Origin of the sequence: Flagellimonas myxillae (assembly GCF_023502235.1) — a bacterium.
Taxonomy (GTDB): Bacteria; Bacteroidota; Bacteroidia; order Flavobacteriales; family Flavobacteriaceae; genus Flagellimonas; species Flagellimonas myxillae.
Window position 1 is genome coordinate 173,014 of sequence record NZ_JAMFLY010000003.1, and the last position, 230,686, is coordinate 403,699.

The window sequence follows — 230,686 nt, forward strand, 5'->3', positions numbered from 1 at the left end:
TGATGCTGATTTTGTTTGTCCTCAATGCTTGTGAGGAGGATATGATTGAAAATCAAGTTTTGGTGGAAAATGTAAGCAGTACTAACTTACTGAACAATCCAACCTTGTACGAACCCATCAACGTAAGTATTGTAGTTGACAAGACCGATGCCGTCGTGGATGCTATTAATGTGTATTTGGATGATGAGCTTATTTTAAGCCGGACAAATGCAACCCGCTTCAATTTTAGTTTTGATCCTGAACTGTATGAGCCTGGGGAGGCTGTTGTGAAAATCGAAGTGATTCAACCCGAAGGGAATACAATCACACAAGAATATCCCATTGCCATACATAGAAAACTTCTCGATGTACGCTTGGACAATAACTTCTTTAGAACAGACTATCAGGATTTTTTCCTTTTTGCTTCTGCAGCTGATGGATCCTTATTGGCCACCGAGCTTATTGAAACTTTACCCGCAACCATTACGTTGACTACGGACAAAAATATTGGTAGGGACACCCCTTATTATTTAAATATGGCATCGAGGTTTGTAACCAATGATATTGAAATAGTTACACTTAAAACCATAGATGATCTAAGTATTTCATCCTTAGATAAATTTACTCCAAAATCCCCAAGAAGACTCGGTATTAGGCAGCAGTGGAATTTGCCGACCTCTGGATTTAATCAAGATATATTGATTATTGGGAGGAATAGTCCAGATTATGCATATGGATATGACCATGTGGATTTTGATTTTTCATTCATCAAATGGGAAAATTTCAATGGGATACCGGTTGCGGAAGATTACTATATTCGATCTTCACATAGAGATGGATCTGAGCAAAAATATAAGTGGATCACGGAGGAAGACCTAAACAACGGGATCATTTTGGATGTCGCTGATTTTATTAGCGAAAATCTTGTCGAAGGAGAAGTGGACGTCACATATGTTGATGGCTTTGAAAATGGTCATGATAGAAGACTGGGAATCTACGGATATCTGAGTGATGAAGATTTTAGCAATGGCACTGCCCACAATATTTGGTTGAGTGGATTTCATACCTTACAAGCTCCCGACATGTTTATTAGGCCCACAGAAGACTATGTTGTGAATACCACGTTCCACAGCTATGCGCATTTCTTGTTCTTGGAAGATTACCTTACCGTGAGAAGAGGAACCCCATTGACCAACTATCCTATTCCAGATTGGCAATTGGATTTTGGGATTACGGGAAAGGAGATCACCTTTAATGCTGTTGGTAACGGCCATTATGTGGGTAAATTTTCAGTTTCCTCTGGTAATGTGACTGATGAACTGCCCATTGTGGAAGGCAAGAAGGTATTATATCATTGGGATATTTGCTTTAATAGCACTACGAAGGAATCATTGACTTTGCCAGAGTTTCCTGATGCAATGAAGAATTGGAGTTTTGGAAAGTTTTATGAATCCAATACCCCGAAAATCGAATGGGGGAGAGTAGAACGCTATGATGGAATATTGGACTACGAGCAATATCTAAATGCAATTATTAAGGAAAACAATGACCCCTTGCAGATAAGCCCCATATTTGAGGCAAAGTTCAAGTCTAACGAGGAGTTTAGCTCGTTTTACTTTGAAATGATCAACTTTTTTAACTAGGGCAACCTATTTCAGTGTGATGATATTGGATTGAAATGAAAGGGTCATAAAACAAAAAAAGCGACCCCATTGCTGAAGTCGCTTTTTATTATCTAATTGTTTTACCGTCTTTATTCTTAAAACGATATTCAAGGTATGTATATGCATCCCTGGGTTGGATTTTTATCCACTTCTTGTGTTCCAAAAACCACTTGAAGCGTTGTGACGGAAATCCTTGGTTGAGGTAGGCAGCTATAAAAGGGTGGATATTTAGTATAATACCATTATCCTTAAACTTACCCTTCATGATTCGCTCCAAATCCACGTTGATTTTATCAATTAGGACAATTGGGGCTTCCACTTCTGCACCTGATCCGTTGGGATTTTCCTCGCTGGTCTTGATATTCATCTCTGGGCGAACCCGTTGGCGGGTAATCTGCACCAGACCAAATTTACTGGGAGGTAGGATCTTGTGTTTGGCACGGTCGTCCTTCATTTCTTCTCTTAAATGATCGAACAATTTACGCCTGTGATCCCCTTTGGTCATATCAATGAAATCGACCACAATAATTCCACCCATGTCGCGCAAACGGAGTTGCCGTGCAATTTCCGTAGCGGCCAGAAGGTTTACCTCCAAAGCGGTATCTTCCTGGTTTTTGGCCTTGTTGGAACGGTTACCACTGTTCACATCAATTACGTGAAGCGCTTCGGTATGTTCTATAACAAGGTAGGCACCCCTACTCATCGAGGCGGTACGCCCAAACGAAGTCTTGATTTGGCGCTCTATCCCAAATTTTTCAAAAATGGGGGCCGAACCAGAGTACAATTTCACTATGGATTCCTTCTGGGGGGCAATTTCATGCAAATAATCCTTGATTTGATGGTAGAGCGTTTCATCATCCACATGTATTCCTGTAAAGGAATCGTTGAATACATCCCGAAGTATGGAAGAGGCTCTATTGAGTTCTATTAATACTTTGGACGGATGTGCTGCTCGGTGCAATTTCTTGCTCATTGTAATCCATTTGGAAAACAAATTCTGAAGATCTTTGTCCAGTTCTGCAACTTTCTTGCCTTCTGCAACGGTACGTATAATCACACCAAATCCCTTGGGCTTAATACTCTTCACAAGACGTATTAGCCTATCTTTTTCTTCTTTGCTTCCAATTTTTTGTGAAACTGAAACGCGATCGGAGAAGGGAACCATGACCAAATAGCGACCGGCTATTGAAAGCTCGGAGCTTATTCTTGGTCCCTTGGTGGAAATGGGTTCTTTTACAATTTGTACCAATAATGACTGATTGGCCTTAATAACTTCGTTAATACTGCCATTCTTGTCTATATCTTTTTCAAATGGAAAATCTTTGAGGGAGTAGTCCTTTACTCTTCCCGTTCTTGCTTTTTTGATGAATTTTAACATGGAGGACAACTGCGGACCGAGGTCGTGATAATGCAGGAACGCATCTTTTTCATAACCTACGTTTACGAATGCCGCATTGAGGCCGGTAACGGGTTTTCTTATCTTGGCTAGGAAGATATCCCCGACTGAAAATTTGTTGTCATCCTCATCTTTGTGTAATTCAATGAGTTTTCCATCCTTTAATAAGGCAAAATCGACTGCATCAGGACTAGATCTAACGATTAATTCTCTATTCACCTGAATCGATTTTTATTTATTCCTATATAGTTATGGAATAAATGATTAAACAATATGTAGAATCGGTTATTACCGATTGAAATTCTTTTCCCGAATCTCTATGTCAAAGAACGTATGTGTGTAAAATGAAAAAGTAGTTGCAACAACTACTTTTTCTTGTGTCGGTTAGCTCTCCTGCGCTTCTTGCGCTTGTGGGTAGCTACCTTATGTCTTTTTCTTTTTTTACCGCTAGGCATAGGGTTCTTCCTTTTGTGTTAGTTATCTTATTTTACTTGAACGTTGCTCTTTACACCTTCAACAAACACCTTTGCAGGTTTGAAGGCAGGAATATTGTGTGCAGGAATTTTGATGGTAGTATTCTTTGAAATGTTTCTACCTGTTTTTTCCGCTCTGGTCTTGATGATAAAGCTTCCAAAACCTCTTAAATAAACATTATCTCCATTCTCCAAGGACGATTTTACCTCCTCCATAAAAGATTCCACTGTTGCTTGTACGTCTCCTTTTTCTATACCTAGTTTTTCTGAGATTCTAGTTACAATATCTGCTTTCGTCATTTCGTATTACTGTTTTCTAATTTTTTAGGCTTGCAAATATAAAAATTAAAATTAATCTTTCGTTTAAACCCTTTAATTTTAAGTATATAAACTGCTACTTTTAACCCTTAGTATTTCCTTTCATGACTTTTTCCCTGAAAATTCTGGAATGGTACGGTTTAAACAAGCGGGACCTTCCATGGCGGTCTACTAAGGATCCCTATAAAATTTGGCTTTCGGAGATCATGCTCCAACAGACCCGGGTGGCCCAGGGCATGCCCTATTACCATAAATTTTTAAAAGCCTTCCCCATAGTCCATGACCTTGCAAAAGCCCCGGAGGAAAAAGTGCTTAAACTATGGCAGGGCCTGGGGTATTACTCGCGGGCGAGAAATCTTCATGCAACCGCGAAGGCCGTGGTGGAAAATTACGGCGGGAAATTTCCAAATACCTATAAGGAACTCAAAGCGCTAAAAGGTGTGGGCGATTACACGGCAAGTGCCATTGCATCTATTTGCTTTGATTTACCTGAACCTGTGGTCGACGGGAATGTGTACCGGGTGCTGTCCAGATATTTTGGGATTGATTTGCCCATAAACAGTTCCAAGGGAATCAAATATTATAAGGAATTGGCCCGGGAGGTGATGGATACCAAGAACATTCGGGATTACAATCAAGGAATCATGGAGTTTGGAGCTATTCAATGTGCGCCCAAGAACCCAAAGTGTAGGACATGCCCACTGAACGCAAGTTGTGTTGCCCTAAAGGAAGATACCGTGGCTCGCTTGCCCATTAAAATAAACAAGACCAAAATCCGGAAACGGTACTTTAACTATCTGGTTTACTTGGATAGTGAAAATCAAACTAAATTGGAACAGCGTAAGGGCAAAGGTATATGGCAAAACCTCTATCAATTTCCATTACTGGAATCGGACACCTTGATCGATGCCAAGACGTTGAACAAACTATTGGGTCGAGAAACTAAAACTTCGGCATCAAACATCACCTTATTTAATAAGGAGCCGATTGTACACAAATTGTCCCATCAACATTTGTATACCCAATTTTGGATTTTGGAAACGGAAGGGGTGAATTCCGATGGAATTGCATGGGAGGAAGTGCCGAATTTCCCTGTTCCTGTTTTGATAGCGGATTTTATAAAGACATTTAAAATTTAGTACTTTTGATCAATTAAAGAATTATGAGCGGAACATTAAACAAAGTGATGCTGATCGGGCATTTGGGAGACGAGGTAAAAGTCCATTATTTTGAAGGTGGGGGAAGCGTTGGACGTTTTCCGTTGGCCACCAATGAAACCTACACCAACCGAACAACAGGTGAAAAAGTCACCAACACGGATTGGCACAATATCGTGGTTCGAAACAAAGCTGCCGAAATTTGCGAAAAGTACTTGAGCAAGGGCGATAAGGTCTATGTGGAAGGAAGGTTGAAAAACCGACAATGGCAAGGTGAAGATGGCAATACCCGTTACACGACGGAGGTACATGTGCAGGATTTCACCTTTTTGTCGACCAAATCGGAAAGCATGGCCAATGCACAGCAATCTCCAAACCTACCACCACAGACGGAGCCTGTGAAAGGCAGTGACCCTGCCCCAACTGAAAATGCGGAGCAGGATGACGACCTACCGTTCTAGAATTTAGCATAAACCGATAGAAATTGGATCCCGAGCCCTATTGTTTGGCATTTTTCTTAACTATCTTTAATGGTATGTTCACCGCAAAAGTGATCGTACTATTGTTTCTTTTGGCTTGTTCGGCCTTGATTTCGGGGGCTGAAGTGGCCCTGTTTGGACTTTCCCAAACCGATTTGAACGAAATGGAGGAGTCCGACAGCTCTAGGGACAAACTCATTGTTCGCTTGCTGAAAAATCCTAAAAAGCTACTTGCCACCATTTTGATTACCAACAATGCCATAAATATTGGGATTGTACTCCTGTTTAGCTCCATAGGAAATGTGATTTTTTCTAATGTGGACCAAGTATTGTTTGGGGTGGTTTCCGTTCGGTTTTTATTGGAGGTGATCGTGGCGACCTTTTTGATCTTGATGTTCGGGGAAATTTTGCCAAAAATCTATGCCAACCGAAACCGGGTGCAGTTTTCTCAGTTCATGTCCGTTCCCATCCGTGTGTTGAATACCTTTTTTACTCCTTTTAGCTCCCCCATGAGTTCAGCCAGTGGGTTTTTACAGGAAAAATTGGGGAGACAAAAATCCAACCTAAGCGTGGATCATTTATCCCAGGCACTGGAATTGGCATCCGAAGGGGATACCACTAAGGAAGAACAGAAGATTTTGGAGGGCATTGTTACATTCGGAAATACCGATACCAAACAGGTTATGCGGCCCCGCATCGATATTTTCGCTTTGAACGAGGAAATGAAATTTCCCGAGGTCTTGGAGGAAATCAAGAAAAATGGTTACTCCCGCATCCCGGTTTTCTCGGAAAATATGGACAATGTTTTGGGCGTTCTATATGTGAAGGATTTATTGCCGTACATCGATAGAAAAACCTTCAATTGGATGTCCTTGATCCGGGAACCCTATTTTGTTCCAGAGAACAAAAAACTGGATGATCTATTGTTGGAGTTTCAAGACAAGAAGAATCATTTGGCCGTGGTGGTCGACGAGTATGGGGGAACATCAGGGATTGTTACCCTGGAAGACATTATTGAGGAAATTGTAGGCGATATAAGCGATGAGTTTGACGATGAGGACCTCATATTCTCAAAATTGGACGATTACAACTATGTATTTGATGGGAAGACCACGCTAAAAGATTTTTATAGAGTGGTGAAAATTGAAGATGAAGAGGATTTTGAGAACCAAAAGGGAGAATCGGAGACCATAGCTGGATTTGTGCTTGAAATCTCTGGGAGCTTCCCGAAAAGGGGAGAAAAAGTGGGATTCAAAAACTACCAATTTTTAGTGGAGAGCTTGGACAAAAAAAGGTTGAAACGTATTAAAGTAACACTGCCACATGAGGATTAAGACGTTGGTTTTATTAAGCATTATGGTGCTGATCGGATGCAAGGAAGATGTAATTCCAAAGCCCCATGCCATGTTACGTTTGGAATATCCTGAAGCGTCTTACAAATCCATGTTAAATGAATGTAGTTTTTCATTTGATCAAAATACCCTGTCTGTGATCAAGGAAGACAAGGATTGTTCCCTGGTCTTGGATTATCCATCCATGAAGGGTTCCGTTTACATCACTTACAAACCAGTTAAGGATAATCTAAAAACCCTCTTGACCGATGCCCAAAAACTGTCTTACGAGCATGTGGTAAAGGCGGATAATATTGTGGAGCAACCTTTTATAAATCCAGAGGGCAAGGTGTACGGGATGTTCTACGAAGTTAGTGGCGATGCGGCTTCCCAGTCACAGTTCTATGTCACGGACAGCACCGACCACTTTGTGACCGGGTCCCTTTATTTCTATGCCAAGCCCAATTACGATTCCATCCTTCCGGCGGCCATGTATTTGCAACAGGACATTCGAAGGATTATGGAAACCCTCCGCTGGAAGAAATAAGAACTATTCTTTACCCAGTAGTTCCTGGGCATTTTGTATGCTCGAATTAATTTGTTCTTTCAAGGCCTTTACCTTGACCTCTTCTTCGTCCAACCACTTCTGTTTTTGCTCCGTGAGTTCTTTGCCATTCAAGATTTCATCGGAATTGAACCGGTCTCCAAAACCTTTCATCCAATCCATCATGGCTGTGTGCGCAGCTTGAAGGTCACGCATGGAAGCCTCGTACTTTAGTCCCATTTCCGTCGTGTCCACTTTTGTCTTAAGCTCTCCCACTAATTTTCCAAGGGTGCTCATTTTGGGCATCACCTCGTCGTGGATGGCCATAACCTGCTCCATTTGCGAACCGCCATCGACTGCTTTTTTATCGTCCTTGCAAGAAAGGGTTAGTCCCAAAACACATATAAGGGCACAAAGATATTTTTTCATATTGCTGACTTTTTTCTGAAAATTCTCGACGTAAAAATAAATAAAGAAAAGCCGGATAGAATGGTAAACAAGCCAAAAAATGCAAACGCACGTAGCAGATAATTGTTGAAATTATCCCTGCCTTCATAATCCATGGTGTGCAACATCCATAGAAAATCGAAGGCACGCCACTGGTTGCTTCTAAAGGTTTGGATGTCCCCATATTCGGCCGAAACGTAGATCGTGGTATTCGCGGGTTCCGCAAAATCTATCGCAAAAGCAGGTAAAGGTCTACCCCGGTATTCGTGATGCTTTCCTGCAGTGGTTAGATACTCCACATGGGTAACATTCGATTGCTCTTTTAGCCCATCCTTGGCAACCAAAATGGCCTCTTTTTCAGATAGGGGGGCTTTGGTTTCCCCATTGGAAGCATGGAACAGGCGCGCCTTTTTACGGGTATCTGAATTATAAACAACCCTATATATGGGTTCGTCCAGTACGTTTATCAATTCCAGCGAAACAATGCTATCGGTAGCTTCAAAGGCCAATTGGATAAATACATCGGGCGAGACCATTCCCTGAGCTATATTCGGGAATTTTGGTTTCTCCCTAAGATGTTCTCCCCTTATTTCCTCAATGTTGGTCCAACTAAAATAGAGTCCGCCCAAGGTCCAAAGTAAAAACTGGACGCCAAGGATTACACCGAGGTATCTGTGCCATTTTCGAGTTTGTTGTATAAGTTTTCTTTTGGTCATAAATAATGGAAAAATGGGGTGCAATGCACCCCATTGAAGGTATTAAAAAGAATATTGTGCCCCAAGGGTGAGGGTTTCCTTGGTCTTTAACTGGATGCCATTTAAATCCTGAAGTAAGGGAGAGGCAAATTCAAATCCCAATCTGAGGTTCTTTAATCCTCCAGATGGCACATAAATGTTGAAACCAAGGCCTCCGTTTACAAAAGTTCCGCCAGAGTTTGTGGTGTCCGCAGTAATCACCATCATGGGATTTAGGTTGGGGTCGGCCCCTTCCAGTTTGCCAGTGATCAAACCCTCCAACCTAGCGGAAAAACTAATCCAATCCGCGGCCTTTACCGCTACCCAATTGTTAAGACTGTATTTGTTCCCTAAGCGGTAATCCCTGTCATTTTTCCCGAAACGGAATATTCCCCTAAGCTGGGTTCCCCAGGATACCGATTCACCTTGACCCAAATAGGTGAGCGCTACCGAGGGGTCGAAAGTTCCGCTACCAATTTGCATGGGATAGGGTAGCTCCATCTCATTCGGTGCCGAGGCAGGGGTAACGTCACTTTCGGTGACACTTCCTGCTGGGATGGAAATGCCCAATTGCCCATGCAGGCTTTGGCGGTTCTGGTTGAAGAATCGATACATCAATGAGAGATTTACATCTCCAAATCCGCTGGATTCGGTAGTAAAGGTCCCTCCCATTCGGGTCAGGTGGTCCATTTCCATACTCAGGTAGTTGAGCATGACCATTAAGGTAAGCTTATCGCTTGGAGCGAACATAGCCCCTAACATATGCATGTTCATAGGCATTGTAGTAGGGGTCACCATGTAATTTGCCAAGGCGTTTTCGGTAGTGCTGTCGTCTGTTCCTGCCTTTAGTTCGTCCATGTTCATATACATATATCGGTAAGAGAACATCCATTCCCCTTTTCCGTGCATATGGTCGCCCATAACTGAGATGGGAGCGTGTCCATCGGGTCGTCCGGCGGACCATTTTTGATTTTGATCATTGTTTTGTTGTGCATATAATGCAGTGGTGGCCACTAATAATAGGGCCGAAAAATAGTTTTTCATCCTTTTTAAAAATGTTGAAGTTGGGGCAAGTGAGTTCCTGCCCTAAATAAAATGTACTGTACCCGAAAAGCTAGATGATGGTACTTGGTGGATGAAAGTTGTTCGGAGTGAACAAATAGGTGTAATGGTTCTGATAGTCAAAATAAACCTGAGGATATGCTTTATCTTTTTTTTGGGTGTTGAAGGAAGTTAATTCAACAAACCCAATGGGATATTCTTCCATTGCAATTTTGGGAAGATTTTGCTTTTTTTCCTCGTTTTGCTCCGAAAGGCGCTGCATCAGATAACATTTACCATTACACTGGAGCTCCGTATTTTCCTTGTTTATACAGAGGAATTCTGCAATATAATCCTCGTAGATAATATATTCTGCCAAGGGTACCACAGGTCTGGCCATGGCCAGTAGATAAAGGATAACAAAAGTGTGTGCGGCAATCCGTTTCACTCAATGGTCAGTTTAGAACTGCAAAAGTAGTGCTTAATCAGAATGAACAAAAAAAAGACGCCCCAAAATTGGGACGCCTCTTTCCAGTCATTGTTTAAATGGGTTTACTCGAAATCGGAGGGAGCGACACCTTCATTTACTTTGATATCTTTCACTACAAAATCAAAAACCTGCGGCCCAAAGGTCTGTACCATTTTAAATGGGAATTTGATGCCGGAAACTTCCCGATAGTCCTCGAAGACCAAGGTGTTGTTCATGGCTTGACCCTGGACATCCTCAATGCTTACCACTTGGAGTTTTAGACCCGTCTCCGTATCATAGAAACAGTATTTTTTGTCCGTGATTTTGAGTTTATAGGCTTTTTTATCCCCGACTTGTTCCACGCCATCAATGGTAATACCTCCGGCCAACAAATAATTTAGCTCGGGGAAAGCAGCAGACTCCTCTTTTATTCGCTCTATTTCTTCAGGCGTAAGGTCTTTCCGTTGTCCTTGGGCAATGGTGTAACCCTTATCTCCATCCAAAACCTGTTTTTGAACCGAATTCCCCATAACCTTGATGTCCTGCATGAATTGGCTGCTGGTGGTCTTCTTCATTTCCAGTTCCAAGGTCATCCCTTGCATTACAGCTTCGGCGGTAAGGGCGTAGGACTCCACTCCTTCCAGTTTGGACTTTCCACCTACGGCTTCCATGTATTTCTCAAGAATGGAAGCCACCGTTAATCCCTCGGGTAAGGGAGCGGAGTAATCAGGTTTCTCTGTTTTACTGGCATTTTTGTCGTAATATAAAACGGGAACGCTCTTGCCTTTAAAGGTTACTTTTTCAAGATTTTCCATCACTTCGCTGCCCTTCCCGGTCACTACGACCCTGGCATTGTTGGTGGAAAAATACTTCTGGGCGGCTTTTTGGACATCCTCTATGGTTACTGCCTCAATCCGTTCCAAATAGGTTTTGTAAAAATCCTTTGATAATCCCTCGGTTTCAATATTTAGGGCGTAATTGGCCACGGTCTCAGGACTTTCCAGCGCCATAACAAAACTTCCTGCATATTTGGCCTTGGCGTTGGTTAGTTCCTCCGCAGTAACCGGTTCGCTCACCATTCGGTCTATCTCACTTAAAATCTGAACTACGGCACTATCCGTAACAGCATTTCGAACTTGGGCATAGGCGTTGAACCGCATGGGGCTATACTTGTTGGCCCTGATTCCGGAATACGACCCATAGGTATATCCTTTGTCTTCTCTAAGGTTTTTGAACAATCGAGCTTGTGATCCGCCCCCTAAAATCCTATTCGCCAACAAGGCTGGTAAATAGTCTTCATCCTTCATTTGCAATTCGGTGATGTTCTGCACCGCTACTTCGGATTGTACTGCATTGGGCACATCCACAAAATTGATTTGATTGTATTGCACATCCGTGGGTTTGGCATAACTAAAGGAAGGCGGAGTGGCCTTGGACCATGGGGTAAAATGTGTGGTCACCAACTCTTTGGCCGTTTCAAAATCGACATCGCCCAAAATAACCAAATAGGCATTGGCAGGAACAAAATAAGAGCGATAATGCTGATCTACATCTGCCAAGGTGACATTATTAACCGTGGCTTCTGAAGTGATTTCCCCATGGGGGTGGCTTTTACCATACGCGAGGGCCAATTGTACCCGCGAAGCTATGGCCGAAACATCTTTTTCCTCTGATTTGATCCCGGTTATGATTCGGTCCTTTTCCTTGTCAAATTCTTCTTGTGTAAAATTTGGATTCAAAGTAGCATCTGCCATAAGTTCCAGGATTCTGGGAAAATACTTGGACAGGCAACTCGCCGAGGCACTTTGATCTCCAATACCGATACTTGCCCCAAGAAAATCGACCTCCTCATAAAAATCCTCCTTGGATATATTTTTTGATCCTTTTCCCATTAAGCTGGACGTAAGCGCCGCAACCCCGGCTTTGTCACCCTGTAGAATTGGAGGATTATCAATGGTCAGATGTATGGAAACCCTGGGTAATTTGTGGTTCTCCACGACCATTACTTTAAGACCGTTATTAAGTTCAAAACGGGCAGGTTCCTTTAGGTTAATTTCCGGAGCAGGCCCTGGTTTGGGCTGTTTGCTTCGGTCAATTTGCGCATGGGAGATTACCATGCATAAGGATAAAACGGAAAATATGATGTACTTCTTCATTTTAATTGGCATCTTTTTGTTCTGGTAAATACTCTAGTTCCACCCTTTGGTTCACCTTCAAATACTTTTTGGCAACCTCCATGATTTCCTCACGGGTTATGGAGCGATAAATATCGATTTCTGTATTGATCAAGTTTGTGTTGTCGCGCAGCATATAGTTTTCGGCCAATGAATTTGCTATACCAGAAATGCTACTATTGGCATTTACAAAATTGTTTTCAAACTTGTTCTGCAATTTCTGGTAATCCTTCTCTGAAATCAGCTCCGTTTGGATTTTTAGGATTTCCGCGTCAATCTCATTTTTGATATCCTGTATGGAGTTTTCGCCCACGGGCAGTCCTCCCACAACATAACAACTGTAATCCTCCGCATCAATAGGGACCGAGAATATTTGAAGTGCGATTTTTTTCTCGTCCACCAGTTTCTTGTACAGCTTGGAACTTTCCCCATCGCTGAGATAGGTGGATATCATATTGATCACATAGGCTTCCCTTTCAGCTTGTCCAGGGGTTCTGTAGGCCAATAAAATGGCAGGGATTTGAATGTTTGGGTCGTGGTAAACCGCTTTTTTGGTGTTGACTATGGGGTCTTCGGTAACAACATTGCGTTGGATTTCCGCCCCTTTGGGAATTGGCCCAAAATAGTCCGAAATCATTTTTTTGGTCTTCTGGGTCTCAAAATCTCCGGCTACCACCAAAACTGCGTTGTTGGGAACATAGAAGGTTTGGTTGAAGTTTTTGAAGTCATCAAGAGTTGCACTTGATAGATGGTCCAAAGAACCAATAACCCCCCATCGATAAGGATGTTTGGTGTACAGGTTTTTTAAGAGCACTTCAAAAAAGGCTCCGTAAGGAGAATTGTCTACCCGTAATCTTCGTTCTTCCTGCACCACTTCTTTTTGGGTATCCACACCAATCTGACCAATAATAGGGTGCATCAATCGTTCCGATTCCAACCAAAGTCCGGTTTCCAGACTGTTGGATGGAAAGGTTTCGTAGTAATAAGTGCGGTCTAAAAAGGTATTGGCGTTGCCACTTCCTCCGTTAGAGCTAACTATCTTATCCCATTCACCCCGCTCAATGTTCTTTGTCCCCTCAAACAAAAGATGTTCAAAGAAATGGGCAAAACCCGTTTTTTCTGGGTCCTCATCCTTGGATCCAACGTGGTACATTACGGCAGTGGTCACCACCGGGGCCGAATTGTCCTGATGTAGGATCACATGCAGGCCATTGTCTAGATCGTACTCTTCAAAGGAGACTTCTTGGGCCGAAGTAATTCCTACCGCGGAAAGCATAAAAAGTCCGGACAGCACATATTGTTTCATATTCAAAATTTTTATGATGTATTAATAGAATTAGTGCAGAATTTAAGATTGATGTTACACTAAATATAGGTTAAAATTTGTGAGATTTATCGAATTTTAAAGGAGTCTTTTACAAGAATTTGTGGCATAATTCGTCAACATTCAGTAAATTAAGGATTCACCTGAAAATTTGGCAAAATGAAAAATCTCACTCTTCCTATTCGCTTTGGAATTGTTACCAGTGCTTGTCTGATGGCGTACTTCCTCATTTTGGCCCTTATGGGAAAGCACACTAATGTGTTCTATAGCCTTTTTAATGGGGTAATCACGGGTTTTGGGATTTATGAGACCATTAAGTACACCAAGCTCAGGGAAGGGTCGGAGTTTAGTTATGGCAAGGGGTTTATGGCCGGGGTGACCACTGGTTTTATAGCTACCTTGTTATTCACCATTTTTTTCGCTTTGTACGCTACAGAGTTGAGCAGTACGTTTTTAAGTGAGCTCTCCGACGTTTGGGCCAAGGATTACAGCAATTTCGAGGGAATTGTATTCTTCACCGTGGCCATTATGGGTTTCGCCACTACCTTGGTTTTGACCTTGTCTTTTATGCAACTCTTCAAAACATCCAACAATCTCAAAAAATAATTGCCGAAATGCCCTAAGAATACTTGTAGATTAAGGATTTAGGAGTATATTTGCACCCGCTAATTTTAGCAACGCGAAAGTAAAATAATCTAATTAACGCATTATGTACGCAATTGTAGAGATGGCAGGGCAGCAATTTAAAGTTGCAAAAGACCAGAAAGTGTACGTTCACCGTTTACAGACCGAAGAAGGTAAAAAGGTCACTTTTGACAAAGTTCTTCTTTTGGATGACGGAGGTAACGTAACCGTTGGCGCCCCAGTCATAGAAGGTGCGGCTGTTGAAGCCAAGGTTGTTAAGCACCTAAAAGGAGATAAGGTAATCGTTTTCAAAAAGAAAAGACGTAAAGGTTACCGAGTAAAGAATGGTCACAGACAATCTTTGACCGAGATAGTTGTTGAAAGTATTGTTGCCAAAGGTGCCAAAAAAGCGGCTCCTGCTAAAGCCAAAGCTGAAAAGCCAGCGGCCCAGCCCAAAAAGGAGGCAAAACCAAAAGCAGCAGCTCCGAAGAAAGAAGCTCCAAAAAAAGCAGCTGAGGACTTAAGCTCCAAAACAGTTGCTGAATTGAAGGAATTGGCAAAAGCCAAAGGCATTTCTGGAATTTCTTCCATGAAAAAAGCCGAGTTGATCGAAGCGTTATCTAAATAAGAAAGAACTAAAATTTATATATCATGGCACATAAGAAAGGTGTAGGTAGTTCAAAAAACGGTAGAGAATCGGAATCGAAACGCCTTGGCGTTAAGATTTTCGGAGGTCAGGCTGCTATAGCTGGAAACATTATTGTTAGACAGCGTGGTACCAAGCACAATCCAGGTGAAAACGTATATGCCAGTAAGGACCATACCTTGCATGCCAAAGTTGATGGTATTGTAAGATTCCAAAAGAAAGCTGGAGGAAAATCTTTTGTTTCCATTGAACCTTTCGAGGCCTAAAAGGAAACAACTTTTGATACATGGAACGCCCTGCCTTTTGGTAGGGCGTTTTTTATTTCCCATGGTTCATTAGCAGAAAAGTAACTAGCTGCATTTTCAGAAACGAAGTTTTCGCTTTCGAGCGGTAATTTCCCAAGCCCCTACTTTTTGCCCTTCCTCGATCACCGATACTTCGTCGTGTAGATTGATGGTGGGGCAAATGTGGTAGGGAACCCCATAAAGCACATCGCCGATTTGCAATTCGTCCCAATGCTGAACCTTAATTACACCATGTTCCTCACTCTGGGAAAGGAGTTCGTATTGTTCCAAATTCAGAAATTTGATGCGTTTGTCAACCGGGTTTTCCGGGGCAACGGATTTATGTCCCATGTCCACCGTTATTATCCCTTCGGTAGGTTTGGAAATTATTCGGGTCACCACCAGTGCAGCAAACTTAAAGTCTTGTTCCTGCAATTTTTCTGAGTACCCCCAATCCCATAGTACGCAGGTACCTGGACTTGTTATCCGATTTTGGTTGAGCAAATGGGAGGTGAACGAAGGAGTGCCCCCACAAACCATTTTAAGGTCAGGATTTTCATTTTTAAGGGTTTCAAAGAACAGAGTGATGTCCACAAGACCATCTTCAATTTTCCTGTTTCTAACTAAAAAATCTACATCTCTTAAATGTCCATCATATACATGCAGCCCCATAAAATGAAGGGAACCACAGTTGGTAATGGTTTGCACCAGTTGTTTTAAACCTTCCCCTAGTTCAATACCTGAACGGTTCATTCCATTATTGATATCGATATATACTCGGGCTTTAACGCCTGCGGCTGCTGCATTGTTGTTCAGCAATTTTGCAGTCTCCTTGGCATCAACAATGGTTGAAAATTGTGTATCCGGGAATTGCTGGATCAGCGCCAAAAACCTGTCCACTTTAGGTCCAACCAGCTGATGGGCAATCAAGACGGAATGGGCGCCAACTTCCGCAGCTATTTCCGCTTCGGCTATAGTGGATGCTTTAAAATGTGAAATACCTGAGGCCAATAACAATTTCATAACCTCGGGCATCTTATTGGTTTTAATATGGGGCATGAGTCGCTCCATCTCTCCATGTACACCATTAATCATCTGGCTGATGTTGTGCTGCAAATTTGATTTGTAGACCACTATGGAAGGTGAATCCACAGTATGGATATTATTTATTTCGAACCAACGTCCATTCATTTTTTCGCTTGTTTTCTATGCTTTTTTTATGATGTCCCGAACAATTTTTAAATGATGCCCTGTATGGATTTTTATAAACCGAATGCTTTGTTTTTTGTTTAAGATGTTGAAATATGGATGATTGAAATGAACGTTTTCATCCAAATGTTTCAAGGTTTTCAAACTTTCCTTGGCAGTTACAATTTGCTGTTGGATTTCCTCCGTAAGAATTACATCAGGTGGACGGACTACCCTTGGGGATTTAGCCACGCCCCTTGGAAACCCCCCGAAGGTGTAGATTATGGCTCGGGTAAGATTAAAACTGGATTTATATTCCGCAGGGTTGGACTTTGCCAAGGCATTGCAAATAAAGATTATGGTTTTTAGCATATGGTCCAAATGCCAAGCAACGTCTACCTTAGACACCTTGGGACTCAAGGCATCCCTGTGCGAAATGGCAGCTTGAATTTTGGAAAATTCCGAATCCAAAAAAGAATCAGAAGACAGATTAACTTTAGACAAAAGGAAAAATTAAAAGATTTCCTAAAGCTAGGAAATTCCATGAAGCCCTGATATTGTTCTAACGAAATATTGGGATAAACACCTAAAGCATCAACATATGGAAGAGGTACAAATTCTAGCGTTTGCCGAACTGACCGCCAACTTTAAATGGAAGTTGTGTATGTAACAAACCTTCCTTACTGCTTACTAATCATCATCGGAGCGCATTTCTACCTATATTAGCGGATCATTAATTAAAAAACACAAAATGCTAAAAAAATATCTTACACTGATGATTTTGTCAGGACTTGTTCTGTCTTGCAAACCAAAGAACTTGTCAATTGACCTTGCCACGTCAAATCCCATTGCGGCACAATTGGATTTGGTGAACCTGGATAACGATAAGGTCGAGGTCACTATTGATCCTGGAAGATTTGTCCGTGATACGGTGATTTATAGGTTGCCAAGGGTAGTTCAAGGAACATATGCCGTATCAGATTTTGGAAAATATGTTGAGGGATTAAAGGGAATGGATTATGATGGCAATGAAATGACTGCAACAAAAACGGATACCAATACATGGTTGTTTACCAACGCTCAAAACCTGGATAAAATTTCGTACTGGGCCAATGATACCTTTGACCAGGAAGACCAAGGCGGAATTGGGGAGGAAGTACCTTTTTCGCCCTCGGGAACCAATATAGAACCCAAGCAGGTTATGCTCAACCTGCACGGCTTTATAGGTTATTTTGATTCCCTTAAAAACAATGCCTATCAGATTGGAATCACGGCGCCAAGTTCTTTCAATTATACCTCACCATTACAAGAAATTAGCACCGCCAAAAGCGAGGATGGTAAAGCCAACACTTCGGTTTTTTATGCCAATCGCTATTTTGAGGTTACAGATAATCCTATGATGTATGGAGAAACGGAAGTGGAAGAATTTATGGTGGGTGGTATTAAGATTGTATTGAGCGTTTTTTCACCTAATGGGGTGCATTCCGCTAAGGAGATAAAGGAAACGGTCCACAAAATGATGCTTGCCCAGAAAGAATATTTGGGTGATTTGGACAGTACGCCTCGCTACGACATTTTGTTGTACCTATCCGACACAGAAAAAGCAGATTCTCCCAAAGGTTTTGGAGCTTTGGAACACCATACCTCCACTGTGGTTGTGTTACCTGAAAACATGCAACCGGAGGCTTTGGCAGAATCCATGATAGATGTTGTGGCACACGAGTTTTTCCATATTGTTACCCCATTGTCGGTACACTCTGAAGATGTCCATTACTTTGATTACAACAACCCTACTTTTAGCAAGCATTTATGGCTCTATGAAGGGGTTACCGAGTATTTTGCGCAGCATTTCCAAGTGTACGAAGGCTTAATCGATGAGCCAGAATATTTTTCTAGGACTACACAAAAGATAAACAGCTCACGTTCCAATTTCGATGATTCCATGAGCTTTACGCAGATGAGTGAAAACATCTTGGAAAGTCCGTACAAAGAAAATTATGCCAATGTTTATCTCAAAGGTGCCCTAATAGGAATGTGCATAGATATTTTAATGCGGGAAAACAGTAATGGCCAGCGAAGCCTTCGTTCTCTTATGGCAGAATTATCGGTAAAGTATGGGAAAAATAAACCCTTTGTTGATGATAAGCTCGTTGCAGAAATCGCGGCAATGACTTATCCGGCAGTTGGAGAATTCCTTAACACCCACGTAATCGGGACCACACCTATTGATTACAACACCTTCTTTGAGAAAGTGGGGTTACATTTTGAAGAAGCAAAGGTGGAGACCAATTATATTCAAAATGCGGGTAACTTAATTGTAGGTGCCGACCCTGCAAAGGGGGGTATCAAGTTTAATGATTTGGTATCAAACAATAGCTTTTGGACCGAGAATGGAGCACAACCCAATGATTTGTTCAAATCAATTAATGGGGTTGAAGTAAGCTTGGCCAATGCAAACCAGGTTTTTGGCGACGTATTTGCTTGGAAACCGGGCAAGGAAATAGAAGTGGTTTTGGACAGGGATGGAACGGAAATTTTGATAAAAACCACAACCACACCTTCGTATACCAAGGCCAAAACCTTAGTGGAAGACCCTAACGCTGTCGAATCTCAAAAAGCATTGAGAAATGCTTGGTTAAAGGGGTAGGATTTGTGAATGATTTTATACAAAAAGGCCGCTGCATTTATGCAGCGGCCTTTTGACTTATTTTAGCCAAACCTTAAAGGTTTAGTATCTGTAATACTCTGGCTTAAAAGGACCTTGAACCGTTACGCCAATGTATTCGGCTTGATCCTCCCTCAACTCGGTGAGCTCAGCTCCCAAACGGGCCAAGTGTAGTTTAGCTACTTTTTCATCCAGATGCTTGGGCAGCATATATACCTCATTTTGGTACTTATCGCTGTTGTTCCACAACTCAATTTGGGCCAAGGTCTGGTTGGTAAAGGAATTACTCATCACAAAACTTGGATGCCCCGTGGCACAGCCTAAATTAACCAATCGGCCTTCGGCCAAAACAATTACATCCTTACCCTCAATGGTGTATTTGTCCACTTGAGGTTTAATCTCGTCCTTGGTGTTACCATAGGTGCCATTCAACCAAGCCATGTCAATTTCATTGTCAAAATGCCCAATGTTACACACAATAGCTTTGTCCTTCAACGCCCTAAAGTGCTCTTCTCGAATAATATCTTTGTTTCCTGTTGTGGTAATCACAACATCGGCTTTACCGACCACAGTCTCCAGCTTTTTCACCTCATAACCGTCCATACAAGCCTGCAAGGCACAAATAGGATCTATCTCGGTAACCGTAACAATGGCTCCAGCGCCCCTAAAAGAGGCTGCAGTACCTTTTCCAACATCTCCATACCCCGCAACCACCACTTGTTTTCCGGCAAGCATGGTATCCGTTGCTCGGCGAATGGCATCTACTGCGCTTTCGCGGCATCCGTACTTGTTGTCAAACTTAGATTTGGTCACTGAATCGTTTACGTTGATGGCGGGCATTGGAAGAGTTCCATTTTTAACCCTTTCATACAAACGATGTACCCCAGTGGTGGTTTCTTCAGAAAGTCCTTTGATTGCACCAGCCAATTCGGGATACTGGTCCAGCACCATATTGGTTAGATCCCCGCCGTCGTCCAAAATCATGTTCAAAGGCTGTCTGTCTTCCCCAAAAAATAAGGTCTGTTCTATACACCAATCAAATTCTTCCTCATTCATTCCCTTCCATGCATACACTGGTATTCCCGCAGCAGCTATGGCAGCAGCGGCGTGATCTTGGGTAGAGAAAATATTACAGGAGCTCCAGGTTACATCAGCACCCAAAGCCACCAAGGTTTCGATCAATACAGCGGTTTGGATGGTCATGTGAAGACATCCGGCAATTCGTGCCCCCTTCAGGGGTTGTTGATCTCCATACTCCTCACGTAGCGCCATAAGACCTGGCATTTCAGCTTCGGCCAAATCAATCTCTTTTCGTCCCCAATCCGCAAGGGAAATATCTTTTACCTTAAAAGGTACATACGGAATTGTCTTTGTGCTCATCTTTAATTTTAATTAACTTTATGTAGCTTAGCTATAACAGTCAGCAAAGATACGAAATCACCAAACTATTAGTCGTGCCATTATACAAAACCATTACGGTCTCACCTACTACTACGGTATACATTTGGAAGGTCACGGAACCTGAGGATGAGCTTGCGCACGGCATAACGTTGACGCCACATTGCCAAAATAGGATGGATGGCATGAAATCCGAATTCCATCGGCGTGCCTTTTTGAGTATCCGACATTTAATGGCAGAAACGGGATATGTGGACCAAGACCTGTTTTACGATGACTTTGGAAAGCCCCATCTCAAGGATGGTAACCATATCTCCATAACACATTCGCACAATTTCACTGGCATTATTGTAAGCAAGACCGATGAGGTAGGGATTGACATTGAAATGCAACGTGAAAAAATCCTAAGGATAGCCAATAAGTTTACCCCCTTGGAAGAATATCGGACCCTGGCCAATACCGAGGCCATTATCCGCAAGTTGACCATTGTTTGGGGGGCCAAGGAATCGCTCTATAAAATATACGCGCAACAGGGGTTGAGCTTTCTGAGACACATCGATGTTATGGACTTTGCCTTTGATGACAAACGTACCGTGGCCAAAATTACCCATAAAGGAAAAAAATCCCATTATGGCATAGAATTTTTGGAGTTTGAAGGATTCACCTGTGTGTTTGCCCACAAGATGATGGGGCAGTGATACTGATGTCTTTTTAGTAGCTTTGCTGCTTAAATTTTGATTAGACCCATGGAAGTATCTGTAGAACTCACCTTGACACCTCTCCAGGATAATTTTGAACCCCCCATTATTGAATTTATTAAGAAATTAAGGGCATCTGGACTCCAGGTTCTGGAGAACCCTTTGAGCACCCAGGTCTATGGTGATTACGATAAGGTCATGGGCTTCCTTCAAAATGAGATCAAAGAAACCTTTTCGAAATTGGAACATGTGGTTTTGAGCATGAAAATGGTTAAATCTGACCGTAGCGGATATGAGCCAAATTTTTGATTGGATTTTTTCCCAGTACGAAGGGGTCCCCACCCATATCATAGTCCTTGAACTAGTAAGCGTTGTTTTTGCACTGTTGAGCGTTTGGTATTCCAAGCGCGAGAATATCTTGGTGTATCCAACGGGAATCGTAGGTACAGGAATTGCGGCCTATATTTTACTTTATTGGGGCTTGCTGGGCGATATGCTCATCAACACCTATTATTTTATCATGAGCATTGTGGGATGGTATCTGTGGACACGAAAAGTGGACGACACCCATTTTGTTCCCATTACCAAGACCACGAAGCGCGAAAAAAAATGGTCCGTACTTCTATTTATTGGAACCATCATATTTGTATCCGTAGTTTATGCAGTGGCAGACAAGTTCAATGTATGGACCGCCTATGTGGATACCCTAACAACCGCCATCTTTTTTGTGGGAATGTGGCTTATGGCCAAAAAGAAACTTGAGAACTGGGTATATTGGATAGTAGGAGACATCATTACCGTACCTTTGTATGCGTACAAGGGACTTATATTTAGCTCACTCCTTTATTTTTTGTTAACCATTATTGCCATTTATGGGTATAAGGCATGGAAGAAAAACTTAGGCAAGAGCCCTCAAACCTTATTAAAGTAGTCCTATTTGGACCAGAGTCCACCGGAAAGACCACACTTTCGCAACAATTGGCCCGGCAATACAATACAGTCTGGGTACCCGAATATGCACGAGAATATCTACAAAACAAATGGAACAACGAACGCAAGACTTGCGAGCCCAAGGACTTGCTGCCCATAGCGGAAGGGCAAATCCGTTTGGAAAATGACTTGACCCAAAAGGCCACGGACGTACTCATCTGCGATACCGACCTTCTGGAGACCAAAGTATACTCGGAAGCCTATTATTTGGGCCATTGCGACCCTTTACTGGAAAAGTATGCCTTGGAAAATACCTACGACCTTTATTTCCTTACCTATATCGATACGCCATGGGAACCGGACGACCTTAGGGACAAGCCCAATGAAAGGCAACGGATGTTCGATTATTTCCACGACACCTTAAAAAAATATGATCGGAATTTCGTTATTTTAAAGGGAGATAAAGCAACACGGCTTGCAACCGCAGTCAAACAAATAGATAAACTCCTAAGCACTATGACCGACCTTGACCCAAAAGATCTGGAACAACTTAAAAAAAAGGGGATTTCCAACGAAAAAGTAGCCCAGCAAATAGCAACCTTTAAAGCCGGTATTCCCTTTGTGGATTTGGTAAAGGCTGCGGTTGTTTCGGAGGGAATTTTAAGGTATACCGAAGCCGAAGAAAAAGAAAACATCGCTTATTTTGAAGCTTCACGGGGAAAACTGGATCTATTAAAATTTGTCCCTGCCTCTGGAGCAGCCTCCCGAATGTTCAAAGCGACCTTTAATTTCTTGGATGCGTACAATCCGTCCCAAGAAAATTTGGACACCTATCTGAAGCGGTCAGAAGATTCGGCAATGAAAAAGTTTATTGAGGAAATGGAGCATCTACCCTTTTATGACCTAATCATGGGCAAAATCAAGGGGAAAGCATCTTCAAAAGATGAGGAAACTTATCTTTTTGTAAAGGAAATGTTGGTGTCTGAGGGATTAAACTATGGTTTTTATCCAAAGGGCCTATTACCGTTCCACCAATATGGGAAAGTTGCGGCCACACCGTTTGAAGAACATTTGAAAGAGGCGGCCCTATATGCCAAAACCGATGGGAAGGCCAACCTACACTTTACCATTTCCGAGCAGCACAATACCATGTTCAAAGAGGAACACGAAGCTGCAGGTCCAAGGGTATCAAGTGCAACTGATACCACTTTCAACATTTCCTATTCCAATCAAAAACCTTCCACCGATACCATTGCTGTTGATATGGAGAATAAGCCCTTTAAAAACAATGATGGCAGCATTTTGTTTAGGCCTGGAGGTCATGGAGCGCTTATAGAGAATTTGAACGATCAAGATGCCGATATCATCTTTATAAAGAACATAGATAACGTTGTCATCGACCAAAACTTGGAAGCGGTGGCCAATAGCAAGAAGATGTTGGCGGGAGTTTTAAAGAAGGTCCAAGACCGAGCTTTCGATTATGCTGCAAAACTCGATGGGGGTGAGGTTACATCCGCTGATAGAAACGAAATAAAATCCTTTTTGGAACAAGAACTCAACGTTAGGTTCAATGCAGATTTTGCCAACTTGGGTGCCGAAGATCAAGTAAGCCAACTAAAAAACAGCATCAACAGACCTATTCGCATTTGCGGAATGGTAAAAAACGAGGGAGAACCCGGAGGAGGGCCTTTTTGGATCAAGGATAATCAGGGGAATGTATCCCTTCAGATTATAGAATCTGCGCAAATTGATATGTCGAACAGCGAGCAAGCATCCATCTTAAAAAATTCTACCCATTTTAATCCAGTGGATTTGGTCTGCGGTGTCCGAAATTATAAAGGGGAAAAGTACAACCTCTTGGAATTCGTAGATGAAAACCAAGGGTTCATCACAGAAAAGACCAAAGAAGGCAAAGAACTCAAGGCCTTGGAACTCCCTGGTCTTTGGAATGGTGCCATGGCCTTCTGGAACACGCTTTTTGTGGAAGTACCTCTGGTTACTTTCAATCCAGTAAAAACTGTAAACGACTTATTGAAGCCAACCCACCAAGCCTAGGACAATTTCATTGAAAATAAGGAATAGCCCCATTTTTGGGGCTTTTTTGTGACTAGATGTGACCTAACTAAAAATGGCGTGTCCTATGTATTGAAAGGGCATAGAATGAGGCCCATTTCATGGGTCGTTCCCATAAATAAAAATACATCTAAGCAGTTTGCTTAGTTTTTTGGTTGGTTGATTTGGTTAAAGGCCGTACGCAGTACGGCCTTTTTTGTGACCAAATTCCAAAAGGGGTGTCCAATGAATTAGAAACAATAAAACATGCTATTTACCATATTCTTGGCCATAAGTATTATTTCGTTCATAATTGCAATGGCGCTTGTAGTGCCCTATTTAAGAATGGAATACAAGTCAAGAAAAATCAAGAAAAAGGGATAATGCTATGCAAACACTAACCATGCGTTATCCAACGCCGATGGGTACAACCATTGCCTCTAAGCCAGTTGTATCTTGGCAAACAAAAGCTCCGAGTAATCGGGGCTTTTTCTTTTTGTCAAATTCGGTGCATTCTTTCCAAGAAATGTTATTTCCTTAAATATTTGTTGTGAAATATAATAGGACGGTAGTACATTTGCGGCATCTCAAAGGGGTGCTTGTTTTAGGGATTGTCTCCTAAACTGGGCTGAGATTATACCCAATGAACCTGGGCGGGTAATGCCGCCAAGGGATGGCGCAAAGCGCATCTTGGAATTTCTATGTTTCTTTTGAAACAAAAATCAATTTTTAACCAGAATAATGGCCCCTTTTATTCGTAAACTATTTTACGGATGAAACCATTTTATCTAAAGCGAACGCCTAGAATAAACAGTTGGCATCGCATCAAAACTTCATTGCTGACGGCATTAGCCGTTTTTGGGCTCGCTCAAGCAGTGACCGCACAACAAAACCCAACAGATTCCTTGGAAGGAAAAAAAATTGTACTTGATGAGGTACTTGTACAGGCCATTAGGGTAACCAAGGATTTTCCCATCACCTTTTCCAATTTGGATGAGGAGGAGATTGCCCCAAGAAACTTGGGACAGGACATCCCTATTTTAATGAACTACCTGCCAGCCGTGGTGACAACCTCAGATGCTGGGGCAGGTGTGGGATACACCGGAATCCGGGTGCGGGGGAGTGACGCCACCCGAGTAAATGTTACCATAAATGGAATTCCCTATAACGATGCGGAATCCCAAGGGACATTTTGGGTAAACATGCCCGATTTTGCATCTTCCACGCAAAGCCTTCAGTTGCAACGGGGGGTGGGAACATCTACCAACGGTGAAGCAGCCTTTGGTGCAAGTATAAACATGCTTACCGATGCCTTTTCTGAAGAAGTCTATGGAAGAATTTCTTCCTCCATCGGAAGTTTTAACACCTTGCGGAACAATGTGAAATTCAGCACCGGCTTGATTAATGAGCATTTTGAGCTTTCTGGAAGATTGTCCAGAATAACCTCCGATGGCTATATCGATAGGGCCAGCTCGGAACTTGATTCCTATTTTTTGCAGGGTGCCTATAAGGATGACAACACCTTGGTAAAGGCCTTGCTTTTTGGCGGACATGAGGTTACCTACCAAGCATGGAACGGAATAGATGCCGAAACCCTTAGGTCCAATAGGACTTTTAACACTGCTGGGATGTACACAGATGAAAATGGTGTTACCCAGTTTTATGAAAGGGAAGAGGACAACTATAAACAAGATCATTTTCAATTGCATTGGAACGAGGCCCTAAACCCTTATTGGAGTTCCAATATTGCTGTGCACTATACCCGTGGCCGTGGTTATTTTGAGCAGTTCAAGGAAGATGAGGATTTTGACACCTACAACTTTGAGCCCCTCACTGTGGATGGAGAGGTCGTGAATACCACAGATGTCATTAGACGTCGGTGGTTGGACAACGATTTTTACGGAACCGTAGTGTCCCTAAATCATACAAAAGAAGATTTAAACTTGATAATCGGAGGGGGATACAATGTATATAAAGGAGACCATTTTGGAGAAGTCATCTGGGCCAGATTTGCCAGCAATAGTGATATTAGGGACCGTTACTACGATGACAATTCCACCAAAACAGATTTTAACATCTATGTGAAGGCCAACTACAAATTGGACAATCAGTGGAGCATTTTCGGAGATGTCCAATACCGTGGTGTGGGGTACGAAGCCAATGGGGAAGATACAGGATTGGTTGATGACACCTTCAATTTTTTCAACCCCAAGGCCGGGGTTACGTTTGATTTGGATCAAAACAACAATTTCTACCTTTCGTATGCCAGGGCAAACCGGGAACCCAATCGGAACGATTATGAAAATGGCAGCCCAAAACCCGAAAAACTCAACGATTATGAGCTTGGATGGCGCTATGTTTCTTCGAGTTTTCAACTGAATGCCAATGCCTATTACATGCGCTATAAAGATCAATTGGTGCTTACGGGCGAACTCAACGACGTGGGGGCCCCTTTACGGGCAAATGTTGGTGACAGCTACCGATTGGGCTTGGAATTGGATGCGAACATTTCACTTGGAGATCAGTGGAGCATCAGGCCCAATGTTGCCCTTAGCGATAACCGTAATGTGGATTTTGTCTTCCAAAGGGATGGGGTGCTGCAAGATTTGGGCAATACCAAAATTGCATACTCGCCTAATCTAGTGGCAAGTAATATTTTGGCCTTTGCTCCAAATAAAAACCTACAATTGTCGGTGCTTTCCAAGTTTGTGGGCAAACAGTATATGGGCAATATTGATTCTGAGGCATCTACCCTGGAAAGCTATTCCCAAACCGATTTGAACATCCAATACGCAATTGAGGTCAATTCATTTGTGAAGAGCATTGTGCTTTCCGGATTGGTGAACAATGTTTTTGATGCTGATATTGTTTCCAACGGGTATTTCTTCACCTATGATGATGATTGGACAAATCCAGGTACCATCACTACAATAGAAGGGGCCGGTTATTATCCCCAAGCGGGCATCAACTTTTTGGTGGGTACCACGGTGAATTTTTAAAGGAGCCAAATACTTTTCAAAAAGGGATTCTGTACATTTATGCTTATGACAGAATCCCTTTCTTTTTTGGACAAAACCCCTATCCGCTGGGGTGTGATTGGATGTGGCAGCGTTGCCGAGAAGAAAAGTGTCCCTGCCTATCAAATGGTTCCAGGGTTTGAAGTTGCCATGGTAATGCGGAGGGATGCCGACAAGGTAAAGGATTACGCCGAGCGACATGGTATAGCCCACTGCAGTACCAACGCCTTGGAGGTGATACAAAATCCAGAAATTGATGCCATTTATATTGCCACCCCGCCCGATTCCCACAGGGAATATGCGCTTTTGGTTGCCGAAGCCGGAAAACCATGCTGTATAGAAAAACCTATGGCACCCACTTACAAAGAGAGCTTGGAAATTCATAACGCATTTCAAGAAAAGGGACTACCGCTTTTTATCGCCTACTATCGAAGATCTTTGCCACGGTTCAATCAGATCAAGGAATGGTTGGATGAACAAAGGATTGGGCAGGTACGCCATATCCAATGGACAAAGACAAAACCGCCAACCGAAATGGATTTAAGCGGGGCTTACAACTGGAGAACGGATGCAAAAATTGCCCCAGGAGGTTACTTTGATGACCTGGCCAGTCATGGTCTGGATTTGTTTGCTTACCTATTGGGAAATATTAAAAAAGCCCAAGGATTTACCACCAACCAACAAGGGTTGTACAGTGCCCACGATAGCGTGGTGGGGAGTTGGATTCATGAGACCGGAGTTACCGGGGACGGCGTATGGAACTTCGGCACCCATCACCGAAAAGATCAGGTGGAGATTTTGGGTTCAAACGGTAAAATCACCTTTGCGGTGCTGGATGAGGCTCCATTGGTTTTGGAAACCGCCAATGAAAGGCAAGAGCTACATGTCCCCAATCCCGAACATATCCAACAATACCATGCCCAATACATCAATGACCATCTAAGAGGACTCTCGCAACATCCTTCTTTGGGTACCTCGGGACTACATACCAGTTGGGTAATGGATCAAATCTTGGGCAACTAGTTGGAAATGGTCACTGTGTTTCCGCTTTGTGTCGCCCTATAGAAAAGCAGGTCATAATAGCGGTTACCATCGTTGGGGCGGTCCAATTGCTGGCCGGTAAAAAGACTATAGGTAAATCCTTCACAGCCGCAGGTAACATTTTGCCCATCCAAAGTCATGGTGGAGCAACTACTCGGCGCATGGTTAGGGCAGCTGGCCTCAAAAGCGAAAAATGTGTTACCCCCAGTGCGCATTACAAAAGCTCCCCGAGTACCCACACCATTGTTTCCCACATAAACAGGGTTGCCAATGGTACTCAGCCCATTGTACAAGGGCAAATTCAAGTTTAGGTCGAACCTAAAACTAACCTCCTGCAAATAGGGATTCCGGTTGGTGGGATCCGATTCACAGGATAATAGAAAAAATAACAAAAGGCAGCCCCAGAGGTACTTCATAGCACGGATTTGATAGTATTACAGCGGCAAAATTGGTCAAAAATTGCCTATATTTGCGTTAAATCCTCGCAAAAACTATGCGATACATAGTTGCAGTTGAGGATTTTTTGTATTTGTGGCGATGGAGTACATTGGGAAAATAATTTCATTTTCCCCAATGCTCTTTTGCTTTTAAAAAATGACGATATGAGCAAAGTATCTTACTATACAGCTGAGGGATTAAAGAAGTTAAGGGAGGAACTTAACCATTTAAAGGATGTGGAACGACCCAAAGCTTCGCAGGCGATTGCGGAAGCAAGGGATAAAGGGGATTTGTCGGAAAACGCGGAATACGATGCCGCCAAAGAGGCTCAAGGTCTATTGGAAATGAAAATTTCCAAGATGGAGGAGACCTTGGCCAATGCCAGATTGATTGATGAATCCCAATTGGATACCTCAAAAGTTTTAGTGTTGTCCACAGTAAAACTAAAGAACCAGACCAATGGTATGGAAATGAAATATACCTTGGTGGCGGAAAGCGAGGCAGACCTAAAATCCGGAAAAATTTCGGTAACCTCACCCATTGGGAAGGGATTGCTGGGTAAATCCGTAGGTGATGTGGCCGAAATCCAAGTGCCGAATGGAACGTTAAAGTTTGATATATTGGAAATCACACGAGAATAAAATATTTCAAAATGCCTAATTTTAATCCCGTCAATTGACGGGATTTTTTATTTCAAAACCAACAAACCCAACCTAATGCCCAGTATTTTCACCAAAATTATAAATGGGGAAATCCCCTGTTATAAAATCGCCGAGGACGAGGATAATTTTGCATTCCTGGATATTAATCCCAATGCGAAAGGTCATACGCTTTGTGTCCCCAAAAAAGAAGTGGACAGACTCTTGGATCTGGACGAGGAAAGCTACCTAAAACTTATGGCGTTTTCAAGAAAGGTGGGACAGGCTATAGAGGCCGCGGTTCCTTGTAAACGTGTGGGGATGAGCGTCATTGGCCTGGAAGTTCCCCATGTACATGTGCATTTGATTCCCCTTCAGGATATGAAAAATGCAACTTTTCAGTATAAGGAGTCATTGACTGCTGAAGCGTTTGAGCAAGTTGCGGAGCAGATCCGGGGCGCACTTAAATAAAGCCTTCCATTTTCATATAGATTCCAACTGCGACCAACCCTAAAAGCAAAATCAATAAAAAGAAGAACAGGGTGGTAAACCGCACAGATGGACTATCCGGTTGCACCAATTTATTATAGTAGTCAAAAACACGTTCTATATCCGCTGTCCAATTTACGGGATAGATAATGGAATAGCATTTTTTGCATTTTATCTCGTGGGTTACAACGTCCGTGGTCCTGTGAAAAAAGGGATTGAACGTATGTTTCTGATAGAAGGTGAGCTTTAGCTCCTGGTTAAAACATTCGGGGCAATTGTTGGTAATCTCAGCTTCTTTAATCGCAATTTGTCTTTGTTTTGCCATAGCAGTTAAACATTTGCTTTAAGTGAAATTTGCATGATCGTTCCTTCCTTGCTGGAAGTAAGCACCTTGATTTTCCCTTTGTGGTATTCTTCCACAATTCTTTTGACCAAGGATAGTCCTAGGCCCCAACCTCTTTTCTTAGAGGTCACCCCTGGGTTAAATATGTTCTGGAAATCACTTTTGGATATACCATGGCCCGTATCCGAGACCAAGACATTAACGTGGGGACCTTTGTGTTCAATTTGGATACTGATGCTCCCTTTCCCCTTCATGGCGTCAATCCCGTTTTTTACCAGATTCTCAATGCTCCAGTTATATAATGGGGGGTTCAGGAGTACCGGGAGCGTATCTATATCCGAACTGAAATCAAAGTGGATAAGTTTGGAGCTTCTTCGTTTTAGATACTGATAGGCCTTTTCGGTTTCAGAAACAATATCGTGTTCCTGCAGTTCCGGAATGGAACCTATTTTGGAAAAGCGTTCCGTAATGGTCTGCAAGCGGGTAATGTCTTTTTCAATTTCCTTGGTAACTTCTGGATTGATATCCTCCGATTTTAGCAGCTCGTTCCAACCCAATAGGGAGGTTAAGGGAGTCCCGATTTGATGCGCTGTTTCCTTGGCCATTCCGGCCCATAACTTATTTTGCTCCGAAGCTTTGTTGGTCCTAAAGAAAAAGAAAATAACCGCCCCAAATAGGAAAATGATCAGAAGCAGGGCTAATGGATAGTATTTGAGTTTGTTCAGTACTTCCGAATTTCCATAGTACAGGGTTTCCAAAAGCTCTCCTTCCTGCACAATGTGGATGGGTTCATTTTCACTTGCAAATTGCCGAATCTTTTTTTGGATATACAAGCTGTCCGAAGCTCTTTCGGGAGCTATGTTGTGCGTTTTGAAAGACCCCTCTTCATTCACCAATATCATGGGGGTTGAGGTATTGTTGCCCATTACCTTTAAGGTAAGGTTCCCCAACTCGTGATCCACAGGAGATTGTATAAACTCCAACTGGGCCGTTGCCCAAATCTCCATTTTTAGCCGTTCCTCCTCCTTGAACTTTTTAAAGAAACTGTTGGTGTTCCAAAGAATAAGGCTCACAATCACAAAGGCGGAAATCAGCAAGGTGAAGTTGGAAGCTTTGTTTTTGGGGTTGAAGTTCATGCTTAGATGGAATTCTGATTAAAGATAGGCGAAAAGTGAGAATTTGTTGATAGTTCGGTACCTCAGTTCATTTTTATTCGGAAGCATTTTGTTTATTTTTGGAGCTTATTGAAAATAGCAAATATGGAAGTTCAGGGAAGAATTAAGATGATAGATGAAACCAAAACCTACGGTAATAACGGTTTTAGGAAAAGAGAAATTGTGGTAACCACCGAAGAACAATATCCACAGCACATTTTAGTGGAATTTGTTCAGGACAAATGCGATTTACTGAACTCCTATGCTGTGGGACAACAAGTCAAAATCAGTATCAACCTTAGAGGTAGGGAATGGGTAAACCCACAAGGTGAAACCAAATATTTTAATTCTATCCAAGGATGGAGAATTGAAAACCTAGAGGCTTCGCAACCAGCTGGGGATATGCCACCTGTTCCTCCAATGGAGGCATTTGAACCTGCCGATGATATTAATGAGGAAGATCACGACGATCTGCCTTTCTAACCCATTTTGGCGCTTACCCAGGTCATAGAGCGCATTTTTAAACGGTATTTGCCCTCACCGTTCGCCATTGCCATCTTGCTGACGGTAGTCACAATGGTGCTGGCGCTTTGCTTTACAGAGAATGTTTCGGAAGGAAGTCATCTGGTGGCCATTCTTTCCTATTGGGAATCTGGGGTTTGGAACAGTGGACTCCTGGTTTTTGCCTACCAAATGATGCTCATCTTGGTTTTAGGTCATGTTTTGGTGCTCAGTAAACCCATGGAAAGGCTTATTCTTGGAATAACAAAGCTGGTAAAAACCACCTCGAGCGCCGCTGTGTTGGTGGCCTTGCCCACCATGTTGGTCTCCTTTTTCAATTGGGGACTTGGACTCATTTTTGGCGCTATTTTGGCACGAAAGGTCGGAGAGTATGCGCAAGCAAACAATATTCCCATCAACTATCCCTTGGTTGGGGCATCCGGTTATGTGGGTTTAATGGTATGGCATGGTGGAATCAGTGGTTCGGCACCCATCAAGGTTTCCGAAGCTGGGCACTTGGCCGACCTAATGCAAAACGTATCCGCCCATACAATCCTGGAACAATTACCCGAGCTGATTTCTACCTCAAGCACAGTATTTAATCCATGGAACTTGGTTTTGTTCACTTTGGTTGTGATAGCAATTTCCCTTGTCATCCATTTTCTGGGAAGGAGTGCAAAACCCACCTCCATGGACCTTAAGGAATATCGGTTTCAATCCGTTCAAAATAAAAAACTGGAGGGGGCGGAGAAACTTGATTACTCCCCTTGGGTTGCCACAGGATTTGGAATTTTGATTTTGGGAACATTTTTGATTCAGTACCTGCCTTCCCTTCGAAGTTTGAACATCACACCCAATATGCTCAATTTTTTTATGCTGGGCCTCGCTATTGTGTTGCACGGTAGTTTCAAGAGTTTTTTAACCGCAGTTGAAGAAGCTATTGGGGATACAGCTGGAATCCTCATCCAATTCCCGCTGTATTTTGGCATCATGGGCATTATGGCCAACAGCGGCATGATCAATGGAATTTCCGACTTTTTTGTTTCGGTCAGCAATGCTACGACCCTTCCCATTTTTACTTTTTTGAGTGCAGGGTTGGTCAACATTTTTGTGCCTAGTGGTGGAGGTCAGTGGGCGGTTCAAGGACCTTTGGTCTTGGAATCTGCCCTGCAGTTGGGTGTTCCCTTGCCCAAGGCGATCATGGCATTGGCTTATGGGGACCAAATTACCAATATGTTGCAACCTTTTTGGGCTTTGCCCTTGTTGGGTATCACCAAGCTAAAGGCTAAAGAAATTCTTCCTTATACCCTGGTGTTCATGGCCGTGGGGAGCATAATCTATATACTGGGATTGCTCTTGTGGTAGTCCATTTTCCGTATTTTTGAGGGAAAAAGACTGTGGAAATGGATAAAAATGACCTTCCCTTAACTTTTCTCGGGAAAAAGTTGGAGTTCCCGCCGGTGGAGTTGGCCAACGATGACGGTCTTTTGGCAGTAGGCGGCGATTTGTCCCCGGAGCGGCTGTTACTCGCTTATAAAAATGGGGTATTCCCTTGGTTCAACGAAGATGCCCTGATTCTGTGGTGGAGTCCGGACCCAAGAATGGTACTGTTTCCAAAAGAGATTAAAATTTCCAAAAGCATGCGGAAGATACTTCGCGAAAATACATTTAGCCTAACGCAAAATACCTGTTTTGACCAAGTTTTGGACCATTGTGCCAAAGTGGAACGCAAGGGACAAGACGGTACCTGGATTACCCCCGAGATGAATAAAGCTTACAAGGAGCTTTTCCATAGGGGATTGGCCAAATCCTTTGAGGTTTGGGAAGAGGGGCAACTTGTGGGCGGACTTTATGGTGTGGACTTAGGCCATGTATTTTGTGGAGAAAGCATGTTCAGTCTAAAGCCCAATGCCTCCAAATTCGCCTTTATAAAATTGGCAAGGTTGTGTTTGGAGCAAAACTATCGTTTAATAGATTGTCAGGTATATACCGAACATTTGGCAAGCCTTGGTGCAACGCCGATACCTCGTTCGAGGTTCATTCAAATATTGAAGTCTTGATTTAAACTTGTCCGTACCTAAAACAGCCTGTTTCATGATCATTGACCATCCCCGTGGCCTGCATAAACGCATAGATTACCGTGCTTCCCACAAACTTAAATCCCCGTTTTTTTAGATCCTTGCTAATTTGATCGGAAAGTGGAGTGGTCGCCGGACAATCTTTATGGGTCGCCCAGGAGTTTCGAATGGGTTTTCCATCAACAAACCCCCAGATATAGGCACTAAAACTTCCCATTTCCTTTTGAATTTCCATGAATGCCTGTGCGTTGGAAATGGCGGCATGCACCTTTAGTTTGTTGCGGATTATTCCGGGGTTTGACAATAATTCGTCAATTTTGGTTTGATTGTAGGCGGCTATCTTTTGATAATTAAACAGGTCGAAGGCCTTTCGGAAATTTTCACGTTTACGTAAAACGGTTATCCAACTTAATCCGGCCTGAAAAGTTTCCAACACCAAGAATTCAAAAAGGGTCTTATCATCTTTGACCGGCACCCCCCATTCGTTATCGTGATAGGCTTCGTACAGGGAATCCCCCTCGCACCAGCCACATCGGTGTATGTTCATGGATTGTTAGGTTTGGAATAAAGATAAGCCAAAAGCCATGCTTCCCCTTTAAAAGCAAAGGGGGAATTCGGGATTAATCTATGATGTTAAGTAAGCAGCCCTAATCCGGAATTTTGATCTCCCCGCTTTCCACTGCCCTATCGAGGTCCGTGGTAAAGGAGTTGTACACCCTAAAGAATTTTTTCCCGTTGGTTCTTCGAAAGGTCACTTGGGTTGTTTTTCCATAGGTAATGTCTGTAACAGTAACGCTTTCATTGATCAAGGTGGACATGTTGGCGATTCCACCTCGTTTGATAATAAAATTCTTTCGAGGCACATCCACATGCTTGTAGTGGGCCGCTGAAGGTTCTCCCAAAATCAATTGGTCGCCTATCTGGACGCGATCAACAGCCATGTCCTGGGCTTGGATCAAGCCGATGGAGCATAGACAGACCATTGCAATAAACATTTGTTTCATTATCGTCAAAAATTAGTTGTGTACTAAAAATACGGCAACTTCATGAAAAAACCTAGTGTTTATGGGGTTCCGCAAGGAAAAAAGCTTGCTTTTTACTGGTTGCAAAGTAATAAAAATCCAGAAAATAACTTAAACACTTTCGTTAAAGAGTGTTAAACTATCATATATTGATAGTAATACTATTATTTTTGAATTGAAATCAAACTGAATTGAGCTATGGAAAGGCTAATGAAATCAATTAGAATTGGAATCAATGACAAAATATTTCTGAAGGACCCAGATTCATCCGACTTGGGAAAGCGGATTGTGAAACAAAGCATTTTGATGATCGATGAGATGGGATTTGAAAGCTTCACCTTTAGAAAACTTGGGGCACAGATTGGGTCCAACGAAAGTTCCATCTATCGATATTTTGAGAACAAGCACAAATTACTGCTCTACCTTGCCTCTTGGTATTGGGGATGGTTGGAGTATAAAATGGTCTTTGCTACCAACGCCATACCCGATCCTAACGAAAAGTTACAAACGGCAATCAATGTCTTGACCCAAACCGTAAAGGAAGACGATTCTTTTTCCCACGTCAACGAAGTGCTTCTCAACAAAATTGTGATTAACGAATATTCAAAATCCTATTTGACCAAGGAGGTTGATCAAGAAAACAAAGAAGGATATTTTGAGATTTATAAAAGGCTCGTCAATAGACTTGGAGAAATGATTGTGGCCGTAAACAAGGATTATCCATATCCGGCAAGTTTGGCCAGTTCGGTTTTGGAAGGCGCCCTGCACCAATATTTTTTAACGGAACACTTTCCAAAATTAACGGACTGCAATGAATCTGTTAGCCCGACCCAATTCTTTACTGATTTAGTACTTAGAACTTTAACCTACAACAACGATGGCTGAAATGGTAATGACCGCTTGGCAACGTCTTATGGGCTTGCTGGCATTGGATAGGAAAGATATCCTTCAAATATTTTATTACGCGATTTTTGCCGGGGTGGTTAATCTGTCCCTTCCCCTGGGCATTCAGGCGATTATTAACCTTATACAGGGTGCACAGGTGAGCACCTCATGGATAGTTTTGGTCGTCCTGGTAACCTTAGGAGTGGCTTTTGCCGGTACTTTGCAGTTGATGCAAATGCGGATCATAGAAAATGTCCAGCAAAAGATATTTACGCGTTCCTCATTCGAATTTGCCTACCGATTTCCCAAAATCAAGATGAATGAGTTACGCAACTATTATCCACCCGAGTTGGCGAATAGATTTTTTGATACCCTAACAGTTCAAAAAGGACTTTCTAAAGTTCTAATAGATTTTCCCGCTGCCTTTTTGCAGATTGTTTTTGGGCTGTTGTTGCTCTCTTTTTACCACCCTTTTTTCATTCTATATGGGCTTTTACTGGTGTTGTTGATCTATGTGGTTTTTAAATTCACGGCCCAGCGAGGGCTCGAAACGAGCCTGGATGAATCCAAGAACAAATACAAGGTGGCCCATTGGATTCAGGAGATTGCCCGATCTCTGGTGAGTTTCAAGCTATCCGGAAAAACCAGTCATGCAGTGGACAAGAACGACACTCTGGTAGCGGATTATTTAGATGCCAGGGAGGGGCATTTTAGGGTATTGGTGTTACAGTTTATCCAGATGATCGGCTTTAAGGTTTTGGTCACAGCTGGATTATTGTTGATAGGGGGGTTGCTGGTCCTCAATCAGGAAATGAACATTGGCCAATTTGTTGCGGCAGAAATTATCATTATTCTGGTAATCAGTTCCGTGGAAAAAATGATCCTCGGTCTTGAAACATTTTATGACCTACTCACCTCCTTGGAAAAATTGGGTCAAGTAGTGGACAAAAAGCTGGAGCCCCAAACCGGGGAAAAGCCATTTGCCAAAAACCAGGGCTTTACAGTAGAATTAGAGGATGTTACCTACAACGTTCCCGATCGTGACAAAAAGGTAGTGGACGAGGTTTCGCTAACCATTACCCCCACTTGTACCATTTTACTAAAAGGAACCAGTGGCTCTGGGAAGACTACGCTCTTGCGCCTAATAGCAGGAATCTTGGAACCCGATCAAGGAAAGGTATTTGTGAACAATGTGGCCCTTCAAGGGATGAACCTCAATCACTATCGCTCACACCTTGGGCAATCCCTAAGCGAGGAAAGCCCATTCGAGGGAACACTTTTAAACAACATAACCTTCGGAGATGAAACCATAGACCAAGAGGATGTGTATTGGGCCTTGGAAAAAACAGGGCTAACGGAATTTGTAAAGGAGCAACCCCAGGGCTTGAAAACAGTTATTTATCCGGAAGGAAGGCAAATACCCTATACCATTTCCAAAAAGATTGTACTGGCACGAAGTGTAGTCCGTAGACCAAAATTGTTGGTATTGAAAGACCCGTTGGACCAGTTTGGAGAGGCCGAGGCCGAACAGATCATGGACTTTTTAACAGCCCCTAATAACGGATGGGCCTTGGTGATCGTAAGTGAAAACCCAAAATGGGCAGAGCGCTGCAATCGAATCATTACCATGGAAAAAGGAAAATTAATCAACGAAGAATAGTCGTGTTAAATATATCGCCCAATAAATTGAACCAAAAAGTGGATTTGAGCAGTTACAAGGCTGCCCAAAAGGTTTTTGGAAGAAGGCATAACAAGCATTTCAACCGCTTGTTGGCGATTTTTTCCATAATCGTTTTGATTTCCATGTTCCTGCCGTGGACACAAACCATTTCCGGCAAGGGATATCTCACCACCCTTAAGCCGGATCAACGTCCCCAAACTATCCAATCGCCCATACCTGGACGGATTGAAAAATGGTATGTAAAGGAAGGGGACTTTGCAAAAAAAGGGGACACCATACTTCATATTTCAGAAATCAAGAGTGAGTATTTTGACCCCAATCTGGTTGCACGGACCGGCAAACAAATCCAGGCCAAAACAATGGCTGTAAATTCCTATCAGGAAAAGGTCAAGGCGCTCAATCGTCAAATCGAGGCCCTTAAAACGGAGCGACAATTGAAACTAAAACAGGCCAAAAATAAATTGGTGCAATCCAAGCTAAAAGTGAAGAGCGATAGCATAGATTTAGAAGCGGCCAAGACCAATATTACCATTGCGGAGCGCCAATATGACCGGACAGCCCAGTTGGAAAAAGAAGGCTTGAAAGCCGTTACCGATGTAGAGACAAAAAGGCTGAAACTGCAAGAGACCCAGGCCAAATTGGTATCACAGGAAAATAAGCTGTTGACCAGCAAAAACGAGGTCATTAATACCGAAATGGAAATCAACAGGGTACAAGCCGAATACACGGATAAAATCTCTAAAGCAAGGAGTGATATGCTCACTGCACAGTCCAGCCAATTTGATTCTGAAGCCCAAGTGACCAAGCTCGAAAACCAATACACCAATTACGAAATCCGCAATAGCCTAATGTACATTCGAGCGCCTCAGAGCGGTTTTATCAACAAGGCCTTGCAATCTGGAATTGGGGAGACCTTTAAAGAGGGTGACCGATTGGTTGGGATTATGCCTGCCAAATATGATATGGCGGTGGAGACATTCGTTGAGCCTATTGATCTTCCGTTGATCCATGTTGGCGAAAAAGTGCGAATTCAGTTCGATGGTTGGCCGGCCATTGTATTTAACGGTTGGCCCAATGTCTCTTTTGGAACCTTTGGAGGCAAAGTTGTGGCCATAGAGACCTTTATCAGTGACAATGGAAAATATAGGGTCTTGCTCGCTCCGGATGAGGAAGATGGGGCTTGGCCCAAAGCGCTTCGTGTGGGATCCGGCGCCAATACCATTGCCCTGTTAAACGATGTTCCCATATGGTTTGAACTTTGGAGACAACTCAATGGGTTCCCCCCAAACTATTATCAACCTGAAAACCAAATGGCAGATGTTGGTAAAAAGTAAAACAGTACTTTGTGTTTTTGCCTTCTTTGTTTTTTGTGCTGTGCTCCCCGCCCAGGACAACAACATGGTGCTCCATTTTCAAGAGTATCTTGGATATGTAAAAAAGTACCACCCCATTGCCAGGCAGGCCCAACTGAATATTGCAATGGGGGAAGCCAATTTGATGAAGGCCAGGGGAGGTTTTGACCCCAAAATTGAAGTGGATTATGATCGGAAGCAATTCAAGGGGACTGAATATTGGGATCGTCTAAACACCACCTTCAAAATTCCCACTTGGTTTGGGTTGGAACTCAAAGGAAATTATGCACAGAACCAAGGTGATTTTATCAATCCAGAGGAGACCGTACCTACGGATGGGCTTTATAGTGCCGGGGTTTCCATGTCTTTGGGTCAAGGTTTTTGGATCAATGAACGGATGGCCACCTTACGAAAGGCAAAGTATTTTAGGGAGCAGTCCAAGGCGGATCAGGACTTATTGGTAAACGGAGTGTTGTACAAGGCATCTTTGGCCTATTTTGATTGGCTGAGAGCCTATTTGGACTATAAAGTATATGAGGATTTTGTGCAGAATGCGCAAGTTCGTCTGGAAGGGATAAAACAAAGAGCGAATGCCGGGGATATTGCAGTAATAGATACCGTCGAGGCCAAGATTAATTTTCAGAATCGAATTTTGGGAAGGGAACAGGCCAAGGTAAGACTGATGAAATCCTCGTTGAATCTCTCCAATTTCTTATGGATCGATGAGGTGCCCGTAGAATTACAGCCTGAAGTTGTTCCCGATATTGAGGTTGGATCAAAAATAGATGTAACCCTACAGATTGAAGGGCAGGGATTGGACAGTCTTATCCTGGAAAATCATCCAAAAATGCAATCGCTTGGTTATAAAATTGATGGCCTGAAAGTGGACAAGCGTTTGAAGGCCAATAAATTGCTTCCCAAGCTGGATGTGGAGTACAATTTTCTAACAGAAACGCCGGAATTGATCAATTCCTTTGTAACTGATGAGTTTAAAGGAGGGGTAACCTTTAGACTTCCCTTATTTTTACGAAAAGAACGGGGAGATTTAAAATTGGCGAAGTTCAAACTCAAGGACATGCAGTTTGAAAGGGATAATGCCCAAGTGGAGATATTCAACAAAATTACCGCCTTGTACCGCGAGCTGGATTCCTATGCCGTTCAAAACCAGCTCATCATGGATATTGTGACCAATTATGGAAGCCTTCTCAATGCCGAGGAAAGGAAGTTTTCGTTAGGCGAAAGCTCCGTGTTCCTAATCAATTCCAGGGAAAGCAAACTTATTGATGCCAGACTGAAACAAAATGAGGTCCAGAATAAGTTTTATTATACAAAGGCTAAACTTTTTAAGAGTTTGGCCATTAATCCAATAAACCTTTAACCCAAACAAATGGCACAAACAAAAGGAATATTAAACCCCACTGCCGTCCAAACGAATACAAAGCGGGTGCTAAAGGATGCCTTTTTTATTGTTATAGGAATTTTTGCAGCTGCTTTTGGTTTGGAAAGTTTCCTGTTGCCCAACACCTTTATCGATGGAGGTGTTACGGGGATTTCACTTTTAATTTCTGAAGTGACCAAAACGCCGCTATGGATATTCATTGTATTGATCAACCTGCCTTTTATTTTCATGGCATACAAGGTTGTCGGAAAGCAGTTTGCCATAAAAACGGCCATAGCCATTTTGGGCTTGGCATTTACCTTGTTGATCATCGAATTTCCCGAAGTTACCCAAGACAAGTTATTGGTGGCAGTTTTTGGTGGATTCTTTCTTGGCGCGGGGATAGGATTGTCCATAAGAGGGGGAAGTGTATTGGACGGGACCGAGGTGCTGGCCATTTTTCTGAGCAAAAAGTGGGGCGTCAAAATTGGGGATATCATTATTCTCATCAATGGGCTCATATTTTTGGCTGCGGCTTATTTACTTTCCATAGAATCTGCCCTGTACTCCATGCTTACCTATCTGGCTGCATCCAAAACCTTGGATTTTGTTGTGGAAGGCATTGAGGAATACACTGGGGTTACCATCATCTCTAAAAAAAGCGAGGAGATCAGAAGGATGATCGTTGAAAAAATGGGAAGAGGATTGACCATTTATGAAGCCAAAGGGGGCTATGGCAATCTTGGGGAGCAAAATGAATACGACGTAATCTATACTGTAATCACGCGCTTGGAAATTCGGAAACTCCATATCGAAATTGACAAAATAGACAGTTCGGCCTTTGTGGTTATGAGCAGTATCAATGATACCAAGGGAGGGATGGTCAAGAAGAGATACCTGAATTCGTAATGGACACTACGTTTCTTCTGATTTTTATGACGCTGTATGTCCCCTTGTAAGTTTTAGGGGCAAGTTCCAACCAATGACAAATATCAGATTTATTGCCGCTTAGGTAAGCTAGCTTTGTAAAAAATGGAAATGGCAACAGTATTGAACGAAATTCAGGAGGAAAGATTACCGTTGGTGATGAACGGAATTGGGAAAGGAATCAGTTACCAAGAGTACCGTGAAATGGTGCATCAATTGGCACAACAGAGGCAAACAACAGGTCCCGAGCAATTGGAGTCATTGATCAACTATACGGAACTCAATGATCGTCGTATGAACCGTTGGGACAAGACCTTGAAGATTCCTGCCGATCTCCAAGAACGAATCGCCCAAATTGGAACCAAGGTCACTTTTTTGGTCTTGACTGAAAGTTGGTGTGGGGATGCCGCTCCAAGCTTGCCGGTTATCAACAAAATTGTGGAACTAAACCCCAATTTTGAACTCAAGATTGTACTAAGGGATGAGAATCTGGATCTTATGGACCTATTCTTGACCAACGAATCCCGATCAATTCCGAAGGTCATTATGATGGAAAGGGAAAACCAACAGTTAATTGGGGAGTGGGGTCCAAGACCAAGTATTGCCACCCAAATGGTGGAGGATTACAAGAAAGAACACGGAAAATTGACCACGGAGTTCAAGCAGGACCTTCAGATGTGGTACAACAAGGACAAAGGGCAAAACACCCTTCGTGATATTATAGAGTTACTTCCCTTGGAATAGATAGGTAATGGTACCTATTTGCGAATTTTTGGTGTCTGGGCTAAACCTTGCTTTTAGGGCATATGTAATGGCATTTTCAATTAAGCAGTAGTTGTTCGTACCCGAACTTTTATCGTTGAAATCAGCTTCGGTCACGTAACCGTTGCTGTCCACTTTGATATTGATGACCACTTTTCCCCCTTCAATACAGGTGTAAATGGGCGGAGGTAAGGAATAGGCATTACGTTCTACCAAAGAAAAGGAGATGGACGTTCTTCGGTCCTTCAAGAAGTTTGTAAATTCTTCCTTTTGAGCTTCCCGCTCTCCCAACTGTTGCTTTTTCTCTTCCCTTTTGGCAGCCAATTCTTTGAGTTGGTTCGCATAATCGCTATTGGATTCTGAAAATTCCCCTTCCTCACTGTTTAAGGCCCTTTCTTCCATGAGTTCGTCCAAAGTCTTCAAGGGTTCAGGATTGCCAATGGTGGGTTTTGCAGTTTCGTTCAGGGCCATGTGGCTTTTGATGGGGTCGTTGTTCATCAACTCCTCCAAGCGTTCCTCTTCTTCTTTCAGCAGTTCCTCGATATCCTCATCGTCCAGACTCATTTCAATAACATATTCTTCCTCTTTAACCCCGCCCAGATGTATGTTGTAGAGCAACAACACAATTATGGTCATGGAGAAGAACGTTATTAAAAATGATAACTGGCTCCTATTTAGGTTCATGGTGCTATTATAACCTCTTTTTTCCAAAATTATTTTGCGTCAAATGCGGGCTTTGCCCCAGATTTGGTCCTGGAATGCTACCCTATTTTGCCTAGACTTTCTTTAAAAGTCGCTGGCGTTACCGCATTATTTACGTTAAAATCGCCTATTTTGGTTCTTCTAAGGGAGGATAAATGGGCTCCGGACTTCAAGGCTTTACCAAAATCGTGAGCCAAGGAGCGAATATAGGTGCCTTTACTGCAAACCACCCTAAAATGCACTATGGGAAGATTGATTTGGGTGATTTCGAAGGTGTGGATTTCCACTTTTCTTGATTTTATTTCAACCTGCTTGCCTTCCCGGGCGAACTCGTAGAGCCTTTTTCCGTCTTTTTTTAAGGCTGAAAAAACAGGGGGAACCTGTTCTATACTGCCCTTGAACTGCGACCTAGTCTCCTGGATCAGTTCTTCGCTGAGGTGTTCCGTGGGATAGTTTTCGTCAATTTCGGTCTCCAGATCATAGGAAGGGGTAGTTGCCCCAAGCGTAAATGTCCCGGTATATTCTTTGACCTGACCTTGGAGCTCGGGAATTTTTTTGGTGAATTTTCCAGTGCAGATGATGAGCAAGCCTGTGGCCAAGGGATCGAGCGTCCCAGCATGGCCAATTTTGATTTTTTTGAGATCAAATTTCTTGCGAATGGCCCACTTCAATGCATTCACGGCCTGAAAGGAACTCCATTCCAAGGGTTTGTCGATCAGCAAAATTTGACCGTTCAAAAAATCGTCTTTCGTTTTCAATTCCCGCGGGGTTTGGTGCTAAAGGTAAGAATCCATCCGAAATGCTACCCCCAAATGCTCCAGGCAATGGCCACTAGCCCGATAACCAGACAGTATATGGCAAAATAGGTAAGCTTACTCTGTCGGACCAATTTGATCATCCATGTACAAGCAGCGAGACCGGCGATAAAGGCGGCCACAAAACCAGCGCCCATGGCAATGGCTTGGTCCCCGACAAAATCGATATCCCCGCTTAAAAGGTCCTTCGCCATTTTTCCCAAAATCAAGGGAACGACCATTAAAAAGGAAAACCGGGCCGACTTACTCTTGTCAACACCCAAAAGCACTGCCGCTGAAATCGTGGCGCCACTACGCGAAATCCCAGGCAAAATAGCTACGGCCTGGGCCATTCCAATAACAAATGCGCTTCGATACGATACGCCTTTGTCCGTAGTCTTGGCCAAATCTGCCAGATACAAGAGAATTGCGGTGATCAATAGCATAATCCCCACAATGATGATGGCACCATCAAAGAACACTTCTAACAAATCCTCCAGAAAGAACCCTACAAGGGCCGCGGGTATCATCGAAATAATGATTTTTAATGAAAACTGGGTTTCCTCATTCCATTTAAATTGGAAAAGACCGCTCAAAATTTCCCAAACATCTTTTCGGAAAACGACAATGGTACTTAGAGCAGTTGCAAAATGGAGCACCACGGTAAACAACAAGCTTTCTTCGGGAAGCGACTCCGCTCCGAGAATGGCTTTTCCCAATTCCAAATGTCCGCTAGATGATACAGGTAAAAATTCGGTGAGTCCTTGAATAATTCCAAGGATGATCGCGTCAATGAGCTCCAAACTAATTTTTGTTTTTGTTAGGGTTCAACAAAATGGCATAGACCTGTATTCCAAGACCAATGAGCACTAAAGTTGGTGCTAATCGAATTCTTCTAAAACTGTAAATATCCGGATTAAAAACGTTGGGGTCATCGCTACCACCTCCGCTCATCAGAATAAATCCGAGGGCAATGAAGGCCAATCCAATAAATAAGAATATGTAGTTCTTCCTTTGGAAGACAAATAGTCCTTTCGGGTTTGCAACCTGCTTATTTTTCTTACTCATGCTGTAAAGTTAATAATAAAGATCATCTGTTCTCAAATTCAAAAATCTTTGGGTGGCGATATGGGTACTGCCCCACGAAATAACAACCCCCAATCCAAAAACACCGGCGAACAGAAGAACAAGAATTAGAACGTCCTGGAAAATTCCAAGCTCAGGGAAATTGGAGTTAACGTAGTATAGGACCACGCCCAGCGCAATTAGGGCGATGGTGGCACCTATCATTCCCAAGCGTATGTTTTGCCAAATAAAGGGCCTGCGAATAAATTTTTTGGTAGCACCCACCATTTGCATGGTCTTGATAATAAATCGCTTGGAGTAAATGGAAAGGCGTATGGAACTGTTGATCAACAAAACCGCAATTGCAGCAAACACCACACTGGCCACCAAAATCCATAATCCGATTTTTCGGGCATTGTCATTGAGCAAGGAGATCAACGGTTGATCGTAACTTACTTCTTCCACATAGGTTTTGGCCGTAATGTCGGCGGCAATTTCTTCAATTTGCTTGGGCGAAACAAAATTGGCCTTAAGGTTTACATCTATGGCGTTTTTTAATGGATTGTACCCCAAAAACTCCACGAAATTCTCCCCGATATCCTCACTGTATTGCTCAGCGGCGTCCTCTTTGGATACATAATTGGCAGTTTTGGTATAATCGGCCAAAGCCAAACTTTTTTGGAGCTGTTCAATTTCCACCGGCTTGGCGTTGTCCTTCAAAAAAACAGAAATGGTGATCTGTTCCTTAAAATGGTCGGCCAACTTTTTGGTGTTCAAGACCAAAAGGCCCAAAACCCCTACCAAGAAAAGCACAAGTGCAATGCTCAAAACCACCGAAAAGTAAGATGAAATTAGCCTCCTACGCTGATATCGTTCAATATATTGGCTCATACGGGAAAATCAGTACGTAAAAATAGAAAAGTAAATCGTAATTAGGGGATTAAAGCTATTTTTGCAATTCGAAAATGACGGAAAGACCATGAATTACGATTTCAGGGAGATAGAAGCCAAATGGCAAAAGTACTGGGCCAAAAACCAAACGTTTAAAGCCACCAACAATTCCGAGAAACCCAAGTTTTATGTTTTGGACATGTTTCCATACCCGTCTGGGGCTGGATTGCATGTTGGACATCCATTGGGCTATATTGCCAGTGATATTTACGCACGGTACAAAAGGCACAAAGGGTTTAACGTGCTACATCCTATGGGCTACGATTCCTTTGGTCTACCTGCTGAACAATATGCCATCCAGACCGGGCAGCATCCGGCCATAACCACCGAAGCTAACATTAAGAGGTACCGGGAGCAATTGGACCAGCTTGGTTTTTCTTTTGACTGGAGCCGGGAAGTACGTACTTCCAATCCAAAATATTATAAGTGGACACAGTGGGTCTTTATCCAGCTCTTCAATTCTTGGTACAACAAAAAATCGGATAAGGCCGAGGATATTTCTACCTTGACTTCCAATTTTGAAAAAGCGGGAAACAGCGAAGTGGAAGCTGTCTGCGATGAGGATACCCCAACATTTAGTGCAGCGGAATGGGCAAGTTTTTCCGATCGCACCAAACAAGAAATTCTTTTAAAATATAGATTGACCTATTTGGCGGATACCGAAGTAAACTGGTGCCCTGCCTTAGGGACGGTTTTGGCCAATGATGAAATTGTAAATGGGGTTTCGGAACGTGGAGGCCATCCGGTGATTCGGAAAAAAATGACCCAATGGAGCATGCGGATAACAGCCTATGCGCAGCGTTTGTTGGATGGTTTGGATACTATTGATTGGCCACAGCCGCTCAAGGATTCCCAGACCAATTGGATTGGGCGTTCGGAAGGTGCGCATGTTGAGTTCAATATCCAGGATTCAGCATTCAAAATCCCTGTGTTTACTACCCGCCCTGATACTATTTTTGGTACTAGTTTTATGACCCTGGCCCCGGAGCATGAGTTGGTGGAAAAAATCACCACTCCAGAGCAAAAGGAAGCCGTGGAAGCCTATGTGGAGGCCACCGCCAAACGTTCCGAGCGGGACAGAATGGCCGATGTAAAAACCATTTCCGGAGTGTTCACCGGAGCTTACGCTGAACACCCTTTTACCAAAGCCCCCATTCCTATTTGGATAGGGGATTACGTCTTGGCTTCCTATGGGACAGGGGCTGTTATGGCGGTACCTTGCGGAGATCAAAGGGACTATGACTTTGCCATGCATTATAATATTCCTATCCCCAACATTTTTGAGGGAGTCGATATTTCGGAAGAGGCGTTTGCCGACAAGGCCAATACCATAATTGCCAACTCCGACTTTTTAAATGGCCTGAATTTTAAAGAGGCCACCCGTAAGGTAATCGATGAGTTGGAAAAGATTGGACAAGGCCAGGGAAAAATAAACTACCGCCTTCGAGATGCTGTGTTTAGCCGCCAACGGTATTGGGGAGAGCCATTTCCTGTATACTATGTGGATGGGATGCCCCAGATGATTGCAGATGAACATTTGCCTTTGGAACTTCCCGAAGTGGAAAAATACCTTCCCACCGAAACGGGAGATCCGCCCTTGGGCAATGCTACGGATTGGGCATGGGATACAAAGCAAAGTGCAGTGGTCAATAATCAATTGATCAATAATGATACGATTTTCCCGCTAGAGCTGAATACCATGCCAGGTTGGGCCGGGAGCTCGCAGTATTTCAATCGCTATATGGATCCTGGGAATACCGAAGCCATTTATTCGGAAGAAGCCATTGGCTATTGGCAAGACGTGGACCTCTATATAGGGGGGAGCGAACATGCGACTGGACACTTATTGTATTCCCGTTTTTGGCAGCAGTTCTTGTTTGATAAAGGGATTGCTCCTAAAAAGGAATATGCCAAAAAGCTCATCAACCAAGGAATGATTACTGGGACAAGTGCTTTTGTTTATAAAGACATGGATTCCAATAAGGTTTATTCAAAAGGTTTAAAGGAAGGGAAAAATGTAATTCCAATCCATGCGGATGTTTCCTTGGTCAATGCGTCTGACGAACTGGATGTCGAAGCCTTCAAAAAATGGCAATCGGATTATAAGGATGCAGAGTTTGTGCTAGAAGAAGGGAAGTACATTGTGGGCCGGGAGATTGAAAAAATGTCCAAGTCCAAGTATAATGTTGTCAACCCGGATAATATTTGTGAAGAGTACGGTGCTGATTCCTTGCGCCTGTACGAAATGTTCCTAGGGCCATTGGAACAGTCCAAACCTTGGAACACTGCTGGGATAACAGGGGTTCATTCCTTCTTGAAAAAGCTTTGGAAGCTGTATGCGTCCATGGAAGATGGTGTGGAACCGACTGCGGAAAACCTCAAAACCCTACATAAGACCATCAAAAAAGTGGAGGAGGATATTGAAAACTTTTCATTCAATACTTCAGTGTCCACATTCATGATCTGTGTGAACGAGCTAACGGCGCAAAAATGCAAAAGCAAGGCTATATTGGAACCATTGGCTATCTTGGTGTCGCCCTATGCCCCGCACATTGCCGAGGAGCTATGGGAGAAACTGGGCCATGGTGAATCCATCTCCACGGTAACGTTTCCAATTTTTGAAGGGAAATATTTGGTGGAAAACAGCAAGGAATATCCAATTTCCTTTAATGGTAAAATGAGGTTTAAACTGGAGCTGCCTTTGGACATGGGCAAGGATGAAATTGAAGCTGCTGTAATGGCCCATGAGAAAACCCAGGCACAACTCAATGGTCGCGAGCCCAAAAAAGTGATCGTGGTGCCCGGTAAAATTGTGAATATAGTGGGATAGCCTTTTGGGGCGGCCCATTTTCAAATAACCAACTATGAATACCATTGAAATAGTTGGGTTGGTTGCCGCCACCCTAACCACAAGTTCCTTTGTGCCGCAAGTATACAAAACCTGGAAATCCAAGTCCACAAAAGATATTTCCTTCACCATGTATTCCGCATTCTTTGTGGGAACCATGCTTTGGTTGTACTACGGCATCCACCACGAAAGTCTGGCGATTATTCTGGCCAATGCGATTACAGGTGTCTTGGTATTGTGGATGTTGGCACTGAAAATTAGGCACAAGTAGGGCAAGTTGGGCTCTATATGCATCAACTGGATATGTACATTTTGTCAGGAAACGGCCCTTGTGGGATATTGGCCGGGTTTTTGCTTTGGAGTTGGTATCTTTATGATAGATAAAAACTAAAAACTATGATGACATACTATATATTAATCGGTGGAATTGCTTTAGTCAGTTGGATTGTAAGCAGCCGATTAAAAAGCAAGTTTAAGCAGTACTCCAAGGTACATCTTCGAAATGGGATGAGTGGGGCTGAAATTGCCCAAAAAATGTTGGATGACCACGGTATTCGTGATGTAAAGGTTATTTCCACAGCCGGAATGCTAACTGATCACTATAACCCAAAAAATAAGACCGTCAACTTAAGTGAAGCGGTTTACAGTCAAAGGAATGCAGCGGCCGCTGCTGTTGCGGCCCATGAAGTGGGACATGCAGTACAGCATGCACAGGCGTATGAATGGTTGACCATGCGATCCAAATTGGTCCCAGTGGTCAGTGTGACCTCAGGAATGTCCACATGGATTGTTTTTGGTGGAATTGCCCTAATGGCAGCCACTGGAGCAGCTGAGGGAATCGGATTCTATATAGCCGTAGCTGGTTTGGTAATGATGGGAATGGCCACCATTTTTAGCTTTATCACTTTGCCTGTGGAATATGATGCCAGTAACCGTGCGCTAGCTTGGTTAAAACAAAAGAACATGGTAAGCCAGCAGGAGTATGCTGGGGCCGAAGATGCCTTAAAGTGGGCGGCAAGAACTTATTTGGTAGCGGCCTTGGGTGCCTTGGCATCCTTGGTATATTGGGCCTTCCAAGTATTTGGAGGAAGGGATTAAGCATTTCCCAATAAACGAAATAAAAAACGGAGCCAATTGGCTCCGTTTCTTTTCTTGGCGGATTATCTAGTTGTTAGTTAGTTGATCCAGTTTCCTACATGGTCATCAATAAGCTGAAGGCCAACTCCCTCGGTTCCGGTTACAGAAATCATATCCAGAATGTCACGAATGGTGTTTTCTTCCTCTACCTGCTCCAATACAAACCAATCCAAAAAGCGCTCGGTGGTTAAATCGCCCAGTTCGCGAGCCTTCATTACAATTTGGTGTATGGATTTGGTCACTGCGATCTCATGGTCCAATGTATGCTCAAAAACATCCACAATCGAAGAATAATCGTGGTTGATATTGGTTACTTCCGGAGAAAGGGGACTTCCTCCCACGTCAATTAAAAAGTTGAATATTTTCATCATGTGTTCCCGTTCTTCCTCCGATTGTTTGAAGAAAAACTTGGCACTCGTAAAAAAGCCATTTTGTTCGCACCATGAGGCCATTGCCAGATAGGTGGCAGAGGCATTTGCCTCCATTTTTATCTGACCGTTGAGCATATCCATGGATTCCACTTTAATGCTCATCGCTTGTCTTGCTATATCTTTCATTGGATTGTATTACTAGTTGAATTACCGGGTTTACCGGCAACATAAAAGTACGAATATTAACCCTGGATTCCGGGTAAGTTCCTTATTTATAAGGAGTTTTAGATTGAATAAAAATAAGGGAGGGCTTAAACGTGAAGGGCCGTCGCATTAACCGAGATGCCCAAACGCACAAACCCCTGCTCCACAAGGGATTTCAAATCCAACACTTCCAAAGTATTTAAAATGAACAGGTGTTCCTTGTTGCAAAGCTGCAAAAGTTCAAAACCATGTTTGTTGAGGTCGCTATCAAAGTGATGTTCGATAGGGATGGAAAGCACCTTGTGCCTTAGGGCCAAGAGTTGGCAGAAAGACATACGCACGGTTTTCTGCACAAAGTCTATATAAAAGCACCTTTCCTTTTCAGATTGGTATAAGGTATAATATGTGGATTGGTATACGACCTTCATGAAGGGCCAAAAATAATGTTTATTTAGATTGAATACAAATACTGAGCTTCCATTCATCTGGTTGCCTACCAACTTCTTCCATAGGCAAGAACAATATGGGCATGCGATTTTGAGCTTGGTGTTTCTGGTGAATTGTACCGTATTCCAAATCTGTAGTCGTGTACCCCAAACCGATGGTTAAAATCAAATCCTAAGCGCAATAATGAGTTTTTGGGGACGCCTAAGACTGGAGAATTATCCCCAAAAAGATTGCCTTCTATCAATCCGTTATAAAAGACCTGCCTGTAGGCAAATCGCAAAGCAAAATAGATTTCCTTTTTGCCACTTCCCAATCTATTGTATGCGATACTATTTTCCATGGGGTTTCGTCTTCCAAAGTGAAAAATAGCCTCCGCATCTGTATAGATGTCCCTAGAGCCAAGGGCAAATTTGGGTCGAACGGCAAAACGTACACCAAACGGATTTGGCGCCAGTTTCCATTCCTTGGTATAGGTGAGATATAAGTTGGCATGAAAACTATCTTCCAACTCATCGGTCCAAATTGGGGAATCCGATATGGCAATGGCCTTATGGTACCACCGCTGTAAACCTCCGGCACCAGAACTTGGCCCTGCTATGCCCAGCAAGGATTCCACTTCCAAAAGCTGCTTGTCCTGACTTGTAGACCATGTTAGCCAAATGCCTGAAAGTCCGGCATATGGCCTATCAAAAACATTGGTGTTTGTAGATTGGGTTTGGGATGGCGTATACACTTCCTGCCCAATTTTATAACCAAGCTGCTCCTTTGCCCCGAATACGCCCCTCTCCAGTTTTCTTTGATACGCAACAAACAGCCCTGAAGAATAATAGCGATCTGTCAAAGCAAAAAAATCATTGTCATGTCGCAACTGCAACTGATGACTGTAGAGTTTGGCATCATTACTTTGTTGTGATTGGACTAGATAGGGCAGTAGCCCCAACAAAAGGAGGGTAAGGGAGAACTTCATTAATGTGTTAAATGGAAATCTGTCTGTCGATTTGTTGATTCAGGGAAATAAACGTTTCTGTTCGGGATACACCATCAATTTGTTGGATCCTTTTATTAAGGACATGCATAAGATGTTCGTTGTCCTTGCACAATACTTTAATGAGAATGGACCAATTTCCTGTGGTATAGTGGCATTCCAGAACTTCGGGAATTTTCTCAAGCTCTTTAACCGCTTGGGGGTTGGACATGGCCTTGTCCAAAAAGATTCCAATATAGGCCATGGTGGTATAACCCAAAACCTTTGGATTGATCACAAACTTGGAGCCAGACAGAAGTCCCGACCCCTCCAGTTTTCGGAGTCGCTGATGAATGGCCGCTCCAGAAATACCAATGCTTCGTGCAATTTCCAGAATTGGTTTTCGTGCATCGCTCATCAAAAATCTTAGGATTTTTTTGTCGATACCGTCAATCTTAACCGAATTGTTCGAGTTTTTCATCTATAGCTTCTTATTTGAAACTAAAGATACCCAAAAACCATAAAACCTTTAATTTCCGATGGAATCGGGATTATAGCCCAAATATGGGACTTGGAATTCATTAAAATGGATACCATAGGACTTTAACTCCTCCAAGATTGGGCCATACACTTCCTTGGCAATGGGGATTTGAACCCCGGGGGTAACAATTTTGTTGTTCAGGATTTGCAGGGCTGCCATGGCTACAGGCAAACCTACAGTTTTGGCCATGGCCGTATAGGTTTGGTTTTCGCCCAGTACTACCATATTGGCATCCAGCTGCTTTTTCTTTCCATCCAGTTCGTAACCAAATTTGTGGTACATCACGATCATGTCCTTCTCTTCTGGGTTTAGGGTCCAACTGTCCTCCAAAATGTACTGGAGCATTTTAGCGGGTGTTGCATTTTTGAGGGGAATTATCTTGCTGTTGTCAAACAGGTTGAGTTCCAAAAGTTTTCCCCATCGAATATCGTCTTGGTCAATTTTTAGATAATGACGCAGTTTTAGTTCTACCGAATCTGTTGGGGAATAAGGCAGGAAGAGGTTCACGAATTCGCGGTATGACATGCCTTCTGAATTTTCAACGATATAAGTGTCGTCGGTCATTCCCAACATTACAAAAATGTGCCAAGCCTTGGAAAAGCCCACCCGTCTCATGGTACCTCTATATAGGGTCAAGGCATCTTTAAGCCCGTAGGCTTCGCGATATTTTAAGGAATCCCGGTTGGGATATACCTCGAAGGAGCCATAGCCCTCAATATCGACGAGCTCCGTACGTCTAAATATTTTTTGGTAGGGAATGTATTTGTAGGTTCCTTCCTGGATAAACTTAGCTGCCCCACCTTGGGCGGCTACCACCACGTTCCGTGGGTTCCAGGTAAATTTGTAATTCCACAGATTGGTGTCGTTTTGGGGGGCCACCAAACCACCGGTGAAGGATTCGAACAACAACATTTTTCCGCCCTTATCCCGTATCCTGTCAATGACTTCCATGGCGCTCATATGATCAATACCCGGGTCTAGACCGATTTCGTTCATGAAAACCAGGCCATTTTTTTTGGCTTCGGCGTCCAGGGCCTCAATTTCCTTACTCACATAAGAAGCCGTGACCAAATGCTTTTTGTATTGGATACAATCCGTCGCAATTTTAATATGCATTCTCGCTGGGAGCATCGAAATCACTAGATCGCAAGCCTCCACGATTATTTTTCTGGCTTTATCGTTAAACACATCGAGTTGCACCACCTCACAATTGGGGTGTTCGGCAATGTTTGCGGGAATATTATCGGGCTTTAAATCCCCGATAATCAGTTTAAGATGCTCGTCGTTTGATTTTTTAAGGATATAATCCAACAAATATGAGGTTGATTTGCCTGCTCCAACGACCAGAATAGTACGGACCATACGTTTTGGTTACTTTTGATTAAAACGGCTACTAAGGTATCAAATTGTTATATTTCTAAAAAAATCAATAATCAAAGTTATGAACAAAACATTTATGTTGACTGGGGTTATCATGGGGCTATTGGCAATCGTATTAGGGGCATTTGGTGCACATGGACTGGAAAAGGTGGTGTCGCCAGATGCGGTAGATAGCTTTGAAACAGGTGTTCGCTATCAAATGTACCATGCTTTGCTTCTTTTGATTTTGGGAATCTGGAATGGACTTGAGCCGAAACAAAACAAAATCATTTATGGTTTCATACTTCTTGGAACCATTTTATTTTCTTTTTCCATTTACTTTTTGGCCATTGATAATTTGATGACATTTGACTTTAAACGAATTGCTTTTTCAACCCCAATTGGAGGAACTCTTCTTATTTTGGCCTGGGGACTTTTGGGATATAACATTTTGACCAAAAAATAGGACAATTAATCACAAAATTGGTTTGGCAGGAATTAGATTTTTCTAGCTTTGTACCAATTTAAAAACATCAAAATGGACACCTATACCCCAGCTACGAAAACGATTTCGTTAAAGCAGTATGGAATTCAGCACAACAATGTGCGCTATCAATTGTCTCCCAGTGAGTTACATAATGTAACCCTTGAAAAAGAAATGGGAAAAGAAGCCTCTTCCGGGGCTTTGGCGATCAATACCGGAGAGTTTACTGGACGGTCTCCGATGGACCGTTTTATTGTCAAGGACGACATCACCCAAGAGAAAATCTGGTGGGGGAATATCAACATCCCCTTTGAACCCGAAAAATTTGACAAATTGTACGACAAGGTCATCGCGTATTTGGATGACAAAGAACTGTTTGTAAGAGATTGTTATGCCTGCGCCGAGGATGATTACAAGCTTAACATTCGGGTGATCAATGAATACCCTTGGTCCAACATGTTTGCCTACAATATGTTTTTGAGGCCAACGGTGGAGGAACTGGAGTCATTTGATCCCGAGTGGACGGTGGTCAATGCACCTGGTTTTATGGCCGATGCAGAAATTGACGGAACACGCCAGCATAATTTTGCCATCCTGAATTTTTCCAGAAAGATTGCATTGATCGGGGGAACTGGGTATACCGGTGAAATTAAAAAGGGAATTTTCTCTGCCCTGAATTTTATCCTTCCGGTATTCAAAAATACACTACCCATGCATTGCTCGGCCAATGTGGGCAATGACGGGGATACCGCTGTGTTCTTTGGCCTTTCAGGAACGGGAAAGACCACCCTTTCAACAGACCCAAACCGTAAGCTAATCGGGGATGATGAGCATGGTTGGACAGCGGACAATGCTGTATTTAACTTCGAAGGAGGTTGTTACGCCAAGGTAATTGACCTATCCCAAGAAAAGGAACCGGAGATTTACGGGGCCATAAAGCATGGAGCTATCTTGGAAAATGTGATTTTGGATGACCAAGACGTTGTGGATTTTGCCGACACCTCCATTACCCAAAACACGAGGGTAAGCTACCCCATATATCATATCGAGAACATACAACAGCCATCAATAGGAAAGAATGTGAAAAACATCTTTTTTCTAACGGCCGATGCCTTTGGGGTTTTACCTCCAATTTCCAAATTGACCCCTGCCCAAGCGGCCTACCATTTTATCTCTGGTTATACCGCAAAAGTAGCTGGAACTGAAGCAGGAGTGGTTGAGCCACAACCTTCATTTTCTGCTTGTTTTGGAGCTCCCTTTATGCCCTTGCATCCTGCAGTATATGCAGAAATGTTAAGCAAAAAGATGCAGGAGTCTGGAGTGGATGTCTGGTTGATTAACACAGGATGGACGGGGGGACCCTATGGAGTGGGTAAACGAATGGAACTAAAATACACCCGTGCCATGATCAGTGCCGCGTTAAGCGGAGAATTAGGTCTATATAGCTACGATAAGTACCATATCCATTCCGTATTTGGGGTAGCCCAGCCGAGGGAATGTCCAGGTGTACCTACCAGTGTATTGAGCCCAAGGGCAACTTGGAACAATGACGATGCTTATTATAAGACTGCGTTTAAATTGACCAATGCCTTTAGGGAAAACTTTAAAAAGTTCGAGTCCTACGCCAGCGAGGAAATCAGGCGTGGAGGACCACAGCGATATGCCTTTTAAAAAAAAAGCCCCGATTTTATCGGGGCTTTTTTTATTGGTTTAAGGATAAGCTTCCTTTATTTGTTTACGCTGGTAATATACTTTTGAAGCGCCATGGTCATCGAGGGTGTCTCTGGGGTCGGGGCTTGAATGTCGATTCGTAGACCCGCATCTGTGGCGGCTTTAACCGTACTGTTTCCAAATACAGCTATTCGCGTATTGTTTTGTTCAAAATCCGGGAAGTTTTTCAGTAGGGATTCAATACCCGAAGGGCTAAAGAATACCAAAACATCATAGTAAACATCCCTTAAATCGGAAAGATCACTGATAACGGTCTTATAGAAAATACCTCTTTTCCAATCAACGCCAAGTTCGTCCAATGCTTGGGGAACAATAGCCTTTAATGTATCGGATGAGGGAAGAAGGAACTTCTCGTCTTTGTATTTTTTAATAAGGGGAACCAATTCGTTGAAGGTACGCTTGCCGACATAAATTTTTCGTTTGCGGTACACCACATACTTCTGTAGGTAGTAGGCCACAGCTTCCGACTGGCAAAAGTACTTCATGGTGTCTGGCACCTTAAAGCGCATTTCCTCGGCGATTCTAAAAAAGTGATCCACAGAGTTCCTACTTGTCAATATAATAGCAGTAAAATTGTTAAGGTCAATTTTCTGCTGCCTTACTGTTTTTGCCTGAACTCCCTCAACATGGATAAAGGGTCTAAAGTCTACCTTTACTTTTTCTTTTTCGATGAGTCGTGAATAGGGGGAATTTTCGATTTTGGGTTCTGGTTGGGAAACCAAAATTGTCTTTACTTTCATAAGCTTTCAATCTTTTAGATAGCTTCCAACTATTACTAGGGGCGCAATTTCGAGTGTGCAAAGGTACAAAATAAAATAGAAAAAGTGGGAAATTATGACTTTTTGATGGTTCTTCATCAACCTGAAGAATCCAATGATATTAATGGAAACAATTAAGACCAAAGCCGCATATATCACGATCTGGGAGTCTTTTGCGATATATACGAGTACCATGTTGGCAACAAACATGACCAGACTGCTATGGTTTAAATAGGACGTTTTGTTGAACAATAGATCCGAGACCAAACCTTGGGTGTTAAACACAAATCCTTTGCCCAATTGAAGCATCATTTTTACAAGTTCGAACAACAATAACCAACCCGTGATCAGAAAGAAGTAATACAGATAATCCTCGCTGCTGACCGGGAAAAATGTTTTTTGGACCAAAAAAAGGAACAGGGACAAATTAATCAACTGAAACACGGTCAATAGAATATGGAACCAGTTCAAAAGCCTTCCTTTTTTATTGTAGAGTACCACATACTTATTGTTGAAGGGAAGTATCATGAAATTGAGAAACCTGCTCTGGAAGAGATACTTGCCCAGGGTAAGGATCAAGAGGCTAAAAAATAGCACCAAGGTCATCCAATCCAGCGATTCAACGGTTTTATAAATCGGTTCCATCGTCAAGTTTTATGGGAATTCCATTAAGTCCGGGAATAAGCTCCTTGTTGCCCAAACCAACTCTAAAATAACCAGGTTCTTCCAATTTTCTGGGTTTAGGGAGTTGAAATTGGAAGTAGGCTGTATCTTTTGACTTTAAGATTTTATGCATGGCGTTTAAGGGTGCCACTTTAATAGGTACGCGTTCTATCACTTTCTTATAATCATCTGTATAGGCTACAGCATAGTTCAAGCTATCCAATGGGATATCAAAGGGATATGGATTGTGGACCTTTAAATTCCAATTATTTGTTTCTTCGAGCGATCTTTCAGCAAAGCAGCGTAGTTTTCGGTACGAATTAAAATCGTCCATGAAAACACCAAAAAATGTAGTTCCTTTTGGACTTAAATAGGAGATATCCCCACTCTTACGGTATTGGGAAAACATCACAACCTTTTTTCCCCTAGCAATTTCTTCGGAGGCATCAATGGAATACTGGTTTTTTCGGTAAAAGCAGTTGTTCAACGAAAAGGACGGCTTCCCCGAATAGAATTCGTACATCGGTGCGCGTCTATAAGAATTTTCAAAAATAACCATGGCATCCCCAGCCTTGGAATCCACATCCTCAACCCAAGACTTGTTGCCGTGTGTTTCGTATACTATTGGTAATAGTGGTTGATGAACCAGCCAAAGCCTACCATATAATAAAATGACCAAACTTGCCAATCCCATTCTATACATCCATTTTCGGCTTTGGGCATTTTCAAGCAAATGATTGAAGGCAATAATTAGCATAGGGATGGAAATCACAATGATCCATTGCGTTTGCACCCTCCTGTTAAAACTGGATATGAAAAAGAAGAGAATCACACCATAGGTTAAATACTTGACTGCCTTGGAAAACTTATCCGTTTCCTTGTTTTTGATCAAGGCCAAATACACCCAATAGAACAGCAGGCCAAAAACGATGATAAGATTTAGAAAGAAGCCCAGCGTAAATTTCTCGAAGGAATAGGCCTGGTTTGGCCTTTCAAAAAGATGGTATTTTATGGAGACAAAATCGTGTTCGAAAAGCCATAAGAAGTGGGGTATGTAACACAATAATGCCACAACCACGGCCAGCCAAGCATATCTGTTGAACACCAATTTTATGTTGGACAAAAGCACAAACAAGATGACCAACACCGCATGGTACTTACTGTACATCAAGGCAGCCATGGAAATACCAAGAGCCAAGGAGAGAACTATTGTGGGCTGCTTTATAAATCGCTTGTACAACAATAGGAATAGGGCAGTAAAAAAGAGCAATGGAGTGTCTGGTAACGTAAGGAAACCGTATACGTTCACCAATACCATAGAAAATATGAGCAAGAAAAAATGAACCACATAATCCTTCTTTTTAGGATGATCCACTGTTTCCCACAGCAATAGGTACGTTCCCGTGGAAAGAATACAGCTCATAAACCGGACCCCGAGTTCCCCATCAAAAAAGAAACTACTTAATCTAATAAGAAAGGCCACCATGGGAGGGTGATCAAAGTATCCCCAATCCAGATTTTGGGCATAATACCAATAGTAGGCCTCATCGTAGATGAGTTCAGTAAAAGCCGCCTGAATAAGATTAAGAAGAAAAAGAATGGCCAGAAGCAGGTAAAACAACCTGGGAAACTTTTGGGTCATCAATTGGATTTTAGATGGCCCAAAGGTACAAATAATGGCACTTACCCTAATAAAATGGTACCGAAACCACATGGCCACGCTAATTAGAAAAGCTTATTTTTGCACTCTAATTACGCGCAAATGGTAGATGGCATTGTGATCATACCCACCTTCAATGAGATTGAGAACATTGAGGCTATCATCAAAACGGTATTTGATCTTAAAAAAAATTTCCATGTTCTGGTCGTTGACGATAATTCTCCCGACGGGACAGCGCAAAATGTCCAGGCACTTCAAGAACAATTCCCAGAACGCCTATTCCTAGAAGTCAGAAAAGAAAAATCAGGTTTGGGAACCGCCTATATCCATGGGTTTAAATGGGCCCTAAAAAGGGATTACGAGTACATTTTTGAGATGGATGCGGATTTCTCCCATCGCCCGGCAGACCTTTCCCGACTGCACCGCGCCTGTTTGAACGGTGCCGATGTGGCCGTGGGCTCCCGTTATAAAAAAGGGGTGAACGTGGTCAATTGGCCCTTGTTCCGGATATTACTCAGTTATGGGGCCTCGTTTTATGTAAAGATCATTACTGGAATGAAGGTGCACGACCCCACGGCGGGCTTTGTTTGTTACCATCGCCGGGTTTTGGAAAGTATCGATTTGGACAAGGTGAGGTTTATCGGATATGCCTTTCAGATTGAGATGAAGTACCGGGCATACCTTAAAAAGTTTAAAATAGAAGAAGTTTCCATCATATTTACAGATCGGATAAATGGTAAATCCAAGATGAATTCCTCCATTGTTCGGGAGGCCATCTTTGGGGTGATAGCCATGAAGTTCAGAAGTGTATTTTTCAAAAAGAGTTTTTAGGATGTCCAAAATCTTACTAAAGAATGCCAAGATTGTCAATGAAAACAGAGTTTTCGAATCCGATCTACTGCTGCAGGACGGGTTCATCTCCCGAATAGATGGCGATATTTCTGATGAGCATGCCCAGGTTATCGATTTGGCCGGAGATCTATTACTTCCGGGAATTATAGATGACCAGGTCCATTTTCGGGAACCGGGATTGACCCATAAGGGAACCATCGCTACCGAAAGTAGGGCTGCCATTGCCGGTGGTATTACCACTTTTATGGAGCAGCCAAATACCAATCCTCAGACCACTACCTTGGAAAAGTTGGAGGAAAAGTTTGCCATTGCAGCAAGAGATTCCTATGCCAATTATTCATTTCTTTTTGGGGGAACCAATGACAACCTTGAAGAGCTCAAGCGATTGGATAAAAATGCATGCTCTGGGGTAAAACTGTTTCTGGGGTCTTCCACGGGAAACATGTTGGTGGACAATGAGGAAGTCTTGGAAAAGATTTTCAAGAATACCGAGATGGTGATTTCTGCGCATTGCGAGGACGAAGGGACCATCAGGGCCAATATGGCCGAATACCAAGCTAAATTCGGGGACGATATTCCTATAAAATATCATCCGCTTATTCGAAGTAGCGAGGCTTGTTACCTTTCTTCATCAAAGGCGATAGCCTTGGCCAAAAGTACGGGGGCACGATTGCACGTGTTTCATGTTTCCACCGGAATCGAGACCGATTTGTTTACGAATTCCATCTCTCTGGAGGAAAAGAAAATAACCTCTGAGGTCTGTATTCACCATCTGTGGTTTTCGGATGAGGATTATACCGAAAAAGGTACCTTGATCAAATGGAACCCTGCGGTAAAGACCAGTACGGACAGGGAAAAACTCTGGGAGGCGCTTCTGGACGACCGAATTGATGTAGTAGCAACGGACCATGCCCCACACACCTTAGCGGAAAAAACCAACCCATATACCAAAGCACCTTCTGGTGGACCCTTGGTGCAGCATGCACTTTTGGCTATGCTTCAGAAACAAAGCGAGGGTAAAATAACTTTGGAAAAGGCGGTAGAAAAAATGTGCCACAACCCTGCCAAACTTTTTGACTTGGACCGAAGGGGCTTTATTAAGGAGGGATACTACGCTGATCTGGTGCAGGTAAACCGCAATTCCCAAAATGAGGTTAAAAAAGACAATATTCTGTACAAATGTGGATGGTCTCCCTTTGAAGGTGTTACCTTTGGCTCAAAGGTCGTTCGAACTTTTGTTAATGGGCATCTGGCTTTTGACCAAGGCAATTTTAGCAACGAACGCAAGGCAATGCGATTAACCTTCAGTAGGTGAAAATGAAGAAAGTTGTTTTTTTCTGTATTGGACTTTGGATGGTTTCCTGCGCGGAAAAGGTAATTGAACCGCCAGAAAAATTGATTTCAAAAGACAAGATGGTTGAAATCTATCACGATTTGGCCCTCCTAAAGGCGGCTGAACGGAATATTGAGCCCATTTTGAAACATAAAGGGATTACCATAATGGAGTATCTCTATGACAAGCATGGGATAGATAGTGTGCAATTGACCCAGAGCGACTTATATTATGCTTCGGTTCCTTTGGAGTATCAGGCCATTTATGAAGAGGTAAACGCCATTTTGGAACGTAGGACCAAAGCCATGGAAAATGCTACCAAACAAAAGAACGATAGCGTTAGAAAGACTAGAAAACTAATGCGCGATTCCACCAGAGGGCCTAGACCTACCAATAAATCAACCAAGACCAAAGGCAAAATAGAGGCCGGAAAGAAAACCGAAAAGAAGGTCAAAGAGAATCAGACTTGAATTTTTCACAGCAAAAGTCCAGGGTATCGTCCAAGCTTTCAAAAGTAAAGGACAGTGCATTCTTAATCTTGGAGTTGTCGTAAATTTCCCTTTGGTATAATCCCTTGGTCATATTTTTGGTAAGCCTACGTCTTTTTCTCCTGAGCTTGCTACGCAACCAATCCCAGCGCCAAAAAAACTCCAACACCCAAAATGGCACTTGTTTTTTGGGAGCGTCCACCCCAAAACGGGCAGCGATTTTTCCAAAAATATCCCCATAACCAAGATTTGCACCCACCAAAATAAACCGTTCCCCAGCAATGTCAGAATCCATTAACTGGGTCATGGAATTGACCACATCATTTACGGAGACAAACCCGGTTCCACCTGGAACAAAGCGTTTTTTGCCTTTATTGGCATAAGTGAAAAAAGAGCCACTTCCTGACCTCCAAAATCCCGGGCCCAAGATCACTCCTGGATTTACGACAACTACCTGGAGACCTTCTTGGCTTCCGCGCCAAACTTCCAGTTCCGCATCGTGTTTGGTTAGGCCGTATACCGAAACTTGGGCGTCGTTCCATTCATTTTCTTCGTTGGCCATTTTTCCGCCCACACTTGGGCCAATGGCGGCAATTGAACTTACATAGCACATCTTTTTCACACCGTTTGCAACACACAGGTTGACCAAATTTGCCGTGGCATCCGTGTTGGTCTGGATCAATTGATCAAGATGCCTGGGGTCAAACGAAATCAATGCGGCACAATGATAGACTTGGTCAACATCCTCAAATGCAGCTTCCATAGAACTTACGTCCGTTATGTCAGCTTTGAACCAAGTGATTTTATCAAAAAGTGAAGCAGGAGTATCGGAATAATAGCCGAAAACTTTGGTGACCTTGTCCAGAGACTTTTTTGTTCGATAGATGGCTTTTACAGGTTTTCCACTTTTCGCCAAATGATACAGCAAATGGGAACCAATCAATCCAGTACCTCCGGTAACCAAAATCATTCGGTAAAAATACCTATTTGCTTTGGATTTATTGAAGGAAGTAAGATCTTCATTTTATATTTGCAGCTACGCAAAAGCAATGGTAATGGAAAAGAATTTTGTGCAAGAGCTACAGTGGAGGGGAATGGTCCACGACATAATGCCGGGAGCGGAGGAACATTTGATGGAAAGGATGCAGGCCGCCTATGTTGGAATAGACCCAACTGCGGATTCTTTACATATTGGACATTTGGTGAGCGTAATGATGTTACGTCATTTCCAGTTGGCCGGGCATAAACCCTTTGCATTGGTTGGAGGGGCAACCGGAATGATCGGCGATCCCTCTGGTAAATCTGCAGAGCGCAACCTATTGGATGAGACCACGCTTAGGCACAATCAGGAAGCGATCAAATCCCAATTGAGCAGATTTCTGGATTTTGAAAGTGATGCTCCCAATGCCGCGGTCCTTGTAAACAACTACGATTGGATGAAGAATTTCTCCTTCCTTGATTTTATCCGGGATGTTGGGAAACACATTACCGTAAACTATATGATGGCCAAGGATTCTGTTAAAAAAAGGCTGTCTTCGGATGCGAAGGAGGGAATGTCGTTTACAGAGTTTACCTATCAGTTGGTTCAAGGCTATGATTTTTTATACCTCTACCAAAATCACAACTGTACCCTGCAAATGGGAGGTAGTGATCAGTGGGGAAACATTACCACAGGAACTGAACTGATCAGAAGAATTGGAGGCGGAAAGGGCTTTGCATTGACCTGTCCTTTGATAACCAAGGCCGATGGAACCAAGTTTGGAAAGACCGAAGGCGGTAACGTTTGGTTGGATGCTGAACGCACTTCACCTTATAAATTTTACCAGTATTGGTTGAACACCTCGGATGAAGATGCCGAAAAATACATTAAGATTTTCACCTTTTTGTCCCAACAGGAAATCGAATCCCTGGTGGAAGCCCATAAACAAGAGCCTCATTTGAGGGCATTACAAAAGAAGTTGGCCGAAGAGATTACCACCATGGTGCACTCCAAGGAAGATTTGGAAAATGCGATCAAGGCCAGTAACATTCTATTTGGAAAATCCACTTCCGAAGACCTGAAGGCCTTGGACGAGAAAACCTTTTTGGATGTTTTTGATGGAGTACCACAGGCCACAGTTTCCAAAAGTGAATTGGATCAAGGCTTGGATATGATTGGGGCTTTGGCTGCCAAAACGGGATTTTTGGGATCCAACGGGGAGGCGCGAAGGGAGTTGAAGCAGAATTCCATTTCGGTCAACAAACAAAAAGTAAAGGAGGATTATTTGATTTCCGGTTCCGATTTGATCAATGACAAATTTGTGCTGCTCCAGCGAGGAAGGAAGAACTATTTTGTCTTGGTTGTGGAATAACCTGCGCAACGTTCCGTAATTCCTACATCTTACAATTGAATCAATCTCTGGTATAATGAAGTATTTTGTTTTATCGATTTTCGCCTTGTTTTTACTAGGCTGCACTTCCGATGATGATATTAATCCGGGCAATGCCCAGTGGATTTTGGACAATGTGGTTTGTTTTTGCTTTTTTGGGGATGACTTCGACTTCAGCACACATACCCTAACCTTTAATAGTGATACAGGGATGGTAACCATAGAGAATGAGGGAGATTCACAGTTTATCGCCCCGGCAGGGACCTACCCATTTACGGACAATGGTTCCGTAATTGGTATTGAGGGTCGCGAATACACCTACGAAGAGGAAGGGAATACCTTGGTGCTTACCTATGTGGACGAACCGATGATCGCCGATGACGAGGTCACCTATTACTATACCAAAAACTAGAGGGCCATTAGGTTGCATCCCCTTATATCGGAATGATCAAAACGTCCCAATACCTCAAATGATCCATTGTGAAAAGTCTTGCCCAAATCTTGGGTGGCAATAAAGGAACATGAATTTATATTGGCTAGGTCGATAACATTGATTCCACCGGTTTTTTCATGGGATTGGATGGTCAAGGGGTCTTCCGTATCACGGGCTAGGATTTTCATCCACGGAGGTGTTTTAAAAAGGCCATTACCCTCGGAATAGGCCTGGGACAGCAATTCGGTCATGCCATATTCCGAATGAATGGACGGGACTCCAAAAGCTTCCTTTAAGGTATTGTGCAGTTCAGCACGAATAAGTTCCTTTCTCCTACCCTTCATTCCTCCCGTTTCCATGACTGTGGTATGCTTTAGTGGTATCGGAAACTGTTCGGCCAAGTCCAATAAGGCAAAGGAAACCCCAATTAGCAAAGTTCTTGTTCCCGAACTTTCAAGGGTTATCAACTTATCCTTTAGCAATGATAAGTCGTACAAATAAAATCCACTGCTGGGGTGTTTGGACCGGGACACTAAATCGTTGACCATATAAACCAGGGATGAACCCTCCCTTTCCAAATAGGAAGGTAACAAGGCCAAAATGCAGTAGGACTCCACATCGCCATAGAAGGATTGGAAAGCTTTGGCAAAGCTTTGTTGGTACAAACCTAAATCGGTTATATAATGTTTACTGGTGGCGGCAGCTGTTGTACCACTGCTTTCAAAAATGGCAACGGGGGATTTGCTTCCTGTTAGCACTCTATGCGATTTGAAAAACTGGATGGGTAAAAAAGGAATTTCAGCATGGGACGAAACATTGTCCGGTGTTTTGCCCAAATGCTCGCAATAGGTTCTGTAGACGGGGTTATTTAGATATTGATGCCCAAAAATTTTCAGGGCCAAAGCCTCAAATTCCTCCTTGGAGGTGATGGAAAATATGCGCTGGGATAAAGAGTGGTCCATTGGGCCATAAAAGTACCCAAAAAAAATGCCCTTCTAAAGAAGGGCGGTATAAGTTGCGGCTATTTAATGACCAGTTTTCGGGTCATGGTTTTTTTGTCTTCCGTTACTTGGAGCACATACACTCCAGGCACCAATCTGGAAACGTTTAGGGTGTTGGTTGAAATTCTATCGGTTAACACCACATCGCCAAAAACATCATATATTTTGATTTGTTTGACGCCGTTCGTTGAGGTAGTTACATATACTTCATCCCCGTAAACCGGGTTGGGATACATTTTAAATCCCTGTAGCTCTTGAACCTGCTCAGTGTTTACACTGACCAATTCCTGACCGTATGTAAAGAGGGGTAAAGCCATAATAAGAACAAAGTAGATTTTCTTCATACATGCTGATTTGGGGTATAAGCATTATAAAAGTAGATAAACAGGGGGCAAATGGCTATAAAATGTTGTGAAACAGGGAAATGTGTAGGTAAAGAGGCAGATTTTGATGTCTGCTCGACGAAATGCAGGGTAAAATAGCCGGAATTACTTGATAATCAGCTTTCGGGTTGCCACTTTATTGTGCTCGAAAACCCTAAGAATATAGACACCTTTGTCCAAATCCCCTAAGTTGAGTTCCCTGCCCAAAATTGTGGTTTGCAATACCTGGGTGCCCAATACATCGAATATGAGAATTTTCTTGGGAGCGTTCTGGGCGGTTTCAATATAAACCTTGCCTTGGGTAACAGGATTGGGATACAATTTAAACCCGTCGATGTCTGAACCTGCTTGGGAATTCTGTGCGAATCCAAGGGTACAAACAAAAAAGAAAAAGACGAGGTAAAATTGCTTCATAAAGTATTGGTTACAAAGGCTATGCCACAAATATAAATAAATTGCCCTCCGGTTGGGAAAGGAGTACGGAAAAAACCCACACTTTTCGATGAAGTGCAAAAAATAAACCCCCGGAATGCGGGGGTTTATCCTAAATAGGGTATGTTTTTTAGTTTATGCCCCTGGCCCATCCTGCCCCCCAAGTGGCAATATCGGTACCTGTTCCATTACCTACACCGGAAATCACATCAGATCCGTCAAACGAAGCTCCAGTGTCATTTTTTAAGGTTGTTGTAACGTTGTTAAAGGTCACATCGATGATATTGGATTCATCATCTACAACACCTACACCTGTATCGGCATCGTCCAAATCAAAACCTTCGGCGAAATTGTTGATCACAACATTTGTGAAAACAAATCGAGTTCCAGCTCTAAGTCGGATAGCTTCATCATCGTCATCGGCTCCGTCACCTACAATAGTTACATTGGTTACGGTAGGAGCGGAAAAATAACCTGCCTCATTACTAAAGTCGGTGTTGAATCCATCACACTCAAAGGCCTTGTCGTGGGAAACTCCATGCTGTACATAAACATCGGTAAGTGATCCGATGTACCCTTCTGTCCAATCGATGGAATCGTCCTCGGCGTTTACAACAACCAAGTGGCTAGCATCAACGGTTCCTCCAAAGAACTCGAAACCATCGTCCGACCCTTCGTAAACCTGGACAAAGTCAATAGTGGTTCCAGAACCAACTCCGTATACGGAAACCCCGTTCAACTCGGCATTTCCATCAATAGCGCCACCTGCAAACTCAACTCTTACATACTCCAAGTTTCCTGAATTGTCGGTAGGAATGTTTCCACCAAAAGCCAAGGCTCCTACTTCCGAAGTGGCGATTTCATCAGAACCATCGGCTGTGGAGTTAATAGGAGCTCTTCCGCAGATTACCAAACCTCCCCAATCCCCAGAAGAAGGGGTAGTGGCATTGGAAGTAAAGATAATAGGCTCATCTGCAGAACCAACGGCATTGATTCTTGCTCCTTGCTGAATGGCAATGTAGGCGTTTACACCAATAGGTTCTGCCTTTATGGTCAAACCGGCAGGGATGGTCAAGGTAGTACCATCGGCCATTAAAACAGGCCCTGTAACAATGTACTCAATCTCTAAGTCCAAAGTAAGGTCCTCAGTATAAAGACCGTTTAGGTTTACGGTTGTCTCTGTAGGTGTTTCGCCACCTCCACCATTGGTGTTGTTGGTAGTGGTAACGCTATTGTCATTAATGACAATATCCGAGGTGTCGTCGCTTTCACAAGCAGTGAATAATGCAGCGGCTATACCTAAAAATAAAAATTTGCTTCTCATCGTTTCTTAGTTTAAAAAAATTAAAATTTATATTTAAGGGTTAGCCCAACGTTAACCCCAAGGTTATACTCTCTGATTACGATATCACCTAAATCAGTTCCTTCCCGTACCAAGGTGATATCTGAATCCAAAATGTTTTTTGCGGACAGGTTAGCTTCGAAATGTTCCCCGAAAGAATTTTTCAATACCAGGTTTAATGTGGGAACGGCTTTCTCCACGATATTTCCAAGGCTTCCTGATCCTAAGGAAAAAATGCGATCGGAGAAATAGGAGAAGGCGATGGTTGCCTTTGGTTTGTAGTCCCCAAATACCGGACTGTAGTTTAAGTCTGTGTTGATAATGAAGGGGGACGCACCTTCCAATTCATCCGAATCGCGATCAAAAGCTGTTCCGAAGGTATTTTGGGATCCTCCGGGAATGTCCTGAAGATCCTGTTCCGTATGCGTATAGGCAGCGTTCAATCCTACCGATACAATTGCATTATCATCGGCATCGGTATAAAGGTTTTTCCTAACCTCCAATTCAGCGCCATAGATATCTGCCTTTTCCCCGGTTCTAAAATAACGTTGGGTACCTGTGGCATCGGCAGCCACAACCCGGTTTATCGGATCTTTGATTGTCTTGGCAAACGCAGCAACCGAGATAATTTCACCTCGCTCCAAGAACCACTCATATTTAATATCGTAGTTGAATATATCGGAATAGGTAGGGCCATTGCCGTCAAGACCACCCAAAAGGTCGGGGTTACCACCAATCCGTTGTGTCACGGATTCGTAAACAAAAGGCGCTACCTCCTTAAATTCTGGAAAAGAAGCGGTTTTACTAAATCCAAACCTAAGATTGGAATTGTCGTTGAGCGCGTAGCGAACGTTTAAGCTGGGTAAAAAGATGTTTTCATAAACGCTCCTGGAACCTGGATCATCGGCCCTAATGTTTATTACTTCGTAGCCCACCTTTTGGTTGTAAGATTCTACACGAATACCGGGAACAATTCCCAATTTTTCACCCAAACCAATTTCTGCAGCGGCATAGACCGCATGGATGTCCAAGTTTCCCTTATAGGTGTTTTCCGGAAGTCCAGGTCTGTTGCGGTTTCCAATTTCGTTGTTGATGGGATTCAATACCAACAAGTCCCATAACCCCGCTCCGTTGGGGACATTAATGTTGGACACATCAAAAATGGTATTGAAGTTGTTCACATCGGTGACCGGGGTGTTGTCCCGATCTTGGATTTCGTAACCATAACGAATACTGTTGAACCTTCTTTCCTTTTTTCTTCCGTTGTAGCCAAAATTGAATTTGACCTTTTCGGAAGCTTGATATCCGAGATTCACAAAACTGTTAAGTTCGTCATCCTCTATGCTCTGGAAAAACCGCTGGTTGTCGAACGGAATGTTGGTATAGAAAACAGGATTTGTGGAGGCATCGTTGTCCAAGGCCAATTGATAATTTTCCAAGGTGATACGCTTTCTGTCCGGTTCGTCCGAAAACACTTTGTTGAAACCGGCTCCCCAATCCAAGGACAACTTATCGTTAAAAACATGTTGCCCGGTCAATTGGTTCACAAAAATCATATCTTGATTGAACTGGACGTTCATTACGTAGAACCCTTCATCCGTAGTGATGATGGCATCCCTATTAGTCCCTAGACCGTTTACACCATAATAACCAACTGCGTCTGTAGCGTTGTTTATAAACAGGGAACTGTATTTTAGTTTGTGCTCGTTATTGATCTTATAGATGATATTCCCAAGTGCCGTTGTGGTGGTTTTGTATGCAAATTCCCGAACATTAGGGAAGTCGACTTTTAGAACGTTTGTAAAATCCCGCGCTGGTCCTTCCAAAAGCTGAAATCCGTTGTTGAAGCTGGCTGCACCAAAAAAGCTTAGTCTAGAATTGTCATTGTTGAAATCAAATGAATAACCGCCTTCAATCGCACCAGAGATATTAATGGTGTTCCAAGCTTCTTGTGGATCTACCCCGTGGGAAAGAACCACAGCAAAGGGATCATTGTCGTATCGGTTGTAAAAGCCAAAATTGCTCGGGCCTTCACTTCTGACAAAACCCTCGCCAGTGGCATTGCTGTTAAATCCACTTCCCAATGAGATTTCAACGTAACCATCACCTGTATATTCCTTGGAATCTATATTGACATTACCCGCGGAAAAATCCCCATAAAAGGTTGGATTGTAGGCTTTGCTTACTGATACGTTCTCGATAATGCTGGAAGAAAACAAATCAAGGTCTATGTTTTTCTTGCTTACATCGTTGGAAGGCAACGACAGTCCGTTCATGGTTGTGTTTTGGTAGCGATCCCCCAATCCCCTTACATAAACATTGCTGGAACCCTGTTGTTTGGAGATTCCGGATATTTGAGCAACCGCAGCGGCTGCATCATCAATACCTTTTAGTGTTAAGGCCTCCGCGCTAATGGCTTCTTGCATTACCAAAGCTCTTTTTTGCTGAAGCAATAGGGCTATTTCAGAATCTTTACGGGCAGAGGTGGTCACCACCACTTCGTCCAATCCTACACTACTTGCACCCAAAGCGGCATTTATCTCCGTAATTTTTCCTACCTCAACAACTACATTGGGAACTTCTAGGGTTTCATACCCCAAAAAACTAATAACAAGGGTATAGGTCCCGGGATCAACATTGGCAATTTCAAAAAGGCCATCGAAATCTGAGGTTGTACCCTTGGTGGTTCCCTTGATCAGGAGGTTGGCGAAAGCCAAGGGCTCATTGTTGAATTCTTTGTCGGTTAGTTTACCAACGATGCTTCCGGTGTCTTCTTGAGCACTCATCTGAAGCACTATAAATAGGGTGAAAATCAGTAATCTATATTTCATTTGGTTCTAAATATCGATGGCGCAAAGAAAGACCCGTGCTGTAAAGTCGATGTTATGCACGGGTTAAGTGTTTATTTGAAAACTGTTACAATAATGTTATCACATTAAATGAATGTTAAGCGCTCCAAGGGTTGTGGAATTATCTTTATTTTTGGGTTATCAACTTGTAAACTACGGCACTATGAAGACAAAGGACATAAGGATTTTGCTTGTAGATGATGAACCGGATATTCTTGAGATTGTAAGCTATAATCTGTCTTCTGAAGGGTATACTGTTTTTACGGCAAAAAATGGGGTTGAAGGTGTTGCCAAAGCCAAGAAAAAGAAACCCCATTTGATCATTTTGGATGTAATGATGCCCGAAATGGACGGAATTGAAGCTTGTGAGATATTGCGAAATACCCCGGAACTGGAGGATAGCATCATAACTTTTTTGACGGCAAGGGGGGAGGACTATTCCCAAGTAGCCGGGTTTGATGCCGGTGCCGATGACTATATTACAAAACCCATTAAGCCGAAGGTGTTGGTTAGTAAAGTAAAAGCCTTGCTTAGAAGGTTGAAAGAAGAAAAGAAGGAAACCGAGGATATTGTTAAGGTCGGAAACATCATCATCAATCGCGAAGAGTATAAGATCATTAATAATGGGGAAGAGATTGTACTCCCAAGAAAGGAATTTGAGCTTTTGTCCCTGCTCACCTCCAAGCCCAGCAAGGTATTCAAACGTGAGGTTATTTTGGACAAAGTTTGGGGCAATGAAGTGGTTGTTGGAGGAAGAACCATTGATGTACACATAAGAAAACTACGTGGAAAAATTGGGGACGATCATTTTAAAACCGTTAAGGGCGTAGGCTATAAGTTTGTCCTATAATGGCTGTACGATTTAAAAAGTCCTTTACTTTTGCCATACAATCCTCCTTACTCATAACCCCGGTTCTCACCGCTGTTTTTGTTGGTGCTCTTCTTTTCTCCGACCAGTTTAACTGGTTGTCTACAATACTATTTGCCCTCCTTTGCTTTATTGTCTGCTTTTCCATAGTGCAGATTCGGGTGGAACGATTTATCTACAGAAGAATCAAAAAGATCTATGATGATGTATCCCTCCTGGAGTCCACATCCTTTTCTTCGAAGTTGGTAACCAACGACATGAAGACCCTGACCCAGGAGATTGAAAAATTCGCCAAGGACAAAAAAATTGAAATAGATACCCTTAAAATCAGGGAGGAGTATCGTAGGGACTTTTTGGGAAACGTTTCCCACGAGCTTAAGACCCCATTGTTTACCGTTCAAGGATATATACTTACCCTCTTGGATGGGGCTATGAACGACAAGAAGATTCGCGAAAAGTACTTGAACCGTGCCAATAAGGGAGTGGAGCGGCTAATCTATATTGTGAAGGATCTAGATCTTATAACTAAGCTTGAGGTAGGAGATTTAAAGCTGGAACTCCAGGATTTTGATATTATCGAACTTATCCAAAACGTGTTTGACCTTTTGGAGATGAAGGCTGCCCAAAAAGAGATTGTCCTTACATTCGATATGGAATACGATCAGCCCATTTACGTTAATGCCGATAAAGAGAAGATTCAACAGGTAATCAGCAACCTGTTGGTGAACTCCATTAAATATGGCCATTCCAACGGAACCACTGAAGTCAGTGTGGAAAACTTGATAAAAAATAAGGTCATTGTGAGGGTCACGGACAATGGTGAGGGGATTCCCAAACAACATATTCCAAGATTATTTGAGCGCTTTTATCGAGTAGACCAAAGCGGGAGTAGAAGCGAAGGAGGTTCTGGATTAGGTCTCTCTATTGTAAAGCACATCATCGAGGCCCATGACGAAAAAATCTATGTAGAGAGTGAAGTGGGAATAGGCTCCGAGTTTTCCTTTACCTTGGAAAAAACTTCAAGCAGGAACGAAAAATCCTAAAAGCACAAAATGGATTAAGTCCAAATTGCTTTGGGATTTCCTTAGTTTTGCAAAACATTAAATTTTGCTCAAAACTAGCAAGTGGGAAGTAAGAATAAGCTAAAACGGTTTAAGGAAAATGAGTCGTTTTCCAATGTGATCCAGCCAACTCGGGACGAAATCTTGACGGGGTTTGGTCTAAAGGGAAAATGGGCTTCCTTTTTCCAAAATGATAACCCTATCGTTTTGGAATTGGGATGTGGGAAAGGTGAGTATACGCTTGGCTTGGCTAGTAGAAATCCAAAGCGGAACTATATCGGTATAGATATTAAAGGTGCGCGCTTTTGGAGAGGGGCCAAAACCGCATTGCAGGAGGACATGCCAAACGTAGCTTTTTTACGCACCCAAATTGAGCTAGTGGACCAACTTTTCGAAGCTCAGGAAGTAGCCGAAATTTGGATTACATTTCCAGACCCGCAAATCAAATACAAGCGAACCAAACACCGCATGACCAACCCGGAATTTTTGAAGAAATACAAGAAGATTCTCCGTCCTGGGGGCACACTAAACTTAAAAACGGATAGTGAGTTTATGCATGGATATACCTTGGGTCTTTTACAGGGATTGGGACATGAAATTGTGTACTCCAACCACGATGTGTACAAAAATGCTGGAAGCCCGGATGAGGTTTTGAAAATTCAGACTTTCTACGAAAATCAGTATCTTGAAAAAGGAAAGCCAATAACCTACATCCAATTTAGGATCAACTAACCAATGACGCATATACTTATCCTTTTCTTTGCCACTTTTTCGGCGGCATTCATGGCCACGGTCCCTCCTGGTCTGCTTAACATGAACGCGGCCAAGACCAGTGTTGAAAAAGGAAAACTCAACGGGGTCATTTTTAGCCTTGGGGTCTCTTCCATGATTATGGTGCAGGCTTATATTGCGGTATTGATCTCTAAATTTCTGTACCGAAATCCGGAGGTTATCGATATGTTGTTGAAGATCGCAATATTGGTTTTTGCCTTTTTTGCGATTTATTTTTTTATTGTGGCCAAAAGAAAAAAGGAACAGCAACTCACCGATGTCAATCTGAGCAAAAAAAACAGTTTTTTTAAGGGAACTTTGCTTGCGGCCCTTAACCTTCTCACCATTCCGTATTACAGTGGCCTTAATGCCATGTGGAATGAGGCAGGGTGGATTAAATTTGAGGCCGCAGATATTATAACCTTTGTTTTTGCTGCGGGAGCTGGCACTTTTGCCGTGCTCTATTTGTATACCTTTTATTTTAACAAGTTGGAGCGAAAAACCAACCGATTTTCCAGGAATTCCAATTATATTTTAAGCGCTTTGATGCTGGTTTTGTTGGTGATTACCTTATTCCGGATTTTTTACAAGTAATATGAAGGAAGACAACTTTTTTGAGAAAGTATACCAAGTTGCCCGGCAAATACCCTACGGAAGGGTAACCTCCTATGGGGCAATAGCCAAATATCTGGGAACTGCAAGAAGTGCCAGAATGGTGGGATGGGCCATGAACGGTTCAGGCGCGAAGGACGTTCCGGCGCATCGGGTGGTAAATCGGGTGGGTATGCTCACCGGAAAACAACATTTTGATGGCACCAATTTAATGCAACAGCTTCTGGAAAACGAAGGGGTCAAGGTCGAGGACAATCAAATTGTTGAATTTCAAAAACATTTTTGGGACCCAGCCAAGGAACTGTCTTAGGTTGCCGGTCAATTTTGATTTCCTTTATTGTCGAGGTTTGGATATTGGCCAAAATTCCAACACCCAACATCAAACCCCATCACCCAATTCTATCCTGCTATTTCCATTTTCAATCCCCAAACTTCTTATTCTAAGGGGCATGGCGTATCTTTGTAATTTAGAATCAGTTTAAGCGACTGCAATCAAAATAAGATAAATGAAGCTGAAGAAAGCAGACATATTAAAAGCTTTGGAACTTATTTCGGCACCTAGCGAAGGACAGAATTTGGTGGAAAGTGGTGCGGTGACCAATGTCCAGGTATTTGGTGATGAGGTAGAAGTGGACGTGACCATCAAGAATCCGAGCCTTCAGGCCAGAAAGAAAACCGAAGTTGAAATACTAAAGATCATCCATAAGGAAGTTTATCAAAAGGCCAAGATCAAGATCAATCTTTCGGTTGATGCCCCTGCAAAACCTGCGATAAACCAAATTAAGGGAAACCCAATTCCTGGAATCCAGAATATTATTGCCGTAGCCTCTGGAAAAGGTGGAGTTGGTAAATCCACGGTAACGGCGAACTTAGCGGTGACCTTGGCTAAAATGGGCTTTAAAGTAGGGCTTTTGGATACCGATATCTACGGGCCATCCATGCCCATTATGTTCGATGTGGCCTTGGAGAAACCCCTTTCCGTGAACATAGACGGGAAAAACAAGATGAAACCCATTGAGAATTATGGGGTAAAACTCTTGTCCATCGGCTTTTTTACCCAACCCAACCAAGCTGTAATCTGGCGAGGACCCATGGCGTCCAAGGCGTTGAATCAGATGATATTTGACGCACATTGGGGAGAATTGGACTTTTTGCTTTTGGACTTGCCCCCAGGAACAGGGGACATACATTTGAGCATTATGCAATCCTTGCCCGTAACAGGGGCCGTGGTGGTGAGCACCCCTCAGGAGATTGCATTGGCCGACGCCAGAAAAGGGGTGGCCATGTTCCAACAGGAAGCCATTAATGTACCTGTACTGGGAATCGTGGAGAACATGGCTTACTTTACACCGGCAGAGCTGCCTAACAACAAATACCATATCTTTGGTAAGGATGGTGCCAAGAATTTGGCAGAAGATTTGGATGTTCCCTTTTTAGGTGAAATTCCATTGGTACAGAGCATCCGTGAAGCCGGGGATGTGGGAAGGCCAGCAGCTATGCAAACGGCCACGCCCATCGAAGAATCGTTTGAGGACTTGACCAAGAACATAGTTCAGGAACTGGTGAAAAGAAATACAGATTTGCCTCCTACCGAGGCCATAAAAATTACGACCATGGCAGGTTGTGCTGCCGTTAAAAAGAAATGAGCATGACATCAGAAGAAATTAGAAGCAATGTTGAAAAGGCCTTGGCCGAGATTAGACCGTTTCTACAAAGTGATGGAGGTGATATTTCATTGATTTCCATAGATAACGATAGTCTGGTGAAGGTGAAACTAGAGGGGAATTGCATTGGTTGCAGTGTGAATCAGATGACACTGAAGAGCGGAGTGGAAATGACCATAAAAAAGTATGCCCCGCAGATTGAGGAAGTTGTCAATGTGGGCTAGCCTGACAGAAATCATATTTCGTTACTTTCCTAAACCCTAAGTTGCACGGATTTACAAACACCTTTACCGCATGATTAAAACCGATATATTGATCATAGGGGCAGGACCTACGGGTCTTTTTACTGTTTTTGAAGCAGGCCTTTTGCAGTTAAAATGTCATTTGATCGACGCCCTTCCGCAACCTGGCGGACAATGTGCGGAGATATATCCCAAAAAACCGATTTACGATATTCCAGGCTTTCCCGAGGTATTGGCCGGGCAATTGGTGGACAATTTAATGGAGCAGATCAAGCCATTCCAACCAGGATTCACCCTGGGAGAAAGAGCCGATACCATTGATAAACTGGAGGATGGAACATTTGTGGTGACCACTAACAAAGGAACCAAACACAACGCTCCTGTGGTTGCCATAGCTGGGGGATTGGGAAGTTTTGAACCCCGAAAGCCGCAACTGGAAAACCTGTCCCGGTTTGAGGATAAGGGCATCGCTTATATCATCAAGGAACCCGAAATATATAGGGAAAAAAAGGTATTGATTGCCGGGGGAGGTGACTCGGCCTTGGATTGGTCCATTTTTTTGGCCGACGTGGCTTCTGAGGTTACCTTGGTTCACAGAAGGAATGAATTTCGTGGAGCCTTGGATTCCGTAGAAAAAGTACAACAGTTAAAAAACCAGGGAAAAATCAATTTGATTACCCCCGCAGAAGTGGTTGCTTTGCAAGGCAAGGAAAAATTGGAAAAGGTAATTGTTAGAAAAACCGATAATCCTGATGAAATTGACTTGGAAGTGGACAATTTTATTCCCCTTTTTGGACTTTCCCCTAAATTGGGCCCGATTTCCGAATGGGGATTGGAGATTGAAAAAAATGCCATAAAGGTTGACAATACCTTGGATTATCAAACCAATATTCCTGGGATTTATGCCATTGGCGATATCAATACCTACCCAGGAAAGTTAAAACTGATATTATGCGGTTTCCATGAGGCTACCCTGATGTGTCAGAGTGCATATCAAAGAATATTTCCAGATAAAAAGTATGTGATGAAATATACCACTGTTGGGGGAGTCACAGGATTTGATGGAAGCAAAAAAGAGGCACCAAAGGCCGTTGTAAAAAGTATCGAATAATATCTTAAGTTGAATGGTGGGCTAGAGAAATAGTGTGAGAGATGACGGTTCAGCGTTTTGAAGATTTGAAGGTGTGGCAAAAGTCCCAAGATTTGGCAATCAAAGTTTACAAGGCATTTTCCAAGATAAAAGATTTGGGTTTCAAGAGTCAGATTACGAAGGCATCGATTTCTATTTCTAACAATATTGCTGAAGGATTTGATAGAAGTAGTAATGCGGATTTCAAAAGATTTCTTTACTTCGCTCTGGGTTCCAATAGTGAGGTGAGATCCATGTTGTATTTGTCAAGAAGACTGGAATATACCGACAAAGACGAATCAAATGAACTTATAAAGGTCACAAATGAGGTTTCAAAGATGCTGTATGCCTTTATCAAGTCGATGAAATGATCCACTACCTCACTAATAACTCGATTACTAATTCACTGATTACATGTCCGACGTAAAGATTAAGATTACCGATAGAGAAGGCGTATTGCATGAAGTAGACGCCCCTACCGATATGAACATGAACCTTATGGAGGTAGTTCGCTCCTACGAACTTGCCCCGGAAGGTACCATAGGAATATGTGGTGGAATGGCCATGTGCGCCTCCTGCCAGTGCTATGTGAAATCGGAACATGAGCTCCCCGAAAAATCAGACGACGAGGAGGCCATGTTGGCTGAAGCTTTTTTTGTTGAAGATAACAGCAGATTGGGATGTCAAATCCATATCACCCCCGACTTGGAAGGCTTGGAAGTAGAGCTTGCCCCAGAGGAAGGATAGCCTTTTTGCTTTGTGGATTTCTGAATGTCTTCCCGCATTTCTGAATACAGTCTTGTTTCTAAAAGCGTAGCGGTCTAGTGTCTAAAATCTTATTTCAAATTCTGGCTTGATAGGTAAAGAGGTTGTAATACCTTCCTTCGGAAGCAATGAGCTCGTCGTGAGTGCCCTGTTCCATAATATGCCCATTTTCGATAACCAATATCTGATCAGCTTTCCGGATGGTGCTAAGTCGGTGGGCAATCACAAAGGTGGTTCTTCCCTTGGTCAGTTCCGCCAAACTTTTTTGGATCAAAGCTTCAGACTCTGTATCCAAACTTGAAGTGGCCTCATCCAGGATCAATATTCTGGGGTCGGCCAGTACGGCCCTGGCAATGGCGATTCTTTGTCGCTGACCTCCTGAAAGTTTTACCCCGCGTTCCCCGATCAGTGTATCCAATCCTTCATCGAAACGGTCCGTGAACTCATCCACATAAGCTGCTTTAATAGCCTGGAATAGTTGTTCTTCCGAAGCATCGGGGCGGGGAAATAAAATGTTCTCCCGAATGGTGCCTTCAAACAAAAAGTCATCTTGGAGCACAACTCCCAAGTGTTGCCTAAAACTTTGTAAATCCACCTTGGACAAATCTTTTCCATCAATGGTAATCGTTCCCGAATCGGGATTTAAGAAACTGGCCGCCAATCCTGCTATGGTGGACTTTCCAGACCCCGAACTGCCCACAAGGGCTATGACCTGTCCAGGCTTCACTTCAAAATTGATATGGTGCAAAACTTCCTTATCCTCTTCATAGGAAAAGGACACGTCAACAAAGTTCATATGTCCAACAATGGAATCCAGTTCTATGGTCCGTTCCCCAATTTCAGACTCCTCGTCCGTGTTCATGAGTTCCTCGGTACGATCCAATCCCGCCAAAGCTTCGGTCAGCTGGCTACCAATATTGCTCATCTGTACAATTGGTGCGATCATCAAGCCAAGAAGTACCGTAAACTCCACAAATTCACCTATCGTTAGGGTATCGTGTATGATCTTATATCCTCCAAAACCCATGACACTAGTGGTGGCAATGCCCAATAAAAAGGTGGAAGAACTGGTCATAAAGGCTGTTGTGGTCAAGCTTTTTTTTACGTTTTGATACAATTTGTCCACCCCTTCTTCGAAGACTGCCTGCTCCTGACGCTCTGCATTAAATCCTTTAATGACCCGAATGCCACCCAAAGTTTCGGTAAGTCTCCCCTTTACCTCCGCATTGAGTTTTCCGCGGTCCCTAAAAATGGGACGTATGATCTTGAATGCCTTTAAAGCGATTACCGCAAAAATGATTAGAGGAATAAATGTAAACAGGGTCATGTGAACATCAATGTCCAGTAAGAGAATCAGGGAAACCACGGCGGTTATAACGCCGCCGACCAATTGTACCAATCCAGTTCCAACCAAGTTTCGTACCCCTTCCACATCAGACATAATTCGGGAGACCAATGCACCCGATTTGGTATTGTCGAAAAACCGGATGGGCAGGGATAGGACTTTTTTTTGCACTTGGGCACGAAGTTCACTGATCAGGTATTGGGCTTGGACGCTCAAGATACGGGTCAATAAAAAGGAAGTGACCGATTGCACAAAAATGGCCAGCATTACCCCGGCCACAAGGTATTTGAGCATGCTAAGGTCTTTGTTCACAATCACATCATCTATTAGGTATTTAGATGCAATAGGTGCCACAAAACTTGCCGCTTTGCTGATGGCAATGAGTATCAATCCTATAAAAACCAAGTTGCGTTTGGGCCAAATAATGGTCTTGAACGCTGTTAGGATACTTACTTTCTTTTCCGACATTTCAAAAATTAAGGAAGATGCAAGTTAATTGAATTTCGAGGAGCATTTTATAGTGTTTAAAAAGAATTAACGAAGATGGACATAACCGCTTAACAAATAGTATATTTAGAGGTCTTCAGATTTGAGATATGCCGTTTAAACAGTTGTCCATCTTTTTTTCTTTCTTATTCTCCTTTGGAATCTCGGCGCAGCAAGATTATTTGGTATTGAATCAAATTGTTACGGACAATGCAGAAATTTTCAGTCCGCAGGAATTGGAAGGCCTTCGAACCAAGCTTACGGAATTTGAGTCACAGACCACAAATCAATTGGTGGTGCTCACAATTGAGCAATTGGGTTCAGAAACCATAGAACAATACGCTTATGGAACCTTCAATAAAAATGGCTTGGGCCAAAAGGACAAGGACAATGGAATTTTGATTCTTTTCGCCAAAAGCGACAGAGAGGTCCGTATTGAGGTGGGCTATGGGCTTGAACCCTATATTACGGATGCCGTAGCTTCCCGGATTATTCGAAATACCATGATTCCCGAATTCAAGGAGGGAAACTATTTTGGCGGAATTGACCGGGCCACCGATCAGATCATTACTTTTTTGACCGAACCGGAAGCACTTGAGGAGTTTAAGCAAGAAATAGAGGAGGAAGGGAGTATGAATGGATGGGTAAAGCTGTTCATGGCATTGTTTCTCTCGATTTTTGTTGCGGCCGGTGGGTTCATGTTCTTTAAGACCTATGCCAGTCTTGTGGAAATGTTCCGAGGAATGCTGATTGGTAAATTGGGACTGCTTCAAGGCATATTTATGGTGGGCTTTGGGATGATCCCTACCTTTTTTTCCTTGGTGTTTGTTGGCATGCCACTTTTTTTTGCCACCATGATTTTCAATTTCGGAATCCATTGGGATGATGCGGAAAATTTGTTTGAGGATTTTTCATGGATCTACTGGGCGATAGGAGGTTTTTTCCTGCTCACTTTTGCGTTGGCGGTTTTAAAGATTTTGATCAAAGGCAAAGAGGATTTTAAGCTTTCCCTATATAAGAACGACAAAACCTATATGAGGAAGACATTTTCCTCGTCAGGCACCCACTCCATGGGTTCCAGTTCCGGGTCTTTTGGTGGTAGTTCCAGCAGTTTTTCCGGAGGTGGCGGAAGTTCCGGGGGCGGTGGGGCCAGTGGAAGTTGGTAAGACGATTGGTAAAACAAATTTTTCAGGTGAAATACATAGATATGAGAATACTAGTATTGGGTTGGGTACTATTGCTGGTTTCCTGCGGACAACAACCCTCAGATGTTGAAAGATGGGAGGCACAGGCCGAAAATGTCATCATAATTCGGGATGATTTTGGGGTTCCACATATTTACGGAAAAACGGACGCTGACGCTGTGTTTGGCTTGTTGTATGCCCAATGTGAGGATGATTTTAACCGAGTGGAACAAAACTATATCTGGGCCACAGGGCGGTTGGCGGAAGTTGAGGGCGAGATAGCATTATACAGTGATCTCCGAGCCAGATTGTTTATGACCAAGGAAGAGGCCATTGAGAATTATGAAAAGAGCCCTGAATGGCTCAAAGTCTTATGCAATGCCTTTGCCGATGGAATCAATTATTATTTACATTCCCACCCGAAGGTAAAACCAAGATTGATCAAGCATTTTGAACCTTGGATGCCCATGTATTTTAGTGAAGGAAGTATAGGTGGGGATATTGAGCGTATCTCCATTCAAAAAATAAAGGCCTTCTACGAAAGTGGGATGGAACTTCCGGAAATGGAGCAACTTCAACTTGAAAAAAAGAAAGAAATGGCTGAACCCCAAGGCTCCAATGGAATTGCCATTTCAGGAGAGTTGACGGAATCTGGAAATGCAATGTTGTTGATCAATCCGCATACGTCCTTCTATTTTCGGGGAGAAGTGCATGTGGTGAGCGAGGAAGGTCTCAATGCCTATGGTGCGGTAACCTGGGGACAGTTTTTTGTCTATCAAGGCTTCAATGAAAAAACAGGATGGATGCATACCTCTACCTACACCGATGTGATGGACGAATTTAAGGAAACCATTGTCGAAAATGATGGAAATCTGTTTTATCAGTATGGAGAGGAACTACGCCCCGTTGAAAAAAAGGAAGTTACCCTAAAGTATAAGGAAGGTAACCGATTGCGGGAAAAAACTTTTCCGATGTACCACACCCACCACGGACCAATTACCCATGCCGTAGATGGTCATTGGACAGCTTCTGCCATGATGTGGGAGCCGGTAAAGGCCATGGAACAGTCCTATATCAGAACCAAGCAGGACGGATATAAAGGTTTTAGGGAAATGATGGATATCCGAACCAATTCTTCCAACAATACCGTTTATGCAGATGCCGAGGGCAATATTGCCTATTTCCATGGAAATTTTATTCCAAAACGGGACACCATTTTCGACTTTACCCTCCCCGTGGATGGGAGCAATCCGAAAACAGATTGGAAAGGACTGCATCCTGTGGATGAGAACATTTTGATTCTTAATCCGAATAATGGATGGGTTCAAAATTGCAATTCTACTCCGTACACCGCTGCTTTGGAAAACAGTCCAAAACGAGGAGATTATCCCAAATACATGTCCCGGGACCAAGAAAATTTTAGGGGCGTTCACGCTATTGATTTGCTGACAGGACGAGATGGGTACACCCTGGACAACTTGATTGAGCTTGCCCATGACTCTTACCTTCCTGCTTTTGAAGCGCTGATTCCAGGATTGATCAAGGCTTATGACTCCAATCCAACCTCAGAATTGAGGGAACCTATCGATGCACTTAGAAGTTGGGATTTTAGGACTTCTAAAGAATCCGTGGCGATGACCCTAGCACATTATTATGGGACCATTAGTTATCAGAAAGCCAAAAGGCCCGAGGGAAAATATCCAATGCTTTGGGTGCAATATTGGGGGAGTGCTTCCCCGGATTCTGAAAAATTACAGCTGTTTAAAGAGACTGTGGAATGGCTTCAAGCCGATTTTGGCACATGGCAAATACCTTGGGGAGAGGTAAATCGCTACCAGCGGCTGAACGGGGATATCCGACAAGCTTTTGATGATACCAAACCCAGTATTCCCATTGGTTTTGCAAGTGGCCGGTGGGGAGCATTAGCGGCCTACGGTGCCCGATATGATAACGATACCAAAAAAATCTATGGAACAAGAGGGAATAGTTTTGTGGCGGTTGTGGAGTTTGGCGAAAAGGTAAAGGCCAAGACCATGTTGGCCGGGGGGCAAAGCGGCGACCCAGATTCCCCTTTCTTTAATGATCAAGCTAGGCGATATGCAGATATGCGATTTAAGGATGCCGCCTATTACAAAGAAGATGTGCTAAAGCGGGCAGTGGGTACCTATAAACCTGGTGAAAAACACTAATTTGGATAAACGACCAAAGAACCAAGAACAAAGAGCCAAGATTTCACGGGGACATTTTCAATTTTGACTTTTCAATTTTCAATTAAAAGCTCCCTTTACCTTTCACCCTTCTAACTGGAATATTGGATAATTCGATTGCTGGATTGTTGGGGTGATCAGGAACCCATGAATCAGCATCCCCATTTTCAATTTTGACTTTTCAATTTTCAATTAAAGGCTCCCTTTACCTTTCATCCTTCTAGCTGGAATCTTGGATAATTCGATTGTTGGATTGTTGGAGTGATCAGGAACCCACGAATTAGCATCCCCATTTTCAATTTTGACTTTTCAATTTTCAATTAAAAGCATCAATAGCATATTAGCCAAAAACCGAACGTAAATTCATTTGAGTTTGAACTTGAAACTTGAGTTTGAACGTAAACTCACTCCGCTTCTTTGATAACAATAAGACTGGCCACGGACCCTGTAGAAAGGTTCCAACGATTGTTGTGAATGACTTGGCCTTTTTCATCGGCAACCACAACTTGGGCGGTATTGGGCCCCGAAGAACCTTGGTTGAGGGCAATAAAGTCCAATCGGTTAAACCCTTGGACCAAATCGACATTGACACCCTTGAAGGTGCCGGAGAGTAGCAAATTAAACTCTACCACTTCCCCATTCAATAAGATTTTAACCCGGTCGCCATCAACATATTCATGGTCCCGGCAAACTATGCCCACAAACTTGGCCTTGGTTTTTATATCCCCTAAATATTGGTCTCCAAAGTGTTTATTGGAACTCTTTTTCTCTTTTTCACCCACTTTGGGGTCAATCTTGAGACCATATCCAGCTTGAACCAATTCACGATCAGGCAGCATTTTAACGCCTGGCTTTTCGTTTTTGGAGGTCAAATTTTCGTCTAAAACGGAAGGGATTCGTAGTGAAGTCCCCTGATTACTCGGAAGAATGTCCAAGTTATTACGCTCCCCAATTTTAAGGGGTTTGGTCGTAGGAATATCACCTTGGGCATTTGCGACAAACAGCCCAAAGACAAAAAGAGAAAAGAAAAAAACCAATTTTTTCATAGCAACTTGGTCGATAACTTTTTTTAAAGTTAACAAATACCCTGCCATCCACCTGATAAAGAGACGTTAAATCGTTAAATGGTTGCTTCTTTCCTTTATCTAAATCTTCCTTAAATAATTCTAATAAATGATTTTAAATCCTAAAATGAAACTAAATTACCGTTAGTCTTGTAATGGCGACCTCCAAGCGCTTTCTTTTTGAAGCTTAAAAATCGTAAATTCATTCACCAACAGGGATTTACGAGAATTTTTTAACCCGATACCATGAAAAAAAGACAATTTCTAAAACGATTGGGTCAAGCTGCAATGGCCACATCCATGGTACCCTTTGCGGCAAGGGGACAGGAACTTTTTCCGGAATTACCACCTTATCCATCCGGTAATGGCGAAGATTTCTGGGAGCGTATTCGTCAAGATTATGCACTAAAACCGGATTATATCAATTTGGAAAACGGCTACTACTGCATCACTCCAAAACCTATAATGGACAGTCTGCAACAATACACCCAAATGGTAAACTATCAGGGATCTTATTACATGCGAACCCGCCAATGGGATGATAAGGAAAAAGTCACTGCAAGATTGGCCAAGTTCGTCGGCTGTGCGCCGGAAACATTGGTAATTACCAGAAATGCAACAGAATCCTTGGATTTGATCATCGGTGGGTTTCCTTGGCAGCCAGGAGACGAAGCCGTTTTTGCCGTACAGGATTATGGATCAATGCGGGATCATTTTTATATGGTGCGCGATCGTTATGGGATTGTATGCAAGGAAGTATCTGTTCCAAACCATCCAAAATCGGACGAGGAGATCGTTGCCCTTTATGAATCACAGATTACACCAAGGACAAAGCTGTTGATGGTTTGCCATATGATCAATATTACGGGTCATGTATTGCCCATTCGCAAAATATGTGACATGGCACACAGTCACGGGGTAGAGGTAATGGTAGATGGTGCCCATGCGGTCGGTCACATAGAAGTAAACATTTCGGAGTTGAACTGTGACTACTACGGTTCCAGTCTACACAAATGGCTGAGCGCACCCTTGGGCGTGGGCTTACTATACGTGGCTTCCGAAAAAATTCCCCAGATATGGCCACTAATGGCAGAACACAACAAAGAACCTCGGGATATTTTAAGACTCAACCATACCGGGACCAATCCCGTGCACATCTATTTAGCGATCAATGCCGCTCTGGATTACATACAGGCCATAGGAATCCAACGAAAGGAATTCCGACTGCGCTATTTGCAAAAGTACTGGAGTAATGCTTTGCGAAACGTCCACAATGTTGTGGTGAATACACCGTTGGAAGCGGATAGATGCTGCGGAATAGGGAATGTGGGTATCGCAAACCTTAAACCAAAGGTACTGGCAGAAACCCTGATGAAGGAGTTTGACATTTGGACCGTAGCCATTGACGAATCCAATGTACATGGTTGTCGGATTACGCCAAACATTTATACCACAACCAAAGAACTGGACGTCTTTATCAATGCGATGAAAACTTTGGCCAAGCGTGCCTAGGAATTTGGTCAAGACTCCATATAGTCCACCAATTTCTCCGGACCTTCCAACAAAACCCTAACAATCTGAAGTGTACCGTCAGGTTTGGTGGCGATTTGCCATTTGATTAGGGAGATCTGCCCATGCTCTACTTCAATGCCTGTAATGCTCCTTGGGTGCACGCAGCTACCGTCATTAAAAAATGGGATTTGACCGGGTTCCGGAAACCTGGGTCTATGGGTATGTCCGGCAATGGTGATTCTAAGGTTGTTCTCGAGCATCCATCTTTTGATGCGCTTTTCTATGCGAATAAGTTCCTTATAGTTCTTGGCGGGACTTGTTGGGTCATGGATGCCCACCACTTGCAGCGGTTTCCATAAAATTCGGACTAAAAACCGCCCAAACCGCCAACACACATAGTTCCACCAATCCGCCTGGTGCCCATGGGTACAAAAAAGCTCCTGTTGGGTTTCTTTGTGCTGCAACACGAGAGCCTCGTGGTAGGTGATCCCCTCAAAAAGCTCTTTGTCGGAATCGTCGATAGGTTCAAAATAGCTGGAAAGGTGCTTGTCCACATAGTTTTTATGCCGATAAACCATATCGTGATTGCCCCAGACCATGTGTAGCCTGTTTTCCAAATGAAATTGCCGCAAGAGTTGAAATACATTTTTATGGGCCTCAAAAATGGATTCGAAATGTAGATTTTCCCATAACTCATCCCCGTCGCCCAGCTCACAGTACTGAAAACCCTCACGATAATAGTGGTTCAGCGCATGGAAATAGATATTCCTGTTGTTCGCAAAATCGTCGGCAAAGCTATTGTCTCCCCTATGACAATCGCTAAAGAAGATGAACTTTGAGGTGTCATCAAAAGGAATGCTTTTTGCGTTTTTGTATGCCCGGTCTAGCCGAGTTCTTGAGGACATGGGCCAATTTTCCTTAAATATCCTAAAAAAGCCAACAAATACATAAAGAAACCCTTAACAAGAGGGCATTTTTTCTTTTTGTAACTTTACACACGGAAACTCGACTAACTAGTTGTATGAAGCAGAACTACAATGCGGATAGCCCAATGCTGCAATTGGTGAGCTTTAACAAGCTTTTGCAGCATTACGATGAACAGCTAAAAAGCAAGAACAAACACTTGGCGGAAAGGGCCAAGTACATTTTGGATGCGCAAGCGCCTTTCCCCGAACTTAGGGAAGGTTTTAGCGATATGTCCCTTTTGGAAAAACACAAGGATGTAATCAGTTTGATCTTGGAGGACACCTTTGCACCGGTACTTACCAAAAATGAGATAAAAACAGCCACTACTCCCTTTGAGAACTTGGTCTTTAATTCTTCCGAACGTTTCAAGAAAATTTTGAAGGAAGCAGGAGAAGGTTTCGAACCGGAGATACGGAACATGCCCATGGATGTTAATTACATCATGAAATGTACCGTGGTACTTGGGTTTCATTTTGGTTTCAATTTGGATTTTAAACGGCCATTGTTCTATGATATTCCTGATGCCAATGGGGTAATGCGGCATTATAGAATTCTCTACAATGCTGATTTTATGGAAATCATTCCAACGGACAAGGCGAAGGAACTTACCCAAGAAGATGTGGACGAGCTTTTGGAGAATTTTGATAATATCGACCTATGGAAGGAAAAGATTCCACCCAATAGTTTCATCTCCAAAGGATTTGTGATATCCAATATGTTCGATGTGACTGCAGAACATTCCATTTCTGGGATCAAGTCTACCTTGATCGGTAACCGAAAGCGGGAAAACGAAGACTTCATGGATAGTTTTCAGGACACTTTCAGGTCGCTTTTCAATTTGAAGAAAATCAATGTTGGCTTTACAGGCTATGATTCCAAGGAAAACAAGTTCCTCAAAATATATGGAAAAGGAATAGAAAGCTATATTCTAAAAGGCAAGGATATGGAATCTTGCGACGACTTACTTTGCGACTATTCCAAGGATAAATTGCTAGGAGAAAGAGATCGAATCGGATATTTTGCAATTCCGAATGTAGAGAAGTTCGATAAATTATCAGATGGCGGACAACCGTATGCCAATCTTCATAAACAAGGAATAAAAAGTGCCATTTTAGCACCCATAATGGATGATGGTAATCTGTTAGGGGTATTGGAATTGGTATCTACCAAGGTAAACGAGCTCAACAGTATCAATGCCACCAAATTGGACGACGTAATGCCCTTTATTGTTTCGGCGGTGGTCCGTTCTATTGAGGAAGAGGAGAATTTGGTCGATGCCATTATCCAGCACGAATGTACTACGGTGCATTCATCTGTATATTGGAAGTTCCAGGAAGAGGCCAAGCGGTTTATGGCCGATGAAATGGTTGGAAACCAGGCGGTGTTCAAAGAGATTGTCTTTAAGGATGTGTACCCACTATATGGCCAAGTGGACATCAAAGAATCTTCCAAGGAGCGTAATCTATCCATCCAAAAGGATTTGATGATCCAACTATCCGAGGTCAACAAAGTGTTGGAAGTGGCGTTCAAAGCATATAAACTTCCAATTTATGAGGAGTTGATGTTTCGGGTGAATACCTATTTGAATGAGGTTAGAGAGGCACTGTATACCCATACAGAGCAGGCTATTTTTGATTTCGTTCAAGAAGAAATCAACCCTGTGTTCAAACATTTGAAGGAAACAGACAAGAAATTGGGCCCTCATATTGAGCACTATGAGTCCAATATTGATGAAGAAACCGAATCGTATTACGACCATCGTCGCAATTACGATGAGAGTGTGATGGAAGCCAACATGGAATTGGCGGCCCTTTTGGATAAAAAACAGCTCGAGGCCCAGGAAATGTTCCCGCACTATTTTGAGCGGTACAAAACCGATGGGGTGGAGCACAATATGTACATTGGTAGTTCCATAGCCAACGATAGAAAGTTTGACGAACTCTACCTGAGCAACCTTAGACTTTGGCAACTACAGGTTATGTGCGACATGGAAAACAAATACTATGCGCTAAAACCCAAATTGCCCGTTAAGTTGGATGTTGCTTCCTTGATATTGGTTTACAGCACATCTTTGGCCATTCGATTTAGAATGGATGAAAAGCGTTTTGATGTGGATGGCACCTATAATGCGCGATATGAAATCATTAAAAAGCGCATTGATAAATCTTATATTAAAGGAACCAACGAGCGGTTGACCCAAAAAGGAAAACTGGCCATTGTTTATAGCCAACGCAAGGACGAAAAGGAGTATATGCGGTACATTAAATTCCTAAAGGCCAAGGGCTATTTTACCAACAATATAGAAATTGTGGAGTTGGAAGGCCTCCAAGGGGTGACCGGATTAAAAGCCATTCGCGCTGAGATTTTATATACCGGGGAGAAGGATCAACAATCTGAAAGAACCTATACCTACGAAGATCTTCTGGAAGAACTCAAATCCTAAATTGGACGGATTAAAATTCGAATCGTTCTGGACCAAAATACCGGAATGCAATACCGAATGCAATAACGGAAACAATGGTACCTATCATAAATATGGTATAGGTCCATCGTAGAATTTTGTACTTTCTATTGAGCACAAGCCCTAGAAAGTACAGGTCCTTCGTCAGGGAAGAATAGATATATTCTTTGTCCTTTACCAATTCCTGAATGGCCCATTCATAATCATCCAGTTTCATCTTATGAAAATTTCCAAAGAATAGGAGATTTACCTTTTTCTGTTTTACGTCGTCCTTGGTAAACTTTCCGCTGGTGACATTGGGTCGTGTGGCCAATACGGCCAAAATCATGGAAACCACACTAAAAACGATAAAAATTAAGGTGGGGTAAAGCAAATATTTATTGGATGGATTATCCAGTTTTGGTATAAGGTTGGACAAGGCCAAAGAAATAATGATCGCGTTCACCGATAGCAGGATGTTTGCCTTCGTATCCGCAATATCACTTAACGTAAGGTGGTTCTTTAAGGTAACCCGAAACAGGGTTTGAATCCCCCGGTCGGGACTTTCACTTTTGTATTTTGCCTTTAAGGCCTCTTTCTTGGCAATTTCCTTTTCCGTTTTCTTTTCCTTGACCAGTTGTTTTAGGTTTTTTTCTTTCCCTTCTTCCCAATTTTCCTTGGCATAATCCGTATAGAACTCGTGTTCGTTACGGAACATTTTTATGTTGATGTCCCGCCATTCCTTGTTTGAGTACCTAGCAATTCCAAGTTCTTCGAGCTCTTCCTTTAAAAAATCAGTGGTTTCCCAATAACTCTTTTGCGAAAAATGCGAAGCGTCGGCATCCCGGATAATTTCCTCGTTAAGATTAGTGGGTTCATGGTACCTTTTGGTAGCCAAAATAGAAGCACAGATTTGTTCAATACCTTCGGTATTGTATTGCTCCCCTACGAGAAAATCCTTGGCGATTTTGCAACTTGCCTCCTCATGGTTGTCTACACCGCGCGTATAGCCCGTATCGTGGAACCAGGCAGTGAGCAAGAGCTTTTCCTCCTCCTCGGGCGCAAGATTGTAGAAATTGAGCAATTCTTTAGTACTTTTAACTACACGCTGCGTATGTTTCAGATTGTGATAAAGAAACTTGGAATCCAGTTGGTTTTCCAATATTTCGGTAACAAAGTTTTCAGCTTTTTCTACAATTTCCGACATAACAGTACATTGAACAATCCAAAATACAAAATTTTGGTATCAACCTCATTGATATGAAACAACATTACCTACTCATTCTAGTATTATTCCTTTTGTCAAGTTGTGCCACCTATGAGGCAAAATATGCTACACCATTTGTGCCCACCTCCGGACCAGAAAAGGAAGTTGAGCACACCTTTTTTCTTATTGGTGATGCAGGGAAATCACCAATGGGGGATTTAAATCCGGCACTTAAAAAATTTAAGTCCCAATTGGACAGGGCACCGAAAAACAGTACCGCCATTTTCTTGGGAGACAATATTTACCCGGCTGGGTTTCCCGCAAAAAAAGATGACCCCGAAGGACACGAACTGGCCAAAAACCATTTGGATGCACAGTTGAAGACCTTGGAGGATTTTAAAGGAAGAACAGTTTTTATCCCGGGTAATCACGATTGGTACAGCAATGGATTGAAAGGGCTGGAAAGAGAAGAAAAATATATCCAGAAAGCGTTGGACAGTAAAAAGGTATTTCTTCCGGACAATGGTTGCCCCTTGGAGAAAATTGAGGTCAGTGATGATATTATCGTTATCGCCATAGACACTGAATGGTACCTGGCTGATTGGGACAAACACCCAACCATGAACGACGATTGTGAGATCAAGGACCGTACCCGTTTCTTTGAGGAACTCGAAGGTCTTATCAAAAAAAATCTTGACAAGACCACTATTATCGCCATGCACCACCCCATGTTTACCTATGGGCCACACGGAGGATATTTTTCATTTAAACAGCATATGTCGCCAGATGGAAATATTCCCCTTCCTATTTTAGGTTCTGCCATAAACTTGTTGCGCAGGACCTCTGGGGCCACTGTGGAAGATCAATCCAACAAACTTTACAATCGGTTGAGAAATAGAATTGTAACCCTTTCCCAGTTTTCGAACAAGGTGATTTTCGTATCCGGACACGAGCACACCCTTCAATATATCGTGGAAGAAGGGATACCTCAAATTGTGAGTGGTTCCGGTGCAAAAAAGGGAGCGACCAAATTACTGAACGGCAGTAAATTCTCCACAGGAAAAATGGGGTATGCCGTTTTAAAGGTTTTCGCCGATGGTTCGTCCCATGTGGATTTCCACGGTACGGACTCGGAAGAGGATTTCTTGTACCAGACCGAGGTGCTACCGCCGAACAAAACTGAAAAAAAGCACAACTATGGCAACGATTTTCCAGCCCATGGAACGGCATCCGTATATACGGAGCAGGAAGTTGATAAAAGTGGGTTCCATAGATGGATCTGGGGAGACCGGTATCGAAAATATTATGCAACTCCTGTAAAGGCACCAACAGTGTTGTTGGATACCTTGATGGGTGGTTTAACCGTGGTAAGGAAAGGGGGCGGTAACCAATCCAATTCCCTTAGGCTCCAGCATAAGGATGGGCGCCAATTTGTGATGCGTGCGCTGCGCAAAAGTGCAGAACGTTATTTACAGGCCATTGCCTTCCAAGAAACCTATATAATTGGCAAATTCGAGGATTCCTATCCCGAAAGATTGTTATTGGACCTTTATACAGGAGCACACCCGTACGCCCCATTTACCATGGGACCACTATCGGATGCCGTTGGACTTTATCATACCAATCCAATATTATACTATGTACCAAAGCAAAATGCCCTTGGGGATTTCAATAGTGATTTTGGTAATGAATTGGTTATGATCGAGGAACATGTTTCCGAGGGTCACGATTTGGATAGTTTTGGCAAGACCCAATCCATAGAGAGTACGTACGATTTGATCCAGAAGCTGAGAAAAGACGAAAAATACACGCTGGACACTGAAGCCTATGTAAAAGCGCGGTTGTTCGATATGCTCATCGGAGATTGGGATAGGCATGTGGACCAATGGCGATGGGCCGAATTTGATGGTGAAGATGGGAAAAAAGTTTATAAACCCATTCCAAGGGATAGAGACCAGGCGTATTCCATTTGGGGCGATGGATTTTTCATGGGATTGGCTTCCAGAACGGTTCCCAGCCTTCAGATTTTTGAGGGCTTCAATGAAGAAATTAGGAATCTCAAGGGGTTTACCTCGTCCCCTAGAACCTTTGCTCTGGATATGGCGCTCCTTTCAGAATCGACCATGGAGCAATGGGTAAATCAGGCCAAATACATTCAACAACATATCACCGAAACAGTAATTGATGAGTCGCTGTCCCATTTTCCCGAGGAAGTGCAGGATGAAACGATTCCCGAGATCAAGCGCAAATTGTTGTTGAGAAAAAACAATCTTGTATCAACGGCACAGGAGTATTTTACCATCATCAATAAATACAGTGTGGTCACAGGAACTGATAAGGATGACTACTTCCATATCACTTCAGAAGCCAATGGCAACCTGCAGGTGCGTGCCTATAGGATCAAAGATGGAAAATGGGAAGATCTCTTTTTCGAAAAAACCTATCAACCTCAATTTACGAAGGAAGTCTGGGTCTATGGTTTGGATGACGATGATGTTTTTGATATTAACACGGCATCCTCAAAAATTAAGTTGAGACTTGTGGGAGGACAAAATAATGATGTCTACAAAATTTCGGACCGATCCAAATTGGTTCATACCTACGATTTCAAGAGCAAAAAGAACACCTACGACGAAGCCTTCGGGGGCAATGTGCATAGGATCAACGATTACGATACCAACACCTACGAATTTTTAAAGATAAAGGCGAGCAACAATCAATTTTTGCCTACCATTGGGTTCAACCCGGATGATGGCTTTAGAATTGGGTTCACCAATACCTATACCCACAATGGGTTCCGCCAAAATCCCTTTACACAACAGCACACTATAAATGGGGCGTTCTACTTTGCCACCAATGGTTTTGACTTTGGATATCGCGGCGAGTTTGCCAATGTCTTGGAGGGTGTTAACCTTGAATTGGACGCTAGGTTCACCAGTCCCAATTTTTCCATCAACTTTTTTGGTTTTGGAAATGAGACAGAGAATTTGGATGACGAACATCCTCTTGAGCTGGATTTTAACCGGGTAAAACTGAGTACGATAAAGCTGGCCCCCTCTTTGGTATGGCGGGGCAGATTGGGCTCAAAGGTAAAATTGGGGGTCTCCTATGAGGATTACGAGGTGGAAGAGACCGAAGATCGGTTTATCAACCAGTTTTACGTGGCCAACGGAGAGGAAAATGAACAGAGTTTTTTCGGGGTAAATGCGGGCTATAGCTATTCCAATACCGATAGCGAGGCCTTTCCAACCTTGGGAATGAGCATCTCCCTTGAAGGAGGGTATACCATGAATCTCGAGGATTCTGGGCGCTCATTCTCTTATTTTATCCCCAGTTTATCCGTGGACCATAAACTGTGTTCTAACGGAAGCCTTGTTTTGGCCACCAAAGTGAAGGGCCATATTAATTTTGGCGACGAATTTGAATTTTACCAAGGTGCGAGCATCGGGGCCAACAATGGGCTCAGAGGATTCCGTTTCCAAAGGTTCACGGGAAAATCAGCTTTTTTCCAAAATACGGACCTCCGTCTAAGTTTTAGAAAACGAAAAGCCGGGGTGCTTCCGGTCACGCCCGGAATTTTTGGTGGGTTCGATTATGGAAGGGTATGGTACCCAGGTGATGATTCGGACAAATGGCACAATTCTTATGGCGGCGGATTCTTCGTGAACGGGGCAGGTCTGCTTTCCGCCAATTTTGGGTTGTTCGGCAGTTCTGATGGAATGCGCTTTGCCTTCGGGGTAGGGTTTGGTTTTTAGTCCAAGGTATAGGAGTAGAGATTTCTACCCTTGGTCTTGGATTGCTCGTCTACGATCAAGATGGTGTTGTTATCCTTAAAGCAAATGGATTCTTGTTGCGTTCTGTGCAACACGTCTATGGTTCTCAATTTGCCCTTGGTGAAATCCTCGGAATCGAAATCAGAAAAGAGCCAGATTAATCCTGAACCCAACAAAGCCACTCTATTACCATCTGGCGAGATATCCGCTCCTGTAATTGAACAAAACTGACTGTCGGTACACGAGATAAACTCTCCGAGAAATTGAGCCGTATGTTTCCCTTCCATCGCAGGAACTTTGTAAATGTAGGCCTTGCCCAAATAGGGTCTTGCCCTGTCTTTGGTAATCAGATACAGGAAATTATTGTGATAGAAAAAGGCCTCGCAATCAAAACGGAGCCTGGATTTCTTAGGGGGAAATTTCTTTTGTTCGGGATAATGGAAACTGATTTTTTCTGCTTTGATCTTTCCGTCTGAAGCTGTATCTGGATTGGGAACTTTGTAAATTCTTAAATTCTCCCTTTCGTTGCTGTTGTTTCCGAAATCCCCAATGTACATATTGCCTTGAGGGTCCCGGGCAAGGTCTTCCCAATCGTGGTTTTTCGCATCACCGACCTTAAGGCGTTTAACAAGTTTTGCCCGGGAATTAATTGCGTACAAAACGTCTTTGTTGCCATTGTCTTCAATGGCCCAAATGGTGGAGCCGTTATTGGTGGCAATACCGGATACTTCATTGAGGTTTGAAGGGAGTTTTCCAAGAAAAGTGAGGTCACCATACCAGGGTTTTTGGGCACAGGAGTTCATAACACCCAAAAGTAGAAGGAGGGCGACCCTATTCATTGGATTCCTTAATGGGCAGATAAATCTCCGCCTTCCATTCCATTTCATCGCCTCCCATGTTTGGGTTGTTGTAAAAGACCTCCACAGGCTTGTTTTCTACAAGGATGTTATTTTTTTGGGCATAATCCAGCAAGGCATACCAAGCTCGGTCCGAAGTAATATAGTTCCCATTATAAATTGCTTTCAAAGCCCGTTTTGGAAAAATACGTTTGTACATTATTTCCGTATCTATGGGCAATCTTTCGGAGCGAATTATGGGGTGCCCAAAATTATATTCCAAGCTGTCTGTATCCATATCCCATTTGGTCACCTGGATCATTGGGGGGCCATTGAGCTGCACCTGGTTTTCCAACAACACCTGACTTATAAAGGACAGGTTTTTCATCATCCCGCCCGCTTTTTGGATCTGTGTGCATTTGATTGGGACATAGGCCAGGTACTTTTCCGGAATATCCTCTTCTCCCACTATGGTCACCTTAAACTTGCTCGCGTGATCCGCAATGTTCTCCATTAGATCAAGGACGGTTTTCCTAGAGCGTTTTTCAAAATCGGTGTCTGAGAACGGAATTTTAAGTTTATTGGCCAAACTATGATCTTCATCCCTGACCCCAACGACCACTTTGGTTATGGAATCTTCCATAGGACTAATTTCCCAAGTGTAGGAATGAATGGAATCATTGAATTTTACTTTTTGGCTAAGGTTATAAATATCACCAATCTGTGTAACGGGAGTTACCCCGTCTAGGGTTTGGTCCCATAATTTTATGGTCTGGTTAATGGCCCCTGGAGATATTTTGGACTCAAAACGGATCGTATAGTCCGAGGGTTTAATAAATAGATACCAAGCAAGTGCGATTAAAATTGTCGCCGTAAGGATCCAAAGGAATTTCTTCATCATGCGATTCAATTAACTTGGAACCTGGATTAGTTCATGTTTAGATTATCGACCACGAATTTACCGAGATCCCTTCCTTGTTTAACCCCAACATCAACAGCTGCGCGGTAGTGAATGCCACCATACATTCTACTGATCGCAGCTTCATCGGCTGCCTCCTTAAACGAATTGAACGTGCGAACGGGTAGCCCATAGGGGATTTCAGTGTCGTCATCAAAGGCAAAGTTATCCCCGAAAATATCGGTTAGAGCCACAGCTGCGGCCCCAGAAACAACACTATGCCCACTGGTATACTCTGGAAATGGGGGAGTTTGCAAAACAGGCTCCCAACTATCATCAATATGCTCGTTGATCAAAGTTTCCGGACGGATGAGGTTACTTCTGTACTTTTCGTCCCAGCAGCTTATAAAGGCATCGGCAATGGCGATGGAGGTTTTGGTATAGGCATAAACCGTTTTAGTGAAATCTGAGTCGGTCTTGCGACTGGCGATCTTGGTAATCCCAATCCAGTGTGCCCCTGGAGTAATTTTTTTGGTGGCGAACATCAAGTGCCCCCTAGTTACCGAAACATAGGGGTTGCAATCCCAAAATTGGGCAATGGCCACTTCCTCGGATTCATCCCCTTTCGCCGTAATTTCCTTGCTAATATCGTAGACTTCCTTAACCTCCTTGTAGAAATCTGAACCTTCTTCCATAGAGAATGGAGGAGGAGGTGTGGGCTTAAACTGCCCAGCAGAGTCGATGACAAAAGGCCTGATTTTATTCCAATGTGGCTCAATACCACTCATATATGCCGGAGGGGTAGGCTGCCAGCGGGAAGGGTCATCAGAGTTGACCGTAAACTTGGGCATAGTACGGGTTTGCTTGTAGTTATCCTTGTTCATCCAGGATTCCACATGGTCCGCCACTTGAATTCCGTATTCCTTTGAAGCTAGGAAGACCGCTTCATTTTTTTCGGACCACATGGTGTACAAGCTGTCTTGGTACGTTTTGATCTTATCTTCCGAAAAAATCAATCTCCTGCTCATGTCCATGTGCGCTATCAAGGCCGAAAGCTCATAGTTTATGGTGGCGTTGGGCGCAGGTTTCGGGATATCGGAAAACTCCCTAACCTGACCTGAAAGTGAGTGGTATTCCTCATTGCCCAGGGCCAAGATTTCATATGCCGCAACATTGGGGTAGGCAAAAATTCGGCTTGCCACAGGAGGCGAGAATATATCGTGGATCATTACCTCGGTTACCTTATCCACGGAATTGTGGTAATCCTCCGGTGAAATGGTAATGGGTTCTTCCTTTTTGGCACAGGAAGAAATCAGCAACATTACCAACAACAGTAGTCCAAATCGCTCTTTCATGGTTTCAATGTTAGTTTATTGAGTTTGTATACTTGGGCACGATCGTCGTTAAAGACCGCCAAAAGATACTTTCTATTGTTTACACTTAAGGTTTCTAAATGTCGAATGGATTTTTTGGTGAAATCCAATCCCAGTTCATTCCCCAAAATTACTTCCTCTTCGCTTCTTATCAAAGCCCCAGGGAAGGAATCCAATCTGCCGTGATAGGGCTTAACCCCAAAATAGTTTCCACCGGCCAATACCTCGGTTTTTCCGTCACCATCAAAGTCACCCTCAACAAAATCCATTATAGGGGCAACCTGAAGGTCCATGCCGAAGGGAACAAAAGTAAATATTCCATTATTGTTCTGTAAATAGCCCGATGACAGAGTGTTGACTTCCAAAACCTTAGCTTTGTCCAGTGTTTCCTTAGGAAATAATCCTTCCATGGTAGTCCCTGCAAAGGATTCGTAGGTGGTAAATCGCTTTTTGAGGGATACCATTTGCGAAGTTAATCCGTCCAAAGTCTCCAAGGGATAGTACTTCCCGTTTTTCTCTAGGGCCGTGATGGTTTCAGTTTGTCCATTGGAGTCAAAATCATCCAAATACAACTTCATCGGAAATTCTTGGGAGGCTTTAAACTTGGTATTGGTACCCCAATTGCCTAGCAGGTAATCGGTATCGCCATCTGCATCAATATCAAAGGCGATAATGCTTTGCCAGAGTCCCTTGGCATCTAGTCCCTGAACTTCTTTAAATACTCCATTTTCATTTTTGAGGAACTTTGGGGACATCCATTCGCCTATGAGAATAAGGTCCATGGAACCGTCTTTGTCAAAATCGTCCCAAATCGCGTCAGTGACCATCCCGCCAACGTTGTCTTGATCAAACCCGTCGTAGAGGGAAAAAATACCCTTTTCGTTTTCAAGGATAAATGATTGGGTCGGGTTACCAAACCCAGATGTTAGCGTATGTCCCCCAATAAATAGGTCTAGGTCACCATCGCCATCAAAATCATTGGCCTTGACCACCGAGGAATTTTGAAAGAATTCAGGAAGTGTTTGTTCGGTAAAGGTAGAATCGTTTTGGACATAATAAGAATCCAACAAAGCATCGGACTTTCCAAAAAAGTCTCCACCACCGGAGGTAACGATCAAATCCATTTTTCCGTTCTGGTTAAAATCCGCAATTTGCGCCGATATGTTTTCCTTTAATGAATCGGTTGCAAAAGTGTTGATGTGTTTTCTGGAAAAAACAGAATCTTTTTGAACAAATAACTGGGCCGGGACGAACTTGGAACCGCCAAAGAAAATGTCCTTTTTTCCATCATTGTCCAAATCTCCATAGGCCATTGCTGGCCCCCTATCGGACACTTGGTAGGGAATTAGTTTTTCCCTATTAAAATCGGTGTAATTGTCTTCTTGATGTGTGAAATCCAGCCCCAAATTCCTGGGTTCCAAAACAAATAAAGGTTCTGGAGCTTGGTGAAGCGCTTTATAGTCAAAAGGTATGGTGTTCTTGGGCTCAATGGTCAGGATCTGGTTCAGTGCCGGTGTTTTTACGATTTGAAACGACTTGTCTGGCCAAATGATTTTTAGGGAATCCACCTGTTGTGCGGCACCATAACCAAAATGGATCACAGGCTCAGAAGAAGCCTGGAATCCGCGGGAAGGAAATAGTTCCTTGAACTGCAGTTTACCATCGTGATAGGAATATACCTTGGTTCCAATTCCATAGGTGTTCTTCCCACCGAATCGCAATTTCAGTTTTAAATAATTACCATCACCATCCAATGTGTTGAGGTATATTGAGGGAGATCCATTAATATTGTTGGTCACAAGATCTAGGTCCCCATCCCCATCTAAATCGCCCATGGCCGTGGCTCCGGACATAAGGGTGTCCTTAGTAATCCACTGGGACGATCTATCCTTAAAGGTGATATCGGGATTGCCTTCAAATATGTAATTGTGGACGTTTCCGGAGGGCATAAGTTCTAATGCCTCTTGATCAACCAGCTTGGTGTTGTCTATCTTTTGCTGGATTTGTTCATTGGACACGAACTTGATAAAATCGAGGTCGTTTGGTCTTTTCGGAATCCCATTGGCAATAAAAAGATCTTGATGTCCGTCCAAATTGTAATCCCCAAATAGGGCGCTCCAACTCCAATCTGTAGCGGCAACACCGCTCATTAGGGCCGTTTCCGCATAATTCCCGTCCGGTTGGTTAACATAGAGCATGTTTCGGGTAAACTGATAGTGATATCCGTATTGCTTTATACGCAGTTTTTGCGTTTGGATGTTGTCATCACCTTCGGAGGATTTGAGAGCCACTTCGTCTTCGGGCAGCATGTCCAAAGAGATAAGGTCGGGCCTCCCATCCCCATTGATGTCGGCCACGTCGCTTCCCATAGAAAACCGACTTGTATGTCCAAAGTAAGTTTTTAGACTGTCGGTAAAGGTGCCATCCCCATTGTTGAGGTAATAGTAGTCATCCTCGTGAAAGTCGTTGCCTACATAGATGTCCGGATATCCATCCAAATTAAAATCTGAAATGGCCAACCCCAATCCATAGGCATTTATTCCACCGTATATGCCGGCTTCCTCACTGACATCCACAAATTTGCCATTGTCGTTTCTGAGCAGTTTATCGCCGGTTTGGTAGTTGCGTTCGTACCTCAGGTCGTATTTTCCATAAGAATTTTGGGTATGGACCGCGTGATTGAGCAAATAGAGGTCCAAATCACCATCCAGATCATAGTCTAAAAAGGCCGCATTGGAGCTATAGGAGTCAAAGTCCAGGCCGTAGGTTTGTGCGCTTTCGGTAAAGGTGTTGTCCCCATTATTTATAAATAGCTCATTATAGCCCCCAAAACCGTTGATACCAACAACCGCACAGACGTAAATATCCAAGAAACCATCTCCGTTTACATCACCCATGGCCGTTCCCGTATTCCAACTACTGTTGCCTTCAATTCCCGCACTTTGGGAAATGTCCTCGAAGCGCAGATCACCCTTATTGATATAGAGTTTGTTCTTCACTTGGTTACCCGAAAAGAAGATATCTGGAAGGTCATCGTTGTTGATATCCCCAATGGAAACCCCACCCCCATTATAAAAATAGAGGTAATCCAGAATGCTGAGGTTTTCCGATTCCGTAAGGGTGTTGGTAAAGGTGATTCCCAAATCTGATGGGTCGGGATTTTTGAACAAATCCCCTTGCTTACCGCAGCCCACCAAAAGTAGGAGCCCAAAAATAATAGTGATAAGCCTATTCATTGATGGCAAATAACTTTGGTTTTTCATTATTGATGGCGGCAACCAAGTAGCGTTTGCCCTGACTGTCCTTGATTGGTTTCAGGTGTTTGACCTCTTCTTTGATCTTGAAACCACTTTGGTCGTAGTTAAGCCATTCGTATCCTAGTTTTCCGTCCCCCAACAAGAGGTTTCCGTAGCTGGCATCCAGCCTTGAGAATTGGGGTTTGAACTCAAAATTGTTCCCCGCCATGATAAGGTCCAGATTACCGTCGTTGTTGACATCCGTGCACGTAATATCGCAGATGCACGAAAGCTGTGCCCTGGCTGGGAGTTGTTTGATCGTAAACTTACCATCGCCTTCATTGATGGCAATTACCGAGGCGGAAGTGGTTGCTTGCTTCACAATGGATTTATCCAGAATTTCCTTTGCAAAAAGCTCGTCTATGGTCTTTTGGGCATAGTCGGATGCTTTCAAGTTCTGTTTTTTAAGGGAAACCAATTGATCCGTGAGTTCCCTTTTTTGATGAATGGGGTAATCCCCACCGTTGTAGTTTTGGGTCACAATTTGTTCGATGGTTCCATTGTTGTCGAAATCGTTGATCCACATTTTCATGGGTTGCTCTTCGGAAAGGGGTCGGTAGTGGATATTTAGGCCTTGGTTCCCCAAAATCAGGTCCAAATCCCCGTCGTTGTCCAAATCGGCAGCTTCAACGGTGTTCCACCATCCGTAAAGGCTATCTAGGGAAGATGACATTTTTGTGATGCGTCTTCCTGTATTTTTATAGATTTTAGGGGTATCCCATTCCGTAGTGACGACCAAGTCCATTTTTCCATCCCCATCCACATCGGCCCATTTCGAATCCGTGATCATTCCTGCATCTTTGAGATCATAGGCAAAGCGTTCGGTAGCATCTGCGAAAACGCCCTCACCTTGGTTTTCGAGTAACAAGTGGTCTGGAGTCAATCCATAGACACCAACAACACTTCTAGATCCAATGAAGAGATCTACATCTCCGTCCCCGTCAAAATCTTGGGGAGCAATAGTGGCTATGTTTTTAAAGGTGGTTGGAAGCTCTTGGTCCGATTTGGAGTAATTTCCATTCCCATCGTTCAGATATAATCTTGGCCTGAAGTTATTCTGGGCGTTTACTTTGTTGCCACCAGAACCAACGATTAAATCCAGGTCCGAATCCCCATCAGCATCAAAGAAGGAGGCCACAACATCCTCATAGCGTTTATCGGTTTCAAAGGCAGGGATTTTTTTGGGAGCAAGTTTACCATTTCCTAAATGAAGGTAAAGCGTACCAGATTGACCATGGGCTCCACCAATATAGAAATCCTCGTTCCCATCCCCATTTACATCGCCAACTGCCAAGGAAGGGCCTTCTTGGGACAACTTTTTGTAGATCAATCCCTCGTAGTCAAAATCGTTGTAATGGTCTTCTTTATGCGAAACTAGATTATTGACGTTCAACTCACTTAAGAACGTTGGACTGTTTTCCATTTTCGGTATGCTGTAGGTGCTGTTTGCCTGTCCATGATCCAGGGTGACTACCTGGTTGGGTACCACATCCTTCAACAACTGTGTTTGGTCATCGGGCCAAACCACCCGTATGGAATCCAGTTTTTCAGTTTTTCCCAGACCCAAGGTCATTCCATAATCCATGGAGGATTGAAAGCCACGGGAGGGAATCATTTCTTGGTTGACCACATTTCCATCAAAATAGAATTTGACCAGTGCTCCAATTCCAAAAGGATTGGCAGCAGGTCCTTTAAATTTTAGCTGGACGTAATTGTGGTCCAATAAGGTCTCGGTATTGTTGCGGTAAATAAAAGCCTCTGTATTTACATTGTTGATCACCATGTCCAAATCCCCATCGTTGTCCAAATCCCCATAGGCAGCTCCGTTAGATCTTGTGGGCAACTCGAATCCCCATTCTTTGTTGGCATTTTTAAATGTGATGTCCCCATTGTTCTTATAGGCATAGTTGGGCTGAGGTTTTATGGGCATTTTATTGATGATGGAATCTATGGATTCCTTCCGGCCCGTGAGCGCCATCTTTTGGATGATTTCATTGGCGAAAAAGTCCACGAAATCCAGATCGGTTAGATCATGGTTGATTCCATTGGTCACGAAGATGTCCTTAAGCCCGTCATTGTCCATATCGAACATTAGCCCTGCCCAACTCCAATCTGTGGCATCTACCCCACTGTAGTAGGCTACTTCGGAAAAAGTCCCGTCGCCATTGTTCAATTGTAGCGTGTTCTGAATGTACTGCTGAAAAAAGTCTTTGCTCTGTTTCAGTTCGAACACGTTATAGCCCTCAAATTCCATTACGGATTTAACGCGTTCCTCTGGCTCTGGGAGCATGTCCGTAATAAAAATGTCGTTGTGGCCATCGTTGTTGATATCGGCAATATCGATTCCCATGGCCGAAAGACTCAAATGGGAGGTCCAATTTTTTATTTCCTCCTTGAATGTCCCGTCCTTTTGGTTGATGTAGAGGTAGTCCCGCTCGTAAAAATCGTTGGAGACATAGATGTCGGGATACAAGTCGTTGTTGAAATCGGTAACCAGTACCCCTAGGCCAAATCCAATCAGGCTGCCATAAATCCCGGCCGATTCACTTACATCTACATAGGTGCCGTTGTCGTTTCTGAGCAGCATATCGCCCACACCTCTAAAAATGTGAGGCACTCCTTCCCAATCCTGGGCACGCACTTCTCTTTGCTCTGCATACCCCAAGCTACTTACGGGGATGTTACTATTGTTTAAGATATAGGCATCTAGATCTCCATCTTTATCATAATCAAAGAAGGAAGCATGGGTGGTAAATCCGGTTTTGGCCAGATTGTATTCGTGGGCCTTTTCCGAAAAGGTAAGGTCGCCATTGTTTATGTATAGATCATTGTCGTGATTGTTACCTTCCAAATTACCAGCGTTGCTAACATAGATATCCAACAGCCCATCCTGATTTATATCCACCATAACCACACCGGTGGACCATGGCTTATTTCCCATAATGCCCGCGCTTTCGGAAATATCCTCAAACTTTAGATTGCCTTTGTTCAGATATAGTCGATTGGGGACCATGTTCCCGGTTAGGTATATATCCGACAGGCCATCATTGTTTATATCACCGATGGCCACCCCTCCACCATTGTAAAAATTTCGGTACTTGAAAATGTTGAAATTTTTCTGGTTTTCGACCTTGTTCACAAAACTAACCCCAGTCTCACTGGACGGAAGCAAGCTAAACAGTGTTTCCTTTTCCTGGGAAGTAGTATTCTCCTCTTTGGAGTTGCATGCCACCAACAACATCACTGTACAAGCTATTTTTAAAACATGTGCTTTCATCTTCATCATTATTACATTTTTGCCAAAAAAATGGGTGAGTCATTATTTCTACCGATAATAAAAACCGTTTTATTATCGATGTTGATTTTTTTAATTGTTCTTACAGCTCCGGAAACCTCGAAACCATTATGCTTTAAAAACCCGAATGAGCCGTTCGGATTTTGCTGCAAAATTAGTCCATGAAACGCATCCAACCTGCCCAATTGCGTGCTAATTTCATAGTTATTGCCTAAGATTATCAGTTCTTTACGTCCATCCTTGGTCACATCCTCCCACGCCATATCAAAAATTGCGGAAGACTGGGCCAAGGTGGGGAGTTCTTTCTTGGAAAACTGTCCGTTTCCATCATTCAGAAAATAGCAGCTTGCCAATTCGAATACTTGCTTGGTAGTTGCCTTTTCCAAAGGTTCTTTTCCGAACAAATCCTCAATGGAGGCCTTGGCAAAGGATTCATACCTCAAAAATTCCTTGTTCAAATAGGGCATTTGCTTTACAAGCTCGTCTTTGGAGGCAAAAGGAGTTTCGGTGTCCTTGTGAAAATAGGTAACGACGGGCTCAAAGGAGCCATTCCCGTCAAAATCGTTGAGGTACATGTTGATGGGCTTGTCTTGGGAGGCTTGGAGCTTACTATTCAATCCCCAATTGCCACAAACTAGGTCCATATCCCCATCGTTGTCCAAATCTTCAGCCTTGATTACGTTCCACCAACCATGGGTAGTATCCAAACCGTTGTTTTTTTGTAGGGTAAATGTCTTTCCGTTATTTAGAAATATGGAGACGGGCATCCAATGTCCAACCGCGATTAAATCCAAATACCCATTGGCATCGACATCCGCTGTAAAAACATCTTTGATGTTACCCAATCCCCGAAGTTCAGGAATAACTTCTTCTGAAACTTCCTGGAATTTTCCCTGTTTGTTCTGTTTTAGGAAAAACTGTTTGGGTGTACTTCCATAGGCTGAAGGTACTTGATCCGATACAATTACGAGTTCTTGTTGTCCGTCCTTATCAAAATCAGCAGCGATTACTTTTGAGGCGTTGGTCTCCAAAGTGGGAAGCATGTCATTGTCCAAATGAAACGTGCCCTTGGTATTGATGTACAATCTCGGCTGTAGCGGAGCTCCATTTTTGTATTCGTTGCCTCCGCTGACTACGATCAAATCTGGATACGAATCACCGTTGGCATTAAAAAATGTATGGGAGATATCTTCATTGGTCGCATGGGCGTTAAATAACTCTGGCTGGTGCACCTCGAATTTGCCCGATGCATCCTGAACGTAAAGCTGGGAGCTTTGTTTTTTCGCTCCACTGATAAAAAAGTCATCCAACCCATCCTGGTTAACATCGCTTACGGAAATATCCGGTCCTTCATTGGAGTTGGCGAATGGGATCAAGGGTTCCCGGTCAAAATCCAAGGAGCTTGTTTCCCTATGGAAAAAAGGCACCAAAGAATCCAGCTTAGCAAATAACTGCTGTTTGGGAATAGAATCCTTTAGATAATAGTTATCGGCACTGCCCTTCCGCTCTATGCGAATCTTGTTAGGGACGGCCAGGTTATAGCGGGTTTCCAACTCCCCTCCTGGCCAAATAATTTTAAGGGAATCTATCAGCGAATCCCGACCCACTCCCATATGAACCCTTGGAGCTACGGACGAGAGGTATCCTTTGGAAGTATAATTTTCCTGGGTTAGGGTATGGGATTTGGAGTAGGCGATTACTTTGGCACCCAGCCCAAACCTATTTTGGGTACCGGCATCCAATTCCAAAGTTAGATGGTTGCCTTGACTCCCGGTATTTTCCATAATATAGGCTTCTTCATCCACGTTGTTTACAACTAGGTCCAAATCGCCATCATTGTCCAGGTCAGCATAAACACTTCCATTGCTGAACGAAGCTTCAAGGCCTATCCAATCTTTGGTGGTATTCTCAAATTGTAAGTTTCCAAGGTTTCGAAAGCTATAATTGGAAATTTTCTTTATCGGTATTTCTTCGATTAGAGGCATATCTGATTGCAGCATGCCTTGATCAATCCGTCTTTGAATATTTTCGTTCGAAATGAAATTGATAAAGTCCATATCGTTGGTTGCCCCCTTGATTCCGTTGGAGACAAACACATCCTTGAATCCATCGTTGTCAAAATCTGCTAAAAGGGTGCCCCAGGACCATTCGGTAGCTGACAAGCCGCTCAAACTTCCAATTTCTGCAAAATTTGTGTTCCCCAAATTCAAGTGCAAGGTATTTTGCATGTATTGGGGTGCATATCCGTTTTTTAGGTATTGCTGATAGATGGGATAGCTGTATTCCAATCCCGATGTCTTATAAGTCTGTAAATTTTCTGGCAGCATGTCCAAAGAGAAGATATCGGTCAACCCATCGTTGTTGATATCGGCAATGTCGTTGCCCATGGAAAAATGGGAGGTGTGTCCCAGTTTTTGATCATCGGAGGAGATCAATTCCTTGAAGGTCCCATTTTGTTGGTTGATGTAGAGATAGTCGTTCTCAAAGAAGTCATTCCCGACATATATATCGGGATATCCGTCATTGTTCACATCACTTACGGAAAGCCCTAGACCATAGCCACTTTTGCCTTGATAGATGCCGGCTTTGGCGCTTATATCAATAAAGGTTTCCCCGGTATTTTCGTACAAACGATCTCCGGATAGGGAATCCACTTTTTTTCGCTGGGACCCTCTTCCGTAGGCCCTGTTGGGATAGACGGAATGATTCATCAAATACATATCCAAATCGCCATCCAAGTCATAGTCCAAGAAGGCGGTATGCGTTGAAAACCCGGAAAAATCCAGATTGTGCTTTTTCGCTTGTTCCTTAAAGGTGGGGATGCCGTTTGCATCCATTCCTTGGTTGATGTATAAGAGATTGTGCCCCTCTAGAATGCTATAGTTGCCCACTTTACAAACATAGATATCCAAGAGTCCGTCGTTATTGATGTCCACACTGGTAACTCCGGTTGTCCAGCCATCGGCATTTTGTATCCCGGAGATTTCGGTAATTTTTTCGAATTTAAAGTCCCCCTTGTTGAGATAAAGCTCGTCCGCAACCTGATTTCCGGTAAAATAGAGGTCAACCAAGCCGTCATTGTTGAAATCTGCGGCTGCCACCCCACCTCCATTGTAATAGTAAAGGTAATTTAGGATGTTAAGTTGAGGGGAATTGGAGAGCGTATTGGCGAAATCAATATTCGTATGGGTTGCCGGCAACTTAGAAAATAGCGTAGGTTGTTGTTTGCTACAGGAAGCGAAGCATACACCCAAAATAATTATGTAACCCCATACTTTTCTCATTGATCCAACTGTACGTAAGAATGTATGAAGCCATTCGTCCTGAAGGCTTCACAAAAGTGGTATAATATAGGTGACTGAAATCTAACTCTTAATAGAAGAAGTGTTAATTTCTTTGAAGTAATATGGAATTAATTCCAAAACAAGGCGTAAAGTACAGCCAACACCAATAATACGGCAAACGAACCTATGTTAAAGGTAGGGCTCGTTTGGAACAATCCCTTTGTTAACGGGATTCCCTTGGCATCATCTTGTCCTTTATTTTGTCTTAAACTCACCAAAATAATAATTAGCATGGTCAATAGGGCTGTGTATCCCATTTGGTCCAGAAATGGTACGTCTACAAAAAGGGAGCTTGTGGACCAACCTTTGGGCGCTACCTTAAAATAGAGCGCAATTGGAATGGAAACCAAAGCACCTGTGATTGCCGCTTTGTTGGTTGTCTTTTTCCAGAAAAGACCCAACAAAAAGACTGCTAATATACCTGGACTTACAATACCTGTATATTCTTGGATAAATTGGAACGCTTGATCGATTCCCCCCAAAAGAGGTGCCATGATAGAAGCGATGATTAATGCCACAGCAGCTGATAGGCGGCCAACATTAACTGTTTTCTTATCGTTTGCATCCTTGTTGATGTACTGCCGGTAAATGTCCATTGTAAAGATGGTAGAGGTTGAATTGAGCATGGAGGCCAAAGATGAAACTATGGCAGCAGCCAAGGCTGCAAATGCCAAACCTTTAAGTCCGACAGGCAAAAACTGTAACAACCAAGGATACGCTTTATCTGCTTGTGCCAAGCTGGGTAGATTATTGGATGCCCCATCTCCTAAACTAGCCATAATTTGTGGGTCGTTGACCATAATATAGGCTGCTATACCCGGAATCACTACAATTAGTGGAATGATGAGCTTCAATCCTGCTGCAAGCAGAATCCCTTTTTGGGATTCCTTGAGCGATTTGGCCGCTAGGGTCCGTTGGATAATGTACTGGTTGAATCCCCAATAGTAAAGATTGGCAACCCAAAGTCCACCTACCAAAACACCAAGCCCTGGTAAGTTCTTATACTCCGGATTGGATTTATCCAAAATCATGGCAAACTTTTCAGGTACATTGTTATAAACGACCTTCATGCCTTCAACAACACCTTCTCCTCCTGATACCGTATTTAATGCAAGATAGGTTGTGACCAATCCGCCCAATACAAGAAAAACCACTTGAATCACATCGGTCCAGGCTACTGCGGAAAGACCCCCATAAAGGGAGTAGGCCGCTGCAAACAACGCCAATCCGATTACGCTATACATCATGGGAATTCCCATTATGGTTTCCATGGCCAAAGAGCCCAAATAGAGAACAGAGGCGAGATTAACAAAGACGTATAATGCTATCCAAAAAAGTGCAAGAATTGTTTTTAATGTAGTAGAGTATCTTTTTTCAACAAACTCGGGAATGGTATAAAGACCCTTCTCAATAAATATGGGGAGAAAGTACTTCCCCACTATAAGTAGGGTAAGTGCAGCCATCCATTCGTAGGAAGCAATGGCCAGTCCCACCGCAAAACCAGAACCAGACATTCCAATGAACTGTTCAGCGGAAATGTTGGCGGCTATCAATGATGCACCAATCGCCCACCATGGCAAGGACTTACTTGCAAGGAAATAATCTTCTGCATTTTTTTGATGCCCTTTTTTATCCCGAGAGACCCAAAGGCCCACACCTAAGATAAGAATGGCATATAGTGCAAATACCAGATAATCCCAAGAACTGAAAGAAGAACTCATAACTTAAATTGGTTGTTTGGTTGTTTGGTTGTTAGGTTGAGGGCATTCCCTGTTGCTAATTTAAATAAAAAAGGTCGCCAAAAATTTTGACAACCTTTTTTATTCTTTTTTAAGATTCTAGTACCCTGGGTTTTGAACCAAGTTTGGATTGGCCAAAAGCTGAGGATTAGGTATTGGGAACAATTTGTATTTATCGTTTCCAACAGAGTTAGCAGCTTTAAACTCCCATTGTCTGGTGTATTGACCAAAACGAATCATATCGTTTCTTCTCCAGGTTTCTGCATATAGCTCACGAGCTCTTTCATCCAAAAGATCAGATTCGCTAACAGAACCAAGGGCTGTTGCACCTCTAAGTACCCTAAGCTCATTTACCATGGCCGTTGGGTCACCACCACTTCGCATCATCGCTTCAGCCTTCATAAGGTGTGCATCGGCATAACGGAAAATAATCTCGTGGTTGGTGAAACCGCCATTGTAACGGGCACCGTATTTTTGAACTCGAATACCAGTTCTCTCACTGTTGTTGATCAAGCTATTTGCACCATTTCCATCAACGAACTCCCTTGAGAATACCAAAGGATTTCCAGGACGGTCGTTCAATGGAGTTCCATCCAAGTCGTATTGTTGACCTACAAGGAATCCAAAACCAACGTTGGAACCTAGCTCGAAGCCATCATCACTTTCTTCGGTTTGATCGGCACCTGTAAATGGAGTTCCTCCAGGAGGTACACCACCTCTACGCTCTTCTTGACCGTCGATTGCATTACCGTCGCTGTCCAATCTGTTGTTGTTGGCGTCTCCTTCAAAAAGGTCATAGTATTCAGCCAAGGTGCTAAATCCATTCCATCCACCACCACCGTTGGAGGTAGAGTTGTAGTGCAAGCCGTTGTAGATTCTGTTTCCTGTACCTGCGGCCAACCACCAGATAGTTTCTGTATCAGGGGAATCCCTGAACAAATCAAAGTAACCTGATTGCAAAGCATAACCTTCTGCGGCAATTTCATCTACAAGAGAAATTACTTGTGACATATCTCCTGCTTCAGGACTTCCGCCACCACCGGTCAATTGGTTCACAAAAATGTGCTTGTTCAAAAGTAGTTTTGCTTTAAGGTACCTGGCTGCAGCCTTGCTACCAGTTTGGTTATCAGCTCCGCTTCCAGCCGCAACAGACGGAAGGTTGTTGATCGCTACGTCCAAATCAGCAAGGATAAAATCAACTGCAGCTTGACCTGACAATACTTCTGGTATAGAAGACGATGGCAAGCTAGTATCCCTAAACGGAACCTGTCCGAATAAATCCAGAATTACATACATGGAATACGCTCTCAAAAAGCTAGCATCCCCTATATCTTGTTGGGAAGGGTTACTTCTTGAATCCAAGATCTGGGAAGCTACTAACTGGTTAGCGTTCCATTGGTTAAATGGGGTCACGATATCGGTGGCTTCTGCATTCCATTCGTGTGCATGCAGATTTCTCCATCTACCGTTATCACCCCAGTCCGTACCCCGAGTTGGTACCAGGGCGGCGTCTGTGGTTACTTCGTCAAGGGCAAACTTGGCTGCTTGATCAGCATACTGTCCTGCAACGGTGCTGTATAATCCTTCAACACCTGAGGCCGGATCAGCCAAGCCTTGGAAACCCTCACTGATGATAGAATCAGTCTCCTCAATTTCCAAATCAGTACAGGAAACAAAAGCTCCTACTGAGAGTAAGGATAACAAATAAAATTTTATTTGGTTTCTTTTCATGATAAACAATTTTTTAATTAAAATGATGCGCTAATTCCTAATGTGAAAGTTCTAGCTGCTGGGAATGCTGCCCAGTCTATCCCTCTTGTAGGAATTCCAGAACCTAAGTCTCCTGTTTGAACAGTTACCTCAGGGTCAATTCCGCTATAATCCGTAATCAATAGCAGGTTCTGACCTGTTAATGAAATACGTAAGGACTTAAATAATCCATCTCCGCTCACGGGCCAGTTGTAGCCCAAGGAAGCATTCTGTAGTCTTACAAAATCACCTTTTTCCAAAAAGCGTGTGGAAACATCCGCCGAAGCTCCACCTGCCTCTCCACTGGTAACCACTTCTTGGGTTACGTTTCTGGCGTTGTTGATGGAACCTGCGGTAAAGAATCCGTTGGCTGAGTTATTGTACACATGGAATCCAAACTGTCCTGCAAAGTAGGCAGAGGCATCCCAATTCTTAACCCTTAGGTTAAGAGAAAGACCGGAAGTGATATCTGGTAAAGCATCCTCTCCTATAAAGGTTTGGTCACCAATAGGATCACCAACACCATTTCCATCAACATCTTGGTAAATAGGGAATCCATCAGAATCGAATCCTTCGAAGATTGCCATGTAGTAAGAGAACAACGATTGTCCTGCTTCAAAACGCTGGGCAAAAGCTCCGGAAAGACCTTGTCCATTAATTTCACCTGTATTTACTGAACTAGCAAAATCCTGAACCTCGTTCTCATTGTATGCAATGTTAAAGGAAGTAGTAAAGTTTACGTCATCCGTTTGAACCCAATCGTAGCTAGCGGCAAATTCGATACCTTGGTTAATGATCGTGGCATCTTGGTTACCAAACTGGAACGGGTCTACTGCAGGAGCTGCGGGAGGAGTCTGTAATAGTACATCGGTTGTTTCATTCTTGTAGACATCAATGCTACCACTGAATCGATCGTTGTTAAATCCAAAATCCAAACCAACGTTCAAGTTCAAAGTAGGCTCCCACTGCAAATCGGGAACATCGGTTGCTACGATGGCAAGACCAGTTGGATTGATAGTAAGGTCGTTTTGGATACCTAAACCGCCAAATCGCTGTCTAGCAACAAAATTACCGTATCCCAAACCGTCTTGGTTACCAGTGATACCGGCACTCAATCTAAGTTTCAATGTGGATACGGAATCCCCTATAAAATCTTCTTCAGACATTTTCCATGCGAAAGCACCGGAAGGGAAGTATCCATATTGGTTTTCCGGACCAAAACGGGAAGATCCATCAGCCCTTAAAGTCGCTGTAAACAAATATTTGTCTTGCAACGTATAGTTAATACGACCAAAGAACGACTGAAGTTCATCGGTGAAATTAAATAGATCGGCAACAACTGCAGTTACCCTTCTGTCTCCACCAAAACCAACAACTTCGCCTGCAACTACATTCGGGAACAATCGGTTCACTACAATTCCACCAGTTGAATCGTTAAAGTAGAACTGCTGGAAGCTCCCATTGATGCTTGCTTTATTGCTTTGAACCGTGGTAATAAGATCATTTCCCATTTCATTCAAATCCGTAGTAGAGAAACCACGGCCGTTGGAACTCAATCCAAACTCTTGGAAATCTTGATAGGAGTAACCCGCTAAAATGTCGATAGAGGAATTGTCAAAGTCCTTTCTATAGTTCAATGTGGCCTCGATCAATCTATTTTCCTTGTTCAAGGTGTTGTAGAAAGCAGCACCAGTCTCTTCTATCCCGGTCAAGTTCTGAACGTTAGAAGAGATTGCTGAAATGGACTCACTTTCAGATTTGTCGTAACCCAAGTTGATTTTGGCTGTAAGTTCCGGAGTGAATTTGTAATCAATGGAACCATTGATCAGTACTCTATCTGTAAAGGTCTGTAGCTGTGTATACTCCAACAAGTTGGCAGGCAATATTTGCGTTCCACCATCTGTAAAATCAGGATTGGTTGGCCAAGTTGGATTTGCTGAATACACAGCTCCCAATACATCACCTCGGAAACCAGCGGTTGCACTAAAAGGTGCAGTTTCATCATTGGTTCTTGAAATTGTGGCATTCATCCCCAAAGTCAATTTATCATCAAAGAAACGATGAACAGCGTTGATACGTCCTGTAATACGCTCCAAATCTGTTTTCTTAACAATACCGAATTGCTTTCCATAACTAAAGGTTGCCCTTACATTTCCCTGTCCATAATTATGTGAATAAGAAATGTTGTTGTTTGTGGAAGCGGCATTTCTGGTAATGAAATCTTGCCAGTCTGTATTGGCACCAAAATCCACATCCGATGCGTTTCCACCATATTGGGTAACAGCTGACAAGAATTGATTTCTGTTCAAAAGGTCATACTCCCTAATAGGATTGGAAAAACTCATGTTGGAAGAAAACTCAATCACTCCGCCTTGCCCTGTTTTACCACTTTTTGTAGTAATGATCACAACACCGTTAGCACCACGAGAACCGTAGATAGCTGTCGCAGAAGCATCCTTTAAGATACTGATGCTCTCAATGTCGTTCGGGTTAAGGAAGTTCAATGGGTTTCTTACTGCAGTTTGTCCAAAACCAGTATCACCTGCTGGAGAGGTGTTACCCCCTGCCAATGGAATACCGTCCACAACAAATAAAGGGTTGTTGTTGGAGCGAACAGAATTGGAACCCCTGATGTTCACCTGGATGGCAGCTCCTGGCTCACCACTCGACGCCGAGATGTTAACACCAGCAGTCTTACCTTGGATCAATTGTTCAGGAGATGCAATAACCCCCCCGTTAAAGTCTTCCGCGGTAACTGCGGTGACCGATCCAGTTGCATCCTTCACTGTAGTGGTACCATAACCAATAATAACAACTTCGTCCAATGCCTGCGCATCTTCCTGAAGTACAACATTGATCGTGGTCTGCCCATTCACAGGAATGGTCTGCGTAGTGTAACCAATGTAGCTAAACACCATGACGGCAGAAGCACCGACATCGCTGAGGGTATAATTACCATCAAAATCGGTCTGCGTACCATTGGTCGTGCCCTGTACTAGAACACTTGCTCCCGGTAAAGGTCCGTTCACATCTGAAACAGTACCAGATACCGTCTGGGCTTTTGCCAATCCAAAGCATAAAAATGCCCCAGAAAGCAAAATGCTTTTTAGTAGCGTAATCTTCATAAATAATTAATTTTGAGTTTAGTTAATTTCAATTGTTAAACATATATAAAAAAAAGGTTAATCGGTAGTTAAGAGGAGTGTGTTTCGCAACGAAAACGGTTTCGTGTTGATAACTTTAGAATTTTGTGGGTTTGTTAAGCCTTTGTCCCTTATTTTGGCTATATCACAATTTTCCTTCTAAGAATTGGAAGGATACACAATCTTATTGCTAATATACTATTTTTATTTTTTTACCGAAATTTGTGCATTTATCGAATTAAAATTAGGGTTTTAACCCTAGCTTTGATTCTGTTAAAAAGTTGGACTGGGACAAGGATCTAATGTATATTAGGTAACCGCAAAAGGCTACCTCAAATAAAACTTCGCTAGTATTGAAATCAAAGATTACATTAAAGGATATAGCAAGGGAACTGGAAGTCTCCATATCAACCGTTTCCAAGGCCCTGAAAAACAGCGAGGAAATAAGCAGGGATACCAAAGAAAAAATTCAAGCTTTCGCCAAGCTTTATAACTATCGGCCAAACAATATTGCCATCAGCCTTAAAAACAAGCGAACCAAGAATATTGGGGTTGTAATTCCGGATATTGTCCATCACTTTTTTACCACCGTAATCAGGGGTATAGAAAAGTATGCCAATGCAAGGGGTTACAACGTAATTGTGTGTTCATCCGATGAATCTTTTGATAGAGAGGTCATCAATATGGAAATGTTGGCCAATGGTAGTATTGATGGGTTTATCATGTCCCTCTCCTCAGAAACCCAACAAAAAAACGATTATAACCACCTCAAGGAGGTAACCGAACAGGGTATTCCGGTAGTGCTCTTTGATAGGATCACCAATGAAGTGGAATGCGATAAAGTGATTATTGATGACCAATTGGGGGCCTATATGGCTGCCAAAAAAATGATCGATCAAGGAAGAAAAAAAATAGGGCTTATAACCACAGCGGATTATTTAAGCGTAAGCAAGGCGCGTACCCAAGGGTACAGGAAGGCTTTGGTGGAGCACAATTTGGATGTTGATGAATCCCGGATCTTGAAATTGTCCAGCATGGAGATGGATGAGGAGTTAATTCAAAAATTTTTTGAATCCACCGATATTGATGCGGTACTTTGTGTCAATGAAATTTTCGCCGTGTATACCATGCGTTTGGCCCAAAAGAAGGGGCTCAGGATTCCTGAGGATATATCGTTTATAGGGTTCACAGATGGCTTTCTTTCCCAATATGCCAATCCCAGCTTAACGGTAATCGCTCAACACGGACAAAAAATGGGGGAGGTCTCAGCGCAGATGCTCATAGAAAAGGTGGAGAGCGAAGCCGAGGAAGAGACCTATCAGACCAAAATTTTGGAACCTACCTTAGTGGTAAGAGATTCCACAATTAACTAAGTTTGCACCCTTGCTCTAGGGCATACAGCTAACTTATACTTACCAACAACGAATCATTGTAGATTATGAATCAAGATTATATAAAGGCAGACCCTTGGTCCATTATAGAAGAAGGGTTTAACAAAGAACGAATCAAATCTTCCGAGAGTCTCTTTAGTATTGGAAATGGCGCCATGGGTCAGCGGGCCAATTTTGAAGAACACTATTCAGGGGCAACATTTCAAGGAAGTTATATAGCGGGGGTCTACTACCCAGATAAAACCCGTGTGGGATGGTGGAAAAATGGTTATCCCGAATACTTTGCCAAAGTACTCAATGCGCCCAATTGGATTGGAATTGACGTCCTAGTGGATGGTGAACAATTGGATTTAAATTCATGCAAATCGGTAAACGCATTTAGACGTGAACTAAACATGAAGGAAGGATGGTACCAAAGGAGTTTCAAGGCCCAAATGGAGAATGGGATAGAGCTGGCGGTCAAAGTTACCCGATTTTTAAGCTTGGATTTGGACGAATTGGGAGCTATACAATATGAAATTACACCCCAGAACCAAAATGCCAAAATTTGCTTTATGCCATATTTGGACAGTGGGATTACCAATGAAGACAGCAATTGGGACGACAAATTTTGGAACACCACCAAAGTGCAGATTCAAGGGAACCAGGCATTTATTGAGTCCCATACCATGAAGACCAATTTTGCCACCTGTACGTTTATGCAGGCCGATGCGAAATACAATGGCAATGAAGTGGAGCGCAAACAAGAGACTACAAATGAACTTGAAGCCTCCATTGAATTTGAACAAAACGTTTCCAAAGGTGAAACATTCACTTTGATCAAGCTTGGCGGATACACCGTTTCGCAAAACCATGAAGCTTCCCAGCTGGTCAATGCCGCCAAGACTGTGCTAAAACAGGCTAGTGCGATGGGATTTGAGACGTTGCTGGAAAAGCAAAAAGTGGCCTGGGGCAAAATTTGGGAGATGAGTGATATTTCCATCGAAGGCGATGTAAAGGCCCAACAGGGGATTCGGTTCAACATTTTTCAGTTGAACCAAACATATTTGGGCAAGGATTCACGGTTGAACATTGGCCCAAAAGGGTTTACAGGTGAAAAATATGGGGGAAGTACCTATTGGGACACGGAGGCCTATTGCCTACCCTTTTATATGGCGACCAAAAACCAGGAAGTTGCCTGGAGTCTTTTGGAATATCGATACAACCATTTGGACAAAGCCATAGAAAATGCAGAGAAACTAGGTTTTTCCAATGGGGCGGCACTCTATCCAATGGTGACCATGAACGGGGAGGAATGCCATAACGAATGGGAAATTACCTTTGAGGAAATCCATAGGAACGGTGCCATCAGTTTTGCCATTTTCAATTACCACCGATTTACGGGCGACTATAGCTACATACCCAAAATGGGACTGGAAGTGTTGATAGGTATTGCCCGATTCTGGCATCAGAGGGTGAATTTTTCGGAAGACAAGCAACAATATGTAATGTTGGGGGTAACCGGCCCCAACGAGTACGAGAACAACATCAACAATAATTGGTATACCAATTACTTGGCTAAGTGGTGTATAGACTATACCTTGGAACAACTTGAGGTCGTTGAAAAAAATTACCCGGATGATTACGGACGAATAAAGGCAAAAACCAAAATTACTCCGGAAGAAACAGCAGATTGGGCCAAAGTAGCCAACAATATGTATTTCCCGTTTTCCGAAAAGCACGAAGTGTTCCTGCAGCAAGATGGATTTTTGGACAAGGAAATGATAAAAGTGCAGGATTTGGACAAATCCGAACGCCCCATCAACCAAAAATGGAGTTGGGACAGAATCTTACGTTCCCCATACATTAAACAGGCCGATGTGCTGCAAGGATTTTATTTCTTCGAGGATCACTTCAGCCAAGGTGCACTGGAAAAACATTTCGACTTTTACGAACCTTTCACCGTTCACGAATCTTCCTTGTCGCCTTGTGTGCATAGTATACAAGCTGCAAAATTGGGCAGGATGGAACAGGCCTATACCTTTTATTTAAGGACTTCCCGTTTGGATTTGGACGATTATAACAAGGAAGTGGAAGAAGGACTTCATATCACTTCCATGGCAGGAACCTGGATGAGCATTGTAGAGGGATTTGGAGGTATGCGCGTTGTGGACGGGCAGCTTAGCTTTACCCCACAGATTCCAAAACAATGGGGGTCGTATTCCTTTAAGGTCAACTTCAGGAACCAGATTGTTACGGTTACGGTTTCAGAAAAGAACACGAGTTTTGAAATAACGGGAGATGGAGGCTTGGAGATTAAAGTAAATGGAAATTCCGTGACCCTTGTTCCCGGAAAAAACATTGAGGCATGAAGCTAAAGCTTCATATTGTGATATTTACCTTGGTAGGACTATTGATTTCTTGCCAACAAAAACCCGCCAAGACCAATCTAGAACCCAGCATGAAGAAAAAAGCCGTTGTCTATCAAGTTTTCACTCGACTTTTTGGCAATACCAACACCAACAATAAACCTTGGGGCACCTTGGAAGAAAATGGGGTTGGAAAATTTGCCGATTTTTCGGAAAAGGCACTGACCGAGATTAAGGATTTGGGAGTGACGCATATCTGGTATACCGGAGTGCCCCACCATGCTTTGATCAACGATTACACAGCCTACGGAATATCCAACGACGACCCTGATGTAGTAAAGGGCCGGGCCGGCTCTCCCTATGCAGTGAAGGACTACTACAATGTAAACCCGGATCTAGCCTTGGATCCAGCAAATAGGTTGGAGGAGTTTAGAGCACTGGTGGACAGGACACATAAGGCCGGGATGAAGGTGATCATTGATATTGTGCCCAATCATGTGGCTCGTAACTATAAGGGATTGTCAAATCCTGAAGGGGTAGCGGATTTTGGGGCCGATGATGATGTCTCGAAGGCATACGCAGTTGATAACAACTTCTATTATGTTCCGGAAACGGAATTCAAGGTTCCCGAATGGCAAAATGGTTATTTGCCATTGGGAGGAGCGGATAACCCCTTGTCGGATGGAAAATTCGAGGAGAATCCAGCTAAGTGGACCGGTAATGGCTCACGATTGCCCCAGCCCGATTTTAATGATTGGTATGAAACCGTTAAGGTGAACTATGGGGTTCGTCCTGATGGAACCAAGGATTTTGTGGAGCTTCCAGATGGGATGGAATCTGAGGACTATAAGGCTCATTATAACTTCTGGAAGGACAAAACCGTTCCCGATTCCTGGAACAAGTTTAAGGATATAGCCTTGTTCTGGTTGCATTTTGGGGTGGATGGTTTCCGGTATGACATGGCGGAAATGGTGCCCGTGGAATTTTGGAGCTACCTCAATTCCAACATCAAGATGAAGAATCCAGAGGCTTTTTTGTTGGCCGAAGTTTACAATCCCGACTTGTACCGCGATTACATCAGAAAGGGCAAAATGGATTACCTCTACGATAAAGTTGAACTTTACGATAGTATCAAGCACATCATGAAAGGTTATGGTTGGACGGATCATATTCCCGTGGTCCAAAAGAGAATGGAGGATATTGAACACCATATGCTGCATTTTTTGGAAAACCATGATGAGCAACGGATTGCCAGTCCCGATTTTGCCGGAAATGCGCTTTTGGGCAAACCGGCCATGGTGGTTTCCGCAACCTTGAGCACTTCCCCCACCATGATCTACTTCGGACAGGAAGTGGGTGAACCAGGGGCCGAAGACGCAGGCTTTGGTAAACCAACACGTACTTCAATTTTTGATTACGTTGGAGTGCCGCATCACCAACGATGGGTAAACAACAAGCACTTTGATGGCGGACAGTTGAGCCAAGATGAAAAAAGCTTAAGGGATTTCTACCAGCGATTGCTCAATTTCACCATTACAAGTGAAGCTTTGATGGGGGAATACCAAGATATCCATTTTTACAATAAAGATAACACCCCGGGATATGACCATAAGGTGCTCTCCTACGTTCGTTGGAATGAACGAGAAAAGCTGATCATCATTTCCAATTTTGATGACCAAGCAACATACGAACTTGATGTAAAGATTCCTGGTGATGTAATTGAGAAATGGCAACTGGAACATCCGAGCTATAAGTTACAAGAAGAGCTCTACGGAAAAGTCGATGTTTCTTTGAACATTGAAAATGGTGTGGGTCATGTCCAGTTGACTTTACCGCCCTTGGAATCGTACATTTTGAGTGTACAGTAAAAAAAAGCGGACCGCATAGCGGTCCGCAACATTTAAGGTTGGTTAATTACCTTTATTCCTTCGTAGCTGTTTTTTGATATACCAAGGCAATCACGGTTCCGATAATACCATAGAATAATACCTCTACCACTCCATTTACCAAAGCTCCTGTGGTATCCATCAATCCCATTACGGCATGGTTCAATAGGCCATTGCCAAACCCCATGAATATTCCGATCCAAACCCCATATTGAAAACCTTCCTTTGCACTATGTTGTCCCCTTGCCCATTTACCATAAACGGAGGACAGGGCAAAGGCGGCAATTACATTGCTTACGCCAATAAGTGCCATGTTCATATCTTCGTTTAGGAAGCTTTTAAGGGTGTGTTGCGCAAAAAAATCCGCCAATAAATGTTCCCAAATTGAATATCCGAGGAGGAACATGGTTAGAAAGGCGGCGAGGGTCGCTAGTAAATTAGATTTTGAAAACATGTCAGTTTTTTTTGGTTAGAAACACGATAAAAATATTAAATAAACTTTAACAAATTGATAAAAAAAGGTTGCCAAAAATGAGAAATACGCAAGTAAGACTGAGTTTTATTGGCTTTGCCATCAAGATTAAGGCTTGTGTATTGTCAATTGCAAATCGTATTTTTAGTGTTAAAATGAGTCTGAATGAAAAAAGCTTTACTACGATTATCCTGTATCGCTCTGTTAATCAATGGTTGTGGTATGAAGGATAGCAATCCTTTGGTCATAGGTCATAGAGGCGCCATGGGGCATGAAACCGAGAATACCCTGGCATCCGTCCAAAAAGCGATGGATTTAGGTGTGGACATGATTGAAATTGACGTGTTCAAAATTGACAGTGGTGAAATAGTGGTCTTTCATGATGAAAGGGTCGAAAGGCTTTCCAATGGGGGAGGTAAGATTGAGGAGTATAATATTGTGGATTTGCATCAGCTTATTTTGGATGGCAATCACCGCATTCCCATGCTTCAGGATGTGCTAAAGTTGATCAATAACCAGGTAGCGCTTAACATTGAGTTGAAGGGGAGCAACACCGCCGACCGTGTCAATTTTATAACAAACTACTACATCAAGGAAAGAGGATGGGCCGCAGAGAACATCATTATTTCCAGTTTCAAATGGGACGAGCTTAGGGATTATCGGGACTTAAACCCCGAGGCCAATATCGCCATCCTAACAGAGGAGGATCCTCTCGATGCTCTAGAAGTTGCCAAGGAATTGAATGCCATGGCAATCAACCCACACTTTAAAAAATTAACCGCTGAAAACACCTCCAAAATGCAAGACGAAGGACTTAAGGTCTACACTTGGACGGTGAATGAACCGCAAGATATTGAGGCCATGAAGGAGTTTGGCGTGGACGGAATCATCACAAATTATCCGGAGCGGGTAAATTAATGCTGGACGTAATTATTGTTGGGGGTGGTGCTGCAGGATTCTACGCTGCAATTCATGTTGCGGAACAAGCACCTGGTTTAAAAATTGCAATTTTTGAAAGGGGAAAAAGCGTGCTCTCCAAAGTGAAGGTTTCTGGGGGTGGGAGATGTAACGTGACCCATGGCGAGTTTCTCCCTAAAGAATTGGTGTTGAGTTACCCAAGGGGACAAAAAGAATTATTGGGTCCATTCCACATTCATGGACCTGGGGATGTAATGGAGTTTTTTGAGACTAGGGGAGTTCGCCTAAAAATTGAGGAAGATGGGCGTGTGTTTCCCGAAAGCGACAGTTCCCAATCCATTATAGATTGTTTGGTCGGCGAAGCGAAGCGATTGGGGGTTCAAGTTCTCAAGAACAGTGGCGTAAAGCAGATTACCAAACTTGAAAACGATGCGGGGTGGCAGGTGACCACCATGAACAAACATTATCTGGGCAAAAAACTATTGTTGGCCACAGGTAGCAATCCAAAAATTTGGGACTTCACCAAAAATCTGGGACATAACATCGTTCCTCCCGTCCCATCCTTGTTTACGTTTAATATAAAGGATACTCGCCTTAATGGAATTCAAGGGGTAAGCACCCAGGCCATGGTGGAAATCCCACCCAAAAAGATTTTTTCCTCCAAGGTTTCCCTGAATTTAAAAAGTGCACCAAAAGAAGAACCCGTGCTTCAGTCCGAAGGAGCCGTGCTGGTCACCCATTGGGGGTTGAGCGGTCCTGCCATTCTAAAGTTATCTGCCTGGGGCGCCAACATATTAAATGAGTATCAATATCATTTTCGAATCCGGGTCAATTGGACACCCGACTACACCACAGGTTCCATGGAAGGTTTGCTCCGGGAAATCAAGGAGGTGGAAGCCAAAAAGACTGTCGTTCGTACCAAGGCCTTGCCTCTTCCAAAAAGACTTTGGATTAAACTAGTACATGCTGCGGGCATCGACAACGAGGTGCGTTGGGCGGATTTAACCCGGGAAATGCTCCAAAATCTGGCATTGGAACTAACCGCAAGTTCCTTTCGCGTAGAGGGCAAAAGCACTTTTAAGGAGGAATTTGTAACCGCCGGGGGAATAGATTTAAAAGAAATCAATTTTAAAACCTTCGAAAGCAAAATCCACCCCAACCTTTATTTTGCCGGAGAGATAATCAATGTGGACGCCATTACTGGCGGATTTAATTTTCAGAATGCGTGGACCGGGGCATATATTGCTGCCCAGGCTATTGCCAACGACACCTAGTTTTATTGAACGAGCATTGAGACCCCTACCGCCAATACAGCGCCTATGATAGGCCCAATTACCGGAACCCAGGAGTACCCCCATCCATTGGAACCCTTGTTTTTAATGGGAACCAAGGCGTGTATGATACGAGGTCCCAAATCCCGAGCAGGATTGATCGCATATCCGGTGGTACCTCCCAAGGACAGGCCAATGGCCCAAACAATCAAAGCTACTGGGAGTGCACCCAAGGAGCCCAAGCCTATGATGGTGTTGTCTGCTGTGTTGACGGCATCGGTAAAGTAGAGTACAGCAAAAATCAACACAAAAGTGCCCATAATCTCACTGAAGAGGTTAAGAAAAGTGTTGGGAATGGCCGGAGCTGTACAGAAGACCCCTCTTTTGGTCGCTCCTTCCTCAGTGGCATCAAAATGCTTCTTGTTCAGCAACCAAACACAAAAGGCCCCCAACATGGCTCCAATAAACTGGGCAATCACATAACTGGGGACATCATAAATAGAGAACTCCCCTGCCAGGGCCAGACCTACCGTAACGGCAGGGTTGAGGTGCGCTCCACTGTGTGGGCCCGCTATAACCACGCCGGTATATACGGCCAAGGCCCATCCGGTGGTAATCACAATCCACCCAGAAGCATTTCCGTAAGTTTTCTGAAGGGAAACGTTGGCATTAACGCCACATCCCAATAAAATTAAAATAAAAGTTCCTACAATTTCAGAGATGAAAGGAGTCATAATGTAGTTGGTCGGTTAAAAATTAGGTTTGCAATTTAAGATTCATTGGCCCAAAATTCCAAGGCCTTTATGGCCTTATACCAGCCTTTGATTTTTGTATTGATGGTTTCGCGTTCCGTTGTAGGTTGAAAATGAACATCGGCCTGCCAAATACCTTGGATTTCCTCAGGGTTTTTCCAATATCCGACAGCCAAACCTGCCAAATATGCGGCTCCCATTACAGTGGTTTCTACCACCTCTGGTCTTACCGTTACAGTATCCAACACATCAGCTTGGAACTGCATGAGCAAATTGTTCACGGTTGCGCCACCGTCGACGCGTAGTTCATTAATGGTAATCCCCGAATCGGCTTCCATGGCCCTAAGGATGTCCATGGTCTGAAAAGCAATGGATTCCAACGCAGCTCTTGCGATATGGGCATCGGTGCTTCCCCGTGTGAGCCCAAAAACAGTGCCTTGGGCATGCTGGTTCCAATAAGGTGCTCCCAAGCCCGCAAAGGCAGGAACCAAATACACGCCCTCGGAGCTATTGACAGATGCAGCCAGTTTTTCAACCTCGGAAGACGTTTTTATGATTTTTAGACTGTCCCGTAGCCATTGAACCACTGCCCCGGCTATAAACACGCTGCCTTCCAATGCGTATGTGGTTTCCCCGTTCATTTTCCAAGCTACCGTTGTGAGCAAATTGTTTTTGGAGACAATGGGTTTACTGCCAATGTTCATCAGCATAAAACAACCTGTACCGTAGGTGTTTTTTACCATCCCTTGTTTGGTGCACATTTGCCCAAATAGGGCGGCCTGCTGATCACCTGCAATACCCGCAATGGGAATCTTGGAAGCGAAAAAATTGGGGCTGGTATGCCCATAGATTTCGCAGGATTGTTTTACTTCGGGAAGCATGGATTTTGGAATAGTGAGCAAATCCAGAAGCTCTTGGTCCCAATCCATACTATTAATATTGAACAACAAGGTTCGGGAAGCGTTGGTCACATCGGTGATATGAAGGTTCCCTTCGGTCATTTTCCAGATGAGCCAAGTGTCAATGGTGCCCATCAAAAGATCACCAGCTTCGGCCTTGTCCCGAGCGCCCTCAACGTTATCCAAAATCCATTTTACTTTGGTGCCCGAAAAATAAGCGTCTATGACCAGGCCTGTTTTTTCCCGAATCGTATCGGACCTACCTTGGGACTTCAGTTCGTCACAATAACCTGCGGTTCGTTTATCCTGCCAAACAATGGCATTGTACACCGGTTCGCCTGTGTTTTTGTCCCATACCACCACGGTTTCCCGTTGGTTGGTAATACCAATAGCTGAGATTTGCTCGGCTTTTAACCCTTTTTGACTTACGGCTTCTGCTGCCATTCCCGCTTGCGTGGCCCAAATTTCCTTGGGGTCGTGCTCTACCCAGCCGGGTTTCGGAAAAATTTGGGTGAACTCCTTTTGGGACACTGCAACAATGGATCCTTTGTGATTGACCACCACTGCCCGTGAACTGGTAGTCCCCTGATCCAGGGCAAGAATGTATTGGCTCATTTGGTTTTTTTTGATGTCCCTGAATTTACTAAAATAAATCTGTGTAGTTTCGAATTGAATACTAAGAAAATGAAAACTTTTATTGTCCTGCTTCGGGGAATCAATGTTGGCGGTCAAAAGAAGATACGAATGGCCGATTTGAGGGAGAGCCTCCACCTAAAGGGATTTGGGGAAGTGCACACCTATATTCAAAGTGGAAATATTATATGTAGGAGCGACCATCTGGATCTCAAGTCTGTGGAACAGTTGGTTCAGCAATCCATATTAAAGGATTTTGGTTTTGATGTACCCACCTTGGCCCTGACAACGGATGAAATTGACGAGATTATAAATAATAATCCCTTTGCATCGGAAGAGGAAAAGAGCCTATATTTTGTGCTCCTTAAAAATCCGCCGGAATCTGAAAGGGTGGAAAGTTTCAATCAAGAAAAGTTTGAAAATGAGGATTTCCATATTACGGACCGGTGCGTTTATTTGTGTTGTAAAACCGGATATGGCAAAGCCAAACTCAGCAACAATTTAGTTGAACGAAAATTGAAGGTAGAAGCTACGGCGCGGAATCTAAGGACCATGAAGAAATTGTTGGAAATGGCAGATTCCTAGTTCAATTCCCAAATTTTATAATTGAGCAGCGTGGCAAAACATACCCATAAAAGATAGGGGATGAGTAAAAATGAGGCCAATTTGCTCACCACACGAAACCACTTTATGGTCAGCATGATCAGGGTTAGGAGCACCAGAATCACCAAAAAGGACCAAAAAGGATTTTTAAGCCCAAAAAACACAATGCTCCAAAGGGCATTGAACAGCAACTGGAACCCAAAATGGTACAAGGCGGTCTTGACCCAAATATGATGGAATCCCTTAGACCAGACTATTCCTGCGGCAATGCCCATGAGGATGTACAAGGTGGTCCAGACAGGAAAAAAAATCCAATTAGGGGGGTTAAAACTGGGCTTGTTCAACCCGGCATACCAATCGTTAACAGAACTTTGCGTAGCAAAACTTGATAAAAAACCTATAAATAGACAGACGAGGACAGCTATGGATATGTAGGTCAATCTTTTCTTCATGGCAAGTGCGTTCCCTCTAAAATAAGAATTTATTTAACTCCATAACTTTGGAACCTCCCACACTACCTTATCTTTGCGCAAAAGTTTATAAATGGTTGAAAAGGATTTTCTGCCAAAATCAAATGGGGTTCTCCCGGAAACCGGAAGCGTAATTTGGAAGGCCCCAAGTAATATAGCCTTGGTCAAATATTGGGGCAAAAAGGAAAACCAAATTCCGGCCAACCCATCCATAAGTTTCACTTTGGATGCTTGTGCGACAACAACAAAACTTTCCTTTCAAAATAGATTGCCCACTTCCGATTTTTCATTTGACCTGTTCTTGGACGGAAAGCCAAAGGAAGATTTTAAACCAAAGATCAAGGCGTTCTTGGAGCGTGTAGCACCTTATGTTCCATTTGTAAAAGAGTATCATTTTTCCATCGAAACTTCCAATTCATTTCCACATAGTAGCGGCATTGCCTCATCGGCTAGTGGTATGGCAGCGCTGTCGTTGTGTTTGGTGGACATGGAAAGGCAGATGGATTTGAAGATGGATGATGCCTATTTCAACAGAAAAGCATCCTTCCTTGCAAGGTTGGGTTCTGGTAGTGCCTGCCGAAGTATAGAAGGAGACCTGATTCAGTGGGGAAGTCATTCGGGATTGGAAGAAAGTTCTAATTTGTATGGAATCAAATATCCGTTTGCCGTTCATCCTGTTTTCCAAAAGTATCACGATACCATTTTACTTGTGCACAAAGGACAAAAGCAGGTAAGCAGTTCGGTTGGTCACAATCTGATGCACGGACACCCGTATGCGGAAAGCCGGTTTGCGCAGGCACATGACCATTTGGACAAGTTGAAAGGCATTTTTGCATCCGGGGATTTAGATGGTTTTGTAAAGCTTGTGGAAAGTGAAGCGTTGACCCTACATGCCATGATGATGACAAGTCTACCCTATTTTATGCTGATGAAACCCGATACCATGGAGATTATCAACAAAATTTGGCGATTCCGGGAAGAATCAGGAGTTCCCATCTGTTTTACTTTGGATGCCGGGGCCAACGTACATGTGCTCTATCCCGAATCTTATAAGGAGCAGGCCATACAATTCATTCAGGATGAATTGGTTGCCCACTGTGAAAACGGGCACTATATTTGTGACCGAATAGGACAAGGAGCCAAAAAATTAATCGCACCAAAGAGGTAATCAAGCGAAATTTTTAGCGTTATTTGTCTTGAAAATCCTGATAAAAAGGAAATTAAACCTAAAACACACGTTTTGTTTAACGACATTTAGTTTTAATTAAACAAAATTTAGTATTTTAGTTATTCTAATGAAAGGACCATTATTTTATTCTAAGATTTTATTGTTTGGGGAGTACGGAATCATCAAAGATTCCAAGGGACTTTCCATTCCCTACAATTTTTTCAAAGGTGCCCTAAAGACGGATCAAAACCTTTCGGCCTCTGCCAAGCAGTCGAATGCAGGTTTAAAGGCCTATGTGGGTTATCTGAGGGAACTTGAAAAAAATGAAAAAGGCTTGGTCTCTTTCGATTTGGATTCCTTGGACAAGGATGTGGCCAATGGGATGTATTTTGACAGTTCCATTCCCCAGGGCTACGGCATTGGAAGTAGTGGGGCACTTGTCGCCGCTATTTATGATAAGTATGCCACTAATAAAATCACCGTTCTCGAAAACCTTACCCGTGAAAAGTTGTTGAAACTCAAAACCATTTTTGGTTTGATGGAGTCATTTTTTCATGGAAAGTCCTCTGGGCTTGACCCACTGAACAGTTATTTGAGCTTGCCCATTCTGATCAATTCCAAAGACAATATTGAATCGACCAGTATACCTTCCCAAAATACTGAGGGAAAGGGGGCTGTTTTTTTATTGGATAGTGGAATAACCGGGGAAACCGCTCCCATGGTCCAGATTTTTATGGAAAAGATGAAGCAGGAAGGATTCCGTAGTATGATCAAGGATCAGTTCGTAAAACATACCGATGCTTGTGTGGAAGATTTCCTAAATGGGAATATTAAATCCCTCTTCGGCAACATCAAGCAGTTGTCCCACGTGGTCCTAGATAACTTTAAACCCATGATTCCAGCCAAGTTCCACAAACTTTGGCAGCAGGGCATAGAAACCAACGATTATTATCTTAAGCTTTGTGGTTCTGGAGGAGGAGGTTATATATTGGGCTTTACCCAAGATTTGGATAAGGCCAAAAAAGCGCTCAAAGGATACAATCTGGAAGTTGTTTACAACTTCTAACCACAACCATGCTTAGTAGAAAAAACAAACTCCTGCTTTTTAAGCTATTGAGTTTATTTTCTGTTGTTCGCGGGTATAACATCTTGGTCATTACCCTGGCCCAATACTTGGCTTCCATTTTTATTCTTTCTCCACAGACCCGATTGCCGGAAGTTGTGTTGGACCTGAACCTTTTTTTGATCGTAACCGCCTCTGCATTGGTCATAGCAAGCGGGTATATAATCAACAACTTTTACGATGCGGAAAAGGACTTGATCAACAAACCAAGGAAGAGTATGCTCGATAGGTTGGTGAGTCAACGGTTTAAACTCACTACCTATTTTATCCTCAATTTTTTGGCCGTGTTGGCGGCGAGCTACATTTCGTTTAGGGCAGTTTTGTTCTTTTCCAGCTACATTTTTGGAATTTGGTTATACTCCCATAAACTAAAGCGGGTTCCATTTCTGGGCAACCTGATATCGGCTTCCTTGGCCATTGCACCCTTCTTTGTGGTTTTTGTGTACTATCGGAATTTTGAGACTGTAATTTTCGTACATGCCCTCTTTCTGTTCTTGTTGATTTTGGCCCGGGAAATGATCAAGGACCTTGAAAATATGGCCGGGGACATGGCGCAGAACTACAAGACCATTCCAATTCTATATGGGCCCAATGTGTCCAAAGTCCTCATCGGGTTCCTGATTGTACTTACCCTGATTCCTGCGTTACTATTGATCAAAACCTTCGATGTGGGTTATATGTATCTGTATTTTATAGCGTGCATAGTGCTCTTGGGTTTATTTATTCTACTGTTGTGGAGGGCCAAGGGTAAAAAACATTATGTTTGGTTGCACAACATTTTAAAGTTCATCATTGTAGCAGGAGTTTTTAGCATTTTATTGATTGATGTGGACTTGGTGATAAATCGAATTTTGTAATGGAGAATCATCTAAAAGTGGCCTTGGCCCAAATTGCCCCAGTTTGGTTGGACAAGCGAGCGACCATTCAAAAAATTGAGGCTTCGATACAAGCAGCGGCCAAAGAAAGGGCTGAACTGATAGTTTTTGGAGAAGCATTTCTTCCGGGATATCCCTTCTGGTTGGCCCATACCGAAGGTGCAGCGTGGGATTTGAAAGTCAATAAGGAATTGCACGCCCATTACGCAAGAAATTCTATTCAAATTGAAACAGGGGAGCTGGATTCCATCTGTGCTTTGGCCAAGGAAAACAACATGGCTCTGTATTTGGGAATGATGGAACGTGCCAAGGACAGGGGTGGACATAGTCTGTATTGCTCCCTGGTCTATATCGACCAAAAGGGAGTGATTAAATCGGCGCATCGAAAACTACAGCCCACCTACGACGAACGCTTGACTTGGGCCCCAGGTGATGGGAATGGATTGCAGGTGCATCCCCTAAAACAATTCACGGTTGGGGGACTTAATTGTTGGGAGAATTGGATGCCCTTACCTAGGACGGCTCTGTACGGTCAAGGAGAAAATTTGCATGTGGCCGTCTGGCCAGGAGGGCTCCATAATACTAAGGATATTACACGATTTATTGCCCGGGAATCCAGGAGTTATGTCATCTCGGTTTCGTCCTTGATGACTACTTCCGACTTTCCAGAACATACGCCACATTTGGGAGAAATTCTCAAAAAAGCGCCCAAGGTTTTGGCAAATGGTGGTAGCTGTATCGCAGGCCCCGATGGGGAATGGATTGTGGAACCCGTTGTTGACAAAGAAGGAATAATTTATGAAATCCTTGATGTTAACCGGGTCTATGAAGAAAGGCAAAACTTTGATCCCGTAGGGCACTATTCCAGACCCGATGTTACCAAGCTGATCGTCAACCGGGAACGACAATCCACGGTTGAGATTAAGAATTAGTAATGCTTCTTCTGAAGATTTCAGGTCGAGCGCAGTCGAGACTTTTCTAGGATTTGGACATTTAGTGATCTCTCGACTGCGCTCGAGGTGATATAAAACACTATTTTTGCAAAAAATTTACGACTGATGGCGAAATCAGACAATCCGCGAAATAGGAAACCTTCCCAAAATACTGGGCGAAACCAGAAAAAGCAATACCCCAAAAAGTATGGTTCAAAGCCTAAAGCGAATACCCCACCCAAAAGATCCAATCCAGATGAAATTCGGCTGAACCGTTACATAGCCAATGCTGGTATCTGTTCGCGAAGGGAGGCCGACACCTATATAGCAGCAGGTAGCGTTTCTGTCAACGGAAAAGTCATCACCGAAATGGGTTACAAAGTAAAACTTACGGATGATGTACGTTTTGATGGGCGAAGACTCAACCCAGAGAAAAAAGAGTATATCCTTTTGAACAAGCCCAAAAACTTTATCACCACCACAAACGACGAAAAAGGAAGGCGCACGGTAATGGAATTGATTTCCAGTGCATCAAACAATAGGTTGTTGCCTGTTGGGAGATTGGATAGGAATACTACGGGTCTGCTGTTGTTCACCAACGATGGAGATCTTACTAAAAAGTTGACCCATCCTACCCACGGGGTACGTAAGATTTACCACGTCCATTTGGACAAAAATCTTGCATTGGCCGACTTACGAAAGATTGAGGAAGGCCTTGAGCTTGAGGATGGAAGTGTACAGGTTGATGATGTGAGCTATATCCAAGGGGCCCCAAAAAGAGAGGTTGGAGTTCAAATCCATAGTGGTCGTAACCGGATTGTACGCCGAATTTTTGAACATTTGGGTTATGATGTGACCAAATTGGACAGGGTTATTTTTGCTGGGCTTACCAAAAAAGACCTTCCCCGTGGGCACTGGCGCCATTTGACCGAGCAAGAAGTGGTGAATTTGAAGATGATACGGTAATCCTGCTTTTTTCAGTATTTATTCGTGATAGGCAAGCTTATTTTTCATGCTTGTAAATTTTACCATCCTTCATCACAAAGGGGATAGTTTCCAACAGTTTTATATCGGATAATGGATTTCCCTTAACTGCAATAATATCTGCTAGTTTGTTCTTATCAATACTTCCCAGCTGGTCTTTCACACCAAGTAGTTCAGCGGCAGTAATTGTTGCGCTCTTAATAATGTCAATTTCGGTCATCCCGGCCTTTTTCATAAAAGAAAATTGCTCGGCATTTCTACCATGGGGATAAATCCCGGCATCTGTTGCAAATACCATTTTTACACCCTTTTTGTAAGCCTTGGAGAATGTTTCCAATATGGAAGCAAACATTTCACTGTTATTCCCATCAAGATCTTTACCACTAAAATCCTCATTTTTCTCAATCAACTCAAAATAAGCTGACAACAAATCCATAGATAAATAAGCCTTTTGTTGAAGTAAAAGGGCTATGGCTTCGTCATCCAAGAAGGTCGCATGCTCAATGGAGGTAGCCCCAGCTCGAAGGGCATTTTTAATTCCTTCGGCACCATGGGCATGCGCAGCGACTTTAATTCCTCTTTTGTTGGCTTCATCTACAGCAGCTTTTAGTTCCTCGATGGTATACGAGGCTGCTCCGGGTTTTGTTCCGTAAGAACCGAAACCTCCGGTGGCAAAAACCTTTATCCAGTCAACTCTGTATTTTAAATGCTTTCGTGTCTCTTTTCTTACTTCATCTACACCATCGGCAATACTCACAAGGTTGTCACTAAACTCAATTTGGGGACTTAACCAGTTTCCAAAGGCCCCATGTCCTCCAGTTATGGTAAGTGCAGGACCGCTAACGTACATTCTTGGCCCAATTATCCAACCTTTATTGATGGCGTCCCTCAGTGCAACATCACCGTAAAAGTAGCTATGTAAATCCCTAACGGTGGTAAAGCCTGCTTCCAAGGTTTTCTTTGCATTTACTGTTCCGAGTATACCGTAAGTCGCAGCCGGCAGGGTGTAAACATCAAATCCTTCATTTTCCAAATACCAATTTCCAACGAGATGGGTATGACAATCTATTAATCCAGGAAGGAGTGTATAATCGGAAAGGTCAAGGTAGTTCTTTAGCGTTGATAAATCGGGATTTGTTTTGACATCAAGAATTTTGTTTCCCTTAATGGTTACCAACACGTTTTTTTCGATTTGTTCCGTTTCAACATCCAGCATTCCTCCAGCAAAAATGTACAAATCGGATTCTTGAGCCATTATATTAATACTGGACAACATCCAGAAGCATACAATTGAAACCAGTTTTGCAAATACTTTCATATTGTCATTTTTTTGACTGCCAAAATCAAGCTAAATCTCATAGTAACAACCTTTTGACTTATGGCAAGTGAAGTTCGGAAATTTCCTTTAGAAAGGAAACTCCGTGGTATCAGCTCCCTTTTTTTGTTGTTGGAAGAATTTCAGATATGGGGTATTTTTTCCGAAAATGATAGATTTTCCTTATTTATGTAATGTCGCGGGCGCATAGGGATCCGATAAAATGGGAGGACAAAAAATCCGAAGAAGATAAAGTGATTAGCAAACAATTACATCAGAAAGCACATTTGATTTTTTGGTCCTTCGGGATTATCCTGATCGCACTTCAGGTCTTGTTTACCGTGGTTTATCCCGATTCAATCCTGGACATTAATGTCCACGACACCTACCTTGTGATAGCCTATGCTCATCTCTACAACGTTTTGGGAACTTGGTTTATACTCTGCGGCTTGGGTTACTGGATTTTAAAGCTCAAGGGTATACCCATTATTAAATGGATGTTCTGGCTTCATTTGGTTTTTACCTTGCTTTTCCCCTTAAGTTTTGGGTTAAATTGGTACGAATCCCATTCAAACCCGAATACATATCAATGGACCATGTGGGTAAGTACTGTGTCCTTTTTTGGATTGGTATTGTTTGTATTGGTTCAGGTGTTTTATTTTCTGAACATCCTTATCTCTACCTTAAGAAAAATAAAGTCAAGGTAAGGGAGCCTACTTGGCAAGCAGCTGTTCCATTTTACCCCGGATATCTTCCAAACACAAATTCCCCAAGCTCCCTTCATGGGTATGCTCAATGTCTCGTTTGGGCTTAAAATTTCCATTTTCAATAGCTTGTCCCATGGTCTTGTAGGCATCCCGGAAGGGTATGCCACTTTTGACCAATTCGTTTAAGGTATCCACGCTAAATAGATAATCGTACTTGGAGTCATCCAAAATAGTTGGGTTCACTTGGATTTCCTTTAGACTAAAGTTTATCATTTCCAGACAAGCTTTTATATCCTGAATGGCGGGAACGATTACTTCTTTGACCAACTGCAGGTCCCGGTGATAGCCGCTCGGTAGATTGTTGGTGATCAAGATGAGCTGGTTGGGTACTGCCTGAATTTTATTGCATTTTGCTCGAATGAGCTCAAATACATCCGGATTTTTCTTATGGGGCATAATGCTGCTGCCCGTGGTCAGTTCATTTGGAAATGAGATAAAATCAAAATTTTGGCTCATGTACAAACAGATGTCCATCGCCAATTTGGAAAGGGTGGCAGCTACGCTTGAAATTCCAAAGGCAGTGGCCTTTTCCACTTTCCCTCGACCCATTTGAGCGGCAACCACATTATATTTCATGGTCTCAAAACCCATTTCCTGGGTGGTAAAGCTTCGGTCAATTGGGAACGAACTACCATAGCCTGCTGCGCTTCCCAAAGGATTTTGGTCGGCTACTTTGTAGGCGGCCTGTACAAACTGTAGGTCGTCGACCAAACTCTCCGCATAAGCAGAAAACCAAAGTCCGAAAGAGGAAGGCATGGCAATTTGAAGGTGGGTATAGCCTGGCAGTAACACGGATTGGTGTTTTTTTGCCAAATCGAGCAGCAAATCGAACAAATCCTTGGCGCCCGCAGAAATTTCGGAAAGCTCATGTTTCAGGTAAAGTTGCATGGCTACAAGCACTTGGTCGTTTCTAGATCGGGCCGTATGGATTTTCTTCCCCGTGTCACCAAGCTTTTCAGTAAGTAGAAACTCAATTTTGGAATGCATGTCCTCAAAATCATCTTCAATGGTAAATTGCCCAGCCTCGATAGATTTTGCAATACCATTGAGTTCTTTTACCAAGGCTTCGGACTCTTCCTTGGAGATCAGTCCCACCTTGCCCAACATTTGGGCGTGTGCTTTGGAGGCCATTACATCGTACTTTGCCAAGAGCAAATCCAATTCTCGGTCATTGCCTACGGTAAAATGGTCAATCTTTTTATCCGTGCTAAATCCTTTGTCCCAAAGTTTCATAGTTTCATTTTTGTACTTCCCATGAATATGGGATCTTATTATTGTGTTCTCGACTGCGCTCGAACAGACAGTTCAATTTTATTGTAAAAATCCTTCCAGGATTTTGATATAGAGGTCTATTCCCTCCTCAATTTCATTCACATATATAAATTCATCGGCCGAATGCGACCGGGTACTATCGCCAGGGCCCAATTTAACGGATTGGCAACTCAATGCTGCTTGGTCCGAAAGGGTCGGAGAACCGTAGGTTTTTCTTCCTAGGGCAATGCCACTTTTTACCAAATTGTGGTCTGGATCTATCGCGGATGAATTCAACCGAAGGGAACGTGGGGTCATTTTGCAAGGTGCTTCCTTTTCCAATAGTGCTGCTATTTCCTGATTGGAATAGCGATCATTTACCCGTACGTCTACCACCAAATCCACCTGGGCCGGCACCACATTGTGTTGGCTTCCCGCATTGATCTGGGTCACGGTCAATTTTACCTCGCCCAAAGCGTCGGAAACCTTTTCAAAAGAATAATCTTTGAACCAGTTTAAGACATCAATAGTATTATAAATGGAGTTGTTGGTATTGGGGTGTGCGGCATGTGAGGGGGTGCCCTCCACCACGGCATCGAATACGACCAGTCCTTTTTCCGCAATGGCGAGATCCAGCAAGGTAGGTTCCCCAACAATGGCCACATCAATAGGGGGAAGAATGGTCAATAGTGACCGCAAACTTTTTTCCCCAGCATTTTCTTCTTCCGCCGTTGCAGCGATGATTAAATTATGGTTTAACCCCTCCAGCTCATAAAATTGGACAAAGGTGGCCAAAAGAGAAACCAGGCAACCCCCGGCATCATTGCTTCCCAATCCATACAGTTTACCATCCTCGATATGAGGAAGAAAAGGGTCACGGGTATAGGCTTTATTCGGTTTTACCGTGTCGTGATGGGAATTGAGCAGCAAAGTCGGCTTATTCGAATCAAAGTGCTTGTTGAATGCATAAATATTATTGAATTGCCGTTCTGTTTTCACCCCAAAACCTTGCAGCCAAGCTGCAATGGCATCCCCGGTTTGATCCTCCTCGCCTGAAAACGATTGTATGGAGATGAGCTGTTTTAATAGCTCAATAGCCTTTTGGGTCAATAGCTCTTGATTGATTTTCATAGGGTTAAGGTCGTAAAATTTGAGTTGGTTTTCTCGAGCATGGAACTATCTCCAATACAGACTTTTTGCACACTATTTTGAAGTGCATGGAAGCAGTTGTGCATTTTAGGAAGCATTCCTTCGGCAATTACCCCTTCCTCCAACAGAGATTTGTAGGCTTTGGAATCGATGGTTTGTATTACGGAATCCTCATCTTCAATATCGCGCAACACTCCTTTCTTTTCAAAACAATAGTACAAGGTAGTTTCAAATTGTTGGGAAAGGCCGATGGCAAGTTCTGAAGCGATAGTATCGGCATTGGTGTTGAACAATTGTCCTTTTCCATCATGGGTCAAGGCACAAAAAATGGGTGTAAAACCTGCCTGAAGCAATTTAAATAGATTATCTGCCGCAACCGAATCCACATCCCCGACCCATCCAAAATCCACCTCTTTTACAGGTCTTTTATGCGCTAGAATGGCATTCGCATCGGCACCACTCATGCCAATGGCGTTTGTGCCTAGCGCCTGGAGTTGTGCCACTATCTTCTTACTGACCAACCCGCCGTAGACCATTATGGCCACATCCAAACTGGCTGCGTCCGTGATTCTACGTCCGTTGGTCATTTTGGTTTCGATGCCCAATTTGTTTCCAATTTCGGTGGCTTTTTTTCCACCTCCATGGACCAAAATTTTGTTTCCATCCAGTTTGGAAAAAAGTGCCAACAAGTGCGAAAGTTGGGATGGGTCACCTATTACGTTCCCTCCGATTTTGACTATGGATAGTTTTTGTTTCATTTTAAGCGTTTAGTATTCCTCCATCTATGGTCATGGCCGTTCCGGTAATCCAAGATGCATCTTCCGAAACCAAGAAAAGTGCCAGTTTGGCAACATCTTCCGGGCTGCCCAATCGTTTTAACAAAGTGGCGTTTTTGGCATTTTCGACGGCCGCTTCAGGTTCATCGAATGCTTTGGCAGAATCCCAAATCAAGGGGGTGTCCACCGGTCCAGGGCAAATGGCATTTACCCGGATATTTGGCGCATATTCCACGGCCAATTGTTTCATCAATCCTATGGTAGCAGCTTTGGAGGCACAATATGCAGGATGGTTTGGAAAACTCTTAAAGGCCGCTATCGACGAATTGATCAGTAAATTTCCTCCGTGTTCCTGCAAAACCGGAATGGCGAATTTGGCCATGTAGAAGATGGAACTTACATTGGTTTCCATTGTCTTATGCCAAGTTTCTATAGGGAGGTCAACTACATTTCCCAGCCCAAGAATGCCAGCGTTCAATACCACAATATCCAATTGGCCAAATGTAGTTATCGCTGTTTGCACCAGGGTTTGGTTATAGGTGGCATCACCAACATCACCAGGAACAAATATGCTGTTTACGAGCTGTTTTGCCAGTTGGTTGCCGCGTTCCAAATTCCGTCCGGAGAGTACAAGCTTGGCCCCTTGCTCATGGTAAAGTTCTGCAATGGCCTTGCCCATGCCGCTTGTGGCACCGGTTACAATACAGACCTTGTTTTTTAGCTTTGCTTCCATGTGCCTATAGGTTTTCAAGAATTTTTTTCAATACAATCTGGGCCGAAAATGTTCTATTGTTGGCCTGTTCTATCACAAGGGATTGGTCACTGTCCAGTACCGCATCTTCAACCACAACATTTCTACGCACGGGTAGGCAATGCATAAATTTGGCATCTCCAAGCTTCCCTTGGGTCATCAACCAGCTTGAATCAAGGTTTAAAACGCTGCCATAATCGGTATAGCTGCTCCAATTTTTTACATAAACAAAATCAGCATTTTCCAAAGCTTTTTCTTGATCGTGTTCAATAGAACAACCTTGGGTAACTTCCGGATTGAGCTCATATCCTTCTGGATGGGTGATTACGAATTCGGCCTCTTGTAGTTTCATCATCTCCACAAATGAGTTGGCCACGGCATGCGGCAGTGCCCTAGGGTGGGGCGCCCAAGAAAGAACTACCTTGGGTTTTGCTTTGGTGCCAAATTCCGCCAAGGTAATGGCATCTGCCAATGCTTGCATGGGATGTCCGACCGAACTCTCCATATTCACAACTGGAATATCGGCATATTTTGTAAAGCCATTGAGAACAACTTCAGCTTCGTCCTGAGCCTTGTCCATCAAACCGGCAAAGGCCCGAATGGCCACAATATCGCAGTACTGGGAAACCACTTGGGCAGCTTCCTTGATGTGTTCTGCCTTGCCCTGGTCCATCACCGTTCCATCCTCGAATTCCAATTGCCAGCCCTCGCTTCCAAAATTCATTACCATTACGTCCATACCCAAATTAATGGCAGCTTTCTGGGTGCTCAATCGGGTACGCAGACTGTTATTGAAAAAGAGCAGACAAAGGGTTTTGTCCTTTCCCAGGGACTTGAATTGGGTTGGGTTTTTTTTCAGCTCGATGGCCTCCGAGACACTGTCTTTAAGGTTGCCAATATCGTTTATGGTCAAATAATGCTTCATGCCTTGATCTTTGTAAAATGGATTTTGTCCTGAAAACTATCAATAATGAAATTGTCATTCAGGCCGTTTACGATCCATGTTTCTATTCCTGCTTGTTGCGCAATGGTAGCGGCTTCTATTTTAGATTGCATTCCCCCAGTACCATGGGCGGATTTTGTGCTACTGATTTCTTGTTCCAAATCGGTTATGGAATCCACTTCGTGGATGGTCTCGGGTTGCTTTTGGTCCAAGGATTCTTTTGTATAGATACCATTGGTGTTGGTGGCTATTAGCAATAGATCCACCTTTAAGAAGGCTGCTGTCAATGCGGCCAATTTATCGTTGTCACCAAATTTGATCTCCTCAGTCGCGACCGTATCATTTTCATTGATGATAGGAATCACGTCGTTGGCCAAAAGTACATTGATGGTGTTCTTGATGTTCAGCCTAGCGTTTTCGTTTTCCAAATCGGAATAGGAAAATAGGCATTGGGAGGTAAACAATCCCAACTCCCGAAAACTCTCTTGAAAAATATGCATCAACCTGGGTTGGCCGATAGCGGCCAAGGCTTGTTTCACATCGATTTCTTGACCGTTGTGCTCGAGCTTAACGAATTGTTTTGCTGTGGCTATGGCTCCAGAGGATACCAAGATGAACTCATATTCATCTTTCAATAATGCCATTTGCCTACCAATGTCTTCAATCTTCCCCCTGGAGATTTGATTGGTTTCCTTGGTGAGTGTATTGGAGCCGATTTTTATAAGAACCCTCTTTTTCATTGCATCATCTTGTTTGGCCGTTGCCTTTTATGTACCATTTGTTGGTCACTAAATGCTGTAGACCGATAGGTCCTCTTTGATGTAATTTATCCGTGCTTATTGCCAGTTCCCCTGCCAATCCAAATTGTCCTCCATCCGTAAACCTGGTTGAAGCGTTGTGGTAGACTGCAGCAGAATCCACCGATTCCATAAAGGTTTCGGCCTCCTCCTGATTTGTTGTGATTATGGTTGCCGAATGCCCCCCACTGTGGGTGTTTATTTTGTCAATGGCCTCATTCAAACTTCCGGTTTCGCCCAAGACAATTTTATAATCCAAAAACTCTTCTTCCCAGATATTTTCATCGGCAATTAGCTCGGTGTTTCCGTGCTTTGAGATGACGGTGTCCCCATACACCGTGACTTTTTTGTTTTTCAGTTGTTCAACCAAATCAGAAACAAAGTTGTCCTTATTGGGCAATTCGGAGTCAATCAGCACCTTGTCCAAGGCGTTACAGGCCGAGATTTTCGCAATTTTCGCGTTCAAGATAATATCCGTAGCCATTTCCGTATCCGCCGATTTGGAAACATAGAGAAAGTTGTTTCCACGCCCACTTACAATTACAGGGCACTTGGCATGTTCTTTTACAAATTGGATCAGGCGTTCCCCGCCCCTGGGTACGATCAAATCTATTTTTTGATTGGGCTTGGCCAAAAATGCTTGCGTTTCTTGTCTTGAATAGTTCAAATAGGTAACCCAGTCTTTGGAACACCCATTTTCTTCCAAAGCTTGATGCCAAAGGTCAACGAGCACTAGATTGCTTCGCAACGATTCCTTGCCTCCTTTTAATAGTATTTTATTGCCCGATTTAAAAGCAATTCCGGCGGCTTCAATGGTGACATCGGGCCTGGATTCGTAAATGATCATCACGGTCCCAAAGGGAGCCGTCCTGTTGCTTACCTGCATATTGTTGTCATGCACAAACGCATAACGTTCCACTCCAATTGGGTCAGGTTGGGACGCTAGTTCAATTAAAGACTGTACCATCCCTTGGACTTTGGCATCATCTACCTTAAGTCGGTCCCCCATGGCCAAATCTTCTCCATTATAGGCATTAAGGTCCTCGGTATTGGCGTCAACTAATTTTCCGGCTTGCTCTTGGACCAAAATGGCCATTCGCTCCAAAACGGCATTTCGCTGTTCAATATTCAAAAGTAGACTCATGACAATTCGGCTTTTAAGGCTTCAAAAAACTGGTCAATTTGTTTTGTATTGATGTTCAAGGCGGGCAGGAATCGCAATACAAATTTGTCCTTGGCTCCCCCAGTGAACACTTTTTGGTTGTAAATCATATTTTTTCTCAGGGAGGCGACTTCAAAATCAAATTCCAATCCTAACATCAGCCCCCTTCCCTTTACGTTTTTTACCTGTGGAATTTCTTGGGATTTATTCAGGAAATAGGCTCCCATATCCTTCGCATTTTGGGTTAAATTTTCCTGTTCCATAACTTCCAAAACGGCCAAAACAGCCGCACAGGCCAGATGGTTGCCACCAAATGTGGTGCCCAGCATGCCGTAAGAAGCTTCAAATAATTGATGCACCAACACCCCGGCCACTGGAAAGCCGTTGCCCATCCCTTTGGCAATCGTAATAATGTCCGGCTGAATATCGTGATGCTGGAATGCAAAGAACTTTCCGCTCCGTCCAAAGCCACATTGCACTTCGTCTGCAATTAAAACCACCTTTTCAGCCTTGCATTTTTCTGCGACAAATTGAAGGAATTCCGTTGTTGGTTCATCCAAACCACCAACCCCCTGAATGGGTTCCAAAATAACCGCGCAGTAGTCATCGGAGGCAATGGTTTTTTCAAATGCCTCGAAGTCGTTGAATGGAAGAAAGCTTACTTCCTGCTGTTTGTTGAGGGGCGCATTGATACTCGGGTTGTCTGTTGTGGCCACAGCTGCAGAGGTTCTTCCATGAAAACCATTTTTGAAAGCGATCACCTTGGATTTTCCAGTATGGAATGAGGCCAGTTTTAAGGCATTTTCATTCGCTTCCGCCCCGGAATTGCACATAAAAAGATTAAAATCTTCGCACCCAGACAACACACCTAGTTTTGCTGCAAGCTCTTGTTGCAAGGGGTTTTGTATAGAATTGCTATAGAAACCTATTTTATCCAGTTGCTCCTTTAATCGATTTACGTAATGGGGGTGGGTATGCCCTATTGAGATTACCGCGTGCCCGCCATAAAAGTCCAGATATTTTTGACCCTTGTCATCCACAACTTCGATACCATTAGCCGAAACCGGAGTTACATCATACAGCGGGTATACATCAAATAATTTCATTTTGGTTTGTTGTCTTGTCGGTTAGGTCCTGCAAGGGCTTATCTACCGTAAAGCGTTGGCTCAACCTGAAACCTTAGATTTGTTCTATCCTTTTTTTATCTGGTTTATTTTCTCAAATGAAGTCACAATTCCGCGGATCAAGGAAGAGCTTAAACCTTGGTGTTCCATTTCGTTCAGGCCTTCTATGGTACATCCTCTTGGTGTGGTTACCTGATCAATTTCCTCTTCGGGATGACTCCCAGAATCGATAAGCAAACTTGCAGCTCCATTACAGGTATGCATGGCTAGTTCCTGGGCCTCTTTAGCATCGAACCCTAGTTGAATGGCTCCTTGGGTGGTTGCCCTTATCAGCCGCATCCAGAATGCAATTCCGCTGGCACAAATCACAGTGGCGGCCTGCATCAAATCCTCAGGAATCTCCATGGTATGTCCCATTCGGTTAAAAATTCCCTTGGTAAGCTCTATACGCTTTTTCCCAGGTTCATTGCTGCAGATGCAGGTCATGGAGTTTCCTACGGAAATGGCCGTATTGGGCATGCTCCTAACTATAAATTTATCAGCTCCCACGATTTCCTCAATCTTGGAAATACTAAACCCGGTAATGGTACTGATCACCACGTGATTTTCTGTGAGCAGGTCTTTGACATCGTCCAAAATGTTGGCAAAATGCCCGGGCTGAACCGCAAAAATTAGGATATCAGATTTTTTAACGGCCTCATGGTTATCGGAGGTGACCACAACGTTGCCATATTTTTCAAATTCTTTGATGGCGCTGGTGTTCCGCTTGGTAAGGTACATACTGGTGGCCCCGTTACTATGCAAAATTCCTTTGGCAATGGCCAAGCCCAAATTCCCTGCTCCTATGATCGCTATTTTCATGTTATTCTTTTTTTCAATCCCACGACCGTGGGAATCCATTTTTTATTTTAAAACACCCCTGCCTTTAGCTGTAATCCGGTTTGTTCTTCCAAACCGAACATCAAATTCAGGTTTTGAACCGCTTGCCCGGAGGCTCCTTTTAATAAATTGTCGATGGCCGAAGTGACCAAAAGCACATTTTCATGTTTGTGCAAATGAATATGGCATTGATTAGTGTTCACTACTTGTTTTAGGTGGATGGGTTCCTCCGAAACATAGGTAAACGCAGCATCGGAATAAAAGTCTTTGAACAATTGTTGTGCGTCTTCTAGGCTTCCATCAAAAGTGGTGTAGGCCGTAGCTAGGATACCTCTAGTAAAATTGCCCCTATTGGGCAAAAAGTGTAGTTTTCCAACCGGATTTCCGAAGGAAGCCAGACTCTCACCAATTTCACCCAAATGTTGATGTGTAAAGGGTTTGTACCAAGAAACATTGTTGTTTCTCCAGCTAAAATGTGAAGTGGACGAAAGTCCAACTCCAGCACCCGTGCTACCAGTAACTGCATTAATATGTACCTCATTTGCTAACAGCCCCAGTTTAGATAGGGGCAAAAGCGCCAATTGGATGGCACTGGCAAAACAACCTGGATTTGCGATGGCTTCCGCCTTTTGGATACTTGTCCTGTTGAGTTCAGGCAGCCCATAAACGAAGTTTTTTCCGTTCCAGATGGAGTCGGTCTTGAGTCTAAAATCGTTGCTTAAATCGATGATCTTGGTGTGGGTCGCAAAGGTATTTTCCTCCAAAAATTTAGTCGAATTGCCATGACCAAGGCAAAGAAAGACCACATCCACATTTGGATTCACCTCCCTAGAAAACAACAGCTCTGTTTGGCCCAACAGATCTTGGTGCGCAGAGGATACGGGCTTACCTGCCCTTGTGGTACTGTACACAAAGTCAATTTCCGTTTCTGGGTGGTTCAAAAGTATCCGGATCAGTTCCCCGCCGGTATATCCTGAACCTCCTATTATTCCAACCTTAATCATGATTTTGGTTTACGTGGTTCGCAATTTTCCCGGAATTGGACAGTATCTTGATGAACCCTTTGGCATCATCCGCTGTCCAACCTTTGTTCATCTCCCCATAACTGCCAAATGACGCATTCATCAGATCGTGTTTGGAGGAAATTCCATTCAATTCAAATCGATAGGGATGTAGTGTTACAAAGACATCGCCCGACACATTTTTCTGCGTATCTGCAAGAAAGGACTCAATGTTTCGCATCACTTCGTCCAAATAATTACCCTCGTGGAGCAGCATACCATAAAAATTGCCCAACTGCTCTTTTTGATATTGTTGCCACTTGCTCAAGGTGTGCTTTTCCAACAAGTGGTGCGCTTTAATAATGATGGTAGGCGCAGCGGCCTCAAAACCAACTCTTCCTTTGATACCGATGATGGTGTCGCCCACATGGATGTCCCTTCCAATGGCATATTGGGAGGCAATGGACTCCAATTTTTCAATATTTTCCACCGGAGTACCACTAACACCGTCAACAGCAGTGAGCTCACCTTTGGTAAAGGTCAATTTCAATTCTTTGGACAATTCCTTTTGCAATTGGCTGGGGTAGGCCGATTCAGGAAGCGAAAGATGGGAGGTTAAAGTTTCGTCCCCTCCCACAGAAGTTCCCCAAAGCCCTCTGTTGATGGAATATTTGGCTTTTTCCCAGGAATAATCGATGCCATTTTTTTGCAAGTACTCAATTTCTGCTTCCCTAGAGAGTTTGTTGTCCCTGATCGGGGTGATGATATTGATATCTGGCGACGCGATTTGAAAAATCATATCGAATCTTACCTGGTCATTCCCGGCCCCAGTACTTCCATGTGCGATGTATTCCGCGCCAATTTTTTTGGCGTGGTTCACGATTTCAATGGCCTGAACAATTCGCTCTGCGCTAACGGAGAGGGGATAGGTGTTGTTTCGGAGCACATTTCCATAGATGAGGTATTTCACCACCTTGTCATAAAAATTGGAAACTGCATCGATAGAGGTGTAGGTTGAAGCCCCGAGCGCCAAGGCCTTTTGTTCAATTTCCTCGATTTCCTCTATGCTGAATCCGCCGGTGTTCACACTTACCGCATGGACTTCAAATCCCTCTTCTTGGGAAAGATATTTGGCACAATAGGAGGTATCCAATCCACCACTATAGGCTAATACAAGTTTTTTCATTTTGATTTCTTTTTAAGGAAAAGATTCTCTTTCATTCGCTTTAGCCGCTGAAAAGCTCTTCCGTTCAGTTTTTTGGATTGTGTTTTTTCGGTTTCTGGGTCGTACAGCATTCCTGTGCAAAGGCACATGTTCTTTTCGGTTCGGGTGAGAATATCAAAGTTTTTGCAGGTTTGACAGCCTTTCCAGAAGTCAGGGTCATCCGTAAGTTCCGAGAAGGTTACGGGTTTATAACCTAACTCATAGTTCATTTTCATTACGGCCAAACCGGTGGTTATCCCAAATATCTTGGCTTCAGGAAACTTCTGCCTAGAAAGTTCAAAAATGGCCTTCTTGATTTTTTTGGCCAGTCCCTGCTTTCGATAATCGGGATGCACGATTAAGCCGGAATTGGCCACAAAGTTCTTGTTCCCCCAAACCTCGATGTAGCAGAATCCGGCAAATTTGTCCCCGTCCAAGGCTATTACCGCATTGCCGTTTTCCAACCTTTTCATGATATACTCCGGGCTACGCTGGGCAATACCTGTACCACGTACCTTAGCGGATTCCGTGATGGTATCGCTTATGGTCTGGGCGTATTTAAAATGTGATTCGTTAGCAATTACAATTTCCATTGCTAGGTAATTTTGAACTGATAAAAAATTGAAAGCTGTTGGTTTTTTGCGGAAATGGACTCACCTATTTCCATAACTAATATGCACCCTTACGGGCGACGGCGTGGAGCGAATGGACGTACGGGGGCAAGTGTGCCGAATGTAGATAATATGTGTGTTTGTCCTTTCATTACGGGTTAAAAGTACAAATTATATCCAATTGACCTAAAATGGCATTTACTTTTTGAAGAAATGTAACTTTTTTCCGCCTTTACCCATGATTTCATAAATGAGATAGCCAAAAACAAAAATATACTCAACAGACAGTAACCAGAGGTTTTCGGTATACTCTGGGTTGGCGTAGGCAAAATAACTGAGCACGGCCATAAGGGACCACACCATTGCAAAACGGAATTTGGTAAAGGTGCAAAGCAGCAGTGGGAAAACGATGTACCAAGGATGTACTGTGGTAGACAAGAAATAGTAACCCGATAACACAAAGAGCATGGAAATGATGAGTGTATGGAAATTTTGATTTTTCCGAACCAAAGCCAGTACAAGGGTTCCCACAATGGTAATGCGTGCTACCCAACTCCCATATATTTTGACCAACTCCCACGGTTTTGCATCAAATAAATGGACCGCGATGTTTTTTATCCCGTTATAAATACCCGCATTGAATTCAAAGTTGGAAAACCATAGACCAACGGTTTGCGAATAGTTGTCAATAAATTCGGATGAATAAAATGGGAGAAGCAGACCAGCACATGCCAGTCCCACCGCAAGATAGAACAGGGCACTTTTCTTGACGCCAAAGTACTTAAGGAATAGTGGCAAAAACAAAATGGGCACCAATTTCACCATGATAGAGGCGGCATAAATCGGAGCGGCCCACAACCATTTATACTGACTAATGAGGTACATGGCCCAGACAAAGAAAAAGAGCATCACCCCTTCGAAATGAAGATTTCCGGTTAGTTCTACGATGACCAAAGGATTCAAAAAATACCAGAAAACTTGATGTGGGGAACGATTGAGATGTTGCAGCAACTTTCTTCCAAAGTAAAGGATACCCACATCCGCCAAGATAATGGTAAATCTCATCGCAATGATGGAGCCCAAAATACTTCCGCCTCCCAAAAAGGTGGCCGCGGCAAATATTATCTGGTTTACGGGAGGATAGTTGCTGTAATGTCTAGCGCTGAGGCCACCCATTCCATCAAAAAGCTCTTGTGCATTGGCGATGGGTAAATTTCCCTGAAGAATAAGCTCTTTGGGAAGGTGCAAATACGGATTGATGCCATTTTTGATGAGTTCCCCGTCCCAGATAAACCGATAAAAATCCTGCGACAAGTTAGGTTCGGCGCAGATAAAGACCAATCTAAAAACAATGCCGACAACCAAAAGGAACTTAAAATTCCATTTCTCAAATTGGATAAGCTTATAGTGCAGGAAGAACAGGGCTACAAATAGCGAGAGCAGCTTAGGGAAATCCTCGCGGTTAAGGTCGTAGGCAAAAACTGCATAGAACAACAAGCTCCCTATACCCAAAAGGATAGGAATTCTATGCAATTTCCAATAGGAAAACATTGTCTAGGCCTTGGAGGTCAACGATTTGAAAAATACAAAGGCAAATCCCATGAACAACATTAAATGAAATGGGAACAATCCAAAATCGTTAAATGGGACCGCTAGATACATTCCGAATAGGAAGTAAACCATCAACGCAAATTCCAAGATCATATTGGGGGATAGTTTTTTGGTCAAATACTTATTACCCTTCCAACTGTCGGTAAGATTGTTGATGTTGAATTTTGGGGTACGAACAAACTCGCTACGCTTACCCAAATGTCCTTCCAAGACAGCTACCGTATTATGCAGTGAAAATCCAAGGGCTACCGAGAAAAAGGTAAAGAACAGCTTAATGTAGTCCACAAACTTGTCGAAACTACTGCCTTGAATACTCTTATAGGTAAACCAATAACAGGTGAATAGGATGATGGTACTTACGATAAAAAACCTGTTCACATCAAAAACCCAAGCCAAATGGCCATAAGAATTTTTGATGTACAGCATGGGAATGCTCAAAATGGCAACGATGAACATACATAGGAACATGGAGCTGTTCAGCAGGTGCATTACCCCGTGGAACTTTGTTTTAAAGGGGATGTTTTTAGCGGTAATCACACTCCAAACCGTTTTTCTGAAATTCTCGGCCCCTCCCTTATTCCATCGGAATTGCTGGGATCTTGCCGCGCTAATCACCACTGGTAGTTCAGCTGGAGTTTCCACATCTTCCAGATACTTGAACTTCCAGTTCTTCAATTGGGCACGGTAGCTCAAATCCAAATCTTCGGTCAAGGTATCTCCCTCCCAGTTTCCGGCATCGATGATACATTCCTTTCTCCAGATTCCGGCAGTTCCGTTAAAGTTAATGAAGTGCCCTTTTGAATTTCTCCCAACTTGCTCCAAAGTAAAGTGGGCATCCAAAGCAAAAGCCTGAATTTTTGTAAGGGTGGAATAATCCCGGTTGATATGTCCCCAACGGGTCTGTACCACCCCGATTTCCCCATCCTTGAAATAGGGAACGGTCTTTTTTAACCAATCGCTTTCAGGAAGGAAATCGGCATCAAAAATAGCGATGAACTCACCTTTTGCGATTGCCAAACCTTCTTTTAGGGCTCCTGCCTTAAATCCTTGACGGTTTTCCCTGCGAATGTGTTGGATATCCAATCCGGTTTTCTGAAGTTCCTCGATTCTTTGGGAGGTCTCCACAACGGTATCATCGGTGGAATCATCCAAAACCTGGATTTCCAGTTTGCTTTTGGGATATTCTATTTTTGAGATGTTCTCTAGCAGCCGCTCCATCACATATTCTTCGTTGTAGATGGGCAACTGAATGGTGACAAACGGAATTTCCTTGGGGTCCAATAGATTGAATTTGGGTGCCTCCTCGTTCCTTTTTTTATTGCCGAGATAGTTAACGAGCAGGTTCAACTGGGCCAAGCTATAGCAAAAAATCAGAATTAATGCCATACTATAAATGGCGATGATAATTAAAGCAATTGTTAGTCCCATATTATTTAAAACTATATTTAAAAATCCACCCCAAGATTTTTATGCCCGCAAATATAGTACCTTTTAATGTACCGGACACTTTTGAAACACCAATTCTTCGTTTATAACGCACTGGTACTTCGGTATATGACATCTTTTTTTTCAGAACCTTTAGCTGCATTTCCACTGTCCAACCATAAGTTTTGTCCTGCATTTCCAAGGCCACGAGCTTATCGTATTTTATGGCCCTAAAAGGCCCCAAATCGGTAAATTTTGCCCGAAACAACAGCCGCATTAAAAATGTGGCCAATTGGTTGCCAAAAACTTGTTGTGGGGTCATGGAACCTGGCTCACGTAGCGCTTTGGTTCGAGCTCCCACCACAAAATCCAAATCCTTGTCCAAAATTGGGGCGACAACTTTGTCCAATTCCTCTGGATAATCGGAATAATCTCCGTCAATAAATACGATAATATCGGGTTGTTTGGATTGTTTGGCAACGTAATCCAGTCCCTTAAGACAGGCAAAGCCGTAGCCCCGTTGGTTTTCCGTAAGAACCGTGGCCCCGGCTTTTTTAGCATTTTCGACCGTGTTGTCGACAGATCCATTGTTTACAACAATAATTTCGGTTACGGATTTGGGCAATTCCGATACCACTTTTCCAATGGAATCGCCTTCATTCACTGCGGGTATTATTACCTTGATTTCTGCCATTACTTTAAGTCAGAAAGCTTGTTCTCTTTTTTAAAGCTTCCAAAGCTAAACCATTCCTTTATCTTTTTCCCGTTTTTATATTTTTCAGCTGACTTTAGTTCCTCATCGGTGTATTTTAAACAGTAGCCGTTCTTTATCCCATTTTTGAGCTGGCATTTGTGGTTGATCTTTCCATTCTCGTCATAAAAAAGCCACCACATTGCTTTTTCCCCAGCCTTAAAGTGACCTTCCATTTTAGGTTTGCCATTCTCGTCCCTGAAATACCAATATCCGTTTCTTAAGTTCTTTTTGAAATGTCCTTGGGATTCAATTTGGCCATTGGGGTAATAAAACTTCCAAAAGCCCTCTTTGGAATTTCGCTCCTTCCAACCTTCTTCCTTGATTTCTCCATCGGGATAAAAATCCCGATGGTACATTTTTCCAGCTCCCAATGTAAGCATCAGGAAAAACAGAAAACTGGACCGTAACATTTTATTTTTTGTTTACCAAGGTCATCAAATCCACATCGTTGCCCAAAAGCACTTGGTTGCTGTCTATTCGACCTTCCAAGGGACCATTTTCAAGCTTAAGCACTCCCCTTGGACAAACAGCCGAACAAATACCGCAGCCCACACAACTAGAGCGTACAATATTTTCACCCTTTTGGGCATAGGCGCGTACATCGATTCCCATTTCGCAATAGGTGGAACAGTTACCACAAGAGATGCATTGTCCACCATTTGTGGTAATTCTAAACCGGGAAAACAAGCGTTGTTGAAAGCCCATCATAGCGGCCATGGGGCATCCAAACCTACACCAAACCCGATTTCCGAAAATAGGGTAAAATCCGGTTCCAATAACTCCGGAAAAGATACTTCCGATCAAGAAGCTGTAGGATTTACGCAAAGTTTCCGATTTAAACAGGAACACATTGCCGTCCCCACTAAAAAAGTGGAACCCAATAAGCGCCATAATGATCACAAAATAACCTATGGCCCCGTAAATTGCATCCTTCTTGAACTGGTCGCGTTTAAAGATCATTACCCAAGCAAATACAAGGGTAAGCAAGCTTGCAACACCAATAAGGAAAGTGCTTTTGGTCAACCAGTATTTGCTGGTGTCCGTACCCAGATAGGAGTATATCACTGCGGTTGTCATCAAGGTCACAAAAACCACCACACTGTGCACCACCCAACGTTCCACTTTCCAAGCGCTAACAGTTTTATCACTCAATTGCCTAAAGGCATCGCCAGCAGTTTCGGCCAAACCACCACATCCGCATACCCACGAGCAGTACCATCGTTTACCATATTTATAGGTAAGGATGGGCGTAATCACAAAAACCGATAAAATTCCAAAAATCAATAGGGCAAAACCAATATCCCCGGAGCTTAAAAAGCCTTTGATCCGATATCCTTCAAAGTTGTAATAGTTTAGGGGCCAAACATTTTTTAGGTCATAGTAGGGTAGGCTTCCACCATTAAGGATTTTATCGCCGTTTAATCGAGCCATGAGCTCTGGAATAATAAAGGCGAAGGCCGTTTGGAAAAACATAACGCTCATGGTGCGGATACGTTCATATCTGTTATGGCGGTATTTCCACATAAACTTGATGCCAAAGGCCAAAATGGCCACGGTATACAAAGTTCCATATACAAACCATTGGCTGGCAGGGTTGCCACTCAAGGCTTTGCTTAAAGGGTCGAATAAAGCAATAACCCCTTTGTTGCTCCCATTTTTTACCAAGCCTAAATATTCGGGGTAGAAGTAAAGCACAATATAGAAACCAGTAAGTGCGATTCCGGCTATCCAACCCCAAAATCCCTTACTTGAAATGGACTTGAACCAAACACCATCATTCTTGATTCCTGGGAGCTTTTTGGAATAGGCATCCCACGAGAACCAAATGGTACCTGCTGAAATGGCCATTAAGGCGAGGGTGAGCCAAAGCCCCTTATTGGGGAAGCTTACATTGAACGAAGCCAGTAGCAGAATCAATAATCCTGTCATGCCTATCAAGGTGGCTATCTTCTGATTTCTACTCAGTATTGCTGGAGGCTGGCCAGTAAGGGCCATGCTTCTGTCGTATGTACTCATATCTTTTAGTTGAAGGTTAATACGTTGAAATTGGAAAGTGATGGTGCCAAAAGGTTTACCAACATCAATCAGGTGTCAACTAGTAACCCATTGCAAAAATTCTTTTTAAACTTTTCTTTTTTAAACTGATGGATTTTCCAAATTCCGCATTGTATTTGGAGATGATGTTCGCTTCGTAGTGCTTATAAAATTCAGGGTCGAAATTGGCATCGATCAAATGTTCCATTACATGATCCACACTTTTTTCCTGGGTAAGCCATTTGTCAAAAATTTGATGCCTCATTCGGATGCCAAAAGTGTTGATTCCCAAAAATTGACCTGTTTCCTTATGAAAAGCCACGGTGATGCAGATTTTCTCTTCTGGATGTCTCCAATGAAAATGTGCTTCATGTGCTTTCATGCCCCTTTCGGAAAACACCCAACCGTAGGTTTGGTACTCAATGTCCAAAAATTTGGCCGAGTTGAACCAATGCCCTGGCTTGTACTCAATCTTGTTCCCACAAATGGTCTGTGCAACGGTTTCGCCCATCATCCGGCCCGTATACCATACCGCTTCAATAGGTCGACGGTTGCCAATGGCTTCATGCTGTTCGGCACAATCCCCAATGGCATAAACATCGGGCACATTGGTTTCCAAAAAACGATTGACCTTGACCCCACGGCCGAGCTCAATTCCAGAGTTCCTTAAAAATTCAATATTTGGGGTAACCCCAGCAGTAAGACCTACCATGTCGCAGGCGAGTTCTTCCCCGGTTTCTGCAATGACCACCGATTTGACTTTTCCGTTTTCGTCAGCAACTATTTCCTTGAGGTTGGAACTTAACCGCAGGTCAATATGGTGTTCTCGGATGTGTTCATTGATCATTTGGGATTCCCCCTTAGGGAGAACACCATTCCAAAAACTGTCTTCCCTCACCAAAAAGGTTACAGGGATGTCCCTGCTTCTTAGCATTTCGGCCAATTCGATACCTATTAGACCACCACCGACGATCACGGCCCTTTTGCATACCTCCTTGTTGGGAGCATTTACTTCCAAAAGGTCCAAGTCTTGCTTGGAATACAACCCTTGAACTCCGTGCAAATCTTGTCCGGGCCAGCCAAACTTGTTAGGCTTGGAGCCTGTGGCAATAATTAGCTTGTCGTAGTGCATTGCCCTTGACCAATCTATCGATAACTGTTTGGTTTCGGGATTTACCTGGGTCACAAAACCCCTAACGAGTTCTATTCGATTCTTTTCCCAGAACCAATTTTCGTAGGGTTGGATATGCTCGAACTTCATATGCCCCATATACACGTACATAAGGGCTGTTCTAGAGAAAAAATAGTCCGTTTCCCCAGAGATTATGATGATTCTTTTGTCCGAAAGTTTGCGGATGTGACGGGCGGCCGAGATGCCGGCAATTCCGTTTCCGATGATAACAATATTCTCCATGAAATTGTGTTGGTGTTGCTATTGTGTCGTTCTTAAATATAGGAACTTAATACCTCGTTTTAATTTAGAAAGAATTTAAATATTGTGGATTTTGGTAAGGAAATGGGGCGATTTTCGTACGTCTAAGCAATTGATTTCTAAAATCTTAAATAATTCTTAAATTCAGTTTGAACTTGTATGGCACAAAAATTCTGTTCGACATAAGGCAGAGTTCAATCAACTAAATATTGAAGATGAAATTGAAAAAAATACTAACCGTACAGTTACTGATAATTGCTACACAATTTGGTTTTTCGCAAGACCTAAATACCTTTTTTAGCAAGTCTGATGCCTTTTTTGGCACCTATGTTAAAGACGGTAGAGTCAAGTACCAAGAAATCAAGAACAATCCATCCGATTTGAATACATTGTTGGAACTGGCAAAGGGAATTACGGTTTCCAAATCGAATGCCAAGGATTTCCAGGCCTTTTGGATCAATGGGTATAATCTTTCCGTAATCAAGGGAATAGTGGATAATTATCCCATTAAATCGCCATTGAACAAAGCCGGGTTTTTTGATAAAATCACTTATGATATAGGTGGGAAGAACATCACCTTAAATGATATGGAACATAAGTTGCTACGCGCAAATTTTCCGAAAGAAGCGCGTTTTCATTTTGTATTGGTGTGTGCCGGGTTGGGATGTCCTCCCATAATCTCCAATGCATATTTGCCAAGTACACTCGAGGCTCAATTGCAACAACAGACGGAGTTGGCCGTGAATAATCCCAACTTTATTAGATTAAAAGGTAAAAAAGTACTCTTGTCCCAAATTTTTGAATGGTACAAGGGCGACTTTACACAAGGGGGCAAATCCTTGGTAGACTTCGTAAACCTTTATCGAAAAGAAAAATTTGATTCAAAAACCAAAGTGGGATACTACCCATATGATTGGAGTTTGAACGAGACCGATTAATTCAATATAACAACAACTAAGCATGAAAAAGAAAAGAAAGTACCTTCTTTTGGGAGGAATGATAATGAGCGCATTTTTTGGGTTTTCCCAAACGGATCCCGATGCGCCAAGTCAAAGTAACATTCAGCAATATACCCCTTCAAAACTTATTGGTAAAGGGCAGTGGGACTTGAAGTGGTTCAACAACCTTTACACTCAGACCGAGAGCACTTTTTCTGAAGGTAAGGAACCTCGCCAAACGTTTTTTACTTCCACTTTGGAGGTATATACCGGGGTGGGGGACAACAAGCGTTGGAACGTGGGGGCCATTTTGGAACTACGATCGAACGTAGTGGCCGGCCGCGGAGCCTTGGAAGTTTTCCAGTTTGATGGGGAAACAGGAACGGCCCGTTCCGGTTTAACATCTATTGCCCCTTCCGTTAAGTTTGTGCCGATTGCTTCCGTGAGCAATTTTTCCATCCAAAGTTCATTCTTTATTCCTTTGGTGGACAATGAGACCGAGGATTTTCTTCCAGTTAACGGGAACAATGGTGTCTTTCTAGATCAAAATGGCTATATCTGGCAGAACAGGTTTTTCTATGATCATACCTTTCCAGGAGGTAAATGGCAACTTTTCACCGAATTGAATTCGGAATTGAGCTTTGGGGATAAGGATAAAAGCTTTGCCAACAATAGCCTTAATCTTACCCCTGGGGTTTTCTTAAGCTATTTTCCAAGTTCCACCTTTACTGTATTGGCGCTGGCCCAGCACTCACAACGTATCGATTTGGGGAACAATTTTACCCAGGACTTCACGGCCTTGGGAGGAGGGTTAAAATATCAATTGACCAGCGCTTTGAATGTAGAGGCCCTGTACACCAACTTTGTAAGGGGAAGCAATACAGGATTGGGAGAAACATTTAACATAGGTTTGCGGGCTATTTTTTAATACCAAAGCCTAAAAGTTTATTTTAGGAGCCTTAACTTTTGTCTATGAAAAGATTAGGGCTCCTTTTTTTGTGTTTGATCCAGTTGTCCTGTAATGGACAAAAAAAGGATAAAATAAATGGGGTGAGTTTTGTTGGCTCCCGAGAGAAGGTCACCCAGAACCATGTAGATCCGGTGGTCGCTGTCAATGCCAATTTTGCGGCGGTTATGCCCTTTGGATTTGCCCGAAGTCTCTCTTCTCCACAAATTGTCTTTAATACGGAACGACAATGGTATGGAGAAACCAGAACCGGTGCGAAACAATATATCCAACTATTGCGGAAAAATGGGATCAAGATCATGTTGAAACCACAAATATGGATATGGCGGGGGGAGTTCACGGGTGATATGGCCATGCAGTCCGAGGAAGATTGGGAAACGCTGGAGGCCACCTATTCCGACTTTGCATTGACCTATGCCCAGCTGGCCGAAGAGACAAAGGCCGAGGTGTATTGCATTGGTACCGAATTGGAGGAGTTTGTAAAACACCGGCCCCAATTTTGGACCGACCTCATAGCCAAAATCAAGACAGTTTATAGCGGGAAGCTCACCTATGCCGCCAATTGGGACGAATATCCTAGAGTACCCTTTTGGAATGAGTTGGACTATATTGGGGTGGACGCTTATTTTCCATTGTCCGAAGAACAAAATCCCACTTTGGAGCAGTTACGTTCTGGGTGGAAACGTTGGAAAGACAAGTTGGCCAACTTGGCCGATGAAGTGGACAAGCCGATTCTGTTTACCGAATTTGGCTATAGAAGTATGGACTACGCAGCAAAGAAACCTTGGTTGGTGGACAGAAACCAGATGAATGTCAATTTGCAGGCCCAATCCGATGCCACGGAGGCCATTTTTCAAGAATTTTGGGAAGAAGATTGGTTTGCGGGTGGTTTTGTTTGGAAATGGTTTATTCACCATGATAAGTCGGGAGGTAATGAAGATAATCGGTTCACACCCCAAAACAAACCTGCTGAAAATGTAATCCGCAGTTTTTATGGCGACTATTAGGTAAAGAATATCCTAATAGATGATCAAAAGTAGCCTTATTTCCAGCCTTTTAGCAGTTACATTGATTTTGGTTTCCTGTAGTTCCGACAGTGTGGAACTCCCACCAGAAGGAACTTTGGCTGCCGATATAGCAGATAAGGAGATGGTTTTGGGAAATGTAATTGCTTGCGCGGCGAGCAATGAAGACCCTTCGGTAGTCAGTGTCTTTTTATATCCAAGAGAGGGTGTATCCAACATCAATTTTTATGAAACGGAAAATCTGGAAGTGGATGAGAACAATTTTTCCAGCTACACCAAGGGTGCTGCAGAACTTATTGATGTATTCAACGGCTATTTATTAAAATATGAAATTGTGCCTGAGCTTGAAAAGTGGGTAATCGTCACTTTTGAAGAAAATGGAAAAGTCCACCTTTCCAATCCAATCCGGTTAAAACACACGACCAATCCCACCGAATATTTACCTCAGATTGTAACCGTGGATAATAGTAGCGATATGCCTGTTTTTTCATGGGAAGATGGAACATTCGAAGACACCGTAATTTACTTTCAAGTGGTTTCTAATGAAAATGATAATCTGTTATCTGGAACCTATACGGTCGATCAAATGTTTCAATATTACAATTTAGACAATGTGGTACTGAACATTACGGTTGCCGAACCGCCTTCCCTAACATTGGGAAACAATTACAATTTTTCTTTGTTGGCAGTTAGTGAGGATAATTGGGTAAATCTCTTTGCTGAGGTAAATTTTACCTTGGAATAACATGATAGGCCCCAATACTTTTCATTCTGTGATACTCTTTTTGGCGTATTGGCCTATATTTAAGTCAAAATTTTGATGGCCGCTATGAGAAATTTTCTGTCCGTACTGCTTCTATTGATAGCGGTGTCTGGATACGCTCAATATAAAGTAGCGGATGTAAAGGTTCAGGGGAATGAGCGGACCACTACCAATTTCATAAAGAAAATAGTGCGCCTAAAACCAGGAATGGCCCTGGATTCTACCCTCATGGATCAAGACATCTACCGTCTTAAGCGGTTACCGTCCATTTCCCATGCGTACTATCAAGTTTTTCCGGCGTTGGAAGAGGGTACGTATAACGTGTATTATGGCGTAGAGGAGAATTTCACCCTAATTCCTTTCGCCAACGTATATACCTCCAACGATGGGGAATTTGCGTTCCGATTGGGCCTGCAGGAATTCAATTTATTCGGAAACAATGTTACCCTGGGAGGATTTTACCAACGAGATGTTTTCAACTCTTATGGGGTCCATTTACGGGCGCCCTATTTGTTTAGCAACAAGTTGGGGCTGGCCGTGAGTTATCAGAACTTAAGGACCCAAGAACCCGTTTTTTTGGATAATGGAACAGCAGACTACCGATATAACAATAAGGCCTTTGAAGTACTGGGCCTTTTTGAGGTCAATTTTCAGAACAGGTTTGAATTTGGCATCAATTTTTTTACTGAAAATTACGACTACCTCTTTGGGGAAACGGCCCCCAATGTGCCGCAAGATTTGGAAGTGGACAAGTATCTGTTGAAACTGATTTATAACTACGATGGCATAGAATACTACTATCAATACCTATCCGGTTTTAAAAGCTCCTTAAATTTTCAATACGTGCATAGCACGAGTGGCATGTTGCCAGAATTTGTGATAGGTTTTAACGATTTCACCTATTTTCAGCGTGTTGGAAAAAGGGGAAATTGGGCCAATCGCCTACGTTTGGGCCTATCCAGTAACATCGACACCCCTTTTGCCCCTTTTGCTGTGGACAATAACCTGAACATTCGCGGCGTGGGAAATATTATCGATAGGGGAACCGGCGCTATTGTGCTCAATACCGAGTACCGACATACCCTAATAGATAAGGACTGGTTTGTGTTGCAGAGCAATGTGTTTATCGACGGGGGAACTTGGCGCAACCCAGGTGGGGATTTTAGCGATTTTAGTGATGAACAAAACCTTAGAATCTACCCGGGTATTGGGGTGAGATTTATCCATAAGCGTATTTTTAATGCCATTTTTAGGATTGATTATGGCCATGGAATTACCAATATGGGAGCAAAAGGAATTGTTTTTGGCATTGGCCAATATTTTTGAGCAAATAAACCCCCATATTTCTTTCCTGTTCGGTTGATTTTTCTGAACTTTGCCTAGCACCCCTGCAACTTGTGAATTCAATGAGATTTATACCAACATTTTTGTTGTGTGTTGGCATGCAATGTATGCTATTCGCCCAAGAAAACTACTACACCGTGGTCGCCGAAAAAGGCGATGGTATCTTCTCAATGCTCAGAAAACAGGGGTTGGATCCCGTGAAGCATTATGAGGAATTTATCATCCTGAATAAAGACGATATTAAGGATGGCAGTTTGTTGCATATAGGCAGGAATTATAAAATTCCCATATCCGAGGATTCCTACAAGACAAAAGGAGTGCAAGTTTCTACTACAGACCAAGAAGAAAAGCCTCTTTTTGATGCAGAATTAGGGAAAATGTACCACAAAAGTGAAGCGCTAAAAGATGCGGTTTATTATCTGATTGCCGAAGACAGTGCTTCAGCACAAAACCACTTTGTAGCAGATATCACCAAGAACTTGGCCGCGGAACTCTTGGAGCAAGGAGCCACGGTCTATGTAATGGGCAATACGGAAGAGCAGGAGCAGGAAGTCGAAGTGGATCAAACGCAAATGGAAAAACTGGGCAGTTATATTGATGCCATCAACAAAAGGTATCTGCAGCATCAGGGCAAATATCAACGCTTATTGGTTATCAGGGCCAATGGAATACTACAGAGCGGAAATTTGGATGTTTCGGTTTACCATCACGACAAAAGTGAACAAGGACAGCGATTGGCCGAAAATCTTCAGAATGTCTTCAAGAAAAACAGCGCCGTAAAAAAATCAGAAATAAATAGTAAGACCTTCGAGGACAAGAGCACCCTCTTTCTGGCCAAGAATACCTTACCTGCCGTTAGCATGATCACGGTAAACAAACACACCAAGAAAAGCACCGAAAATGCCATTCCCGTGCGTTCCGATAAAAGGGCGTTCGCCAACTGGATCACGGATGGTATTTTAAAGGATTATGCCGAACTTTCCTTGGAAGAGTAACACAGTTTTCTTGTCAATTCACCGAATTCCATACCTGTTTGTGCTTTTTTGTTTGTGCTGCACCTTCCTTGGTACGGCCCAGGATTCCATTGTACAGGTGACAGCCCAAACAGGAGATGGCATATATTCCTTATTGAGAAGACACGGGGTCGACCCAACCAAGTATTATAAGGATTTTCTAAACTTGAATAAAGAAAATCTAAAAAGTGACCATCAGTTGTACGCCGGCAATGTATACCGAATCCCTTTTGTTGCAAATGACGACAGGATAGCACCCGATTCCGAAGAAATAGAAAAAATGCAGTATCCCATTTTTGGTGATGCATATGCTACCGTTGAGCCATTGAGCAACCGATTGGAAAATACGGTGTACTATCTTATCTCGGGTCATGGAGGGCCTGATCCCGGAGCAATTGAAAATTATGCAGGCAAATTAATCTCTGAAGATGAATATGCCTACGACGTTACATTGCGATTGGCACGTGAGCTTTTGTCACATGGTGCTGAGGTACATATAATTGTACGTGATGAAAATGATGGCATCAGGGATAACAGAATTCTTGATCTTGATACCGATGAAGTTGTTTATCCGAACAAACCCATTCCTTTGAATCAAAAACAAAGACTTAAACAAAGGGTAGACGTGGTAAACCGACTGTATTTACAAAATAGGGGGAAATACCAGAGATTGATTGTGACCCATGTTGATGGCCGTGCTTCAGGCACCAATATTGATGTGTTCTTTTACCATCATCACAAGAGTAAAAATGGGAAACGTCTGGCAGAAAGTATACATGAAACGTTCAATAGGAAATACAAAAAGTTTCAGCCGAATAGACAATACACCGGTACCTTTAAAGATAGAAGCAACCTTTATTTGGTCAAAAATACATTGCCAGCAATTGCCTATATAGAAATAGGGAATATCCGCAGCAAAAAAGACCAACGTAGGATATTGGATCCTGACAACCGACAAGCTTTGGCAAAATGGATTTCGGAGGGCGTTTTATTGGATTTTGAAACAAGTTCCAATCAATAGCCTAGAATGTTTTTTGCGTAGTAGCGATATAACTCATCGGGCTTGGCCCCCAAATAATTTTTTAGGTGGATCATGCCAAAATGGAATTGGATTTTAACCCAACCTTTTTCCCTGTATTTTCTTGCTGAGGTAACCACGGCATCAGGTAAAATTTTAAAGGTGGTATGCTGGTAGAGCCGGGTTATGAATTCGGTGTCCTCATAGATCAGATAAGCCTCATTAAAACCATTGGTTCTTTTAAAAACGTTCTTTTTCACAAAGAGGGATTGGTCGCCCCCTCTGCACAGTCTATGGTTTACGCGGGACATATAAGCGAAGAATCGCAAAAAAGGGTTCCGGGTATCAAATTTCATTCGAAAACAGCCGGAATCATACCCTTGGTTGACCGCTTTAAGAATTTTTTCATCAAAGTTTTTTGGGGTAAAGGTGTCCGCATGTAAAAAGTAAAGGATGTCGCCCTCCGCCTTTTTTGCGCCATAATTCATTTGCTTTGCCCTGCCCCTCTGAGATTGCATTACTTTTGCTCCATGGGCTTCAGCAACCTCTACGGTCTTATCCTGACTCCCGCCATCCACACAGATTACCTCTTGGATATTTTTGGGACTCCCAGTTTGGGCAAGTTGGTCCAGGACTTTCCCAATTAATTTTTCCTCGTTTAGAACAGGAATTATAACGCTAATGGTCTTATTTGACTTCATTCAAACTCCAATCGTAATCCAAAAATTCAATTTGTGCATTTATTGGGGCGGGATTATCGAGATACTGGTTGATAAATCCCAGCAGGCTTTCATCTTCCGTGAAATCCCCCTTGAACCACCGAAATATTTTGGAGAGATAGGCCCTGTTCCCTTCAAAGCGATTTCGTTTTTTATCATTGACGAAATCAACCGCAGATTTGGACAGTAACCGTTCCATGCTTTGGGCCGTAAACGGGACATTAAGCAATTTGGGACAGGAGTGGGACGCACAATTAATGGCAAAGTGTATTCTTGGCTCTCCCATTTTTCGAAGTATTTGATGTTCCACATAACCCAAAGAAACCCTACGGTCTCCAAGAGCTATCCATTTTTTCTTCCACCGACTTGGAATATCCCGTATGCTCCCTATCGGATAATGGTCCACAATCAGTTTTACGGTCGCGGCATTGTACAGATTGATGTAAAAGGCCAATTTTTGGTTGTTATCCCATTGCGTGGTAGGTGGATTTAGTGAAAGTTCCAATAAATACGAATCCAGTTGGGATACGTCCCCCTTAAAACCCAGATAGTCCACATTGCCGTCACCATCCACATATTTTTTGAGGAGATCTCCCCAAGCCTGGTGGCTGGGATAATCTATTTGATGGACAATTGGATTATCCTGTTTTACCTTGGAATCTGAGCTTGGATACGCACCAAGACTCCACACCAAAAGAAATATCAATGGCCAATTTAGGGATAGACCCATAGCAACTTTTTACGATAAAAGAGGGGCATTTAAGCCCCAATAAATTTTAACAACACCCTCCCCCGTTATAGTGCCAGGTGCTTTCACTGACAAATATCTCATCCGAAGCCTGCTTTAGGGCGGCGGCAGTTTTGTCGCATACGGCAAGGGGCTGGTTTTGAAGCAATACATGTCCGTTGTTGTCATCAAAGTATTCTTCATTCCCAAAATAAATGGCCGTTTTGCCAGTAAACATGCAAGGTCCGTCCTCTGGCATGGGGTCTTTAATAGCTGCAATCTCTATGGATTCAATATAAACCAGTTCGTCCGTTGGGTAGTGGTTCGGTGATAATACACGATACGCCCTACGCCCCCTAATTTCTATGGTGCCAAAGCCTGCATCGGTCAGCACCTTAACGTAATCTTTGATAGGAATACTTCCGCTCAGGCAAAGAGCCCGCAATCTATCGTCATTTCGTAACTCCTCGTTCATGGGCTGTTCGCATGTGGGGTCGCTCATTACCAAGCGGCCGTGGGGCTTCAGTACCCGGTACATTTCGGAAACCGCCTTTTTCAAATCTTCCATCTTAAAGATGTTGAACAAGCAATTCTGGGCCGCAACGTCAATGCTTTCATCGGCAACGGGAAGGTTTAGCGCATCTCCCTTTACCAAATCCACATATTCACTTTTAAACCAGTCGTTTTCCTCTTCGGCAATTTTGAAGTTGTTTCGGGAAGCTTCCAACATCTCATCTACAGAATCAACACCGATTACACCCCCTTTTTGTCGGGAAAAGTAGGAGAATTGCAACAGCTCCATGCCCCCGCCAACACCCACATAAAGGACTTTGGGGTCATTAACTAAATCTTGTGCGGAAACGGTGCTCCCACAACCATAGTTCATTTCCTGCATGATCTTGGGAATGGAAAGTCCCGGAAACTGCCAAATAGGATTGGTCGTACAGCACAACCCAACATCGGGGGTCAAGGCAGCCTCTTTGTATAAATCTTGGGTAGCATCTAAATAGCTCATATTTCTTGAATTAGTTCTTTGAACAATTGTATCATTTTTGGTTCTGTATTCCCGGCAATCTCAATAATCTCTTGGATATTAACAGGTTGCAAATTGTCCGGGTCGCATTCATCGGTCAAAACCGATACGGCCACAATGGGTAGTCGTAAATGATTGGCAACAATTACTTCGGGCACGGTACTCATTCCCACGGCATCGGCACCCAATATCTTGAGCATTCGATATTCCGCTTTGGTTTCCAACTGTGGGCCCACTACCGAGGCATACACTCCTTTTCGTAGCGAAATTCCATTTTTGGCAGCAATAGATTCCAGTTTGTTCCGCATTTCCAAGTCATAGGGTTCGGCCATATCCACAAAACGGTCGCCAAATTCGGCCACATTTTTAAATGCCAAAGGGGAACCACCCTGAAGATTAATGTGGTCTTCAATGAGCATCATATCGCCTTTTTTGTAATCGAGATTAATGGCACCTGCTGCATTGGAGACAAACAGCTTTTGGATTCCCAGAAGCCGCATCACTCGGATAGGATAGGTAATATCCAAAAAGTCGTACCCTTCGTACAGGTGGAACCTGCCCTGCATCACCACCACTTTTTTGTTGGCAATGGTCCCGTAGATAAGCTTCCCGGAATGGAATTCCACCGTGGCCAACGGAAAATAGGGAATGTGGTTGTAGTGGGCTTCGATGGCCCCCTCGATCTCGCCCACCAATTGTCCGAGACCGGTTCCTAGTACTATCCCAATTTCTGGGGAGTCAAACCCCTTTTTTTTCAAATATTCTACAGATTCCTCAAGCTGTTTTTTGGTCATTCCTTAATATGTTTTAGAAAAGGCTGGAAAGCCTCAATATCTTTAATGTCTTCATAATGGTCCACATCGTTTTTGATGGGCAGTACGGCACAGGTTTCACCAACCAAATCCTTTAGGGTGGATGGGAGTACCGTGTCCGTTCCCCAACTTTTGTGGAGAAAAAGTTCCTTTTTCAAGCGGGTCATTCCCAAGAGATAATAACCTCCATCCTCTGCAGGACCCAATGCAAAATCATGGTGCTCCAAATGGGAAAATGCCGATTCCAAATCCCCTTGGGACAAATCGTACATATCACTTCCAATAATAATGATTTTTTCATAACCGGATTCAAAACCCTCTTGGAAGGCATGCAGCATCCGTTGGCCCAAATCGTCCCCTTTTTGCAACTTTTTTTGGTAGTGCGCCGTGGGCCATACATCGTCTTCCCAAATTTCTTCGGAATAGAAGACCCACTTATCGCTGGCCAGTCCTTTGGTTAGCCCAACAGTATGGGACAATAGGAACTTATAGATTTCCAAAGCTGCCAAATCCCCGACCTTGGCCGCTAATCGGGTTTTACATTTGCCCAATTCGGGATTGCGGGTGAAAATTAGAAGTAAGGAATCGGTTTGATGCAAAGGAAAACTGTTTTGGGGAATAGGCTGTTAGAACGATGTATAAGTTCGATAAGACCTTCAAAAATTACACTCAAAGATACATTTTTAGGAATGCGAAGGAAGAATATTGGTATCTTAATATGCTAATTAATCCATCCACCATATGCGAACAATTGTTATATTCTTCCTTGGAATTTGTTTACTGGTTTCCTGCAAAAAAACCAAGGAATCACCTCAAGAGGAACCCATGAAAACTTCGGCATATTATCAAGAGGCGTATCGTCCCCAATTTCATTTTTCACCAGAAGAGAAATGGATGAACGATCCCAATGGCCTCGTGTTTAACGAAGGGATTTACCATTTGTTCTATCAATACTATCCCGACGACATTGTTTGGGGACCCATGCATTGGGGCCATGCTGTGAGTACGGACATGGTACATTGGGAACACAAACCCATTGCTTTGTATCCGGACGAGCACGGGCTTATTTTTTCCGGGAGCGCAGTGGTTGATAAAAGTAATACTTCAGGTTTTGCCAAGAATGGGGAAACTCCCTTGGTAGCAGCTTTTACCTATCATTTAATGGAAGGAGAAAAAGCGGGCAGGAAGGACTTTCAGACCCAGGGGATCGCTTATAGTTTGGACAATGGGGAATCTTGGGCCAAATATGAGGGTAACCCCGTAATTGGGAATAATGGTATCAAGGATTTTAGGGACCCCAAGGTGTTTTGGCACCAAGACACCCAAAGTTGGATAATGGCCTTGGTAGCCGGCGACCATGCCAAGTTTTACAGCTCACCAAATTTAAAGGATTGGACACATATCAGTGATTTTGGGAAAACCCATGGTGCACATGGTGGAGTTTGGGAATGCCCAGACCTGTTTCAGCTCCAAGTAGAGGGTTCCGATGAGCAGCAGTGGGTCTTGATCATAAGCATCAACCCAGGCGCACCCAATGGAGGAAGTGGCACCCAGTATTTTATTGGAGATTTTGATGGGGTCAAATTCACGACCGACCAAAAAGAACCCAAATGGTTGGATTATGGAACGGATAATTATGCTGGTGTAACCTATAACAATACCCCAAATGGAGAGCGGATTTTTATCGGATGGATGAGCAATTGGGACTATGCTAGGGATACCCCCACGGAAAAATGGCGAAGTGCTATGACGCTGCCACGAAATCTATCGCTTAGAAAAATAGGAGACGATTATTGGTTGGCAAATTCCCCTTTGGAAGCTGTAAGTGGGCTCGCAACCTCCGTTTTAGTAGAAAATTTTGAAGTCGCTGGCGGGGAGACCAAGAACCTTCAAATTGAGGGATTGCAGCAGTCCAAAATTGCATTTGGGACGGCATCCAAGAACTTTAAAATTACCTTGGGCAACGAATTGGGCGAAACCTTGGTGCTAAAGATGGATCCCAAAGACAATTCGCTGGTTTTGGACCGAATGAATTCAGGTAAGGTCCAATTTCAAACTGAATTTGGGAACAAAAAACACCGTGCTCCCTTGAATCAATTGAAGGATGGTCACTTCAATGTATCCTTGTATTTGGACTGGTGTTCCATAGAGGTTTTTGTGGACGACGGACTTTTTGCAATAACCGACCAAATCTTTCCAACCGTACCCTATAACCAATTGACGATAGAAAATGAAGATACTGAAAAGGCCATACAAAACGTGACCATAAAAAAGATGGAATCGGTATGGTAAGTCTTGACCGTTGGGAGCACACCTGATTTATGTCAGGATTTTATTCCGCTCTACTTATGAACTTTACCTAGTACTAAAACCAATTTATGGACATAGACCTGGAAAAACTTGAAGAAATTGCCTATCAGCTCAAAGGGATGGTCGAAACCATCAAAACCCAAGAACAAGAAAATCAGGAGCTTTTGGACCAGGTCTGTGAAACGTATAAAGAAAGTGCCCAGAACCTGATACATTATGGCACCTTTCGGAGTTTTGATGTTCGGGGTCTTCAAAAAAAATTAAAGCGCTTGGGACTAAGTCGCTTTGGAAACGCTGAAGGCAATATCCTGGGTAGTTTGGAAAATGCCCATGCCCTTATCAGTCAACTTGGCGATAAAACAAACAAGAGCGAATCCAACGGCCATTTAAAAATTGGTGGGGGCAAAAAGATGCTCAAAAAACACTCCAATCAACTTTTTGGGGAAAAGCGTGAAAACCGGCGGGTGAAAATCATGGTCACCCAACCCACACAGGCAGCTGTTGACTACAATTTGGTCTTGGATATGGTCCGTAATGGGATGGACTGTGCGCGAATCAATTGTGCCCACGACGACAATGCCGTTTGGAAGGCCATCGTTGATCATGTTAGAAAAGCAGGTTCGGAATGTGGTATCCCCGTTAAAATTGCCATGGATCTCGCAGGGCCTAAAATAAGGACGGGTCCATTGGAACCCGGACCCAAGGTGAAAAAATTCAGCCCCAAAAGATCCTCGCTGGGCAGGGTGGAACATCCAGCGGAAATTAAACTGGTCCCAGAAGACCAAGCAAACCTGGCACCCGACGAGCTTCCTGTTCCCTCAAACTTGCTGGGAGAACTAAAACTTGGAGATTCCCTTGCTGTAAAAGATACCCGGGGAAAGCTTCGAAAGCTAAAAGTAGTGGACGTGCAACCCGGGCAGGTCACGGTTCAATGCAAAAAGACCATGTATGTGGAGACGGGCACCAAACTCTACCCCATACATTCACCCATGGAAGGAATTGGCATTGGGGAACTTCCTAGAATACCTCCCTTTATCACCGTGCACAACAATGATCTACTTGTGGTGACCCGTGATGGGGAACAGGGTGTCTTCCCCGAATATGATGATGTAGGGAATTTGGTCCAGCCTGGGAGCATATCCTGTATTCCCGCTTCGGTGGTGGATAGGGTCAAAGAGGGTGAGCCCATCCTCTTTGATGATGGGAAGATCGAGGGCATTATTGAAAAAACGCAACCCGACTCTTTCGTGGTCCGGATTACCAAGGCCAGGGCCAATGGGTCTAAATTAAGGGCCGAAAAGGGCATCAACTTTCCTACCCTGGATATGGGACTATCTGGATTGACTTCCAAAGACCGCAAGGATTTGGAGTTCGTTGCCGAACACGCCGACATCGTTAATTTTTCGTTCGTGAAAACTGAAAAGGATGTAGAGGAACTCCTAACGGAAATGGAAGGGTTAAAAATCAAGGACAAGGTAAGTGTGATCTTAAAGATCGAGACCCGATTTGCGTATAGAAACTTGATCAAGATTCTGTTGACCGCCATGAAGACCCAGCACATTGGCGTAATGATCGCCCGCGGGGATTTGGCCCTCGAAGTGGGATGGAAGAACATGGGGAAGGTGCAGGAAGAAATCCTGTCCATTTGTGGGGCGGCCCATGTGCCGGTGGTCTGGGCCACGCAGGTGTTGGAAGGTCTTGCCAAAAAAGGCTTGCCCTCCCGTTCCGAGATCACCGATATTTCCTCTTCTGTTAGGGCCGAATGTGTGATGCTCAACAAAGGACCCTATATTAATGAGGCCATTGCCCTACTGGATGAAATCCTTGGAAATATGGAGAGCCTGCGCAGCAAAAACGAGGGTATGTGGCCCAAAATAGATTGGATGTAAACCGTACTTCACAAGGAGCGTTTGGCGTGCGCTTCCAGAACCATCCAAACTGTAATTTTTGGCCCAATTTTCTGACTAAGGGCAAGTAAACAAGTAATAACAAAAGCACACTAAAAAAATGAGAATAGGAATCAACGGAATGGGCCGTATTGGACGGGCCGCTCTTAAAGTAATCAACGAGACCCCCGGTTTGGAGGTCGTGGCCGTTAACGATATTGTTTCCATAGAGAACACCGCATATTTATTAAAGTATGATACGGTATATGGGAGGTATGAAAAAGAAGTTTCGAACGAGGCCAATGCCTTGATCGTGGACGGGCAAAAAATTCATTATACTTCTATCCGAACTCCAGAGGAACTGCCTTGGGGTGAGCACCAAGTGGATTTGGTGATCGAGAGTACCGGAGTCTTCACCACAGGTGAGGATGCCGAACGCCACTTAAAGGCCGGCGCAAAGACCGTGATCATTTCGGCGCCGACCAAGAGCGCCGACACCCCAACCGTGGTGCACGGGGTAAATTCGGAGGATGGCAAGACCAATGTGTTCTCCTGTGCCAGCTGTACCACCAACAACATTAGTCCTGTGGTTGAGGTCCTGGGCAGGCGGATCGGGATTAAAAAAGCCATTATGACCACGGTGCATGCCTATACCGCGTCGCAAGGAACTGTGGATGCCCCTTCGGCCAAAAACTTTAGGATGGGACGGGCAGGCGCCCAAAACCTAATTCCGACCACTACGGGAGCGGCCATTGCAACTACCAAGGCCTTACCGGAATATGCTGGAAAATTTGATGGGGTGGCTATTAGGGTTCCAGTTCCCGTGGGTTCCATTTCGGATATGACCTTTGTTACCGAACGACCTGTGACCCCAGAGGAGGTGAACCAAATTTTGATGGAAGAGGCACAGACCGAGCGTTATGCCCACGTGCTGGATACCACGGACGAACCCATTGTGTCTTCCGACATCATTAAAAGTCCGTATGCCTCTACAGTGGATCTAAGCATGACCCGAGTGGTGGATGGCGATTTGTTGAAGGTAATGACCTGGTACGACAACGAATGGGGATTCACCAATCAGATGGTACGTCAGATACTGGAAATAAAAGGATAAACTTTCGGAAAAGGAAAATAAAAAGGGCCGGTAACGGCCCTTTTTCTGTTAGTAGATATAATGGTATAAACTCGTGATCAGCGAACATATGGAGCAAGCCAACACAGCATACCAAAATACGTATCCCATTTTTTCTTCTACAGTGTTCATTGTAATGTTATTTGTATTCTTGGTTGTTTTTGATTGCTCTCCGAAATTAAGGAGAAAGCTTCCCCATAGTGTTACATTTTTATTGGTGGGGCAAAAAAGCACATAATTGGTAGCATATATTTTGTGGATCGCAAATGGGGGTGTTTTTGCCTTGTAAGAATGGAAGGCCCTCGTATATTTTTTTGTAGGAAGACCAGTGTTATTGCTTGTAATCGAGGCGTTTGCGGTGTAACTTTGTAACAGACCAATGCCTATGAACTACGACCAAATTGACCAGTCCATCTCCAAACAAATGCGAAAATGGGGCATTCCGGCCGTTCGCATTTCCTTTGCCATTATCTTTTTTTGGTTTGGTATCCTAAAGCCCTTTGGGCTTTCTGCCGCCACCGGACTGTTAAAGGCCACTGTTGCCTGGTTGCCCTTTGGGTCGCCCGAGGTATGGTTGGTGGTAATCGGTTGGTGGGAAGTGGTGATAGGGATTACCTTTCTCTTCAAGAAAACCACCAAGATTGCCATTGCGCTGTTGCTGCTTCAAATGGTGGGCACCTTTATGCCCTTGGTGTTCTTACCGGAGATTACCTTCCAGAATGGCAACTACCTGCTACCTACACTGGAGGGGCAGTACATCATAAAAAACGTAATGATCATATCCGCGGCACTGATCGTGGGCGGTACATTATTCAAAAACAAGGGGGGAACAGGCTCCAACCTGTAAATGTGCAAAAAGCTTAAACCAGGGGAGTACCCTTCAAACGCTTTTCTATCTTACGCTTCTTTTCGGTAAGCTCCTTCATCACATCCATAAGGTTCTGGTCCTTGGTCTCCTTATAGATCTCGTTAATGGAAAGTATAAGGGCCTTGGCCTCACGCGAAGCGGCAACCCTGTCACTAGTGGACATATGACTCAAAGTTCTGCCTATAAACTCTTTTGCCTTTTCTAATAAGTCTTCGGTCATTTTTATTTAAAATTAATCTAGATCGGCTAAATATAAGGGTTAGTTTTATATTTTCTGCCTATAGGACTATCGGATTTTTATATTTATGAAATTGTTAAGAGAGCAAAGGGGATTACACGATAGTTAAAATGCCCATTTTAACAGCTTAATTTGGGAATAAATGCTACATTAAGAACTTCGAAAACCTCTGTAACCACTGATGATTAGTGGTAAAACCGGAATTTATGAAAAAATCCAAGTGTACTAAAGCCCTACTGACCATTTGGATGCTCTCTTTTTGTTTCTTGGGCATAGCGCAGGAGAAAAAAAGTGATGATTCGTCCCTTCAAATGGAAAAATGGGGAGCGAGTGCAGGGCTGATTAAGCCCGAAAGCGTGGTATTTGATGCCCAAAACCAGTGCCTGTATGTCTCCAACGGGCAAAAATTTGCACCGGGAACGGATGGATTTATCTCCAAGTTTACTGCCAACGGTAAATTGGTCCAGCTAAAATGGACCGATAGTCTTAGTAGGCCTGCCGGCATGGCCCTCTTGGACCAACAACTTTGGGTGGCCGATGTTGACCAACTCAAAGTCATCGATATTACCAACGGGAAGGTGGTAAAAAGTTATCCCGAACCCATTAAAAATTCGGGTTTAAACGATGTGGCCATAAACCCAGATGGCGAGGTGTTCGTTACCGCTTCCTTTGTACATGCGGTGTTTAAGGTGGAAGGGGATTCCCTTAAGCTTTGGACCCAAGACGAGGAACTTTTACAATGGGCCAATGGTATTTATGCCCTGGATCAGAACGTTTTGGTTGGGGGTACCCAGTTAACCTCCATCGACTTCACCGCCAAAAAAATCCGAAAAATACAGACAAACCCGCCCATTGTAGATATTGATGGCATATGGCCCGATGACCGAGGCGGGTATGTGCTGAGCACGGTGGAAGGTACCGCGCTTTGGCACCTCAATACCCAAGGCGAATCCATTTTGTTGGATCAAGGGGGTGATTATTTGGGCGACCTCCAGTTTGTACCCAATAAAGCAATGCTCTTTGTACCCAGGGGCCATCACCAAACCGGACGGTACTATTTGGCGGTGTACCACTTGGATTTGCCCTAGTCTTCGGGGAGAACATAGGGCACCCTAAACTTTTCCAATTTATGGATGTGGGTATAGGTCTGCGAAACATACACCCGAAGCTTGGGATCCTTGGCGTAGATACGGAACGATAGGGTAAGCTGGTCCGCATCCATATGCAGGTGGCCTTGATCCAAAGGACTTGGCAAGCGCAGCATGGCGGCCAAATAAAATTCTTGATGCTGGGGCGGAACAAAGTCGAAGGAAAAATTGAACACCAGATTGTCCACGACCACCATTTGTACCAGACCTTTTTCTGGCCTTTTGTTGATCACGATCCTACTGTTGCTTTTGTACACGGGCCTCATGGGCAGGTGGCTTTGGCCTGGGAGTACCAGATGATCGGCAAAGGTGACCTCCAGACTTGCATAAGAGCTTTGGTTTAGAAATTTTCGAATGGTTTGTAGAATAGGCGTGGTTTGCATGTTTGTAGGTTGTTGGATTTTTAGAAATGGGTTGATATGATAAATATAATAAAAAAGGTTGTAAACAACCCATTGAATACAATTGGTTGTATAAAACTTCTTGTTTGCAACTTTGAGTTATGTCGAAGCGTGAACGAAAAAAAGAAATACCAGAATTCTGTATAGATTTCGGGAAGCATCTTAGAGCCTTGAGAATTGAGAAAGATTTGAGCATTGAAGAAATTGCTTTTAAAGCCGGGATTGATGCTCAAAACCTACGTAAATATGAATTAGGCAAACAGGAAATGAAGATCTCCATGTTAAAGAGAATCGCGGACGCGTTTGAGATGACTACTTCGGAGTTATTGGCTTTTGACAAGTAAGCTAAGTTTTTACAAGTCAATTGGCAACCCTTTCATAAATTAGATGTTTTTTTGGACATCGTTCTAAGCATTTGAATTGAAGTATCTTTATCCAAGGGTTTTACGCAATCTTGAAAAATGTATTGAATGAAATTTATAAAAGATAGATTCTGGATAATTGTCCTTGTAGTTGTCATCTTCGGTTATAATGTTTACACAGGAGTTAATAATAAAAGCAAATGGCCGAAAGAAGCAAAAGAAGCACCAATCGAAAGCTGTTTGAAAGATTCTAGAAACCAAGGAGAAAAACATCCCGTTCTAACCAAAGAATATTGCGAATGTTCTGTACAAAATATCCAAGCCCAATATGAATACAATGAATTCGTTGAAATTAGTGGGCAATCATCTGAGATTGTAAGCACAAAATTGCTTCCCAGTTTTGAAAAGTGCTTTCCTGAATATCAGCGGGCCATTATAGAAGTAACCAAGGAATAATAGTACAGCAATGGCTATAGTTCATTGTGGCAAAAAACTAAATCGATGTTTAATTTATAGATTATTACCTCTGCTCCCGCAAGATTACATGGTCAAGCTGGGTGCAAGCGCATCTTGTGGAATTCTATGTTTACTTTAGTGTGATGGCACCACCATTTATAAACTACCGTAGGGTGGGCCTGCAAATTATAGCTGGGGCCATATTCCAAAATTTATGCTAAAAAATATAATTCTAGTCATAATCCTAAATTTTTGCCTTTTAACATTCGGACAAAACGAGCAAACGCACCTCAATGATTTCTTTTCGAAAACTGAGATTGAGGACTTAAACATGATTGCCGACTTTTTTCAGATGGAACTTTGCGGAAAAGTGGACAAGGCAATATTTGGTGATTGTTTGGTAAGTTCAATTCCTCAGCTATTGGATTGGGAACAAAATTTTCTGGAGAACAAAATTGGTTGGAAAAAGCAGAAAAAATTATATTCCAAAATCTCAGATACAACTTTTCAAAAAATCTGGAGCATTTGCAAAGCTTGGAGGGCTATTGAGCCAAAATATGAATACGAAGAACTTTGTTTTAGCTTCAATAATACCTTTATAGATTTTGTCAACAACCTTCAAAAATCAAACCCATTAATTGAAGCTTACTCACGGAGTTTAGAAAATGTTGGAAGTTTTCCTTTTTGGAGATATTTTCTGAACAATGTACGTGACTACCCCAATAAAATTGATTTAAAAGATAGAGGGGTTCAAATTCTTGTGGCAATACATTTTTTAACATTAAACGACCAAGCTAAAAGGGACAAGAAAGCAATGCGACTTGAAAAAAGGGATTTAAGAAAAATGAACAGGAATGCTAAACGGATAAACAAAAAAGACTGTGGCTAATTGAGGCTTAGTTTTTTGGTCCTTCGCTCCAACAAAATTACCTAGTCAAGCTTGGGGCAAGTGCATCTTGTGGGTTCCTATTCTCGATACCTCCCGAATTTCATTCGGGATACTCGAACTGACGTTTATATAGCATCTCAAGATTACTTTGATTAATTTGGTGTGATGGACCCCACCAGTTTTAAACTGGTGGTAGCCAAGAGGATGTGTTTTAAAGAATAATTTGATTTTATGAAACACCTTTCATATTTTTGTGCAAGTACTTTCATAAATTACATATGACCGATATTTTAAATGAATTAGGGTTTCTTGCCGGAGCTTCAAGATTTCGCAGAATTAGTGAAAAACTGCAACAAGATGGCGACAAGATTTATTCAGATGCCAATATTCAATTCAAGGCAAGTTGGTTTTCCGTTTATTACGTTTTAGCAAAATCAGATTCCCCGCAAACTATACTTGAAATTTCCAATCAAATTGACTTTTCCCATATTACGGTAAAGAATATTTTACGTGAACTAAAAAGAGAAGAACTAGTCAGTATTAAACCCAACCCTAACGATAAACGCTCAAAATTAGTTGAACTGACTACAAAAGGGAAAGCGCTACAAAAGGAACTTGAACCGCTATGGCTTTCGTTTTCAAATACTCTCAAAGACCTTTTCTCCATCGGACATCCAGATATGATCAATATTTTGAATAGACTTGATTGGGAGATTAATAATAAACCAATAAATGAGCGTATCCATCAACCCAAGGGCGAAATTGTTAAAATCATTGACTATAAACCCGGCCTAAAAAAATACTTCTATGAATTGGCAGGGCCTTGGCTATTGGGCGTTTTGAATGGGGAATTAGAAGAAGAGGACAAATTCACTTTGAACAATCCAGACAAAGCCTATTTGGAAAATGGAGGGTTTCTTTTTTATGCAAAGTTTAAGAGTGAAATAGTGGGTTGTGTCGCCCTAAAGCGATTAGATGATGACACTTTTGAATTTGCTAAGCTATTCATTGATCCAAACCATAGAAAACTAGGAATAGGAACCAAACTAATAGAACGTTGCATAAGTCGTTGTTTAGAAAATGATGCTAAGGAATTGTGGTTACAAACCACGATGAGTATGCCACAAGCTCATAAACTATACTACAAGCTTGGATTTAATGATAAATTGTCACCACCCCAAATGGACGTATTGGAAAGAACAGAAAAAGTTATGTGTCTTTCATTATAATTCCTACACTACCCACCGTTCTTGCAGCTTGCCACTTTTGGAATGTTTAATTTATAGTAAAACCATAGAATTATTACCTGACGATTGCTTTAAGTCTCATTTGACCATTTATTGAAATTAAGGAGTAGTAAAAATCAACTATATAAATAAGGATATTTACTATAACTAGTATAGTATTTGCATTATATACAAGAATTTGGTCATCCCATACAGTTTTTGGGTCAATTCAATTTTTATGTACTATTTTGTAAATCAGACACTTACCTTTTTGGGCAATACTTGCTCTAAAGGAAGATTGTTCCCTCTACTTTTCATAGTAACATACTAGAACATGGGTTTCTTTAGTAGTATCGGCAATGCTGTTTCCTCGGCAGCATCTGCAGTTGGAGATTTTGTCGAGGATACTGTCGATGCCGTTGTAGATACGGTAGAGGATGTAGTGGATACCGTAACCGATGCGGTTGAGAGCGGAGTTGAGGCGGCAACGGATTGGCTATGTGATAATACCGGGAGCGTTGGTTGTGCTGTGGGCAATGTTATTGGCGGACTGATCAGTGGTGCTGTCAAGGGGTTTTCGGACATCATGCACGGGGTGTTCGACGTAGTACGGGACTTGGGAGGGATTCTTGGTTCCATTCTGCGTTTTGATTTACCCGGACTGCTCAAAAACTTGGGGAATTTGGTGCAAAATATTTTCGATCTTGGAATAGATGCAGGTAGATTTGTACTAGGTGGCTATGCAGTGGGTGGTATTGTGGAAAAGTTCAAGAGATCGCAGCTCAAGAAATTCGTAGAAAAACTGGTTGACGACACCTTTGGAGATAATCCAGAACTGTTGGAAACCGTGCGAAAGAATATTGGTCTTGAAGGCAAGCGGTTTGGGTTTAGGCTACCCTCCAAACACCTAACGTTTTACCTGGATTCAGCAAACACACCTTTGTGGAGAATGCACAATGATGGAGATATTGATCTTTACGCTATGGCCGGACTTCTGAGTTTTGATTCTTTCGCCATAGGGATCGCACATCCCAACACTGTGGTGAAATCTGTGGCTGATGACGGAACAGAGAACTTTTGGCCAGTAAATAGATGGACAATTTCCAAATACCTCGAAAGCGAAGGAAGGGAAAAAAGACTTCGCGTTTATGCGATCTCAAAGCGAGTGGTTTCCCAAATGTTGGATACTTCCGCAAGGAAGTTGGACGATATTGGGGTAATATTGGAATGGAACGACCGAAAAAACTTTTCGTGGTTTGGTGGGCAAACAGGCATAGAGGTAACTGAGTCTGAATACGATATGAACTCGAATCGGATTGAATCTTTGCTAGGCCAACCTGAATATAACAGAGAACCCAACATAAATTGTACTTTGATTGCTTTAGGAGCTTTTAAATTGGATAATTTTGGTCGAGTTGGAGGGCGTAATATTCTAGAATGCGATAGCTTTCCCGATGATTGTGAGACTCCAGGCAGGGATGATGAATGCTGTATAACAATTGATAGAGGTGTTCCCTCTGGTGTAATTTATCGCGATGTATACCCAACAGATACCTTTCAATATATTCTTGCCCATGAAATTGGACATTATTTGGGGCTTTGTCACTGTGGGCATGATGGTTTTCAAAACATAATGTATACATCTAGGTCCCTTAACTTTTTTGACCCTGGGATAGTTAGTTTGTATTGGGACAGCGAGCCCCATTTCTCGCTTAAAGATGGCAAGAATGCTTGGAGATTCATTGTAGATCAACTACGTCCTTGCATAACTGGAGAACCAGAGTTTATTCAAATCGATGACGTTGTTAGAACCCGAAGTTCATCTTTGCACAGTTGTGGCGTAGTTAAGCGAGAAACTAGGGAAGAGGCTAAGGTATTAATGTAATTCTAGCGTAAGTTCACATAGTTAGGCGAGTTGCAAGTGCGCTTGCGCTCCCAGTTCTCGAAATATTTTCCTTCGGAAACCACCTGGTTCTCGATACCTCCCAAATTTCATTCTGGCCACCCGAACTGAAGTTTTTGTGATGTACTACGTTTACATTGTTTAACTTGTAGGGAGTATTTGGGCCGAGTTTATCACTAAAAAAAAAGAACGGTATGAAAAGAAGGGTTTTTTTGGAAAAGTGTGCGTGGAGCACTGGTGTTTTGGCTGCTTCACCCTTAATGACCTACGGTTACAACCCACTGGTTGTGGCAACGGTAATGCAACCCAATGATTTAAAAATATCGTTGGCGCAGTGGTCCTTGCATCGTCAATTTCAGAATGGGACCCTCAATGCAGATGATTTTGCCCATATATCCATTGACACCTATGGCATAAACGCCGTGGAATACGTAAACGGATTTTATAAAAAATACGGGAACGATGAGCGCTTTTGGGCCAATATGAAAGCACGGGCAGACAAAGCTGGGGTCAATAGCTTGTTGATCATGGTGGATGAAGAGGGCGACCTGGGAGCGGCCAAGGACAAGGAAAGAAAAAAGGCTGTTGAAAATCATTATAAATGGGTTAATGCCGCTAAAATATTGGGATGCCATTCCATTAGGGTCAATGCCTTTGGGGCCAGCGACAGGGATACCTTTAGGTCGACCATGGCAGATGGTCTGGGACGCTTGTCCGACTATGCCGCCAAGGAAAACATCAATATTGTGATTGAAAATCATGGCCTCTATAGCTCGGATGCCAAATTGATCACCGAGATTATTCAACAGGTCAATAGCCCAAATGTTGGCACCCTGCCCGATTTTGGAAATTGGTGCCTTTCTGCAAAATGGGGAAGTACCAAGGGCGACTGCGAAGCGGCTTACGATATCTATCAAGGCGTATCCGAGTTTTTGCCCTTCGCCAAGGGCGTCAGTGCCAAGTCGTACAACTTTAATGCTGAGGGCGAACACCCTTCCATAGATTATCACAAGATGCTAAAAATTGTAAAGGATTTTGGTTATAAGGGGCACATTGGCATAGAGTACGAAGGGGATGGCCCAGAACATGAGGGCATCCTCCAAACAAAAGCATTGATAGAAAAAGTGTGGAATAGTTTGGATTAGGGAATGTAGCCATTCCGGATAAGCTTATCTCCAATATTATTTAGAGTTCACGATAGCAAGGGTTACAGCCCATTAAGAAATTGCATGTGAGCGGATAATACGCTATATTGCACCGATAGTATTACAAATTGCAATATGGCAACCGTTCGAAAATCAATCACCTTTACGCATCAGCAGGATTTGTGGATAAAACAGCAAATCGAGAAAGGGGACTATACCAACGATAGTGAATATTTGCGGGATTTGGTGCGGAGAGACCAGGCGGACAAGCAAAAATTGGAGGAACTAAGGTCGGCTCTTCAAGCCGGATTGGATAGTGGCATGGGCAACAAAAGTGTGGAAGAAATATGGAAGGAAGCGGAGGAGCAACATGCCAAAAAGAACACCTGAATTTCGATTGACCAAGGCCGCCGAATCGGACATAGCGTCAATAGCCGGGTACACCATTTATAAGTTTGGTATTGGGCAAGCGCGCAAATACCGAAACGGACTTATTGAAACGTTTACCCTATTGGCACGAAATCCAACATTGGGCATAACCTTTTTCCTTGGTGACGAACTTGTTTTAAAAAGATTTCGTTTTGAGGCACATGTAATTTTCTACAAGCAAACCGCAACTGGAATTCTTGTAGTTAGGGTACTTGGCGGGATGATGGATTTTAAAAGACATTTATGATGTCCGACGACATTACGGAAAAATTTCCTGGTCGAGTGCAGCGTAGTTAAATCTTGTGGATTATAAAGATTACTTTGCTTAACTTGGTAGGACAAGGCATCAGTATTGGCGAAATCACTAAATCAACAAACAAATGATTGCACTAAATATAGTTTCCACCAAATACATGACAGAGTTTCTTGACCCAATGCATGTGTTAATCGGTATGGTCGCGTTGCTTGTCACATTGTTATTGGTTTCAAAATTTTTCTTTTGGCTCGCTCCTGAGATTAAACTACCTAAATCGGATACGAATCCAGGAAAGCTGATTTGCCAAATCCCGGATGTGCTCATGCAAAAAAAGGGGCAAAACCTTTATGTAGATTACTCCATAAAGTCGATACCAACAGCTTCACTTCCTGGATGGATGAAAGTTGTGGCTGTAGTGCTGGCCATTTTGTTGGCATTCACTTATTTCGGCGATCTATTACGTCCCTTCGGATTTTGACCCCCGCGCCTAGGCCAGATTGTACCCCTTAATGCAAAAAGAAACCACAAAAAAGCTAATTGTACTCGCCGCAGTTGTACTGTTTTTGATTGTTGGGGCCTGGTGGACCAATAATAAGGAGCAATCCCTCGAGAACAACCGCAAAGTCACCATTGGGAATGTCACCGATTTTAAGTTCGGGGTGTACGGATACATTCACTTTACGTATTATGTGGACGGAAAGTTATTTGAAGGATCCGACCCGGACGATGCATCATGGCCTGAATATGTACGCGAAGCCGCGCCTAAAAAACATGGGTTTTATCCGGTTGAATATGATGTGTCCAACCCCAAAAATTGCAAAATAGCGATTACCAAAAACCCTTGGGACGTTGATGATCTGTTCAGGGGCGCGATCCAAATTGAGGGGGTGGTGGAACATGCATATCCCATTTCGGATAACTATGTGGATTTGCATATCAATTACAGTTATCTCAGTGGGGATTTTAAGTTTAGGACCAGATTGCACAAAGACAGTTTGCCCTGCGGAACCCTTGCCAATTGTGAACAAGCCGAGATTGAACTGTTCATCCCCAAAAATTATCCCGAATTAAGCGATCTGTATTTAAGAAGTTACGATAGAATAGCCAAGGCCAAAGCTGCGGAGAAAAACAAATAACAACGCTCTCATGAAATTTACCCAAATTACACTTGGTTTACTGGCCATCCTTTGGATTGGATGTAAACCATCGACATCCGAAAAAAAGGATGAAAACGCAGATTCCCAACATGTCAAAGGGCAGCCCATGGTAAGTTTTACCTTTGATGATGGTATCACTTCAGATCTTGCTGGCTATCCCTTTCGGGAATGGAACCAGATGCTGTTGTCCCATCTTGAAAACGCGGACTTGAAGGCAACTTTTTTTGTCACGGGACGGAACAAATTGGACGAGGATGGGCAGTTTTTGCTGAAAAGCTGGAACGATAAAGGACATCAGATTGCAAATCACACCTTTTCGCACCCCAATTTTAATGCGGACGCCAATTCGGCCCAAGTTTTTGTCACCCAACTCCAGCGCACAGACTCCATTATTTCGGCATTTGGGAACAGTGTAAAATTGTTTCGGTTTCCCTATTTAAAAGAAGGGCAGAACGCCGCCAAGGTGGATAGCATCCGAAACATTCTTGCCAAACATGGATATCGCAATGGCTACGTCACCATAGATGCCTCCGATTGGTATGTAAACAGTCGCTTGATCCAAAAAATCAAGGCAAACGGAATTTCAAATACCCAAATCGATGCATTTAGGGACTTTTATGTGCAACATATTTTGGAACGTGCGGGGTATTATGAAGAATTATCCATGGAAATGAACGGAAGGCACATTCAGCATACCTTGCTGCTGCACCATAACCTTACATCTGCCCTGTTTTTGGGCGACCTGATCAAAGCGTTTAAAGCCAAGGGCTGGAAAGTGGTGGATGCGGATAAGGCTTTTCAGGACCCCATCTTTGAGGAAATTCCGGACTCAAATTTTGCCGGTGAAAGCTTGATTTGGTCATGGGCCAAACAATCGGGCAACTACGAAGCTCGACTTCGATATCCTGCGGAGGATAGCAGGTATGAAAAGGAAAAAATGGATAAAATTGGATTGTAATGAAAAAGTATTATTGTAGGTTCTTTTTACTTGTAGCCACTGGATTGTTCGTTTTAGTTTCCTGTGGCCAAACACCTGCAGAAACAGTGGAAATTCGGGGCGTATACGGAAACCCGAAACCCCTATGGAACAAAGGGTATAAATTGAACGAGCTTGGGGTCAATGCTATTTTTGTACATAGCGGTGCCATTGATCAGCATATGGTGGAACGGGCAAAATCGGAAGGGGCAAAAGTTTTTGCGGAATTCGCCACTTTGAATGGTAAAAACTATGTGAAAAACCATCCCGAAGCCTGGGCGATTGATGAAAAAGGGGAAAAAGTGGAGGCCGCGACCTGGTTTATGGGGGTTTGCCCAACGGAACCTGGTTTTCGGGAGTATCGATTTAACCAATTGCGGGAGCTGCTTACAAAGCATAACCTTGATGGTATTTGGATGGATTATGTGCACTGGCATGCACAATTTGAGGATCCAGAACCCATTTTACCTGAAACCTGTTTTAACGAACATTGCCTTAGCGAATTCTCGGCACACACAGGTTTGGAATTACCAGACGGAACAACCACGGAAAAGGCACAATGGATTTTAGCCCATCATGATGTGGAATGGCGCAATTGGCGATGCAAGGTAATCTATGATTGGACCGTGGAATTTAGGAAGATCATCAAAGAACTTAAACCCGAGGCGCTTTTGGGGCTTTATCACTGCCCCTGGGATGACGAGGAATACGAGGGTGCCCGACGACGGGCACTGGGACTGGACTATGATTTATTAAGCGGGACCATCGATGTGTTTTCGCCCATGGTTTACCATGGAAGAATGGAAAGAGATCCTAATTGGGTGGCCGAAAATATCCGTTGGTTCAGTAAGCGATTGGATATTGAAAAGGGAACTTTCCCGAAGGTGTGGCCTATTGTACAGGCGCATGATGATCCCGGAATCATTACCAAGGAGGAATTTAAGACAGTTCTAGAGGGGGGACTTGCAGGAGAATCTTCCGGGGTAATGATGTTCACAACCAATTCGGTGGCTGAGGATGAAGGCAAAACCGAGGTGATGAAAAATCTATATACTAATCTTACACAGAAATAGAAAAAACGGGGAATTTTAACCTAAGGCTATGCCGGTCGTAGTCTTTGGATGGTTATACAGCTCTTTTTGTAAGTAAGTTATCTTTTTTTTCTGCGAATTCTACCACAAAAATTTTACCTTGTGCGTAAATCAACCTAAGAAATGAAAAACCTAAAGAACCAAATCTACGGGTCAATCGGTGTAATTATCCTAGCGGCCCTATTAACATTTTATATCCTCCTGAAAGAAGGGTATTGGAACTAAATCCATAATCTACAAGCATTGCTTTAATACAATCGCGCTATTTTGGGATTGCCTACCGCAATTTTCAAAGTTAACGAATCCCCTGTGCGGACCAAGTATCTATTTTTCCAGATGTCGAAAGTAGCCGTGTATTTTTTTCCATTTACCACATAGGTGCAATGGGCTTGCTGATAATAATAGCTTCGCCAAAAACGAACCATCTGTTCCTCCGCTACCACTGCGCTTATCAAAGTGGTTTTTCTGCCGACAAATTTTAAATCACCCGTCCACCAAAAGTAGGTAGTTGTCAACAAGGTTAGGGTGAACAAAAGAATAACGATGTTTTTTCTTTGTTCTGCTCTTTTCGAAGCCTTAAAGCGGGCTCTCCATGCTTCTAGGTTTTTATTCTCGGACATAAGGTGGTAGCAAATGAATTAAAGACAGGTACAACCTGGTTAATTTTGGTTGCCCACTCTCCATGGTGGATTCAACCTATTTTCACCAGCATAATACAGGATCAACTGGTTGCCATCCAAATCCTTTAATCGCGCTTCCCGCCATAGCCAAGATTGATCTGCCGGCTCTTGATCGAAATTGATTCCTTTTTGAATCAGTTCATTGACGTGGGCGTCCAAGTCTTCGCATTCAAAATATATATAGATACCATCGCCCTTGGGCAAAGCTTCAACTAGGTGAATGGAGAAGGTGGAGTTGCCATCCGGACATTCAAACCGGACATAGTGGGGCCGGGCGTCCACAATCAATTTCAGACCCAGTTTCTCGTAAAAGGGAACAGATTGGGTCAAATCCAACGAAGGAATGGTTATTTGGTTGAGGTTCATAAGAACATGAAGTTTTTGTGTTATTTTCAAAGTTCAAATAAAAATACGACCAAAATTGGCAGCAACGCCAAGCTAAAACAACCTCATTGACGACATACCCCAAGGAAGCCAAATTCAAGTACGGTTGGAGAAAATACCAACAACGTGTACTGGACGAACTTCAAGAGCATTTATCCGACGAACATTTGCATGTTATAGCACCTCCAGGCTCCGGAAAAACCGTATTGGGACTGGAGGTAGCAACTCGCCTGAACAAGCCCACTTTGATCTTGGCACCGACTTTGGCCATCCGAAATCAATGGATCCAACGGTTTTGCGAATTATTTTTACAGACTTCGAATAGTCCAGGTTGGATTTCCAGGGATATCCGAAATCCAGGATTTATGACCGTGGTTACCTACCAGGGCTTGCATGCGGCCTGTAATAATCTTGTCCAAGAGGAAGATTTGGACGAAATGGAGGAGGAAGAGGAAAATGGAAATGTTGAGCCGGAAAACCCGAAGTTGACGGAAATAGTTGAAGGGCTGAAGTCACAGGGTATTAAGACAGTGGTTGTGGATGAAGCGCACCATCTTAAAAATGCTTGGTGGCATACGTTGAACGAAGTGAAGGAAAGACTGCAACCCACAGTTGTGGGCCTTACTGCTACCCCACCCTATGATGTTACCCCCACGGAATGGCAACGGTACGTGGAGCTTAATGGGCCTGTGGATACGGAGATATCCGTGCCGGAATTGGTAATCGAGAACGACCTGTGCCCGCATCAAGATTATGTTCACCTGACCTTGCCAACCAAGGAGGAAAGCAAAGGCATTTTTGAGTTTCGAGACAAAGTTGAGCGGCTGTTCGAGGAATTGAAAAATGAAGGGACAATCATCCAAGCTATTGAGGGGCATCCTATTTGGAAAGCGCCGACCGAACAATTGGATTGGATTTACAACAATTTGGCGGCCTATTCGGCCTGCTTGATTTTTCTGCATGCCAACCAAAGAGAGATTTCGCCATTACATTTTGAGGTTATTGGGGATAAAAAACTAAAGATTCCCAAATTGGATTACGACTGGATGGAAATCTTACTGGATTTTTATTTGTTTCAGGAGAAGGAACATTTTCTTCCCTTTGAGGAGCACCAGGCCCAGTTGGAAAGCAAACTGAGAAGGAATGGGGTGTTGGAGCGGAGAAAAATTAGTTTTTCCCATAATAGGCGGGTGGCGGGCCGATTAAAATCCAGTATAAGCAAACTAAATAGTATCAAGGAAATTGTGGATTTTGAATATGCCCAATTGGGCAAGGGGCTACGGATGGTGGTGCTTTCCGATTTTATCCGCAAAGAATTTTATGTCAACACCAAAGAAAATACCCTTGCGCTGAACAAGATGGGCGTACTGCCAATTTTTGAAAAGCTCAGAAGGGAAAATAGCAAGGAAATGAAATTGGGGGTCTTGACCGGGTCCATGATCATAATTCCAAAACCTTCACTTGTAGCTTTTCAGGAAAAGGCTGCGAAATTTGGAATTGAGCAAATAAGGACTACACCCGTTCCTTTTGATGACAAGTATGTATTGGTGCATCAGACCGAACAGCTAAAGCACGATATTGTCCATATTGTCACCCAGGTTTTTCAGGAAGGTGGGATTGAAGTCCTTATCGGAACCAAATCGCTGCTTGGAGAGGGTTGGGATGCTCCGGCCATTAATGCTTTGATCTTGGCAAGTTTTGTAGGATCATTTGTGTTGTCCAATCAGATGCGGGGCAGGGCAATAAGAACTCAAGAGGAAAACGAAGGCAAAACGGGAAATATTTGGCATTTGGCCTGTATTGACCCAACATCGGCCATTGGAGGGGACGACTTTTTAATGTTGCACCGACGTTTCAGAAGTTTTGTCGGGGTTTCCTTTAAGGAAGAACCTTCCATAGAAAATGGAATGGAGCGGCTTGATTTGCCTGATTATCTTCATACTGCGGAGGAAGTGGAGAAAGCCAACATAAAAATGTTCCGCTGTGCGGCAGATAGGGAAAATCTACAAAGGAAATGGGAAGAAGCCCTTGCAGGAGGGGTTACCCTAGTGGAGGAAATTAAAATTCCATTCCCCGAAGATCAGAACTACAAAATGGTGAAGTCCATGTATTTCAACAAAACCATTGGTAATTTGTTGGCTGCATTGGGGTTTGGACTTCTAGGCTATCTCGAAGGCGTATTGGAGGGTTTGGGGCGTGCAGCAAGAAACATTAGGACCATTGAAGACCTATACCTTTATTTAGGTGCAATAGGGGTTGGAGGTGTGGTCATCTTCGGAGGTCTTGGATATAGAACACTTCGCCTCTTTATTAAATATAGGGATATCACCAAGGACCTTCAGCAGATTGGGGATGCGCTCTTAAATGCATTGGTAAAGACCAGGGCAATTAAAATTCGGGATACCGAACTGAATGTTGTTACCACGGTCGACCGTTTTGGAGGTGTTTTTTGTCATTTGGAAGGGGGGACGACCTTTGAAAAATCGACCTTTATCAATGCCCTTATGGAAGTAATTTCCCCCATTGGGAATCCTAGATATGTCATTATACGCAAGAGCATGTTATGGTCCTATTTTAAACAAAGGGACTTTCACAGTGTGCCCGAACAGCTTGGTAAAAACAAAAAGTTGGCAGAGTACTTTAGGGGTCAATGGCAGCGTTTTGTTGGGCCTTGCGATTTGATTTTCACCAGAACCCTTGAGGGGAGGAGAATTCTTCTAAAGTCCAGGGTTAAATCCCTGGCCGCTCAGTTTGAGGACAAGGTGGAACATGTGAACAAGTGGAAGTAGCATCTTAGTGTTATCCTATTTTGTTTTACGCGTTCGTTGACGCACCCATCCCAATATTAGCTTGGTTATTAGGGCTGCAATGATTGCCATGCCGTCAAAGAGTATGTCTTCGATATCAAAAGTCCTATTCGGAAGGAATCGTTGCAGACCTTCGTCCAAAATCCCTATTAGAAATGTAATGATGAAAGTAAGAATGAAGGGCCATGGCACCTTTTTTCCGTTGGCGGCCCTTTCGGTCAGTGCGTTGTGAACAAATACCGCAAGCACGCTAAACTCTATAAGATGACTGCGTTCTGGAGCACCCAACCTAAAAATAAACAAGGTGTAAACCGCAATTATACCCAACAGTACGGTGAGCTCGATTTTTCCAGGTCGCGTCCGCAGTCCATAGACCACAAGCACCGAACCCACCAAGAGCATTCCTAGCAGAAAAAAAATGGCCTGTACATTTTGGTCCCGCAACTGATTTGCCAGAGGTCTTCCAACAAAAAGCGTGGCAAAAATTGCAGCAAGAACGGCAAAAGCATATAGCCAAAGCCGTTTTTCGCGCGATGAGGTAAAAATTGACATCATAGCTCGTTTGTATGGCTTCCCATAAAGCTAATGGCTTTTTGATACCTAACAAATTCAGGATAATAGGGTCATGGTCAATTTTTCCCATAAAAAACGCCTTGCTTTCACAAGACGTTTACTGTATCTACCACTTTGTGGTACCTCCAGGAATCGAACCAGGGACACACGGATTTTCAGTCCGTTGCTCTACCAACTGAGCTAAGGTACCTCCCATGCCTTTTGCAAAGGCGGGTGCAAATATAATTTCAAAATTAGGATATACAAACAAAAACGGGAAAAAAGGCAGTGGTTTTTTTTCAATTTTTCATCTTTGTATCATGAACTTGGTAATAGACATTGGCAATACCCGTATCAAATACGCTGTCTTTGAAAATAGTACCCTGCAATTTGATCAAAGTTCGGAAGCGGGAATGTTTCTTTCCAAAGTCAAGGAACTCTTTGAGCGATTTCCTAAAATAGACCATGCACTTATTGCATCTGTTGGGACATTGGAGCATAAAGAAAGGGATATCGTTTCCCTGTTCTGCAAAGTCCATGTGCTTAGTGCCGACTCCAAAGTACCTTTTAAGAACAGCTATGCAACACCCCATACACTGGGGATGGACCGAGTGGCGCTGGCTACCGCCGCCTTTTATAAAAACCCAAGGGGGAATACTTTGGTTATTGACGCGGGAACCTGCATTACCTACGATATGATCAACGATAATGGGGAGTATGTTGGCGGCGCAATTTCCCCTGGAATTGGCATGCGGTACAGGGCCATGAACAATCAAACTGCAGCCTTACCTTTATTGGAACCTGAGGAGATTTTGGACTTCATTGGCAACACAACAGAGACCAGCATGCACAGCGGGGTAATTAATGGTGTTTCGCAAGAAATTGATGGGGTAATCGACCAGTACAGATCTCGCTTTCAAGATTTAACAGTTATTTTAACAGGCGGTGACTTCCATTTTTTTGCTAAACGGCTAAAAAATACCATATTTGCGAATTCTAAATTTCTCTTGGAGGGGCTAAATTACTTGCTGGAATACAACAAACGCTAGATGGTTAAGAAATTTTTGATTGCATTTTTTTGCGTGGCCGCACACGGCCTTTTTGCGCAGAACGCCACCATATCACCTTATTCTTATTTTGGTATAGGAGATCTTAGAACCAGTGGTACGGTTGAAAACCAGATGATGGGGAGGTTGAGTCTGTACGGCGATAGCATCCATCTTAACCTAAGTAATCCGGCGGCTTATTCCAAACTAAGACTTACAACCTATACGGCTGGGATTTCCCATAACATGTTTACGCTGAAGGACAGCCAGGAAAAGCAGAACGCCAAAGTCACCAATTTGGATTATTTGGCGATTGGATTTCCCATTGCCAAAAAAATGGGGGTAGGTTTCGGGATCATGCCCTTATCCTCTGTAGGCTATGAGCTCACCGATGAGACGACCAATAGCGATGAGCAAGATGTAACCAATGTTTTCACCGGCGATGGCGGCCTCAACCGTATATTTATTTCCATAGGATTTGAACCCATCAAAAACGTAAGTATCGGGGTTACCGGGAACTTTAATTTTGGTACCCTTGAATATCAACGCATCCAAAGTGTTGAAGGGGTCCAATTTGGAACCCTGGACCGACGGGTTTCCCGAATCAACGGATTGGATTTTAATTATGCACTAAACTACACTCCAACCATAAAGGACAAATACACATTATTTGCTTCCGTTTTGGTAAATACCCAGGGCAACCTCGCCTCGGAAAACTCTGCAAGATTGGGGTCGTTCTCTTTGGTAAACGGACAAGAAATTGAGGTTATCGATGTGAATCTACATCCGAACAATCTTAAATACACCGAACTGAAGATACCCACCAAAACTACTTTGGGCCTTGGTTTCGGGGAAAATAAGAAATGGTTCATTGGGGGAGAATACAGTTTTCAGCCCTTTAGTGAATTCAAAAATGAATTTTTGGGAATAGATAATGTGTCCTATATGGATGCCAGTACGTTCACTATTGGAGGGTATTGGGTCCCTGATTACAGGTCCCTATCAGGGTACCATAAAAGGATTACCTATAGGGCCGGACTTCGATATGAAGTAAGCGGTTTGGAGGTGAATGGAGAAGAAATCAATGATTTTGGCATAAATTTTGGATTTGGGTTACCGTTGAGCAGCAGCTTTTCCAATTTAAACCTTGGTTTTGAAGTAGGAAAACGCGGCACAACAGATGAGAACCTGATCGAGGAAGGCTACTTTAATATTAAGGTCGGACTTTCCTTAAATGACAAATGGTTCTTTAAAAGAAAAATAGATTGATGGGGATTTTATTCTGATATCTTCAAATTAACTTGGATATCTTCCGCTTTAAGATATTTTTTTCATGAAAATTTGTACATTAACCACTTTAAAATTAGTAAGATGACGAAGAAACACTACTTAACGATGATAGCGGTCCTTATGTCGATGGGATTAAGTATGGCCCAGGCTCAAAACCCTGAGTGCATGACCAATCTTTCCATTTACGCAGAACACGCAAAAGTTAAAAATTACGACGCCGCCTACGAACCTTGGAAAATGGTGTATGAAAGTTGCCCAGATATCAACAAGGCCAACTTCTCTTACGGTGAAAAGATACTTTCCCATAAAATTAAAAATTCCACTGGGGCGGATAAGGATGGCTATATCCAAGATTTGATGTCCCTTTACGACAACAGTCTAAAATATTTCCCAACCAAGTTTTATCCAGCAGACGTTGCTATCGACAAAGCCCTCTTGATGTATGACAATAAGATGGCTTCAGATGCACAATTGTACGATATGTTGGGCAAAGCCTTTGAAGGGGACAAAGATCACTTTAAAAATCCGAAGGCCCTTTATCTATACTTCTCTACTTTGGTTGATTTACACAAGGCAGGTTCCAAAGAACTTCAGGAAGTTTTCGATGTTTATGATGATGTTACCGAAAAGGTAGAAGAAGAGAATAAAAAATTAACAAGTGCACTCCGTAAACTTCTGGAAAAAGAAGATGCGGGAACTGCATTGACTTCAAAAGAAGGTCGCTTGAAAAGGGTTTATGAGACCAATTCCAAATCCTATGGTCAAATTGCTTCCAGTATCGATACCAAATTGGGAGATTTGGCAAACTGCGAGAACCTAATTCCGCTTTACGAGAAAAATTACGATGCCAAGAAGGGCGATGTAAACTGGGTGAAGCGCGCTGTGGGTAGAATGTTCGCCAAGGAGTGTACGGACGACCCAATGTTCCGAAAGTTATTCGAAGCCCAATTGGCTTTAGATCCTTCTGCTGATGCTTATATGTATGGAGGTGTGTTGAAGCAAAAAGCTGGAGATAACAGTGGGGCCATTGCCGACTTTAACAAAGCGGTTGAGTTGGAAACAGATCCCCATAGAAAATCCAATATCCTCTACAAGATTGCAACTACTGTTCGAAGAAGTAGCAAGTCCCAAGCAAGAAATTATGCTCAAAAGGCCATCAATGCTAACTCAGCAAACGGTAAGGCTTATTTGTTGATCGCCAATTTGTACGCTACCAGTGCAAATGCCTGTGGAAGCACTCCTTTTGAAAAGAGGGCGATTTACTGGAAGGCAGCCGAAATGGCCAGAAAAGCTGGTCGTGTAGATCCATCCTTGAGTGGACGTGCCGGCCAATCTGCGGCTAGTTACAATGCCAAAGCTCCGACAAAGGAGATGATTTTTAGCTCTGGAAAAGCTGGTCAGACCGTAACATTTAGTTGTTGGGTAGGAGGTAGCGTAAGAGTACCTAATTTGTAGAGTGAGACAAACATCCGAAAATATTTTAAAGTGTTTTGCCACGGTTTTTACCGTGGCAATCCTTTTTATATCCTGTAAGGATAACTACCAAAGGGTGGGGGAAGAAGCGGTTAAACCCATCTTTCCACAAGGTGTGGCCCAAAACCTGACCCTTACCTATACGGAAACCCCAAAGGAGATGAAAAACGAGGATGAAGCCGATTCAAAGATCATTGCTGTCCTCACTAGCCCGGCCTATGAAGATTTCGATAATCAGATTTTTAAATTTCGTACCTTTCCCAAAGGGCTTCAGGTAGACTTCTTCGACGATAAAAACCAAAAAAGTGTCATCACGGCCGATTATGGCATCGTGTATTCCCAGACCAACCTGATCGACCTTCAAGGAAATGTGGTCGTTGAAAGTCATGACGGAAAAAGATTGGAGGCACCCCAAATGTTTTTTGATCGATCCAACAATTGGATTTTTACAGAAGAGGCCTTCACCTACATCAATCCGGAAGATGGTTCCGTTATGGATGGGGAGGGGATGGATTTCAACAGAGATCGCAGCTATTTTAAGGCACACAAGACCTATGGTCTAATGACAATTAAAGAAAAAGAACTGGATGATTAAGATTCTAAGATATACCGAATATCTGTATTTGGCCGTGGCCATAATTTCCGTTTATAAGGTTGCTACCTTGTGGGCCGAAGAGCCCAAAGAGACTTATATTTTTATTTTTTTCGCCGTGGTCTCTATTGCCATGTTTCTCTTTAGAAGAAAATACCGCAAGCGTTTCGAACAGCGAAAACAGGATAACCAACAGTAGTATTGTTTGGATACTTCGCTGATTATAATAGTACTTTCCTTACTGTTTTCGGCCTTTTTTTCCGGAATGGAAATCGCCTTTGTCTCTGCCAACCGGATTCATATTGAGATTGAGAAAAAGCAAGAGGGCTTTTTTGCCAAGGTGCTGACCTGGTTGACCGAAAAACCCTCCAAGTTTATCGCCACCATGCTTATTGGCAATAACATTGCCCTGGTGATCTACGGTTTGTTCATGGGGGATTTGCTCATGGAATGGTTTCAGACCCTATTACCCAGCACGAGCGATTTTTTGAACGCCATGCTTACCGATTTTAGGCTACTATCCCAGACCATTATTTCCACCTTTGTTATTCTGATCACTGCCGAATTTCTCCCCAAGGTGCTTTTTCAGATTTACGCTAACACCCTGTTGAAGTTCTTTGCCATTCCGGCCTACTTTTTTTACGTGATCTTCTCTTTTATTTCATGGTTTGTGATCAAGGTTTCAGATTTTATTCTTAGGGTGTTTTTCAAAACTGAAGGCGATGAAGTACAATTGGCCTTTACCAAATTGGAATTGGGAGATTATATCACCGAACAAATGGAAACTGTGGAAGAAGAGGATGAGGTGGATTCCGAGATCCAGATCTTTCAAAACGCGCTTGAGTTTTCTGCTGTAAAGGCGAGGGAAGTTATGGTACCACGTACCGAGATTACCGCCGTTGAACTAGATGAGACCCCTAAAAACCTCGCGAAGTTGTTCTCAGAGACTGGGTATTCCAAGATTTTGGTCTATAAGGAACACATCGATGAAATAATTGGCTATGTACATTCCTATGAGTTGTTTAAAAAGCCCAAGACCATAAAGAGCATATTGCTTCCGGTAGAGTTTGTTCCGGAAACTATGCTCATTCAGGATATCCTAAATGTACTCACAAAAAAACGGAAGAGTATGGCCGTTGTATTGGATGAATATGGGGGCACTTCCGGGATTATGACGGTAGAAGATATTATTGAAGAATTGTTCGGGGAAATTGAGGACGAGCACGATAGCACCGATTTGCACGAAGAACAACTCAGCGAGAACGTTTACAAGTTTTCCGCCCGCTTGGAGGTGGACTATATTAATGAGAACTATAAACTGGAGCTTCCAGAAAGCGAAGAATACGAAACTTTGGGTGGACTTATCATGAACGGAACCGGGGAAATTCCTGAGCAGGACTCCGAGATCAAGATTGACAACTTTTCATTTAGGATCTTGGAAGTGTCCAATACAAAAATCGACTTGGTGAGCGTACATGTTTTGCTTGAAGATTAACAATTTCCGACAGTTTTTGGGCTTTCCTATTTGAAAAGAAAATGGTATTTTCGCCCACTGAAATTACTGAACTCATTTGAACTTTTTAACCAATTCGAAAAAGCTTACAGGAGTTCGCAGAAAACAAGCAGTAAAATGGCAATATTAGAGAATATTAGGAAACGAACAACAGTACTGATTTTGATTATCGGTATGGCCTTGTTCGCCTTTGTAATATCAGGAGTTTTCACTAGCAACGATTTTGCAGGAGGTGCTAAAGTGGGTTCCTCGGTGGCTGAGATAAATGGGGAAAGTATTTCCATTGACGATTTTAGACAAGAAGTGGAAGCTGCGGCAAACCTGTATGGATCAGGGATTTCTTCAAATCAATTGGTAAACCAGGTATACGACCAACAAGTACGCAAAACCATTTTGGCCCAACAATTTGAGGATCTTGGGATTGACGTTGAAAGTGACCAAATCATTGAATTTGTCCGAACTTCCGGCTTTGCCCAGCTGCCCGAATTCCAAGATGAAAATGGGATTTTTAATGAGGAGGTATTTATCAATACCGTAGCCGATTGGAAGGTAAACGATCCCATCCGTTTTGACTGGTGGTTGAAAAGGGAAGAGTCCATTATCCAATCTGCCAAGGAACGCATCTACTTTAACCTGATCAAGGGCGGGGTTGGTGCTACGCTTGCAGAAGGTGAGTTCGATTACAAATTGGCGAATGAAAAAGTGGATATTCAGTATGTTCGGGTGCCTTATACTGCCATTGCCGATAGTACGATCCAAGTTTCCAAAGAGGATATCCAAGCGTATATCAACAATCACCCAAATGATTTTAAACAAGAGAAAGCACGGGATATTCGTTTTGTTTATTTTGAAGAAAAACCATCCTTGGAGGATGAGAACCAGGTAAAGGAGGATATCACCAACTTAATTGAGGATAAGGTTACCAATGCGGCGGATACCACCTATGTGGAAAAACAGTTCAGAAACACGGATGATATCGCTGCCTTTTTGGACAGAAGTAGAAATTCAGATACTAAATACGATAGCATTTTTAAAGCTAAAAACGAACTACCTTCCATTGCTGCAGATACCTTGATGGCAATGTCCATTGGTGAAATCTACGGACCTTACCGCGATGGGGACTTCTTTAGAGTGACCAAGGTGTTGGACAAGAAAGCCGAGGGCTCTGTGAAGTCAAGTCACATTCTTTACGCCTACGAAGGTGCGCAGAGAGCAGGTGCCGATATAACCCGAACTAAGGAAGAAGCTGAGGCCGAGGCCAAAAAAATGTTGGTTGAAGCCAAAAAGGCCGATGCCAATTTTGCTGCGTTGGCCAGAGAACATTCAGACGACCCAACTGCGGTGCAACGATCAGGAGACATTGGTTATTTCAGGCAATCAGACCTAGGTTTGGCAGAGAACTACAGAAACTTCCTTTTTGAGAACGACCTTAACGATATAGGAATGGTAGAAACCCCATTTGGTTTCCATATCATTAAAATTGATGACAAACAGGATCTTATCCAAGTAGCCACACTTTCTCGGGAGGTTGCACCTTCGGAAGAAACCACCAATACCTTGTTTACCGACGCCACTAAGTTTGAAATGGCGGCCATTGATGCAGAACCAGAAGCATTTGGGGATGTTGCCACGGCAAGCAGTTATGTGGTACGACCTGTGAACAAGATCAAGGAGATGGATGAAAACCTACCTGGACTTTCCACACAACGTGGTATTGTTCAGTGGGCTTTCAATGAAGATACTAAAGTTGGGGACATTAAGCGATTTAACATCAATAATGGGTATGCTGTGGTACAGTTGACCAAAAAATACAAGGATGGTCTAATGTCACCTGAGGATGCTTCGGCCACGGCTTTGCCTAAAATCAGAAAAGAGCGTAAAGCAGAGCAGATTATTGCTGCACATTCCAATATGGATATGGATGCTTTTGCTTCAGCAAGTAATGTTGCAAAGTCCAATGCCTCTTCCTTGACCATGAAATCGCCTACGCTTCCTGGAGCAGGAAGAGAACCTTTGGTTGTGGGTACGGCTTTTGCCTTACCATTGGATGCAACTTCCGGATTGATCAAAGGGGAAACAGGGGTGTTTATGATCAAAGTGACCAAAAAAGAGGATGCGCCGAACGTGGATAACTTTAGTACTTACGCCAATACGCTAAGAACAGGTGCTTCCAATAGGGTAAATGGAGCTGTTTATAATGCCCTTAAAGAAGGCGCTGAGGTAGAAGATAAGCGGGCTATTTTTTATTAAGAGTCAACGACCGACCATAAAATTGAAAAGCCTCCCAATGGGAGGCTTTTTTTGTTTAAACTTGATTCTACCTAGAATCCTAAATTGTTTGTGATTTAAAACCCTTTGGAGTTAAGTCTCCAGAAACCTGACATTTCATTAATCACATTGGTTAAGTAATTCCCCTACCGTAGGTGTTGGGCCTTCATCCAAAACCACATTGTCATTTGGGTCTGTTAAGGTGTATACGTTTTCTTCTTCCCAATCTCCAGAGGTATATGTCCAAGTAAACACGTAGGTGCCTTCTGGAACTGTAATGGTTTCTGTTTGGGTAGTCCCAGACTCACTGGAAACTGAATAGGTGGTTAAGACCCCATCCATATTGACAGTAATGGTTCCACCGTTCCAACCATCGCCATAAAGATCTTGCATGTCAAGCACCCAATCCCCTGGGGTTGGCGCATCAAGGCACACAATGGATGAGGTATAATCTAAAGGGGATCTAAAAAAGAGTTCTCCACGCACACTATCCCCGGTATTGGACGAGTTGAAAACAGTGCCATCTGTCATTGTGATGACAATGGAGAAGATTATCAGATCGCCTCCTTCAATATCAGTGTCATCTAAATTTAACGCAGCAAATATTTCATCAGCGGTTAATTCATAGGTCTTTTCCGGAAAACCATTGGAATTAACGGATAGCGATGAAACATTGACTGTTTCTATCAACACTGGAGCAATTGAAAAATCATCTTCGGTATCTGGATCACCATCTGTGGAGTTGTCTTGAAAGGCTATGCTAAAGTCCAAAGTAGCCACTTCACTAATATCTCGAGAGACTACCTCTCCGGTAATGGAATAACTGGAAACTACAAAGCCATCATTCTTATTAAAAATACCCCCATTTTCAATGTTTCTGAAATATGCGCCATGCTGCAGTTCTGGAGCATGCAAATAGGTTGTTTTATCTTCATCTTCACAGGCACCAAGTGCTGCGAACATCAATGCTAAGGCAAAAATCTTATGTATATTTTTCATGGTTGTGTTTTTAAAAGTCTAAATCTGCAGTATCCAAATCCCAAAAGACTTTAACCGCTTGGTTGGCCTTGGGTTCTATATTGGGATTGTTGTCTATGGCCACTGAAGGATATTTGAATGACCTAATAAAAGATCCTGAGTTTTCCAATTGGGTGGGGGTCATATCCAAGGGCATGCCCGTTCTTCTATAGTTGTTGTAGGCTTCTACCACATTGCCCCAACTGGCAATATAGGCCTGGGTCATGATGATATTTAGTCTTTCCTCGTCGCTTTCGGCACCAACATAATCCGTCAAGATTTCTTGAACGTAGATATTAAGATCCTCATCGGTTGGTGCAAAAGTGCTTCCGGCTGTATTGGGATCAAAGTTCACTACTTTGTTTAAGGAGGACCAAATACCTTCTCTCAGCATTTCTATGTCATTGTCAGAGGTGCCCAAGGTCAATGCGGCTTCTGCTCTTATGAAATACACAAAGGAGGTTAACAACAATGGATTTATTCCTGCGCCTCCCATACCTGAGGAGATGCCCACGGCCTCAAACGCATTGTTGTCAAATTTTCCGCCTATGGGGTAAGTTCCCCAGGTAGTAATTTTATCAGAGTCTGAAGGGAGCCCTTGCGCATCCCCGTGTATTCTACCCCAGTACCCGTCTCCAATGGAAGTACAAAAAGCATCCACACCTTGGGTGTAATGGGTTGGGAAACTTTCCGCCAAACAGGGAAAATCAAAGATGCCTTGAGCAGTTTCTGGAGGGAATTCATCTACTTGTCTGTAAAAATAATAGCGCGTTCTGGGATCTGGGCCAGATGCAAAACCATTCACCATCAAGTTCATGAAGTACATGTTCATATATTCTCCGCTAGGGGTGTTTTGGTAATTGTTAATAAACTGGGGATGCCTAACATCTGGGGCAGATGCATTAGTACCATAATAAACGGCGAAATCCTCATTACTTGGTTCATCAAGGCTATTAGTGCCATCTATTAAATCCCCCTCTGCCAAAAGTGCGTTGATACCTGCAAGTGAAGCATTGGGGTCTACCAATCTGGTGTTGTTATATATTCTAAGTTTGAGTGTTTTGGCCAAGGTGGCCCATTTGGTCGTGTCCCCAAAGTAGAAGATGTCCCCAGTTGCCGGAATACTGGTAGCAGGTGCCAGAGCTAAATTATCAATGGCTTCATCCAGTAGGTTTAATGCCACATTATATACTTCTGCATCATCATCCAAAGAGGCATTAAGTTCTTCTGAACCTTGAAATGCCGTGGAATAGGGAACATCTCCAAAATAGTCTACTAATGTGGTCAATGTATAGGATTCCAGTATCTGGGCTACACCTTTATGATGATACAGTTCAATCTCATCGGACAAGTTTTTAATGGTTTGGATATCTGAAAGGTGTCCGCCATAGGCTTGTCGCCAAACGTCGTCAAAATCGCCAGGCTGAAAAGCATTTTCGTATAATGGCCCATACATATGCAGCATTCGGACCACTTCCATTCCAGCCTCAAACCCAATTCGGTTGTCTTCATCTTCTTCACCCAACCATTTTGAAAAATTGAGCATGGCTCCATTGAGCAAAAGATTAATATCGGAATTGGCTGGAGTAGCTGTATTGGGATTTTCGTTCACATCCAATTCAATGGATTCACAAGCCCCAAGACCTATCAACAGCGATAGTGCAATTAGGGCAGTAGATTTCTTATATATTGTTTTCATGTTTGTTTTTTTAGAATGATGCACGAACTGTTAAACCATATCTCTTTGCTGTGGGTCCGGTCAACAGATCAAAACCTCTTGAGTTGCCCACCCCTTCACTGGATACAGAAGGATCAAAATTGATAGAGTCAGGGAAGTTGAATGCCTTGAACCACATATTATTTCCTGTTGCCGTAATGGTAACATTACCAAAGGGAGTATTGTCCAGTGTTTTTTTGGATAGGGAATAGGATAACGATACTTCTCGGAGCCTTAAATGCGTGGCATCATAAATTCTGAACTCATCTTCTCCGAGATTTTCCCAATAATGGTCATTTTGGGTAATTTGGATGTCATTGGGAGTACCATCTTGTTTAACACCAGGAGCGATGACGGGTATGGTTCTATCGAAATCCGTTTCCCCTGCCAAACCTCTTATAGTTAAAGCAGTGGCTGTGGCTGAATACATATCTCCGCCATGTTGATAATTCCACTGCATGCCCCAAGTGAAATTCTTGTAGGTCAAGGTATTAATCAAAGTGCCCTGCCAATCAGGGTTTGGATCGCCAATAATATCCAATTTGTCCTCATCCAAGTAAAGTCCATCGGCACCAACAACGGGGTTGCCATTGTCGTCTCTTTGGATTGGAGTACCGACGATAACATTATAGGGTTGTCCTTGTACAGCAAAATTCCCTAGATTGGAGTAGGGCCCGGATAGGAAAAGTTGGTCTTCCTCACCACCTGGGAGTTCAGTGACTGTACTTTCATAGGCATCAAAATTGGCGATGAAATTCCATCGAAAATTATCTGTAAGTACCGGTGTAATGTTAAATCCAGCTTCAAAACCTTTGGTTTCCAGCTTTCCTGCGTTTACGGCAGTCACCGTGTAGCCAGATGCCGGATCCAATCTTCTGTCCAAAATTTGGTCCGTGGCCTCTTTGGAATAAACGCTTCCTTCCAAACCAAATCGGTTGTTAAAAGCTTTCAAATCCATTCCTAGTTCCAATTCAGAGACCAATTCCGGTTTAAGGTTGGGATTTCCAAGCCTATTGACACCGCTATCATTTATGTTTATTGGACTACCATTCATATTGACGGTATTTCCATTGGCGTCTAGCCAAGCTTTGGCGGCCACGCCTAACCTATCTCCAGTAACATAAGGGCTGGCAAAGTTTGCTGAACTTCCATACCCAAACCTCAACTTTAAATAGTTTAAGCCATTTTTACTTTGCAATCCATCAAAAGCCGCTGTTGGGATAAAGGAAATACTAGCACTGGGATAGGCAATGCTATTGTTCCCCGTTTCGTGAGTGGAGGACCAATCGTTTCTTCCAGATATGTTTAAGTACGCGAAGCTGTTAATACCCAAGGTGGCTGACATATATGCACCAAAAACGTTTTCTTGTTCCTGATAGAGGCTGGTACCTACCCTGTCCTCAAAATTGTTGGCAAAGAAGGCTCCATAGATTAATTGCCTGTTGTATTGAACAGAGGACGAGGTCAAGGTGTTCCTTCTAGCATTGGCTCCAGCAGTAACACTTAGATTCAGTTTGTCGGAGAAATCCTTGTCATAGTTGAGTAAAATTGAATGGTCCCATATTTTACCGGTGTACCTGGATTCATAATAGAGACCATTGGGTAGGTATACCCCACCTTTGTTTACTTTAAAAGAGGATGTCTCGTTGTATCCGTCAAAACCGGTTCTCCAAGTAACGGAAAGAGCATCATCGAATTGGTAAGTTCCGGACATGGAGAAAAAAGTCCGATCGGTAACTTCCTCGTCGATTTCGTTTTCAGCGGTCCATCTGGGATTTTGAATACTATTGTTGGATCTATAATAAACGCTTCTCCGTAAATCATCTTCATAGGGGAGGCCCATTAAGTCAACTGACCTAGGTGTATACAATACATTGGCAAAAATTCCGGATCCTCCAGCTGCTAAATTTGCAGAGCCGGTACTTGCCGCATTGGGGGGATTTCTTTTATCAGTATTGGCATAACTCATTGTACCGTTAAAGGTGAATTTGTTGGATAGCTTAACCGTCCCACCTACGTTAAAGTTGTTACGCCTTAATGTGTTGTTTGGGGTAAACCCCTTTTGATCGCTATTGGAATAGCTTAGGTTAAAACGGCCATTTTCAGTAGCCTTGGAGACATTGATATTGTTGATTGCCGTATAACCTGGTTTAAAGAATCTATCCACACTATTATAGGCTTGGTATGGGTAGGAGGTGTTCCCGGCAAATTGAGGAAAGAATTGATCAAATGTCCCTCCACCAGTTTGAACGCTATTGTATGCATTACCGGAATATGGATGTAGAATTAGCTCACCGGTAAGTTCAGAGCCCCAGTTACTAAATGCCTTGCCTCTACTTTGCTGCCATCCATTACCGTATCTATTCTGATAATCGGGAGTAGAGGATATTTTTTCAAAGAAGTAGGACGAACTAACGGATACTTCCATTTTGTCTTGGGAAAGACTACCTCCGCCTGCCTTTGTGGTTATGAGAATTACTCCGTTACGACCTTGCTCTCCGTACAGGACAGTTGCACTTAGACCTTTTAGAACACTTAAACTGGAAATATTGTTGGGGTCTAGATCCAACAATCTGCTAGCCGAATTGTTCCCTGACTCACTGGTTGAAAAGGTACTGGTTTCATTAGTGTCGTTGGAAAAAGGAACCCCGTCAACTATGATAAGGGGTTGGTTACTGCCTGTCATGGTCGAGAACCCTCTAATGGTAATATTGGTTCCACTACCGGCCAGACCGCTTCCTCCTAAGATGTTGACCCCAGCTACTTGACCCGATAAGGCACGGGCTACATCCGTTTCGGGACGCTCGGTAATATCTTCCCCTTTTAAGGTGGTAACGGCGTATCCCAGGGCTTTTTTCTCTCTTTTCACACCTTGGGCGGTGACCACAACTTCTTCCAGGGCTTGGGCATCCTCCTGCATTTGTACATTGATGAGGTTGCTAGCGCCTATGGTTAGGCGAACGTCCTGTTGCCCCAAATAAGAAAACAACAGGGTTTGACCTTGACTGGCTGTGATGGTGTATTTACCGTCAAAGTCGGTTTGGGTGCCATTTTGGGTTTCGGGAACCACAATGTTGACACCCGGAAGGGGTAGCCCCAATTGGTCGGTAACAGTGCCCGACACGGTTTTTTCTTGTGCTAGTACCGTCGTACAAAGGCAGAGCAATGGCACTAGCATCATCCATAGAGTTTTAGATTTCATAAATAATAATTAAGAGTTAGTTCAAGCAACCCATCACACAGGAGAAAACTCTTTATTTGGGCTAATTCAAATAATCTTCCAGATGAAAAACAAAGCCTTGTTATAGGGGAAGAAAAGTTTTAGCTCCTGCGCTGAAGATTGCCGAGCAAAAAAAGCAAAAGGAAATACGGATTTTGTTAGCGCTTAAAAACCTTTACACAATTCCCGATGAAGATTTACACGGGGTCAATGGCGCTGAAAACCAGATTGTATTGTGTAATCGATAAATCGGGATCTTGGAATTTTATATCCCATTATTTTTTGTCCTTACCTTAGGTTAGGACCGATTGAGAAGTTCGATGGATAAAACAACCCACCTTAACCCGGGTTACGGGTATACTCCGTAGGGGTGGTGTGGGTAATTTTTCTAAAGGCCTTGTAAAATGAAACACGGTTATTGAATCCACAGTCATAAGCAATTTCCGAAATGGACTGGGTTGGGTTTTTACCGTTGGAACCCAATTTTGATTTTGCATCCTCGATTCTATGCTTGTTGATATAGTCATAGAAATTCAGCCCAAAATTTTCGTTGATCACTTGGGAAGCGTGGTGTCTGGAAATGTCCAATAGGTCTGCTATATCGTCCAAACAAAGCTCATGGCTTAAATAGGGTTTTTGGGTTGCCATCAGGTAGTCCAATTTATCCTTCAACTCTAAGGACAGAGCCCTCGAAAGCCCGGTTTTTTCATATTTATGATTTTTCCCTAAAACAATAAAACCTCTGGTTGGTCTGCGGCCCAAAACGCTAAGTTGCCATGGCTTAATGTAAAAGGTTATGGTGAGCAACACCAATGGAACAAATAGGACATAACTTAGTACGAGGTAAAACTCGTCTTTGGAATTGGACCAGCCATAATAGGTAAGAAAAGCATTGTAAGACAACAGCACTCCAAATAGCAACGCCATTTTTTGATGGCCCTGATTTTTCTTCCTTTTCCAGAGAAATACAAACGAGATCAAGAGTATTTGAAATAGGAAGAACAAAAGTGTATAATCCCAAACAAACATAACATCTAAATTTTTACAATCAATCTAGGAGTCACGCCCTGCATGATTCCAAAGGTCAATTTGTAAAAATTATGGATGTAAATAGGCTCTGAATTGACGAATGCCCCTTTTCAGTTTACGGATGAGGCAAAATGAAGGGTTTTGCTATGGCTGTATCGCTTAAAAAACAGCTAGGCCCCAGCCATGGGGCATAGCTATTATTGTGCAAATCCCAATAAGGGCAGTAGTACGTTGGGTGTAAGATCCACCAAGAAATGGGCCATGATATTGGCTTTAAGGTCACGTTTTTTCCAATACCAATACGCCAGAATTAAGCCGGCCACAAGCGAAATTGCAATTCCGGCGATACCTTGTGAATAATGCAAAAGTGAAAAGAACACAGCGGGCATAAGGAAATAGATGTACCAATTGCCCGTCCACTTTTCAAGACGCTCCATAATATAACCCCGATAGCAAATTTCTTCCACCACCCCGGCCCTAAGTACAATAAGGGTCCAGGTCCAAAGGGTAATATTCTTGTATTTGTGGACTTCGCTCCCGCCCACAGGAATATCCCAAATACTAAGTGCCAAAGCGGTCAAAATAACCACTACCAGAAGTACAATACTCAGTACAAGTCCGTGGAGGATGGACTTGCCCCAATGCCGTCCGTGCAGGCCAATGGATTTTAGGTCCAATTTTTCTCCCCTGTAAATAAGTAAGATCAAGAGGCCGGTAATTCCAAAAATGAGAAGTTCCTTTTTCACCAAAAAAATATTGGTGTACACATCGGGTGCTATTTGGGAAGCGATGTAAATGATCAAAGGAGGGCCAAAAAAAGCTACGGCCAGTCCCAGTACAGTAATTCGTGAAATTGATTTAAAGTTGTCCATTTTGTTTTTTTTCCAAAACTAGGGGAGGACCATACGCCAATCGACCTCTATCAGGAAGTAGAACCTATTGGTTTCGCTTTTTAAACTCGGAGGGAGTAATGCCGTTTACTCTTTTAAAAGCCTTGCTAAAAGCGGATTTGGTATTGAACCCCGAATCAAATGCAATCCCAAGGAGGGAAAAATTCTGGTATGCTGGGTTTGCAATTTTCTTTTCAACCTCGGCTACCCTATATCCATTTACAAAATGGAAAAAATTGGTTTGGTACCGCTCATTGATCACTTGGGAAAGCTCTTTTTGGTGGATATTCAGCATGCTCGCCAATTTGGAGATGGAAAGTTGCCCGTCCAAGAAAGGTTTCTCCATCGTCATTATGGTCTCAAGGCGATCTTGGATTTTAACCACATCTGTTTGGGTGAGGGTAGAGTTCTTATATTTCTGGGTGACGACCTGATGTTCAGAAGGGTAAACCATCTTGCGGTTAATGGCATGAAAAAACAAGTAAAAAGGAAGCAAAGCCATGCTCCCATAAAAAATAAGACCTTTAAATTCCAGGGAGAATACACCCAAAACATCACTCAATAACATACTCACTAGAATTATAGCGGAAATGGACAACAGGGCGTACATCACCTTTTGAAGCCATTTAAAATCAATTCCTTCCGTAAAGGAATAGGAAGCTGGAAGTTTCTTTTGAAATATTTTCAAGGCGACATTTGAGGCAATGATGTATATGATGAACAGGGCATGAATGCACACTTCCAAAATAAGCAGGGTGGTGTTGGGATCGTACAAAAGTTGCCGTATTTCTTGATATCCGGCATCCCGGTTTTCAATTTTTAGAAAATAAATAAGGTAACAGGTAAAGAAAACATAGGGGATAAAATGAATCAGGTGCTCCCATTTAAGTTTGGGATTTGAAGCGATTGAAGTAACCACATACAAATACAACATGGGTCCATGTAAAAACACCAAAGTGGTGTCGTATCCAAACAAATTTGGGTTTGATCTAAAGAAACCGTTGACTGCTAATAACACGCCGAAAAGGTTGGCCGCTATGATCAGCATCCAGCTTATTAGTATACGTGATGGAAGGGAGGAGCGCTTGCCAAAAATCAGGACCAAAACAAAAAAGATGGCCTGAGCGATTCCTAAAACAAGCAAATACCCCATGTGTACCCTATAACTTTATTAAGGTACAGAAAAAAAGGTGAAGCATATTTGGTGAAGAAGACTATAAAGCCAGCTCAGTATACGGAAGGATCGTTGAATACCCTTTTTCCTTAAAGTACGCTTGATGTTTTTGGGAACCGGTTGCCAAGATAAAATCGCCACCCCAGGCACCCAGGCTTTTGGTTGCCCCGGAATAGTCGCTGAACAATTTGGATTTTACTGGAGGTATTCCCAAAACTTTGGATAAAAGCTCTTCGTGTTCGTCCAACAAAGAGTCAAATTCATCAAGGGTAGAACATTTGATCATTTTAGTGGTAAGGGCAGAAAGTTTTTCGACTAACAATGATTTTTCAAATTGAAGTGAACGATAGTTGGAAATGGCTTCCCTGCTATTCCTTTTTTGATTCAGGTACACAAAAAAAAGCTTCTCCTTATAAGGAGGGTCAAAATCAACCTTTTGGACTTTGGGTTGACCATTTTGCAATTGGTAGGTAATTGGAGAACTATGTTGCGCACATGCAATGTCGTAACCACTACCCCCAAAGGTTTTTTGCAGTAAGAGGTATGGGTCCACTTCGGCCCAATTGGCCAAATTGTTGACCACGGTGGAGGAAGTGCCCAAACCCCAATTTCTGGGAAATGTCAAATTCGTTTCAACAAGCCCGCCCCCGCTTTCAAGAAAACTGTTATTGAGTGTTTTGGCAGTAGCAAGTATTTCAAGTAGCCTATCCGCGGTTTCCTGATCGGTGGTTGAGCTAATCTTAAACTTTGGTAGCTCCAGTTTGGCTTCGAACCATGGTTGTCCATCGGAATCGAAGCTTTTCCAATCCAGGAGATTGTAGGGGCTTGGGGTGAATTTCAGGGATTGTCCGAATTTTGTGGGAATGGCAAGTCCAAGGGCACCGTCCAAGATGGCATACTCCCCAGAGAGCAACAATTTTCCATGGCTATAAAATTCCCTTGGCATTATTGCGATTGAATTTTTTCCAAAGCTTCCTTTACCGAGGCGTTGGTTACGGTATGGTCCTTAAAATAAGCAACCAGCTGTTGCTTTTCATTTTCGGTAGCTCCCATTTGGTTGAGCATGTTCATCAGGTGCATTTTCATGTGACCTTTTTGTATTCCCGTCGTGACCAAGGATCGAAGCGCGGCAAAATTCTGTGCCAGTCCAGCAACCGCCACAATTTGCATAAGTTCCTTTGCACTGGGATGCCCCAATATTTCCAAGGTTAGTTTAACCATAGGATGCAAGGAGGTGAGTCCTCCTACAGTACCGATTGCCAATGGAAGTTCTATCCAAAAGGTAAAGATGCCATCCTCAATTTTGGCATGGGTGAGGCTGGAATAATGCCCACCTTTGGCGGCATAGGCATGTACGCCGGCCTCAATGGCCCTAAAGTCGTTTCCAGTTGCCAAGACCACCGCGTCCACCCCATTCATCACCCCTTTGTTATGCGTAACTGCACGGTGGGGTTCCGCTTTGGCGATTTCAATGGCCCTCACAATTTTCTGGGCGAATTCCTGACCAGATATGCCGGCTTCCCCCAGTTCTGAAACGGGACAGCTTACTTCAGCCTTCACCAAACAGTCAGGCACATAATTGGACAAGATGCTCATGACGACCTCAATTTGGGATTCATCAGAAGTGAAGTCTTGGTATATTTTAGCTTCGGATGTAAGGGTTTTGGCAAATTGTTCCAAGCAAGAGTTGATAAAATTGGCACCCATGGCATCCAAGGTTTCAAAGGTGCAATGGAGCTGATGGTAGCCCGCTATTTTATCGTTTAGGTTGCGAAGTTCAATCCCATTGATTCCACCACCCCTTTTTTCCATATTCTTGGTGATGGATGCAACGCTTTTCAAAAGCTTGGGATGAACCTCTGCAAAAAACTGTTGCAACTTAATTTCAGAACCATGGTACATGAAATGTACCTGTCCCACTTTTTCCGCACCCAAAATTTCGGATGAAAACCCTCCCCGGTCTAACCAAAATTTGGCAGCTTTACTTGCTGCGGCCACCACAGAACTTTCTTCTATGACCATGGGGATCACATGAAATTTTCCGTTGATCAGAAAATTTGGGGCCACGGCAAAAGGGAGATAATAATTGGATAGCGTATTTTCAATGAACTCATCATGCACCTGTTGAATTTTTGGGTCCTCGTTCCAATACCGTTCCAACAGTTTTTTGGAAGCAACGGAATCCTGGGTATAGTGTGTTACTATCCAGTCAATTTTCTCGGCCTTAGAGAGTTTGGAAAATCCTTCAACGGGAGTGTTCATGGTGCTTGGTTAAAGGATTCAAATATAAGGATAATCCCATTTTGGCTTTAATTTAAGACTATTTCAAGCGTATTTCCTGTTACAAGTGTAACCACAATGTTTATATTCTGATAAAATATTAGTAAACTTGATGGTTTTTAATCAATTTCTAACATACATGGGAAACAAGTTCCTGCTCTACCTATTCACTCTCGGATTTTTAACCCTATCCCAAGCCCAACAAAAGAAAATAACCCTCGAAGATATCTGGCAAGGTGCCTTCAGAACAGAATACATGGACGTGCTGCGTTCCATGAAGAATGGTAAGGAGTATACGGTCTTGAATTTTAATCGTTCTCCACGTTCCAGTAGTTTGGACAAATACAATTATGAGACCTCGGAGAAGATTGAAACCATTGTGGCCTCCGCGGGAAATATTCCATTTTTTAGTTCCTATACCTTTAGTGATGATGAATCCAAGGTGATTTTGGCAACAGAAATTGAACCTGTTTTTAGGCATTCCCGTTTAGGTGTGTATTATGTCTACGATGTGGCCTCCAAGAATATTACCAAGGTTTCTGATTTAAAAATTCAGGAACCTTTGCTTTCTCCAGACGGTTCCAAAGTGGCCTACGTATACAACAACAATATTTATATTTTGGATTTGGCGTCCCAAGATACCAAACAGATTACCACGGATGGGAGCAAAGGGACTATCATCAACGGGGTAACGGATTGGGTGTACGAAGAAGAGTTTGCCTTTGTGCGGGCCTTTGCCTGGAACAGCAATGGGAGCAAGATTGCCTTCCTGCGTTTTGACGAGACCAATGTCCCCCATTTTTCCATGGATGTATACGGGCAGAACCTCTATCCCTTTCAACATGAGTTTAAATACCCCAAGGCAGGAGAAGAGAACGCAACGGTTAGTTTGCATCTTTACGATATAGCTTCGCAAACAACATCCAATGTGGATTTGGGCAATACCTATTATATACCGCGGATTAAATGGAAACACAATCCGGATGAACTGAGTGTGCAGACCATCAACAGGCACCAGAACCATTTAAAAATGTATACGGTCAATGCAACTGACAATTCGGTCTCGTTGTTATTGGAAGACAAGGATGCCGCCTATGTCGATATTACCGATGACCTAACGTTCTTGGGCGATGACAGTTTTATCTGGACCAGTGAGCGGGATGGCCACAACCACATTTATCTATATGGAAAGGATGGTACCCTAAAGAATCAAGTGACGCAAGGGGAGTGGGAGGTTACCCGATATTATGGATATGATGATAAGCGCAAAAAAATCTACTATCAGTCCACCGAAAATGGTTCCATAAACCGAGATGTATACAGTGTGGCCTCCAATGGAAAGAAAAAGAGGAGACTTACTTCCAGGGAAGGAACCAACTCTGCTGCCTTCAGCGCGGACTTTACCTATTTTATAAATACCTACTCGAGTAGCACAACCCCATATCAATTTACATTGCATCAAGCATCCGATGGTAAACTCCTCAAGGTAATCAAGAACAACAATGCCCTTTCCAAAAAACTGGAAGGTTATGAATTGAGTCCAAAGGAATTTTCCACAATCAACATAAACGGCAACGATTTGAACATGTATATGATCAAACCTGCCGATTTCGACCCCAACAAGAAATATCCTTTATTTATGTTCCAATACAGTGGGCCGGGATCACAGCAAGTTGCCAACAGATGGTTGGGAAGCAATGATTATTGGCATCAATTATTGGCTTCCGATGGATATATCATTGCCTGTGTGGATGGGCGGGGAACAGGATTGAAAGGAAGGGACTTTAAAAAGGTCACCTATATGAATTTGGTCAAATATGAGACGGAAGACCAAATAGCTGTGGCTAAAAAGTTGAGCGAACTACCCTATATCGACGAGGCCCGAACTGGTATTTGGGGCTGGAGTTATGGGGGGCACATGAGCACCAATTGTTTGTTGAAGGGGAACGATACCTTTGAAATGGCCATTGCAGTGGCACCAGTAACCTCATGGCGCTTTTATGACACTATTTATACCGAGCGCTTTATGCGAACCCCTGCGGAAAATCCTTCAGGGTACGATGACAACTCTCCCTTTAATTACCCAGAGCTTTTAAAGGGGAAATATCTTTTGGTACATGGTTCAGGGGATGATAATGTGCACGTTCAGAATTCCATGCGGATGATTGAGGCATTGGTCCAAGCCAACAAGGATTTTGAATGGGCCATTTACCCAGATAGGAACCATGGTATCTACGGGGGGAATACGAGGCTTCATCTGTATAACAAGATGACCAAGTTTGTCAAGGAAAATTTGTAATCAAACTATCTAATATATGTCAGATATTGTAAAACCGGCCAGCGAAAAGCAGCTCTTAGGGCACCCGCAAGGCCTATTCTACCTGTTCTTCGCGGAGTTGTGGGAACGCTTCAGTTTCTACGGAATGCGGGCACTGCTCACGCTCTACATGGTCAATGTAATATTCGAGGCCTTGGCAACTAGGGACTACGCCGCTGCCGCGGTTTACGCGTCCTATGGTTCTTTGGTCTATGCATCGACCGTAATTGGAGGAAAGATTTCCGATTCTATTTTAGGGATGCGATCCTCCATTTTTTTAGGAGGGATTTTAATGGCCCTTGGCCATTTTGTGTTGGCCATTGAACATAATATAGCCTTCTTTTTGGCCTTGGCATTTATTATTGTTGGAAATGGGTTCTTTAAACCGAACATTTCCACCTTTGTGGGAACCTTGTACAAGGATGGGGACCCAAGAAAGGATTCGGGATTTACCATATTCTACATGGGAATCAACATCGGAGGGTTTATTTCGCCATTGCTCTGTGGTTGGTTGGGTGAAACCTACGGATGGCACTATGGTTTTGGACTAGCAGGAATAGGAATGCTTACAGGATTGCTGTTCTTCTGGAGCGGAATCAAAAAAAATGTATTTGGAGATGGTGGTAGACCACCGAGTGTGGAGGTATATGAGAAAAAGGTTATGGGGATACCCCAAAAACACCTGATCCCTATTTTGGCCTTCTTGTCCGCACCGTTAATTGCTTTTTTATTGCATTCCTACAAGTCGTTGGGAGCTGAAGGAACGGCTTTTGCGGATACCAATATTGTAAACCTATTGTTTTATTTGGTTGGAATAGCTGTGTTGATTTATATGGCTACCATTATGGTCAAGTCAACAGCAGATGAGCGGAAAAAGCTCTTTATGGCCCTATTGATCACCTTTTTCATGACGATTTTTTGGGGCTTTCATGAATTGCACGGTAGTGTAATTACCCTGTTTGCAGCAAGAAATGTGGATTTGAGCTTGATCAATGCAAGTCAGACCAACGCCTTGAATTCCATGTTCATTGTGATTTTATCCATACCCATTTCCATCATGTGGACGTATATGGCCAAGAAGAAAATAAACCCGAGGACACCGTACAAATTTGGTATGGGATTGGTTCTGGCAGGTTTGGCGTTTTATGTGGTTTCGTTGAGTGGAGGCAGTGCAGATGAAAATGGGATGGTTCCCTTCTCCTATCTACTCTGGTTATATTTCATTATCTCGGTAGGGGAACTATTTATGTCCCCAGTTGGGCTTTCCAAAATTACTGATCTTTCCCCCAAGCGCATCGTGGCCTTTATGATGGGGGTTTGGTTCCTTTCATCGGCCTACGCATTCCAGATTGTTGGGTTTATTTCCAAACAATTGGCCATAGAAAGTACCGATAAAAATGTGGGCGGTTTGGAGACCTTGAATGTTTACTTGGACGGGTTCCGATTGATAGCGATTTATGCCTTGGTTGCCGGAGCTGTTGTTCTGCTTTTTGGACCGCTAATGAAGCGATTGATGGGGAACGTACATTAACCTAAAGGTCCATTTTGACCACAAGTTCCCTAGGAAAATAACACTTGCGGGAATCGCAGGTTTGATAGGCCAGAATACCTTCCAAGGTATTCTGGCTTTCTATTTTTTCCTTTTTGGTAAAGGATATCGACAAGGTTATGTTACCATCCATAGTCTGCAATACCGTTCCGTCGGGGAATCTTATTGTATACGGAACATAGTCAAATTCCGTATGGTCTAAGGTTAAGTGGGGAGAGCTTAGCTGAAATTTAGTGGGAATAACTGCACTTTCCCCCACATTGGGCACCTGAATATGGTAACCATCCTTTACGCTAAACAATAGCGTGGCCCTACCTTTGGTATCCGAAACCCATTCAACTGTTGAACCCTCGGCGTCAAAGGAGACGAAATGGGTGGTTTGTTCACCAGCCGTGGCAAAAACCCATAAAAGTGTCCATAAGATACTAACGGAGCTCATGTAACCGGGCCTTGAGTGCCAAGAGTTCTGCATCAAAATCCTTGCTATCCAAGAGGGACAGAAACTGGATTTTACCTGCTGGGTCAATCAAAAGATTGGAAGCCAACATTACCTCATCTCTGGCCAAATCCGGAAGCACGTCCTTGGGCGCATAATTGGTGGCAACGGCCCCATCGGTGTCTAGCAAAACCGGAAAATTTAGTTCAAATTTATCGACCAACTTTTCCTTGACCAGTTCTTTGGATTCTTTTACATCCACAATAATAACGGAAACATCATCATATTTTCCGGCCAACTCTTTTAAGTAGGGTGCCTCAGCATTGCAAAAAGGGCACCAAGTGGTAGCAAAATGGAGCACCACAAACTTTCCTTTGTAATCACTAAGTTTCATGGTTTGCCCGTCTACGGAATTCAGTTCAAAGTCCGGAGCCATGGTACCGGAATACAATTGGTTTTCTTGGGTTTTGTCGGGGTCGGTCTTGCATGAACCGACTAGGAATAAGATCAGCAATCCGATTATCCCCATAGCAAGATGCTTCAGACGAATGTTCAGTTTCATGATTTCTTGTTTTTAATGGTTGAACAACGTGTCCGATTATGGGGGATAAATCGTAACTCTTTTAATATCAGTAAAGATAGCTAATGCAATGGCCAATTTCAAATAAGGGGACTTTCGCCAAGGTAAGATTACCTATCGGAAGGTCTTAATAGGTATGCTCCGGATTCCCCGGTATAGTGAAAGGGAACATTCAAACGGTAGCAGGTTTGCTTCCAACGTTTGACCAAATTTCGATAATTGCTTGCATCGGCAATCACAATTTTGGGACTTGCTTTTTGCAGTAGTCGGTCCAAATTTATCTTAGGGGATTGGGTGAGGAGTAAATATTCTGCTTGCTTCGGATACATTCCCAAGCTATCCATAATGTAGAGACTTTTGCCTTGGACCGTGTAGTTGTTTTTTAAGGATTCGTAAGTGATGGAATCAAGTTTTTCTGCCACGGCATAGGTTTGGACCATTCTTTTTTTAGCTGAATGCTCATTTGCGTAAACCGTTAGATTTTTTCCATGATGGTGCATCAACACGGTGCCCTTGGATTGATGACCTACGATCAAGGATTCCTTTTGTGACTTCACAACCAAATCTAGAATGCCATAAACCTGAAGCACAATTATGACCATTGCTGGCACTGCCAATTTCCTAAAACTTGGTTTTGAAAAGGCAATGATCAAGGAAACTATCAGGACATACCACGACACAAGTTGTACAGAGTCGAAGGGAATATCCGTGATGATAAAGTGCTCCTGCCGCCCAACCCAAGCTACAATGTTGTTCATGGCTCCAATCAAAAAATCATAGGCGGAAACCAGAAATTTGGGAAGCAAGTCAATGAGGGAGAGTATGATTACTAGGATACCCGAGCCCAACAGGATTCCCAAAAAGGGAACAACCAAAAGATTGGACACAAAAAACAGCGCTGGAAACTGATGGAAATAATACAAGCTAATGGGCAAAACTCCCAATTGGGCAGCAATGCTTACGGATAATAATTGCCATATTTTTTGGAGGACCAAATTCTCAGGAAACCAAAAGCGTTGAAGTTTGGGGTATACCCAAATTATGGCAAATACCGCAGCATAGCTCATTTGAAACCCCACCTGAAATAAAAACAAGGGCTTTATCAATAGGATGAAGAACATGGAAAGGGCCAAAATATTGAATGCGTTGGTTGGTCTGTTCAAATGCATGGCATAGGCCAAGAATGTGAACATGGTCACCGCTCTCACGATTGAGGGCGAAAGTCCTGCAATAAAAGCATAGGCCCAAAGTAGCAGGACTACCACGACAAGCTTTAGGGTCTTTCCCTTAGGCAATCGCTCCAATGGGGAAAGCAAAAACTGAAAGAGCAAGAGGAAAATCCCAACATGAAGTCCGGATACAGCCAAAATGTGCACTGCACCAGCATTTTTATAATCGCTGTAGGTTTCCTCAGAGATGTCCTCTCTTTGCCCCAACAATAGGGCCTGTATTACAGCAAGTTCTTCTTCTCCGAATGCCTTTTGTTTTAACTTGGATATGATGTGCTCCCGAAACCGGGATGCCCTTCCGTACCAACTAGGTTTTGGATCATCTTTGACAATCACATTTTTGTAATCTGCCCGTACTTGATGGTAGATTCCTTGTTTGGAAAGGTAATCCTTGTAATCAAAGGAATGTGGATTCAGTGGAGGATTAATCTCCTCAGGATTTCCAAAAAGAATGAGTTCATCATCGATTTTCGGTCTGGTTTTTGTGGAATCCGGACGAAAAGTCAATACCAATTTCCCCTTTTCGACATGTTGGTTAAGGAATTGGATTTTGGCGATATATCGATTGGAAAAAGTAGTCGGCTTAAGCACTTCGATAACCTTTAGTTCCCAGATGCCATTATCTTGGACCAATGATTTGTCCAAGGAATTATGGGTTGCCAAGCCGGTAACAAAGATTCCAAGAAAAATTGAGGCCGCTGCGGTAAGTACCTCAAAGAACGGAATCCCTCGTCGAGCTTGTTTTCGAGCAGCAAAAAATAGAAGGGGTAACAAACCCAATAGGATAAAAAGAGAAACCTCGGAAGCTATACGGAAATAAAAGCCGACAACAATACCTACAATAAGAAGGAGTGTCAACTTGATTGACACAAAATTGATTATTCGCATTACAAAATCCTCATGGCCTTGACAAAGGCGTGGTTCCAGTATCCTTCCCGAAGGGAAGAAACTATAACTCCACGTGAGGTTGTAGCGTGAATAAATTTAATTTCATTTCTTTTTACATCGACCACAAGCCCTACGTGGTTGATGCGTTTTCCACTTTTTCCTGTCTTAAAGAAAAGCAGGTCTCCTTTTTCCACTTGGGCCACTTTTATACGTTTTCCCCTTTCTGCCATTTGATAGGAAACGCGTGGGAATTCGATGTCATTTTCCTTAAGTGAAACGAATACCAGTCCGGAGCAGTCCATACCTTTTCGGGTAGTGCCGCCAAATTTGTAACGGGTGCCGCTAAAGGTCATGGCCGTGGAAATGATTCGCTCGGCTTCGGCGTTTTTCCGTAACTCTTTTTTGGATTTTTTTTCTGGGATAGGTTCTTCCGGAGATGCCTCTACGGTAACCGTTCGGGTCTTACTATAGGTTCTTTTCTTCTTGGCCCCACAGCCAACAAGAAAGAACAAGGTAAGCATACAAAGGACTCTTAATACCATTTAAGTAGGTTTATGACTTGTGGCCATAAATTAAGCATTTTCAACAATTAATCCTGCTGCCAATTGACTGGCGCCCTTTCCACCCAGTTTTTTTCTGAGGGTTTTATAGTCCTGTAAAATACGATCCCTATCTGGACCTTCAACAATCTTGCCAAGCTCCAATTTCAGATTTTTTGATGTCAAGTCGCTTTGAATGAGCTCTTTGACCACTTCTTTGTCCATGATCAAATTTACAAGGGAAATATAATCCAAGGTGATGATCCGCTTTGCAATCTGATAGGAAATCCAGTTTCCTTTGTAACACACTACTTGAGGAATGCCAAAAAGTGCGGTTTCCAAAGTTGCGGTTCCACTAGTGACCAATGCAGCATGGGAGTATTGCAAAAGTGGGTAGGTTTGGTTAGAGACATATCCTACCTGCTTCTCCTTTAAAAAGGGAGAATAAAAGTCGTTGGGGAGGCTTGGTGCCCCGGCAATTACAAATTGGTAATCCGGAAATTCCGAACGTACCGAGAGCATTACAGAGAGCATTTTTTGAATCTCCTGTTTTCGGCTTCCCGGCAACAATGCAATAATGGGTTTTTCAGCGTCCAACCCATTTTGGGAGCGAAATTCGTATGCTTCGGGAATAGCAGTGTTCTCAATGGCATCGATAAGCGGATGACCTACAAAATGAACGGGGTATCCGTGCTTTTTCTCATAAAAATTCTTTTCAAATGGAAGAATCACGTGCATTTGATCAATGTCCCGTTTAATTTTTTTGATCCTACCCTCACGCGAAGCCCAAATTTGGGGAGAAATGTAATAGTTGGTCCTAAAACCGTTTTGTTTGGCCCATTTGGCTATACGCAGATTGAATCCTGAAAAATCGATAAAAACAATCACGTCGGGATTGAACTTTTGGATGTCTTCCTTGCAAAAAGAAATGTTTTTGAAGATGGTCGGGATATTTTTGATCACCTCCAAAAAACCCATGAAGGCCATGTCCTTGTAATGCTTGGCCAAATCCCCACCGGCTTGCTGCATCAAATCCCCGCCCCAGCACCGAATTTGGGCAGCGGTGTCCTTTTCTTTGATGGCCTTTATCAAATTGGAACCATGAAGGTCTCCAGAGGCTTCGCCGGCAATGATGTAATATTTCATCTTAAATCTTGAAGTGCATATTCAAATCCTAGCCTATCTAAAAAACTTATAATACATGATGATCAATGCGGTCAGTAAGGTAGCCACCATAACCCCTCTGGCCCTGTGGTCCCTTTTTAATCGAAGAAACCCAAAAAAAGCCACTAGGTTAAGGACCGCCCCCAAAGCCAGCAAACTTCCTACATGGCCCTGGGAAACCGCTGCATTGAACGTTTCCGTAATCCCTAAGTCGGAAAAGAGTAAAATATATCCCAAGGTCCCAAAAGTATTGGCAATGACGCCAACCGCGAAACCGATTAAAACTTCCTTTTTGTTATTCATTCAAATTCCAGTTGTTTACTTGTGGTATGGCATGGTGTGCCGTAAGGTCAAATTGTGTGGGAACCACGGATACATAGCCTTGCGCCAATGCCCACTCGTCGGTGTCCTCTCCCTTGTCCAGAAGTTCAAACTCCCCGGATAACCAGTAGTAATCCTTTCCAGTTGGGCTAGTTCGCTTGTCAAATTGTTCCTTCCAATTGGCCCTTGCCTGTCTGCATATTTTGATGCCTTTGGGCTCCTTGTCGGTTTTGGGAAAATTCACATTGAGCACGGTACCCTCGGGAATTCCATGGGTCAATGCCTCAGTTACTATTTTTTTTATGGATTTGGATGTATGGGCAAATTCCGCCTCCCAGGAATAATCGCAAAGTGAAAAGCCTATGGCCGGAATCCCTTCGATGCCAGCCTCAATGGCAGCACTCATAGTTCCGGAATAAATCACATTTATGGATGCATTGGACCCGTGATTGATACCACTGACGCAGATGTCAGGTTTTCGGTCCAATAATTCCTGCAAGGCAAGTTTTACACAATCGGCGGGGGTGCCGCTACAGCTATATTCCATGGGAGCCCCCTCTTCCCTGTCGATTATAACCTGTTTGGAGTACAAGGTGCTATCGATAGTGATGGCATGTCCCATGCCGGATTGAGGACTATCAGGGGCCACCACCACAACTTCGCCAATTTCCTTCATAACCCTGATCAGTGATCGTAGCCCGGGGGCCGTAATACCATCATCATTGGTGACCAGGATAAGCGGTTTTTCCATCTTGTATAATTAATAGGGTAAAAATACGTTTTTCATTAGGATATGAAGCTCTAGGCGTTTAACAAAAAATTAAAGGCCGGTTACAAAACTGGCACGGTTTTTTCAGTATCTTAGGGAATTCATACAAGTAGAAACGGTGGATGAAGTGATGATTTTTTGGTTGGATGGCCAACTAGTTTCGTTCCCAATTAAACAACCTTATTTATGAAAAGGAATTTCACCCTGGCATTTCTGGTAATTCTTGTTGCCGTAGCTTCCTGCAGTTTTACAAGCAAATCTTTTGAGAATGACGACAAGGATAAATTGTTGTTGGATTTGATCACTTATGTGCTGGAGCGCGGACATTACGAGCCCAAAAATTTGAATGACGGGTTCTCTTCCAATGTTTTTGATGACTTTATCGATATCCTTGATCCCACCAAGCGGTATTTTTTGTCCAGTGATATCAGGGAGTTTGAAAAATATAGATTTCAAATTGATGACGAGATCAAAAATACGGATATCACCTTTTTCAACATCGTGTACCAACGTTTGATGAAAAGAATGGGGGAAGCCAAAGATCTTTACAAAGAAGTGCTGTCCCAACCCTTTGATTATTCCATTGAGGAAACCATCAATATTGATTACAGGGATCAAGAGTATGCGTCCAATAGAAAACAATTGAAGGAAAGGTGGAGAAAGCAGTTGAAGTACAACACCTTGGCCATTTTTGATGGCAAGGTGGAAAATACGCTTTCCGATGCCGGAGACGAATTTAGCAGCGAGGCCGCCATGGCCATTAATTCCCTTCCTTCTATAGTGGACAAAAACCAGCTGGAAGAAGAGGCTCGGGAAAACACCAAGAATACGCTCGATGAATATTTCGATGTCTTGGACGATTTGGAAAGAAAAGACTGGTTTGTCCAATACATCAACACAATAGTGGACGAATTTGACCCACACACTTTCTATTTTGCTCCGGATGACAAGGAGAAGTTTGACATTGGCATGTCTGGAAAGTTTGAAGGAATTGGCGCCCGTTTACAGAAGAAACCAGAAGGGGCCAGAATCATGGAAATCATCTCTGGTGGACCGGTTTGGAGAGATCAGAGCTTGGAAGTGGGCGATGAGATTCTTAAAGTAGGGCAAGCAGGGGAGGAAGCCATTGATATTGTTGGTATGCGTCTGGATGATGCCATTAAACTGATCAAAGGGCCCAAAGGAACCATTGTTGACCTAACCGTACGAAAAGTGGATGGTACTATCGAAGTGGTCTCTATTACCCGTGATGTGGTTTTACTGGAAGAATCCTATGCCAAATCGGCGACCGTAAAGCAGGAAGATCATCAATATGGATTGATCAACTTGCCTAAATTTTATGTAGATTTTGAAGATTATACCGAAAGAAATGCGGCTACAGATGTGGCCAAGGAAGTGGAGCGCTTAAAAGAAGCCGGAGTTGAAGGCATCGTGCTTGACCTTAGGGATAATGGTGGAGGTTCCTTGAAAACGGTTGTTGAAATGGCCGGATTGTTCATAAAGGACGGTCCAGTGGTCCAAGTTAGATCATCAGGACAACGAAAAGAGGTCCATGAGGATAAGGATGAGCGAATTCAGTGGGATGGACCCTTGGTAATATTGGTCAACGAACTGTCCGCTTCCGCATCAGAAATATTGGCGGCTGCCATGCAGGATTACAAGCGCGCCGTAGTTATCGGTAGCAAACAAACCTTTGGTAAGGGAACCGTTCAAAATGTGATTCCTTTGGACAACATTGTCCGAAGTAATGAGCATGGCGATCTAGGAGCCATTAAACTTACCACACAAAAGTTCTATAGGATCAATGGAGGTTCTACCCAATTGGAAGGTGTAAAAAGTGATATTGTGGTTCCAGACCGTTACAGCTATATCGACCTGGGCGAAAGAGACCAGGAAAATCCTTTGGGCTGGGATAAAATCTCCCCAGCCGATTACGAAATCTGGGAAGGTTACATCGATTTTGAAACAGCGGTTGCCAATAGCAAAAAGCGAATGGCCGAGAATCCACAGATTGAGTTGATCGAGGAAAATGCCAAATGGTTGAAGGAACAACAGGATGAAACCATTGTTTCACTGAACTATAATGCGTACAAGGTTAGAGGGGAGCAAGCCAAGAAGCGTTCGGATCATTTTAAGAGTTTAAGGGAATACGATTCCAAGCTTACCTTCGAATCCTTGAAATACGAAACCGAACTGTTTACCCAAGATCCTGTGCTAAGGGAAAAAAGAGATCGTTGGCATAAGAATTTAGCCAAGGACATTTATGTTGAGGAAGCGATCAATGTACTTCGCGACCTGCAGTTGAACAATATTAAAAGTAGCGAGAGAAAATTGGCCAGTGTTAAAGGCTAAATCGGATAAAACATAAATCAAGAACCGACCTCATTGAGGTCGGTTTTTTTTTGACCACTTCGAGCGGAGTCGAGAAGTCTTGAAAACAATTTGTCCTCAATAAGGTTTTGACTGTGCCCAACCATGTACACCATAAAAAAGCACATTGTCTATAATTTATGGCCATAGATTCGGGCTTCTTCATCCCATGGGTGATATCCCTGACCCAAATATTCAAACCCATGCTTTTCGTAATAGCCAACATGCTCAGTACAGAGATAAATGTTGTTAAAACCTCCTTTTTTGGCATCTTCCTTAGCTTTTTCGATGAGTAGGGCAGGATATCCCTTGCCTCTATGTTGCTCTTCAATAAATAAAGCACAGATCCAAGGATAGAGATCCATTCTGCTGATAAAATCATTGGTGATGAGTCCTGCGCACCCGAGGGTTTGCTCCTCGTTTTCCAATAGATACCACTGTGGTAAAGGACTTGGAGAGTGGATGCAGTTTCGGATGCAATCATCATACACCATGGGAGGTACGCTTTTCCATGTTTGCTGAAAATAATTGATTACACGATCTAGGGCGATTGGGTTTTCACGAACAGAGATGATTTTCATGGCCTCAGGATTTTGATGCAATTATTATGAGAATGGGCATTGGCACCTTCAAATTTATGCTAATCTTTAGCATTGCAATTAAAAAGGGCTGTAAGTTATGAAGCACAAAACCATTTATACACTGTTATTTGTGGTTTGTATTGTGGGATTTTGGGTATTTGAAAATTTTTATACTCCGGACACCTATTCTAATCCTGATGGGCAAAAGGACGGGACTGACATCAATGAAATATTGCTGCCAGAATCCACTGCAGGCGAGGTGGTGAGGCACAATCATTTTATGTTGTCTTATAGCGAGCCCCATGAGCAGGCCGAGTGGGTGGCCTATTCCCTAAAAAGGGAACATTTGACGTATGATGATAGAAAGCGACCTTATTTTATCGAAGACCCCAAAGTAAGGACCAAATCAGCTGATTGGAGAAATTACAAGGGTTCAGGTTACGACCGCGGTCATCTTTGCCCGGCGGGGGACAGACGCTTTTCGGAATATGCCTATAATGAAACTTTTTATACCAGTAATATAAGCCCTCAAAACCGGGATTTTAATGCTGGTGTTTGGAACCGACTGGAACAAAAGGTGCGTCAATGGTGCAAAAAATATGGAGATTTGACCATCATTACAGGAGGGGTATTGAAAAATAACTTGGAAGAAATTGGAGAGGAAGATGTTGATGTTCCCGAAGCGTTCTACAAAATTGTAATCCGTGAAAAGGGGGATACTGCCCAGGTAATTGCATTTTTAATGCCCAATCGGGAGAGCGGCAAAAACTTGTCGCATTTTTTGGTTGCTGTCGATGAACTGGAACAACGGACAGGGATAAATTTCTTTCAGAACCAAACTGAAAGTTGGCAGGAAATGAACGAAGCCAAAATCGATGCCTCGGATTGGGAGTTTTAGATACCGTCCTTCAATCGGTTGGAATCCAGTTTCAAGAAAATAAATAATAGCATTGTAAAGAAAATAAGCCCGGAACCCCCATAACTAAAAAACGGAAGAGGTACTCCAATTGTGGGCAAAAGCCCGATTACCATGCCAATATTGATAAAGTAGTGTATCAGCAAAATGGAGATGACCCCATAGCCATACATCCGGCTAAAATCACTTTTTTGGCGTTCCGCAATGTATATCAATCGTAAGAAGAAAAATGAAAACAGCAAGATGACGGTTGCGGTTCCCAAAAATCCCCATTCCTCGCCCACGGAACTAAAAATGTAGTCGGTATGCTGCTCGGGCACAAAATCCCCTTTGGTACGGGTACCTTCCAAAAATCCTTTTCCGAAGAATCCGCCAGATTCAATAGCTTTTTCAGATTGATACGTGTTGTATCCAATGGTCTTTCTGATCTCCTCCAATTTTTTTTCATCTTTTTCCAAGCTCAACCATAGGGCAAACCTATCCCGGTGCCTTTGTTCAAAAACATTGTCAAAAACAAAGCGAACCGAAAAGGAAAATAAAACGGCAACCCCCATAACGGCCATAAATGGGAGGATTGGGATTTTGGTCGATTTCTTTTTGAACCCATAAATTAATATGGTGAGCATCATCAGCCCTATGGAGACCCAGACGGTCCCGTACATTAAAGTGGTGGCAAACAAGAGCACCATTACCAAGAGTATTCCTAGATAATACAGGGGAAACCCTTCCCTGAACAAAACAAAAAAGAGGGAAAAATAAATGAGGGAACTTCCTGGATCCGGTTGCGGCAATATCAATAGTGCGGGCAAAAGAATTATGACCAGGGCATATAATTGGTGCCTCCGATTTTTGATATCCGTTTGAATATCACTGAGGTACTTGGCCAAGGCCAAGGCCGTGGTTACTTTGGCAAGCTCGGAGGGTTGCAGGTTAAAAAAACCAAGATCGTACCAGGAAGTCGCCCCGGCTATGGTCTTTCCAAAAACAAAGAGCCCCAAAAGCAATACCAAGGAAACAATGTAAAAAATGGAGGCAAAGCGCTCAAAGAAATTGGTTTCTATAAAAAGCACAAAAACGATACTTGCGCCCGCAAGCCCCATAAAAAACAGCTGTTTACCATACAAGGTGGAAAAATCGAAAATCGAGAGATTGGGGTCGCTAAGTGTGGTGGAATAAATATTGACCCATCCAATGAGGACCAAAAGTGCGTATAGAATAACAGTAAGCCAATCTATCCTGCCAAACAGTCCCCTACCAAACATATTCATTTATCTTGAACGGTTCCCCACTTAAAGGCTTGGCATATTCGTGCTCCAAAGTCTTTTCGAGCATGCGTTGTTCCAAGTCCTTTCGGGTAATTTCCCCTTTGAGATATTTTTCTATCAATAGCGAGGCGATATGTCCCGCATAGCGCGCTCCATAATATCCATTTTCTATGTAAACAGCCAAGGCTATTTTGGGATTTTCCACTGGGGCGAAGGCCACAAAAACAGAATTGTCCGTGAGCTGTACCTTTTGCCCATCAATCCGAGTAAAGTTTTCAACCGTTCCTGTTTTTCCAGCAATATTGATACCTGGGACCCGAATCCACTTGGCTGTCCCGTATTTGTAAACATTGTACATGCCCTCAATTACCGGTTCAAAATGTTTCCGGTCTATAGTGGTATAGTGGGGTTCGGTATACTTGGGGTCGATGGCCCCGGAGTTCCCTGCGCTTTTTAAAATATGTGGGGTATAATAATACCCGCGATTGGCGATGGCAGCAGTCATATTGGCCAATTGTAGCGGAGTGGCCGCTACCTCACCTTGTCCTATACTGTTGGAAATAATGGTGGAAGAGGCCCATCTACCGTCCCCATACCAACGGTCGTAAAAGGCTTTCCCAGGAATTCTACCCGGTCTTCCTGTGGGCATGTCTGTGCCCAAATAATTGCCCAGGCCAAAACTTTTGATGTGTTTTTCCCAAACGTCCATACCTTCATCGGTGGTGGGAAACTTATCATAGATTTTTCTGAAGGTACCCGCAAAATAGGCATTGCAAGATTCCTGGATTCCAGATATCATATTACGTACCCCGCCCCCACAATGACATCCTTTCTTTTGATTCCCTACATAAAAACCATTGTAGCACCTAAACTTTGTTTTTTCGTCGATGACCCCTTCCTGCAAGGCGACAAGGGCGTTTAAGGTTTTAAACGGGGAGCCCGGCTCCTTTTCAAAAGAAATGGAACGGTCAAATAAGGGTTTGGAAATGGAATCGTAATGAAGTTTGCTATAATTCCTGGAACGAGGCCTGCCTACCAATAACGAAGGATCATAGGTGGGACCGGAGATCATGGCCAGGATTTCACCCGATTTGGGTTCAATGGCCACAATACCACCACGTTTACCATGCATCAAGCGCTCTCCATATTCCTGTAGGTTTTTATCAAGGGTGATTCTTAGCTCTTTTCCCTGTTCTGGGAGCGTATCCAGTTTTCCGTCCTTATAGGGTCCAATATCCCTGTTGAACCGGTCTTTTTGGATGTATTTTACCCCCCTTGTGCCACGCAGCACATCTTCGTACTGCTTTTCAACCCCGGTTTGTCCCTTAAGTTCACCGGCAACATAGTAAGGGTTTCTGTCGAGGTCCCATTCGTTTACCTCACTAATATAGCCTAAGACATTGGCTGCACCGGTGGTGGTGTAAAAGCGTAGGGATCGTTTTTGGATATAAAACCCCTCAAAATGCCTCATTTTTTCTTGAAGCCGGGCATAATCTTCCTTGGATAACTGCGGAACAAGAACTGAGGGCAATCTTGGGGAATAGGTGCGGGCCTTTTTCATTTTTTGAATAAAATTGGCCTTATCTATTCCTAAAAGCTGACAGAACTCCAGGGTATCCAAAGGTTTTACCTCCCTGGGAATTACCATGACGTCGTAGGCAGCTTGGTTGCCCACCATGAGTTCACCATTTCTGTCATAGATATAACCCCTTTCCGGGTAATCGTATATTTTTTTGATGGCCGGGTCGTCCAGAATCTGATCAGGGGAAAAGCGAAAAAGCTGAAGATAGGACAACCTCCCAATAAAGGTAAATCCTATGAGTACTATAATGGATGACAAGAGTAGCTTTTTCATATCAAAACCCTATTTGCCCCAGGGGCTTTTTATTTCAACGGAGCAACCTCAAATTTATTCGCTTTGTGGACTAAAAAGTGAACTAAAGAGGGCGCATATTACCAAAGTTACGATACCCGTGGCAAATACTTTTTTCAAAATTAGAAGGAAATGGGACAAGCTCATGATTTCGAGGGAGAAAAAAACCACCTGATGGATCAGCACCAAAAGTCCTAAAAAGGTCAATCGTTGGATCTTCGTGGTATTCCGAAAACTAAAATTTTGAAATTCGTAGTTAACCCCAAAGCAGAATCGCATGATTACTGGACGTACATACGCCACCGTCAATGAGGACATGGAATGAAGCGCCAGGGTATCCGAGAAAAAATCGATCATAAAACCCAGTAAAAAAGCCGTAAGCATAAAAAAGGCCCTATTGCTTTTTATGGGATACCAATAAAAGAAGATCACATAGACCAGCGGATTTATAAACCCAAGAAAATTTAGGGTGTTAAAAATCAGTACTTGTGTGAGCACAAGCAGAACAAAACGAAGCCCGTTAATTAACAAGGTGCTATTCATTCTGGGTCCTAGCTTCTAATTCCTGTATTTCTTCCTTGTTTCTATTGATGATCAAGTATACATTTTTGATGTTGGACATGTCATTGAACAGTTCTACATCGATATGGTAAAAACTTCTAGAATTGTCCAAGTCGTATTTTTTTATGACGCCGATAGGGATGTTCTCCGGAAAAATGCTGGACATGGCACCGGTGACTATAGTGTCTCCCACCACTAGAGGTACCAATCTCGGAATGTCCACCAATTGCACCACGTTATAATCGCCCACATCCCAGGTGAGGGAACCAAAATAGTTGGTATTCTTGATCTTGGCATTGATGTTGGATTTGGTATTTAACAGACTTTGAACGGTGGAAAAATTGGAAGAGGTATTTTCAACAATTCCCAAAATACCCTTGGTGGTAATTACGCCCATGTCTGTGGCAATTCCCTGTTTTTTCCCTTTGTTGATGGTAAGATAGTTCCGCGGTGAAGAAAAGCTGTTCTTGATAACATCCGCATTGATTACCTCAAAATCCAGGGCAAGGGAATCCACTGGGACGGCCCCAACATTCGACTTCTGATTGAACAGTAATTTTCGTAGCTCCTGGTTTTCCTCAACAAGGCGTTGGTTCTCCTCACGAAGTCCAAAATAAGATGAAATGTTCGCTGCTGTCCCATAAATATTGCCGCTTACCCATTTGGAAGAGTTGAAAAATTTGGATTGGTGGTAAGAATGTGATCGAATGGTCAGTACTAGGGAAACGACCATGAGGAAGCCATAGAGAAACGCATTTCTGTAACTTAAAATAAAATTGATGATGCGCTGCATGCAATAATATCGTTACGAAAGTCCGTGAACTTTCAAAATGGGATTGCCGCTTGGGACGCCGGCTACTTGATCAATATACTCTTATAACGCTCTAGGTTTTTGAGCGCAATGCCTGTACCACGCACAACCGCCCGTAACGGATCCTCTGCTATGTACACAGGTAAATCGGTCTTTTGGGACAATCTCCTATCCAAACCTCTTAGCATAGACCCTCCACCCGCAAGGTAAATTCCCGTATTATAGATATCGGCTGCCAACTCAGGTGGGGTTTGGGACAAGGTTTCCATAACGGCATCTTCAACACGTAGGATACTTTTGTCCAAAGCCTTTGCAATTTCCCGGTAAGAAACCTGGACCTGTTTTGGCTTTCCGGTCAAGAGATCCCTACCCTGGATGGATTTGTCATCAGGAGGGGATTTAAGGTCTTCAGTGGCCGAACCGATTTCAATTTTGATGGCTTCAGCAGTGCTTTCCCCAACATACAGGTTGTGCTGGGTACGCATATAATAAATGATATCGTTGGTGAACACATCCCCTGCAATTTTTACCGATTTGTCACAGACGATACCTCCCAAGGCAATAACAGCAATCTCGGTGGTACCACCCCCGATGTCCACGATCATATTTCCTTTGGGTTGCATAATATCAAGTCCGATACCGATGGCAGCGGCCATTGGTTCGTGGATCAAATACACTTCCTTGCCATTCACCCGTTCAGCCGATTCCCGTACCGCCCGCATTTCCACTTCGGTGATACCGGAAGGAATACAAATAACCATACGCAAGGCTGGTGGGAACCATTTTTTCTTGAGTGCCGGAATATTTTTGATGAACATATTGATCATCTTTTCCGAGGCGTCAAAATCCGCAATTACCCCATCCTTTAGTGGTCGGATGGTTTTGATGTTCTCATGGGTTTTACCCTGCATCATATTGGCCTCCCTTCCCACGGCAATGATCTTGCCTGAAACCCGGTCACGGGCCACGATGGAGGGGCTGTCAACAACTACTTTGTCCAAATGTATGATAAGGGTGTTTGCAGTTCCGAGGTCAATGGCAATTTCCTCGGTCATGAAATCAAAAAATCCCATAGAAAACGGTGGTTTTTCGGATTAACGGTAAATTTTATCGGCTAATGTACTAAAATTAATGTTTAAAATGCCGAGTGCCCGTCATTACCATGGCGAGTCCATTTTCATTGCAATAATCGATGCTCAATTGATCCTTAATGGAACCTCCGGGCTGAATAACACTTTTGATTCCCGCTTTGTGGGCAATCTCCACACAATCTGGGAAAGGGAAGAAAGCATCACTTGCCATTACAGCGCCTTCCAGTTCAAAATTGAAGGAATTGGCCTTGTGGATGGCTTGGTTTAGGGCGTCCACCCTGGACGTTTGTCCCGTGCCACTGGCACAAAGTTGTTTGTTCTTGGCTAAAACAATAGTGTTGCTCTTGGTATGCTTGCACAGCTTGGAAGCGAAAATAAGGTCTTCAATTTCCTCCGCAGAAGGCTGTAAGGCAGTAACTGGATTTAATTCCTCAGCAGTATCGGTCTTAAAATCCTTATCCTGGACCAAAACCCCATTCAGACAGGTTCTTACCAGTTTTTCTGGTAGGGCAACCTCATTTTGAATGAGGATAATACGATTCTTTTTGCCCTTTAAAATTTCCAGTGCATCCTCCGAATAACTTGGAGCGATTACGACTTCACAGAACAACTTATGAATTTCCTCTGCTGTTGCTGCATCAATCTCCACATTGGAAATCAAAATCCCACCAAATGCAGATACCGGGTCGCCAGCCAGCGCATCAACATAAGCTTGTTTGATGGTGCTCCGGGTAGCTAGTCCGCAAGCGTTGTTATGTTTAAGTATCGCAAAAGTGGGGTCGTCATTTTGGAATTCGCCCATGAGGTTCACTGCGGCATCCACGTCCAAAAGGTTATTATAGGAAAGCTCCTTACCATGAAGTTTGGAAAACATGGCCTCAAAATCCCCAAAGAAAACTCCTTCTTGGTGAGGATTTTCACCATAGCGAAGGACCTTGCCTTGTTGTTCGCTTATTTTTAGAGCGGTTTCATTTCCGTTCGAATTGAAATAGTTGAAAATTGCTGAATCGTAGTGGGAGGAAACATTGAAAGCTTTTGTGGCAAATCGTTTTCTGTCTTCCAAGGTGGTAGTGCCATTTCCTTCAGAAATTACGTTCAAAAAGTCCCCATAATCCTCCATGGAGGACACACAAAGCACATCCTTGTAATTTTTGGCGGCGGCCCTAATTAGGCTAATGCCCCCAATGTCAATTTTCTCTATGATATCTTGTTCCGAAGCGCCACTGGCAACGGTTTTTTCAAATGGGTATAGATCAACAATAACAAGGTCCAACTGCGGAATGCTATATTCGCTCATTTGGGCCACATCCCCATCATGGTCCTGCCGGTTCAAGATGCCTCCAAAAATTTTGGGGTGCAAGGTTTTTACCCGTCCTCCCAAAATGGAAGGATAGTCCGTAACCTCTTCAACGGGTACCACATTAATCCCCAAATCCTTGATGAATTTCTCGGTTCCGCCCGTGGAGTAGAGGGTAACTCCAAGTTCGTCTAGTTTTTTAACAATGGGTTCCAATCCGTCTTTGTGAAACACGGAAATCAGCGCGGCAGAAGCTTTCTTGGTGGTATTCATTTTGTGTCTTAAAAATCAATTTCTTAAGCACACAAAAGTAATTTTTTTGTTAGTAAAATGTGAGGCGTGTTATCAACAAAATGGCACTAGTTTTAAAGAATTTGTGATACTTTTTCATTCACAAATTCCAAAAAACGCTCGTCCTCTTCTGAAAAGGGATCGGGAGTGTTCGAATCTATGTCGATTTGACCCACATTTTCGCCATTTACAAACAAGGGAATCACAATTTCTGACTTTACGGTAATGCTACAGGCAATGTAATTGTCCTGGGCGGCCACATCGGGCACGACAAAATTCTGGTTGCTCACGGCCACCTGTCCGCAAATGCCCTTTCCAAATGGAATAATGGTGTGATCGGTGGGTTCTCCGGCATAGGGCCCCAACTTTAGCTCTTTTTTGTCCCCGTTCTTAAAGTAGAACCCGACCCAATCGTAGTAATCAATAGTGTCCCTTAGTAAATTGCAAAGTTCGTTTAAACGATTTTCCACACTTTTTTCGTTATGGGATAGAATGGAAACGACTTTTGGCTTCAGCGTAGCGAGCATTGAACAGTTTTTTTGCAAATGTATTTTAATCCGAGAATTTTGGTCGATTAAGGACATGAAAATTACAATAATCCAACCCTAAAATTTAGTTAATGATTGGCCGAGAATCCGAGAGCAACTAAAATAATTGGTAATTTTGCCCCTGTGAAAGTTATATTTCAACAAATAGCGTCCGTAGGATTGTCCCTTTTGGTATTGCTTTCCACAGTTTCATGGACTGTGGAAAAACATATGTGCATGGGTAGAACTATGGATATTGCCTTGTTCACTGGTGCTGAAGGCTGCGGCTTGGATGATGCGTTGAGCGTAATGGGCGATGAAGCTATGGATAATCAATGTTGTGATGATGAATCGTTTACCTTGGAGGGACAGGACAACCTGAAACTCTCCATCACCGATTTGGATTTGGAGCAACAGGTTTTTTTGGTGGCTTTCAACCAGTCCTATTTGGATTTGTTCGTTCCCGTTGAGGAACTCCCCATTCCCCATGAAAAATACCCCCCACCTCTACTTGTCAAGGATATCCATATCCTGGACCAAGTCTTCCTAATTTGATGTTTTTGAACATACGCTGATCCCCGTCTCAATCAATTGATTCGGGCTAGTTGGATTATTTAAACAAAAATGTTCATACATCAAATGAAAAATATTTTTATACTAATTATGTGGCTTCCTTTATTTGCCATCGCCCAGGAAAAAGTTGAAGGGATGGTAATGGAGGCCAATGAAGACAACAAACATATTGGGCTTCCGGGCGCCAATGTGTACTGGATGGATTCCCAAATTGGGACCATAACCAAGGATGATGGAACTTTCAGCATCCCATATTCCAGCACATACGATAAATTGATCATCAGTTTTGTTGGTTTTCAATCAGATACGCTTACCATTTCCGAACCCAAAATGGTACACCATTGGTTGCGCCCATCCAACTTGTTGGATGAGGTAGTGGTGCAGAAAGAACGCGATGCAGTGCAGAAAGCATATTTCTCACCCCAAAACGTAATTACCGTGAATAGTGCCGAATTGCTTAAGGCGGCCTGTTGTAACCTTTCGGAAAGTTTTGAGACCAACCCGGCCATCGATGTGAATTTTAACGATGCGCTCACAGGTACACGACAAATTCAAATGTTGGGACTTACGAGCCCTTATTTGCTGATTACCCAGGAGAACATCCCTATGGTTCGGGGGGCTTCGCAGACGTACGGACTTACCTTTACACCTGGTACTTGGGTAGAAAGTATCCAAATTACCAAAGGAGCTGGAAGCGTGGTCAATGGATATGAGAGTATTTCAGGCCAGATTAATGCCGAGTTGCAAAAACCCTTGACAGATGCCCCAATTTTTGTGAATGGGTATGCCAATTTGAACGGAAGATTGGAGTTGAATACCCACTTGAACACAAAACTGTCGGACAAGTGGAGTACTGGTCTATATATCCATGGAAACCGGAGGGATGCCGAGGTGGATAACAATGACGATGGCTTTTTGGACAATCCGTTGGCCAATCAGATTAATCTGATGAACCGCTGGCAATATCAAAACCCGGAGACCGGTTGGGTAAGCTTCTTGAATTTCCGATATCTCAACGATCAGAAACAAGTGGGGCAAGTTGGTTTTGATCCCGATGTGGACCAATTCACAACCAATGCCTGGGGAAGCGAAATAGATACCCAGCGATTTGATGGTTCCGTTAAACTGGGCTACGTTTTTCCCAATTTACCCTACCAGAGTTTCGGATTCCAGGCATCGTACAGTAGTCACCAACAGGACTCTTACTACGGATTTAATGTCTACGATATTGATCATCAAAGCATCTATTCCAATCTATTGTTCAATTCCATTATTGGCAATACGAAGAACAAGTTCACTACCGGTTTGACATTTGCCTATGATAGGTATGACGAGTTGGTCAACACTCAAAATTTCGAACGGGTAGATCGCTCTGCCGGAGCCTTTTTTGAATACGCGTATACCAACCTGGAAAAAGTGAGCTTTACCGCAGGACTGCGGGTAGATACCCATAACCGATTGGGCAATTTTGTGACCCCTCGCTTCCATATTAGATATACTCCCTGGGAGATGGGTAGTTTAAGGGGGTCATTCGGTATTGGACGAAGGGCTGCCAACATTTTTGCCGAGAACCAAAAATTGTTCGCTTCCTCCCGAACCCTCCAATTGCAGGGCAATGGAGGATCTGTTTATGGATTTGACCCCGAAAAGGCCGTGAACTATGGCGTGAGTTTTTTGCAAGGGTTTACCATGTTCGATAGACCTGGAAATTTTTCCGTGGACTATTATTATACCAATTTCGACAATCAAATTGTTGTGGATTGGGAGAACCCTACGGAAGTCATCTTTTCCAATCTGGATGGGAAAAGTTATGCCAATAGCCTTCAGGTGGAAGTGGATTATGAATTGCTACCTCGGTTGGAAGTGCGGACAGCCTACAAGTTTTATGACGTGAAAACCGATTATCAAACCGGTAGATTGCAGAAACCTCTTCAGGCAAAACATCGCTTTTTCACCAATTTAGGCTATACCACCGAACCTAAGGAAAATGGTTCGCAGTGGCGTTTCGACTATACTTTTAACGCCTTGGGAGAACAACGTTTGCCATTCACGGCATCCAACCCTGGAGACCTTCAATTGGGGGATTTTGCTGAGGGATATAGCCTGATGAACGCCCAGGTGACCAAGGTCTTTTCCAATAAGTTTGAAGTGTATTTAGGTGGAGAGAATTTGACTAATTTTAGACAGGATAACGCAGTTTTGGGGTCACAGGACCCATTTGGAACAAACTTTGACACTACCATAGTGTACGCTCCAATTTTTGGGCGTATGGTCTATGCAGGTTTTAGATTTAAATCGTAATAACTTAAATAATATAAAATGAAAAATAAGATTCTGATTTTGACAATGCTCTTGATTTCAACCCTTGGATTGGCCCAGGATAAAAACAAGAAGATGGTTATGGATGTCAATGGCAAATGCGATATGTGCAAGATGCGCATTGAAAAAGCTGCCCTGGCCGTTCCTGGGGTTAAGTTTGCAGATTGGAGTATCCCCACACACCAGCTCACCTTGGTTATGGACGAAAGAAAAACCGATGCTATGAAAATCAAGACCGCTTTGGTGGAAGCAGGTCACGACACCAAGGAGTTGAAAGCAAGCCAGGAAGCTTATGATAAAATCCATCCTTGCTGCAAGTACCGTGAGGATAACTCGGACGACAGTGGCCATCACGACAATCATTAGATGAAGCACACATATGCCATATCGGGAATGACCTGCCAGGGCTGTGTGGCTTCCGTTTCGGAAAAATTGATGAGGGTTGATGGGGTGACGGAGGTTGAGGTAGACCTTGCTTCTTCATCTGCACAAATTACAATGGACCATCATGTTGGCCTATCATATTTGGCGGCGGTGTTGCCCGATAAATATGGTATTTCCAATCCTTCGGGTTCGGATACAAGTATGGATCTGCCGGAGGAAAAATCGAAATGGGTGCAATTGCGTCCGTTGTTCTTGATCTTTGCCTACCTTTTTGGAGCGGCTATTTTACTGCGTGTTAAAGAGTGGAACGCAAACGAGGCCATGCTCGATTTTATGGGGCTTTTCTACATTGTCTTCAGCTTCTTTAAATTCTTGGACCTAAAAGGGTTTCCTGATAGTTTTGCCATGTACGACCCACTAGCAAGGGCGGTGCCGTTTTATGGATGGCTGTATCCCTTTATTGAGCTCGGATTGGGACTGCTGTTTTTAATGCGGTTACAGTTGCAATTTGCCCTTATTGCCACCATTGTGGTTTTGGGAATCACCACCTTTGGGGTAACCAAAACACTGTTGGACAAAAAGAGTATCCGTTGTGCTTGTTTGGGCACGGCATTGAAACTTCCCATGACCGAAGCCACATTTATTGAAAATGCCATTATGTTGGTAATGGCTTTTTGGATGTTGATGGCCTAGGAACCTACTAATAGCCCCTTTCATTTTCGAAAGGGGCTTTTTTATTTCAGTTTGATGGTAAATGCCTTGGTTTGAAGCAATCTGGTCTTTAAATGCTCCGGTATAGTGATTACGAGGCCATCCTCTTGTTTTTTTGTTTTCAGGTGAAGGTTTTGTCCCAACAATTTGGCCCGCATTCTTTTTTGTAAGCCTTCCAACGGAAATTTGATTTCCGAAGGTAGGGTTTGCTGTCCGTCTTCCACCAGATAAATAAGATAAATGGAACCATCTGGTTTGGAGGTAACACAAACTTGGTCAAACTTATAGGGCTTCAGTGCACGGGTGCCGTAAATGGCTTCGCTATTTACGTCCATCCAGTCCCCCATTTCCTTGAGCATGGTATATGCACCCTCGTCCCAGGTTCCCGTGGGACTCGGCGCTATGTTCAAAAGCAAATTGCCACCCTTGGCCACAATATCCACCAACAAGTGGACAGCTTCCCTTCCAGACATGTATTTTGCATTGAAGCTATAGGACCAACTTCCACCCGCAATAATACAGGACTCCCATGGGTAAGGCAAAGGTTTGTCTGGGACCCGGTTTTCCGGAGTCAAGTAATTTTGATTTTTTCCATGTACCGCCCGGTCTACCACAATCAATCCAGGTTGTTTTTCCCTAGCTTTGACGACCAATTCATCCATTTTAATGTCTTGATTGACGATACGATGTTTCAGATACCCGTTGTCGTTATTGGTCAGTTGTTGGTCGTACCATGTGGTTATAGCCGATTTTGGGGTTTTGGCCACCCAACCACCGTCAAGCCAGAGAATGTCCACCTTACCGTAATCGGTCAATAACTCTAGAATTTGGTTATGGGTAAAATCAACGTATTCTTGCCATTTTTCCGGATTGGCCTCAGGTTCATAATTTACATTTCTGTCCCGGGGAGGGTAGTAAGGGTCCCAATAGGATGACACGTTCCAATCCGGTTTCGAAAAATAGGCCCCCGCCCATAATCCTTCCTTTCTAAACGAGTCAAAAATCTCCTTGGTAATATTGGCTTTGGGATGTTTGGAAAATGGTACATCCGTTGCTGTAATTTTGTAGTCGGTGAATTTGGAATCGAACATGGAAAAACCGTCATGGTGCTTTGTGGTGAATACCATGTACTTCATTCCTGCATGCTTGGCGGCCTTGGCCCATTTTTCAGGGTTGAAGTTTACCGGGTTGAACGTTTTTCTAAGGTCTTCGTACTCTTTTTTATACGTAAAATAATCCGAGGGATCAGAGCCTTTGGTTCTTTGGCACCAACCATATTCTTCCGGACAAAGTGACCAAGATTCCACAATGCCCCATTGGCTGTAGGTGCCCCAATGCATCAACAATCCAAACTTTAGATCTTGCCAAGCCTCCAATTTTTCCAATACAAGGGGATCCGTTTCAGGAACATACCGCTCATCCTCATAAACGGCTTGTGCGTTCAAATGGTTTTGGGGAATACAAAGGGCAAGTAGGAATAGAAGGGTAAGTACTCTTATTGTCGTCATAAGGTGTTAGTCAATAATGATTTCATCAGCAAAAACCCAGGAAGGCAGCCCGGCCGCATGGTGCCAATAGGGCGTTTCCGTGTTGGGGGCAATTACCTTGATATATCTGTAGCTATTAGGTTCAAAATCCAGATCAAAGTATTGAATGTCATTGACCTTACTTTTTTTGTTGAGCGGCTTGGGGTTTTTGAGTGTTCCCAGGGGTACAAAATTTTGGTTGTCCACCGATCCAAGGTAACTTACCCTGGATGGGAAGAACACCACGTGGTTGGTTACTTGTAAAAAGGCCATGGAAATACTGCTGATGGGTTGGGTTTTTCCTAAATCCACTACCACTTCCATATTATTGCCCTCGTACCCCAGCCAATTGGCATAAAAACTGCTGCCGCCAAGTGCACCATCTGTCAATACCATGGGATCTTCCCCGGCGTATTTTTTCGGCTTGGTTAGCGTAACCACCGTTTTTCCTTTCGCCTTGTTGGGCTTTTTGGCCATTTCCAGCGCGGACAAGTAATTGGCACCATACTCATTTACCGTAAAGCCCATTTCGTTCATGAGGGTGATATCGTTGCTTTTTGCTGTTTTGCTGAAATTATCCAAGAGCATGGCAACCATTGGGTTTATGGATTCCATTCCATTGGAGTCCGCTACCGTTAGACTCAAATCTTCGGTAAGGTTTTTTCTGCTGGCTTCCAATACGGCATAGTCAATGCCCATTCGGGCCAGTTTAACACGATTTACAACTTCGGGCTTATGGGCAACTGCTTTTTCGGCGGAATCGAACAAGGTAACATATTCGTTCAGCAGTTCGGGACTTAGGTAAGCATCGAATGCTTCTGAGGGGTCTCCGTATAAAAAGAGGAAAAAGTCTGGATGTTGCTGTAATTGATCGTGAATTTTGTCCACATATTGTTTGATGAAAGGACCTGCTTCCTGATAGTATCCGTCCGTGAATTCCACAAGCAAATCCTCAAAATTTAGGTTGGGCTCCCAAAGCAGTTTTGCAGTAATGTAGGAACGCAGTTCGAACAATTCACTGGGATTATTGCTATGCTGCTCAAAAACCCACTGGGCATTGTTGTCCCTAAAC

The 230,686-nt window shown here is 43.1% G+C and carries 209 protein-coding genes and 1 tRNA gene (2 of these 210 running past the window's edge); 103 read left to right on the forward strand and 107 right to left on the reverse strand.

The window, feature by feature from the left end; genetic code table 11:
- A protein-coding gene (locus M3P07_RS13460; protein WP_249970450.1) for a hypothetical protein crosses the window boundary here: on the forward strand, positions 1 to 1,622 show its 3' portion. 19 nt of this gene lie to the left of the window's left edge; only the last 1,622 of its 1,641 coding nucleotides appear in the window; its start codon lies off the left edge, out of view; the stop codon is at positions 1,620 to 1,622.
- Positions 1,623 to 1,710: 88 nt separating this feature from the next.
- Here the strand turns inward: M3P07_RS13460 and M3P07_RS13465 are convergent, their stop codons facing one another.
- Positions 1,711 to 3,258 (reverse strand): Rne/Rng family ribonuclease, encoded by a 1,548-nt coding sequence (locus M3P07_RS13465; protein ID WP_249970451.1) that lies wholly within the window; start codon positions 3,256 to 3,258, stop codon positions 1,711 to 1,713.
- Between the two features lie 263 nt (positions 3,259 to 3,521).
- Positions 3,522 to 3,812, reverse strand: coding sequence for an HU family DNA-binding protein (locus tag M3P07_RS13470; RefSeq protein WP_036380395.1), 291 nt, complete (start codon positions 3,810 to 3,812; stop codon positions 3,522 to 3,524).
- A gap of 122 nt (positions 3,813 to 3,934) precedes the next feature.
- On the opposite strand from M3P07_RS13470, the gene mutY reads away from it, so the two are divergent.
- The 4 genes from mutY to gldD are packed head-to-tail and all read left to right on the forward strand — an operon-like array spanning position 3,935 to position 7,344.
- Complete coding sequence (mutY, locus tag M3P07_RS13475) at positions 3,935 to 4,969, forward strand: A/G-specific adenine glycosylase (protein WP_249970452.1); 1,035 nt, start codon at positions 3,935 to 3,937, stop codon at positions 4,967 to 4,969.
- Between the two features lie 23 nt (positions 4,970 to 4,992).
- Positions 4,993 to 5,448: a single-stranded DNA-binding protein gene (locus M3P07_RS13480; RefSeq protein WP_249970453.1), complete on the forward strand. Its 456-nt coding sequence runs from the start codon at positions 4,993 to 4,995 to the stop codon at positions 5,446 to 5,448.
- A gap of 23 nt (positions 5,449 to 5,471) precedes the next feature.
- Positions 5,472 to 6,800, forward strand: coding sequence for a gliding motility-associated protein GldE (locus tag M3P07_RS13485; RefSeq protein WP_417952746.1), 1,329 nt, complete (start codon positions 5,472 to 5,474; stop codon positions 6,798 to 6,800).
- Positions 6,790 to 7,344, forward strand: a complete 555-nt coding sequence (gene gldD / locus M3P07_RS13490; RefSeq protein WP_249970455.1) for a gliding motility lipoprotein GldD — start codon at positions 6,790 to 6,792, stop codon at positions 7,342 to 7,344. Before M3P07_RS13485 ends, gldD begins: the two co-directional genes overlap by 11 nt.
- Positions 7,345 to 7,347: 3 nt before the next feature.
- On the opposite strand, the gene M3P07_RS13495 is transcribed toward gldD, so the two are convergent.
- From M3P07_RS13495 to M3P07_RS13520, 6 genes are all read right to left on the reverse strand, one after another.
- The gene (locus M3P07_RS13495; RefSeq protein ID WP_249970456.1) at positions 7,348 to 7,770 is read right to left on the reverse strand and encodes a hypothetical protein; all 423 of its coding nucleotides are present in this window, start codon (positions 7,768 to 7,770) and stop codon (positions 7,348 to 7,350) included.
- Positions 7,767 to 8,504, reverse strand: coding sequence for a hypothetical protein (locus M3P07_RS13500; protein ID WP_249970457.1), 738 nt, complete (start codon positions 8,502 to 8,504; stop codon positions 7,767 to 7,769). The genes M3P07_RS13495 and M3P07_RS13500 overlap by 4 nt, the downstream gene beginning before the upstream one ends.
- A gap of 42 nt (positions 8,505 to 8,546) precedes the next feature.
- Complete coding sequence (locus tag M3P07_RS13505; protein WP_249970458.1) at positions 8,547 to 9,566, reverse strand: transporter; 1,020 nt, start codon at positions 9,564 to 9,566, stop codon at positions 8,547 to 8,549.
- Between the two features lie 70 nt (positions 9,567 to 9,636).
- Entirely contained in the window at positions 9,637 to 10,011 is a 375-nt protein-coding gene (locus M3P07_RS13510; RefSeq protein WP_249970459.1) for a hypothetical protein, read from the reverse strand.
- 104 nt (positions 10,012 to 10,115) lie between these two features.
- On the reverse strand, positions 10,116 to 12,188 hold the full coding sequence (locus M3P07_RS13515; protein WP_249970460.1) for a M16 family metallopeptidase: 2,073 nt from the start codon (positions 12,186 to 12,188) through the stop codon (positions 10,116 to 10,118).
- A 1-nt stretch (position 12,189) separates the two neighbouring features.
- Complete coding sequence (locus tag M3P07_RS13520; RefSeq protein WP_249970461.1) at positions 12,190 to 13,512, reverse strand: M16 family metallopeptidase; 1,323 nt, start codon at positions 13,510 to 13,512, stop codon at positions 12,190 to 12,192.
- A 177-nt stretch (positions 13,513 to 13,689) separates the two neighbouring features.
- Between M3P07_RS13520 and M3P07_RS13525 the strand changes: the two genes are divergently transcribed.
- The 3 genes from M3P07_RS13525 to rpmA all read left to right on the forward strand — a co-directional run bounded on the left by M3P07_RS13525 (position 13,690) and on the right by rpmA (position 15,066).
- The gene (locus tag M3P07_RS13525; protein ID WP_249970462.1) at positions 13,690 to 14,136 is read left to right on the forward strand and encodes a DUF4199 domain-containing protein; all 447 of its coding nucleotides are present in this window, start codon (positions 13,690 to 13,692) and stop codon (positions 14,134 to 14,136) included.
- 103 nt (positions 14,137 to 14,239) lie between these two features.
- Positions 14,240 to 14,782, forward strand: a complete 543-nt coding sequence (gene rplU, locus M3P07_RS13530; protein ID WP_249970463.1) for a 50S ribosomal protein L21 — start codon at positions 14,240 to 14,242, stop codon at positions 14,780 to 14,782.
- A 23-nt stretch (positions 14,783 to 14,805) separates the two neighbouring features.
- Complete coding sequence (gene rpmA, locus M3P07_RS13535) at positions 14,806 to 15,066, forward strand: 50S ribosomal protein L27 (RefSeq protein WP_249657174.1); 261 nt, start codon at positions 14,806 to 14,808, stop codon at positions 15,064 to 15,066.
- A 96-nt stretch (positions 15,067 to 15,162) separates the two neighbouring features.
- On the opposite strand, the gene M3P07_RS13540 is transcribed toward rpmA, so the two are convergent.
- Complete coding sequence (locus tag M3P07_RS13540; RefSeq protein WP_249970464.1) at positions 15,163 to 16,275, reverse strand: D-TA family PLP-dependent enzyme; 1,113 nt, start codon at positions 16,273 to 16,275, stop codon at positions 15,163 to 15,165.
- A gap of 15 nt (positions 16,276 to 16,290) precedes the next feature.
- Complete coding sequence (locus M3P07_RS13545; RefSeq protein ID WP_249970465.1) at positions 16,291 to 16,776, reverse strand: hypothetical protein; 486 nt, start codon at positions 16,774 to 16,776, stop codon at positions 16,291 to 16,293.
- A 247-nt stretch (positions 16,777 to 17,023) separates the two neighbouring features.
- Here M3P07_RS13545 and M3P07_RS13550 point away from each other — a divergent pair, with 247 nt between their 5' ends.
- On the forward strand, positions 17,024 to 18,919 hold the full coding sequence (locus M3P07_RS13550; protein WP_470299694.1) for a M61 family metallopeptidase: 1,896 nt from the start codon (positions 17,024 to 17,026) through the stop codon (positions 18,917 to 18,919).
- 81 nt (positions 18,920 to 19,000) lie between these two features.
- Here the strand turns inward: M3P07_RS13550 and ahcY are convergent, their stop codons facing one another.
- Entirely contained in the window at positions 19,001 to 20,317 is a 1,317-nt protein-coding gene (ahcY, locus tag M3P07_RS13555; protein WP_249970466.1) for an adenosylhomocysteinase, read from the reverse strand.
- A 74-nt stretch (positions 20,318 to 20,391) separates the two neighbouring features.
- On the opposite strand from ahcY, the gene M3P07_RS13560 reads away from it, so the two are divergent.
- The 6 genes from M3P07_RS13560 (at position 20,392) to M3P07_RS13585 (ending at position 28,055) form a co-directional block, all read left to right on the forward strand.
- Positions 20,392 to 21,033: a 4'-phosphopantetheinyl transferase family protein gene (locus M3P07_RS13560; RefSeq protein ID WP_249970467.1), complete on the forward strand. Its 642-nt coding sequence runs from the start codon at positions 20,392 to 20,394 to the stop codon at positions 21,031 to 21,033.
- Positions 21,034 to 21,081: 48 nt separating this feature from the next.
- Positions 21,082 to 21,342, forward strand: a complete 261-nt coding sequence (locus M3P07_RS13565; RefSeq protein WP_249970468.1) for a YkoF family thiamine/hydroxymethylpyrimidine-binding protein — start codon at positions 21,082 to 21,084, stop codon at positions 21,340 to 21,342.
- Positions 21,326 to 21,964: a nicotinamide riboside transporter PnuC gene (pnuC, locus tag M3P07_RS13570; protein ID WP_249970469.1), complete on the forward strand. Its 639-nt coding sequence runs from the start codon at positions 21,326 to 21,328 to the stop codon at positions 21,962 to 21,964. The genes M3P07_RS13565 and pnuC overlap by 17 nt, the downstream gene beginning before the upstream one ends.
- Positions 21,919 to 24,018, forward strand: a complete 2,100-nt coding sequence (locus tag M3P07_RS13575; protein WP_249970470.1) for a DUF4301 family protein — start codon at positions 21,919 to 21,921, stop codon at positions 24,016 to 24,018. The genes pnuC and M3P07_RS13575 overlap by 46 nt, the downstream gene beginning before the upstream one ends.
- A 770-nt stretch (positions 24,019 to 24,788) precedes the next feature.
- Entirely contained in the window at positions 24,789 to 27,014 is a 2,226-nt protein-coding gene (locus M3P07_RS13580) for a TonB-dependent receptor (RefSeq protein ID WP_249970471.1), read from the forward strand.
- Between the two features lie 45 nt (positions 27,015 to 27,059).
- The gene (locus M3P07_RS13585) at positions 27,060 to 28,055 is read left to right on the forward strand and encodes a Gfo/Idh/MocA family protein (RefSeq protein ID WP_319946575.1); all 996 of its coding nucleotides are present in this window, start codon (positions 27,060 to 27,062) and stop codon (positions 28,053 to 28,055) included.
- Here M3P07_RS13585 and M3P07_RS13590 read toward each other — a convergent pair.
- Positions 28,052 to 28,489: a Rieske (2Fe-2S) protein gene (locus tag M3P07_RS13590; protein WP_249970473.1), complete on the reverse strand. Its 438-nt coding sequence runs from the start codon at positions 28,487 to 28,489 to the stop codon at positions 28,052 to 28,054. The genes M3P07_RS13585 and M3P07_RS13590 overlap by 4 nt on opposite strands.
- 186 nt (positions 28,490 to 28,675) lie before the next feature.
- On the opposite strand from M3P07_RS13590, the gene greA reads away from it, so the two are divergent.
- A complete protein-coding gene (greA, locus tag M3P07_RS13595; RefSeq protein WP_249970474.1) occupies positions 28,676 to 29,152 on the forward strand; it encodes a transcription elongation factor GreA in 477 nt (158 codons plus the stop codon).
- Positions 29,153 to 29,227: 75 nt separating this feature from the next.
- On the forward strand, positions 29,228 to 29,620 hold the full coding sequence (locus M3P07_RS13600) for an HIT family protein (protein WP_249970475.1): 393 nt from the start codon (positions 29,228 to 29,230) through the stop codon (positions 29,618 to 29,620).
- Here the strand turns inward: M3P07_RS13600 and M3P07_RS13605 are convergent.
- Both M3P07_RS13605 and M3P07_RS13610 read right to left on the reverse strand, forming a co-directional pair.
- A complete protein-coding gene (locus tag M3P07_RS13605) occupies positions 29,613 to 29,963 on the reverse strand; it encodes a hypothetical protein (protein ID WP_249970476.1) in 351 nt (116 codons plus the stop codon). The two genes, M3P07_RS13600 and M3P07_RS13605, sit on opposite strands and share 8 nt — an antisense overlap.
- A gap of 5 nt (positions 29,964 to 29,968) precedes the next feature.
- The gene (locus tag M3P07_RS13610; RefSeq protein ID WP_249970477.1) at positions 29,969 to 31,117 is read right to left on the reverse strand and encodes a sensor histidine kinase; all 1,149 of its coding nucleotides are present in this window, start codon (positions 31,115 to 31,117) and stop codon (positions 29,969 to 29,971) included.
- A gap of 123 nt (positions 31,118 to 31,240) precedes the next feature.
- On the opposite strand from M3P07_RS13610, the gene M3P07_RS13615 reads away from it, so the two are divergent.
- The 3 genes from M3P07_RS13615 to aat are packed head-to-tail and all read left to right on the forward strand — an operon-like array spanning position 31,241 to position 33,696.
- Entirely contained in the window at positions 31,241 to 31,618 is a 378-nt protein-coding gene (locus M3P07_RS13615; protein WP_249970478.1) for a DUF3127 domain-containing protein, read from the forward strand.
- A 6-nt stretch (positions 31,619 to 31,624) separates the two neighbouring features.
- Positions 31,625 to 33,001 carry a short-chain fatty acid transporter gene (locus M3P07_RS13620; RefSeq protein WP_249970479.1) on the forward strand — a complete coding sequence of 459 codons (1,377 nt, stop codon included), beginning with the start codon at positions 31,625 to 31,627 and terminating at the stop codon, positions 32,999 to 33,001.
- 38 nt (positions 33,002 to 33,039) lie between these two features.
- Entirely contained in the window at positions 33,040 to 33,696 is a 657-nt protein-coding gene (gene aat / locus M3P07_RS13625) for a leucyl/phenylalanyl-tRNA--protein transferase (RefSeq protein WP_249970480.1), read from the forward strand.
- Between the two features lies 1 nt (position 33,697).
- Here aat and M3P07_RS13630 read toward each other — a convergent pair whose 3' ends face one another.
- Positions 33,698 to 34,261 (reverse strand): DNA-3-methyladenine glycosylase I, encoded by a 564-nt coding sequence (locus M3P07_RS13630; RefSeq protein WP_249970481.1) that lies wholly within the window; start codon positions 34,259 to 34,261, stop codon positions 33,698 to 33,700.
- Between the two features lie 100 nt (positions 34,262 to 34,361).
- A complete protein-coding gene (locus M3P07_RS13635; RefSeq protein WP_249970482.1) occupies positions 34,362 to 34,718 on the reverse strand; it encodes a hypothetical protein in 357 nt (118 codons plus the stop codon).
- 216 nt (positions 34,719 to 34,934) lie between these two features.
- On the opposite strand from M3P07_RS13635, the gene M3P07_RS13640 reads away from it, so the two are divergent.
- The 6 genes from M3P07_RS13640 to M3P07_RS13665 all read left to right on the forward strand — a co-directional run bounded on the left by M3P07_RS13640 (position 34,935) and on the right by M3P07_RS13665 (position 41,703).
- The gene (locus M3P07_RS13640) at positions 34,935 to 35,621 is read left to right on the forward strand and encodes a TetR/AcrR family transcriptional regulator (protein WP_249970483.1); all 687 of its coding nucleotides are present in this window, start codon (positions 34,935 to 34,937) and stop codon (positions 35,619 to 35,621) included.
- Complete coding sequence (locus M3P07_RS13645) at positions 35,614 to 37,281, forward strand: peptidase domain-containing ABC transporter (protein ID WP_249970484.1); 1,668 nt, start codon at positions 35,614 to 35,616, stop codon at positions 37,279 to 37,281. The genes M3P07_RS13640 and M3P07_RS13645 overlap by 8 nt, the downstream gene beginning before the upstream one ends.
- 2 nt (positions 37,282 to 37,283) lie before the next feature.
- A complete protein-coding gene (locus M3P07_RS13650) occupies positions 37,284 to 38,636 on the forward strand; it encodes an HlyD family secretion protein (protein ID WP_249970485.1) in 1,353 nt (450 codons plus the stop codon).
- A complete protein-coding gene (locus M3P07_RS13655) occupies positions 38,620 to 40,032 on the forward strand; it encodes a TolC family protein (protein ID WP_249970486.1) in 1,413 nt (470 codons plus the stop codon). Before M3P07_RS13650 ends, M3P07_RS13655 begins: the two co-directional genes overlap by 17 nt.
- Positions 40,033 to 40,041: 9 nt before the next feature.
- Positions 40,042 to 40,941, forward strand: a complete 900-nt coding sequence (locus M3P07_RS13660) for a YitT family protein (protein ID WP_249970487.1) — start codon at positions 40,042 to 40,044, stop codon at positions 40,939 to 40,941.
- Positions 40,942 to 41,070: 129 nt separating this feature from the next.
- Positions 41,071 to 41,703, forward strand: coding sequence for a thioredoxin family protein (locus M3P07_RS13665; RefSeq protein WP_249970488.1), 633 nt, complete (start codon positions 41,071 to 41,073; stop codon positions 41,701 to 41,703).
- Here M3P07_RS13665 and M3P07_RS13670 read toward each other — a convergent pair.
- From M3P07_RS13670 to M3P07_RS13690, 5 genes are all read right to left on the reverse strand, one after another.
- Positions 41,686 to 42,357, reverse strand: coding sequence for an energy transducer TonB (locus M3P07_RS13670; protein ID WP_319946576.1), 672 nt, complete (start codon positions 42,355 to 42,357; stop codon positions 41,686 to 41,688). The genes M3P07_RS13665 and M3P07_RS13670 overlap by 18 nt on opposite strands.
- A gap of 125 nt (positions 42,358 to 42,482) precedes the next feature.
- Positions 42,483 to 43,181 carry a tRNA pseudouridine(55) synthase TruB gene (truB, locus tag M3P07_RS13675; RefSeq protein WP_249970490.1) on the reverse strand — a complete coding sequence of 233 codons (699 nt, stop codon included), beginning with the start codon at positions 43,179 to 43,181 and terminating at the stop codon, positions 42,483 to 42,485.
- A 44-nt stretch (positions 43,182 to 43,225) separates the two neighbouring features.
- Positions 43,226 to 44,020 carry an undecaprenyl-diphosphate phosphatase gene (locus M3P07_RS13680; protein ID WP_249970491.1) on the reverse strand — a complete coding sequence of 265 codons (795 nt, stop codon included), beginning with the start codon at positions 44,018 to 44,020 and terminating at the stop codon, positions 43,226 to 43,228.
- 1 nt (position 44,021) lies between these two features.
- Entirely contained in the window at positions 44,022 to 44,285 is a 264-nt protein-coding gene (locus tag M3P07_RS13685; RefSeq protein WP_249970492.1) for a DUF3098 domain-containing protein, read from the reverse strand.
- A gap of 9 nt (positions 44,286 to 44,294) precedes the next feature.
- Complete coding sequence (locus tag M3P07_RS13690) at positions 44,295 to 45,173, reverse strand: cell division protein FtsX (RefSeq protein WP_249970493.1); 879 nt, start codon at positions 45,171 to 45,173, stop codon at positions 44,295 to 44,297.
- 88 nt (positions 45,174 to 45,261) lie between these two features.
- Here M3P07_RS13690 and leuS point away from each other — a divergent pair, with 88 nt between their 5' ends.
- The 3 genes from leuS (at position 45,262) to M3P07_RS13705 (ending at position 49,179) form a co-directional block, all read left to right on the forward strand.
- Entirely contained in the window at positions 45,262 to 48,063 is a 2,802-nt protein-coding gene (leuS, locus tag M3P07_RS13695; RefSeq protein WP_249970791.1) for a leucine--tRNA ligase, read from the forward strand.
- Positions 48,064 to 48,097: 34 nt separating this feature from the next.
- Positions 48,098 to 48,352 carry a SemiSWEET family sugar transporter gene (locus tag M3P07_RS13700; protein ID WP_249970494.1) on the forward strand — a complete coding sequence of 85 codons (255 nt, stop codon included), beginning with the start codon at positions 48,098 to 48,100 and terminating at the stop codon, positions 48,350 to 48,352.
- 125 nt (positions 48,353 to 48,477) lie between these two features.
- Positions 48,478 to 49,179 (forward strand): zinc metallopeptidase, encoded by a 702-nt coding sequence (locus M3P07_RS13705; RefSeq protein WP_249970495.1) that lies wholly within the window; start codon positions 48,478 to 48,480, stop codon positions 49,177 to 49,179.
- Between the two features lie 77 nt (positions 49,180 to 49,256).
- On the opposite strand, the gene M3P07_RS13710 is transcribed toward M3P07_RS13705, so the two are convergent.
- The 5 genes from M3P07_RS13710 to M3P07_RS13730 form a co-directional block, all read right to left on the reverse strand.
- On the reverse strand, positions 49,257 to 49,775 hold the full coding sequence (locus M3P07_RS13710; RefSeq protein ID WP_249970496.1) for a ferritin: 519 nt from the start codon (positions 49,773 to 49,775) through the stop codon (positions 49,257 to 49,259).
- 125 nt (positions 49,776 to 49,900) lie between these two features.
- A complete protein-coding gene (locus M3P07_RS13715; RefSeq protein ID WP_249970497.1) occupies positions 49,901 to 50,221 on the reverse strand; it encodes a hypothetical protein in 321 nt (106 codons plus the stop codon).
- 65 nt (positions 50,222 to 50,286) lie between these two features.
- Positions 50,287 to 51,207: a lipid A-modifier LpxR family protein gene (locus tag M3P07_RS13720; RefSeq protein WP_249970498.1), complete on the reverse strand. Its 921-nt coding sequence runs from the start codon at positions 51,205 to 51,207 to the stop codon at positions 50,287 to 50,289.
- A 7-nt stretch (positions 51,208 to 51,214) separates the two neighbouring features.
- The gene (locus M3P07_RS13725) at positions 51,215 to 51,685 is read right to left on the reverse strand and encodes an Lrp/AsnC ligand binding domain-containing protein (RefSeq protein WP_249970499.1); all 471 of its coding nucleotides are present in this window, start codon (positions 51,683 to 51,685) and stop codon (positions 51,215 to 51,217) included.
- Positions 51,686 to 51,733: 48 nt separating this feature from the next.
- Positions 51,734 to 53,107: a saccharopine dehydrogenase family protein gene (locus tag M3P07_RS13730; RefSeq protein ID WP_249970500.1), complete on the reverse strand. Its 1,374-nt coding sequence runs from the start codon at positions 53,105 to 53,107 to the stop codon at positions 51,734 to 51,736.
- A gap of 79 nt (positions 53,108 to 53,186) precedes the next feature.
- Here M3P07_RS13730 and M3P07_RS13735 point away from each other — a divergent pair, with 79 nt between their 5' ends.
- Both M3P07_RS13735 and pckA read left to right on the forward strand, forming a co-directional pair.
- On the forward strand, positions 53,187 to 53,570 hold the full coding sequence (locus tag M3P07_RS13735) for a DUF423 domain-containing protein (RefSeq protein WP_249970501.1): 384 nt from the start codon (positions 53,187 to 53,189) through the stop codon (positions 53,568 to 53,570).
- Between the two features lie 72 nt (positions 53,571 to 53,642).
- On the forward strand, positions 53,643 to 55,259 hold the full coding sequence (pckA, locus tag M3P07_RS13740) for a phosphoenolpyruvate carboxykinase (ATP) (RefSeq protein WP_249970502.1): 1,617 nt from the start codon (positions 53,643 to 53,645) through the stop codon (positions 55,257 to 55,259).
- A 56-nt stretch (positions 55,260 to 55,315) separates the two neighbouring features.
- Here pckA and M3P07_RS13745 read toward each other — a convergent pair whose 3' ends face one another.
- Genes M3P07_RS13745 through M3P07_RS13755 form a run of 3 tightly spaced genes read right to left on the reverse strand, consistent with a single transcriptional unit; the run spans position 55,316 to position 58,382 of the window.
- Entirely contained in the window at positions 55,316 to 56,059 is a 744-nt protein-coding gene (locus tag M3P07_RS13745; protein WP_249970503.1) for a uroporphyrinogen-III synthase, read from the reverse strand.
- Between the two features lie 6 nt (positions 56,060 to 56,065).
- Entirely contained in the window at positions 56,066 to 56,722 is a 657-nt protein-coding gene (locus tag M3P07_RS13750; protein ID WP_249970504.1) for a DUF4271 domain-containing protein, read from the reverse strand.
- Positions 56,706 to 58,382, reverse strand: coding sequence for an ArnT family glycosyltransferase (locus M3P07_RS13755; protein WP_249970505.1), 1,677 nt, complete (start codon positions 58,380 to 58,382; stop codon positions 56,706 to 56,708). The genes M3P07_RS13750 and M3P07_RS13755 overlap by 17 nt, the downstream gene beginning before the upstream one ends.
- Positions 58,383 to 58,502: 120 nt before the next feature.
- On the opposite strand from M3P07_RS13755, the gene M3P07_RS13760 reads away from it, so the two are divergent.
- From M3P07_RS13760 to M3P07_RS13770, 3 genes are read left to right on the forward strand one after another with little or no spacing between them, the layout of a single operon-like run.
- On the forward strand, positions 58,503 to 59,231 hold the full coding sequence (locus tag M3P07_RS13760) for a polyprenol monophosphomannose synthase (RefSeq protein ID WP_249970506.1): 729 nt from the start codon (positions 58,503 to 58,505) through the stop codon (positions 59,229 to 59,231).
- Between the two features lies 1 nt (position 59,232).
- On the forward strand, positions 59,233 to 60,567 hold the full coding sequence (locus tag M3P07_RS13765; RefSeq protein WP_249970507.1) for a dihydroorotase: 1,335 nt from the start codon (positions 59,233 to 59,235) through the stop codon (positions 60,565 to 60,567).
- A 2-nt stretch (positions 60,568 to 60,569) separates the two neighbouring features.
- Positions 60,570 to 61,055 (forward strand): DUF4296 domain-containing protein, encoded by a 486-nt coding sequence (locus M3P07_RS13770; protein WP_249970508.1) that lies wholly within the window; start codon positions 60,570 to 60,572, stop codon positions 61,053 to 61,055.
- On the opposite strand, the gene M3P07_RS13775 is transcribed toward M3P07_RS13770, so the two are convergent.
- The gene (locus M3P07_RS13775; protein ID WP_249970509.1) at positions 61,036 to 62,043 is read right to left on the reverse strand and encodes an NAD-dependent epimerase/dehydratase family protein; all 1,008 of its coding nucleotides are present in this window, start codon (positions 62,041 to 62,043) and stop codon (positions 61,036 to 61,038) included. The two genes, M3P07_RS13770 and M3P07_RS13775, sit on opposite strands and share 20 nt — an antisense overlap.
- Before the next feature lie 85 nt (positions 62,044 to 62,128).
- Here M3P07_RS13775 and tyrS point away from each other — a divergent pair, with 85 nt between their 5' ends.
- Together tyrS and M3P07_RS13785 are read left to right on the forward strand one after the other, a co-directional pair.
- Complete coding sequence (tyrS, locus tag M3P07_RS13780) at positions 62,129 to 63,424, forward strand: tyrosine--tRNA ligase (protein WP_249970510.1); 1,296 nt, start codon at positions 62,129 to 62,131, stop codon at positions 63,422 to 63,424.
- Positions 63,425 to 63,479: 55 nt separating this feature from the next.
- On the forward strand, positions 63,480 to 63,854 hold the full coding sequence (locus M3P07_RS13785) for a hypothetical protein (RefSeq protein ID WP_249970511.1): 375 nt from the start codon (positions 63,480 to 63,482) through the stop codon (positions 63,852 to 63,854).
- Here M3P07_RS13785 and M3P07_RS13790 read toward each other — a convergent pair.
- The 5 genes from M3P07_RS13790 to M3P07_RS13810 form a co-directional block, all read right to left on the reverse strand.
- The gene (locus M3P07_RS13790; RefSeq protein ID WP_249970512.1) at positions 63,851 to 64,837 is read right to left on the reverse strand and encodes a LuxE/PaaK family acyltransferase; all 987 of its coding nucleotides are present in this window, start codon (positions 64,835 to 64,837) and stop codon (positions 63,851 to 63,853) included. The genes M3P07_RS13785 and M3P07_RS13790 overlap by 4 nt on opposite strands.
- 59 nt (positions 64,838 to 64,896) lie before the next feature.
- On the reverse strand, positions 64,897 to 65,220 hold the full coding sequence (locus M3P07_RS13795; RefSeq protein ID WP_249970513.1) for a T9SS type A sorting domain-containing protein: 324 nt from the start codon (positions 65,218 to 65,220) through the stop codon (positions 64,897 to 64,899).
- Positions 65,221 to 65,364: 144 nt separating this feature from the next.
- A complete protein-coding gene (locus tag M3P07_RS13800) occupies positions 65,365 to 65,673 on the reverse strand; it encodes a T9SS type A sorting domain-containing protein (RefSeq protein ID WP_249970514.1) in 309 nt (102 codons plus the stop codon).
- A 148-nt stretch (positions 65,674 to 65,821) separates the two neighbouring features.
- Positions 65,822 to 67,015 carry a multidrug transporter gene (locus M3P07_RS13805; RefSeq protein ID WP_249970515.1) on the reverse strand — a complete coding sequence of 398 codons (1,194 nt, stop codon included), beginning with the start codon at positions 67,013 to 67,015 and terminating at the stop codon, positions 65,822 to 65,824.
- A gap of 20 nt (positions 67,016 to 67,035) precedes the next feature.
- Positions 67,036 to 69,864 (reverse strand): TonB-dependent receptor, encoded by a 2,829-nt coding sequence (locus M3P07_RS13810; protein ID WP_249970516.1) that lies wholly within the window; start codon positions 69,862 to 69,864, stop codon positions 67,036 to 67,038.
- 181 nt (positions 69,865 to 70,045) lie between these two features.
- Between M3P07_RS13810 and M3P07_RS13815 the strand changes: the two genes are divergently transcribed.
- The 10 genes from M3P07_RS13815 (at position 70,046) to M3P07_RS13860 (ending at position 76,976) form a co-directional block, all read left to right on the forward strand.
- Positions 70,046 to 70,732: a response regulator transcription factor gene (locus M3P07_RS13815; RefSeq protein WP_249970517.1), complete on the forward strand. Its 687-nt coding sequence runs from the start codon at positions 70,046 to 70,048 to the stop codon at positions 70,730 to 70,732.
- Complete coding sequence (locus M3P07_RS13820; RefSeq protein ID WP_249970518.1) at positions 70,732 to 71,793, forward strand: sensor histidine kinase; 1,062 nt, start codon at positions 70,732 to 70,734, stop codon at positions 71,791 to 71,793. Before M3P07_RS13815 ends, M3P07_RS13820 begins: the two co-directional genes overlap by 1 nt.
- A gap of 81 nt (positions 71,794 to 71,874) precedes the next feature.
- Positions 71,875 to 72,543 (forward strand): tRNA (guanosine(46)-N7)-methyltransferase TrmB, encoded by a 669-nt coding sequence (gene trmB, locus M3P07_RS13825; RefSeq protein WP_249970519.1) that lies wholly within the window; start codon positions 71,875 to 71,877, stop codon positions 72,541 to 72,543.
- 3 nt (positions 72,544 to 72,546) lie between these two features.
- Positions 72,547 to 73,176 (forward strand): LysE family transporter, encoded by a 630-nt coding sequence (locus M3P07_RS13830; RefSeq protein ID WP_249970520.1) that lies wholly within the window; start codon positions 72,547 to 72,549, stop codon positions 73,174 to 73,176.
- Between the two features lies 1 nt (position 73,177).
- Positions 73,178 to 73,504 (forward strand): MGMT family protein, encoded by a 327-nt coding sequence (locus M3P07_RS13835; protein ID WP_249970521.1) that lies wholly within the window; start codon positions 73,178 to 73,180, stop codon positions 73,502 to 73,504.
- A 196-nt stretch (positions 73,505 to 73,700) separates the two neighbouring features.
- Positions 73,701 to 74,840, forward strand: coding sequence for an Mrp/NBP35 family ATP-binding protein (locus tag M3P07_RS13840; protein ID WP_249970522.1), 1,140 nt, complete (start codon positions 73,701 to 73,703; stop codon positions 74,838 to 74,840).
- Between the two features lie 2 nt (positions 74,841 to 74,842).
- The gene (locus M3P07_RS13845) at positions 74,843 to 75,082 is read left to right on the forward strand and encodes a NifU family protein (RefSeq protein WP_249970523.1); all 240 of its coding nucleotides are present in this window, start codon (positions 74,843 to 74,845) and stop codon (positions 75,080 to 75,082) included.
- Between the two features lie 70 nt (positions 75,083 to 75,152).
- Positions 75,153 to 76,211, forward strand: a complete 1,059-nt coding sequence (locus M3P07_RS13850; protein WP_249970524.1) for an NAD(P)/FAD-dependent oxidoreductase — start codon at positions 75,153 to 75,155, stop codon at positions 76,209 to 76,211.
- 41 nt (positions 76,212 to 76,252) lie between these two features.
- Positions 76,253 to 76,600 (forward strand): four helix bundle protein, encoded by a 348-nt coding sequence (locus M3P07_RS13855; protein ID WP_249970525.1) that lies wholly within the window; start codon positions 76,253 to 76,255, stop codon positions 76,598 to 76,600.
- A 43-nt stretch (positions 76,601 to 76,643) separates the two neighbouring features.
- Positions 76,644 to 76,976, forward strand: coding sequence for a 2Fe-2S iron-sulfur cluster-binding protein (locus M3P07_RS13860; protein WP_249970526.1), 333 nt, complete (start codon positions 76,644 to 76,646; stop codon positions 76,974 to 76,976).
- Positions 76,977 to 77,070: 94 nt separating this feature from the next.
- Here M3P07_RS13860 and M3P07_RS13865 read toward each other — a convergent pair whose 3' ends face one another.
- Positions 77,071 to 78,807: an ABC transporter ATP-binding protein gene (locus M3P07_RS13865; protein ID WP_249970527.1), complete on the reverse strand. Its 1,737-nt coding sequence runs from the start codon at positions 78,805 to 78,807 to the stop codon at positions 77,071 to 77,073.
- A 128-nt stretch (positions 78,808 to 78,935) separates the two neighbouring features.
- Between M3P07_RS13865 and M3P07_RS13870 the strand changes: the two genes are divergently transcribed.
- Both M3P07_RS13870 and M3P07_RS13875 read left to right on the forward strand, forming a co-directional pair.
- Positions 78,936 to 79,991: a TPM domain-containing protein gene (locus M3P07_RS13870; protein WP_249970528.1), complete on the forward strand. Its 1,056-nt coding sequence runs from the start codon at positions 78,936 to 78,938 to the stop codon at positions 79,989 to 79,991.
- A gap of 41 nt (positions 79,992 to 80,032) precedes the next feature.
- Positions 80,033 to 82,198 (forward strand): acylase, encoded by a 2,166-nt coding sequence (locus M3P07_RS13875; RefSeq protein ID WP_249970529.1) that lies wholly within the window; start codon positions 80,033 to 80,035, stop codon positions 82,196 to 82,198.
- A gap of 422 nt (positions 82,199 to 82,620) precedes the next feature.
- Here M3P07_RS13875 and M3P07_RS13880 read toward each other — a convergent pair whose 3' ends face one another.
- Complete coding sequence (locus tag M3P07_RS13880) at positions 82,621 to 83,262, reverse strand: hypothetical protein (RefSeq protein WP_249970530.1); 642 nt, start codon at positions 83,260 to 83,262, stop codon at positions 82,621 to 82,623.
- Positions 83,263 to 83,526: 264 nt separating this feature from the next.
- Between M3P07_RS13880 and M3P07_RS13885 the strand changes: the two genes are divergently transcribed.
- Positions 83,527 to 84,792, forward strand: a complete 1,266-nt coding sequence (locus M3P07_RS13885; protein ID WP_249970531.1) for an aminotransferase class V-fold PLP-dependent enzyme — start codon at positions 83,527 to 83,529, stop codon at positions 84,790 to 84,792.
- 8 nt (positions 84,793 to 84,800) lie between these two features.
- Here the strand turns inward: M3P07_RS13885 and M3P07_RS13890 are convergent, their stop codons facing one another.
- Complete coding sequence (locus M3P07_RS13890; protein ID WP_249970532.1) at positions 84,801 to 85,697, reverse strand: metallophosphoesterase; 897 nt, start codon at positions 85,695 to 85,697, stop codon at positions 84,801 to 84,803.
- A 116-nt stretch (positions 85,698 to 85,813) separates the two neighbouring features.
- Between M3P07_RS13890 and M3P07_RS13895 the strand changes: the two genes are divergently transcribed.
- Positions 85,814 to 88,201, forward strand: coding sequence for a GAF domain-containing protein (locus M3P07_RS13895; RefSeq protein WP_249970533.1), 2,388 nt, complete (start codon positions 85,814 to 85,816; stop codon positions 88,199 to 88,201).
- A 10-nt stretch (positions 88,202 to 88,211) separates the two neighbouring features.
- On the opposite strand, the gene M3P07_RS13900 is transcribed toward M3P07_RS13895, so the two are convergent.
- On the reverse strand, positions 88,212 to 89,405 hold the full coding sequence (locus M3P07_RS13900; protein ID WP_249970534.1) for a Pycsar system effector family protein: 1,194 nt from the start codon (positions 89,403 to 89,405) through the stop codon (positions 88,212 to 88,214).
- Between the two features lie 53 nt (positions 89,406 to 89,458).
- Here M3P07_RS13900 and M3P07_RS13905 point away from each other — a divergent pair, with 53 nt between their 5' ends.
- Positions 89,459 to 93,160, forward strand: coding sequence for a metallophosphoesterase (locus tag M3P07_RS13905; RefSeq protein WP_249970535.1), 3,702 nt, complete (start codon positions 89,459 to 89,461; stop codon positions 93,158 to 93,160).
- Here M3P07_RS13905 and M3P07_RS13910 read toward each other — a convergent pair.
- The 9 genes from M3P07_RS13910 to M3P07_RS13950 form a co-directional block, all read right to left on the reverse strand.
- A complete protein-coding gene (locus M3P07_RS13910; protein WP_249970536.1) occupies positions 93,157 to 93,981 on the reverse strand; it encodes a hypothetical protein in 825 nt (274 codons plus the stop codon). The genes M3P07_RS13905 and M3P07_RS13910 overlap by 4 nt on opposite strands.
- 28 nt (positions 93,982 to 94,009) lie before the next feature.
- Positions 94,010 to 94,915, reverse strand: coding sequence for a GyrI-like domain-containing protein (locus M3P07_RS13915; RefSeq protein ID WP_249970537.1), 906 nt, complete (start codon positions 94,913 to 94,915; stop codon positions 94,010 to 94,012).
- Between the two features lie 26 nt (positions 94,916 to 94,941).
- A complete protein-coding gene (locus tag M3P07_RS13920) occupies positions 94,942 to 96,267 on the reverse strand; it encodes a vanadium-dependent haloperoxidase (RefSeq protein ID WP_249970538.1) in 1,326 nt (441 codons plus the stop codon).
- The gene (locus M3P07_RS13925; RefSeq protein ID WP_249970539.1) at positions 96,264 to 99,521 is read right to left on the reverse strand and encodes a VCBS repeat-containing protein; all 3,258 of its coding nucleotides are present in this window, start codon (positions 99,519 to 99,521) and stop codon (positions 96,264 to 96,266) included. The genes M3P07_RS13920 and M3P07_RS13925 overlap by 4 nt, the downstream gene beginning before the upstream one ends.
- Positions 99,514 to 102,867 carry a VCBS repeat-containing protein gene (locus tag M3P07_RS13930; RefSeq protein ID WP_249970540.1) on the reverse strand — a complete coding sequence of 1,118 codons (3,354 nt, stop codon included), beginning with the start codon at positions 102,865 to 102,867 and terminating at the stop codon, positions 99,514 to 99,516. Before M3P07_RS13930 ends, M3P07_RS13925 begins: the two co-directional genes overlap by 8 nt.
- A 2-nt stretch (positions 102,868 to 102,869) precedes the next feature.
- Positions 102,870 to 106,160 carry a VCBS repeat-containing protein gene (locus M3P07_RS13935; RefSeq protein WP_249970541.1) on the reverse strand — a complete coding sequence of 1,097 codons (3,291 nt, stop codon included), beginning with the start codon at positions 106,158 to 106,160 and terminating at the stop codon, positions 102,870 to 102,872.
- A 128-nt stretch (positions 106,161 to 106,288) separates the two neighbouring features.
- Positions 106,289 to 107,941 carry a sodium/sugar symporter gene (locus M3P07_RS13940; RefSeq protein WP_249970542.1) on the reverse strand — a complete coding sequence of 551 codons (1,653 nt, stop codon included), beginning with the start codon at positions 107,939 to 107,941 and terminating at the stop codon, positions 106,289 to 106,291.
- Positions 107,942 to 108,058: 117 nt separating this feature from the next.
- Complete coding sequence (locus M3P07_RS13945) at positions 108,059 to 109,690, reverse strand: RagB/SusD family nutrient uptake outer membrane protein (protein WP_249970543.1); 1,632 nt, start codon at positions 109,688 to 109,690, stop codon at positions 108,059 to 108,061.
- Positions 109,691 to 109,707: 17 nt separating this feature from the next.
- The gene (locus M3P07_RS13950; protein WP_249970544.1) at positions 109,708 to 112,833 is read right to left on the reverse strand and encodes a SusC/RagA family TonB-linked outer membrane protein; all 3,126 of its coding nucleotides are present in this window, start codon (positions 112,831 to 112,833) and stop codon (positions 109,708 to 109,710) included.
- 371 nt (positions 112,834 to 113,204) lie between these two features.
- Between M3P07_RS13950 and M3P07_RS13955 the strand changes: the two genes are divergently transcribed.
- From M3P07_RS13955 to M3P07_RS13965, 3 genes are all read left to right on the forward strand, one after another.
- Positions 113,205 to 114,224: a LacI family DNA-binding transcriptional regulator gene (locus M3P07_RS13955; RefSeq protein WP_249970545.1), complete on the forward strand. Its 1,020-nt coding sequence runs from the start codon at positions 113,205 to 113,207 to the stop codon at positions 114,222 to 114,224.
- A gap of 65 nt (positions 114,225 to 114,289) precedes the next feature.
- Entirely contained in the window at positions 114,290 to 116,593 is a 2,304-nt protein-coding gene (locus tag M3P07_RS13960) for a glycoside hydrolase family 65 protein (RefSeq protein WP_249970546.1), read from the forward strand.
- A complete protein-coding gene (locus M3P07_RS13965) occupies positions 116,590 to 118,458 on the forward strand; it encodes an alpha-amylase family glycosyl hydrolase (protein WP_249970547.1) in 1,869 nt (622 codons plus the stop codon). Before M3P07_RS13960 ends, M3P07_RS13965 begins: the two co-directional genes overlap by 4 nt.
- Positions 118,459 to 118,510: 52 nt before the next feature.
- Here M3P07_RS13965 and M3P07_RS13970 read toward each other — a convergent pair whose 3' ends face one another.
- Complete coding sequence (locus M3P07_RS13970; protein WP_249970548.1) at positions 118,511 to 118,930, reverse strand: hypothetical protein; 420 nt, start codon at positions 118,928 to 118,930, stop codon at positions 118,511 to 118,513.
- Between the two features lie 183 nt (positions 118,931 to 119,113).
- Here M3P07_RS13970 and M3P07_RS13975 point away from each other — a divergent pair, with 183 nt between their 5' ends.
- Together M3P07_RS13975 and M3P07_RS13980 are read left to right on the forward strand one after the other, a co-directional pair.
- Positions 119,114 to 119,866, forward strand: a complete 753-nt coding sequence (locus M3P07_RS13975; RefSeq protein ID WP_249970549.1) for a glycerophosphodiester phosphodiesterase — start codon at positions 119,114 to 119,116, stop codon at positions 119,864 to 119,866.
- Positions 119,866 to 121,140: a BaiN/RdsA family NAD(P)/FAD-dependent oxidoreductase gene (locus tag M3P07_RS13980; protein ID WP_249970550.1), complete on the forward strand. Its 1,275-nt coding sequence runs from the start codon at positions 119,866 to 119,868 to the stop codon at positions 121,138 to 121,140. Before M3P07_RS13975 ends, M3P07_RS13980 begins: the two co-directional genes overlap by 1 nt.
- Before the next feature lie 2 nt (positions 121,141 to 121,142).
- Here the strand turns inward: M3P07_RS13980 and M3P07_RS13985 are convergent, their stop codons facing one another.
- Positions 121,143 to 121,871, reverse strand: a complete 729-nt coding sequence (locus M3P07_RS13985) for an MIP/aquaporin family protein (protein WP_249970551.1) — start codon at positions 121,869 to 121,871, stop codon at positions 121,143 to 121,145.
- Between the two features lie 35 nt (positions 121,872 to 121,906).
- Positions 121,907 to 123,403: a glycerol kinase GlpK gene (gene glpK, locus M3P07_RS13990; protein ID WP_249970552.1), complete on the reverse strand. Its 1,497-nt coding sequence runs from the start codon at positions 123,401 to 123,403 to the stop codon at positions 121,907 to 121,909.
- A gap of 69 nt (positions 123,404 to 123,472) precedes the next feature.
- On the opposite strand from glpK, the gene M3P07_RS13995 reads away from it, so the two are divergent.
- On the forward strand, positions 123,473 to 124,006 hold the full coding sequence (locus M3P07_RS13995) for a DUF1697 domain-containing protein (RefSeq protein WP_249970553.1): 534 nt from the start codon (positions 123,473 to 123,475) through the stop codon (positions 124,004 to 124,006).
- On the opposite strand, the gene M3P07_RS14000 is transcribed toward M3P07_RS13995, so the two are convergent.
- Complete coding sequence (locus tag M3P07_RS14000; protein WP_249970554.1) at positions 124,003 to 124,476, reverse strand: TspO/MBR family protein; 474 nt, start codon at positions 124,474 to 124,476, stop codon at positions 124,003 to 124,005. The genes M3P07_RS13995 and M3P07_RS14000 overlap by 4 nt on opposite strands.
- 91 nt (positions 124,477 to 124,567) lie before the next feature.
- Between M3P07_RS14000 and M3P07_RS14005 the strand changes: the two genes are divergently transcribed.
- The 5 genes from M3P07_RS14005 (at position 124,568) to M3P07_RS14025 (ending at position 129,558) form a co-directional block, all read left to right on the forward strand.
- On the forward strand, positions 124,568 to 125,662 hold the full coding sequence (locus M3P07_RS14005; RefSeq protein ID WP_249970555.1) for a diphosphomevalonate decarboxylase: 1,095 nt from the start codon (positions 124,568 to 124,570) through the stop codon (positions 125,660 to 125,662).
- Positions 125,663 to 125,789: 127 nt separating this feature from the next.
- Positions 125,790 to 126,728, forward strand: coding sequence for a mevalonate kinase family protein (locus M3P07_RS14010; RefSeq protein ID WP_249970556.1), 939 nt, complete (start codon positions 125,790 to 125,792; stop codon positions 126,726 to 126,728).
- 8 nt (positions 126,729 to 126,736) lie between these two features.
- Positions 126,737 to 127,642 carry a geranylgeranylglycerol-phosphate geranylgeranyltransferase gene (locus tag M3P07_RS14015; protein ID WP_249970557.1) on the forward strand — a complete coding sequence of 302 codons (906 nt, stop codon included), beginning with the start codon at positions 126,737 to 126,739 and terminating at the stop codon, positions 127,640 to 127,642.
- The gene (locus M3P07_RS14020; protein ID WP_249970558.1) at positions 127,642 to 128,592 is read left to right on the forward strand and encodes a carbon-nitrogen hydrolase family protein; all 951 of its coding nucleotides are present in this window, start codon (positions 127,642 to 127,644) and stop codon (positions 128,590 to 128,592) included. Before M3P07_RS14015 ends, M3P07_RS14020 begins: the two co-directional genes overlap by 1 nt.
- A gap of 126 nt (positions 128,593 to 128,718) precedes the next feature.
- Positions 128,719 to 129,558, forward strand: a complete 840-nt coding sequence (locus M3P07_RS14025; RefSeq protein WP_249970559.1) for a pseudouridine synthase — start codon at positions 128,719 to 128,721, stop codon at positions 129,556 to 129,558.
- A gap of 37 nt (positions 129,559 to 129,595) precedes the next feature.
- Here M3P07_RS14025 and M3P07_RS14030 read toward each other — a convergent pair whose 3' ends face one another.
- Entirely contained in the window at positions 129,596 to 130,894 is a 1,299-nt protein-coding gene (locus tag M3P07_RS14030; RefSeq protein ID WP_249970560.1) for a metal-dependent hydrolase family protein, read from the reverse strand.
- A gap of 191 nt (positions 130,895 to 131,085) precedes the next feature.
- On the opposite strand from M3P07_RS14030, the gene M3P07_RS14035 reads away from it, so the two are divergent.
- A complete protein-coding gene (locus M3P07_RS14035) occupies positions 131,086 to 131,598 on the forward strand; it encodes a heme-copper oxidase family protein (RefSeq protein WP_249970561.1) in 513 nt (170 codons plus the stop codon).
- 6 nt (positions 131,599 to 131,604) lie between these two features.
- On the opposite strand, the gene argH is transcribed toward M3P07_RS14035, so the two are convergent.
- The 18 genes from argH to M3P07_RS14125 all read right to left on the reverse strand — a co-directional run bounded on the left by argH (position 131,605) and on the right by M3P07_RS14125 (position 150,544).
- Positions 131,605 to 132,891: an argininosuccinate lyase gene (argH, locus tag M3P07_RS14040; protein WP_249970562.1), complete on the reverse strand. Its 1,287-nt coding sequence runs from the start codon at positions 132,889 to 132,891 to the stop codon at positions 131,605 to 131,607.
- A gap of 78 nt (positions 132,892 to 132,969) precedes the next feature.
- Complete coding sequence (locus M3P07_RS14045; RefSeq protein ID WP_249970563.1) at positions 132,970 to 134,040, reverse strand: M20 family metallo-hydrolase; 1,071 nt, start codon at positions 134,038 to 134,040, stop codon at positions 132,970 to 132,972.
- Complete coding sequence (gene argB / locus M3P07_RS14050; protein WP_249970564.1) at positions 134,037 to 134,816, reverse strand: acetylglutamate kinase; 780 nt, start codon at positions 134,814 to 134,816, stop codon at positions 134,037 to 134,039. Before argB ends, M3P07_RS14045 begins: the two co-directional genes overlap by 4 nt.
- 1 nt (position 134,817) lies before the next feature.
- Entirely contained in the window at positions 134,818 to 135,567 is a 750-nt protein-coding gene (locus M3P07_RS14055) for an SDR family NAD(P)-dependent oxidoreductase (protein ID WP_249970565.1), read from the reverse strand.
- A gap of 4 nt (positions 135,568 to 135,571) precedes the next feature.
- On the reverse strand, positions 135,572 to 136,510 hold the full coding sequence (locus M3P07_RS14060) for a Rossmann-fold NAD(P)-binding domain-containing protein (protein WP_249970566.1): 939 nt from the start codon (positions 136,508 to 136,510) through the stop codon (positions 135,572 to 135,574).
- A complete protein-coding gene (gene proB, locus M3P07_RS14065) occupies positions 136,507 to 137,268 on the reverse strand; it encodes a glutamate 5-kinase (RefSeq protein ID WP_249970567.1) in 762 nt (253 codons plus the stop codon). The genes M3P07_RS14060 and proB overlap by 4 nt, the downstream gene beginning before the upstream one ends.
- Before the next feature lie 4 nt (positions 137,269 to 137,272).
- Positions 137,273 to 138,469, reverse strand: coding sequence for a glutamate-5-semialdehyde dehydrogenase (locus tag M3P07_RS14070; RefSeq protein ID WP_249970568.1), 1,197 nt, complete (start codon positions 138,467 to 138,469; stop codon positions 137,273 to 137,275).
- Complete coding sequence (locus M3P07_RS14075) at positions 138,466 to 139,593, reverse strand: aspartate aminotransferase family protein (RefSeq protein ID WP_249970569.1); 1,128 nt, start codon at positions 139,591 to 139,593, stop codon at positions 138,466 to 138,468. Before M3P07_RS14075 ends, M3P07_RS14070 begins: the two co-directional genes overlap by 4 nt.
- 84 nt (positions 139,594 to 139,677) lie before the next feature.
- A complete protein-coding gene (proC, locus tag M3P07_RS14080; protein ID WP_249970570.1) occupies positions 139,678 to 140,472 on the reverse strand; it encodes a pyrroline-5-carboxylate reductase in 795 nt (264 codons plus the stop codon).
- A gap of 47 nt (positions 140,473 to 140,519) precedes the next feature.
- The gene (gene argC, locus M3P07_RS14085; protein ID WP_249970571.1) at positions 140,520 to 141,494 is read right to left on the reverse strand and encodes an N-acetyl-gamma-glutamyl-phosphate reductase; all 975 of its coding nucleotides are present in this window, start codon (positions 141,492 to 141,494) and stop codon (positions 140,520 to 140,522) included.
- Complete coding sequence (locus M3P07_RS14090) at positions 141,487 to 142,677, reverse strand: argininosuccinate synthase (protein ID WP_249970572.1); 1,191 nt, start codon at positions 142,675 to 142,677, stop codon at positions 141,487 to 141,489. Before M3P07_RS14090 ends, argC begins: the two co-directional genes overlap by 8 nt.
- On the reverse strand, positions 142,674 to 143,288 hold the full coding sequence (locus M3P07_RS14095) for a GNAT family N-acetyltransferase (RefSeq protein WP_249970573.1): 615 nt from the start codon (positions 143,286 to 143,288) through the stop codon (positions 142,674 to 142,676). Before M3P07_RS14095 ends, M3P07_RS14090 begins: the two co-directional genes overlap by 4 nt.
- Positions 143,289 to 143,504: 216 nt before the next feature.
- The gene (locus tag M3P07_RS14100; protein WP_249970574.1) at positions 143,505 to 144,857 is read right to left on the reverse strand and encodes an MptA/MptB family glycosyltransferase; all 1,353 of its coding nucleotides are present in this window, start codon (positions 144,855 to 144,857) and stop codon (positions 143,505 to 143,507) included.
- A gap of 3 nt (positions 144,858 to 144,860) precedes the next feature.
- Entirely contained in the window at positions 144,861 to 146,345 is a 1,485-nt protein-coding gene (locus M3P07_RS14105) for a cellulose synthase family protein (RefSeq protein ID WP_249970575.1), read from the reverse strand.
- A 1-nt stretch (position 146,346) separates the two neighbouring features.
- A complete protein-coding gene (locus tag M3P07_RS14110; protein WP_249970576.1) occupies positions 146,347 to 147,036 on the reverse strand; it encodes a glycosyltransferase family 2 protein in 690 nt (229 codons plus the stop codon).
- Positions 147,036 to 147,506: a toxin-antitoxin system YwqK family antitoxin gene (locus M3P07_RS14115; RefSeq protein WP_249970577.1), complete on the reverse strand. Its 471-nt coding sequence runs from the start codon at positions 147,504 to 147,506 to the stop codon at positions 147,036 to 147,038. Before M3P07_RS14115 ends, M3P07_RS14110 begins: the two co-directional genes overlap by 1 nt.
- A 1-nt stretch (position 147,507) precedes the next feature.
- A complete protein-coding gene (locus tag M3P07_RS14120; RefSeq protein WP_249970578.1) occupies positions 147,508 to 149,112 on the reverse strand; it encodes a 4Fe-4S binding protein in 1,605 nt (534 codons plus the stop codon).
- 79 nt (positions 149,113 to 149,191) lie between these two features.
- Positions 149,192 to 150,544: an NAD(P)/FAD-dependent oxidoreductase gene (locus M3P07_RS14125; protein WP_249970579.1), complete on the reverse strand. Its 1,353-nt coding sequence runs from the start codon at positions 150,542 to 150,544 to the stop codon at positions 149,192 to 149,194.
- 233 nt (positions 150,545 to 150,777) lie between these two features.
- Between M3P07_RS14125 and M3P07_RS14130 the strand changes: the two genes are divergently transcribed.
- From M3P07_RS14130 to M3P07_RS14160, 7 genes are all read left to right on the forward strand, one after another.
- Complete coding sequence (locus M3P07_RS14130) at positions 150,778 to 151,500, forward strand: DUF547 domain-containing protein (protein ID WP_249970580.1); 723 nt, start codon at positions 150,778 to 150,780, stop codon at positions 151,498 to 151,500.
- A 22-nt stretch (positions 151,501 to 151,522) separates the two neighbouring features.
- On the forward strand, positions 151,523 to 152,428 hold the full coding sequence (locus M3P07_RS14135) for a hypothetical protein (RefSeq protein WP_249970581.1): 906 nt from the start codon (positions 151,523 to 151,525) through the stop codon (positions 152,426 to 152,428).
- 44 nt (positions 152,429 to 152,472) lie between these two features.
- Complete coding sequence (locus M3P07_RS14140) at positions 152,473 to 153,474, forward strand: glycoside hydrolase family 113 (protein ID WP_249970582.1); 1,002 nt, start codon at positions 152,473 to 152,475, stop codon at positions 153,472 to 153,474.
- A gap of 19 nt (positions 153,475 to 153,493) precedes the next feature.
- Positions 153,494 to 154,237: a hypothetical protein gene (locus M3P07_RS14145; protein ID WP_249970583.1), complete on the forward strand. Its 744-nt coding sequence runs from the start codon at positions 153,494 to 153,496 to the stop codon at positions 154,235 to 154,237.
- 84 nt (positions 154,238 to 154,321) lie between these two features.
- Complete coding sequence (locus M3P07_RS14150) at positions 154,322 to 155,581, forward strand: POTRA domain-containing protein (RefSeq protein ID WP_249970584.1); 1,260 nt, start codon at positions 154,322 to 154,324, stop codon at positions 155,579 to 155,581.
- Between the two features lie 80 nt (positions 155,582 to 155,661).
- Positions 155,662 to 156,594 (forward strand): N-acetylmuramoyl-L-alanine amidase, encoded by a 933-nt coding sequence (locus tag M3P07_RS14155; protein ID WP_249970585.1) that lies wholly within the window; start codon positions 155,662 to 155,664, stop codon positions 156,592 to 156,594.
- 10 nt (positions 156,595 to 156,604) lie between these two features.
- Complete coding sequence (locus M3P07_RS14160; protein WP_319946577.1) at positions 156,605 to 157,633, forward strand: N-acetylmuramoyl-L-alanine amidase family protein; 1,029 nt, start codon at positions 156,605 to 156,607, stop codon at positions 157,631 to 157,633.
- Here M3P07_RS14160 and M3P07_RS14165 read toward each other — a convergent pair.
- From M3P07_RS14165 to M3P07_RS14185, 5 genes are read right to left on the reverse strand one after another with little or no spacing between them, the layout of a single operon-like run.
- Positions 157,627 to 158,331 carry a TIGR04283 family arsenosugar biosynthesis glycosyltransferase gene (locus M3P07_RS14165; RefSeq protein WP_249970586.1) on the reverse strand — a complete coding sequence of 235 codons (705 nt, stop codon included), beginning with the start codon at positions 158,329 to 158,331 and terminating at the stop codon, positions 157,627 to 157,629. The genes M3P07_RS14160 and M3P07_RS14165 overlap by 7 nt on opposite strands.
- Positions 158,318 to 159,079, reverse strand: a complete 762-nt coding sequence (locus M3P07_RS14170; RefSeq protein ID WP_249970587.1) for a DUF547 domain-containing protein — start codon at positions 159,077 to 159,079, stop codon at positions 158,318 to 158,320. Before M3P07_RS14170 ends, M3P07_RS14165 begins: the two co-directional genes overlap by 14 nt.
- Positions 159,080 to 159,125: 46 nt before the next feature.
- On the reverse strand, positions 159,126 to 160,091 hold the full coding sequence (gene arsM, locus M3P07_RS14175) for an arsenosugar biosynthesis arsenite methyltransferase ArsM (RefSeq protein ID WP_249970588.1): 966 nt from the start codon (positions 160,089 to 160,091) through the stop codon (positions 159,126 to 159,128).
- Positions 160,088 to 160,903, reverse strand: coding sequence for a purine-nucleoside phosphorylase (locus M3P07_RS14180; protein WP_249970589.1), 816 nt, complete (start codon positions 160,901 to 160,903; stop codon positions 160,088 to 160,090). Before M3P07_RS14180 ends, arsM begins: the two co-directional genes overlap by 4 nt.
- A complete protein-coding gene (locus M3P07_RS14185) occupies positions 160,900 to 161,520 on the reverse strand; it encodes a TIGR04282 family arsenosugar biosynthesis glycosyltransferase (RefSeq protein ID WP_249970590.1) in 621 nt (206 codons plus the stop codon). The genes M3P07_RS14180 and M3P07_RS14185 overlap by 4 nt, the downstream gene beginning before the upstream one ends.
- 226 nt (positions 161,521 to 161,746) lie before the next feature.
- Between M3P07_RS14185 and M3P07_RS14190 the strand changes: the two genes are divergently transcribed.
- The 4 genes from M3P07_RS14190 to M3P07_RS14205 all read left to right on the forward strand — a co-directional run bounded on the left by M3P07_RS14190 (position 161,747) and on the right by M3P07_RS14205 (position 167,096).
- Complete coding sequence (locus M3P07_RS14190; RefSeq protein ID WP_249970591.1) at positions 161,747 to 163,213, forward strand: glycoside hydrolase family 32 protein; 1,467 nt, start codon at positions 161,747 to 161,749, stop codon at positions 163,211 to 163,213.
- Between the two features lie 86 nt (positions 163,214 to 163,299).
- Positions 163,300 to 165,120 carry a pyruvate kinase gene (locus M3P07_RS14195; protein WP_249970592.1) on the forward strand — a complete coding sequence of 607 codons (1,821 nt, stop codon included), beginning with the start codon at positions 163,300 to 163,302 and terminating at the stop codon, positions 165,118 to 165,120.
- A 118-nt stretch (positions 165,121 to 165,238) separates the two neighbouring features.
- Positions 165,239 to 166,231 carry a type I glyceraldehyde-3-phosphate dehydrogenase gene (gene gap, locus M3P07_RS14200; protein WP_249970593.1) on the forward strand — a complete coding sequence of 331 codons (993 nt, stop codon included), beginning with the start codon at positions 165,239 to 165,241 and terminating at the stop codon, positions 166,229 to 166,231.
- A 403-nt stretch (positions 166,232 to 166,634) separates the two neighbouring features.
- A complete protein-coding gene (locus M3P07_RS14205; protein WP_249970594.1) occupies positions 166,635 to 167,096 on the forward strand; it encodes a hypothetical protein in 462 nt (153 codons plus the stop codon).
- A 13-nt stretch (positions 167,097 to 167,109) separates the two neighbouring features.
- Here the strand turns inward: M3P07_RS14205 and M3P07_RS14210 are convergent, their stop codons facing one another.
- Complete coding sequence (locus tag M3P07_RS14210) at positions 167,110 to 167,337, reverse strand: hypothetical protein (protein WP_249970595.1); 228 nt, start codon at positions 167,335 to 167,337, stop codon at positions 167,110 to 167,112.
- 224 nt (positions 167,338 to 167,561) lie between these two features.
- Here M3P07_RS14210 and M3P07_RS14215 point away from each other — a divergent pair, with 224 nt between their 5' ends.
- Positions 167,562 to 168,443: an NHL repeat-containing protein gene (locus M3P07_RS14215; RefSeq protein ID WP_249970596.1), complete on the forward strand. Its 882-nt coding sequence runs from the start codon at positions 167,562 to 167,564 to the stop codon at positions 168,441 to 168,443.
- Here the strand turns inward: M3P07_RS14215 and M3P07_RS14220 are convergent.
- Positions 168,440 to 168,886 carry a hypothetical protein gene (locus M3P07_RS14220; protein ID WP_249970597.1) on the reverse strand — a complete coding sequence of 149 codons (447 nt, stop codon included), beginning with the start codon at positions 168,884 to 168,886 and terminating at the stop codon, positions 168,440 to 168,442. The genes M3P07_RS14215 and M3P07_RS14220 overlap by 4 nt on opposite strands.
- Positions 168,887 to 169,005: 119 nt before the next feature.
- Here M3P07_RS14220 and M3P07_RS14225 point away from each other — a divergent pair, with 119 nt between their 5' ends.
- The 12 genes from M3P07_RS14225 (at position 169,006) to M3P07_RS14280 (ending at position 178,776) form a co-directional block, all read left to right on the forward strand.
- Positions 169,006 to 169,248, forward strand: a complete 243-nt coding sequence (locus tag M3P07_RS14225) for a helix-turn-helix domain-containing protein (RefSeq protein ID WP_249970598.1) — start codon at positions 169,006 to 169,008, stop codon at positions 169,246 to 169,248.
- Positions 169,249 to 169,374: 126 nt separating this feature from the next.
- Positions 169,375 to 169,722, forward strand: coding sequence for a hypothetical protein (locus tag M3P07_RS14230; RefSeq protein ID WP_249970599.1), 348 nt, complete (start codon positions 169,375 to 169,377; stop codon positions 169,720 to 169,722).
- A 331-nt stretch (positions 169,723 to 170,053) separates the two neighbouring features.
- Positions 170,054 to 170,611 (forward strand): hypothetical protein, encoded by a 558-nt coding sequence (locus M3P07_RS14235; protein ID WP_249970600.1) that lies wholly within the window; start codon positions 170,054 to 170,056, stop codon positions 170,609 to 170,611.
- A 278-nt stretch (positions 170,612 to 170,889) separates the two neighbouring features.
- Complete coding sequence (locus tag M3P07_RS14240) at positions 170,890 to 171,840, forward strand: bifunctional helix-turn-helix transcriptional regulator/GNAT family N-acetyltransferase (RefSeq protein ID WP_249970601.1); 951 nt, start codon at positions 170,890 to 170,892, stop codon at positions 171,838 to 171,840.
- A 331-nt stretch (positions 171,841 to 172,171) separates the two neighbouring features.
- The gene (locus tag M3P07_RS14245) at positions 172,172 to 173,722 is read left to right on the forward strand and encodes a zinc-dependent metalloprotease (RefSeq protein ID WP_249970602.1); all 1,551 of its coding nucleotides are present in this window, start codon (positions 172,172 to 172,174) and stop codon (positions 173,720 to 173,722) included.
- 212 nt (positions 173,723 to 173,934) lie between these two features.
- Entirely contained in the window at positions 173,935 to 174,885 is a 951-nt protein-coding gene (locus tag M3P07_RS14250; RefSeq protein ID WP_249970603.1) for a sugar phosphate isomerase/epimerase family protein, read from the forward strand.
- A gap of 135 nt (positions 174,886 to 175,020) precedes the next feature.
- A complete protein-coding gene (locus tag M3P07_RS14255) occupies positions 175,021 to 175,275 on the forward strand; it encodes a type II toxin-antitoxin system ParD family antitoxin (RefSeq protein ID WP_249970604.1) in 255 nt (84 codons plus the stop codon).
- Positions 175,256 to 175,561 (forward strand): type II toxin-antitoxin system RelE/ParE family toxin, encoded by a 306-nt coding sequence (locus tag M3P07_RS14260; protein ID WP_249970605.1) that lies wholly within the window; start codon positions 175,256 to 175,258, stop codon positions 175,559 to 175,561. The genes M3P07_RS14255 and M3P07_RS14260 overlap by 20 nt, the downstream gene beginning before the upstream one ends.
- Positions 175,562 to 175,694: 133 nt before the next feature.
- Complete coding sequence (locus M3P07_RS14265) at positions 175,695 to 176,048, forward strand: hypothetical protein (RefSeq protein ID WP_249970606.1); 354 nt, start codon at positions 175,695 to 175,697, stop codon at positions 176,046 to 176,048.
- Between the two features lie 31 nt (positions 176,049 to 176,079).
- Complete coding sequence (locus M3P07_RS14270) at positions 176,080 to 176,706, forward strand: hypothetical protein (RefSeq protein WP_249970607.1); 627 nt, start codon at positions 176,080 to 176,082, stop codon at positions 176,704 to 176,706.
- Between the two features lie 10 nt (positions 176,707 to 176,716).
- A complete protein-coding gene (locus M3P07_RS14275; protein WP_249970608.1) occupies positions 176,717 to 177,685 on the forward strand; it encodes a polysaccharide deacetylase family protein in 969 nt (322 codons plus the stop codon).
- Positions 177,685 to 178,776: a putative glycoside hydrolase family 15 protein gene (locus M3P07_RS14280; protein WP_249970609.1), complete on the forward strand. Its 1,092-nt coding sequence runs from the start codon at positions 177,685 to 177,687 to the stop codon at positions 178,774 to 178,776. Before M3P07_RS14275 ends, M3P07_RS14280 begins: the two co-directional genes overlap by 1 nt.
- Positions 178,777 to 179,042: 266 nt before the next feature.
- Here the strand turns inward: M3P07_RS14280 and M3P07_RS14285 are convergent, their stop codons facing one another.
- Entirely contained in the window at positions 179,043 to 179,414 is a 372-nt protein-coding gene (locus tag M3P07_RS14285; protein ID WP_249970610.1) for a hypothetical protein, read from the reverse strand.
- A 39-nt stretch (positions 179,415 to 179,453) separates the two neighbouring features.
- Positions 179,454 to 179,840: a VOC family protein gene (locus tag M3P07_RS14290; protein WP_249970611.1), complete on the reverse strand. Its 387-nt coding sequence runs from the start codon at positions 179,838 to 179,840 to the stop codon at positions 179,454 to 179,456.
- 86 nt (positions 179,841 to 179,926) lie between these two features.
- Here M3P07_RS14290 and M3P07_RS14295 point away from each other — a divergent pair, with 86 nt between their 5' ends.
- The gene (locus M3P07_RS14295) at positions 179,927 to 182,647 is read left to right on the forward strand and encodes a DEAD/DEAH box helicase family protein (protein WP_249970612.1); all 2,721 of its coding nucleotides are present in this window, start codon (positions 179,927 to 179,929) and stop codon (positions 182,645 to 182,647) included.
- Between the two features lie 15 nt (positions 182,648 to 182,662).
- Here the strand turns inward: M3P07_RS14295 and M3P07_RS14300 are convergent, their stop codons facing one another.
- Positions 182,663 to 183,220 (reverse strand): VanZ family protein, encoded by a 558-nt coding sequence (locus M3P07_RS14300; RefSeq protein WP_249970613.1) that lies wholly within the window; start codon positions 183,218 to 183,220, stop codon positions 182,663 to 182,665.
- Between the two features lie 135 nt (positions 183,221 to 183,355).
- A tRNA-Phe gene (locus tag M3P07_RS14305) sits at positions 183,356 to 183,428 on the reverse strand.
- 109 nt (positions 183,429 to 183,537) lie between these two features.
- Here M3P07_RS14305 and M3P07_RS14310 point away from each other — a divergent pair.
- The 7 genes from M3P07_RS14310 to M3P07_RS14340 all read left to right on the forward strand — a co-directional run bounded on the left by M3P07_RS14310 (position 183,538) and on the right by M3P07_RS14340 (position 191,381).
- Positions 183,538 to 184,266 carry a type III pantothenate kinase gene (locus M3P07_RS14310; protein ID WP_249970614.1) on the forward strand — a complete coding sequence of 243 codons (729 nt, stop codon included), beginning with the start codon at positions 183,538 to 183,540 and terminating at the stop codon, positions 184,264 to 184,266.
- Entirely contained in the window at positions 184,267 to 185,532 is a 1,266-nt protein-coding gene (locus tag M3P07_RS14315; RefSeq protein ID WP_249970615.1) for a BamG family beta-barrel-assembly machinery protein, read from the forward strand.
- Positions 185,533 to 185,634: 102 nt separating this feature from the next.
- Positions 185,635 to 187,008 carry a hypothetical protein gene (locus tag M3P07_RS14320; protein WP_249970616.1) on the forward strand — a complete coding sequence of 458 codons (1,374 nt, stop codon included), beginning with the start codon at positions 185,635 to 185,637 and terminating at the stop codon, positions 187,006 to 187,008.
- A 1-nt stretch (position 187,009) separates the two neighbouring features.
- The gene (gene lptC / locus M3P07_RS14325) at positions 187,010 to 187,621 is read left to right on the forward strand and encodes an LPS export ABC transporter periplasmic protein LptC (RefSeq protein WP_249970617.1); all 612 of its coding nucleotides are present in this window, start codon (positions 187,010 to 187,012) and stop codon (positions 187,619 to 187,621) included.
- Entirely contained in the window at positions 187,614 to 187,817 is a 204-nt protein-coding gene (locus M3P07_RS14330; RefSeq protein WP_249970618.1) for a hypothetical protein, read from the forward strand. The genes lptC and M3P07_RS14330 overlap by 8 nt, the downstream gene beginning before the upstream one ends.
- A gap of 6 nt (positions 187,818 to 187,823) precedes the next feature.
- Positions 187,824 to 189,113 carry a hemolysin family protein gene (locus tag M3P07_RS14335; protein WP_249970619.1) on the forward strand — a complete coding sequence of 430 codons (1,290 nt, stop codon included), beginning with the start codon at positions 187,824 to 187,826 and terminating at the stop codon, positions 189,111 to 189,113.
- Between the two features lie 135 nt (positions 189,114 to 189,248).
- Entirely contained in the window at positions 189,249 to 191,381 is a 2,133-nt protein-coding gene (locus tag M3P07_RS14340) for a peptidylprolyl isomerase (protein ID WP_249970620.1), read from the forward strand.
- 138 nt (positions 191,382 to 191,519) lie between these two features.
- On the opposite strand, the gene M3P07_RS14345 is transcribed toward M3P07_RS14340, so the two are convergent.
- The 8 genes from M3P07_RS14345 to M3P07_RS14380 all read right to left on the reverse strand — a co-directional run bounded on the left by M3P07_RS14345 (position 191,520) and on the right by M3P07_RS14380 (position 202,708).
- On the reverse strand, positions 191,520 to 192,398 hold the full coding sequence (locus M3P07_RS14345; protein ID WP_249970621.1) for a hypothetical protein: 879 nt from the start codon (positions 192,396 to 192,398) through the stop codon (positions 191,520 to 191,522).
- 10 nt (positions 192,399 to 192,408) lie between these two features.
- Complete coding sequence (locus tag M3P07_RS14350; protein ID WP_249970622.1) at positions 192,409 to 194,115, reverse strand: SusD/RagB family nutrient-binding outer membrane lipoprotein; 1,707 nt, start codon at positions 194,113 to 194,115, stop codon at positions 192,409 to 192,411.
- Between the two features lie 10 nt (positions 194,116 to 194,125).
- Positions 194,126 to 197,335 carry a SusC/RagA family TonB-linked outer membrane protein gene (locus tag M3P07_RS14355; RefSeq protein ID WP_249970623.1) on the reverse strand — a complete coding sequence of 1,070 codons (3,210 nt, stop codon included), beginning with the start codon at positions 197,333 to 197,335 and terminating at the stop codon, positions 194,126 to 194,128.
- Between the two features lie 357 nt (positions 197,336 to 197,692).
- A complete protein-coding gene (locus M3P07_RS14360) occupies positions 197,693 to 198,280 on the reverse strand; it encodes a helix-turn-helix domain-containing protein (RefSeq protein ID WP_249970624.1) in 588 nt (195 codons plus the stop codon).
- Positions 198,281 to 198,579: 299 nt separating this feature from the next.
- Positions 198,580 to 199,254: a CPBP family intramembrane glutamic endopeptidase gene (locus tag M3P07_RS14365; RefSeq protein ID WP_249970625.1), complete on the reverse strand. Its 675-nt coding sequence runs from the start codon at positions 199,252 to 199,254 to the stop codon at positions 198,580 to 198,582.
- A gap of 64 nt (positions 199,255 to 199,318) precedes the next feature.
- The gene (locus M3P07_RS14370; protein ID WP_249970626.1) at positions 199,319 to 200,425 is read right to left on the reverse strand and encodes a helix-turn-helix domain-containing protein; all 1,107 of its coding nucleotides are present in this window, start codon (positions 200,423 to 200,425) and stop codon (positions 199,319 to 199,321) included.
- Positions 200,426 to 200,486: 61 nt separating this feature from the next.
- Positions 200,487 to 201,392, reverse strand: a complete 906-nt coding sequence (locus M3P07_RS14375) for a GYDIA family GHMP kinase (protein ID WP_249970627.1) — start codon at positions 201,390 to 201,392, stop codon at positions 200,487 to 200,489.
- Positions 201,392 to 202,708 carry a hydroxymethylglutaryl-CoA reductase, degradative gene (locus M3P07_RS14380; protein WP_249970628.1) on the reverse strand — a complete coding sequence of 439 codons (1,317 nt, stop codon included), beginning with the start codon at positions 202,706 to 202,708 and terminating at the stop codon, positions 201,392 to 201,394. The genes M3P07_RS14375 and M3P07_RS14380 overlap by 1 nt, the downstream gene beginning before the upstream one ends.
- Before the next feature lie 157 nt (positions 202,709 to 202,865).
- Between M3P07_RS14380 and M3P07_RS14385 the strand changes: the two genes are divergently transcribed.
- Together M3P07_RS14385 and M3P07_RS14390 are read left to right on the forward strand one after the other, a co-directional pair.
- Entirely contained in the window at positions 202,866 to 205,025 is a 2,160-nt protein-coding gene (locus M3P07_RS14385) for a S9 family peptidase (RefSeq protein ID WP_249970629.1), read from the forward strand.
- A 16-nt stretch (positions 205,026 to 205,041) separates the two neighbouring features.
- Positions 205,042 to 206,574: a peptide MFS transporter gene (locus tag M3P07_RS14390; RefSeq protein ID WP_249970630.1), complete on the forward strand. Its 1,533-nt coding sequence runs from the start codon at positions 205,042 to 205,044 to the stop codon at positions 206,572 to 206,574.
- Between the two features lies 1 nt (position 206,575).
- Here M3P07_RS14390 and M3P07_RS14395 read toward each other — a convergent pair whose 3' ends face one another.
- The 7 genes from M3P07_RS14395 to surE all read right to left on the reverse strand — a co-directional run bounded on the left by M3P07_RS14395 (position 206,576) and on the right by surE (position 212,500).
- Positions 206,576 to 207,031, reverse strand: coding sequence for a hypothetical protein (locus M3P07_RS14395; protein ID WP_249970631.1), 456 nt, complete (start codon positions 207,029 to 207,031; stop codon positions 206,576 to 206,578).
- Complete coding sequence (locus M3P07_RS14400; RefSeq protein WP_249970632.1) at positions 207,018 to 207,590, reverse strand: TlpA family protein disulfide reductase; 573 nt, start codon at positions 207,588 to 207,590, stop codon at positions 207,018 to 207,020. The genes M3P07_RS14395 and M3P07_RS14400 overlap by 14 nt, the downstream gene beginning before the upstream one ends.
- Positions 207,591 to 207,718: 128 nt before the next feature.
- Positions 207,719 to 209,707: a ComEC/Rec2 family competence protein gene (locus M3P07_RS14405; protein ID WP_249970633.1), complete on the reverse strand. Its 1,989-nt coding sequence runs from the start codon at positions 209,705 to 209,707 to the stop codon at positions 207,719 to 207,721.
- Between the two features lie 17 nt (positions 209,708 to 209,724).
- On the reverse strand, positions 209,725 to 210,267 hold the full coding sequence (locus M3P07_RS14410) for a C40 family peptidase (protein WP_249970634.1): 543 nt from the start codon (positions 210,265 to 210,267) through the stop codon (positions 209,725 to 209,727).
- Between the two features lie 30 nt (positions 210,268 to 210,297).
- Positions 210,298 to 211,410, reverse strand: coding sequence for a lipid-A-disaccharide synthase (gene lpxB, locus M3P07_RS14415; RefSeq protein WP_249970635.1), 1,113 nt, complete (start codon positions 211,408 to 211,410; stop codon positions 210,298 to 210,300).
- 33 nt (positions 211,411 to 211,443) lie between these two features.
- Positions 211,444 to 211,731: a hypothetical protein gene (locus M3P07_RS14420; RefSeq protein WP_249970636.1), complete on the reverse strand. Its 288-nt coding sequence runs from the start codon at positions 211,729 to 211,731 to the stop codon at positions 211,444 to 211,446.
- On the reverse strand, positions 211,724 to 212,500 hold the full coding sequence (gene surE / locus M3P07_RS14425; protein ID WP_249970637.1) for a 5'/3'-nucleotidase SurE: 777 nt from the start codon (positions 212,498 to 212,500) through the stop codon (positions 211,724 to 211,726). Before surE ends, M3P07_RS14420 begins: the two co-directional genes overlap by 8 nt.
- Before the next feature lie 204 nt (positions 212,501 to 212,704).
- On the opposite strand from surE, the gene M3P07_RS14430 reads away from it, so the two are divergent.
- Positions 212,705 to 214,870, forward strand: coding sequence for a carboxy terminal-processing peptidase (locus M3P07_RS14430; RefSeq protein WP_249970638.1), 2,166 nt, complete (start codon positions 212,705 to 212,707; stop codon positions 214,868 to 214,870).
- Between the two features lie 149 nt (positions 214,871 to 215,019).
- Here M3P07_RS14430 and M3P07_RS14435 read toward each other — a convergent pair whose 3' ends face one another.
- Positions 215,020 to 215,469 (reverse strand): GNAT family N-acetyltransferase, encoded by a 450-nt coding sequence (locus tag M3P07_RS14435; protein WP_249970639.1) that lies wholly within the window; start codon positions 215,467 to 215,469, stop codon positions 215,020 to 215,022.
- Positions 215,470 to 215,566: 97 nt separating this feature from the next.
- On the opposite strand from M3P07_RS14435, the gene M3P07_RS14440 reads away from it, so the two are divergent.
- Positions 215,567 to 216,367: a DNA/RNA non-specific endonuclease gene (locus M3P07_RS14440; RefSeq protein ID WP_249970640.1), complete on the forward strand. Its 801-nt coding sequence runs from the start codon at positions 215,567 to 215,569 to the stop codon at positions 216,365 to 216,367.
- Here M3P07_RS14440 and rodA read toward each other — a convergent pair.
- The 7 genes from rodA to M3P07_RS14475 form a co-directional block, all read right to left on the reverse strand.
- Positions 216,364 to 217,647: a rod shape-determining protein RodA gene (rodA, locus tag M3P07_RS14445; RefSeq protein WP_249970641.1), complete on the reverse strand. Its 1,284-nt coding sequence runs from the start codon at positions 217,645 to 217,647 to the stop codon at positions 216,364 to 216,366. The genes M3P07_RS14440 and rodA overlap by 4 nt on opposite strands.
- Entirely contained in the window at positions 217,637 to 219,505 is a 1,869-nt protein-coding gene (locus tag M3P07_RS14450; protein ID WP_249970642.1) for a peptidoglycan D,D-transpeptidase FtsI family protein, read from the reverse strand. The genes rodA and M3P07_RS14450 overlap by 11 nt, the downstream gene beginning before the upstream one ends.
- Positions 219,506 to 219,559: 54 nt before the next feature.
- Complete coding sequence (locus M3P07_RS14455; protein ID WP_249970643.1) at positions 219,560 to 220,066, reverse strand: rod shape-determining protein MreD; 507 nt, start codon at positions 220,064 to 220,066, stop codon at positions 219,560 to 219,562.
- Entirely contained in the window at positions 220,059 to 220,877 is an 819-nt protein-coding gene (gene mreC / locus M3P07_RS14460) for a rod shape-determining protein MreC (protein WP_249970644.1), read from the reverse strand. The genes M3P07_RS14455 and mreC overlap by 8 nt, the downstream gene beginning before the upstream one ends.
- A 62-nt stretch (positions 220,878 to 220,939) precedes the next feature.
- The gene (locus tag M3P07_RS14465; protein WP_036380166.1) at positions 220,940 to 221,968 is read right to left on the reverse strand and encodes a rod shape-determining protein; all 1,029 of its coding nucleotides are present in this window, start codon (positions 221,966 to 221,968) and stop codon (positions 220,940 to 220,942) included.
- A 55-nt stretch (positions 221,969 to 222,023) separates the two neighbouring features.
- Positions 222,024 to 223,556, reverse strand: a complete 1,533-nt coding sequence (gene purH / locus M3P07_RS14470) for a bifunctional phosphoribosylaminoimidazolecarboxamide formyltransferase/IMP cyclohydrolase (protein ID WP_249970645.1) — start codon at positions 223,554 to 223,556, stop codon at positions 222,024 to 222,026.
- A 92-nt stretch (positions 223,557 to 223,648) separates the two neighbouring features.
- Positions 223,649 to 224,101 (reverse strand): GAF domain-containing protein, encoded by a 453-nt coding sequence (locus M3P07_RS14475; protein WP_249970646.1) that lies wholly within the window; start codon positions 224,099 to 224,101, stop codon positions 223,649 to 223,651.
- Between the two features lie 144 nt (positions 224,102 to 224,245).
- Between M3P07_RS14475 and M3P07_RS14480 the strand changes: the two genes are divergently transcribed.
- The 4 genes from M3P07_RS14480 to M3P07_RS14495 all read left to right on the forward strand — a co-directional run bounded on the left by M3P07_RS14480 (position 224,246) and on the right by M3P07_RS14495 (position 228,070).
- Positions 224,246 to 224,656: an HYC_CC_PP family protein gene (locus M3P07_RS14480; protein ID WP_249970647.1), complete on the forward strand. Its 411-nt coding sequence runs from the start codon at positions 224,246 to 224,248 to the stop codon at positions 224,654 to 224,656.
- Positions 224,657 to 224,740: 84 nt separating this feature from the next.
- Positions 224,741 to 226,975: a TonB-dependent receptor gene (locus M3P07_RS14485; RefSeq protein WP_249970648.1), complete on the forward strand. Its 2,235-nt coding sequence runs from the start codon at positions 224,741 to 224,743 to the stop codon at positions 226,973 to 226,975.
- 18 nt (positions 226,976 to 226,993) lie between these two features.
- Positions 226,994 to 227,359 (forward strand): heavy-metal-associated domain-containing protein, encoded by a 366-nt coding sequence (locus M3P07_RS14490; RefSeq protein ID WP_249970649.1) that lies wholly within the window; start codon positions 226,994 to 226,996, stop codon positions 227,357 to 227,359.
- Positions 227,360 to 228,070, forward strand: a complete 711-nt coding sequence (locus M3P07_RS14495) for a heavy-metal-associated domain-containing protein (RefSeq protein ID WP_249970650.1) — start codon at positions 227,360 to 227,362, stop codon at positions 228,068 to 228,070.
- A gap of 41 nt (positions 228,071 to 228,111) precedes the next feature.
- Here the strand turns inward: M3P07_RS14495 and M3P07_RS14500 are convergent, their stop codons facing one another.
- Together M3P07_RS14500 and M3P07_RS14505 are read right to left on the reverse strand one after the other, a co-directional pair.
- Positions 228,112 to 229,596, reverse strand: coding sequence for an alpha-L-fucosidase (locus M3P07_RS14500; RefSeq protein WP_249970651.1), 1,485 nt, complete (start codon positions 229,594 to 229,596; stop codon positions 228,112 to 228,114).
- A gap of 6 nt (positions 229,597 to 229,602) precedes the next feature.
- Positions 229,603 to 230,686: the 3' end of a DUF4838 domain-containing protein gene (locus tag M3P07_RS14505; RefSeq protein ID WP_249970652.1), read on the reverse strand. It continues 1,142 nt past the right edge of the window; only the last 1,084 of its 2,226 coding nucleotides appear in the window; its start codon lies off the right edge, out of view — the gene reads right to left on this strand; its stop codon occupies positions 229,603 to 229,605.

Bases quoted from the DNA above. Each gene is read 5' to 3' on its own strand.
- M3P07_RS14180 (WP_249970589.1), bottom strand. From the start codon at position 160,903: ATGACCAAAAAACAGCTTGAGGAATCTGTAGAATATTTGAAAAAAAAG.
- M3P07_RS14125 (WP_249970579.1), bottom strand. From the start codon at position 150,544: ATGGAGAATATTGTTATCATCGGAAACGGAATTGCCGGCATCTCGGCC.
- M3P07_RS14270 (WP_249970607.1), top strand. From the start codon at position 176,080: ATGCAAAAAGAAACCACAAAAAAGCTAATTGTACTCGCCGCAGTTGTA.
- M3P07_RS14380 (WP_249970628.1), bottom strand. From the start codon at position 202,708: ATGAACACTCCCGTTGAAGGATTTTCCAAACTCTCTAAGGCCGAGAAA.
- M3P07_RS14385 (WP_249970629.1), top strand. From the start codon at position 202,866: ATGGGAAACAAGTTCCTGCTCTACCTATTCACTCTCGGATTTTTAACC.
- M3P07_RS14370 (WP_249970626.1), bottom strand. From the start codon at position 200,425: ATGGGGTATTTGCTTGTTTTAGGAATCGCTCAGGCCATCTTTTTTGTT.
- M3P07_RS14070 (WP_249970568.1), bottom strand. From the start codon at position 138,469: ATGAGTCTACTTTTGAATATTGAACAGCGAAATGCCGTTTTGGAGCGA.
- M3P07_RS14225 (WP_249970598.1), top strand. From the start codon at position 169,006: ATGTCGAAGCGTGAACGAAAAAAAGAAATACCAGAATTCTGTATAGAT.
- pckA (WP_249970502.1), top strand. From the start codon at position 53,643: ATGGACACCTATACCCCAGCTACGAAAACGATTTCGTTAAAGCAGTAT.
- purH (WP_249970645.1), bottom strand. From the start codon at position 223,556: ATGAATACCACCAAGAAAGCTTCTGCCGCGCTGATTTCCGTGTTTCAC.
- gldD (WP_249970455.1), top strand. From the start codon at position 6,790: ATGAGGATTAAGACGTTGGTTTTATTAAGCATTATGGTGCTGATCGGA.
- M3P07_RS14400 (WP_249970632.1), bottom strand. From the start codon at position 207,590: ATGAAACTGAACATTCGTCTGAAGCATCTTGCTATGGGGATAATCGGA.
- M3P07_RS14320 (WP_249970616.1), top strand. From the start codon at position 185,635: ATGACGAAGAAACACTACTTAACGATGATAGCGGTCCTTATGTCGATG.
- M3P07_RS13830 (WP_249970520.1), top strand. From the start codon at position 72,547: ATGACGCATATACTTATCCTTTTCTTTGCCACTTTTTCGGCGGCATTC.
- M3P07_RS13915 (WP_249970537.1), bottom strand. From the start codon at position 94,915: ATGATGAAGAAATTCCTTTGGATCCTTACGGCGACAATTTTAATCGCA.
- M3P07_RS13520 (WP_249970461.1), bottom strand. From the start codon at position 13,512: ATGAAACAATATGTGCTGTCCGGACTTTTTATGCTTTCCGCGGTAGGA.
- M3P07_RS14365 (WP_249970625.1), bottom strand. From the start codon at position 199,254: ATGGACAACTTTAAATCAATTTCACGAATTACTGTACTGGGACTGGCC.
- M3P07_RS13735 (WP_249970501.1), top strand. From the start codon at position 53,187: ATGAACAAAACATTTATGTTGACTGGGGTTATCATGGGGCTATTGGCA.
- M3P07_RS13630 (WP_249970481.1), bottom strand. From the start codon at position 34,261: ATGAACATACACCGATGTGGCTGGTGCGAGGGGGATTCCCTGTACGAA.
- M3P07_RS13580 (WP_249970471.1), top strand. From the start codon at position 24,789: ATGAAACCATTTTATCTAAAGCGAACGCCTAGAATAAACAGTTGGCAT.
- M3P07_RS14190 (WP_249970591.1), top strand. From the start codon at position 161,747: ATGAAAACTTCGGCATATTATCAAGAGGCGTATCGTCCCCAATTTCAT.
- M3P07_RS14465 (WP_036380166.1), bottom strand. From the start codon at position 221,968: ATGGGATTTTTTGATTTCATGACCGAGGAAATTGCCATTGACCTCGGA.
- glpK (WP_249970552.1), bottom strand. From the start codon at position 123,403: ATGAGCCAATACATTCTTGCCCTGGATCAGGGGACTACCAGTTCACGG.
- M3P07_RS14340 (WP_249970620.1), top strand. From the start codon at position 189,249: ATGGCAATATTAGAGAATATTAGGAAACGAACAACAGTACTGATTTTG.
- M3P07_RS14135 (WP_249970581.1), top strand. From the start codon at position 151,523: ATGAAAAAGAAAAGAAAGTACCTTCTTTTGGGAGGAATGATAATGAGC.
- M3P07_RS14430 (WP_249970638.1), top strand. From the start codon at position 212,705: ATGAAAAGGAATTTCACCCTGGCATTTCTGGTAATTCTTGTTGCCGTA.
- M3P07_RS13505 (WP_249970458.1), bottom strand. From the start codon at position 9,566: ATGAAAAACTATTTTTCGGCCCTATTATTAGTGGCCACCACTGCATTA.
- M3P07_RS13785 (WP_249970511.1), top strand. From the start codon at position 63,480: ATGAAGTATTTTGTTTTATCGATTTTCGCCTTGTTTTTACTAGGCTGC.
- M3P07_RS13805 (WP_249970515.1), bottom strand. From the start codon at position 67,015: ATGAGAAGCAAATTTTTATTTTTAGGTATAGCCGCTGCATTATTCACT.
- M3P07_RS13920 (WP_249970538.1), bottom strand. From the start codon at position 96,267: ATGAAAGAGCGATTTGGACTACTGTTGTTGGTAATGTTGCTGATTTCT.
- M3P07_RS14475 (WP_249970646.1), bottom strand. From the start codon at position 224,101: ATGCTCGCTACGCTGAAGCCAAAAGTCGTTTCCATTCTATCCCATAAC.
- M3P07_RS13895 (WP_249970533.1), top strand. From the start codon at position 85,814: ATGAAGCAGAACTACAATGCGGATAGCCCAATGCTGCAATTGGTGAGC.
- M3P07_RS14260 (WP_249970605.1), top strand. From the start codon at position 175,256: ATGCCAAAAAGAACACCTGAATTTCGATTGACCAAGGCCGCCGAATCG.
- M3P07_RS13690 (WP_249970493.1), bottom strand. From the start codon at position 45,173: ATGAGCCAATATATTGAACGATATCAGCGTAGGAGGCTAATTTCATCT.
- M3P07_RS13550 (WP_470299694.1), top strand. From the start codon at position 17,024: ATGCTAAAAAAATATCTTACACTGATGATTTTGTCAGGACTTGTTCTG.
- rodA (WP_249970641.1), bottom strand. From the start codon at position 217,647: ATGTTTGGTAGGGGACTGTTTGGCAGGATAGATTGGCTTACTGTTATT.
- M3P07_RS13660 (WP_249970487.1), top strand. From the start codon at position 40,042: ATGGCACAAACAAAAGGAATATTAAACCCCACTGCCGTCCAAACGAAT.
- rplU (WP_249970463.1), top strand. From the start codon at position 14,240: ATGTACGCAATTGTAGAGATGGCAGGGCAGCAATTTAAAGTTGCAAAA.
- M3P07_RS13875 (WP_249970529.1), top strand. From the start codon at position 80,033: ATGAGAATACTAGTATTGGGTTGGGTACTATTGCTGGTTTCCTGCGGA.
- M3P07_RS13715 (WP_249970497.1), bottom strand. From the start codon at position 50,221: ATGAAGGTCGTATACCAATCCACATATTATACCTTATACCAATCTGAA.
- M3P07_RS13885 (WP_249970531.1), top strand. From the start codon at position 83,527: ATGAAAAAAAGACAATTTCTAAAACGATTGGGTCAAGCTGCAATGGCC.
- M3P07_RS13515 (WP_249970460.1), bottom strand. From the start codon at position 12,188: ATGAAGAAGTACATCATATTTTCCGTTTTATCCTTATGCATGGTAATC.
- M3P07_RS14240 (WP_249970601.1), top strand. From the start codon at position 170,890: ATGACCGATATTTTAAATGAATTAGGGTTTCTTGCCGGAGCTTCAAGA.
- mreC (WP_249970644.1), bottom strand. From the start codon at position 220,877: ATGCAGCGCATCATCAATTTTATTTTAAGTTACAGAAATGCGTTTCTC.
- M3P07_RS13755 (WP_249970505.1), bottom strand. From the start codon at position 58,382: ATGACCCAAAAGTTTCCCAGGTTGTTTTACCTGCTTCTGGCCATTCTT.
- tyrS (WP_249970510.1), top strand. From the start codon at position 62,129: ATGGAAAAGAATTTTGTGCAAGAGCTACAGTGGAGGGGAATGGTCCAC.
- M3P07_RS13615 (WP_249970478.1), top strand. From the start codon at position 31,241: ATGGAAGTTCAGGGAAGAATTAAGATGATAGATGAAACCAAAACCTAC.
- M3P07_RS14005 (WP_249970555.1), top strand. From the start codon at position 124,568: ATGGTTGAAAAGGATTTTCTGCCAAAATCAAATGGGGTTCTCCCGGAA.
- proB (WP_249970567.1), bottom strand. From the start codon at position 137,268: ATGAAAAAGAGGGTTCTTATAAAAATCGGCTCCAATACACTCACCAAG.
- M3P07_RS14265 (WP_249970606.1), top strand. From the start codon at position 175,695: ATGATTGCACTAAATATAGTTTCCACCAAATACATGACAGAGTTTCTT.
- M3P07_RS14315 (WP_249970615.1), top strand. From the start codon at position 184,267: ATGGTTAAGAAATTTTTGATTGCATTTTTTTGCGTGGCCGCACACGGC.
- M3P07_RS14020 (WP_249970558.1), top strand. From the start codon at position 127,642: ATGGAGAATCATCTAAAAGTGGCCTTGGCCCAAATTGCCCCAGTTTGG.
- mutY (WP_249970452.1), top strand. From the start codon at position 3,935: ATGACTTTTTCCCTGAAAATTCTGGAATGGTACGGTTTAAACAAGCGG.
- M3P07_RS13670 (WP_319946576.1), bottom strand. From the start codon at position 42,357: ATGACCATAATTGTGTTGTTGCTCTACAACATACATCTGGGCGGGGTT.
- M3P07_RS13850 (WP_249970524.1), top strand. From the start codon at position 75,153: ATGATTAAAACCGATATATTGATCATAGGGGCAGGACCTACGGGTCTT.
- M3P07_RS13790 (WP_249970512.1), bottom strand. From the start codon at position 64,837: ATGGACCACTCTTTATCCCAGCGCATATTTTCCATCACCTCCAAGGAG.
- M3P07_RS14435 (WP_249970639.1), bottom strand. From the start codon at position 215,469: ATGAAAATCATCTCTGTTCGTGAAAACCCAATCGCCCTAGATCGTGTA.
- M3P07_RS14420 (WP_249970636.1), bottom strand. From the start codon at position 211,731: ATGAATAACAAAAAGGAAGTTTTAATCGGTTTCGCGGTTGGCGTCATT.
- M3P07_RS14345 (WP_249970621.1), bottom strand. From the start codon at position 192,398: ATGAAAAATATACATAAGATTTTTGCCTTAGCATTGATGTTCGCAGCA.
- aat (WP_249970480.1), top strand. From the start codon at position 33,040: ATGGATAAAAATGACCTTCCCTTAACTTTTCTCGGGAAAAAGTTGGAG.
- M3P07_RS14120 (WP_249970578.1), bottom strand. From the start codon at position 149,112: ATGAGTACATACGACAGAAGCATGGCCCTTACTGGCCAGCCTCCAGCA.
- M3P07_RS14140 (WP_249970582.1), top strand. From the start codon at position 152,473: ATGAAAAGATTAGGGCTCCTTTTTTTGTGTTTGATCCAGTTGTCCTGT.
- leuS (WP_249970791.1), top strand. From the start codon at position 45,262: ATGAATTACGATTTCAGGGAGATAGAAGCCAAATGGCAAAAGTACTGG.
- M3P07_RS13750 (WP_249970504.1), bottom strand. From the start codon at position 56,722: ATGGAACCGATTTATAAAACCGTTGAATCGCTGGATTGGATGACCTTG.
- argH (WP_249970562.1), bottom strand. From the start codon at position 132,891: ATGAAACTTTGGGACAAAGGATTTAGCACGGATAAAAAGATTGACCAT.
- M3P07_RS13720 (WP_249970498.1), bottom strand. From the start codon at position 51,207: ATGAAGTTCTCCCTTACCCTCCTTTTGTTGGGGCTACTGCCCTATCTA.
- M3P07_RS14110 (WP_249970576.1), bottom strand. From the start codon at position 147,036: ATGGCAGAAATCAAGGTAATAATACCCGCAGTGAATGAAGGCGATTCC.
- M3P07_RS13500 (WP_249970457.1), bottom strand. From the start codon at position 8,504: ATGACCAAAAGAAAACTTATACAACAAACTCGAAAATGGCACAGATAC.
- M3P07_RS13635 (WP_249970482.1), bottom strand. From the start codon at position 34,718: ATGAAACAAATGTTTATTGCAATGGTCTGTCTATGCTCCATCGGCTTG.
- M3P07_RS14095 (WP_249970573.1), bottom strand. From the start codon at position 143,288: ATGGAAATTGTAATTGCTAACGAATCACATTTTAAATACGCCCAGACC.
- M3P07_RS14390 (WP_249970630.1), top strand. From the start codon at position 205,042: ATGTCAGATATTGTAAAACCGGCCAGCGAAAAGCAGCTCTTAGGGCAC.
- M3P07_RS13905 (WP_249970535.1), top strand. From the start codon at position 89,459: ATGAAACAACATTACCTACTCATTCTAGTATTATTCCTTTTGTCAAGT.
- M3P07_RS13945 (WP_249970543.1), bottom strand. From the start codon at position 109,690: ATGAAAAGAAACCAAATAAAATTTTATTTGTTATCCTTACTCTCAGTA.
- M3P07_RS13840 (WP_249970522.1), top strand. From the start codon at position 73,701: ATGAAGCTGAAGAAAGCAGACATATTAAAAGCTTTGGAACTTATTTCG.
- M3P07_RS13890 (WP_249970532.1), bottom strand. From the start codon at position 85,697: ATGTCCTCAAGAACTCGGCTAGACCGGGCATACAAAAACGCAAAAAGC.
- M3P07_RS14150 (WP_249970584.1), top strand. From the start codon at position 154,322: ATGAGAAATTTTCTGTCCGTACTGCTTCTATTGATAGCGGTGTCTGGA.
- M3P07_RS14455 (WP_249970643.1), bottom strand. From the start codon at position 220,066: ATGAATAGCACCTTGTTAATTAACGGGCTTCGTTTTGTTCTGCTTGTG.
- M3P07_RS14375 (WP_249970627.1), bottom strand. From the start codon at position 201,392: ATGCCAAGGGAATTTTATAGCCATGGAAAATTGTTGCTCTCTGGGGAG.
- M3P07_RS14355 (WP_249970623.1), bottom strand. From the start codon at position 197,335: ATGAAATCTAAAACTCTATGGATGATGCTAGTGCCATTGCTCTGCCTT.
- M3P07_RS13870 (WP_249970528.1), top strand. From the start codon at position 78,936: ATGCCGTTTAAACAGTTGTCCATCTTTTTTTCTTTCTTATTCTCCTTT.
- M3P07_RS13745 (WP_249970503.1), bottom strand. From the start codon at position 56,059: ATGAAAGTAAAGACAATTTTGGTTTCCCAACCAGAACCCAAAATCGAA.
- M3P07_RS14235 (WP_249970600.1), top strand. From the start codon at position 170,054: ATGATTGCCGACTTTTTTCAGATGGAACTTTGCGGAAAAGTGGACAAG.
- rpmA (WP_249657174.1), top strand. From the start codon at position 14,806: ATGGCACATAAGAAAGGTGTAGGTAGTTCAAAAAACGGTAGAGAATCG.
- M3P07_RS13795 (WP_249970513.1), bottom strand. From the start codon at position 65,220: ATGAAGAAAATCTACTTTGTTCTTATTATGGCTTTACCCCTCTTTACA.
- M3P07_RS14030 (WP_249970560.1), bottom strand. From the start codon at position 130,894: ATGAAAGTATTTGCAAAACTGGTTTCAATTGTATGCTTCTGGATGTTG.
- M3P07_RS14450 (WP_249970642.1), bottom strand. From the start codon at position 219,505: ATGAAAAAGCTACTCTTGTCATCCATTATAGTACTCATAGGATTTACC.
- M3P07_RS14105 (WP_249970575.1), bottom strand. From the start codon at position 146,345: ATGGGACTAACAATTGCTTTAATTATCATCGCCATTTATAGTATGGCA.
- M3P07_RS13730 (WP_249970500.1), bottom strand. From the start codon at position 53,107: ATGGTCCGTACTATTCTGGTCGTTGGAGCAGGCAAATCAACCTCATAT.
- argC (WP_249970571.1), bottom strand. From the start codon at position 141,494: ATGATTAAGGTTGGAATAATAGGAGGTTCAGGATATACCGGCGGGGAA.
- M3P07_RS13765 (WP_249970507.1), top strand. From the start codon at position 59,233: ATGTCCAAAATCTTACTAAAGAATGCCAAGATTGTCAATGAAAACAGA.
- M3P07_RS13565 (WP_249970468.1), top strand. From the start codon at position 21,082: ATGGAAGTATCTGTAGAACTCACCTTGACACCTCTCCAGGATAATTTT.
- M3P07_RS13910 (WP_249970536.1), bottom strand. From the start codon at position 93,981: ATGAACTCCTGTGCCCAAAAACCCTGGTATGGTGACCTCACTTTTCTT.
- M3P07_RS13605 (WP_249970476.1), bottom strand. From the start codon at position 29,963: ATGGCAAAACAAAGACAAATTGCGATTAAAGAAGCTGAGATTACCAAC.
- M3P07_RS14280 (WP_249970609.1), top strand. From the start codon at position 177,685: ATGAAAAAGTATTATTGTAGGTTCTTTTTACTTGTAGCCACTGGATTG.
- M3P07_RS13610 (WP_249970477.1), bottom strand. From the start codon at position 31,117: ATGAACTTCAACCCCAAAAACAAAGCTTCCAACTTCACCTTGCTGATT.
- M3P07_RS13655 (WP_249970486.1), top strand. From the start codon at position 38,620: ATGTTGGTAAAAAGTAAAACAGTACTTTGTGTTTTTGCCTTCTTTGTT.
- M3P07_RS13700 (WP_249970494.1), top strand. From the start codon at position 48,098: ATGAATACCATTGAAATAGTTGGGTTGGTTGCCGCCACCCTAACCACA.
- M3P07_RS13930 (WP_249970540.1), bottom strand. From the start codon at position 102,867: ATGATGAAGATGAAAGCACATGTTTTAAAAATAGCTTGTACAGTGATG.
- argB (WP_249970564.1), bottom strand. From the start codon at position 134,816: ATGAAACAAAAACTATCCATAGTCAAAATCGGAGGGAACGTAATAGGT.
- M3P07_RS13975 (WP_249970549.1), top strand. From the start codon at position 119,114: ATGAAAAAAGCTTTACTACGATTATCCTGTATCGCTCTGTTAATCAAT.
- surE (WP_249970637.1), bottom strand. From the start codon at position 212,500: ATGGAAAAACCGCTTATCCTGGTCACCAATGATGATGGTATTACGGCC.
- M3P07_RS13940 (WP_249970542.1), bottom strand. From the start codon at position 107,941: ATGAGTTCTTCTTTCAGTTCTTGGGATTATCTGGTATTTGCACTATAT.
- M3P07_RS14205 (WP_249970594.1), top strand. From the start codon at position 166,635: ATGAACTACGACCAAATTGACCAGTCCATCTCCAAACAAATGCGAAAA.
- M3P07_RS13985 (WP_249970551.1), bottom strand. From the start codon at position 121,871: ATGACTCCTTTCATCTCTGAAATTGTAGGAACTTTTATTTTAATTTTA.
- M3P07_RS14115 (WP_249970577.1), bottom strand. From the start codon at position 147,506: ATGTTACGGTCCAGTTTTCTGTTTTTCCTGATGCTTACATTGGGAGCT.
- M3P07_RS14500 (WP_249970651.1), bottom strand. From the start codon at position 229,596: ATGACGACAATAAGAGTACTTACCCTTCTATTCCTACTTGCCCTTTGT.
- M3P07_RS14000 (WP_249970554.1), bottom strand. From the start codon at position 124,476: ATGAAGAAAAGATTGACCTACATATCCATAGCTGTCCTCGTCTGTCTA.
- M3P07_RS13925 (WP_249970539.1), bottom strand. From the start codon at position 99,521: ATGAATAGGCTTATCACTATTATTTTTGGGCTCCTACTTTTGGTGGGC.
- M3P07_RS13585 (WP_319946575.1), top strand. From the start codon at position 27,060: ATGACAGAATCCCTTTCTTTTTTGGACAAAACCCCTATCCGCTGGGGT.
- M3P07_RS13815 (WP_249970517.1), top strand. From the start codon at position 70,046: ATGAAGACAAAGGACATAAGGATTTTGCTTGTAGATGATGAACCGGAT.
- pnuC (WP_249970469.1), top strand. From the start codon at position 21,326: ATGAGCCAAATTTTTGATTGGATTTTTTCCCAGTACGAAGGGGTCCCC.
- M3P07_RS13770 (WP_249970508.1), top strand. From the start codon at position 60,570: ATGAAGAAAGTTGTTTTTTTCTGTATTGGACTTTGGATGGTTTCCTGC.
- M3P07_RS14230 (WP_249970599.1), top strand. From the start codon at position 169,375: ATGAAATTTATAAAAGATAGATTCTGGATAATTGTCCTTGTAGTTGTC.
- M3P07_RS13820 (WP_249970518.1), top strand. From the start codon at position 70,732: ATGGCTGTACGATTTAAAAAGTCCTTTACTTTTGCCATACAATCCTCC.
- M3P07_RS13960 (WP_249970546.1), top strand. From the start codon at position 114,290: ATGAATCAAGATTATATAAAGGCAGACCCTTGGTCCATTATAGAAGAA.
- M3P07_RS13880 (WP_249970530.1), bottom strand. From the start codon at position 83,262: ATGAAAAAATTGGTTTTTTTCTTTTCTCTTTTTGTCTTTGGGCTGTTT.
- lpxB (WP_249970635.1), bottom strand. From the start codon at position 211,410: ATGAAATATTACATCATTGCCGGCGAAGCCTCTGGAGACCTTCATGGT.
- M3P07_RS13965 (WP_249970547.1), top strand. From the start codon at position 116,590: ATGAAGCTAAAGCTTCATATTGTGATATTTACCTTGGTAGGACTATTG.
- arsM (WP_249970588.1), bottom strand. From the start codon at position 160,091: ATGAGCTATTTAGATGCTACCCAAGATTTATACAAAGAGGCTGCCTTG.
- M3P07_RS13900 (WP_249970534.1), bottom strand. From the start codon at position 89,405: ATGTCGGAAATTGTAGAAAAAGCTGAAAACTTTGTTACCGAAATATTG.
- M3P07_RS14025 (WP_249970559.1), top strand. From the start codon at position 128,719: ATGGCGAAATCAGACAATCCGCGAAATAGGAAACCTTCCCAAAATACT.
- M3P07_RS13845 (WP_249970523.1), top strand. From the start codon at position 74,843: ATGACATCAGAAGAAATTAGAAGCAATGTTGAAAAGGCCTTGGCCGAG.
- M3P07_RS14255 (WP_249970604.1), top strand. From the start codon at position 175,021: ATGGCAACCGTTCGAAAATCAATCACCTTTACGCATCAGCAGGATTTG.
- M3P07_RS14045 (WP_249970563.1), bottom strand. From the start codon at position 134,040: ATGAAAATCAATCAAGAGCTATTGACCCAAAAGGCTATTGAGCTATTA.
- M3P07_RS13645 (WP_249970484.1), top strand. From the start codon at position 35,614: ATGGCTGAAATGGTAATGACCGCTTGGCAACGTCTTATGGGCTTGCTG.
- M3P07_RS13855 (WP_249970525.1), top strand. From the start codon at position 76,253: ATGACGGTTCAGCGTTTTGAAGATTTGAAGGTGTGGCAAAAGTCCCAA.
- M3P07_RS13600 (WP_249970475.1), top strand. From the start codon at position 29,228: ATGCCCAGTATTTTCACCAAAATTATAAATGGGGAAATCCCCTGTTAT.
- M3P07_RS13800 (WP_249970514.1), bottom strand. From the start codon at position 65,673: ATGAAGCAATTTTACCTCGTCTTTTTCTTTTTTGTTTGTACCCTTGGA.
- M3P07_RS14035 (WP_249970561.1), top strand. From the start codon at position 131,086: ATGTCGCGGGCGCATAGGGATCCGATAAAATGGGAGGACAAAAAATCC.
- M3P07_RS13470 (WP_036380395.1), bottom strand. From the start codon at position 3,812: ATGACGAAAGCAGATATTGTAACTAGAATCTCAGAAAAACTAGGTATA.
- M3P07_RS14290 (WP_249970611.1), bottom strand. From the start codon at position 179,840: ATGAACCTCAACCAAATAACCATTCCTTCGTTGGATTTGACCCAATCT.
- M3P07_RS14350 (WP_249970622.1), bottom strand. From the start codon at position 194,115: ATGAAAACAATATATAAGAAATCTACTGCCCTAATTGCACTATCGCTG.
- M3P07_RS14495 (WP_249970650.1), top strand. From the start codon at position 227,360: ATGAAGCACACATATGCCATATCGGGAATGACCTGCCAGGGCTGTGTG.
- M3P07_RS13685 (WP_249970492.1), bottom strand. From the start codon at position 44,285: ATGAGTAAGAAAAATAAGCAGGTTGCAAACCCGAAAGGACTATTTGTC.
- M3P07_RS14155 (WP_249970585.1), top strand. From the start codon at position 155,662: ATGAGATTTATACCAACATTTTTGTTGTGTGTTGGCATGCAATGTATG.
- M3P07_RS13525 (WP_249970462.1), top strand. From the start codon at position 13,690: ATGAAAAATCTCACTCTTCCTATTCGCTTTGGAATTGTTACCAGTGCT.
- M3P07_RS14210 (WP_249970595.1), bottom strand. From the start codon at position 167,337: ATGACCGAAGACTTATTAGAAAAGGCAAAAGAGTTTATAGGCAGAACT.
- ahcY (WP_249970466.1), bottom strand. From the start codon at position 20,317: ATGAGCACAAAGACAATTCCGTATGTACCTTTTAAGGTAAAAGATATT.
- M3P07_RS13480 (WP_249970453.1), top strand. From the start codon at position 4,993: ATGAGCGGAACATTAAACAAAGTGATGCTGATCGGGCATTTGGGAGAC.
- M3P07_RS13725 (WP_249970499.1), bottom strand. From the start codon at position 51,685: ATGAAAAACTCGAACAATTCGGTTAAGATTGACGGTATCGACAAAAAA.
- M3P07_RS14010 (WP_249970556.1), top strand. From the start codon at position 125,790: ATGAAAGGACCATTATTTTATTCTAAGATTTTATTGTTTGGGGAGTAC.
- M3P07_RS13710 (WP_249970496.1), bottom strand. From the start codon at position 49,775: ATGAAAGATATAGCAAGACAAGCGATGAGCATTAAAGTGGAATCCATG.
- M3P07_RS14220 (WP_249970597.1), bottom strand. From the start codon at position 168,886: ATGCAAACCACGCCTATTCTACAAACCATTCGAAAATTTCTAAACCAA.
- M3P07_RS14075 (WP_249970569.1), bottom strand. From the start codon at position 139,593: ATGAAATTATTTGATGTATACCCGCTGTATGATGTAACTCCGGTTTCG.
- M3P07_RS14300 (WP_249970613.1), bottom strand. From the start codon at position 183,220: ATGATGTCAATTTTTACCTCATCGCGCGAAAAACGGCTTTGGCTATAT.
- M3P07_RS14250 (WP_249970603.1), top strand. From the start codon at position 173,935: ATGAAAAGAAGGGTTTTTTTGGAAAAGTGTGCGTGGAGCACTGGTGTT.
- M3P07_RS13935 (WP_249970541.1), bottom strand. From the start codon at position 106,160: ATGAGAAAAGTATGGGGTTACATAATTATTTTGGGTGTATGCTTCGCT.
- M3P07_RS14330 (WP_249970618.1), top strand. From the start codon at position 187,614: ATGATTAAGATTCTAAGATATACCGAATATCTGTATTTGGCCGTGGCC.
- M3P07_RS13980 (WP_249970550.1), top strand. From the start codon at position 119,866: ATGCTGGACGTAATTATTGTTGGGGGTGGTGCTGCAGGATTCTACGCT.
- M3P07_RS14170 (WP_249970587.1), bottom strand. From the start codon at position 159,079: ATGGGTCTATCCCTAAATTGGCCATTGATATTTCTTTTGGTGTGGAGT.
- M3P07_RS13760 (WP_249970506.1), top strand. From the start codon at position 58,503: ATGGTAGATGGCATTGTGATCATACCCACCTTCAATGAGATTGAGAAC.
- M3P07_RS14195 (WP_249970592.1), top strand. From the start codon at position 163,300: ATGGACATAGACCTGGAAAAACTTGAAGAAATTGCCTATCAGCTCAAA.
- M3P07_RS13705 (WP_249970495.1), top strand. From the start codon at position 48,478: ATGATGACATACTATATATTAATCGGTGGAATTGCTTTAGTCAGTTGG.
- M3P07_RS13540 (WP_249970464.1), bottom strand. From the start codon at position 16,275: ATGAATGGACGTTGGTTCGAAATAAATAATATCCATACTGTGGATTCA.
- M3P07_RS13665 (WP_249970488.1), top strand. From the start codon at position 41,071: ATGGCAACAGTATTGAACGAAATTCAGGAGGAAAGATTACCGTTGGTG.
- M3P07_RS14055 (WP_249970565.1), bottom strand. From the start codon at position 135,567: ATGGAAGCAAAGCTAAAAAACAAGGTCTGTATTGTAACCGGTGCCACA.
- M3P07_RS14100 (WP_249970574.1), bottom strand. From the start codon at position 144,857: ATGTTTTCCTATTGGAAATTGCATAGAATTCCTATCCTTTTGGGTATA.
- M3P07_RS14165 (WP_249970586.1), bottom strand. From the start codon at position 158,331: ATGAAGTCAAATAAGACCATTAGCGTTATAATTCCTGTTCTAAACGAG.
- M3P07_RS13950 (WP_249970544.1), bottom strand. From the start codon at position 112,833: ATGAAGATTACGCTACTAAAAAGCATTTTGCTTTCTGGGGCATTTTTA.
- M3P07_RS13495 (WP_249970456.1), bottom strand. From the start codon at position 7,770: ATGAAAAAATATCTTTGTGCCCTTATATGTGTTTTGGGACTAACCCTT.
- M3P07_RS14275 (WP_249970608.1), top strand. From the start codon at position 176,717: ATGAAATTTACCCAAATTACACTTGGTTTACTGGCCATCCTTTGGATT.
- M3P07_RS13775 (WP_249970509.1), bottom strand. From the start codon at position 62,043: ATGATTTTGGTTACCGGAGGTACTGGATTGATTGGTTCCCATTTGCTG.
- M3P07_RS14485 (WP_249970648.1), top strand. From the start codon at position 224,741: ATGAAAAATATTTTTATACTAATTATGTGGCTTCCTTTATTTGCCATC.
- M3P07_RS14285 (WP_249970610.1), bottom strand. From the start codon at position 179,414: ATGTCCGAGAATAAAAACCTAGAAGCATGGAGAGCCCGCTTTAAGGCT.
- M3P07_RS14015 (WP_249970557.1), top strand. From the start codon at position 126,737: ATGCTTAGTAGAAAAAACAAACTCCTGCTTTTTAAGCTATTGAGTTTA.
- M3P07_RS13970 (WP_249970548.1), bottom strand. From the start codon at position 118,930: ATGTTTTCAAAATCTAATTTACTAGCGACCCTCGCCGCCTTTCTAACC.
- M3P07_RS13835 (WP_249970521.1), top strand. From the start codon at position 73,178: ATGAAGGAAGACAACTTTTTTGAGAAAGTATACCAAGTTGCCCGGCAA.
- M3P07_RS14360 (WP_249970624.1), bottom strand. From the start codon at position 198,280: ATGGCGTTGCTATTTGGAGTGCTGTTGTCTTACAATGCTTTTCTTACC.
- M3P07_RS14060 (WP_249970566.1), bottom strand. From the start codon at position 136,510: ATGAAGCATTATTTGACCATAAACGATATTGGCAACCTTAAAGACAGT.
- M3P07_RS13860 (WP_249970526.1), top strand. From the start codon at position 76,644: ATGTCCGACGTAAAGATTAAGATTACCGATAGAGAAGGCGTATTGCAT.
- M3P07_RS13640 (WP_249970483.1), top strand. From the start codon at position 34,935: ATGGAAAGGCTAATGAAATCAATTAGAATTGGAATCAATGACAAAATA.
- M3P07_RS14090 (WP_249970572.1), bottom strand. From the start codon at position 142,677: ATGAAAAAACTTGTATTAGCCTATAGTGGTGGATTGGATACCTCCTAT.
- M3P07_RS14310 (WP_249970614.1), top strand. From the start codon at position 183,538: ATGAACTTGGTAATAGACATTGGCAATACCCGTATCAAATACGCTGTC.
- M3P07_RS14410 (WP_249970634.1), bottom strand. From the start codon at position 210,267: ATGGTATTAAGAGTCCTTTGTATGCTTACCTTGTTCTTTCTTGTTGGC.
- M3P07_RS14395 (WP_249970631.1), bottom strand. From the start codon at position 207,031: ATGAGCTCCGTTAGTATCTTATGGACACTTTTATGGGTTTTTGCCACG.
- M3P07_RS14490 (WP_249970649.1), top strand. From the start codon at position 226,994: ATGAAAAATAAGATTCTGATTTTGACAATGCTCTTGATTTCAACCCTT.
- M3P07_RS14130 (WP_249970580.1), top strand. From the start codon at position 150,778: ATGAAATTGAAAAAAATACTAACCGTACAGTTACTGATAATTGCTACA.
- M3P07_RS14440 (WP_249970640.1), top strand. From the start codon at position 215,567: ATGAAGCACAAAACCATTTATACACTGTTATTTGTGGTTTGTATTGTG.
- M3P07_RS13575 (WP_249970470.1), top strand. From the start codon at position 21,919: ATGGAAGAAAAACTTAGGCAAGAGCCCTCAAACCTTATTAAAGTAGTC.
- M3P07_RS13995 (WP_249970553.1), top strand. From the start codon at position 123,473: ATGAAAACTTTTATTGTCCTGCTTCGGGGAATCAATGTTGGCGGTCAA.
- M3P07_RS13590 (WP_249970473.1), bottom strand. From the start codon at position 28,489: ATGAAGTACCTCTGGGGCTGCCTTTTGTTATTTTTTCTATTATCCTGT.
- M3P07_RS13810 (WP_249970516.1), bottom strand. From the start codon at position 69,864: ATGAAATATAGATTACTGATTTTCACCCTATTTATAGTGCTTCAGATG.
- proC (WP_249970570.1), bottom strand. From the start codon at position 140,472: ATGAAAATAGCGATCATAGGAGCAGGGAATTTGGGCTTGGCCATTGCC.
- gap (WP_249970593.1), top strand. From the start codon at position 165,239: ATGAGAATAGGAATCAACGGAATGGGCCGTATTGGACGGGCCGCTCTT.
- greA (WP_249970474.1), top strand. From the start codon at position 28,676: ATGAGCAAAGTATCTTACTATACAGCTGAGGGATTAAAGAAGTTAAGG.
- M3P07_RS14245 (WP_249970602.1), top strand. From the start codon at position 172,172: ATGGGTTTCTTTAGTAGTATCGGCAATGCTGTTTCCTCGGCAGCATCT.
- M3P07_RS14215 (WP_249970596.1), top strand. From the start codon at position 167,562: ATGAAAAAATCCAAGTGTACTAAAGCCCTACTGACCATTTGGATGCTC.
- M3P07_RS13865 (WP_249970527.1), bottom strand. From the start codon at position 78,807: ATGTCGGAAAAGAAAGTAAGTATCCTAACAGCGTTCAAGACCATTATT.
- M3P07_RS14145 (WP_249970583.1), top strand. From the start codon at position 153,494: ATGATCAAAAGTAGCCTTATTTCCAGCCTTTTAGCAGTTACATTGATT.